At 72.3% G+C, this 228,724-nt stretch carries 200 protein-coding genes, 2 tRNA genes and 6 pseudogenes (2 of these 208 cut by a window edge); 116 read left to right on the top strand and 92 right to left on the bottom strand.

The features are described from left to right. On the bottom strand, positions 1 to 194 hold the 5' portion of the coding sequence (locus tag AMK26_RS33965; protein WP_073759860.1) for a 2Fe-2S iron-sulfur cluster-binding protein. It extends 130 nt beyond the left edge of the window; only the first 194 of its 324 coding nucleotides appear in the window; it begins with the start codon at positions 192 to 194; the stop codon falls past the left edge of the window. A 183-nt stretch (positions 195 to 377) separates the two neighbouring features. Here AMK26_RS33965 and AMK26_RS33960 point away from each other — a divergent pair, with 183 nt between their 5' ends. Next, positions 378 to 1,799, top strand: coding sequence for an alpha/beta fold hydrolase (locus AMK26_RS33960; RefSeq protein WP_073759858.1), 1,422 nt, complete (start codon positions 378 to 380; stop codon positions 1,797 to 1,799). 74 nt (positions 1,800 to 1,873) lie between these two features. Here the strand turns inward: AMK26_RS33960 and AMK26_RS33955 are convergent, their stop codons facing one another. Genes AMK26_RS33955 through AMK26_RS33945 form a run of 3 tightly spaced genes read right to left on the bottom strand, consistent with a single transcriptional unit; the run spans position 1,874 to position 5,324 of the window. Next, the gene (locus tag AMK26_RS33955; RefSeq protein WP_073759856.1) at positions 1,874 to 2,902 is read right to left on the bottom strand and encodes a ketoacyl-ACP synthase III family protein; all 1,029 of its coding nucleotides are present in this window, start codon (positions 2,900 to 2,902) and stop codon (positions 1,874 to 1,876) included. A 6-nt stretch (positions 2,903 to 2,908) separates the two neighbouring features. Beyond that, positions 2,909 to 4,066 (bottom strand): CaiB/BaiF CoA transferase family protein, encoded by a 1,158-nt coding sequence (locus AMK26_RS33950; protein WP_073759854.1) that lies wholly within the window; start codon positions 4,064 to 4,066, stop codon positions 2,909 to 2,911. Between the two features lie 34 nt (positions 4,067 to 4,100). Continuing rightward, positions 4,101 to 5,324, bottom strand: coding sequence for a cytochrome P450 (locus AMK26_RS33945; RefSeq protein ID WP_073759852.1), 1,224 nt, complete (start codon positions 5,322 to 5,324; stop codon positions 4,101 to 4,103). A gap of 150 nt (positions 5,325 to 5,474) precedes the next feature. On the opposite strand from AMK26_RS33945, the gene uvrA reads away from it, so the two are divergent. Next, positions 5,475 to 8,012 carry an excinuclease ABC subunit UvrA gene (gene uvrA / locus AMK26_RS33940; RefSeq protein WP_073759851.1) on the top strand — a complete coding sequence of 846 codons (2,538 nt, stop codon included), beginning with the start codon at positions 5,475 to 5,477 and terminating at the stop codon, positions 8,010 to 8,012. Positions 8,013 to 8,261: 249 nt separating this feature from the next. After that, positions 8,262 to 9,905 carry an MFS transporter gene (locus AMK26_RS33935; RefSeq protein ID WP_073759849.1) on the top strand — a complete coding sequence of 548 codons (1,644 nt, stop codon included), beginning with the start codon at positions 8,262 to 8,264 and terminating at the stop codon, positions 9,903 to 9,905. Between the two features lie 130 nt (positions 9,906 to 10,035). Here the strand turns inward: AMK26_RS33935 and AMK26_RS33930 are convergent, their stop codons facing one another. Then, the gene (locus AMK26_RS33930) at positions 10,036 to 10,266 is read right to left on the bottom strand and encodes a ferredoxin (RefSeq protein ID WP_073759847.1); all 231 of its coding nucleotides are present in this window, start codon (positions 10,264 to 10,266) and stop codon (positions 10,036 to 10,038) included. A 28-nt stretch (positions 10,267 to 10,294) separates the two neighbouring features. Beyond that, positions 10,295 to 11,503, bottom strand: a complete 1,209-nt coding sequence (locus AMK26_RS33925) for a cytochrome P450 (protein ID WP_073759845.1) — start codon at positions 11,501 to 11,503, stop codon at positions 10,295 to 10,297. Positions 11,504 to 11,736: 233 nt separating this feature from the next. On the opposite strand from AMK26_RS33925, the gene AMK26_RS33920 reads away from it, so the two are divergent. The 4 genes from AMK26_RS33920 to AMK26_RS33905 all read left to right on the top strand — a co-directional run bounded on the left by AMK26_RS33920 (position 11,737) and on the right by AMK26_RS33905 (position 15,914). Continuing rightward, positions 11,737 to 12,681, top strand: a complete 945-nt coding sequence (locus tag AMK26_RS33920; RefSeq protein WP_079277961.1) for an SMP-30/gluconolactonase/LRE family protein — start codon at positions 11,737 to 11,739, stop codon at positions 12,679 to 12,681. A 77-nt stretch (positions 12,682 to 12,758) separates the two neighbouring features. Further along, positions 12,759 to 14,075: a lipopolysaccharide biosynthesis protein RfbH gene (gene rfbH, locus AMK26_RS33915; RefSeq protein WP_073759843.1), complete on the top strand. Its 1,317-nt coding sequence runs from the start codon at positions 12,759 to 12,761 to the stop codon at positions 14,073 to 14,075. A gap of 19 nt (positions 14,076 to 14,094) precedes the next feature. After that, positions 14,095 to 14,754 carry a dTDP-4-dehydrorhamnose 3,5-epimerase family protein gene (locus tag AMK26_RS33910; RefSeq protein ID WP_073759841.1) on the top strand — a complete coding sequence of 220 codons (660 nt, stop codon included), beginning with the start codon at positions 14,095 to 14,097 and terminating at the stop codon, positions 14,752 to 14,754. Next, positions 14,751 to 15,914 carry a glycosyltransferase gene (locus tag AMK26_RS33905; RefSeq protein WP_143608700.1) on the top strand — a complete coding sequence of 388 codons (1,164 nt, stop codon included), beginning with the start codon at positions 14,751 to 14,753 and terminating at the stop codon, positions 15,912 to 15,914. The genes AMK26_RS33910 and AMK26_RS33905 overlap by 4 nt, the downstream gene beginning before the upstream one ends. Before the next feature lie 63 nt (positions 15,915 to 15,977). Here the strand turns inward: AMK26_RS33905 and AMK26_RS33900 are convergent, their stop codons facing one another. Beyond that, positions 15,978 to 16,373: a hypothetical protein gene (locus AMK26_RS33900; protein WP_073759837.1), complete on the bottom strand. Its 396-nt coding sequence runs from the start codon at positions 16,371 to 16,373 to the stop codon at positions 15,978 to 15,980. A gap of 130 nt (positions 16,374 to 16,503) precedes the next feature. Between AMK26_RS33900 and AMK26_RS33895 the strand changes: the two genes are divergently transcribed. Beyond that, entirely contained in the window at positions 16,504 to 17,625 is a 1,122-nt protein-coding gene (locus AMK26_RS33895) for a winged helix DNA-binding domain-containing protein (RefSeq protein ID WP_073759835.1), read from the top strand. A gap of 87 nt (positions 17,626 to 17,712) precedes the next feature. Here AMK26_RS33895 and rfbB read toward each other — a convergent pair whose 3' ends face one another. The 3 genes from rfbB to AMK26_RS33880 all read right to left on the bottom strand — a co-directional run bounded on the left by rfbB (position 17,713) and on the right by AMK26_RS33880 (position 20,721). After that, a complete protein-coding gene (gene rfbB / locus AMK26_RS33890) occupies positions 17,713 to 18,720 on the bottom strand; it encodes a dTDP-glucose 4,6-dehydratase (protein ID WP_073759833.1) in 1,008 nt (335 codons plus the stop codon). Continuing rightward, a complete protein-coding gene (locus tag AMK26_RS33885; protein ID WP_073759831.1) occupies positions 18,717 to 19,793 on the bottom strand; it encodes a glucose-1-phosphate thymidylyltransferase in 1,077 nt (358 codons plus the stop codon). Before AMK26_RS33885 ends, rfbB begins: the two co-directional genes overlap by 4 nt. A 268-nt stretch (positions 19,794 to 20,061) precedes the next feature. After that, positions 20,062 to 20,721, bottom strand: coding sequence for an FMN-dependent NADH-azoreductase (locus AMK26_RS33880; protein ID WP_073759829.1), 660 nt, complete (start codon positions 20,719 to 20,721; stop codon positions 20,062 to 20,064). Between the two features lie 182 nt (positions 20,722 to 20,903). On the opposite strand from AMK26_RS33880, the gene AMK26_RS33875 reads away from it, so the two are divergent. The 7 genes and pseudogenes from AMK26_RS33875 to AMK26_RS38640 all read left to right on the top strand — a co-directional run. Continuing rightward, positions 20,904 to 21,884 carry an aromatase/cyclase gene (locus AMK26_RS33875; protein WP_079277960.1) on the top strand — a complete coding sequence of 327 codons (981 nt, stop codon included), beginning with the start codon at positions 20,904 to 20,906 and terminating at the stop codon, positions 21,882 to 21,884. Next, positions 21,871 to 22,500 carry a hypothetical protein gene (locus AMK26_RS33870; protein ID WP_073759827.1) on the top strand — a complete coding sequence of 210 codons (630 nt, stop codon included), beginning with the start codon at positions 21,871 to 21,873 and terminating at the stop codon, positions 22,498 to 22,500. Before AMK26_RS33875 ends, AMK26_RS33870 begins: the two co-directional genes overlap by 14 nt. Before the next feature lie 102 nt (positions 22,501 to 22,602). Next, the gene (locus AMK26_RS35970) at positions 22,603 to 22,803 is read left to right on the top strand and encodes an acyl-CoA carboxylase epsilon subunit (RefSeq protein WP_107421108.1); all 201 of its coding nucleotides are present in this window, start codon (positions 22,603 to 22,605) and stop codon (positions 22,801 to 22,803) included. A gap of 106 nt (positions 22,804 to 22,909) precedes the next feature. Next, positions 22,910 to 24,646, top strand: coding sequence for a fatty acyl-AMP ligase (locus tag AMK26_RS33860; RefSeq protein ID WP_073759825.1), 1,737 nt, complete (start codon positions 22,910 to 22,912; stop codon positions 24,644 to 24,646). Then, entirely contained in the window at positions 24,646 to 26,367 is a 1,722-nt protein-coding gene (locus AMK26_RS33855; protein ID WP_073759823.1) for an acyl-CoA dehydrogenase, read from the top strand. The genes AMK26_RS33860 and AMK26_RS33855 overlap by 1 nt, the downstream gene beginning before the upstream one ends. A gap of 43 nt (positions 26,368 to 26,410) precedes the next feature. After that, on the top strand, positions 26,411 to 27,652 hold the full coding sequence (locus tag AMK26_RS33850) for an acyltransferase domain-containing protein (protein WP_073759821.1): 1,242 nt from the start codon (positions 26,411 to 26,413) through the stop codon (positions 27,650 to 27,652). Position 27,653: 1 nt separating this feature from the next. Continuing rightward, positions 27,654 to 28,373: pseudogene (locus AMK26_RS38640) on the top strand (4'-phosphopantetheinyl transferase family protein); the annotation flags it as partial. A 108-nt stretch (positions 28,374 to 28,481) separates the two neighbouring features. On the opposite strand, the gene AMK26_RS33840 reads toward AMK26_RS38640, so the two are convergent. The 4 genes from AMK26_RS33840 to AMK26_RS33825 all read right to left on the bottom strand — a co-directional run bounded on the left by AMK26_RS33840 (position 28,482) and on the right by AMK26_RS33825 (position 33,051). Continuing rightward, positions 28,482 to 29,096, bottom strand: coding sequence for a response regulator transcription factor (locus AMK26_RS33840; RefSeq protein ID WP_073759949.1), 615 nt, complete (start codon positions 29,094 to 29,096; stop codon positions 28,482 to 28,484). Between the two features lie 35 nt (positions 29,097 to 29,131). Next, positions 29,132 to 30,358 carry a sensor histidine kinase gene (locus AMK26_RS33835; protein WP_073759817.1) on the bottom strand — a complete coding sequence of 409 codons (1,227 nt, stop codon included), beginning with the start codon at positions 30,356 to 30,358 and terminating at the stop codon, positions 29,132 to 29,134. An 87-nt stretch (positions 30,359 to 30,445) separates the two neighbouring features. Beyond that, positions 30,446 to 32,725 (bottom strand): TOMM precursor leader peptide-binding protein, encoded by a 2,280-nt coding sequence (locus AMK26_RS33830; RefSeq protein ID WP_073759815.1) that lies wholly within the window; start codon positions 32,723 to 32,725, stop codon positions 30,446 to 30,448. Next, positions 32,725 to 33,051 carry a hypothetical protein gene (locus AMK26_RS33825; protein ID WP_073759813.1) on the bottom strand — a complete coding sequence of 109 codons (327 nt, stop codon included), beginning with the start codon at positions 33,049 to 33,051 and terminating at the stop codon, positions 32,725 to 32,727. The genes AMK26_RS33830 and AMK26_RS33825 overlap by 1 nt, the downstream gene beginning before the upstream one ends. Before the next feature lie 286 nt (positions 33,052 to 33,337). On the opposite strand from AMK26_RS33825, the gene AMK26_RS33820 reads away from it, so the two are divergent. The 7 genes from AMK26_RS33820 to AMK26_RS33790 all read left to right on the top strand — a co-directional run bounded on the left by AMK26_RS33820 (position 33,338) and on the right by AMK26_RS33790 (position 41,096). Beyond that, positions 33,338 to 34,135: an AfsR/SARP family transcriptional regulator gene (locus tag AMK26_RS33820; protein ID WP_073759811.1), complete on the top strand. Its 798-nt coding sequence runs from the start codon at positions 33,338 to 33,340 to the stop codon at positions 34,133 to 34,135. A gap of 116 nt (positions 34,136 to 34,251) precedes the next feature. Next, positions 34,252 to 35,841: an acyl-CoA carboxylase subunit beta gene (locus tag AMK26_RS33815; protein ID WP_073759809.1), complete on the top strand. Its 1,590-nt coding sequence runs from the start codon at positions 34,252 to 34,254 to the stop codon at positions 35,839 to 35,841. Positions 35,842 to 36,143: 302 nt separating this feature from the next. Beyond that, positions 36,144 to 37,412, top strand: coding sequence for a beta-ketoacyl-[acyl-carrier-protein] synthase family protein (locus AMK26_RS33810; protein WP_073759807.1), 1,269 nt, complete (start codon positions 36,144 to 36,146; stop codon positions 37,410 to 37,412). Beyond that, positions 37,409 to 38,626: a ketosynthase chain-length factor gene (locus AMK26_RS33805; protein WP_073759805.1), complete on the top strand. Its 1,218-nt coding sequence runs from the start codon at positions 37,409 to 37,411 to the stop codon at positions 38,624 to 38,626. The genes AMK26_RS33810 and AMK26_RS33805 overlap by 4 nt, the downstream gene beginning before the upstream one ends. Before the next feature lie 44 nt (positions 38,627 to 38,670). Next, positions 38,671 to 38,934, top strand: coding sequence for an acyl carrier protein (locus AMK26_RS33800; RefSeq protein WP_073759802.1), 264 nt, complete (start codon positions 38,671 to 38,673; stop codon positions 38,932 to 38,934). 117 nt (positions 38,935 to 39,051) lie between these two features. Continuing rightward, positions 39,052 to 40,842 carry an acyltransferase domain-containing protein gene (locus AMK26_RS33795; RefSeq protein ID WP_073759801.1) on the top strand — a complete coding sequence of 597 codons (1,791 nt, stop codon included), beginning with the start codon at positions 39,052 to 39,054 and terminating at the stop codon, positions 40,840 to 40,842. Then, a complete protein-coding gene (locus AMK26_RS33790) occupies positions 40,839 to 41,096 on the top strand; it encodes a DUF6059 family protein (RefSeq protein ID WP_073759799.1) in 258 nt (85 codons plus the stop codon). The genes AMK26_RS33795 and AMK26_RS33790 overlap by 4 nt, the downstream gene beginning before the upstream one ends. Before the next feature lie 102 nt (positions 41,097 to 41,198). Here the strand turns inward: AMK26_RS33790 and AMK26_RS33785 are convergent, their stop codons facing one another. After that, positions 41,199 to 42,038, bottom strand: a complete 840-nt coding sequence (locus AMK26_RS33785) for an NAD(P)H-binding protein (protein WP_073759795.1) — start codon at positions 42,036 to 42,038, stop codon at positions 41,199 to 41,201. Between the two features lie 121 nt (positions 42,039 to 42,159). Here AMK26_RS33785 and AMK26_RS33780 point away from each other — a divergent pair, with 121 nt between their 5' ends. The 6 genes and pseudogenes from AMK26_RS33780 (at position 42,160) to AMK26_RS33755 (ending at position 47,176) form a co-directional block, all read left to right on the top strand. Then, on the top strand, positions 42,160 to 43,116 hold the full coding sequence (locus AMK26_RS33780) for a helix-turn-helix transcriptional regulator (protein WP_073759789.1): 957 nt from the start codon (positions 42,160 to 42,162) through the stop codon (positions 43,114 to 43,116). 277 nt (positions 43,117 to 43,393) lie between these two features. Then, a pseudogene (locus tag AMK26_RS33775) lies at positions 43,394 to 45,183 on the top strand (sensor histidine kinase). Between the two features lie 7 nt (positions 45,184 to 45,190). After that, the gene (locus AMK26_RS33770) at positions 45,191 to 45,625 is read left to right on the top strand and encodes a roadblock/LC7 domain-containing protein (protein ID WP_073759770.1); all 435 of its coding nucleotides are present in this window, start codon (positions 45,191 to 45,193) and stop codon (positions 45,623 to 45,625) included. A gap of 3 nt (positions 45,626 to 45,628) precedes the next feature. Then, positions 45,629 to 46,000: a DUF742 domain-containing protein gene (locus AMK26_RS33765; RefSeq protein WP_073759768.1), complete on the top strand. Its 372-nt coding sequence runs from the start codon at positions 45,629 to 45,631 to the stop codon at positions 45,998 to 46,000. Then, positions 45,978 to 46,604, top strand: a complete 627-nt coding sequence (locus tag AMK26_RS33760; RefSeq protein ID WP_073759766.1) for a GTP-binding protein — start codon at positions 45,978 to 45,980, stop codon at positions 46,602 to 46,604. Before AMK26_RS33765 ends, AMK26_RS33760 begins: the two co-directional genes overlap by 23 nt. Next, a complete protein-coding gene (locus AMK26_RS33755) occupies positions 46,601 to 47,176 on the top strand; it encodes a GAF domain-containing protein (RefSeq protein ID WP_073759764.1) in 576 nt (191 codons plus the stop codon). Before AMK26_RS33760 ends, AMK26_RS33755 begins: the two co-directional genes overlap by 4 nt. 60 nt (positions 47,177 to 47,236) lie before the next feature. On the opposite strand, the gene AMK26_RS33750 is transcribed toward AMK26_RS33755, so the two are convergent. Both AMK26_RS33750 and AMK26_RS33745 read right to left on the bottom strand, forming a co-directional pair. Next, complete coding sequence (locus AMK26_RS33750; RefSeq protein WP_073759762.1) at positions 47,237 to 48,433, bottom strand: acyl-CoA dehydrogenase family protein; 1,197 nt, start codon at positions 48,431 to 48,433, stop codon at positions 47,237 to 47,239. A gap of 609 nt (positions 48,434 to 49,042) precedes the next feature. Continuing rightward, the gene (locus AMK26_RS33745) at positions 49,043 to 49,795 is read right to left on the bottom strand and encodes a class I SAM-dependent methyltransferase (protein ID WP_073759760.1); all 753 of its coding nucleotides are present in this window, start codon (positions 49,793 to 49,795) and stop codon (positions 49,043 to 49,045) included. A 114-nt stretch (positions 49,796 to 49,909) separates the two neighbouring features. Between AMK26_RS33745 and AMK26_RS33740 the strand changes: the two genes are divergently transcribed. Beyond that, positions 49,910 to 50,368 (top strand): carboxymuconolactone decarboxylase family protein, encoded by a 459-nt coding sequence (locus AMK26_RS33740; RefSeq protein WP_073759758.1) that lies wholly within the window; start codon positions 49,910 to 49,912, stop codon positions 50,366 to 50,368. A gap of 64 nt (positions 50,369 to 50,432) precedes the next feature. Here the strand turns inward: AMK26_RS33740 and AMK26_RS33735 are convergent, their stop codons facing one another. Next, positions 50,433 to 51,362 (bottom strand): transketolase family protein, encoded by a 930-nt coding sequence (locus AMK26_RS33735; protein WP_073759756.1) that lies wholly within the window; start codon positions 51,360 to 51,362, stop codon positions 50,433 to 50,435. 15 nt (positions 51,363 to 51,377) lie between these two features. After that, positions 51,378 to 52,085, bottom strand: a complete 708-nt coding sequence (locus AMK26_RS33730; protein WP_073759754.1) for a transketolase — start codon at positions 52,083 to 52,085, stop codon at positions 51,378 to 51,380. Positions 52,086 to 52,212: 127 nt separating this feature from the next. Here AMK26_RS33730 and AMK26_RS33725 point away from each other — a divergent pair. Next, positions 52,213 to 52,286 (top strand) — tRNA-Pro (locus tag AMK26_RS33725). A gap of 75 nt (positions 52,287 to 52,361) precedes the next feature. On the opposite strand, the gene AMK26_RS33720 is transcribed toward AMK26_RS33725, so the two are convergent. Beyond that, complete coding sequence (locus AMK26_RS33720) at positions 52,362 to 52,820, bottom strand: Lrp/AsnC family transcriptional regulator (protein ID WP_073759752.1); 459 nt, start codon at positions 52,818 to 52,820, stop codon at positions 52,362 to 52,364. Positions 52,821 to 52,883: 63 nt separating this feature from the next. Here AMK26_RS33720 and AMK26_RS33715 point away from each other — a divergent pair, with 63 nt between their 5' ends. The 5 genes from AMK26_RS33715 (at position 52,884) to AMK26_RS33700 (ending at position 58,367) form a co-directional block, all read left to right on the top strand. Continuing rightward, positions 52,884 to 53,633 (top strand): AzlC family ABC transporter permease, encoded by a 750-nt coding sequence (locus AMK26_RS33715; RefSeq protein WP_073759750.1) that lies wholly within the window; start codon positions 52,884 to 52,886, stop codon positions 53,631 to 53,633. Next, positions 53,626 to 53,955, top strand: coding sequence for a branched-chain amino acid transporter permease (locus AMK26_RS33710; protein WP_073759748.1), 330 nt, complete (start codon positions 53,626 to 53,628; stop codon positions 53,953 to 53,955). Before AMK26_RS33715 ends, AMK26_RS33710 begins: the two co-directional genes overlap by 8 nt. Positions 53,956 to 54,538: 583 nt before the next feature. Then, the gene (locus tag AMK26_RS37530; protein WP_143608698.1) at positions 54,539 to 54,907 is read left to right on the top strand and encodes a hypothetical protein; all 369 of its coding nucleotides are present in this window, start codon (positions 54,539 to 54,541) and stop codon (positions 54,905 to 54,907) included. A gap of 329 nt (positions 54,908 to 55,236) precedes the next feature. Then, positions 55,237 to 56,289: a BTAD domain-containing putative transcriptional regulator gene (locus tag AMK26_RS33705; protein ID WP_073759746.1), complete on the top strand. Its 1,053-nt coding sequence runs from the start codon at positions 55,237 to 55,239 to the stop codon at positions 56,287 to 56,289. A 521-nt stretch (positions 56,290 to 56,810) separates the two neighbouring features. Then, positions 56,811 to 58,367 carry a pectate lyase family protein gene (locus AMK26_RS33700; RefSeq protein ID WP_073759744.1) on the top strand — a complete coding sequence of 519 codons (1,557 nt, stop codon included), beginning with the start codon at positions 56,811 to 56,813 and terminating at the stop codon, positions 58,365 to 58,367. Here the strand turns inward: AMK26_RS33700 and ilvD are convergent. From ilvD to AMK26_RS33670, 6 genes and pseudogenes are all read right to left on the bottom strand, one after another. Further along, a pseudogene (gene ilvD, locus AMK26_RS33695) lies at positions 58,365 to 60,200 on the bottom strand (dihydroxy-acid dehydratase); the annotation flags it as partial. The gene AMK26_RS33700 and the pseudogene ilvD overlap by 3 nt on opposite strands. 69 nt (positions 60,201 to 60,269) lie before the next feature. Beyond that, complete coding sequence (locus AMK26_RS33690; protein ID WP_107421107.1) at positions 60,270 to 61,646, bottom strand: cystathionine beta-synthase; 1,377 nt, start codon at positions 61,644 to 61,646, stop codon at positions 60,270 to 60,272. 26 nt (positions 61,647 to 61,672) lie between these two features. After that, on the bottom strand, positions 61,673 to 63,391 hold the full coding sequence (locus AMK26_RS33685) for a thiamine pyrophosphate-dependent enzyme (RefSeq protein ID WP_073759742.1): 1,719 nt from the start codon (positions 63,389 to 63,391) through the stop codon (positions 61,673 to 61,675). A gap of 41 nt (positions 63,392 to 63,432) precedes the next feature. Continuing rightward, positions 63,433 to 64,542, bottom strand: a complete 1,110-nt coding sequence (locus AMK26_RS33680) for a Glu/Leu/Phe/Val dehydrogenase dimerization domain-containing protein (RefSeq protein ID WP_073759740.1) — start codon at positions 64,540 to 64,542, stop codon at positions 63,433 to 63,435. 82 nt (positions 64,543 to 64,624) lie between these two features. Beyond that, positions 64,625 to 65,581 (bottom strand): fatty acid desaturase family protein, encoded by a 957-nt coding sequence (locus AMK26_RS33675; protein ID WP_073759738.1) that lies wholly within the window; start codon positions 65,579 to 65,581, stop codon positions 64,625 to 64,627. Between the two features lie 39 nt (positions 65,582 to 65,620). Continuing rightward, positions 65,621 to 66,730 (bottom strand): amidinotransferase, encoded by a 1,110-nt coding sequence (locus AMK26_RS33670; RefSeq protein ID WP_073759736.1) that lies wholly within the window; start codon positions 66,728 to 66,730, stop codon positions 65,621 to 65,623. Between the two features lie 491 nt (positions 66,731 to 67,221). Between AMK26_RS33670 and AMK26_RS33665 the strand changes: the two genes are divergently transcribed. Then, a complete protein-coding gene (locus AMK26_RS33665; RefSeq protein ID WP_073759734.1) occupies positions 67,222 to 68,370 on the top strand; it encodes an NAD(P)/FAD-dependent oxidoreductase in 1,149 nt (382 codons plus the stop codon). Positions 68,371 to 68,462: 92 nt separating this feature from the next. Continuing rightward, positions 68,463 to 69,392, top strand: coding sequence for a DMT family transporter (locus AMK26_RS33660; RefSeq protein ID WP_073759945.1), 930 nt, complete (start codon positions 68,463 to 68,465; stop codon positions 69,390 to 69,392). A 115-nt stretch (positions 69,393 to 69,507) separates the two neighbouring features. Here the strand turns inward: AMK26_RS33660 and AMK26_RS33655 are convergent, their stop codons facing one another. Then, positions 69,508 to 70,497 (bottom strand): aldo/keto reductase, encoded by a 990-nt coding sequence (locus AMK26_RS33655; RefSeq protein ID WP_073759943.1) that lies wholly within the window; start codon positions 70,495 to 70,497, stop codon positions 69,508 to 69,510. Positions 70,498 to 70,528: 31 nt separating this feature from the next. Beyond that, on the bottom strand, positions 70,529 to 71,272 hold the full coding sequence (locus AMK26_RS33650) for a 2OG-Fe dioxygenase family protein (RefSeq protein ID WP_073759732.1): 744 nt from the start codon (positions 71,270 to 71,272) through the stop codon (positions 70,529 to 70,531). A gap of 430 nt (positions 71,273 to 71,702) precedes the next feature. Between AMK26_RS33650 and AMK26_RS33645 the strand changes: the two genes are divergently transcribed. The 5 genes from AMK26_RS33645 (at position 71,703) to AMK26_RS33625 (ending at position 76,843) form a co-directional block, all read left to right on the top strand. Then, positions 71,703 to 72,563 carry a hypothetical protein gene (locus tag AMK26_RS33645; RefSeq protein ID WP_198944234.1) on the top strand — a complete coding sequence of 287 codons (861 nt, stop codon included), beginning with the start codon at positions 71,703 to 71,705 and terminating at the stop codon, positions 72,561 to 72,563. 4 nt (positions 72,564 to 72,567) lie between these two features. After that, positions 72,568 to 73,143: a nitroreductase family protein gene (locus tag AMK26_RS33640; protein ID WP_073759730.1), complete on the top strand. Its 576-nt coding sequence runs from the start codon at positions 72,568 to 72,570 to the stop codon at positions 73,141 to 73,143. A gap of 100 nt (positions 73,144 to 73,243) precedes the next feature. Next, complete coding sequence (locus tag AMK26_RS33635; protein ID WP_073759728.1) at positions 73,244 to 74,515, top strand: aminotransferase class I/II-fold pyridoxal phosphate-dependent enzyme; 1,272 nt, start codon at positions 73,244 to 73,246, stop codon at positions 74,513 to 74,515. A gap of 303 nt (positions 74,516 to 74,818) precedes the next feature. Next, a complete protein-coding gene (locus tag AMK26_RS33630) occupies positions 74,819 to 75,280 on the top strand; it encodes a nuclear transport factor 2 family protein (protein ID WP_073759726.1) in 462 nt (153 codons plus the stop codon). A 201-nt stretch (positions 75,281 to 75,481) separates the two neighbouring features. Then, positions 75,482 to 76,843, top strand: coding sequence for a carbohydrate-binding protein (locus AMK26_RS33625; RefSeq protein WP_073759724.1), 1,362 nt, complete (start codon positions 75,482 to 75,484; stop codon positions 76,841 to 76,843). A gap of 114 nt (positions 76,844 to 76,957) precedes the next feature. Here AMK26_RS33625 and AMK26_RS33620 read toward each other — a convergent pair whose 3' ends face one another. The 9 genes and pseudogenes from AMK26_RS33620 to AMK26_RS33580 all read right to left on the bottom strand — a co-directional run bounded on the left by AMK26_RS33620 (position 76,958) and on the right by AMK26_RS33580 (position 88,987). Then, positions 76,958 to 78,502, bottom strand: a complete 1,545-nt coding sequence (locus tag AMK26_RS33620) for a GMC family oxidoreductase (RefSeq protein WP_073759722.1) — start codon at positions 78,500 to 78,502, stop codon at positions 76,958 to 76,960. Next, a complete protein-coding gene (locus AMK26_RS33615; RefSeq protein WP_073759720.1) occupies positions 78,499 to 80,061 on the bottom strand; it encodes an APC family permease in 1,563 nt (520 codons plus the stop codon). The genes AMK26_RS33620 and AMK26_RS33615 overlap by 4 nt, the downstream gene beginning before the upstream one ends. A 32-nt stretch (positions 80,062 to 80,093) precedes the next feature. Beyond that, on the bottom strand, positions 80,094 to 81,566 hold the full coding sequence (locus tag AMK26_RS33610; RefSeq protein WP_073759718.1) for an aldehyde dehydrogenase family protein: 1,473 nt from the start codon (positions 81,564 to 81,566) through the stop codon (positions 80,094 to 80,096). Next, complete coding sequence (locus AMK26_RS33605; protein WP_073759716.1) at positions 81,559 to 82,692, bottom strand: aromatic ring-hydroxylating oxygenase subunit alpha; 1,134 nt, start codon at positions 82,690 to 82,692, stop codon at positions 81,559 to 81,561. Before AMK26_RS33605 ends, AMK26_RS33610 begins: the two co-directional genes overlap by 8 nt. A gap of 9 nt (positions 82,693 to 82,701) precedes the next feature. Then, on the bottom strand, positions 82,702 to 83,856 hold the full coding sequence (solA, locus tag AMK26_RS33600; RefSeq protein WP_073759939.1) for an N-methyl-L-tryptophan oxidase: 1,155 nt from the start codon (positions 83,854 to 83,856) through the stop codon (positions 82,702 to 82,704). Positions 83,857 to 83,876: 20 nt separating this feature from the next. Further along, positions 83,877 to 86,323: pseudogene (locus AMK26_RS33595) on the bottom strand (GcvT family protein). 17 nt (positions 86,324 to 86,340) lie between these two features. Continuing rightward, positions 86,341 to 86,961 carry an MBL fold metallo-hydrolase gene (locus AMK26_RS33590; protein WP_073759714.1) on the bottom strand — a complete coding sequence of 207 codons (621 nt, stop codon included), beginning with the start codon at positions 86,959 to 86,961 and terminating at the stop codon, positions 86,341 to 86,343. After that, positions 86,958 to 88,043 carry an S-(hydroxymethyl)mycothiol dehydrogenase gene (locus AMK26_RS33585; RefSeq protein ID WP_073759712.1) on the bottom strand — a complete coding sequence of 362 codons (1,086 nt, stop codon included), beginning with the start codon at positions 88,041 to 88,043 and terminating at the stop codon, positions 86,958 to 86,960. The genes AMK26_RS33590 and AMK26_RS33585 overlap by 4 nt, the downstream gene beginning before the upstream one ends. Positions 88,044 to 88,243: 200 nt before the next feature. Continuing rightward, positions 88,244 to 88,987: an IclR family transcriptional regulator gene (locus tag AMK26_RS33580; RefSeq protein ID WP_073759937.1), complete on the bottom strand. Its 744-nt coding sequence runs from the start codon at positions 88,985 to 88,987 to the stop codon at positions 88,244 to 88,246. Positions 88,988 to 89,240: 253 nt separating this feature from the next. Between AMK26_RS33580 and AMK26_RS33575 the strand changes: the two genes are divergently transcribed. Both AMK26_RS33575 and AMK26_RS33570 read left to right on the top strand, forming a co-directional pair. Further along, positions 89,241 to 89,561, top strand: a complete 321-nt coding sequence (locus tag AMK26_RS33575) for a bifunctional 3-phenylpropionate/cinnamic acid dioxygenase ferredoxin subunit (protein ID WP_073759933.1) — start codon at positions 89,241 to 89,243, stop codon at positions 89,559 to 89,561. Next, positions 89,558 to 90,727, top strand: coding sequence for an NAD(P)/FAD-dependent oxidoreductase (locus AMK26_RS33570; protein ID WP_198944232.1), 1,170 nt, complete (start codon positions 89,558 to 89,560; stop codon positions 90,725 to 90,727). The genes AMK26_RS33575 and AMK26_RS33570 overlap by 4 nt, the downstream gene beginning before the upstream one ends. A gap of 72 nt (positions 90,728 to 90,799) precedes the next feature. Here the strand turns inward: AMK26_RS33570 and AMK26_RS33565 are convergent, their stop codons facing one another. Then, positions 90,800 to 91,306: a DUF4259 domain-containing protein gene (locus AMK26_RS33565; RefSeq protein WP_073759710.1), complete on the bottom strand. Its 507-nt coding sequence runs from the start codon at positions 91,304 to 91,306 to the stop codon at positions 90,800 to 90,802. A gap of 58 nt (positions 91,307 to 91,364) precedes the next feature. Here AMK26_RS33565 and AMK26_RS33560 point away from each other — a divergent pair, with 58 nt between their 5' ends. Further along, complete coding sequence (locus tag AMK26_RS33560; protein WP_073759708.1) at positions 91,365 to 91,727, top strand: DUF488 domain-containing protein; 363 nt, start codon at positions 91,365 to 91,367, stop codon at positions 91,725 to 91,727. Here AMK26_RS33560 and AMK26_RS33555 read toward each other — a convergent pair. Then, positions 91,717 to 92,586: a DMT family transporter gene (locus tag AMK26_RS33555; RefSeq protein WP_079277955.1), complete on the bottom strand. Its 870-nt coding sequence runs from the start codon at positions 92,584 to 92,586 to the stop codon at positions 91,717 to 91,719. The genes AMK26_RS33560 and AMK26_RS33555 overlap by 11 nt on opposite strands. Continuing rightward, complete coding sequence (locus tag AMK26_RS33550; RefSeq protein WP_079277954.1) at positions 92,583 to 93,341, bottom strand: phosphatase PAP2 family protein; 759 nt, start codon at positions 93,339 to 93,341, stop codon at positions 92,583 to 92,585. The genes AMK26_RS33555 and AMK26_RS33550 overlap by 4 nt, the downstream gene beginning before the upstream one ends. Positions 93,342 to 93,486: 145 nt before the next feature. On the opposite strand from AMK26_RS33550, the gene AMK26_RS33545 reads away from it, so the two are divergent. Next, complete coding sequence (locus AMK26_RS33545) at positions 93,487 to 94,098, top strand: TetR/AcrR family transcriptional regulator (protein WP_073759704.1); 612 nt, start codon at positions 93,487 to 93,489, stop codon at positions 94,096 to 94,098. 94 nt (positions 94,099 to 94,192) lie between these two features. Then, on the top strand, positions 94,193 to 95,446 hold the full coding sequence (locus AMK26_RS33540) for a cytochrome P450 (protein WP_073759702.1): 1,254 nt from the start codon (positions 94,193 to 94,195) through the stop codon (positions 95,444 to 95,446). On the opposite strand, the gene AMK26_RS33535 is transcribed toward AMK26_RS33540, so the two are convergent. Continuing rightward, positions 95,424 to 95,924, bottom strand: coding sequence for a DUF309 domain-containing protein (locus AMK26_RS33535; protein WP_073759700.1), 501 nt, complete (start codon positions 95,922 to 95,924; stop codon positions 95,424 to 95,426). The two genes, AMK26_RS33540 and AMK26_RS33535, sit on opposite strands and share 23 nt — an antisense overlap. Positions 95,925 to 96,048: 124 nt before the next feature. Between AMK26_RS33535 and AMK26_RS33530 the strand changes: the two genes are divergently transcribed. Together AMK26_RS33530 and AMK26_RS33525 are read left to right on the top strand one after the other, a co-directional pair. Further along, positions 96,049 to 98,718 (top strand): ATP-binding protein, encoded by a 2,670-nt coding sequence (locus tag AMK26_RS33530; RefSeq protein ID WP_073759698.1) that lies wholly within the window; start codon positions 96,049 to 96,051, stop codon positions 98,716 to 98,718. A gap of 51 nt (positions 98,719 to 98,769) precedes the next feature. After that, a tRNA-Pro gene (locus tag AMK26_RS33525) sits at positions 98,770 to 98,843 on the top strand. Positions 98,844 to 99,136: 293 nt separating this feature from the next. On the opposite strand, the gene AMK26_RS33520 is transcribed toward AMK26_RS33525, so the two are convergent. From AMK26_RS33520 to AMK26_RS35965, 8 genes are all read right to left on the bottom strand, one after another. After that, positions 99,137 to 99,775, bottom strand: a complete 639-nt coding sequence (locus AMK26_RS33520; protein WP_079277953.1) for a pyridoxamine 5'-phosphate oxidase family protein — start codon at positions 99,773 to 99,775, stop codon at positions 99,137 to 99,139. A gap of 35 nt (positions 99,776 to 99,810) precedes the next feature. Beyond that, complete coding sequence (locus AMK26_RS33515; protein ID WP_079277952.1) at positions 99,811 to 101,052, bottom strand: globin domain-containing protein; 1,242 nt, start codon at positions 101,050 to 101,052, stop codon at positions 99,811 to 99,813. Positions 101,053 to 101,283: 231 nt separating this feature from the next. Beyond that, positions 101,284 to 102,330, bottom strand: a complete 1,047-nt coding sequence (locus AMK26_RS33510; RefSeq protein WP_241838204.1) for a DUF6114 domain-containing protein — start codon at positions 102,328 to 102,330, stop codon at positions 101,284 to 101,286. Continuing rightward, a complete protein-coding gene (locus AMK26_RS33505; RefSeq protein ID WP_073759696.1) occupies positions 102,321 to 102,929 on the bottom strand; it encodes a DUF6230 family protein in 609 nt (202 codons plus the stop codon). The genes AMK26_RS33510 and AMK26_RS33505 overlap by 10 nt, the downstream gene beginning before the upstream one ends. A gap of 256 nt (positions 102,930 to 103,185) precedes the next feature. Then, positions 103,186 to 105,405, bottom strand: a complete 2,220-nt coding sequence (locus AMK26_RS33500; RefSeq protein ID WP_073759694.1) for an NADP-dependent isocitrate dehydrogenase — start codon at positions 105,403 to 105,405, stop codon at positions 103,186 to 103,188. A gap of 37 nt (positions 105,406 to 105,442) precedes the next feature. Further along, positions 105,443 to 109,945: a non-ribosomal peptide synthetase gene (locus AMK26_RS33495; RefSeq protein ID WP_073759692.1), complete on the bottom strand. Its 4,503-nt coding sequence runs from the start codon at positions 109,943 to 109,945 to the stop codon at positions 105,443 to 105,445. Continuing rightward, positions 109,942 to 111,585, bottom strand: a complete 1,644-nt coding sequence (locus tag AMK26_RS33490; RefSeq protein ID WP_073759690.1) for an amino acid adenylation domain-containing protein — start codon at positions 111,583 to 111,585, stop codon at positions 109,942 to 109,944. The genes AMK26_RS33495 and AMK26_RS33490 overlap by 4 nt, the downstream gene beginning before the upstream one ends. After that, positions 111,582 to 111,839 (bottom strand): acyl carrier protein, encoded by a 258-nt coding sequence (locus AMK26_RS35965; protein ID WP_158071171.1) that lies wholly within the window; start codon positions 111,837 to 111,839, stop codon positions 111,582 to 111,584. Before AMK26_RS35965 ends, AMK26_RS33490 begins: the two co-directional genes overlap by 4 nt. Positions 111,840 to 112,054: 215 nt before the next feature. Here AMK26_RS35965 and AMK26_RS33480 point away from each other — a divergent pair, with 215 nt between their 5' ends. Beyond that, complete coding sequence (locus AMK26_RS33480; RefSeq protein ID WP_241838203.1) at positions 112,055 to 112,726, top strand: CAP domain-containing protein; 672 nt, start codon at positions 112,055 to 112,057, stop codon at positions 112,724 to 112,726. Between the two features lie 48 nt (positions 112,727 to 112,774). Here AMK26_RS33480 and AMK26_RS33475 read toward each other — a convergent pair whose 3' ends face one another. Both AMK26_RS33475 and AMK26_RS33470 read right to left on the bottom strand, forming a co-directional pair. Continuing rightward, positions 112,775 to 113,539 (bottom strand): peptidoglycan recognition protein family protein, encoded by a 765-nt coding sequence (locus tag AMK26_RS33475; RefSeq protein ID WP_073759686.1) that lies wholly within the window; start codon positions 113,537 to 113,539, stop codon positions 112,775 to 112,777. Positions 113,540 to 113,666: 127 nt separating this feature from the next. Beyond that, entirely contained in the window at positions 113,667 to 114,326 is a 660-nt protein-coding gene (locus AMK26_RS33470) for a class I SAM-dependent DNA methyltransferase (protein WP_073759684.1), read from the bottom strand. Positions 114,327 to 114,453: 127 nt separating this feature from the next. On the opposite strand from AMK26_RS33470, the gene AMK26_RS33465 reads away from it, so the two are divergent. Both AMK26_RS33465 and AMK26_RS33460 read left to right on the top strand, forming a co-directional pair. Further along, on the top strand, positions 114,454 to 114,972 hold the full coding sequence (locus AMK26_RS33465) for a hypothetical protein (protein ID WP_073759682.1): 519 nt from the start codon (positions 114,454 to 114,456) through the stop codon (positions 114,970 to 114,972). Positions 114,973 to 115,070: 98 nt separating this feature from the next. Then, on the top strand, positions 115,071 to 115,640 hold the full coding sequence (locus AMK26_RS33460) for a DoxX family protein (protein WP_073759680.1): 570 nt from the start codon (positions 115,071 to 115,073) through the stop codon (positions 115,638 to 115,640). Between the two features lie 36 nt (positions 115,641 to 115,676). Here AMK26_RS33460 and AMK26_RS37495 read toward each other — a convergent pair whose 3' ends face one another. Further along, positions 115,677 to 115,832, bottom strand: coding sequence for a DUF6131 family protein (locus tag AMK26_RS37495; protein ID WP_198944231.1), 156 nt, complete (start codon positions 115,830 to 115,832; stop codon positions 115,677 to 115,679). Positions 115,833 to 115,976: 144 nt separating this feature from the next. Here AMK26_RS37495 and AMK26_RS33455 point away from each other — a divergent pair, with 144 nt between their 5' ends. Beyond that, a complete protein-coding gene (locus tag AMK26_RS33455; protein ID WP_107421103.1) occupies positions 115,977 to 117,215 on the top strand; it encodes an FAD-dependent monooxygenase in 1,239 nt (412 codons plus the stop codon). Between the two features lie 60 nt (positions 117,216 to 117,275). Continuing rightward, positions 117,276 to 117,602: a hypothetical protein gene (locus AMK26_RS33450; protein ID WP_073759678.1), complete on the top strand. Its 327-nt coding sequence runs from the start codon at positions 117,276 to 117,278 to the stop codon at positions 117,600 to 117,602. Positions 117,603 to 117,716: 114 nt separating this feature from the next. Here the strand turns inward: AMK26_RS33450 and AMK26_RS33445 are convergent, their stop codons facing one another. Together AMK26_RS33445 and AMK26_RS33440 are read right to left on the bottom strand one after the other, a co-directional pair. Further along, complete coding sequence (locus AMK26_RS33445; protein ID WP_073759676.1) at positions 117,717 to 119,120, bottom strand: carbohydrate-binding protein; 1,404 nt, start codon at positions 119,118 to 119,120, stop codon at positions 117,717 to 117,719. An 85-nt stretch (positions 119,121 to 119,205) separates the two neighbouring features. Next, on the bottom strand, positions 119,206 to 120,192 hold the full coding sequence (locus tag AMK26_RS33440) for a LysR family transcriptional regulator (protein WP_073759674.1): 987 nt from the start codon (positions 120,190 to 120,192) through the stop codon (positions 119,206 to 119,208). Positions 120,193 to 120,340: 148 nt separating this feature from the next. Between AMK26_RS33440 and AMK26_RS33435 the strand changes: the two genes are divergently transcribed. The 3 genes from AMK26_RS33435 to AMK26_RS33425 all read left to right on the top strand — a co-directional run bounded on the left by AMK26_RS33435 (position 120,341) and on the right by AMK26_RS33425 (position 121,927). Further along, positions 120,341 to 120,553, top strand: coding sequence for a hypothetical protein (locus tag AMK26_RS33435; RefSeq protein WP_073759672.1), 213 nt, complete (start codon positions 120,341 to 120,343; stop codon positions 120,551 to 120,553). Between the two features lie 63 nt (positions 120,554 to 120,616). Next, a complete protein-coding gene (locus AMK26_RS33430) occupies positions 120,617 to 121,498 on the top strand; it encodes an MEDS domain-containing protein (RefSeq protein ID WP_143608696.1) in 882 nt (293 codons plus the stop codon). 3 nt (positions 121,499 to 121,501) lie between these two features. Then, on the top strand, positions 121,502 to 121,927 hold the full coding sequence (locus AMK26_RS33425; RefSeq protein ID WP_073759669.1) for an ATP-binding protein: 426 nt from the start codon (positions 121,502 to 121,504) through the stop codon (positions 121,925 to 121,927). A 61-nt stretch (positions 121,928 to 121,988) separates the two neighbouring features. Here the strand turns inward: AMK26_RS33425 and AMK26_RS33420 are convergent, their stop codons facing one another. Both AMK26_RS33420 and AMK26_RS33415 read right to left on the bottom strand, forming a co-directional pair. Beyond that, a complete protein-coding gene (locus AMK26_RS33420) occupies positions 121,989 to 122,210 on the bottom strand; it encodes a helix-turn-helix domain-containing protein (protein WP_073759667.1) in 222 nt (73 codons plus the stop codon). Continuing rightward, on the bottom strand, positions 122,210 to 122,707 hold the full coding sequence (locus AMK26_RS33415; RefSeq protein WP_073759665.1) for a DUF2975 domain-containing protein: 498 nt from the start codon (positions 122,705 to 122,707) through the stop codon (positions 122,210 to 122,212). The genes AMK26_RS33420 and AMK26_RS33415 overlap by 1 nt, the downstream gene beginning before the upstream one ends. Positions 122,708 to 122,844: 137 nt before the next feature. On the opposite strand from AMK26_RS33415, the gene AMK26_RS33410 reads away from it, so the two are divergent. Beyond that, positions 122,845 to 123,852: an isopenicillin N synthase family dioxygenase gene (locus AMK26_RS33410; protein ID WP_073759921.1), complete on the top strand. Its 1,008-nt coding sequence runs from the start codon at positions 122,845 to 122,847 to the stop codon at positions 123,850 to 123,852. Positions 123,853 to 123,880: 28 nt separating this feature from the next. On the opposite strand, the gene AMK26_RS33405 is transcribed toward AMK26_RS33410, so the two are convergent. The 12 genes from AMK26_RS33405 to AMK26_RS33350 form a co-directional block, all read right to left on the bottom strand. After that, on the bottom strand, positions 123,881 to 124,672 hold the full coding sequence (locus AMK26_RS33405; RefSeq protein WP_073759664.1) for an endo alpha-1,4 polygalactosaminidase: 792 nt from the start codon (positions 124,670 to 124,672) through the stop codon (positions 123,881 to 123,883). Beyond that, positions 124,669 to 125,331 (bottom strand): spherulation-specific family 4 protein, encoded by a 663-nt coding sequence (locus tag AMK26_RS33400; protein ID WP_073759919.1) that lies wholly within the window; start codon positions 125,329 to 125,331, stop codon positions 124,669 to 124,671. The genes AMK26_RS33405 and AMK26_RS33400 overlap by 4 nt, the downstream gene beginning before the upstream one ends. Next, positions 125,328 to 126,239, bottom strand: coding sequence for an NAD-dependent epimerase/dehydratase family protein (locus AMK26_RS33395; protein ID WP_073759662.1), 912 nt, complete (start codon positions 126,237 to 126,239; stop codon positions 125,328 to 125,330). Before AMK26_RS33395 ends, AMK26_RS33400 begins: the two co-directional genes overlap by 4 nt. 7 nt (positions 126,240 to 126,246) lie before the next feature. Beyond that, the gene (locus AMK26_RS33390; RefSeq protein ID WP_073759660.1) at positions 126,247 to 126,960 is read right to left on the bottom strand and encodes a nucleotidyltransferase family protein; all 714 of its coding nucleotides are present in this window, start codon (positions 126,958 to 126,960) and stop codon (positions 126,247 to 126,249) included. Positions 126,961 to 127,013: 53 nt separating this feature from the next. After that, positions 127,014 to 128,015 (bottom strand): GDP-mannose 4,6-dehydratase, encoded by a 1,002-nt coding sequence (locus tag AMK26_RS33385; protein ID WP_073759659.1) that lies wholly within the window; start codon positions 128,013 to 128,015, stop codon positions 127,014 to 127,016. Between the two features lie 76 nt (positions 128,016 to 128,091). Further along, positions 128,092 to 129,447 (bottom strand): hypothetical protein, encoded by a 1,356-nt coding sequence (locus AMK26_RS33380; RefSeq protein WP_073759657.1) that lies wholly within the window; start codon positions 129,445 to 129,447, stop codon positions 128,092 to 128,094. Then, positions 129,444 to 131,009 (bottom strand): GT4 family glycosyltransferase PelF, encoded by a 1,566-nt coding sequence (gene pelF / locus AMK26_RS33375; protein WP_073759655.1) that lies wholly within the window; start codon positions 131,007 to 131,009, stop codon positions 129,444 to 129,446. Before pelF ends, AMK26_RS33380 begins: the two co-directional genes overlap by 4 nt. A gap of 87 nt (positions 131,010 to 131,096) precedes the next feature. Beyond that, the gene (locus AMK26_RS33370; protein WP_073759653.1) at positions 131,097 to 133,238 is read right to left on the bottom strand and encodes a hypothetical protein; all 2,142 of its coding nucleotides are present in this window, start codon (positions 133,236 to 133,238) and stop codon (positions 131,097 to 131,099) included. A 386-nt stretch (positions 133,239 to 133,624) separates the two neighbouring features. Continuing rightward, a complete protein-coding gene (locus AMK26_RS33365; protein WP_073759651.1) occupies positions 133,625 to 134,152 on the bottom strand; it encodes a hypothetical protein in 528 nt (175 codons plus the stop codon). Between the two features lie 339 nt (positions 134,153 to 134,491). Beyond that, on the bottom strand, positions 134,492 to 136,882 hold the full coding sequence (locus tag AMK26_RS33360; RefSeq protein ID WP_073759649.1) for an ATP-binding cassette domain-containing protein: 2,391 nt from the start codon (positions 136,880 to 136,882) through the stop codon (positions 134,492 to 134,494). Between the two features lie 14 nt (positions 136,883 to 136,896). Beyond that, positions 136,897 to 137,313 carry a VOC family protein gene (locus tag AMK26_RS33355; RefSeq protein WP_198944230.1) on the bottom strand — a complete coding sequence of 139 codons (417 nt, stop codon included), beginning with the start codon at positions 137,311 to 137,313 and terminating at the stop codon, positions 136,897 to 136,899. 10 nt (positions 137,314 to 137,323) lie between these two features. Next, positions 137,324 to 137,743: a helix-turn-helix transcriptional regulator gene (locus AMK26_RS33350; protein ID WP_073759645.1), complete on the bottom strand. Its 420-nt coding sequence runs from the start codon at positions 137,741 to 137,743 to the stop codon at positions 137,324 to 137,326. Positions 137,744 to 137,825: 82 nt separating this feature from the next. Here AMK26_RS33350 and AMK26_RS33345 point away from each other — a divergent pair, with 82 nt between their 5' ends. The 3 genes from AMK26_RS33345 (at position 137,826) to AMK26_RS33335 (ending at position 140,428) form a co-directional block, all read left to right on the top strand. Then, complete coding sequence (locus tag AMK26_RS33345) at positions 137,826 to 138,413, top strand: TetR/AcrR family transcriptional regulator (protein ID WP_073759642.1); 588 nt, start codon at positions 137,826 to 137,828, stop codon at positions 138,411 to 138,413. Continuing rightward, a complete protein-coding gene (locus AMK26_RS33340; RefSeq protein WP_073759640.1) occupies positions 138,410 to 138,793 on the top strand; it encodes a hypothetical protein in 384 nt (127 codons plus the stop codon). Before AMK26_RS33345 ends, AMK26_RS33340 begins: the two co-directional genes overlap by 4 nt. A 105-nt stretch (positions 138,794 to 138,898) precedes the next feature. Continuing rightward, positions 138,899 to 140,428 (top strand): APC family permease, encoded by a 1,530-nt coding sequence (locus AMK26_RS33335; RefSeq protein ID WP_073759638.1) that lies wholly within the window; start codon positions 138,899 to 138,901, stop codon positions 140,426 to 140,428. A gap of 76 nt (positions 140,429 to 140,504) precedes the next feature. Here the strand turns inward: AMK26_RS33335 and AMK26_RS33330 are convergent, their stop codons facing one another. The 7 genes from AMK26_RS33330 to AMK26_RS33300 all read right to left on the bottom strand — a co-directional run bounded on the left by AMK26_RS33330 (position 140,505) and on the right by AMK26_RS33300 (position 146,311). Next, positions 140,505 to 140,918, bottom strand: coding sequence for a Fur family transcriptional regulator (locus AMK26_RS33330; protein WP_073759636.1), 414 nt, complete (start codon positions 140,916 to 140,918; stop codon positions 140,505 to 140,507). Positions 140,919 to 141,079: 161 nt separating this feature from the next. Then, positions 141,080 to 142,381, bottom strand: a complete 1,302-nt coding sequence (locus tag AMK26_RS33325) for an MFS transporter (protein WP_073759634.1) — start codon at positions 142,379 to 142,381, stop codon at positions 141,080 to 141,082. Then, entirely contained in the window at positions 142,378 to 143,199 is an 822-nt protein-coding gene (locus AMK26_RS33320) for a Rossmann-like domain-containing protein (RefSeq protein WP_073759632.1), read from the bottom strand. Before AMK26_RS33320 ends, AMK26_RS33325 begins: the two co-directional genes overlap by 4 nt. 41 nt (positions 143,200 to 143,240) lie before the next feature. Beyond that, a complete protein-coding gene (locus AMK26_RS33315; protein ID WP_073759630.1) occupies positions 143,241 to 144,020 on the bottom strand; it encodes a phytanoyl-CoA dioxygenase family protein in 780 nt (259 codons plus the stop codon). Between the two features lie 64 nt (positions 144,021 to 144,084). After that, positions 144,085 to 145,119: a pyridoxal-phosphate dependent enzyme gene (locus tag AMK26_RS33310; RefSeq protein WP_073759628.1), complete on the bottom strand. Its 1,035-nt coding sequence runs from the start codon at positions 145,117 to 145,119 to the stop codon at positions 144,085 to 144,087. Between the two features lie 15 nt (positions 145,120 to 145,134). Continuing rightward, positions 145,135 to 145,902 (bottom strand): methyltransferase, encoded by a 768-nt coding sequence (locus AMK26_RS33305; protein WP_073759626.1) that lies wholly within the window; start codon positions 145,900 to 145,902, stop codon positions 145,135 to 145,137. Between the two features lie 190 nt (positions 145,903 to 146,092). After that, entirely contained in the window at positions 146,093 to 146,311 is a 219-nt protein-coding gene (locus tag AMK26_RS33300) for a hypothetical protein (protein ID WP_073759625.1), read from the bottom strand. A 399-nt stretch (positions 146,312 to 146,710) separates the two neighbouring features. Between AMK26_RS33300 and AMK26_RS33295 the strand changes: the two genes are divergently transcribed. The 11 genes from AMK26_RS33295 (at position 146,711) to AMK26_RS33245 (ending at position 156,775) form a co-directional block, all read left to right on the top strand. After that, the gene (locus AMK26_RS33295; RefSeq protein WP_079277949.1) at positions 146,711 to 147,604 is read left to right on the top strand and encodes a class I SAM-dependent methyltransferase; all 894 of its coding nucleotides are present in this window, start codon (positions 146,711 to 146,713) and stop codon (positions 147,602 to 147,604) included. 14 nt (positions 147,605 to 147,618) lie between these two features. Continuing rightward, the gene (gene metK, locus AMK26_RS33290; RefSeq protein ID WP_073759621.1) at positions 147,619 to 148,827 is read left to right on the top strand and encodes a methionine adenosyltransferase; all 1,209 of its coding nucleotides are present in this window, start codon (positions 147,619 to 147,621) and stop codon (positions 148,825 to 148,827) included. A 29-nt stretch (positions 148,828 to 148,856) separates the two neighbouring features. After that, a complete protein-coding gene (gene mtnA / locus AMK26_RS38240) occupies positions 148,857 to 149,903 on the top strand; it encodes an S-methyl-5-thioribose-1-phosphate isomerase (protein ID WP_241838201.1) in 1,047 nt (348 codons plus the stop codon). Then, a complete protein-coding gene (gene mtnB / locus AMK26_RS38235; protein WP_073759618.1) occupies positions 149,900 to 150,565 on the top strand; it encodes a methylthioribulose 1-phosphate dehydratase in 666 nt (221 codons plus the stop codon). Before mtnA ends, mtnB begins: the two co-directional genes overlap by 4 nt. Positions 150,566 to 150,569: 4 nt before the next feature. Next, a complete protein-coding gene (locus tag AMK26_RS33275) occupies positions 150,570 to 151,154 on the top strand; it encodes a 1,2-dihydroxy-3-keto-5-methylthiopentene dioxygenase (RefSeq protein ID WP_073759616.1) in 585 nt (194 codons plus the stop codon). Further along, a complete protein-coding gene (gene mtnC / locus AMK26_RS33270; protein ID WP_073759614.1) occupies positions 151,151 to 151,885 on the top strand; it encodes an acireductone synthase in 735 nt (244 codons plus the stop codon). Before AMK26_RS33275 ends, mtnC begins: the two co-directional genes overlap by 4 nt. Next, on the top strand, positions 151,882 to 152,700 hold the full coding sequence (locus AMK26_RS33265; protein ID WP_073759612.1) for an S-methyl-5'-thioadenosine phosphorylase: 819 nt from the start codon (positions 151,882 to 151,884) through the stop codon (positions 152,698 to 152,700). The genes mtnC and AMK26_RS33265 overlap by 4 nt, the downstream gene beginning before the upstream one ends. Positions 152,701 to 153,101: 401 nt before the next feature. Beyond that, positions 153,102 to 154,121: a FecCD family ABC transporter permease gene (locus AMK26_RS33260; protein ID WP_073759917.1), complete on the top strand. Its 1,020-nt coding sequence runs from the start codon at positions 153,102 to 153,104 to the stop codon at positions 154,119 to 154,121. A gap of 2 nt (positions 154,122 to 154,123) precedes the next feature. Further along, on the top strand, positions 154,124 to 154,897 hold the full coding sequence (locus tag AMK26_RS33255; protein WP_073759610.1) for an ABC transporter ATP-binding protein: 774 nt from the start codon (positions 154,124 to 154,126) through the stop codon (positions 154,895 to 154,897). 16 nt (positions 154,898 to 154,913) lie between these two features. Then, complete coding sequence (locus tag AMK26_RS33250) at positions 154,914 to 155,924, top strand: ABC transporter substrate-binding protein (protein WP_073759608.1); 1,011 nt, start codon at positions 154,914 to 154,916, stop codon at positions 155,922 to 155,924. Between the two features lie 470 nt (positions 155,925 to 156,394). Continuing rightward, entirely contained in the window at positions 156,395 to 156,775 is a 381-nt protein-coding gene (locus AMK26_RS33245; protein WP_241838199.1) for a protease inhibitor I42 family protein, read from the top strand. A gap of 59 nt (positions 156,776 to 156,834) precedes the next feature. Here AMK26_RS33245 and AMK26_RS33240 read toward each other — a convergent pair whose 3' ends face one another. Next, complete coding sequence (locus tag AMK26_RS33240) at positions 156,835 to 157,677, bottom strand: alpha/beta fold hydrolase (protein WP_073759606.1); 843 nt, start codon at positions 157,675 to 157,677, stop codon at positions 156,835 to 156,837. Positions 157,678 to 157,681: 4 nt separating this feature from the next. Next, positions 157,682 to 158,159: pseudogene (locus AMK26_RS33235) on the bottom strand (dihydrofolate reductase family protein). A gap of 348 nt (positions 158,160 to 158,507) precedes the next feature. On the opposite strand from AMK26_RS33235, the gene AMK26_RS33230 reads away from it, so the two are divergent. The 6 genes from AMK26_RS33230 to AMK26_RS35960 all read left to right on the top strand — a co-directional run bounded on the left by AMK26_RS33230 (position 158,508) and on the right by AMK26_RS35960 (position 168,411). Beyond that, complete coding sequence (locus tag AMK26_RS33230; protein WP_073759604.1) at positions 158,508 to 159,923, top strand: DEAD/DEAH box helicase; 1,416 nt, start codon at positions 158,508 to 158,510, stop codon at positions 159,921 to 159,923. 108 nt (positions 159,924 to 160,031) lie between these two features. Then, positions 160,032 to 160,274, top strand: coding sequence for a DUF5302 domain-containing protein (locus tag AMK26_RS33225; protein WP_073759602.1), 243 nt, complete (start codon positions 160,032 to 160,034; stop codon positions 160,272 to 160,274). Positions 160,275 to 160,531: 257 nt separating this feature from the next. Beyond that, positions 160,532 to 161,491, top strand: a complete 960-nt coding sequence (locus tag AMK26_RS33220) for a hypothetical protein (RefSeq protein ID WP_241838198.1) — start codon at positions 160,532 to 160,534, stop codon at positions 161,489 to 161,491. Beyond that, the gene (locus AMK26_RS33215) at positions 161,488 to 163,581 is read left to right on the top strand and encodes a hypothetical protein (protein ID WP_143608694.1); all 2,094 of its coding nucleotides are present in this window, start codon (positions 161,488 to 161,490) and stop codon (positions 163,579 to 163,581) included. Before AMK26_RS33220 ends, AMK26_RS33215 begins: the two co-directional genes overlap by 4 nt. Then, positions 163,578 to 164,618, top strand: a complete 1,041-nt coding sequence (locus AMK26_RS33210; protein WP_073759596.1) for an AAA family ATPase — start codon at positions 163,578 to 163,580, stop codon at positions 164,616 to 164,618. The genes AMK26_RS33215 and AMK26_RS33210 overlap by 4 nt, the downstream gene beginning before the upstream one ends. After that, positions 164,611 to 168,411, top strand: a complete 3,801-nt coding sequence (locus AMK26_RS35960; RefSeq protein ID WP_073759594.1) for a DUF3427 domain-containing protein — start codon at positions 164,611 to 164,613, stop codon at positions 168,409 to 168,411. The genes AMK26_RS33210 and AMK26_RS35960 overlap by 8 nt, the downstream gene beginning before the upstream one ends. 199 nt (positions 168,412 to 168,610) lie before the next feature. On the opposite strand, the gene AMK26_RS33200 is transcribed toward AMK26_RS35960, so the two are convergent. Then, positions 168,611 to 169,405: a crotonase/enoyl-CoA hydratase family protein gene (locus AMK26_RS33200; protein ID WP_073759592.1), complete on the bottom strand. Its 795-nt coding sequence runs from the start codon at positions 169,403 to 169,405 to the stop codon at positions 168,611 to 168,613. Positions 169,406 to 169,878: 473 nt separating this feature from the next. On the opposite strand from AMK26_RS33200, the gene AMK26_RS33195 reads away from it, so the two are divergent. The 8 genes from AMK26_RS33195 (at position 169,879) to AMK26_RS33160 (ending at position 184,069) form a co-directional block, all read left to right on the top strand. Next, the gene (locus AMK26_RS33195; protein WP_073759590.1) at positions 169,879 to 171,459 is read left to right on the top strand and encodes an AbfB domain-containing protein; all 1,581 of its coding nucleotides are present in this window, start codon (positions 169,879 to 169,881) and stop codon (positions 171,457 to 171,459) included. 88 nt (positions 171,460 to 171,547) lie between these two features. Then, positions 171,548 to 172,189: an RICIN domain-containing protein gene (locus tag AMK26_RS33190; protein ID WP_073759588.1), complete on the top strand. Its 642-nt coding sequence runs from the start codon at positions 171,548 to 171,550 to the stop codon at positions 172,187 to 172,189. A gap of 34 nt (positions 172,190 to 172,223) precedes the next feature. Next, positions 172,224 to 172,853, top strand: a complete 630-nt coding sequence (locus AMK26_RS33185; RefSeq protein ID WP_073759586.1) for an RICIN domain-containing protein — start codon at positions 172,224 to 172,226, stop codon at positions 172,851 to 172,853. A gap of 147 nt (positions 172,854 to 173,000) precedes the next feature. Continuing rightward, on the top strand, positions 173,001 to 174,107 hold the full coding sequence (locus AMK26_RS33180) for a hypothetical protein (protein WP_073759584.1): 1,107 nt from the start codon (positions 173,001 to 173,003) through the stop codon (positions 174,105 to 174,107). Between the two features lie 267 nt (positions 174,108 to 174,374). Continuing rightward, positions 174,375 to 178,670, top strand: a complete 4,296-nt coding sequence (locus AMK26_RS38480) for a polymorphic toxin-type HINT domain-containing protein (protein ID WP_073759582.1) — start codon at positions 174,375 to 174,377, stop codon at positions 178,668 to 178,670. A gap of 137 nt (positions 178,671 to 178,807) precedes the next feature. Further along, on the top strand, positions 178,808 to 179,134 hold the full coding sequence (locus AMK26_RS33170; protein ID WP_079277947.1) for a hypothetical protein: 327 nt from the start codon (positions 178,808 to 178,810) through the stop codon (positions 179,132 to 179,134). Between the two features lie 631 nt (positions 179,135 to 179,765). After that, positions 179,766 to 183,758 carry an ALF repeat-containing protein gene (locus AMK26_RS33165; RefSeq protein ID WP_241838196.1) on the top strand — a complete coding sequence of 1,331 codons (3,993 nt, stop codon included), beginning with the start codon at positions 179,766 to 179,768 and terminating at the stop codon, positions 183,756 to 183,758. A 20-nt stretch (positions 183,759 to 183,778) separates the two neighbouring features. Then, positions 183,779 to 184,069 carry a hypothetical protein gene (locus AMK26_RS33160; protein ID WP_073759578.1) on the top strand — a complete coding sequence of 97 codons (291 nt, stop codon included), beginning with the start codon at positions 183,779 to 183,781 and terminating at the stop codon, positions 184,067 to 184,069. Between the two features lie 305 nt (positions 184,070 to 184,374). Here AMK26_RS33160 and AMK26_RS37145 read toward each other — a convergent pair whose 3' ends face one another. Next, positions 184,375 to 184,542, bottom strand: coding sequence for a hypothetical protein (locus tag AMK26_RS37145; RefSeq protein ID WP_158071170.1), 168 nt, complete (start codon positions 184,540 to 184,542; stop codon positions 184,375 to 184,377). A 234-nt stretch (positions 184,543 to 184,776) separates the two neighbouring features. Here AMK26_RS37145 and AMK26_RS33155 point away from each other — a divergent pair, with 234 nt between their 5' ends. From AMK26_RS33155 to panD, 9 genes are all read left to right on the top strand, one after another. After that, the gene (locus AMK26_RS33155) at positions 184,777 to 185,397 is read left to right on the top strand and encodes an ALF repeat-containing protein (RefSeq protein WP_073759576.1); all 621 of its coding nucleotides are present in this window, start codon (positions 184,777 to 184,779) and stop codon (positions 185,395 to 185,397) included. An 81-nt stretch (positions 185,398 to 185,478) separates the two neighbouring features. Beyond that, positions 185,479 to 187,404, top strand: coding sequence for a DNA/RNA non-specific endonuclease (locus AMK26_RS33150; RefSeq protein ID WP_073759574.1), 1,926 nt, complete (start codon positions 185,479 to 185,481; stop codon positions 187,402 to 187,404). Between the two features lie 38 nt (positions 187,405 to 187,442). Then, positions 187,443 to 188,462 (top strand): hypothetical protein, encoded by a 1,020-nt coding sequence (locus AMK26_RS33145; RefSeq protein ID WP_073759572.1) that lies wholly within the window; start codon positions 187,443 to 187,445, stop codon positions 188,460 to 188,462. Next, the gene (locus tag AMK26_RS38475; RefSeq protein ID WP_073759570.1) at positions 188,459 to 188,776 is read left to right on the top strand and encodes a hypothetical protein; all 318 of its coding nucleotides are present in this window, start codon (positions 188,459 to 188,461) and stop codon (positions 188,774 to 188,776) included. Before AMK26_RS33145 ends, AMK26_RS38475 begins: the two co-directional genes overlap by 4 nt. A gap of 808 nt (positions 188,777 to 189,584) precedes the next feature. Next, the gene (locus tag AMK26_RS33135) at positions 189,585 to 189,947 is read left to right on the top strand and encodes a hypothetical protein (protein WP_073759568.1); all 363 of its coding nucleotides are present in this window, start codon (positions 189,585 to 189,587) and stop codon (positions 189,945 to 189,947) included. Then, the gene (locus tag AMK26_RS33130) at positions 189,944 to 190,603 is read left to right on the top strand and encodes a nucleotidyl transferase AbiEii/AbiGii toxin family protein (RefSeq protein WP_073759566.1); all 660 of its coding nucleotides are present in this window, start codon (positions 189,944 to 189,946) and stop codon (positions 190,601 to 190,603) included. The genes AMK26_RS33135 and AMK26_RS33130 overlap by 4 nt, the downstream gene beginning before the upstream one ends. A 562-nt stretch (positions 190,604 to 191,165) precedes the next feature. Continuing rightward, the gene (locus tag AMK26_RS33125) at positions 191,166 to 192,248 is read left to right on the top strand and encodes a hypothetical protein (RefSeq protein WP_073759564.1); all 1,083 of its coding nucleotides are present in this window, start codon (positions 191,166 to 191,168) and stop codon (positions 192,246 to 192,248) included. A 78-nt stretch (positions 192,249 to 192,326) separates the two neighbouring features. Continuing rightward, positions 192,327 to 193,067, top strand: a complete 741-nt coding sequence (locus tag AMK26_RS33120; RefSeq protein ID WP_143608692.1) for a hypothetical protein — start codon at positions 192,327 to 192,329, stop codon at positions 193,065 to 193,067. An 861-nt stretch (positions 193,068 to 193,928) separates the two neighbouring features. Further along, positions 193,929 to 194,357 carry an aspartate 1-decarboxylase gene (panD, locus tag AMK26_RS33115; RefSeq protein WP_073759560.1) on the top strand — a complete coding sequence of 143 codons (429 nt, stop codon included), beginning with the start codon at positions 193,929 to 193,931 and terminating at the stop codon, positions 194,355 to 194,357. 415 nt (positions 194,358 to 194,772) lie between these two features. On the opposite strand, the gene gndA is transcribed toward panD, so the two are convergent. Beyond that, positions 194,773 to 196,212, bottom strand: coding sequence for an NADP-dependent phosphogluconate dehydrogenase (gndA, locus tag AMK26_RS33110; protein ID WP_073759558.1), 1,440 nt, complete (start codon positions 196,210 to 196,212; stop codon positions 194,773 to 194,775). 197 nt (positions 196,213 to 196,409) lie between these two features. Here gndA and AMK26_RS33105 point away from each other — a divergent pair, with 197 nt between their 5' ends. The 3 genes from AMK26_RS33105 (at position 196,410) to AMK26_RS37480 (ending at position 199,871) form a co-directional block, all read left to right on the top strand. Beyond that, positions 196,410 to 197,570, top strand: a complete 1,161-nt coding sequence (locus AMK26_RS33105) for a transglycosylase family protein (protein ID WP_073759556.1) — start codon at positions 196,410 to 196,412, stop codon at positions 197,568 to 197,570. A gap of 401 nt (positions 197,571 to 197,971) precedes the next feature. Continuing rightward, positions 197,972 to 199,438, top strand: coding sequence for an SDR family NAD(P)-dependent oxidoreductase (locus AMK26_RS33100; RefSeq protein ID WP_073759554.1), 1,467 nt, complete (start codon positions 197,972 to 197,974; stop codon positions 199,436 to 199,438). Positions 199,439 to 199,700: 262 nt separating this feature from the next. Further along, positions 199,701 to 199,871: a hypothetical protein gene (locus AMK26_RS37480; protein WP_198944229.1), complete on the top strand. Its 171-nt coding sequence runs from the start codon at positions 199,701 to 199,703 to the stop codon at positions 199,869 to 199,871. 79 nt (positions 199,872 to 199,950) lie between these two features. On the opposite strand, the gene AMK26_RS33095 is transcribed toward AMK26_RS37480, so the two are convergent. From AMK26_RS33095 to AMK26_RS33085, 3 genes are read right to left on the bottom strand one after another with little or no spacing between them, the layout of a single operon-like run. Continuing rightward, entirely contained in the window at positions 199,951 to 201,363 is a 1,413-nt protein-coding gene (locus tag AMK26_RS33095) for a lipase maturation factor family protein (RefSeq protein ID WP_073759552.1), read from the bottom strand. Positions 201,364 to 201,385: 22 nt separating this feature from the next. Next, the gene (locus AMK26_RS33090; RefSeq protein ID WP_079277946.1) at positions 201,386 to 201,943 is read right to left on the bottom strand and encodes a DUF1990 family protein; all 558 of its coding nucleotides are present in this window, start codon (positions 201,941 to 201,943) and stop codon (positions 201,386 to 201,388) included. Continuing rightward, positions 201,940 to 202,815 carry a YndJ family protein gene (locus AMK26_RS33085; RefSeq protein WP_073759912.1) on the bottom strand — a complete coding sequence of 292 codons (876 nt, stop codon included), beginning with the start codon at positions 202,813 to 202,815 and terminating at the stop codon, positions 201,940 to 201,942. Before AMK26_RS33085 ends, AMK26_RS33090 begins: the two co-directional genes overlap by 4 nt. A 163-nt stretch (positions 202,816 to 202,978) precedes the next feature. On the opposite strand from AMK26_RS33085, the gene AMK26_RS37140 reads away from it, so the two are divergent. The 4 genes from AMK26_RS37140 (at position 202,979) to AMK26_RS33065 (ending at position 208,691) form a co-directional block, all read left to right on the top strand. Beyond that, positions 202,979 to 204,166, top strand: coding sequence for a DUF6777 domain-containing protein (locus tag AMK26_RS37140; RefSeq protein WP_073759550.1), 1,188 nt, complete (start codon positions 202,979 to 202,981; stop codon positions 204,164 to 204,166). 74 nt (positions 204,167 to 204,240) lie between these two features. Then, complete coding sequence (locus AMK26_RS33075) at positions 204,241 to 206,313, top strand: SpoIIE family protein phosphatase (protein WP_073759548.1); 2,073 nt, start codon at positions 204,241 to 204,243, stop codon at positions 206,311 to 206,313. 112 nt (positions 206,314 to 206,425) lie between these two features. After that, positions 206,426 to 207,775, top strand: a complete 1,350-nt coding sequence (locus AMK26_RS33070) for a wax ester/triacylglycerol synthase family O-acyltransferase (RefSeq protein ID WP_073759546.1) — start codon at positions 206,426 to 206,428, stop codon at positions 207,773 to 207,775. A 55-nt stretch (positions 207,776 to 207,830) separates the two neighbouring features. Further along, positions 207,831 to 208,691 (top strand): Fpg/Nei family DNA glycosylase, encoded by an 861-nt coding sequence (locus AMK26_RS33065; protein WP_073759544.1) that lies wholly within the window; start codon positions 207,831 to 207,833, stop codon positions 208,689 to 208,691. 17 nt (positions 208,692 to 208,708) lie between these two features. Here the strand turns inward: AMK26_RS33065 and AMK26_RS33060 are convergent, their stop codons facing one another. After that, positions 208,709 to 209,347, bottom strand: coding sequence for a hypothetical protein (locus tag AMK26_RS33060; RefSeq protein ID WP_073759542.1), 639 nt, complete (start codon positions 209,345 to 209,347; stop codon positions 208,709 to 208,711). A 131-nt stretch (positions 209,348 to 209,478) separates the two neighbouring features. Here AMK26_RS33060 and AMK26_RS33055 point away from each other — a divergent pair, with 131 nt between their 5' ends. The 6 genes from AMK26_RS33055 to AMK26_RS33030 all read left to right on the top strand — a co-directional run bounded on the left by AMK26_RS33055 (position 209,479) and on the right by AMK26_RS33030 (position 214,638). Beyond that, positions 209,479 to 210,222: a LytR/AlgR family response regulator transcription factor gene (locus AMK26_RS33055; RefSeq protein ID WP_073759540.1), complete on the top strand. Its 744-nt coding sequence runs from the start codon at positions 209,479 to 209,481 to the stop codon at positions 210,220 to 210,222. Between the two features lie 154 nt (positions 210,223 to 210,376). Beyond that, positions 210,377 to 210,649: a hypothetical protein gene (locus AMK26_RS33050; RefSeq protein WP_073759538.1), complete on the top strand. Its 273-nt coding sequence runs from the start codon at positions 210,377 to 210,379 to the stop codon at positions 210,647 to 210,649. Positions 210,650 to 210,753: 104 nt separating this feature from the next. Further along, entirely contained in the window at positions 210,754 to 211,140 is a 387-nt protein-coding gene (locus AMK26_RS33045; RefSeq protein WP_073759536.1) for a hypothetical protein, read from the top strand. Positions 211,141 to 211,162: 22 nt separating this feature from the next. Then, positions 211,163 to 213,142: a sodium/solute symporter gene (locus tag AMK26_RS33040; protein ID WP_241838195.1), complete on the top strand. Its 1,980-nt coding sequence runs from the start codon at positions 211,163 to 211,165 to the stop codon at positions 213,140 to 213,142. Beyond that, on the top strand, positions 213,139 to 214,359 hold the full coding sequence (locus AMK26_RS33035) for a sensor histidine kinase (RefSeq protein ID WP_073759910.1): 1,221 nt from the start codon (positions 213,139 to 213,141) through the stop codon (positions 214,357 to 214,359). Before AMK26_RS33040 ends, AMK26_RS33035 begins: the two co-directional genes overlap by 4 nt. 57 nt (positions 214,360 to 214,416) lie before the next feature. Beyond that, positions 214,417 to 214,638: a DUF6296 family protein gene (locus AMK26_RS33030; protein WP_073759534.1), complete on the top strand. Its 222-nt coding sequence runs from the start codon at positions 214,417 to 214,419 to the stop codon at positions 214,636 to 214,638. 16 nt (positions 214,639 to 214,654) lie between these two features. Here the strand turns inward: AMK26_RS33030 and AMK26_RS33025 are convergent, their stop codons facing one another. Beyond that, complete coding sequence (locus AMK26_RS33025) at positions 214,655 to 215,155, bottom strand: hypothetical protein (RefSeq protein ID WP_079277945.1); 501 nt, start codon at positions 215,153 to 215,155, stop codon at positions 214,655 to 214,657. Between the two features lie 183 nt (positions 215,156 to 215,338). Then, positions 215,339 to 215,878 carry a sigma-70 family RNA polymerase sigma factor gene (locus tag AMK26_RS33020; protein WP_073759906.1) on the bottom strand — a complete coding sequence of 180 codons (540 nt, stop codon included), beginning with the start codon at positions 215,876 to 215,878 and terminating at the stop codon, positions 215,339 to 215,341. Positions 215,879 to 216,163: 285 nt separating this feature from the next. Between AMK26_RS33020 and AMK26_RS33015 the strand changes: the two genes are divergently transcribed. Continuing rightward, positions 216,164 to 217,375 carry a CapA family protein gene (locus AMK26_RS33015; RefSeq protein ID WP_073759532.1) on the top strand — a complete coding sequence of 404 codons (1,212 nt, stop codon included), beginning with the start codon at positions 216,164 to 216,166 and terminating at the stop codon, positions 217,373 to 217,375. On the opposite strand, the pseudogene AMK26_RS33010 reads toward AMK26_RS33015, so the two are convergent. Then, positions 217,374 to 217,610 (bottom strand): annotated as a pseudogene (locus tag AMK26_RS33010) (amino acid permease); the annotation flags it as partial. The gene AMK26_RS33015 and the pseudogene AMK26_RS33010 sit on opposite strands and share 2 nt — an antisense overlap. A 191-nt stretch (positions 217,611 to 217,801) precedes the next feature. On the opposite strand from AMK26_RS33010, the gene AMK26_RS33005 reads away from it, so the two are divergent. Then, a complete protein-coding gene (locus AMK26_RS33005; protein ID WP_073759531.1) occupies positions 217,802 to 218,653 on the top strand; it encodes a polysaccharide deacetylase family protein in 852 nt (283 codons plus the stop codon). Positions 218,654 to 218,686: 33 nt separating this feature from the next. Here AMK26_RS33005 and AMK26_RS33000 read toward each other — a convergent pair whose 3' ends face one another. After that, a complete protein-coding gene (locus AMK26_RS33000) occupies positions 218,687 to 219,343 on the bottom strand; it encodes a class F sortase (protein ID WP_073759529.1) in 657 nt (218 codons plus the stop codon). A gap of 321 nt (positions 219,344 to 219,664) precedes the next feature. Here AMK26_RS33000 and AMK26_RS32995 point away from each other — a divergent pair, with 321 nt between their 5' ends. After that, on the top strand, positions 219,665 to 220,150 hold the full coding sequence (locus AMK26_RS32995; protein ID WP_073759527.1) for a hypothetical protein: 486 nt from the start codon (positions 219,665 to 219,667) through the stop codon (positions 220,148 to 220,150). Between the two features lie 103 nt (positions 220,151 to 220,253). On the opposite strand, the gene AMK26_RS32990 is transcribed toward AMK26_RS32995, so the two are convergent. The 3 genes from AMK26_RS32990 to AMK26_RS38470 form a co-directional block, all read right to left on the bottom strand. Further along, complete coding sequence (locus AMK26_RS32990) at positions 220,254 to 220,811, bottom strand: hypothetical protein (RefSeq protein ID WP_073759525.1); 558 nt, start codon at positions 220,809 to 220,811, stop codon at positions 220,254 to 220,256. A gap of 153 nt (positions 220,812 to 220,964) precedes the next feature. After that, positions 220,965 to 221,738, bottom strand: a complete 774-nt coding sequence (locus tag AMK26_RS32985; protein ID WP_073759523.1) for a bestrophin-like domain — start codon at positions 221,736 to 221,738, stop codon at positions 220,965 to 220,967. A 22-nt stretch (positions 221,739 to 221,760) separates the two neighbouring features. Continuing rightward, a complete protein-coding gene (locus tag AMK26_RS38470; protein ID WP_158071169.1) occupies positions 221,761 to 222,315 on the bottom strand; it encodes a hypothetical protein in 555 nt (184 codons plus the stop codon). A 205-nt stretch (positions 222,316 to 222,520) separates the two neighbouring features. Between AMK26_RS38470 and AMK26_RS32975 the strand changes: the two genes are divergently transcribed. The 3 genes from AMK26_RS32975 (at position 222,521) to AMK26_RS32965 (ending at position 226,811) form a co-directional block, all read left to right on the top strand. Further along, the gene (locus tag AMK26_RS32975; protein ID WP_073759519.1) at positions 222,521 to 223,555 is read left to right on the top strand and encodes an SCO0930 family lipoprotein; all 1,035 of its coding nucleotides are present in this window, start codon (positions 222,521 to 222,523) and stop codon (positions 223,553 to 223,555) included. 278 nt (positions 223,556 to 223,833) lie between these two features. Continuing rightward, complete coding sequence (locus tag AMK26_RS32970) at positions 223,834 to 224,646, top strand: SAM-dependent methyltransferase (protein WP_073759517.1); 813 nt, start codon at positions 223,834 to 223,836, stop codon at positions 224,644 to 224,646. Then, entirely contained in the window at positions 224,643 to 226,811 is a 2,169-nt protein-coding gene (locus tag AMK26_RS32965) for a putative bifunctional diguanylate cyclase/phosphodiesterase (RefSeq protein ID WP_073759515.1), read from the top strand. Before AMK26_RS32970 ends, AMK26_RS32965 begins: the two co-directional genes overlap by 4 nt. Positions 226,812 to 226,995: 184 nt before the next feature. Here AMK26_RS32965 and AMK26_RS32960 read toward each other — a convergent pair whose 3' ends face one another. Beyond that, positions 226,996 to 227,883: a LysR family transcriptional regulator gene (locus AMK26_RS32960; protein ID WP_073759513.1), complete on the bottom strand. Its 888-nt coding sequence runs from the start codon at positions 227,881 to 227,883 to the stop codon at positions 226,996 to 226,998. A 97-nt stretch (positions 227,884 to 227,980) separates the two neighbouring features. Here AMK26_RS32960 and AMK26_RS36500 point away from each other — a divergent pair, with 97 nt between their 5' ends. Then, positions 227,981 to 228,685, top strand: a complete 705-nt coding sequence (locus AMK26_RS36500) for a succinate dehydrogenase cytochrome b subunit (protein WP_107421101.1) — start codon at positions 227,981 to 227,983, stop codon at positions 228,683 to 228,685. Between the two features lie 3 nt (positions 228,686 to 228,688). Then, positions 228,689 to 228,724: the 5' end (the start) of a fumarate reductase/succinate dehydrogenase flavoprotein subunit gene (locus tag AMK26_RS32955; RefSeq protein ID WP_107421100.1), read on the top strand. Its footprint extends 1,911 nt past the window's final position; 36 of the gene's 1,947 nt are visible here — the first part of the coding sequence; it begins with the start codon at positions 228,689 to 228,691; its stop codon lies beyond the right edge, outside the window.

Here is a 228,724-nt window from a genome sequence, read left to right as displayed (position 1 = left end):
GGCATCGGCGGGAGCGGTGCCGTGGAGTCCTCGGCTATGTACACGTGGCAGGTCCCGCACATGGCTCCGCCACCGCACTCGCCCACGATGCCCCGGACGCCGTTGATGACCGCGCCGCGCATCACCGAGTTGCCGTTGGGGACTTCGAGCACCGTGACGGTCCCGTCCGGATGCCGGTAAGTGATCTTGGCCATGTGAGGTCCTCCGCGATGTCGGGCAGCCGTACCACCTCCCCACCGTGCGGCCGGACGCTGGGGAGGTGCTGGAGGGCTTCTCGAACCGGGCCGGGCCCAGGCAGCGCCGCTCCAGGCCGCTTCGAGAGCGCCATCCGACCCTGGGTCGTACACATGACGCTCTTGGACCCCGACGGAGGCCCCATGTTGCAGACCACCCAGCGGCTCGAATGGACGGCCGCAGGGCCCGACGAGCGCCTGGAGTACGCGACACTCGACGTCCCGCTCGACTACACCGACCCGGGCGGCGAGCGCGTCTCGATCGCCGTCAGCCGGCTGCGGGCCAAGGACCCCGTGCGCCGGCGCGGCATCCTGCTGGGCGTCAGCGGCGGTCCCGGAGGCGACGGCGGCCAGGGCCGCGACCTGCCCGGCCGGCTGTACGACACCCCGCTGGCCGACGTCTACGACCTCATCGGCTTCGACCCCCGAGGCACCGGCGCCTCCACCCAGCTGTGCATCGAGGTCACACCGACCACCGCGCCCTTCGACTCCCGGCCGTCCGACGACGTGTTCACGGCGATGGCCGCCGACATGTACGAGCGGGAGCAGGGCTGCCGGCGCGCGGGCGGCACCCTGCGCCCCCACATCAACACCCGCAACACCGCCAGGGACATGGACGCCATCCGGGCGGCTCTGGGGGAGGACCGGATCAGCTTCCTGGGCTACGCCTACGGCAGTTACGTGGGCGTGGTGTACGGGACGATGTTCCCCGCGCGCCTCGACCGCAGCGTCCTCGACTCGTGCGTGCACCCCGGCTGGACCTGGCGCCGGCAGTTCCTGGCCCAGGCCGCCGCGGTCCGCGCCAATGTGGACCGGTGGTCGGAGTGGACCGCCCGCCGCGACGGCCACTTCGGCCTGGGCACCACGGCGCACGAGGTCTTCGCGGCCGTGGAGCGGGTCGCCGCCCGGCTCGAAGCCCAGCCGCACGGCACGCACGCCCGCACCTCCTTCGACGGCACCGTGGGCAGCCTGGCCACCGACCGCTCGGCGTGGGAGAAGCTGGGCCTGCTGGTCGGCGGGCTGCTGGCCGCGACGGGTCAGGGCGACGCCGAGCGGGCGGGCACCCTGCTGGCCCGGCACAGCACCGGCGGCTGGGGCGCGCGGGCCAACGAGCAGGTGCGCCAGAGCGTGCTGGAGGCGGTCACGCTGGAGACCGAGTGGCCGGCCGACCTGGAGACGTACTACGCGGACATGCGTAAATGCCGGGAGAAATACCCGTTCGGCCACGGCGTGCTGCGCGCGGCGCCCTGGGTGGGTGCCTTCCGTACCTTCGAGTCCCCCGAGCCGCCGACCGTCCCGGCCCGGGACGGCTACCCGGTGGGCCTGATCGTGCAGGCCGACGGCGACCCGCTGGACGACCACGAGGGCGGGGTCGCCATGGCCGAGCTGCTCGGCCACCACCTGATCACGGTGGAGGACTCCGGTGACCACGAGGTCTACGTGCTCAGCGGCGCCAACCCCCAGCTGGAGGCGTACGTCGAGGGCTACCTGGTGGACGGGGTCCTCCCGCCGGCCCGGGTGAGCGTGCCGGGCGCCCATCCCGCCCCGGCGATCCCGGAGGACTGAGCCGTACGGGTACGCGGAAGGGGCCGGTCGCCCGTGACCGGCCCCTTCCGCGTACCGCCGCCGACGTGCCGCTGCTAGTCCCAGCGGGGGACGTCCAGGATCTCCAGCACCGCGGCGCCCCAGCTGTAGCCGCCGCCCACCCCCACCAGCACCACCCGGTCGCCCGGCCTGGCCCGGCCGGAGACCACCAGGTGGTCCAGGCTGCCGAACTGGTCGCCCGCGCCCAGGTGTCCGACCGTACGGCTGAACTCCCAGGTCGTCTTCGCCGGGTCGATGCCGAACTGCTCGAAGTAGATGGAGTTGAGCCTGCGGCGCCCGAAGTGCGGCAGCAGCACCCAGTCCGCGTCCGGCAGTTCCAGCCCGGCGTCGGCGAGGGCCTCCTTGACCACCACCTGCTGGCCGGCATTGGCCCGGCTGATGGCGAAGGAGAGGCCGAACTCCTTCATGAACGACCGCTTGGCGGCCTCGAAGTCCACCGGCATCCGGTTCGCGAACGGCGCGTCCCCGAACGGGTCGTCGCCCCGGTGCATCGGCTCCAGCGCCGAGTCGGAGTACATCGCCAGCGACAGCACCCGGGCGAAGCCGCCGCGCCGGGACAGCACCACAGCCGTGCCGGAATCGGCGTAGGGGGTTCCGGGGTCGGTCCGCCAGCGGTCGAAGCCGGGCAGGCAGTAGCGGTCGGCGGTGCTCAGCAGCGCGTCGCCGGCCCGTGGCAGGCCCTTCAGATACGCGGCGGCCAGGTCCAGCATGGCGATGCCACCGTTGGACATCTGCTTGATCTCGATGGCCGGGCAGGTGTTGCCGAGCGTCTCCCGCTGGATGTACGAGGCGACGGGCCAGGCGTCGTGCCCCTGGTGGTAGGTGTCGGCGTGCAGGATCAGGCCGACCTCGGCCCCGGTGGACCCGGCGCGTGCCAGCGCGCTGCGCGCCGCGGCCACGCCCATCTCGGCGGCGGACTCGCCCAGTGAGACCGAGACCGACTCCACGTCCGTACGGGCCACGAGCTGGGGCGTGCACGCACCGGAGGCGATGGCGTCGGCCACCGGCAGCAGAGCGGGGAAGCGCACGCCGGTGGCCCGTAGGTAGATGTCGTCCAGTTTCACCGGTGCTCACCTCGTGGTCGTCGCGGGGCTCATGGCCACCCCGTCCGCGATCAGCTGTCTGACGTCGGCGGGCGTCAGCCCGCACTCGAACAGGACCTCCTCCGTGTGCCCGCCGGGCCGTGGGGCGGGGTCCGGGAGCCGTGGCGGGGTCGCGGAGAACCGTGGGGCGGGGGCCGGCTGGAGTTCGCCGTCCCCGGTCACATAGGTGCCGCGCTCCCGGTGGTGCGGGTGCGCGGCGGCCTCGGTGACGTCCAGGACGGGCGTCGCACACGCCTGCGTCCCCTCGAACAGCGCGGTCCACTCGTCCCGCGTACGGCCGGCGAACCGCTCGGCGAACAGCGCCCGCAGCGCCGGCCAGTTGGCCGCGTCGGCACGGTCGGGCAGCGACTCGGGGGCCAGCCCGAGACCGGCGAGCAGCTCGCGGTAGAAGGGCTCCTCCATGGCACCGACGGCCATGTACCGCCCGTCGGCGCAGGTGTAGACGTCGTAGTACGGTGCCCCGCCGTCGAGCAGGTTGGCGGCGAGCCGGGGACGCCAGTTGCCCGACGCCGTCATCGACATCAGCATCCCGAACAGCGCGGCGGTGCCGTCCGTGATGGCCGCGTCCACCACCTGACCGCGCCCGGAACGGCCCCGCTCCAGCAGTGCGGCGAGCACACCGGCGACGAGCAGCAGACCACCGCCGGCGAAGTCCCCGATCACATTGAGCGGGACGGCGGGCGGCCCTTCACCGCGCCCGATGGCGGCGAGCCCGCCTGACAGGGCGAGGTAGTTGATGTCGTGGCCGGGAGCCTGGGCCAGCGGCCCGTCCTGCCCCCAGCCGGTCATCCGGGCGTAGACCAGGCCGGGATTGTCGGCCCGGCAGTCCTCCGGGCCGATGCCCAGGCGCTCGGCGACCCCCGGCCGGTAGCCCTCCACCAGGACGTCGGCGCGAGCCGTGAGCCGCAGCAGGGCATCCACCCCGCGCCGGTCCTTCAGGTCCAGCGCCACCGAGCGGCGCCCCCGGTCGAACACCCGGTGCTCGTCGGCGTACGGCCGTACGCCGTCCGTCCGGTCCACCCGCACCACGTCCGCGCCGAGGTCCGCCAGGAACATGCAGGCGAACGGCGCGGGGCCGATGCCGGTCAGCTCGACGACGCGCACTCCTCGCAGCGGGCCCCCCATGGGCCTCTCCTCTCCCTTGCCCCGCAGGCGGCGATCACCACGTGACGGGCAGCGCCCACACGCCGTAGACGACCGAGCCCTCCTTGGTCCTGATGTCCTCGAAGGGCACCGCCAGCTGGAGGTTGGGCAGCCGCTCGAAGATCTTGGTGATGGCGATCTCCAGCTCCACGCGGGCCAGGTCGGCGCCGATGCAGTAGTGCGCGCCGTGACCGAAGCCGAGGTGGCGGCGGGTGCCCCGGGAGAGGATCAGCTCGTCGGGGCGGTCGAAGACCTTCGGATCGCGGTTGGCGGTCAGGCTCAAGCAGAGGATGCCGTCACCCTTCTTGATGGTCACACCGTCGATCTCGATGTCCTCCAGCGCGACCCGGGGGATGGCCAGGTCACCGATGGTGATGTAGCGGACCAGCTCCTCGATGGCCGGGCCGATCAGCTCGGGATCGGCCTTGAGCTGCTCCAGCTGCTCCGGGTTGCGCAGCAGGGCCATGGTGCACAGCGAGATCATGTTGGCGGTGGTCTCGTGGCCGCCGTTCATCAGCAGCCGGCAGAGGTTGACCAGGTCCCGCCTGGTGTACTCCTCGCCGGACTCCTTGTAGGCGACGATCGCCCGGCTGATCAGGTCGTCGGCGGGCTCGCGCTCCTTGAGGTCGACGAGCTTCTCCAGGTACGCGCCGACCTCCACCATGGCCGCCTGGCGCTGCTCGGCCGAGCTGTGCCCGCCCAGCAGGTTGGTGCCGTGCTCGGCGAAGAAGGCGTGGTCCTCGTAGGGGACGCCGAGCAGTTCGCAGATGAGGGTCATCGGGACCGGCAGCGAGACGATCGCGTGCAGGTCGGCCGGGGAGCCGGCGGCGATCAGCGCGTCGAGCCGCTCGTCCACGTTCTTGGCGATGTTCTCGCGCAGCCGCTGCACCCGGCGGTTGGTGAAGGTGACCGCGGCCTTGCGGCGGGTGGTGGTGTGCTCGGGCGCGTCGTACCCGATGAAGGAGGTCTCGGTGCGGAACTCCGGCGGCGCCTGGAAGTAGAAGGGGAAGTTCTCGTGCTTGCGCGAGGAGCTGATCCTCGGGTCCATCAGCAGCTGACGGATGTTCTCGTACCCGGTCACCGCCCAGACCTCGATGCCGGTGATCAGCTTGACCTTGGATATCGCGGCCTTCTCCATCATCGGCCCGTACTCCTCGGGCTGGGAGAACGGGCACTTGCGCTTGTACGGGAACACCGGAGCACCGGCTTCCGGTCCGGACGTGACGGCCTGTGTGGTCATGGCGGAACCCTCCTCAGTACGTGGGACGAGGATCGCCCGGAGAAGTGGATCCGTACTGGAGTCCGGGTGGCCGGGCGGCTGGGCAGCGGGTCGAGTGAGTGTCGAGGCCCGGCTGCCACGGTGGTGGTTCACACCGGAAGGAAGAGGTCTATGACGGTAATCGACCCGCTGGGACAGCTCGCCACCGAGCGGCCCGCATCAGGGCAACTCCCGGAGAAGCTCGTCGTGGTCGGCGCCAGGGAGCACAACCTGAGGGGCGTCGACGTCGAACTCCCGCACCGGACCCTCACGGTGTTCACCGGGGTCTCCGGCTCGGGCAAGTCGTCGCTGGCCTTCAGCACCATCTTCGCCGAGGGGCAGCGCCGCCAGGTCCAGTCGATGTCCTCGTACGCCCGGCAGTTCCTCAACGAGATGGCGCAGCCGGAGGTGGAGCGGATCTCGGGGATGTGCTCCGCCGTCGCGGTGGACCAGCGCTCCTCCGGTTCGCGCAGCCCGCGTTCCACCGTGGGCACGGTCACCGAGATCTACGACCTGATGCGCGTGGTGTACGCCCGTATCGGCATCCCGCACTGCCTGCTCTGCGACGCCGTCCTGACCGGCGGCGGCGAGGGGCTCCGCTGCCCGGACGGCCATGGGACCGCGGTCCCGGAGATGACCAGCCGGGGCTTCTCGTACAACCTGCCCTTCGGCCAGTGCCAGGGCTGCCAGGGTCTGGGAACGCAGGCCGAGGTCGACCTCGACTCCCTCGTACCCGATCCCGAACGGACCATCGCGGGCGGCGCCGTGGAGCCCTGGATGCATCCGATCGCCGACCAGATCCGCGAGGTGGTGGCGGTGTTGGTGGCGGAGGCCGGCCACAGCGTCGACCAGCCCTGGCGGACGCTGCCCGAGGAGCTGCGCCACACGCTGCTGCACGGCACCGGGATCCAGGTGAAGCTCCGCCGGCCCGGGAAGGGCGTGGAGCGCGTCAAGGAGGTCGAGTTCACGGGTGTGGTGCCCTGGCTGCTCCACCGCTACCGCAATGTGGTGACCGAGCGCGGCGCGAGCCGGCTCGAAGGCTTCATGCACCCGGTGGGGTGCGCGGAGTGCGGCGGAGCACGGCTGTCGAAGGCGCAGCTCGCTGTGCGGGTGGCCGGCCGGAACTTCGCCGAGGTCGGCGCGATGTCCTTCGCGCAGTGCCTGGAGTTCTTCCGGGGCCTGGAGGTCGCCGACCGGGACCGGGCGGTCGTCGCCCAGGCCGTCGACGAGACCACCGCACGGCTGGGCTTCCTCAACGAGGTGGGGCTCGGCTACCTGACCCTGGAACGGCCCGCGGCCTCCCTCTCCGGCGGCGAGGCCCAGCGCATCCGGCTGGCCGGCCTGCTCGGTACCCAGCTGTTCGGCCTGCTGTACGTGCTCGACGAGCCCACGGCGGGCCTGCACCCCAAGGACGGCGAGCATCTGCTGTCCAGCCTGCGGACCCTCCGCGACCAGGGGAACACGGTCATCGTGGTGGAGCACGACCACCATCTGATCCGGGCGGCGGACTGGGTGGTGGAGCTCGGGCCCGGCGCCGGAGTGCACGGCGGTGAACTGCTCTTCTCCGGCACGGTACGAGAACTGCTCGACCACGACACCTCACCCACCGGCGGGTACGTCAGCGGCCGCCGCGGCATCCGGGTGCCCGACCGGCGCCGTACGCCGCGCCCCGGCCACGAGATCGTGGTCCGCGGCGCCCGGGAGCACAACCTGACCGGGTTCGACGTCTCCTTCCCGCTGGGCTCCTTCATCGCCGTCACCGGGGTCTCGGGAGCGGGCAAGTCCACGCTGGTGGACTCGATCCTCTACCGGAGCGCCGAGCGCGCCCTGGGCGGTGAGGCCCCGGCGCCGGGCGCGCATGACGCGGTGGCCGGGCTGGAGCTGATCGACCGGGTGATCAAGGTCGACCAGGACCCCATCGGCCGCTCGGGCCGGTCGACCCCCGCGACGTACACCGGCATCCTCGACAACGTCCGCAAGCTGTTCGCCCAGACGGACGAGGCCAAGGCGCTGGGCTACAAGCCCGGCCGGTTCTCGTTCAACTCCCCGGGCGGCCGCTGCGAGGTCTGCGCGGGCGACGGGCACGTACGGGTCGAAATGTATTTCCTGCCGGATGTGTTCCTGCTCTGCGACGAGTGCGAAGGGCGCCGGTACGACGAGGACACGCTCCGGGTGCATTACCGCGGGAAAAATATCGGAGATGTGCTCGAAATGCCCATCGAGGATGCGGCGGAATTCTTTGCCGACGTCCCCGCGATCGGTAAGCCGCTCGATGTGCTCTGTGATGTCGGTCTGGGTTATCTGCGGCTGGGGCAGCCGGCGAACACGCTGTCGGGCGGCGAGGCGCAGCGGATCAAACTGGCGAACGAACTCCAGCGCCGCGCCGGACGCAGCACGCTCTATCTGCTCGACGAGCCCACGACCGGACTGCACTCCAGTGACATCGACCGGCTGCTGACGATCCTTCACCAGCTGGTCGACAAGGGCCACACGGTGGTCACCGTGACGCACAGTCTCGATGTGATCAAGACGGCGGACTGGGTCATCGACATCGGCCCCGAGGGGGGCAGCGGGGGTGGCCGGCTGGCGGCCGCGGGCTCGCCGGAAACGGTCGCGGCCGGCTCCGGCCACACCGCCCGGTATCTGCGTGCGGTCTTGCAGGGGGAATGAAATAAGTCAACCCGTCGGACAGTGGCGGGAAAAGGCCCACAGTGAAATTCGACCGAACGTCGAGTTCATCTCCCTACGGTGAATGCGACAGGGCTGAGGAGCGGTGTGCGGCCGCACACCTTTGGTTGTTCACCGTTCAAGAAACAAGATGAGAGGTATGCCATGTCTGTTGACTCCAGGTCAGCGGATCGAACAGGCCCGGAAAACGGGGACACGCTCCCGGACCCCAAGCGATGGATCGCGCTTGCCGTGATCCTGGTCGCCGCCTTCATGGATCTGCTCGACAGCACCGTCGTGAACGTCGCCATCCCTTCCATCCAGGAAGACCTCGGCGCCGGTTACGCGGCGCTCCAGTGGGTCACCGCCGGGTACGGCCTCGCGTTCGCCGTGGGCCTGATCACCGGTGGCCGGCTCGGTGACATCTACGGACGCAAGCGCGTCTTCATGGCCGGCGTCGCCGGTTTCACGGCCTCGTCGCTGATGTGCGCGGTGGCCCAGAGCCCCGGCGTGCTGGTGTCCGGGCGCCTGATCCAGGGCGTCATGGCCGCCGTCATGGTGCCGCAGGTCCTGGCCATCATCCATGTCACGTTCGAGCCGCGGGAACGCGGCAAGGCGTTCGGCATGTTCGGCGGCGTCGCCGGTCTCGCCGCGGTCGCGGGCCTGAGCCTCGGCGGAGTCCTGGTCCAGTGGGACCTGTTCGGGCTCGGCTGGCGGCTGATCTTCCTGATCAACATTCCGCTGGGCATCATCGGACTCCTGGTGGGCGCGCGGGTCATCCGAGAGTCCAGGTCCCCCCAGGCGCTCCGGCTCGACCTGATCGGCGTGGTCATCGCCACCGTCGCGCTGCTGATGCTCGTCTACCCGCTCATGCAGGGCCGCGAACTGGACTGGCCGGTCTGGGGCTTCGTCCTGATGGTGGTCTCCCTCCCCGCGTTCGCCTTCTTCCTGTGGTACGAGCGCTTCAAGACCGACAAGGACGGCTCGCCGCTGGTGGCGCTGGGCCTGTTCAAGGCCCGCAGCTTCGTCTCCGGACTCGCCGTCCAGATCGTCTTCTACAGCGGCGTCGGCGTGTTCTTCCTGTCCTGGACGATCTACATGCAGTTCGGCCTCGGCTGGACCCCGCTCCACGCGGGTCTGACCACCCTGCCGTTCTGCATCGGTGCCTTCGTGGCGTCGGGTACGTCCTTCGGCTTCCTGGCGGAGAAGTACGGGCGCAAGCTGATGCAGGTCGGCAGCCTGCTCGCGCTGCTGGGGCTGGGCAGCTACGTCTGGGTGGTCGGCCACTACGGAAGCGGTGTCAGCACCTGGCAGATGGCCGTCCCGCTGCTGCTCTTCGGCATCGGCTTCGGCTGGGTCACCGCACCGATCCCGGCGGTCGTGCTCAGCCAGGCGCCCCGCAAGGACGCGGGTTCCGCCTCCGCGCTGATCAACACCATGCAGCAGGTCGGTGCGGGCATCGGTGCCGCCCTGGTCAGCGTCGTGTTCTTCGGCGTACTCGGTTCGTACGCCGGGGACAGCGCCGGCCGGGTGGGGGACGACCTCCGCAAGGAGCTGGCCGCACACGTGTCCGCCGACCGGATCGACGAGCTCGTGGCGTCCTTCCGGACCTGCTCGGTGGACCGGGCCAACGAGAAGGAGCCGGGCGCCGCCCCGGCCAGCTGCCAGGCCCTGCAGGAGGAGGATCCGCAGGTACTCGCGTTGATCGACAAGCACGGCCAGGAGCAGACCGCGCTCACGTTCGCCGACGCCTTCCAGGTCTCCCTGCTGACCTTCATGGGGACCACCGTGCTGGCCTTCCTGCTCATGTTCACCCTCCCGAAGGGCGGAGCGGCGCACTTCGACCCGGACGCCGCGGAGACCGACGAGCCGGCGCCCGCGCCGGCCGTCCACTGACGAACCGCGCACAGCAGCCGGGTCCGGCGTCCCGCGAGGGAGCCCGGACCCGGCTGAAGGGCGTCCTGTCGGCCGAACGGCCGGCCCGCCTCTCTGGTGGAGAGGCGGGCCGGCCGTTCGCCGTACCCGCTCACACCTCGGGCGCGAGTACCTTCCCGGTGGCGAGCTCCCGTACGGTGATGGCCTCCACGGGGCAGACCTCGGCGGCGTCGATCACCGCGTCGTCGGGATCGACCGTCTCCGCCAGGGCAAGGGCCTTGCCGTCCTCCAACCGGAAGTGCTCCGGAGCAGTGCCCACGCACATGCCCGAACCGGCGCAGGCGGCCCGGTCCGCGTCGACGGACCAGCGCTTCTCGCTCATCGCCCCTCTCCTCTCCTCTCCGCCCCGGTCACCAGGTCACCAGCAGTTCCTGCGGGGCCCGGTGCAGGGTGCCCTTGCGCCACGGCACCTCCTCCGCCGGCTTGACCAGCCGCAGGCCCGGGAACCGGTCCAGCAGCGACTCGAAGGCGACCTGCAGCTCCATCCTGGCCAACTGGGCGCCCAGGCAGCGGTGCACGCCGTGCCCGAGCGCCAGGTGCTGGTTGCTCTCCCGGTCGAAGTCCAGCTCACCGGCGTTCGGGAACGCCGTCTCGTCGCGGTTCGCCGACGCCATGGAGGGCAGCACGGCCTCCCCCTCGCGCACCAGTACGTCACCGAGGCGGACGTCCTCCGTGGCCACCCTGGGGAACATCGCGCCCGTCGCCAGCGGTACGTACCGCAGCATCTCGTCGATCGCCTGCGGGATCTTCTCCGGGGCCGCCCGCAGCATGGCCAGGTGCTCCGGGTGGGACAGCAGCAGCCAGGCCAGATTGAGGATCTGGTCGGCCGTGGTCTCGTTGCCCGTCACGAGCACGGCCACGGCGAGATCGACGGTCTCGTCCTCGGTCAGCCGGTCCTCGTCGTCGCGGGCCGTCACCAGGACGGTCAGCAGGTCCTCCCCGGGGTTCTCCGCCTTCGCGGCGATCACCCCCGGCATATAGGCCCGCATCTTCCCGAAGGCGGCCCTCTTCTCCTCCGGGGTGTAACCGGAGAACGGTGTCGACAGGGCGATCTCCGTCCACTCCTGGACCTGTTCGCGGTCCGAGTACGGCACACCCATCAGCTCGAAGACGACCTTGCCCGGCTGCGGGCGGGCGAAATCGTGCACCAGGTCGCTCGGCGGACCCTTCTCCTCCATGTCGTCGATGAGGCCGTCCACGATCTCCTGGACCCGCGGCCGGAGCTGCTCGATCCGGCGCTGGGTGAACGCCTTCGCGACCACCCGCCGCAGCCGGCTGTGGTGCGGCGGGTCCGTGGTCACGATGGTGTTCGGGCCCGGTCCCATGGGGATCAGGCTCGGCTCGTCCCCGTTCTCCAGCGCCCGGGCGCGGCTGAACCGCGGGTCTCCGAGCACGGTCTTGACGTCCTCGTACCGAGTGGCCAGCCAGGCGGCCCGCCCGAACGGCGGCTGTACCCGTATCAGGCCCTCGTTGGCGCGGATCTCGGCGTATGCGGGATCCATGTCCAGCCGGTGCGGGGCGCTGAAGGGATACCTCTTCGCTTCTTCCTCGCCTGCCATGTCCTCGCTCCCTCCCGGGGGCCGTGCCCGGCCCTCGAAGTACCCGCGGTGACCGGCCCAGTTGCCGGTGCACTGCCGCGGCCGAGGGTGCCGCACCCCGCTCGTCGCCCGGAGGAGCCGGGCTGGACCGCCCTGCCGCGCCCTTGCCGCAGCGAGCTCGCAGGCGCGAGTGCTCCTCAAGGAAGTTCGGCGATGCTCGGGGAGATCAGCACCCTGCCCCGGAGGAGAGTCACATGTCGCAGCAGACCTGGGCCGCCAGCGCCCCCGGCGCCGCTCCCGTCGGCCTGCCCGCGTCGATCACCGTCCGCACACCGGGACTTCACCCGCCAGGGATCGCCTGGGACCCCACCCGGGGCGCGTTCCTCGTCAGCTCGATGCGCCGCGGCACCGTCTCGCTGGTCCGCCCCGACGGCCGGACCACCGAGTTCATCGGCGAGACCCCCGACATCGTGGCCACCGTCGGGCTGCGCGTGGACGCCGCGCGCGGCCGGCTGCTGGCCGTCTACGCCGACGCGGGCTTCGCCGAGCGCTCCGGCCCCACGACCAGCTTCCGCACCACGGGCGTGGCCGTCTTCGACCTGGCCACCGCAGAGCGCCGGCACCTGGTCGAACTCGGGGAGACCACCCTCGGCGCGAACCTGGTCAACGACCTCACCTTCGACGACGAGGGCAACGTCTACGCCACGGACACACCCAACGACGGCATCCTCCGCATCGACCCCGACGGCCGCCCGAGCGTGCTGCGCACCGGGGCACGTGTCACCCCCCGCAACGTCGGCTTCATGGGCGTCATGTGGCACCCGGACGGGTTCCTGCTCACCGTGCGCCACGACGACGGAGGCCTCTACCGGGTCCCCCTCAACGACCCGGCCGCCATGGAGGAGGTCGCCCTCGACCGGGCGCTGGTCGGCGGCGCCGCGCTGGCCCTGCGGGCGGACGGGTCCGTCGCGGCCGTGACCAACACCCTGATCGGCCCGGGCAAGGACGGTGTCTCCGTACTCGAGTCCGGCGACGGCTGGCGCAGCGCCCGCACGGTGCGGCGCGTCGAGCCGTGGCCGGATCCGGCGCCCACCGGAGTGACCGTCACCCCCTTCGGGACCTATGTCGTCAGCGGCCGCCCGGACCGGCTGGTCGGGGGCGAGGGGGTCTGGGACCAGTTCAGCCTGCGCCGGCTGTGACCGGCGGGGCGAACCGACAGCACGGCCGACCGACCAGTGAGCGGGGCACGGGTCCCGCCGACCCAGGGGAGACCAACATGACTGCTGAAGCCAAGGCGCTGCTGCTGGAGCAGGTGCGCAAATACCACCAGGCGGTGGAAGCGGAAAGTGCCGGGAAGGAGTTCGAACCCGGGACCACGGAGATCTGGCCGTCCGGTGCGGTCCTGGACGAGGATGACCGCACCGCTCTGGTGGAGGCCGCCCTGGACATGCGGATCGCCGCCGGCTGGAGCTCACGCAAGTTCGAGTCCGCCTTCGCCAGGAAGCTGAAGCTGCGCAAGGCGCATCTCGTCAACTCCGGCTCCTCCGCCAACCTGCTGGCCGTCTCGGCGCTCACCTCCCCCCACCTCCAGGACCGGCGGCTCGTCCCCGGCGACGAGGTGATCACCGCCGCCGTCGGCTGGCCCACCACCGTCAGCCCGATCCTCCAGAACGGCCTGGTGCCGGTCTACGTGGACGTGGAACTGGGCACCTACAACGCCACCGCCGAGGCGATCGAGGCGGCCATCGGCCCGCGCACCCGGGCCATCTGCATCGCCCACACCCTCGGCAACCCCTTCCCCGTCGCCGAAGTCGCCGCACTCGCCGACAAGCACGACCTGTTCCTGATCGAGGACAACTGCGACGCGGTCGGATCGACGTACGGCGGGAAGCTCACCGGCACCTTCGGCGACCTGACGACGGTCAGCTTCTACCCCGCCCACCACCTGACGATGGGCGAGGGCGGCTGCGTACTGACCAACAACCTCGCACTCGCCCGGATCGTCGAGTCGATGCGCGACTGGGGCCGGGACTGCTGGTGCGAACCCGGCGAGAACAACAAGTGCCTCAAGCGGTTCGACTACGAGATGGGCACCCTTCCCAAGGGCTACGACCACAAGTACATCTTCTCGCACGTCGGTTACAACCTGAAGGCGACGGACATCCAAGCCGCCCTGGGCATGAGCCAGCTGAACAAGCTCGACGACTTCTGCGCCGCCCGCCGGGCCAACTGGCGCCGGCTGCGCGACGGCCTGGAAGGCGTACCCGGCCTGCTGCTGCCCGAGGCCACCCCGAACAGCGACCCCAGCTGGTTCGGGTTCCTGATCACCGTGGAGCCCGACGCCCCGTACAGCCGCAAGGACCTGGTGGACTTCCTGGAGGACCGCAAGATCGGTACCCGGAGGCTGTTCGCGGGCAACCTGATGCGCCAGCCCGCCTACCTCGACCAGCCCCACCGGGTCGTGGGCGAGCTGAGGAACGCCGACATCATCACCGAGCACACCTTCTGGATCGGCGTCTATCCCAAGCTGACCGCACGCATGCTGGACTACGCCGTGGACTCGATCCGCGAGTTCGTCTCGGCCCGCGTCTGACGGCCGGCGGGGCGACGACATGGACATCCAGGAGACGGCGGTCCGGGACCTCTTCCTGGTCCGCCCACACCTGCGGGACGACAGCCGGGGCCTGTTCTTCGAATCGTTCAAGGAAGGGCTGCTGGCCGGGGCGACGGGCCATGTGTTCGTGCCACGGCAGGTCAACTACTCGGTGTCCAGGCGCAACACGCTGCGGGGCATCCACGGCGTGGTCCATCCGCCGAGCCAGGCCAAGTACGTCACCTGCGTCAGAGGCGCCGTCCTGGACGTGGTGGTCGATCTGCGGCTCGGCTCACCCACCTTCGGCGCCTACGAGACCACCGTCCTCGACGAGCGGTCGGGCACCTCCCTCTACATCGCGGAGGGCCTCGCCCACGGATTCCTCACGCTCACCGACGACGCCTGGATGAACTACCTCTGCTCCACCGAGTACGAACCGGGCACCCAGTTCGACATCAATCCCTTCGATCCCGAACTGGCCATCCCCTGGCCCCTGACCGAGGCTCCGGTGATCTCCGACAAGGACGCCACGGCACCCTCGCTGGCCGAGGCGATCGCCGCGGGCACCCTGCCCGACTACGACCAGTGCCTCCGGCTGTACGCCGCGGCACGTCGCGCTGTGGGTGACGAGCGCAGCTCCACTCCCGCCCCAGCCGCCGTTCCTAGGGTGCCGTCATGAGGATTCTCGTGAGCACGGGCCCGGCCTACGGGCTCTACAACCCTGTGGTCCCGATCGCCTGGGCACTGCGTTCGGCAGGACACCAGGTACTGGTCGCCGGCCCCGAGCCGCTGGCCGCCATGGCCAGGACATCCGGCCTGCCGTTCGTCCCGACCTATGGCCCCATGCACATGAAGGAGGTCATGCGACACGACCGGTCGGGCAAGGAGTTCCCCAACGCCACCACCGACGACGGGCAGCTGGAGCAGATAGGCCGTGGCTTCGGCCGGCTCGCGGCGCGCACCCTGCCCGGCATGCTCCAGGCGGTCGACCGGTTCCGGCCCGACCTGATCATCTCCGAGCCGCGCGCCTACGCGGCGGGCGTCGCCGCCCGGCTGCGCGACATACCGTGGGCCCAGCACGGCGTGGGCATGCACTTCCGCCCCGACGTCGAGAAGTACGGCGCGGACGAGTTCCGCCCCGAGCTGGAGGAGAACGGGCTGGACGGTCTGCCGGAGCCCGACATGTTCCTCGACAACTGCCCCCCGTCGGTGGGTCACAAGGACCGCGACCCGGGCCGGCCGCTGCGCTACGTCCCCTACGACCCGGCCGGCACCGTCCCCTCCTGGTCCTTCGAGAAGGGCCGGCGGCCCCGGCTGCTGCTCACCCTCGGCACGGTCGAGCCCGAGTCCGTCGGCGTCAAGAGGAACTTCGGCAGCGGTGTCCCGCTGTTCAGGGAACTGGTCCGCGTCCTGCCCGAGGCGGGCGTGGACCTCGTGATCGCGGCGGCCGACCCGGTGGTCGAGCAGCTCGGCACGCTCTCCGAGAGCGTGGTGGCGGCCGGCTGGATCTCGCTGACCTCGGTGGTGCCCTCCTGCGACCTGATCGTCCACCACGTCGGCTCCGGCAGCACCATGTCCGGTGTGATCAACGGCCTGCCGCAGCTGCTGCTGTCACGCAACGCCGAACACACCGTCAACGCCCAGCTGCTGGAGGAGTACGGCTCCGCCCGGCAGATCACCGACCAGGACGTCGAGCCGAAGGAGGTGCTGGACGCCTGCCGGGCGCTGCTGGAGGTCCCCTCGTACAAGGAGCGGGCCACCGAGCTCGCCGCCGAGGTCGCGAGCCTGCCCTCGCCCGCCGAGACCGTGGCGGTGCTGGAAGCCCTCGCCGGCCGCTGAGGCCCGCGGAAAGGCCCCCATCGAGGTGATGGGGGCCTTTCTGTTTCCGGCGGGCGGGACAGCTCACCGGGCGCCGATGAGGGTGACCGGGGTCGGCGGCATGATGGAACCGTCCGTCCTGTGCAGGATCGCGCTGCCCGAGGACGAGTGGCCGTCCCCGTCGACGGTCACCTCCTGGATGCTGTGGATGTCGCCCATCGTCCCGCCCTGGCCGTCCGGGATCGGGTGCGTCAGGTAGTACGTGAAGGTGCCGTCCGGCCGGTCGATCCAGTGGCCGTCACCGATGAAGGAAGGCGTGCCGTCCGGCCCCTTCGGCCCGCTGACGTCCAGGGTGTGGTCGGCGTTGAAGGTCAGCGTGCTGCTGAACGGGGCGGGCTCGCCGTTGATGACGGAGCTGACCGTCCAGGTGCCGACCAGGGTGCCGGTGCCGGACGCGGTCTCTATCGTGTGGGTGCTCATGAAGAGGACACTCCTTGCTCTCTACCGGATGGATGGTGCGCAACAGGCCCTCGAACAGTGACCCGCACGGGTCGAGCCGCGTTGTAGGCCCGGTGGATACGTTGGCCCGGTCCACCTCAGGGGAGAGGCCATGCCCGTACCGTCGTCGAAAACCCTCACCACGCGCGCGCTCAACCGGGCGCTGCTCGACCGTCAGATGCTGCTGCGCCGCTCGCCGGCGTCCGCCCACGACACCATCGCCCACCTGGTGGGCATGCAGGCGCAGGCGCCGTACGCGCCCTACACCGGACTATGGACCCGGATGACCCGGTTCCGCCAGGACGAGCTGTCCGGGCTGCTGACCGACCGCCGGGTCGTCCGTATCGCGCTGATGCGCTCCACCGTCCACCTGGTGACCGCCGAGGACTGCCTGTGGCTGCGGCCGCTCGTCCAGCCGGCCCTGGACCGCGACCTGTATCCCAACAACCTCTACGGCCGGCACCGCCTCGACGGACTGGACCTCGACGCGGTGGTGGAGGCCGGCAGCGCGCTGATGGCCCAGCGCCCGCTGTCCACCGGCGAGCTGCGGGAGCAGCTCGGGGCCCGCTGGCCGGACCGCGAGCCCGCCGCACTCGCCTACGTACTGCGCAACCTCGCTGCGCTCGTCCAGGTGCCGCCGCGCGGCATCTGGGGCGTCGGCGGGCAGACCACCTGCACCACCGTGCAGACCTGGCTCGGCCGCGACCTGCACCCCGACCCGTCCCCGGCCGACCTGGTGCTGCGTTACCTCGCCGCCTTCGGCCCGGCGACCGTCAAGGACGTCCAGACCTGGGCGGGCATCACCCGGCTGCGCCCGGTGGTCAAGGAGATCGAGGACCGGCTGGTGGTGCTGCGCGCAGAGGGCGGGGAGGAGCTGTACGACCTGCCGGACGCGCCGCGCCCCGACGCCGGGGCACCCGCCCCGGTCCGGTTCCTGCCGGAGTACGACAACCTCCTCCTCTCGCACGCGGACCGCTCCCGGGTCATCGCCCAGGAACACCGCAAGCTCGTCTACACGGGCAACGGAATGAAGCCGACCTTCCTCGTGGACGGCTTCGTCGCCGGCACCTGGAAGATCGACCAGAAGCGCTCCGCCGCCACCCTCGCCCTCACCCCCTTCGCCCGGCTGACCGCACAGCAGAAGGCCGAACTCGCCGAGGAGGGCGAGCGGTTGCTCTCCTTCACCGCACCGGACTCGCAGAGCCGCGACATCCGCTTCGAGCAGGCCGGCTGAGCACGGACGGCACCACACAGCGCGGTGGGGGCCGGATCCCCCCGGCCCCCACCGCGCCCGCCTCCCGGCTCCCGCCCGCCGGGCGGGTCATGCCACCCCTGATCCCGCCAGCGCCAGGCCCGGCACGGTGAGGTCGCCGGCGGCCGTCCACCGGTCCGTACGCAGCCGGTACCACTCCACGGTCTCGGCCAGGCCGCGTTCGAACGGCACCCGGGGCGCGTAGCCCAGCTCCTCGCGGATCTTGGTGTCGTCGATGGCGTAGCGCAGATCGTGGGCCTTGCGGTCCGGTGCCCTGCGCACCAGATCGGGGGAGGCCCCGCACAACTCCAGCAGCAGGTCCGTGATCTGGCGGTTGGTGTGGTCGTTGCCGCCGCCGATGTTGTAGATCTCACCGGCCCGGCCCCCGGTGAGCACCAGGTGGACGGCCCGGCAGTGGTCGTCGACGTGCAGCCACTCGCGGACGTTGCCGCCGTCCCCGTACAGCGGCACGGTCTCGCCGCGCAGCAGCCGCGTGGTGAAGTGCGGGATCAGCTTCTCGACGTGCTGGTAGGGGCCGTAGTTGTTGGAGCAGCGGGTGATCGACAGGTCCAGCCCGTACGAACGCCAGTAGGAGCGCGCCACCAGATCGCCGGCCGCCTTGGACGCCGAGTACGGGGAGTTGGGCAGCAGCGGGCAGTCCTCGTCCCACGCCCCGGTCTCGATCGAGCCGTAGACCTCGTCGGTCGAGACGTGCACGACGCGGGAGACCCCGCTGAGCCGGCAGGCCTCCAGCAGGGTCTGGGTGCCGGTCACATTGGTCCGCATGAACTCGGCCGCGCTGTCCAGGGAGCGGTCCACGTGCGATTCGGCGGCGAAGTGGACCACCGCGTCATGACCCGGCAGCAGGTCCAGCAACAGCGGCAGGTCGCAGATGTCACCCTGCACGAAGGTGAGCCGCGGGTCGTGGGCCGGCAGGTTGTCCCGGTTCCCGGCGTACGTCAGCAGGTCCAGCACCGTCACCGACGTGTGCTCGTACCCCGGATAGCCGCCCTCGAGCATCGTGCGCACATAGTGCGAGCCGATGAACCCGGCCGCACCCGTCACCAGAATCTTCATGCCGCTGCGACCTCCACCGTGGTGTGGTCCCCCACCGCGAGCCGGTGCCCGCCACGGGGGGAGGAAATGACGAGGGCGGCCCGGCCGATCACGGACTGCCGGATACCGCGGACCTGCCGGATGCGCGCCCGGTCCAGCACGATGGAGTCCTCCACCCCGGCTCCGGACAGCCGGCACTCCTCGCCGATCACCGTGTAGGGGCCGAGGGCGCTGTCGACGACCTCGCTGCCGCCGCCGATGACCGCCGGTCCCACGATCCGGGACCGGACGATCCGCGCCCCCGGTCCCAGGATCACCGGGCCGACCAGCTCGCTGTGGGCGTCCACCGCACCCGCCGCCGCACCCGCCACCGGCGGCGGAAGGATGTCGAGCAGGGCCCGGTTGCACTCCAGCAGGTCCTCCAGCTTCCCGGTGTCCCACCACTGTCCGTGGTGCTCGTGCACCCGCACCTCGTGGCCGGCGGAGACCAGTTGCTGGATGGCGTCGGTGATCTCCAGTTCACCGCGGGCGCTCGGCCGGATCGCCGCGACCGCCTCGTGCACGGCCGGGGTGAAGAAGTACACACCCATGATCGCGAGGTCGCCGACCGGATGCGCGGGCTTCTCCCACAGCCGTACCGCACGTCCCTCCCCGTCGACCTGCACCACCCCGAACGAGCTCGGGTCGCCGACCTTCTTGACCGCGACATGGGCCGCCGGGCGCCGGGCGAGGAAGCCCTCGGCGAGTTCCGCGAGGCCACCGGGCAGCACGTTGTCGCCGAGGTACATCACGAAGTCGTCGTCGGCGAGGAAGTCACGCGCCAGGCGTACGCAGTCGGCGAGGCCGTGCGGCACGTCCTGCCGGATGTAGGAGACGCGTACGCCGAACCGGCTCCCGTCGCCCAGGGCCGCCGCGATCTCGGCGGCATGGCCCCCGACGACGATCCCGATCTCCGTGATGCCCAGGGCGCGCAGGTTCTCCACCGCGTGGACCAGTACGGGCTTGCCGGCGACCGGGATGAGCTGTTTGGGCATGGAGTAACTGAAGGGACGCAGGCGGGTACCCGCACCTCCCGACAACACCAGGGCTTTCATGAGGGCATCTCCTCTTGACGCGATGCGTTGATGGCACGCACGGCCTGCTGCCGGACAGCCCGACCGTGGGGCCGTCCGCTGGAGGCTCGCTCAAGCCGCCGGGCGGGGACGCCCGACGGGCCCCCGGGAACGACTCGGCCCCTTCCGCCACGCTGCCTGCGGAAGGGGCCGGTCGGGGCCGGTCGGGAGCCGGCCGGGAAACGCGTCTGGAAACGCGTCCGGGAACGCGTTTGGAAACGCGTCCGGGAACGCGCCCGGGAGCCTGGGCTCAGGCGGAGACCAGCGCGGTGGCGAGGGTGCGGGCGCGCTCGGCGACCGCCTGGTGCGCCGCGGCCCTGGACTGCTCGGCGAGGGGCACCAGATCGGCCATCGCCGGGACCCGCGGGGCCAGCGACAGCTGCGCGCTGATCACCTCCGTCTGCATGCCGAGGCCGGTGCCGAACACGGTCTCCAGGTACGGCCCGCAGTGGTTGGCCCGCTCCATGGGCGCGCCGGGGGAGTAGCCGCCCCCGTAGCTGGCCACCACGGTCGCGGGACGGCCGGCCAGCGGGCCGGGGCTGCCGTCGAAGGTGATGGTGCGGTCGTTGACCAGGACCTGGTCGATCCACGCCTTGAGGGTGGAGGGGATGGACCAGTTGTACATCGGGGTGCTCACCAGCACGGCGTCGGCGGCCAGCAGCTCCTCGATCAGTACGTCGCGCAGCAGCGTCGCCGCCTGCTGCTCCCGGTTCATCGCGACGTGCGGGGTGAACCCGGCGGTGACCCCGGCCTCCGTCAGGTGCGGCACAGGCACGGTGCCGAGGTCGCGGTGGGTGACGGTGCCCTGGGGGTTGTTCTCGGCCCACACCCGGCGGAAGGTCTCGGCCAGTTCCTTGGAGACCGAACCCTGGGACAGGGCGGAGGAGTCGATGTGCAGCAGATGGGACATGGGCGATCTCCCGGTACGTCGGCGGCCCCGTGCGGGCCTGTCCCGGACACGGTGCGCCGGCGCCCTCGGACCGCGACGGATCCTGCCTCGAGCGGTACGCGAGGCGGGTCCACCACACTCGGCAGTCGGAAACGTCGTCCAGAGCCGTGGCTGCGGCCGGGAGCGGAGGGAGGGGGTCCGCTGTGGTGCCGAGCGCTGCGTCCGCGACCCATGTCACCGAGCACGTCATCACCGTCGGAGCGGCACCGGAGACCGTCTACGGGCTGGTCGCCGATGTCTCCGCGTGGCCGCAGGTGTTCGGCCCGACGGTGCACGCAGAGGTCGTCGAACCGGCCGACCCCCGCACCGGCGGTGAGGAGCTGATCCGGATCTGGGCCACCGCCAACGGCCAGGTGCGCACCTGGACCTCCCGCCGCACCCTGGACCCCCAGGCCCGCACCATACGGTTCCGCCAGGTCGTCTCCGCCGACCCGGTGGCCTCGATGGGCGGCGAGTGGCGGGTCGACACCGTCGAGGGAGGCACCACCCGCGTGGTGCTCCTGCACGACTACCGGGCCGTGAACGACGACCCGGAAGCCGTCCGGCAGATCGAGCGGGCCGTGGACCACAACAGCCGGGCCGAACTCGCCGCCCTGCGGAACGCCGCCGAGCTCGGCGCGGACCGCGACGAGCTCCACTTCACCTTCCGCGACTCGCTCACCGTCAACGGCTCCGCCCAGGACGTCTACGAGTTCCTCGACCGCGCGGACCTGTGGCCCGAACGACTGCCGCACGTCGCCCGCCTCGCGCTGACCGAGGACGAACCCGGCATCCAGCACATGGACATGGACACCCGCAGCCCGGACGGCTCCGCGCACAACACCACCTCCATCCGCGTCACGTTCCCGGAGCGGAGAACCATCGTCTACAAGCAGCTGCGGGTGCCGGTCGCCATGAGCGGCCACACCGGTCGCTGGGAGATCGAACCGCAAGGAGACGGCACGGTGCTGGCCACCTCCTGGCACACTGTCACCCTGGACCCCGAGGGTGTGCGCAGCGCCCTCGGCCCGCAGGCCACACTCGCCGAGGCCCGCGCACTGGTGCGCAAGACCCTGGGCACCAACAGCTCGACGACCCTGCGCCACGCCAAGCAGTTCGCGGAGGAACGGCATGCCGCATCGTGACCTGGGCGGACCGGTCACCGTCATCAACCGGTTCACCGTCAAAGGCGACACCGGCACCTTCGAGCGGGAGTTCCGCGACCACTCCCAGTACATCCGGCGCCGGCAGGACTTCCACTTCCTGGTGACCGTCCGCCTCGTCGACCGGCCCCAGGAGTACGTCCACATGGGCCACTGGAGGAGTCTGCGCGGATTCCTCGGCACCGTGCACGACGACACCTTCCTGGACCACGTCCAGCGGCTCGGTGAGATGGTGGAGACGGAGGCCGACCAGGCGCTCAGCGTTCAGCGGGTGCTGCGCGAGAACGCCGTGGTCGGTGCCGAGAACGTCGTACTGACCTGGGCGCGGGTCACCGGTGACCGGCGGACGTTCGAGAAGCGCTTCGACGAGGTGGGGGAGCGCTGCACGCAACTGGGCGGCTTCGGCGGCAGCGACCTGATGCGCTCCACCCTGCGCCCGATGACGTACACCGGCATCCAGTGGTGGCGCGACACCGAGAACTGCGACCGGGCGCTGGCCGACGCCGAGTACCGGGCCGCGCTCGCCGCGCTCAGCGAGGTCGCCGAGGTCACCACCGAGCGCACCCGCCACGTGGCGTACGAGCGGGTGATCGGCTGACCCAGGAGGTCCAGCGGGAGGGAAGCCGGGGACGAGACGTCCCCGGCTTCCGTGCGTTCCCAGCCCGAGCCCCCCTCGAGCGACCCGGCGCACGCTGCCTGCATGGACGAACAGACAGCTTTCAGGGTGGTGCGCGGACAGCCCGACGCGGAGGAACTCGCAGCCCTCACCACGGTGCTGCTCGCCCTGCTGAGGCCGGCCGGCGCCACCGAGCAGCAGGAGGCCGGGGCCCCGGCCGCGTACGCCGACTGGAGTGTGCGCGGCCGCGCACGCCGGCCTGCCGTGGACTGGTCGGGGCGGTGACGGTCCGGGGGCGGTCGAGCCGCCTTCGAGCAGGCGTTCCTACCGTCCAGCCATCCGCGGCCGGCCCCCACCGGGTGACCCGCCGCACGACATCCAAGGGGGAGGCGTGACCGGTTACCGGACGTTCACCGAACGCGTCCAGGCCCGAGCGGCCGAAGCGCCGGGCCGGGAGGCGCTGGTGCTCCTGACCGAGCACAACGGACAGCTGCTGCCCGAGCAGATCGCTTACGCGGAACTGGACCGTGCCGCCCGCTCGCTCGCCGCCCGGCTGCAGACGGCGACCGCCCCGGGAGACCGCGTGGTCGTCCTGGACTCCTCCCGCAGGCTCTTCGCCACCAGCTTCCTGGCCTGCCTGTACGCGGGAGTCGTCGCCGTACCCGCGGCGCCCCCCGGCGGCCGGGGCCACCACGACGAGCGGGTCGCCGGCATCGTGAAGGACTCCACGGCCTCCTGCGTGCTCACCTCCGCGCGTGAGGCCGCCGAGGTGTCCCAGGTGCTGGCCCGCACCGGGTACGGCCATGTCACCTGCCTGCTCGCCGACGTGGCCACCGACCACGCGGAACTGACCGAGCCGGACCAGGGTCCGGACGACATCGCGTTCCTCCAGTACACCTCCGGATCCACCCGCGATCCGCGCGGCGCGGTGGTGACCCACCGCAACCTCCTGGCCAATCTCGACGCGATCGGCCGGACCTTCCGGACCCCGCCGGGAGCCCGCCTCGGCGGCTGGCTCCCCTTCCACCACGACATGGGCCTGATCGGCCAGTTGCTGTACCCACTCTGGCTGGGCGGCACCGCCGTCCTGCTCTCGCCGCTGTCGTTCCTGAAGAAGCCCGTGCGCTGGCTGGAGACCATCTCCCGGTACGGTCTGACCCTCAGCGGCGCCCCCGACTTCGCGTACGACCTCTGCGTACGGGGGGTCACCGACGAGCAGCTCGCGGACCTGGACCTGTCCTGCTGGCAGACCGCCGTCAACGGCGGGGAGCCGATCCGCCCGGAGACCGTCCAGGCGTTCGCCGAGCGCTTCGCACCGGCCGGCCTCCGCCCGGAGGCCCTGACCCCCTGCTACGGCCTGGCCGAGGCCACCCTGCTCGTGGCCGCCGCGAAGCCGGAGGTCCCCGCCGCGCGGCGGACGGTGGACGCCACCGCGCTGGAGACGCACCGGCTGCGGCCCCCGCGCCGCGGCGGCCCCGAGCGGACGGTGGCCGCCTGCGGCCGAGCCGCCTCCTGCGATCTGCGGATCGTCGACCCCATAACCCTGGAGGTCCTGCCCGACGGCCGCATAGGGGAGATCTGGGTCCGCGGCGACAGCGTCGTACGCGGCTACTGGGGCCGCCCCGCGGAGAGCTCCGTGACCTTCGGCGCGCAGACCGCCGACGGCCGGAAAGGCTTCCTGCGCACCGGGGACCTCGGAGTGGTCGAAGAGGGGCTGCTTTACGTCACCGGCCGCATGAAGGACGTGATCCTGGTGGCGGGGAGGAACCTTTACCCGCAAGATCTGGAGCGCACGGTCCAGCGGGTCAGCTCCCTGTTCGGCTCGGCCACCGCCTTCGGCGTACCCGGTGAGCGCGAACACATCGTGGTGGTGCAGGAGTTGCGGGCCCGCAGCCGGTACGACATCGATCTCGACGGACTCGCCGCCGAGGTGGAGAGCCGGCTGGCCGAGGAGTTCGAGGTGCAGACGGGCGGAGTGCTGCTGGTGCGCCCGGGGACGGTGCGCAAGACGACCAGCGGCAAGGTGGAGAGAGGCGCCATGCGGGAGTTGTTCCTGCGGGGGGAGATCCAGCCCCTGCACCAGCGGATCGGCCACGACGTGGCGCGGCTGCTGCCGGGGAACCGGTGATGGGCGGCGCCGAGGAGCGCATCGACGCCCTGGAACGCGCCTTCGGGCCGCTGGAGGACCCCGGTAACCCGCTGGGGCAGGACGCCCTGCTGCACGCCGACAGCCTGCGCACGGTGCTCCCCGAGGCGGAGAAGGTCCTGGACGACCACGGCTTCAACGCCGAGTTCGTCCCCGTGGAGCACGGCGGCCGGCTCGACCGGCTCGACGTACTGGGGCGGGTGCTGCGCCCGGTCTTCCGGCGCGACGCCTCCCTCGGCTTCGGCTACGGCCTCAACTGCTTCTTCGCCGCCACGCCGGTGTGGACCGCCGGCGACCACGCGCAGCGCGAACTGGCCGCCCGGCTGCTGCTGGAGGGCAGGCGCCTGGCCGTGGTCCGGCACGAGATGGGCCACGGCAACGACTTCCACCGCGACGAGTTCCGGGCCGTACCGACCGGCGACGGGGGATACGTCCTCAACGGCAGCAAGTCCGTCATCGCCAACGCCTCCCGGGCCGCCGGTCTGGTGGTCTTCGCCCTCACCGACCAGGACGACGCGGCCGGCCGCAGCCACTCGGTGCTCCTGCTCGACCGCGGCCGGCTGCCCGCCGACAGGATCACCGGCACCGGCCGGCACAGCACCAGCGGGATGCGCAGCGCGGAGTTCGGCGGTCTGCAGGTCACCGACTGCCCGGTGCCCGCCGAGGCGCTGATCGGCCGGCCGGGCGACGGCTACGAACTGAGCCTGCGCTCCTCGCTGGTGGTCCGCGGACTGATCCCGTCCATCGTGCTCGCCGGCGCGGACACCGCCCTGCGGACCGTGATCCGCTTCGCGGTGCGTCGCCGCCCCGACGGCCGGTCCTCGCTGGACGTCAGACACGTACGCTCCGTCCTGACCGGGGCCTTCCTCGATCTGCTCCTCAGCGACTGCCTGGCGCTGGTGGCCACCCGCGCACTGCACCTGCTGCCCCGCCAGATGAGCGCGTACGCGGCCGCCGCGGCCTATATCGCCCCAAAAATCATCACCGAGGCGATGGACGAGATGTCGGCGGTCCTCGGCGGTGAGAGCTTCGCCGAGGACGGCACGTACGGCATGTTCCAGAAGCAGCTGCGGGACCTGCCCGTGACCTCCCTCGGGCACGCCGGCAGCGCCGGGCGCCAGGTCAGCATCCTTCCGCAGCTGCCCTTCTTCGCCCGGCACGCCTGGTTCGCCGACCCCGAGCCGCCGCCCGCCCTGTTCCGGCCGGACGGCGGCCTGCCGCCGCTCGACCTCGCCGCGCCCGCGCTGCTCGGCGACGGTGATCCGCTCGCGGCGACCCTGGTGGCCTGCACCGACCGGCTGGAGACCATGGCCGTGTCCGCCCGGCACCAGGACTGCCTGGGCGCCCTGCGGTTCCTGGTCCGCCGGCTCACCACCGAACTCGACGAGCTGCGCACGCTGTTCAGCCGGATCACCCCCGGCGACCGGGCCGCCCTGGCGAGCCCGCGCAGCTTCAGCCTCGCCGACCGCTACACGCTGGTGCTGGCCGCCGCGGCCTGCCTCGGCGTCTGGCAGGAGCAGCGGGACGGCACCTTCCTGGCCGACCCGGCCTGGCCGACGGCCACCCTGTACCGCACCTGCGGGCGCCTGGGGCTGCCGCTGCCCGACCGGCCGGAGGAGAGCGAGCGGCGGGTCCTCGCCGAGGCGCTGGCCCGGCTGTCCGGGCGGCGCAGCTACGACCTGTACGGCTCGGCACTGGCCTGACGACCCAGGCGGTACCCGCCCGAACCGAGGAAAGGGACAGACCATGTCCGAACAGCATCCGGACCCGTCCGAGCAGGCCTACGCCGCGTGGCTGAGGGAGCGCCTGGAGCGCTACCGGGGCGGGCCCGTGGACGAGGACGTACCCCTGACCTCGCAAGGGCTGGACTCCGTCGCCGCGCTCAACCTGTACGGGGACATCGAGGAGGAGTTCGGGCCGCTGCTCGACCCCACCGACCTGTGGGAGTACCCGACCGTGTCGGCCCTGGCCCGCTGCCTGGCCTCGCGTGACACCCACCCCGGCAGCCTCAACCAGGTCCGGGCCGCGTTCGTCTTCGCCGGCCAGGGCGCCCAGCACCCGTTCATGGCCGCGGGGCTCTACCGGGAGCACACGGCGTACCGGACCCATCTGAACGAGGCGTGCGAGGCGCTGCTGCCCTACACCGGCCTGTCGGTGGTGGACATGATGCTCGGCGGGGACCTGCGCATCCACCGGACGGCCTTCACCCAGCCCGCCGTGTTCGCCGTGGAGTACGCCATGGGCCGCTGCCTGGAGGACGCCGGGGTCCTCCCGGTGGCCGTACTGGGCCACGGCATCGGCGAGTTCGCCGCGGCCACCGTCGCCGGCGCCCTCACCCTGGACGATGCCGCGAAGCTGGTGGCGCTGCGCGGCGCGTTCATGCAGTACCTGCCCTCGGGCGGCGGGATGATGGCCACCTGCGCCACCCCGGAGGAGGCCGCGCGGCTGATGCGGAACGAGCCGGGCGTCGGCATCGGCGCGGTCAACGCCGCCCGCGCGACCGTGCTGTCCGGTGACGACGCCGGACTGGAACGCATCCGGGCCGCCCTCGAGGCCCGGGGGATCGCCTGCCGCCGGCTGGCCGTGACCCACGCCTTCCACTCCCCGCAGATGGAGCCGATGGTGCCCCGGTTCGAGGCGGTGGCCAGGCGGCTGCCCGGCACGGCCGCCCGCGTCCCGTTCTACTCCACGGTGCGCGGCCGGTTCACCACCGAACCGCTCTACGGTCCGTACTGGGCCGAGCACATCACCGCGCCGGTGCGGTTCGCCGAGACCGCCCGGCTGCTGCTCGACCAGCAGACCCCGACCCATGTGGTGGAGATCGGCCCGCGCACCATCCTCACCCCGTTCGTCCGGCGGATGGGAGGCACCGCGGGACCGGTCTGCCTCAGCGCCTGCCGCGGTCCGCAGACCGGGGCGCTGCACTTCGCGGACATGCTGGTCGAGCTGGGCGCCAGCCCGTTCGCCTCGTCGTTCGCGGGGGCGTGAGATGACGGGCCACGCCGCGGCGGTCGGGACACCGCTGCGGGTCCGGGCCGTCGACGGCCCCTGGGAGGAGGCGTACGGGCAGCTGACCCGTACCGGGACGGTGGTCGTCCACGGCTGGCTGGACGACTGGCTGCCCGGCTCCATGCCGCCCGAGCGGCTGCGCGGACTGCTCGGCCGGGACTGGCACCGCTACCAGAGCTTCGCCCAGCCCCGGCTGCGGGAACGGTTCGCCGCCTCCCGCCTGCTCCTGCGCCGCGCGGCGGCCATGGCCATCGAGACGGAGGCGGAGCTGGTCGATCTGGCCTATCTCCAGGGCGGCAGGCCGTATGTGCGCGGCTGCGACCAGATCGACGTCAGCCTCAGCCACACCGAGGAGCTGATCGTCGTCGGGATCACCCGCAGCGGCCGGCTGGGCGTGGACGTCGAGCGCGCCGACCGCAGACTGTCGGGCACCGGTTCCGAGTCGCAGGCCCTCACGCCGTACGAGCGGGCACAGCTGGACGCCGGCGGAGACGCCGCACGCAACGACGGCATGGTCCGCCTGTGGACGCTGAAGGAGGCGTACAGCAAGGCGCTGGGCACCGGACTGCGGTTCCGCTTCACCGAGTTCGGCTTCCGCCTGGAGGACGGCGGCGGGGCGCGGCTGGTCAGGCCGGACGGCACCCCGGTGACCAGTACGGGTGTCTGGTCGTTCCGGACCTTCGGGGTCGGCGGACGCTATGTGGTGAGTGTGGCCGTGCACGACACCGGATTCGGCGCGGTGCGGGACCTGTCGGTCGGCACCACCCTGGATAAAGGTTTCCTCGACGTCCTGCTCGGCGGACCGGGGTCAGGGTATCCAGCCGGCCTCTTCGGCGATCCGTACGGCGTCGATGCGGTTGCGGGCCCCGAGCTTGCTGACGATGGCCGTCAGGTAGTTGCGGACGGTGCCCTTGGAGAGGAACAGGCACCCGGCGATCTCGGCGGCGTCCGCGCCCCCGGCGGCCAGGCGTAGCACCTCCACCTCCCGGGGCGAGAGCGGGTTCTCGGGGGAGTCCCAGGCCGTCAGGGCCAGCTGCGGGTCGACCACGCGCCGGCCCGCGGCCACCGACCGTACGGCCATGGCGAGCTGGTCCGACGGCGAGTCCTTCAGCAGGAAACCGGTGACCTGGAGGGCCAGGGCTCTGCGCAGTGTGCCCGGGCGGCCCAGACTGGTCAGGATCAGGGTCCGGCAGCTGGGCAGCTGCTCGCGCAGCCTGCCGGCGGCGGTGAGCCCGTCCATGCCGGGCAGGTCGATGTCGATGACGGCCACATCGGGGCGCGACGCCAGAGCCACCTCCACGATCTTGTCCCCCCGGTCGACCGAGGCCACCACCTTCAGATCGGCTTCCAGTTCCAGCAGCGCGATGAGTGCACCCCGGATCATGTGCACGTCTTCGGCGAGCAGGATCTTCACATCCAGCAACGTCAGTCCCCCCACCCATCGTTCCCGCGGTCAGATCATGCCGCGGCACCGCCCAGACTCACGGCCGGCCCTCCCCCGGCCGTCTCGTTGCCACACGGCCTCAAGGGTGCCGTGACCTCAAGGTGGAAGCAGCCGTCCTCACGTACTCCGGCGTCGAGACGCCCGCCGACGGCCTCCGTCCGCGTACGCAGATTGTTCAGTCCGCTTCCGCTGTGCAGCGGGGGGACCCCGTTCCGGTCCTGCTCGCCCACGCCGTCGTTGACCAGTGAGAGGCGTACCGTCTCCCCGTCCACGGCTGCCGCGATCCGGCACGTCTGCACCTTGCTGTGGCGCAGGACATTGGTGACGCCTTCGCGCAGCGCGGTGGCGAGCACCGTGTCCACCAGGGGGTGCAGCCGGCCGTGGTCCATCGCCAGCTCCACCCGGATGTCTGCGGCCTGAAGGATGCCGACCGCCGACTCCGCCTCGCCCCGCAGCGACATCTCCCGGTAGCCGCTGGCGACCAGCCGCACATCGGCGAGCGCCTGCCGGGCGACCTCCAGCAGCCCGGAGGTCTCCTGGCGGGCCTGCCCGGGTCTGGTGAGGATCAGCCGGTGGATCAGCTCACCCTTGAGGGTGAGCGCGGACAGGCTGTACCCGAGCAGGTCGTGCAGGTCCCGGGAGAACCGCAGCCGCTCCTGGGTGACGGCCATCCGCGCCAGCTCGGCCCGCGACGAGTGGACCTCGTCGACCAGGTCGGCGAGCTTGGTGAAGCCGTAGATGACCAGGGCGGAGAGGATGGTCGACTGGACGAGGTACACGATGTACAGCACGTCCGGCGCCGACCGGACGGCGAACGCCACCGAGGTGGCCACGCACAGCGCGAACAGGCTCAGCCCCGCCCGGCGGGGCAGCAACAGCAGCAGGGAACCGGCCAGGCACCCCCACATCGAGCCCCAGGTGAACTCGAAGGCGAGCGGGGGCACGAAGGTGGCGGCGGCCTGCACCCCCAGCGTCGCGGCCCTGACCTTCAGCGGCCACCTGCGTGCGCCGCGAGAGGAGTGCAGGAACTGCAGGACGCCGATGACGGCGATGCACACGAGAAACACGACCAGCTTCAACGTGCCGGGTTTCTCGGACACCATGTTCGTGACCAGGATGAGCACGAAGCACATCACCGCGAAGACGGTGATGCCCCGCGCCAGGCGAGGAGCGGGTATCTCGCCGGCGTAAGCGCGGCCGGTCGAGACATCCGCTCTGCCTCCGCCCGATGCAGCGTTCACGTACTGACTCCTCGACACAGACGTGGAATGGCGCAAAGCCTAAGCCCAACCTCCCGGTGGAGCCACCTGCCTGAGTGGTCGTCATGTTCAAGTGAACAGCGGAATCGGGTTCAGCTCTTCGTACGACCGTGGAGCGCTGAGGTGACCGAGAGTGACCGGAACGTCGTAGAGGCGCCCGGGGCCGAACCGTGTCCAGAAGTGGCGCATTCCGGGAACGATCACCTTCACCACGGGAATCGCGACGTCAGGCCGTGTCTGATCGAGTACGAGCAACTCCATGGCGTGAGCACGGACCAGGGCCTTGCACGCCTCCACGTCATCCCGCAGATCCGATCGCGGTACGTAGTCGAAATCGCGCGGCGCACGCGAGGCGGTGGCCGGATCTGCCGTGAGGTACGGCTGATTCCGTACGGTTGCCGTCCTCCACCAGGACACCAGCTCGGGCTCGGAGAGGGCGTACCCGCCGCCGTCCGCCGTGGCCAGGGCCACCGCCGGGAGGAACTGCCCCATTTCGGTGATCGCGCGGCGCAGCGCGATGCGCGGGTCGAAATGGGCGCCGAAGCCGAGGACGATGTCCTCGGTGGGCTTGTCGATCCGCCGCGACAGGGCTGCCATGACCGGAATCCCCAGGTCCGACGTGAGGTCGAGGGCCCATACGCGCCGGTTGACCCGGCCGTACGCGTCCCGGATGTCGGCCAGCCACGGCTGGTCGAACGCGTCCAGATCGACCCCCGGCTGCCGGGTGCGGTTGTACCACCACACGGCGACCGCGTCCCGCTCCACCAGTTCCAGGAACCCCTGCACGACGGCGTCCTCGACGCTGCTGCCGGCCGCGTTGCCGTTGGAGTCGGCCCACGGCGTCGACGCCGAGGCGTCCCGGTCATGGCCGAAATAGAGCATGGAGGTGGGCAGCATCCGGTGGACGCCCGCGGTGAATGACCACACCGGGGTCCAGTCGACCGGCCGGTCGACCGGAAAGGGCGCGCTCACCTGGTGGAAGGCCGAGTGGGTGGCGTTCCACCGCTCGCGGTCCCGGAACTGCCGCTCGTCGAACAGCTGGCAGTCGTTCGGGTGGACGGCGTCGCCGCCCAGACCGAGCAGCGTGTCGCGCACCGTCGGCTCATCGCCCTGCCAGGTCGCGCTGTACCGTTCGGCCGCCTCGCACAGGGCGCCGGTCCGGGCCTCGGTGGCGGTGACGCCCTTGCCGCCGCTCAGGCTGCGCAGTCCGCCTCGTACCTCGGCGAGAGTCGTGCAGCGCAGCGCGAGGTTCCGCCCCGAGATGTACGCGTTGAGGCCCTCGGGGAGCCTGTGGTCACGCACGATCTCGCCCACGATGCCGGTGATCGGGCTGATCAGGTGCTCGTACCGGGCGAGCATCTCGTGCGGGGTGAGGGCGCGGTGGCCGCCGCTCAGTGTGGCCTTGGGACGGGAACGAACGGTGAGCGGCCGGCGTACCTGCTGCCGGACCAGTCCGGTGTCCCCGCACTCCCTGCACTGCGGCCGCTGCCGGACCGGGTGGGTCCGGGACCGGAGGGTCAGCGTGTCCAGGCTGCACAGGCCCTTGGTGATGTCACCGCGGGCCCCGGCCAGCCACTTCGCCGTCTCCAGCACCGCCAGTTGCAGGCCGATGGTGCGCCCCGCGGCCAGTGAGGCCGCGGGGCGTCGTACCGGTTCCGTGCTGCCGATCGCCCGTTGTGCCGGGACCTCGGCGGTCCGGTGGGCCCGCAGACGATGCGCCAGACAGGACCAGCACGGCCCCGCGCCGGGGGTGAAGACAGGGCCGACCCAGGGGGTGGTCCCGTACGGTTTGGCCAGCAGCCACGGCCGCCCCGCGGCGCGGTGCAACGCGTCCACGGCGGCCAGGCCGGGTGCCAGGTAGTCGTCGCACAGGACGAGGGTCAGCGCGGCTTCGTCGTCCTCCTCGCTGACGATCACCCCGCTCTCACGGCAGGCGTGCCGGGCCGCCCCGACGTCCGCCTGGCCTACCGCGACGAGCCTCACCCGGCCCTGGGACAGGGCCCTGGACGCGCCGTCCCCGTCGAGGCCCATCAGATCCCAGTACGCCGAAGCGGCCTGGTCACAGGGCCCGGTGGGCTGCGAGTCGTAGTACCGGATCAGCGCCGTCTTCGCCAGCTTGGCCAGGATCCGCCCGGTGGACACCGGAGGCACCAGGGGCTCCGCCTCCCTGATCACGCCGGGCAGCGTCCGGGTGCCGTCCAGCAGCGGCGCCAGTACCTCGACGGCCTGCCCCCGCAGCACTTTCACGCCGTGTTCGGAGAGCAGGTACACCCCCTCACCCGGAACCACCTCGACACGCAGGTGGCGCTTGAAGCCGACCAGGGGCGCCGCGGACAACGGGAGGCCCATCAGAGGGCGCGCGGGGCGTCGGCCCAGCACTCCCGGGGCCAGCAACTGAGCACCATGGCCTCGGGTCCGGAGGAGCCCAGGTCCTCGATCACCACGGGCGCGTCCAGGTACACCGGTTCGGAGGCGGAGAGCCCGAACTCCGCCAGCAGGGCGACCGGGTCCGTCATCCCCGGTTCCGCGTACGCGGATTCGGACGCCGACATTCCGAAGGCGCAGAGCACGCTGATAGGGTCGTCGGCGTAGTTCTGGGCGAGTTCCGACTCCAGCCCGGTACGCGCGGCCAGCAGTGCGAAACGGTGCGTTTCCTCGGTGAACGTGCTGGTCACCGGCGCGGTTCTGAGGCCGTGGGAAGCTGCTCTGACATTCATGGAATCCCCTCCAGTGTCGGACGTGCTCGCGTTCGACCATTCGCTGGGGAGGATTGTGGGGCTCCTTCGACACAGCATCACAGTGCTTCAGTCACCATCCGGGTATGACATTTTCATGAACCGGTTCATGACGCTCTCACTGTGACTCCACCGCTCCTGATGCCAGGCTCATATGACGCTCGGGAACCAGCCGTCGGCACCCACCGCCGGCGGACCGACCGGCGCAGAGCGAAAGGGGAGCGAGATGGAGATCAAAGTACTGGGGCCGCTCACGGCACACGAGCACGGCCAGTCCGTCGTGCCGACGGCCGCCAAACCGAGGCAGATACTCGCCCTGCTCGCGCTGCGGGCCGACCACGTCGTCACGGTGCCGATGCTGATGGAGGAGATCTGGGGCGAGGACGTGCCGCGCAGCGCGGCCACCACGCTGCAGACCTACATCCTCCAACTGCGCCGCAAGCTCGCCATGGCACTCGACGGCGACCCGACCCGCAGAGCCAAGGACGTGCTGGTCACCCGGCACGGCGGGTACCTGCTGAACCTCCAGCCGGGCAATGTGGACGTCCGCGAGTTCGAGGCGCTGGCCGCGTCCGGGCGGGCCGCCTACGACGCGGGGGACCACCGCGCGGCCTCCGAGCTGATCGGCGCCGCCCTCGCCCTGTGGCAGGGACCGGCCCTGGTCGACGTACGGATCGGCACCGTGCTGGAGCTGGAGGTGCTGCGGCTGACCGAGGAGCAGATGGCCTGCCTGGAGCGGCGTATCGACGCCGACCTGCGGCTGGGCCGGCACACCGAGATCGTGCCCGAGCTGCAGGTCCTGGTGGCCCGCCACCCGATGCACGAGAACTTCTGCGCCCAGCTCATGACGGCGCTGCACCGCGCGGGCGGGTCCTGGCGCGCGCTGGAGGCGTACCAGAGGCTGCGCGGCACGCTCAGCGACGAACTGGGCCTGGACCCCTCACCCAAGCTGCAGCGCCTGCACCAGGCCGTGCTGTCCGCGGACCCGGCGCTCGACTTCGAGGTCGCCGTGGCCGCACGCTGACGGGCCGCGGCGGGTTCCCGGGGCCCCCGCCCGGGACCCCGCCCATCCCGTGCGGTCCGGCCGGTCCCGAAGACCGGCCCTAGCCGCGTTCGAGGTGCCGTTCCTAGGTTCGCCCGATGACGATCCTGGACGACCTCAAGGTCGCTGCACCCGAACCCGATCTGCGCCGGGCGAGCGCGGAACTGCTGCGGCTCAAGGAGGAGGTCGGGCGCGGACCCGACCCCGAAGCCACCCGCAGACAGCACGCCAAGGGCAAGCTCACCGCCCGCGAACGGCTTGAACTCCTCTTCGACGAGGGCACGTTCAGCGAGATAGAGCCGCTGCGCCGGCACCGTGCCAGCGGCTTCGGCCTGGAGGCGAAGAAGCCGCACGGCGACGGTGTCGTGATCGGCTGGGGCACGGTCCACGGACGGACCGTCTTCGCGTACGCCCATGACTTCCGCGTCTTCGGCGGTGCCCTGGGCGAGGCGCACGCCGCCAAGATCCATAAGATCATGGACCTCGCCGAGGCGGGTGGCGCCCCCCTGGTCAGCCTCAACGACGGCGCCGGCGCCCGCATTCAGGAGGGCGTCTCGGCCCTCGCCGGCTACGGCGGCATCTTCCGCCGCAACGTCGCCTCCTCAGGGGTGATCCCGCAGATCAGCGTGATGCTGGGCCCGTGCGCCGGCGGCGCGGCGTACTCGCCGGCCCTGACCGACTTCGTCTTCATGGTGCGCGAGACCGCGCAGATGTTCATCACGGGCCCGGACGTGGTCCGCGCGGTCACCGGCGAGCAGATCACCCAGAACGGCCTCGGCGGCGCCGATGTGCACGCCGAGACCTCCGGCGTCGCACACTTCGCGTACGACGACGAGGCCTCGTGCCTGGAGGACGTGCGCTACCTGCTGTCCCTCCTGCCGTCCAACAACCGGGAGATGCCCCCCGCCGAGCGCTCCGGCGACCCGGCCGACCGGCGCACCGACGCCCTGGCGGACCTGGTGCCGGCCGACCCCTCGCGGGCCTATGACGTCCGCGGGGTCATCGAGGAACTCGTCGACGACGGGGAGTACTTCGAGGTCCACGAGGGCTGGGCGAAGAACGTGGTGTGCGCCCTGGCCCGGCTCGACGGCCACCCCGTCGGCATCGTCGCCAACCAGCCGTCCGTGCTCGCCGGCGTACTGGACATCCACGCCTCGGAGAAGGCCGCGCGGTTCGTCTCCACCTGCGACTCCTTCAACATCCCGCTGGTGACCCTCGTCGACGTACCCGGCTTCATGCCCGGCGTGGACCAGGAGCACGACGGGATCATCCGGCACGGCGCCAAACTGCTGTACGCGTACTGCAACGCCACCGTGCCGCGCATCTCGCTGGTACTGCGCAAGGCGTACGGCGGCGCGTACATCGTGATGGACTCCCGCTCCATCGGGGCGGACCTCAGCTACGCCTGGCCCACCAACGAGATCGCGGTCATGGGCGCCGAGGGCGCGGCGAACGTCATCTTCCGGCGTGAAATCGCCGCCTCGGACCACCCCGACGCCACCAGGGCGGCCCTGGTGGCCCAGTACAAGGCCGAGCTGATGCACCCGTACTACGCGGCCGAGCGCGGCCTCGTGGACGACGTCGTGGAACCCGGTGACACCCGCCGGGTGCTGATCCGCTCCCTGGACATGCTGCGGGGCAAGCACGCCGAAGTGCCCTCCCGGAAGCACGGAAATGTCCCGACATGACCGGACGGAATCGGCGTTCGAGCCCCGTACGAGCGCCTGTCGAGGCCCCGGACGTTCCATGACGTCACCGGAAGCGGCGGTACGCCACAAGCGGACGGTCGCCCGGACGGCCGCCGGGGCGGGGAGGAAGACCCCGAACCGCCCCGGCCGCCGAGGCACCGGCGGCAAACCGAGGTGAGGCTCCGGCAGCAGCGAACAGAACCAGACACACCGGCCTACAGAGGGGGACGCACAGTGGCCCGCACAGTTCCGTCCGGCACCCGCCCACAGAGGCGGCCGGACCCGTCGAAGGCGAGGCAGCCGTGACGCGCAGAGTTGCCATTACCGGACTGGGCGCGGTGGCCCCCGGCGGAGTGGGCGTCAAGGAGTACTGGGGCCTCCTCACCGCGGGCCGCTCCGCGACCCGGATCATCACCGCGTTCGATCCCACTCCCTTCCGCTCCCGGGTGGCCGCGGAGGTCGACTGGGACCCGAAGGCCGCCGGCCTCGGCCCCCAGGAGATCCGCCGCCTGGACCGCGCCGCGCAGTTCGCGGTGGTCGCCGCCCGCGAGGCGCTCGCCGACAGCGGCCTGGAGCCCGGCGCCATGGACCCGGCGCGCATCGCGACCTCGCTGGGCAGCGCCGTCGGCTGCACCACCAGCCTGGAGAACGAGTACGTGGTCGTCAGCGACGGCGGCCGCAAGTGGACCGTCGACCACGAGTACGCGGTACCCGAGCTGTACCGGCACTTCGTGCCCAGCTCGATGGCGGCCGAAGTGGCCTGGACCGCCGGCGCCGAGGGACCCGCGGCCATCGTCTCCACCGGCTGCACCTCCGGTCTGGACGCGCTCGGCTACGCCGCCGAGCTGATCCGGGAGGGCACCGCCGACGTGGTGATCGCGGGTGCCACCGAGGCCCCCATCTCGCCGATCACCTCGGCCTGCTTCGACGCCATCAAGGGCACCACCCCGCACAACGACGAACCCGAGCGGGCCTGCCGCCCCTTCGACCGCACCCGTGGCGGCCTCGTACTCGGCGAGGGCGGCGCCATCCTCGTCCTGGAGGAGCTCCAGAGCGCCAGGCGCCGCGGCGCGCACATCTACGCCGAGGTCGCGGGCTACGCCACACGCTCCAACGCGTACCACATGACCGGCCTCAAGCCGGACGGCCGGGAGATGTCCGAGGCGATCGACGACGCCCTCGCGCAGGGCCGCGTCGACCCCTCCGACGTCGACTACATCAACGCGCACGGCTCCGGCACCAAGATGAACGACCGCCATGAGACAGGGGCGTTCAAGCGCAGCCTCGGCCCACACGCCTACGCCACACCGGTGAGCTCCATCAAGTCGATGATCGGGCACTCGCTCGGCGCCATCGGCTCCCTGGAGGTCGTGGCCTGCGCCCTGGCGATGGAACACGGAGTGCTGCCGCCCACCGCCAACCTCCACGAGCCCGACCCCGAACTCGACCTCGACTACATCCCGCTGACCGCCCGCGAGCAGAGGACCGACACCGTACTCAGCGTCGGCAGCGGCTTCGGCGGGTTCCAGACGGCCATGCTGCTGGCCCGCCCGGAGAGGAGCGACGCGTGAGCGCGCGAACGGTCGTGACCGGCCTGGGCGTCGTGGCACCCAACGGCCTGGGCACCGAGGAGTACTGGAAGGCCACCCTGGCCGGCGAGTCCGGCCTCGGCCGGATCACCCGCTTCGACCCCTCCCAGTACCCCTCCACGGTCGCCGGCGAGGTGCCCGGGTACGTCGCCGAGGACAACATCCCCAGCCGGCTGCTGCCGCAGACCGACCACATGACGAGGCTCGCCCTCACCGCCGCCGAATGGGCGATCGAGGACGCGGGCGTGGACCTCGGGGCGATCCCCGAGTACGACATGGGCGTCGTCACCGCGGCCTCCGGCGGCGCGGTCGAGTTCGGCCAGCGCGAGCTGCAGAACCTGTGGGACAGGGGCAAGGAGTACGTCAGCGCGTACCACTCCTTCGCCTGGTTCTACGCCGTCAACACCGGCCAGATATCCATCCGGCACAAGATGCGCGGACCGGGCGGCGTCCTCGTCACCGAGCAGGCCGGCGGCATCGACACCATCGGCCACGGCCGCCGGTACGTCCGCAAGGGCACCCCCCTGGTCCTCACCGGCGGAGTCGACGCGGCCCTGTGCCCCTGGGGCTGGGTGCCGCAGATCTCCACCGGGCTGCTGAGCACCGTCACCGACCCGGAGCGGGCGTTCCTGCCCTTCTCCGCCGACGCGAGCGGATACGTCCCCGGAGAGGGCGGCGCGATCCTCATCCTGGAGGACGCCGAAGCCGCCGCCCGGCGCGGGGCCCGGACCGTCTACGGCGAGGTCGCCGGTTACGCGGCCACGCTCGACCCGCCGCCCGGTTCCGACCGGCCCAAACTGCTGCGGCGGGCCGCCGAGCAGGCCATCGCCGACGCCGGGCTCGACCCCACCGACATCGACGTGGTGTTCGCCGACGGCTCCGGAGTACCCGAGCTGGACCGGGCCGAATCCGAGACGCTGGCCGAACTGTTCGGCCCGCACGCGGTCCCCGTCACGGCGCCGAAGTCGATGACCGGGCGGCTCCTGGGCGGCGGGGGCGCGCTGGACGCGGCCACCGCACTGCTCTCCCTGCGCGACGGAGTGATCCCGCCCACCGCGAAGGTGACCGCGGCCGCTCCCGAACACCCGATCGACCTGGTCACGGAGGCCCGGGAGGCGGATCTGCGCAACGCCCTCGTCCTGGCTCGCGGCTACGGCGGCTTCAACGCCGCCCTCGTCGTCACCCGTGCCGGCTGAACTCGCCCCGCACGCCTCACCATCCGATTCGGAAGGACACCACCATGAGCACCACGACCACCACCGTGACCCTCGCCGACCTCACCCGCATGCTGCGCGAGAGCGCCGGTGAGGAGGAGGGCATCGACCTGGACGGCGATGTCATCGACACCCCCTTCATCGACCTCGGGTACGACTCGCTGGCGCTGCTCCAGGTCATCGGCCAGATCCAGCGCGAGTACGGGATCGTGATCCCCGACGACGCGGTCGTCGACGCCGAGACCCCGGGTGCGCTGCTCGCGCTCATCAACGCCGGCCAGGCCGCCTGACGCCCGCGCCGCACCAGCCGCGGCCGCCCCGTCCTCCATCCCCCGTCGGCGGGGCGGCCGCACCCCGTCATCCGTGCGCACCCACGCGTACGAACCCCTGACATCAGGAGGGGAACCATGTCACTCACCGCGCACAGCACGGTCATCCGCAGGCTGGTCGTCAGCCCGGGCCCGGCGACGGTCGAGCGTGAGCCCGTCGTGGCGTCGGCAGCCGGGATCTCGGCGGTGCTGCGCGCCTTCGGCCGCCCGCCGTCGCAGCTGCCGGTCCGCACCGTCGTCTACATCGGCGGCACCGCACCCGAACCGGGACTGCCCACCGAACACGAGGGCTTCACCGTCCGCACCGCCGCCTCCCCGGGCCGCGCCCTGAGCCGGGCCCACCAGGAACTCCACGACGGCACCGCCGACTTCGCGCTGGTCGCCGGCTTCGGCGAGCCGCACCCGGACACGATCACCGTCTACGCGGTACGGCGGGCCGCCGAGGCCGTCGCCGACGACGACCACATCGTCGGCGTCCTGGACTTCGCCGGTACGACCGACCCCGACGCCACCCCGCCGGTGCGTCCGCTGCGCTACGGCGGCCGGCACACCGACCCGGACACGCACCGCCTGGTGATGTGGTCGGGGAAGGGGGACAAGGACGAAGCCCGGGTGCGCGGCGAACTCCTCCCGATGCTCGGCGGGTTGCACGTGGAGGCGTTCCCCTCGCTGCCCACCGCCCTGCCCTGCGGGGCCGCACCGGGACCGGTGCGGGGGGCCGTGGTCACCGTCGCCCGGCTGTCCGCCACGGCCGTGCACAAGGCCGGCACGGTCACCGTCCGCAGCCCCCGCCCCGTCGCCCTGCTCTTCCCCGGACAGGGCTCCCAGCACGCGGCGATGGCGCTCGGCCTGTACCGGCGCGAGCCGGTGTTCACCGCCGCCATGGACGCGGTCCTGTCCCACATGGGCGACGAGGGCCGGCTGATCCGGGAGGACTGGCTCACCACGGGCCGCCCGCTGGTCCCGGTCGACGAGGCGGCACGCGCCCAGCCGCTGCTGTTCGCCGTGGACTACGCGCTCGGCCGGACGGTGCTGAGCTGGGGCGTGCGGCCCGCCGCCCTGCTCGGCCACAGCGCCGGCGAGCTGGTCGCCGCGACCCTGGCGGGGGTGGTCTCGCTCTCCGACGCGGCGGCGATGATGCTGGCCCGGGTACGCGCGGCGGAGCGGATCCCGGCCGGCGGCATGCTGGCCGTCGCCGCCACCGAGGCGCAACTGCGCCCCTACCTCGGCGCGGACGTGGCGATCGCCGCGGTCAACGCCGAGCAGCAGGTGATGCTGGCCGGGTCCGCCGGACCGCTGGCCGAGACGGAGCGGCGGCTGCGCGGCGACGGCTACACGGCCGTGGCCGTGCCCGCCACCGTCCCCTTCCACTCCCCGGCGATGGCGCCGGCCGCCGGCGAGCTGGAGGAGCTGTACGGGAGCATCCGGTTCCGTGAGCCGGCGCTTCCGCTGTACTCCGGCTACACCGGGGAGCTGATGCGGCCGGAGGAGGCGCTGAGCCCCCGCTTCTGGGCCCGCCAGGTCACCGACCCGGTGTACTTCAAGCAGGCCCTGGAGTCCCTGCTCGCCGTCGAGGACACGCTCCTGGTCGAGGCGGGCCCCCGGCAGATCCTGACCGCGTTCGCCCGGCGCCACCGCGCCGTGCGGATGGGCGCGAGCGCCGCGGTCGCGCTGCTGCCGGCCCGTCCCGGCACCCGGGAGGCGGACCGCCAGTCGGTGCTCAAGGCCGCCGCCCGGCTGTGGACCGAGGGGCACGACCTGGACCCGGTCGCCCTCTCCCGGCTGTGGACCTGGAGCGACGAGGCGGACCAGGCGGGCGGCTCGTACGGCCCCAAGCCCCGGTTGCTGACCCCGGCGCTGAGCTCATGAGCGTCGTGCACGGCTTCCTGCGGCAGGTGTACGTGGAGCTGATCGCCCTGGGCTGGTACTGGACCGGCCTGCCCCCGGTGGGGAACGAGCCGCGGTACGCGGTCCCGTACGGCCAGGCGAACGGCTCCGTCGAGCCGGGGCGAGCGCCCCTGCCCGACGCCGAGGGGCCGCCGCCCGGCCACCCCGAGCGGCTCCGGCCGGACGTACCGCTGAGCGAGGCGGAGCGCTCCCTGCGCAGTCGGCTGTACGCCTGAGGCCGGCGTACGCGTGGTCCCCGGTCCGTGGCGGAACCGGGGGCCACGCGGGCCGTTCCGGGCGGATCGTGCGGATCGTGCGGATCGTGCGGATCAGGCGGATCAGGCGGCGAAATCGGCGGCGTGATCCCTGGCCCACTGCGCGAAGGTCCGGGCAGGGCGGCCGGTGACCTCCTCGACCACCGTGGTCACGGCGGCGGCCCTGCCGACCGAGTCGGCCCAGCCCTTCAGGAGGGTGTCGAGCAGGAACGCCGGGACGTACGCGGCCATCTGCTCCCGGGCGGCCTCGGGCGGCAGTTCCTCGTAGCGCAGCGGCCGCCCCAGCGCCTCGCCGATCAGCGCCACCTGCTCGGCGGCGGTGAGCGACTGGGGGCCGGTGATCCGGTACGTGCGCCCGGCGTGGCCGTCGCCGGTCAGGGCGCGCACCGCGACGGCGGCGAGGTCGGCCTCGTGGACCGGCGCGGCGGCCGCCCCGGCGTACGGGCCGCGTACCACGTCGCCCGTCCTGATCTGCCCGGCCCAGGACAGGGCGTTGGTCGCCATGTGGGACGAACGCAGCAGCGTCCACTGGAGGTTCGACCCCGTGAGGGCCTGCTCGATCTCGGCGTGGTAGGCGGCGATCGGGTTGGACTGCTCGGCCACCGAGTCCTCGACGGCGTCGGAGGACAGCATCACCACCCGCAGGACCCCCGCCTTCCTGGCCGCCTCGACGAACGCGGGGCCGCTGCCGGGGACGGCGAAGAGGAACACCGAGGTGACCCCGTCCAGGGCCGCCGGCAGGGTGCACGGCCGGGTGAGGTCGCCCTCGACCACGTCCACGGCCTCCAAGGCCCGTGCGCGCTCGGCGTCCCGGACCAGCAAGCGGGCCTTCTCCCCCCGCGCGGCCAGCTCCGCCACCACGTGACGGCCGACGTTCCCGGTCGCCCCGGTCACCAGAATCATGGACTGCTCCTTACAGGTCTTCCGGCGAAGGGATCTGTGGGGTTTCCCTTCGCTCCCACGAGCCGACGATCTCAGGTGATGCGGCAAACCAGTTGCCGCGATCGACGGCGAGGAACGATCCGTGCTGGAAACCTCCGCGAGACTGCTGCGGCTGCTGTCCCTGCTGCACAGCCGTACCGAGCTCAGCGGCGCCGAACTCGCCGAGCGGTTACGGGTCAGCGCCCGCACCGTCCGTTACGACATCGGCAAACTGCGCACGCTGGGCTACCCGGTGCACGCCACGCCCGGCCCCCTCGGCGGCTACCGGCTGGGCGCGGGGGCCAAGCTGCCGCCGCTGCTGCTGGACGAGGAGGAGGCCGTCGCGGTCGCGCTGAGCCTGCGTACCGCGGCGGGCGGCACCGTGGCGGGTATCGCGGAGGCCTCGGCCCGCGCGCTGACCAAGCTGGAGCAGGTGCTGCCCGACCGGCTGCGCCGCAGGGTCGCGGCCCTGCACGGCTACACCGTGGTCGTCCCCCCGGGCGGCCCGGCGGCTCCCGTCGTCCCGCCCGAGACGCTGTCCACCGTCGCCGGCGCCTGCCGGGACCACCAGAGGCTGCGCTTCGACTACCGGACCCACGGCGGCGCCGCCACCGTACGGGAGGTGGAGCCGTACCGGCTGGTCAGCACCGGCCGCCGCTGGTACCTGGTGGCCTTCGACCTGGCGCGCGACGACTGGCGCACGTTCCGGCTGGACCGGATCGAGCCGCGCGTCCCGCTCGGACCCCGGTTCGTTCCCCGGCAGGCGCCGCCCGACGACCTGGTGCCGCGCGGGGTGGACGCGGCGCTCCAGCAGTGGCGGGCCGAGGTCACCGTGCACGCCCCGGCCCCGGTGATCACCGCACGCGTGCCGGCGGCGATCCGGGTCGAGCCGCTGGACGAGGCACGCTGCGTGGTCCAGGCCGGCGCCGACAGTCCTCACCAGCTGGCCCTCCACATCCTCGCCCTGGACGCCGACTTCGAGGTGGACGGTCCGCCCGAACTCCTCAGCGAGCTGGCGACCCTCAGCGCGCGCGCCGCCGGACGCCGTCCGCAGAGGTGAGCCGATCCGGAGCGGTGCCGATCCGGGGCGGGCCGGCACGGCGTGTCGGCAGGCCCCGTTTTCGGGCGGCCGTGCGAGGCGTCATACCAGAGCGGGACGCTTGGCGGGCAAGTTTGTCAACTGCGCATCGCACATGACGGATTGACGACTACCGTGTGTTGCCGGTGATCAACGGCGGGCTCATGCGACGCATGGCGCGCCCGTCACCGTACCGACTCCGAACATCCGTTTAGTACGCCGAATCCTGTTCCTGGGGCCCCACGTACCAAGGACGCTGATGTCTCAACTTCGCGCACCCGCCGCGCGGCCGGACCGCCGTGAAGGCGGGCGGCACGGCCGGCCAGGCGCCCGTCACCTGTCGTACACGGGGAGGTCGCGCTCCTCGTCCCCCTCACCGGAAGTCCGCATACGCCCCCAACTCCTGCGTGCCGCCGTGCTGCCGGCCGTCGTGGTCGCGCTCGCCGGGGCGGCCGCCGTGCTCTTCACGATCTCCGCTCCACCGGTGCCCACCCGTCATCCGCCCTGTGGACCGCGCTCACCGCCTCCGCGGCGCTCACCGTGGCCGCCGTCGCCGTGGCCGTGCTGGGCGCGAACCGCGCGGCCACGGCCGTACTGGACCGCTGCGACGCCCTGCGGCGGCGCAGCGCACGCGGCCAGAACGAATTGCGCGCCCTGGTCGAGCAGCTCCGCCGCGGGGAACGCCCACCTGTCCGTCAGGTTCCGCCGCCTTCCGTGGGCGGGGACGAGTTCGACCAGCTGACGGACGAGCTGGGCCGGGCCCACGACGTGGCGGTGGCCACCGTCGTCCAGGCGTCCCGGCTGTCCAGCAGTGTCGGCAACGAACAGAAGGTCGAGGTCTTCGTCAACCTCGCCCGTCGCCTGCAGTCCCTGGTCCACCGCGAGATCCAGCTCCTGGACGAGCTGGAGAACGAGGTCGAGGACCCCGAACTGCTCAAGGGCCTGTTCCACATCGACCACCTGGCCACCCGCATCCGCAGGCACGCCGAGAACCTCGCCGTCCTCGGCGGGGCCATCTCGCGCCGCCAGTGGTCCAACCCCGTCACCATGACCGAAGTGCTGCGTTCCTCCATCGCCGAGGTCGAGCACTACCCGCGGGTCAAGCTGGTCCCGCCCATCGACGGCACCCTGCGCGGCCACGCGGTCGCCGACGTCATCCACCTCCTCGCCGAACTCGTCGAGAACGCCACGCTGTTCTCCGCGCCGCACACCCCGGTGCTGCTGCGGGCGCAGTACGTCACGGCCGGCCTCGCCGTCGAGGTCGAGGACCGGGGCCTGGGCATGTCCGTCACCGAGCAGAACAAGATGAACGCCCTGCTCACCGACCCCGATCAGGTGAATGTGGCGCACCTGCTCCAGGACGGCCGGATCGGGCTGTTCGTCGTCTCGGCGCTCGCCCGCAGGCACGGCATCGCCGTACGCCTCCAGTCCAACATCTACGGCGGCGTCCAAGCCGTGCTGGTCCTGCCCCAGGGCCTGCTCGGCGCCGACCCGGACGGGCTGACCCCGGCCGAACGGCAGGCCAGGCTCCAGGCCGGCCGGCCGACGACCGGACACGAGGCCGTACACGACGCGGGACACCAGGAGGCACACCCGGAAGAACTCCAGGACGGACACCGGACAGGCCGCGCGCCGCGCATCCCCGCAGAGGTCACGGTCCCCGAGCCCGTGCACCGCAAGCCGGTCCACGCGGCCACCGACCCGCCGGCGATCCCGCACCAGCACAGCGGCAACGCGCCCCTGCCCGTACGCGGCGAGCGGTCCGACCGGCCGAACCCCGCGGCGGCGGAACCCGGCACCCCGGGCCGCCCCCAACTTCCCAAACGGCGTGCGCAGGAGCACCTCGTCCCGCAGCTGCGGGACGTGCCCGCCCCGCGGAAGAACGATGACCACGCCCTGCACGACCCGGGCCTGATGGCGGCCTTCCGGCGCGGCATCGGCCTGGCCGAGTCCATGCCCCCGGCCACCCGGGACGCGCACCACCCCGAACACCCCGAACACCCGGAACCCCCGGAACCGCAACGACACGACGAAGCGCACAAGGAGTAGATGCACCATGGCGAGCGATGTGCCGACCGGCCATTCCTCGGATCTCGACTGGCTGCTCAGCGGCCTGGTCCAGCGGGTGCCGTACACCCGCAGCGCGGTTCTGCTCTCCTCGGACGGCCTGGTGAAGGCGGTGCACGGCCTCGACGCCGACAGCGCCGACCACATGGCGGCCCTGGCCTCCGGCCTGTACTCCCTCGGCCGCAGCGCCGGCAGCCGCTTCGGCGACGACGGCGAGGTCCGCCAGGTGGTCGTCGAACTGGACTCCACCCTGCTGTTCGTCTCCACCGCCGGGTCCGGCACCTGTCTGGCCGTACTCGCCGGGCGGGAGACGGACGCGGCGGTCCTCGGGTACGAGATGACGATGCTGGTGAAGAGCGTACGGCCCTACCTGGTCACGCCGGCCAGACAAGCGGCGGCGGCGCCGGGCGGCACGGGACGCTGACCCGTGCCGCGCCGACAGGACGGGCCCTGGCTCGACGACGCGGCCGGCCGGCTCATCCGCCCGTACACGGTGAGCGGCGGCCGCACCCGGCCGACGACTCCACTCGACCTGCTCTCCTTGGTGATGGCCACCGGGACGGCGCCCCAGGCGCAGCTCGGCCCCGAGCACACCATGGCCCTCGGGCTGTGCGACGGGCCGACCTCGGTGGCCGAGATCGCGGCGCACTTACGGCTGCCCGCCGTGGTCACCAAAGTGCTGCTCTCGGACCTCGTGGACTGCGGGGCGCTGACTGCGCGGGCGCCCCGCCTCCACGACACCCCCACCGACCGTTCCTTGCTGGAGGCAGTGCTCGATGGCCTACGACGACGGCTCTGAGGACCGACACGGACACGACGACCTCTTCCCCACCGCCCTGAAGATCCTCATCGCGGGTGGCTTCGGGGTCGGCAAGACGACCTTCGTCGGGGCGGTCAGCGAGATCGAACCGCTGAGTACGGAGGAACTGCTCACCACGGTGAGCGCCGCGACCGACAGCCTGGAGGGCGTGGAGCGCAAGACGACCACCACGGTCGCCATGGACTTCGGCCGCATCGGCCTCGACGACCGGCATGTGCTCTACCTCTTCGGCACGCCCGGTCAGGAACGCTTCTGGTTCATGTGGGACGAGCTGTCCGAGGGCGCCCTGGGCGCGGTCGTCCTCGCCGACACCCGGCGCCTCCAGGCGTCGTTCTCGGCGGTGGACTTCTTCGAACGGCGCGGCATCCGGTTCCTCGTCGCCGTGAACGAGTTCGACGGCTCGTACCACTACGAACCGGACGAGGTACGGGCCGCGATCGACCTCAAGCCGGAGGTGCCGGTCGTCCTGTGCGACGCCCGGATCGCCAGCTCCGGAATCCAGACCCTGGTCACCCTCGTCCAGCACCTGCTGGACACCAACCCGGCCCCGGCACCGGCGCCGAGCTACGGAGCACCGACATGACGTATGACCCGACCGGCCACCTGCTGCTCACCCCCGTCGACCGGGAGGCCCCGCTGCGCGTGCGGCGGCTGCGCCAGCTCGGTATCGGGGACCGGCCGGACCCCGACTTCGACGCGTTCGCGGAGCGGCTCGCGAAGGTGACCGGCGCACCGTACTCGATGGTCAACTTCATCGACGAGAACCAGCAGTTCTTCGCCGGCCTGCACACCCCGAACGGCACGCACACCACGGAGCAGCTGAGCGCCACGGCGGCCGCCGGCGGCGGCGGGGTCAGCCGCTACATGGCCCGGGACCACGGCTACTGCCCGCACGTGGTCGTACGGCGCAAGGCGCTGGTGCTGGAGGACGTCTGCGACTACCCGCGGTTCGCCGGGAACCCGGTCGTCGACGAGATCGGCATCCGCTCCTACCTCGGCGCGCCCCTCATCGACCGTACGGGCACGGCCCTCGGCACGATCTGCGTCGTCGACACCGAGCCGCGGCCGTGGGGACGGCCGGGGCTGGAGACCATCAAGTCGCTCGCCGCCGAGCTGGTGGAGCAGATCCACCGCCGTGAGGACGGCCGCCTGTGAGGCGCCGCGGGTGATGCCCCCGGGACACCGTAGGTGCCCCCGGGGACGTCACGCGCCGCCCTACAGGGCCGGTTCCATCCGGACGACGTCGGCGAGCCGCTCGGACCACTGCCCCTTGGACGTCCCCAGGGCGACCTCGGCGAGCCGCAGCAACTGGATGTCGGAGGTGCCGGCCGGGGCGAAGATGTGGTGGGCGTCGCGCAGGTAGCGCTCGATGGGCCGGTCGGTGAAGAGCCCGGCCGCGGCGTGGATCTCCATGGCGTCGCGCGCCGAGTCGAGCGCCGATTCGACGTTGACGAGCTTGGCGTTCATCAGCTCCGCGTCACAGGGCAGTCCCGCGTCGAGCAGGTGCACGGCGTGGTACGCGGCGAGCCGGGCCGTCATCAGCCGGGACTGGATCTGGCCCAGCTTGAGCTTCACCGACGGCAGCTCGTGCAGCGGTTTGCCGTACCGGTGCCGTTCCTCGCAGAACCTGGTGGTCTCCTCCAGGATCGCCCGGTGGATGCCGAGGGACACGGCGGTGAGGTTGGCCCGTCCGTAGAGCACGCTGGAGGAGTACGCGACCGCCAGCCCGTCGCCCTCGTCGCCGAGGCGGTTGGCGGCCGGGACGCGGCAGTCGTGGAGGTGGAGTTCGCCGAAGCCGAAGCCGTGCAGGCCCATGGTGGGTTTCTCGTCACCGACCCGGAGGCCCGGCCGGCCGGCCTCCACGAGGAAGGCGGTCAGCCCCTTGGAGCCGGGGCCCGTCCGTACGACGACCCCGTGCAGGTCACCGATGTGGCTGTTGCCGACGTACACCTTTCGGCCGTTCAGAAGGTAGTCGTCCCCGTCCCGTACCGCGGTGGCGCTCATGCCCAGCACATGGCCGCCCGACTCGGGCTCGGTGACCGCGATGGTCGGCAGGCACTCGCCCGCCGCGATGGCCGGCAGCCACGTCTTCTTCTGCTCGTCGCTGCCGAAGTGGACGATCTTGGCGGCTCCGAGCTGTGACGCCTGCACCATGGCCCCCATGGCGGCGCTGACCCGGGACAGCTCCTCGATGATGATCGTCTTTCCGAGATGGCCCACGTCCATCCCGCCGTGGTCCCTGCTGATGGTCGCGCCCAGCCAGCCCTGCCGGGCGATGAGCCGGGACAGGTCGCGGTGGACCGACCGGGCCGCCTCCATGGCCGGTATCAGCGGCCGGACCTCACTCTCCGCGAAGTGCCGAACGTGCCCCCGTAGCTGGTGATGCAGTCGACTGGCGAAGTACCCGTCCATGCGAGCCCTCCTCTGCGAAACGCCTGCTCGCGCGATTGTTCGAGCAGATGGTGCATCGGCAGTGGTCCCGTCCCGAACAGGCCGACCACCTCATGGTGTTGATCATTCCGGAACGGTTCAACACGGTCGTCAACTCTGTCCGAAATCCAGGGGATTGACGTTTGGTTAGGACTGTGTGTCACGTGGTAGGGGCCTGTCCGGTCCTATCCGAAGGGCATTCCCCCAGCGCTTCTTCCTGCCACATGCCAAGGGCAAAGGTTTCGTGGGCATATGGCACCGAGGGCCGGGCTCCGACCCCATGGATGTACAGGCGCCCCATCAGTACCGATCTGACGGATCGATTCGGCATGAATGTCGACCGAAACAGTTCCGTACGTGAGCGGGAACTGCGCCCTCCTGTGGGCCCTCGCGCGCCGGTGCCCGACGGCGGCACCGGGCACGTGCGGCGCGTCGGTGCGCCGACGGGTGCGAGCCGCGCACCGCCGTGCCCCACGGCGCACGCCGGGGAGCGCGCCGCCGCTACGGGCGCCGCGGGGGTCTGCCGCGGCGGCCTCCGGCGCCGGGCGGCCCGTCACGGGGCGCGCCGGGGGGTCCGAACTCCGCGCGCGCTCAGCGGATCGCGACGCTCAGGCTCACCACGTAACGCTCCTCCACCGTGCCGCCGGGGAAGAGCCGGGTCAGCCGCTCCCGCTCCTCGGAGAGGAACGCGCGGCTGCCCTCCTCCCCGAGGACGAGGAAGGCGGAGTGGCTGCCCAGGTTGGCCAGGTGCGTGTCGAGTGGCACCCGCCGGCTCCACGGCACCCGGCGCTCGGTGAGGCCGAGGCCGGTCGGCAGGCCACGGACGTCGGCCGGGTGGGCGGGGATGGCGTCGGCGCCGAAGAAGCGGCGTATCCGGTCGTCCTGGCCGGCGATCCACGGCACCGACGTGTCGACGTCGTTCCACCACAGGGCGAGGGCACCGCCGGGGCACAGCACGCGGAGTGCCTCGGGAACCGACCGGGCCGGATCGGTCCAGTGCCAGGCCTGGGCGTACAGGAGGAAGTCGAACGCCCCGGAGGCGAGCGGCAGATCGTTGCCGTCACCGCGCACCAGCGGGACGTCCGGCAGGGCGCGGCGGAACTCGGCGGCCATGCCGTCGCCGGGCTCGACGGCGACCACCCGGGCGCCACGGGCCTTCAGCTGCGCGGTCGCCAGGCCCGTACCCGCGCCGACGTCCGCGACCCGGGCGCCGGTCAACGGGCGGCCGGCGAGTTCCTCGACGGCGTCGAACAGGGCAGGCGGGTAGGACGGTCGGCTCGCCGCGTACCGAGCGGCGGCGGTGTCGAAGGAGAGGGCACGCGAGCTGGGGTTCGGAATCCTCATGTCCGACAGTGAAGCGCATCACACTGACAATCCCGCCCCGGCCTCATGTCACATCCGCGCACCCCCGTTCCGTCCATGTGGTGACCGACGAACACGGAACGAAGGAGAACACCCATGAAGGCCCGGATGACCAACCCCGCCACCGTCCTCCCCGAAACCATGCCCGCGATCCAGGAGCTGATCAAGGCGGTGAAGAAGGGCGGTGTGCCGGAGAGCATCCTCGAGCTGGTGCATCTGCGGGCGAGCCAGATCAACGGCTGCGGCTTCTGCGTGGACCTCGGCGCCCGCGAGGCGAAGAAGGGCGGCATGAGCGACGAGCGGCTGCACTCGGTGGCCGCCTGGCGCGAGGCGCCGTACTTCAGCGACGCCGAGCGCGCCGCGCTGGCCCTCGCCGAGGCGGCCACCCGGCTCGCCGACCGGTCCGACCCGGTCCCGGACGACGTCTGGGACGAGGCCGCCGACCACTTCGACGAGCAGCAGCTCGCCTCGATCATCCTCTGGATCGCGACGACGAACTTCTTCAACCGGATCAATGTCACGGTGAAGCAGCCGGCCGGTGTGACGGGCTGGTGACCGACCCGGGTCCGGCCCCGGAGCGAGCTCCCGGCTCCGGGGCCGGGGCCGGGACCCGGCGTTGTCAGTCAGTGCAGGGTCGTACGGCACCCCGCGCCCGGGCGTCCAGGAACGCGGTGATGCGGGCGCGCAGTCCGCGCACGTCCAGGCCATGGGCGGCGAGGTGGTCCTCCATGTGGCCGTAGCGGCGCAGTTCCCGCTTCCCGACGCCGAGACCCAGCACGCGGTGCGGGATGTCCGCGAGGGCGTCGTTGGCGGCGGACGTGGACGTACCGGCGAGGTAGGGCTCGACGAGCACGACGTCCGCCGTGCCGCCACCTGCCGCGCGCCGCACCGTCTCGTCGTCGAAGGGCCGCACCGTCGTGGCGTACAGCACCGTCACATCGAGCCCCTCCGTCGCGGCCAGGACGTCGTCCAGCATCGGCCCGACCGCCACGACCACGCCACCGCGCCCCTCCCGGACGGTGAGGAACCCCTCGCCCGTGACGGCCCGCGCCTGCCCGTTCGACTGCAGCGACAGCCGTACGTACACCTTGTCGTCCCCGGCGACCGCGTGCCGCAGCAGCGCCTCCGCCTCGTCCGGGTGCCCCGGCACATGGACCGTCCAGCCGTCGAGCGTGTCCATCAGGGCCACGTCCCCCGGCGACATGTGGGTGAAGCCCCCGGCCGGCCAGTCGTAGGACGCCCCCGCGCTCACCAGCACCCCGCCCACGCCCTGGTGCCCGAAGTCCAGCTTGACCTGCTCGAACGGCCGCTCGACGAGGAAGCTCGCGAAGGTGTGCAGCACCGGCCGCATCCCCGTGAGCGCGAGCCCGCCGCCCACCCCGATCATCAGCTGCTCCCTGATCCCGACGTTGATCACCCGGTCCGGGTGCCGGTCCTCCGCCTGCCGGAAGCCGTCGCGGCTGATCTCCGCGAGGACCAGCGCCAGGCGTGGGTCCTCGTCGAGCAGCCGGCTCGTGGTCGAGATGAAACGGTCACGCATCGTGTCCATGAGTGTTCTCCCCCTCTACGCGTTCTTGGGCTCGACCCGGGCCACCACGACCCGCGGCCGCCCGGGGTGGGGCCGGGTGAAGGCGGCGTACAGCGCCTCGTGGTCCCGCCCGTCCACCGTCTCCGCCGACCACCCGGCCACCTCGAACCGGGCGGCGATCCCGCCGGGCCGGCCGAAGGTCGCGGACGAGTTGTCGATCACCAGCGTGTGCAGCTGCTCCAGGCCGGCCGGCCCGGCGTAGGCGATGGCCTCGTGGTTGCTGCCCTCGTCCAGTTCCGCGTCCCCGATCAGCACCCACACCCGGGGATCGGTCAGCCCCTGCGCCCGCAGCCCGAGCACGCTCCCCACGGCCAGCGGCAGCCCGTGCCCCAGGGACCCGCTGCCGATCTCGGCGCCCGGCACCAGCAGCCGGTCCGGGTGGTGGCCGAGCGGCGAGTCGTACGACCCGAAGCCCGGCAGCAGCTCCTCGGCGAAGAACCCCTTGGCGGCGAGGACGGCGTAGTACGCCATCGGCCCGTGCCCCTTCGACAGCAGGAACCTGTCCCGCCCCGGCGCGGCGGCGCTCTCGGGCGACACGCGCAGCACCCGGTCGTACAGCACCCACAGCGCGTCCAGCGTCGAGGTGGCGGCGGGTCCGTGCTTCTCATCGCCGGTCATCAGGGCCATCAGCCGGTTCAGCTCACCGAGGTCTGCCCGGGCGGATGTCACAGTCGTGTTCGTCATGCCACTCACGGTGCGACCTCAACCGCGCTTGAGGTCAAGCGCGCAAAGCGGTTCGTGATCACCCGGGGGTGTGCGGTATTGTTCTCGTGCACGCCGGGCCGGGGGAAACCCCAGCTCAGACGGGCAACGGGACGTGGCGCAGCTTGGTAGCGCACTTGACTGGGGGTCAAGGGGTCGCAGGTTCAAATCCTGTCGTCCCGACTTGCTTTCCGCAGGTCGCAGGCGGTATCGGAGGAATCCGGTACCGCCTTTCCGTGTTCCATGGGCGCCGCCGCTTCAGCCATCCGCCTTGATCTTCTTCATGGTGAGGTGGGATTCGAGGCGCAGGACGCAGGGCAGCCCGCTGAGCTTGCCGACCAGGAAGGCCTCGTACGCCGCGTGGTCGGCGACCATCACGCGCACGAAGTAGTCGGGGCGGCCGAACATGCGGCGGAACTCCATGACCTCCTCGAAGGACGCCACGGTGGCCTCGAACTCCTCGAAGGTCTTGCGGTCGGTGGCACTGACCTCGACATCGATGAGGACTTCCAGTCCGCGGCCGAGAACCTCGGGATCGATCACGGCCCGGTAGCCGGTGATGACGCCGGCCTCTTCCAGGCGTTTGACGCGGCGCAGGCAGGGCGGCGGGGTCAGCCCGACCCGCTTGGCCAGCTCGACGTTGGACAAGCGCCCGTCCTGACCCAGGTGAAACAAAATTTCACGGTCCACCCGGTCGATGCTGATTCCGTTGCTCATATGGAGAGGGTAAGCCCAATAATTGGCAACCATATGAGGCGAGATTCTTCCTAAGATGTCGCCATGCGAATACGCCCCGCCGTTGTCGGCGACCGGACTCGGCCCGCCCCCACGCCTCCGCCCAGGACGGCGTCCGACATACGGGCCGCCTTCGCGGACTCCGCGTACGTGGGCCTGGGATTCCTCCCGCTCGGTCTCGCCTTCGGGGCACTCGTCACCCAGTCCGGCCTCCACTGGTGGTGGGCGAGCCTGTCCGCCGCGCTCATCTACGGCGGATCGTTCGAGTTCCTGCTCATCGGCCTGGTCACCGCCGCGGCCCCGCTGGCCGCGATTGCCGTGACGGCCTTCATGGTCAACGTCCGGCATGTCTTCTATGCGCTGTCCTTCCCCCTGCACCGTGTGGCGGGCCGCCTCGGCAAGGCGTACGGCACCTTCGCGCTCAGCGACGAGGCGTACGCCCTGACCGCCGGGGAGCGGGCCCGCTCCTGGTCCAGTCGGCGCATCCTCTGGCTGCAGTTCTTCATGCACCTGTACTGGGCCGTGAGCGCGACCGCCGGAGCCCTGCTCGGCACCCTCATCCCGGACGGCGTCACCGGCCTGGACTTCGCCCTGACCGCCCTGTTCACCGTTCTCGCCATCGACGCCGTACGGGACCGGCGCGGCGACCTGCCCACCCCCGTGCTCGCCGTCCTCAGTGCCCTGGTCGCCCGGCTCCTCTTCCCGAGCCAGCTGCTCCTGGCCGCTTTCGCCCTGTTCACCGCCGGGCTCCTGGTCCGCCACTTCGTCACCGGCAGGAAGCCCGGCCGTGTCTGATGCCCGTTACGCCATCGCCGCGGTCGTCGTCACCGCCGCCGTCACATGGGCCCTGCGCGCCCTGCCCTTCGCCGTCCTCGCACCGCTGCGCGCGAGCCGCACCGTCCACTACCTCAGCACGCGCATGCCCGCCGGCGTCATGGTGATCCTCGTCGTCTACTGCCTCCGGGAGCTCCCGCTCACCGAAGCGCGCGTCCTGGCTCCCGCGGCCGCCCTGGCCGTCACCATCGGCCTGCATCTGTGGCGCCGCAACGCGCTCCTGAGCATCCTCGGCGGCACGGCCGTCCACGTGGTGCTGGCCAGTACGGTCTTCGCCCACTGAGGCCCGCCCGGCCGGGTTGCGCAATTCGGATATCCGGAACCGATCGTTGAAATGTCTCGGATGGCGAGACTGCCCATTGCGGCGGTGATCGCGGTTAACTAACGTTTCTGTTGCGGGTCCCCCTGGGACGGGTGGGCTCAAAAATCTCATCCGGAATGGTGGGGGAGTGAGTCGATGAGACCTGGACGGTCGCCCGACCGCCTTCCCTTTGCTGCGGTCGATGAAATCGGTATCTCCACACTCAGCGTCCGAGTGGTGCGGGGTATGGGTAGGTGAAGGCTCATATGCGTACCGCCCTCGTCTCTGATTGACTCCGCCCGTCTTCTCCGACTTCCTGCCGACTTTCTTTGCCGACTTTCCACCGGACTCGATCACGCGCTCACTGCGTCCGCCCGAGGGTGATGGGAAACCCTTTGGGGGGACATTCACCATGCCCCAGGGGCTGGAGCTTCGTCTTCTGAGGAATTGATTCAAGGGTCCGGTCGGCTCTGCCCCGGACTTCCCGCCCCGGTCGACCCGGTCGGTCCTTGCGGATCCGTGCCGCGCGCCGGTGCCGCACGCCGTAGAAGAGGGGGAACCGGTTGTGACATTCGATACGTTCGACGTCCGCGGCGGTGGCACGCCGGTCGTCAGGATGGCCGAGTCCAAGGCCGGGGCGACCGTCTCGCTCGTCGCGGACAGAGTGTTACGGGCGGTTTCGGCGGCCGTGCGGCTCCAGTGGCCGGTGCTGCTGTTCGTCCTCCACGCGGGGCTGCGCGAACCCGTCGTGCAGCGGGTGACGCTTGGCCTGCTCGGCCGGCTCCTCGGCGATCGCCGGCTCCCACGTGCGCATCGCGCTGATCCGCGCCCCGCGCCCGGGGGCTGGAGCCGGATCGACGCGAGGCACGTGCCACCACGGCCCCCGCGCCGTCGGCCGGGTCCGGTCGCGACCCTCGCGCCGCAGCGCATGTGATCCACTGAGCGCCACACTTCCCTTTCCATGACGGCACGGCCACCTCGTGAGGGACTGATGTACCCCGGCCGTCGCCGGTGGGGCGGTGGTCGCCCCAGCGGTCCGGCGGGTTCACGCCGTCATGCCTTTCCGCGGGCCCCGTCGGTGCCTGCTTCTCTCCTCGGGGCGTGGCGCCCCGCGCCGCCGCCGTCACTCGACCACCTTTGACCGGAGCGCCGGCCTCCGCATGACCTGCGAGCGTCGGCCCCCGGACACGCCTGCCGCCCCCCACCTACGTGACAGTCGCAGTGTCCCCCTTCGCAATCACTGATCGTGTTCCTGGAGGCTTCATGAATGGTCACCAGACCCAACGAGAACTGGCCTATCTGGTGCAGGACTTCCGGCAGCGCGCCGGTCTGACGCAGGACGAGCTGGCAGCACGGGCGAGGATCAGCCTCGGTGGGCTGCGGGACATCGAGCAGCAGCGGGTCGTCCGTCCCCGTGGCGGCACCCTGCGGCGGCTCGCGGCCGCGCTGGACCTGTCGCCCGTGGAGCGGCAGGAGCTGCTCCGGGTCGGGCGGCAAGGGCCGGTGCTCGCCCAGGACTTAAGACTGCAGATACTGGGACCGCTCTCGGTCCTGGTGGACGGCGCTCCCGTGGAGCTGCGCTCGGAGAGACAGCGCACGCTGCTCGGACTGCTCGCGCTGTCCCCGGGGGTGCCGGTGCGGGGCGATGCCCTGGTCGACGCCATCTGGGGTGCCCAGCCGCCGCGCACCATCGTCGAGTTGGTCCGTACCCAGGTGTCCCGGCTGCGGCAGCGGATCCAGCCGAAGGGCACGGCGTCGAGCGTGCTGATCGCGACGGGTGGCGGGTACGAGCTGCGCGTCAATGACGACCAGCTCGACATCCTGGCCTTCGGCAGGCTGGTGGAGTACGCCCGGCGTGAGTGCGCCGCCGGGCGACTCGAGGCGGCGATCGGTTTCTACCAGCAGGCGCTGGGCCTGTGGCGAGGGGAGCCGCTCGCCGACCTCCCGGGGCTGCACATGCACGCGGCGCGGGCGGCCCTGGTGCGCCAGCTGGAGACCGTGCTGCTGGAGTACGCAGACGTCGCGGCCCGGGTCGGCCGGTACGAGCAACTCCTCACGCCGCTGCACCGGTTCGTGGCGGCGAACCCCCTGCACGAGTCGGCGCATGCCCGCCTCATGACGGTGCTGGCGGGCGTCGGGCAGCGTGCGGTCGCGCTGGAGTTGTTCGAGACCCTGCGCCGGCGCCTGGCGGACGAACTCGGTGTCGATCCCGGCGCCGAGGTGCAGATCACGCACCAGGGAATCCTGCGTGGCGACTCCTTGTGGAGTACGCCATGCGTGGGCCCCGTCGCGGCAGTGGGCGCCGGGATGCCCTGAGACCGTGGGGAACACGCTGGTCAAGCCATTCGTACGGAGCCCGAGCCGATGGTGGACCCGGTCGGCGAGGGCGAGGGCGGGAACGGGGGCGGGGACGGAGACGGGGACGGCCGGTCGCCTTGCTGCCGCGTCCGCGCAGGGGGGCCCGGTGGCGGCGGGAGTCGTATGCCGTGCCGGCCCGCACCCGGTCCGGGCGCCCGCGGGGCCGCCCTCATCCCCGGCCGGGGCACCCGGATCGGCTCCAGGGCCGGCCTGAGGCTCTTCGTGCTCGCACAGCCCGCCGCGTACAGGTAGCTGAACGAGGGTCAGAAGTATGTCCAATGCGGCGACTTCGACCGATCGTCATCCATGTTTCTGAACCAGCCGATGCGCGAAGCCTTGCCACTCCCGGGGCGGGCTCCTATCGTCGCGGCCAGAAAGCGCTTTCCCGAGTCATCCGCCGTCGCCCGGCCGAGCCGACGGTGGCGAACGGCGCCGCCATTGCCGGACCACCGGCAGGCGAAGACGAGAGGGCAGCCATCATGAGACGAACAGCCGGACTACGACTCTGTACGGCGCTGGCCACCGTGGCCCTGGCGGGTACCGCGGTCGCGGTCCTGCCGATACCGGAAGCGTCGGCAGCAGCCGCCGGCGCCACCGGCTACGCGACCCAGAACGGCGGGACCACCGGCGGAGCGGGCGGGCAGACGGTACGGGCGACCACGGGGACCGCGATCCACGCGGCACTGTGCGGCCGGGCCAGCAGCAGCACCCCCATCACCATCCAGGTGGAGGGGACGATCAACCACGGCAACACCACCAAGGTGTCGGGCGGCAGTTGCAGCACCGCCGACGGCGTGATCGAACTCAAGCAGATCAGCAACGTCACCATCGTCGGGGTCGGCGGCGGAGCCGTCTTCGACCAGTTGGGCATCCACATTCGCGACTCCCGCAACATCATCATCCAGAACGTGACGGTACGGAACGTCAAGAAGTCGGGTTCCCCCACGTCCAACGGCGGTGACGCCATCGGCATGGAGAGCAACGTACGCAACGTCTGGGTCGATCACGTCACCCTGGAGGCGTCGGGCGGCGAGTCGGAGGGCTACGACGGCCTCTTCGACATGAAGGACAACACCCAGTACGTCACCCTGTCCTACAGCACCCTGCGCAACTCCGGCCGTGGCGGCCTGATCGGCTCCAGCGAGACCGACACCTCCAACGGCTACGTCACCTTCCACCACAACCTGTACGAGAACATCGACTCCCGTGCACCGCTGCTGCGCGGAGGCATCGCCCACATCTACAACAACCACTACAAGAGCCTCAACGACTCGGGCATCAACTCCCGGGCCGGGGCGCGCGCCAAGGTGGACAACAACTACTTCGAGGACTCCAAGGACGTCCTTGGAACCTTCTATACCGACGCGGCCGGCTACTGGCAGGTCGGCGGCAACATCTTCGACAACGTGACCTGGTCCGCCCGCGACAGCGACCACAACCCCGCCGGGCCCAACCCGCAGTCCACCACCACCGTCGGCATCCCGTACGCCTACGCCCTGGACGCCGCCGGCTGCGTCCCGGACGTCGTGAGCCGTACGGCAGGCGCCAACAAGGGGCTACAGGTGTCGGACGGCAACTGCTCACCCCAGACGCCGGACCCGACCCCGACCCCGACGCCGACCCCCACCACGCCCACCCCGACCCCGACCCCGACGCCCACCCAGCCCAGCGGCACCAACCTCAGCATCGGGGCCGGCTCCGACGGTTCCAGCAAGGCCGACGGCACCAGCTACGGCAACGTGCGGGACGGCAACCTGAGCACCTACTGGTCGCCGACCGGCTCGACCGGTTACGTCTCGATCAAGTGGGGTTCCCCCACCGCGGTGTCCCGCGTCGGTATCCGGGAGGCGGCCGGCTCCGAGGGCAGCATCGGCTCCTGGAGGCTCGTCAACGGCGACACCGGTACCGTCCTGGCCTCCGGCAGCGGAGCGGGCGTCATCTCCTTCGCGAGGACCTCACTTCAGAAGATCACCTTCGAGATCACCAGCTCCACCCGCACACCGAAGGTCGCCGAGTACGAGACCTACGCCGGGTAGCAGCTGGGACACATCGCGAGCGGCCCCCGTCGAGGCGGACGTGGTGAGCGCGGCGTACGCGGCCAGTGCGGCGGTGACGGGACGGTTCTCACGGCCGTGGGGACGGAAAGCCCCCCGCTCGGCGATCAGACGGTCCTTCCGGGCCGCTAGCTCCGTCGCACCGACCGCGAGGCGGATGGAGCGTGCGGGGATGTCGATCTCGATGAGATCACCGTTCTCCACCAGCGCCAGAGGACCTCCCTCGGCCGCCTCGGGGGAGAGGTGGCCGACGGACAGGCCCGACGTCGCGCCGGAGAACCGGCCGTCGGTGATCAGGGCGCAGCTGCGCCCCAGTCCCTTGCCCTTGAGGAAGCTGGTGGGGTGCAGCATCTCCTGCATACCGGGGCCGCCCTTGGGACCCTCGTACCGGATGACCACCGCGTCACCCGGCCGTACGCCCCCGCCCAGGATCGCTTCGACGGCGTCCTCCTGGGACTCGAACACGACGGCCGGGCCGCGGAACGTCCACAGGGACGGCTCCACACCCGCGGTCTTGACCACGCAGCCGTCCGGGGCGAGGTTGCCGCGCAGCACGGCCAGGCCGCCGTCGGCGGTGTAGGCGTGCTCGACGTCGCGGACGCAGCCGGAGGCGCGGTCGAGGTCGAGGGAGGGCCAGCGGGCGTCCTGCCCGAACGCCGCCACGGTCCGGGTGCCGCCCGGAGCCGCCCGCCACAGCTCCAACGCCTGGGGCGTCGCCTCCGGTGACAGGGGATCCCAGGTGCGGACGACGGTGCCGAGGGACTCGCCGAGCACCGTGCCCGTGTCCGGACGAAGCAGCCCGGCGCGCTCCAGGACGCCCAGGATGCCCGGTACGCCGCCGGCCCGGTGCACGTCCTCGACGTAGTAGGCGTTCGTGGCCGGGGCGACCTTGCACACCCAGGGAACCTGCCGGGAGATGGCGTCGATGTCGTCGAGCCCGAAGCGCACGCCCGCCTCCCGTGCGGCGGCGAGCAGGTGCAGGATCGTGTTGGTGGAGCCGCCCATCGCGATGTCCAGGGTCATCGCGTTGGCGAACGCGTCATGGGTGGCGATGCCACGGGGCAGCACCGATTCGTCCCCGTGCTCGTAGTACCTCCGGGCGAGCGCGACGATCCGCGACCCGGCCTGGACGAACAGGTCGCGCCGGCCGCGGTGGGTGGCCAGCAGGGTGCCGTTGCCGGGCAGGGCGAGGCCGATGGCCTCGGTGAGGCAGTTCATCGAGTTGGCGGTGAACATGCCCGCGCAGGAGCCGCAGGTGGGGCAGGCGCTCTCCTCGATCTGCCGCAGCCGGTCGGCGGAGACGGCCGGGTCGGCGGCGGCGACCATCGGCGCGACGGTGTCCAGGCGGTCACCGCCCGAACGGCCGGCCTCCATCGGGCCGCCGGAGACGAACACGGTGGGGATGTTCAGCCGCAGCGCGGCCAGCAGCATCCCCGGGGTGATCTTGTCGCAGTTGGAGACGCAGACCAGGGCGTCCGCGCAGTGCGCGTTGACCATGTACTCCACCGAGTCCGCGATCATCTCCCGGGACGGCAGGGAGTACAGCATGCCGCTGTGGCCCATCGCGATACCGTCGTCGACCGCGATGGTGTGGAACTCCCGTGCCACACCGCCCGCTTCGTACACGGCGCCCGCGACGATGTCACCGACGTCCCGCAGGTGGGTGTGGCCGGGGACGAACTGGGTGTAGCTGTTGGCCACCGCCACGATCGGCTTGCCGAAGTCCTGCGAGGTCATGCCGGTGGCGCGCCACAGTGCTCGGGCGCCTGCCATGGCGCGGCCATGGGTGACGGTACGGGATCGAAGGTGTGGCACGGGCGCTCCAGACGAGGGGTGGCGGGGCGGGGCGGGGCGGAGGGCACGGCCCGCCCCGCCCCGCCGCCGTCAACCGCGGGAGGTGTGGGAGAAGTAGGTGAGCATGTCCGATCGGGTCACCACCGTGCTCGGCCGGCCGTCGGCCAGCACCAGCACGGCGGGGTGCTGCTCCAGGAGCCGTGTGGCGTGTACCGCCAGCTGTCCGATGCCGATGGTCGGCAGCCGCGGGCCCATCAGCTCCGTCACCGGCCTGTCCAGCACCGAGCGGTCCTGGTGGGCGCCGGCCATCAGCTCCAGTTCGTGCACGGCACCGACCACTTCGGCCGTCGCGAACGGAGGCTCGTTCTTGCAGACGGGCAGCTGGCTCACCGCCTCCCGCTGCATGACCGCGATGGCGTCCCGCACGGTGTGCGCCGGGTTGACGTACAGCAGCGGGGAGCGGTCCGGGCGGTGGGCCAGCACCTCGGCGAGGGTGGGACCGTCCGACTCGCCGAGGAAGCCGTGCGTGGCCATCCACGTGTCGTTGAACACCCGGGACAAGTAGCCCCGGCCGGAGTCGGGGTTCAGCACCACGATCACGTCGTCGGGGCCGCAGCGCCGGGCCACCTGGAGCGCGGCCGCCACCGCCATGCCGCCGGAGCCACCGGTCAGGATCCCCTCGGTACGCGATATCCGGCGGGCCATGAGGAAGCTGTCCCGGTCGGAGACCTCGATCACCTCGTCGATCAGCGACGGATCCCAGGCCGCGGGGAAGAAGTCCTCGCCCACCCCCTCGACCAGGTACGGACGGCCCGATCCGCCGCTGTAGACCGAGCCCCGCGGGTCGGCCGCGACGATGCGTACGTCCGGGTTCTGCGCCTTGAGGTAGCGGGCGGTTCCGGTGAGCGTGCCGCAGGTCCCCGCTCCGGCGACGAAGTGGGTCACCCGGCCGTCGGTCTGCCGCCAGATCTCCGGGCCGGTGGTCAGGGTGTGCGCCTGCGGGTTGGCCGGGTTGGCGTACTGGTTGGGACGGTACGCGCCGGGGATCTCCGTCACCAGGCGTTCGGCCGTGGAGTAGTAGCTGTCGGGGTGGTCGGGCGGTACGGCGACGGGGCACACCACGACCTCGGCACCGTAGGCACGCAGCAGGTCGACCTTCTCGGGGGAGACCTTGTCGGTGACGACGAAGACGCACCGGTAACCGCGCTGGGCCGCCACGATCGCCAGGCCCACGCCGGTGTTGCCCGAGGTCGGTTCGACGATCGTGCCGCCGGGCCGGAGCAGACCGTCCGCCTCCGCCCGCAGCACCATCTCCAGGGCCGGGCGGTCCTTCGCGGAACCCCCCGGGTTGGCGGCCTCCAGCTTCATGGCCAGGAGCGAGGTAAGCCCGTACTCCTCGCTCATCCGCTTCAGCCGCACCAGCGGGGTGTCGCCGATCAGGTCGAGCACCGAGTCCGCGATGGCCAGACCGCCGGCCGTGGACGGCGGGACACTCATGGTGTGGGACACGGCGTGTCCTTCCCGCGCGCCGGAGCCGGACCGGTCGCGCCCGGCATGTCGAAGTTGGCGTGGGCCGCCAGGGGGCTGATGGGTACGTGCAGCAGGTAGCCGCGGTCACTGGCCAGCGCCCGCCGGAGCGCGGGAAGCACCTCGGCCTCGGTGGTCACGCGCTCCGCCGGGACGCCGAACGCCTGTGCCCAGAGCGTGAAGTCCGGGCTCACGAGTTCGGCGGCGACATCCGTGCCGGGGAAGGCGCGGGCGCCCTGGGTGCGGATGGCCCCGTACCCGGAGTTGTCCGCGACGATCACGACGGGCCCGCGGCCGGCCGGGTGGGGGACGGCGAGCTCGTTGCCGGTCATCAGGACGCCGCCGTCGCCGACGAGGGCGACCACGGTCCGCTCCGGATGGCGCCGTACCGCGGCCACGGCGCCCGGAACGCCGAAGCCCATGGCCCCGTCCGCCACCGCGAGGAGGCGCTGTTGGGCGCGCACCTTCAGATAGCGGTGGACCCAGCTGCCGAAGTTGCCCGCGTCCAGGCAGACGAGGGCGTCGTCCGGGAGCAGGGTGTCCAGCGCGGCGACGACATGGGTGAAGTCCAGACCGTCCGCGTACCGCCGCGGAGCCGGTTCGCTCAGCCGGGTCTCCAGGGCGCGCCAGTCCTCTGCCCAGGCCCGCCGCTGCGGTGAGGCGGCCCAGTCCGCGCCGCCCAGCAGGGTGAGGACCCGGCGCGGGTCGGCGGCCAGCCGCTCTCCGGGACCCGCGGGTTCCGGATGAACCGTCATCAGGGGCTGGTCGCTGTACCACCGCATGAGATGGACCTCCCAGGGCAACTCGCCCAGGAAGAGCACCAGATCGGCCTCTTCGAGCCGGGCCCGGGTCTCGGGATGGGTGCCCTGGTGCACGTCGCCGGCATAGCCGGGCGCGGCATTGTCCATCAGGTCCTGCTGTTTGTTGCCGAGCAGCACGGGGACCAGAGCCTGCCGCGCGAAGCGGTCGAGGGCCTCACCGGGGCCGGTGCCGTCCTCGCTCCGCAGGAGCCGCCCCGCCACCACGACCGGGCGTTCGGCTGCCAGCAGGGCCTCGCGGACCCGCTCGGCCACGGCGCGGTCGGCCTCGTCGTCCGTCCGGGGCGCCGGGGACAGGCGACTCGAAGGGACGTCCGAGGGACCGTCCGCCGCGGGGACCTCCTCCTCCCAGACGTCCTGCGGAACGGAGAACACCACGGTGGCCGGGAGCGGGGCACGCAGCAGCTCGGCCGCCTCGGCCAGCAGCTTGGGCAGTTGCGGCCCGCCGGTGATGGTGATCACATGCGCGAGGCCGCCCAGTTGGGCCTCGGGGTCGAGGGACTGGTATCCCGTACGCCGGTCCTGGTCGCGGCGCGAGGTTCCCACCACGACCAGGATGGGGGTGCGGTCGCAGCGGGTGACGTCCAGCGCGATGCCCAGGTTCGCCGCACCGGGGGAGCGGTTGACGGCGACCACCGCCGGCCGCCCGGTCAGCCAGGAGTCGGCCAGGGCCGCGAAGCCCGCACCCGACTCGTGGCGCATGGGGACCAGGTCCACGCCCATTTCTCCGGCGAGGCTGACCAGGGGCAGCACCGCCTCGCCGGGGACGGTGAAGATCCGGTCGCAGTCCAAGGTGTCGTGTACGAAGTCGGCCAGGGCCTGCGCGACCGTGCGGCCGGGCGGTGTGCCGTCAGCGGACGATGTCATGTCATCTCCTTCGACAGGGGGTTGTCGGGGTCGGCGCGGGGTCAGACGGTGGCGGTCCGCCGGGCCGTCAGCAGGGTGGCGACCGGGTCCGGTGCGCCGCCCGCCATGACCTCCAGGACCTCGCGCGTGTTGCGCTCCACTCGCTCCTGGACCCAGTCGAAGACCCAGGCGGCCATCTGGTCGCGGGGCAGGTCGAAGGGGACCGTCCCGGTGAGGGCGCAGCCCCCGGCGGCCGCACCGCCCACGTTCGCCACGACGTCCGGGATGACGACGACGCCCTGGGCGGCCAGGGCGTCCTTCGCCTCCGGCGAGCAGCACAGGTTGCCGCCCTCGACGATGAGCGCGGCGCGCACCTGGGCCGCGTTGCCCGCGTGGACGGCGTTCATGTTCGCCGCGAGTACGAGGACGTCGGCGTCGACGTCCAGCCAGGCGTCGGCACCGTTCGCGATGGTGACGGAGTCGGGCAGGAGAGCGCGGTCGACGGTGCCGGCCGGGTCCGTCGCCTTGATCAACCCGTCGACGGGCAGGCCGTCGGGGCAGCTGACCGTTCCCTGGACGTCGGCCACGCCGACGATGCGGTGACCGTGCCGTTCGAGGTACTTGGCGACACCCCGTCCCACGGCGCCGAACCCCTGGATCACCACACGCCGGGAGGCGGGACCGGGCATTCCCGCCACCGCGGTCAGGGTGGCGACACCGACGCCGTGGCCCGTGATGTCCACGAGCGGTTCCCAGTACGTGCCCCAGTCCATCGGCAGCCGGGCGCAGCGGGTGAGCCTGCGCACGTCGTAGTCGGCGGCGTCGTAGAAGGCCGCCCGGTCGGCCTGGTTGATCCCGAGGTCGCAGCCGAGGTGGACGCCACCGTGGAGCAGTGGCGCCACCGTCCGGCCGAAGTGTTCGAGGGCGTGCTCCCGCGGCTTGCCGGTCGCGACGATACCGGCCTTGGCTCCCCCGATGGGCAGGCCCACCAGGCTCAGCTTGGCGGTCATTCCTTTGGCGAGCGCGCGGACCTCGTCCTCGGTGACGGTGGCCGTCATCCGGGTTCCGCCCATGGCCATGGACTCCACCAGCGAGTCCACGACCACCCAGCCCTGCACGGGGGCGTCCGCACCGTTCAGGGTCACACTGAGGGCAGGCTTCTTGTCGAGCATCACACCATGGCCTTTCGGTCGAAGGAGGGCGCGACCGGACGTACTGCGTCCAAGGCCCGGTCGCGTGGGATGGTGCGGTGGATCAGGAACGCCGGCCGTCGTCGGCGGTCCGGTGCAGCAGGGGACGGTCCCGGTGCAGGAAGCCGAGCATCGCCGGTACGGGGCTGATGATCCGCGGTCCCGTCTCGGCGGTCTCCAGCCGCCGTTGGTACACCGCGGGCAGCTGCGACCAGTGGGTGGCGGGGCTGAGGTGGTGTTCCTGGTGGTAGCCGTCGTTGAAGGTGAGCAGGTTGTACAGGCGGCCGTAGTGGCTCACCGCGTCCGCCGTCCGCCGGCTGGGGTCGGCGCCGTAATGCCGGTAGTAGTTCTGCACGTTGACCAGCACGAGGGCCGTGAAGAACGCCGGCAGGTAGCAGAACACCGTCCACTGCCACGACAGCACCGCGAATCCGGCCAGGGCCAGGCAGTGCGCGGCGCGGTCGGCCTGCACCTGGCGCAGCTCCACGGTGCGCCGCGGCTCCCTGCGGGCTGCCAGCTCCAGCAGCTTCCGCTCGGCCGAGCCGACGCGCCACAGCCGGGTCACGGCGAACATCTCCTTGCCACGGTCCAGGAACGTGTCGCGCGCCCCGCTGAGGATGTAGCGCGACAGCGGAGCGTGATCGCCGTCCTGTCCGTCGCGGTAGGTCGAGCTGGTGTCCCGGGTCGTGCCGTCCGGGCCGATGGGATCGTTGTTGAACCGGTGGTGGTTGCGCACATGGCTCAACTCGTAGGCCTGCGCCGACTGTCCGATGCAGATCGAGTTCACGACCGACGCGACGGCGTTGAGCCGGGCCGAGGTGAACCACGGCACGTGAGTGAACAGGTGCGACACCACGATGATGTTGTAGGCGGTCATCACGGTGACGAGAGCCGCCTGGCCCAGCCAGCCGGCGACGGAGAAGCCCGACCACCGGGTGGCGAGCCAGATCATCAGCGTCAGTTGCGTGACGCTGAACCCGAACAGCAGGGCATCCTTCGGGCTGTGCTTCCACAAGGGCATCGTGCGCCGTCCTCCTTTCCGCAGAGCCTTGGCGGCCGGTCAGATGTAGGACTGGAGGGTGCCCCGGCGGCGGACGTCGAGGGTGGCGCAGTGGAAGGAGCCACCGAAGCTGTTGAAGTTGCGGAAGTTGCACGGGATGGGCGTGAGCCCGAACTTCTTCAGGGCGCTGATCATGGGCTCGTCCTGGGCCTCGACGACGACCCGGGTCTCGTCCAGCATCAGCAGGTTCATGTTGATCCACTTGCTGGTCATGTACAGCGGGTGGGCGTCGGGGATGACCGGAGCCGGCGCCTCCAGCACGTCCCATCCCTTGAACAGGTCCGGGACCTCGGGTACGCGCTCGGGGTTGATGAGCAGCTTGCCCGGGGCGAGCGGCATCAGCGTGGCGTCGATGTGCATCGGGTGGGAGTCGTCGAACTCCAGCACATGGATGCGGTATTCGTCACCGAGGTGCCGGCGCAGCCACTCGATGCCGAACGCGTTGGTCACATTGCTCATCTGGGCGATGATGTCCCTGCCGCAGCGGATGAAGTCGGCGGCGTCGAACGTCGGCTCGAACTCGGTCACCACCAGGTTCGCGGAACCGCCCGTGTGCTCGTCGGTCCAGTCCTGGTCGAACTGCGCGTCGGTGAGTTCGGGCTTGGGCCCGGCGCTCCACCGCGCACCGCCGTGGAAGTACTCCTTGAGCAGCGGACGGTAGGCGAGCGCTTCGTAGTAGCGCGACCGCCAGGCCATCGGGCACTCGATGATGTCCTCGCCGACCACCAGCAGCGTGTCACGCGGCATGGCCGCGTACATGCCGGTGCTGCTCCAGTCGAGCGTGCTGTACGTGGTGCGCTGCGCAATCGGCTCCGGGCGCCGTACACGCACCCCCTCGGCCTCCAGGATGTGGACGAACTCCTCGAGTTCGCGCCGGGCAGCGTCGACCTGCTCGGCCGGGAACGGCCGGCCCGCCCGCGTACGGAAGGTCTCGACCTGGTCCTCGGGCAGCACCGGCGGCAGCGCCATGTGCCAGGAGGGGAAGCTGGCTCCGTCCACGATGCCGACGATGACCTCCTCCAGCGGATCCCACTCGGTGTAGGAGCACACCGGGCCGGTACGCTGCCCGCTCTCCTTGGAGGCCAGTTCGCTCGTGTGCGCAACAGTCATGAGTCGTCTCCAGACATCGTCGGGGGAGAGGCCCTCGGTACGGGACCGGCGCCCGCCACGCGTCCATCGTGGCAACCTCCCGCGTCACTGCGATGGCACTCGCCGACGCCCGTCACAGGAGTAACAGCGCAGTTCAGAGCCGGTGCACCGGGCCGTCGGCGGGATTGGCACGGGCGTTCGCACCCGGCCGCACCCCGCGGTGCGAGGCCCGTGCCGGTCGCCGGCGCGACTCCACGCGGGCCGGCTTCGCGGTGCGCTGGGCGCGTACGGGGCCGGCTTCGCGGTGCGCGGGCGCGTACGGGGGCGGCTACGCCGGTGCGTGGACGCGTACCCGTACCGGGCCCACAGGCGGACCGTTGCCCGGAGGCTGTCCAGCACCTTTCCCGGGGCCGCCGGTGATCCGGCCGACCACGACCTGTCAGGCCGGACGCCCATCATCGGACATGGCCCCGGACCCGGGCGCACGCCACCAGCGAGAGGGAGAGCACACGGTGACACTTCCAGCGTCCGCGGACGTCGTGATAGTCGGCGGCGGCGTGATCGGTACGAGCATCGCCTTCCACCTGGCCGAAGCCGGCGTCCGGGACGTCGTCCTCCTCGAACGCGCCGAGCTCGGCTCGGGCTCCACCTCCAAGGCGGCGGGCGGGGTGCGCGCGCAGTTCTCCGACGCGCTCAACATCCAGCTCGGCGCACGGAGTCTGGAGGCCTACCGTGCCTTCGGCCACCGCCCCCGCCAGGAGATCGACCTGCGCTCGTCGGGATACCTGTTCCTGCTGTCACGCCCCGAGGACGTCGCGTCGTTCGAGGCGGGCGTCGCCCTGCAGAACTCGCTCGGCGTGCCCAGCCGGATGATCGACACGGCGGAGGCCCGGCGGCTGTCGCCCCTGATCGAGGAGGAAGGGCTCCTGGCCGGGGCGTACTCACCCGACGACGGCCACTGCACGCCCGAGTCCGTGGTCCTCGGGTACGCGACGGGCGCCCGCAGGCACGGCGCACACCTGGAGACGCACTGCGAGGTGCTCGGGATCGAGACCCTCGGCGGGGAGATCCGCGCCGTCCGGACGAGCCGTGGCGACATCGCCACCTCCACGGTCGTCTGCGCCGCCGGGGCGTGGTCGGCGGCCGTGGGGAACATGGTCGGAACGACGCTGCCGGTGGTGCCCTACCAGAGACAGATCGTCTTCACCGAGCCGTTCGCCCCCGATCTGCGGGTGCCCCTGACGATCGACTTCTCCTCCGCCTTCTACTTCCGGCGCGAGGGCCAGGGCTTCCTCCTCGGCATGTCGGACCCCGAAGAGCCGCCCGGTTTCCGGCTGAAGCCCTCCGAGGCCTGGCTGCCGCGGTTGACGGAGGCGATGGCCCGGCGGGTTCCCCCGCTGCTGGATGTCGGCCTCGCCGGGGGCTGGACCGGTTTCTACGAGATCACCCCGGACCACAACGCCCTCATCGGAGAGGCCGGCGACGTGGGCAGGTTCCTGTACGCCTGCGGCTTCTCGGGGCATGGCTTCCTCCAGGCCCCCGCGGTCGGTGAGGTCGTCCGGGACCTGGTGCTCGACCGGCGGCCGTTCGTCGACGTCACACCCCTGGACGCGGGCCGGTTCACCGGCGAGCGGCCGCGCGTCGAGGCCAACTACGTGTGAACACATGTGCGTTGGCGCCGGGGTACGGTGATCGCGGACCGGGGGCGCTCACCGCCGGTCCGCAGGACGAGCCGTAAAGAGGGAGGATGCGCATGCGGGGCGCTGACGTGGCTCGCTACGGGACCGTCGCGGTGGTCTGGGGCGTGTCGTTCGCCGTGCTGGCACGAGTGGAGCGGACCTTCGGCTGGGTGGGTGCGGTGACCTTCCGGGCACTGATCGCCGGCGCTGTCGTGGCCCTGGTCGCCGTGATGGGCAGACGCCGCCTCCACTTCACCGCCCACTGGTGGCCGTTCGCCGTCGTGGGTGCGACCACCGTCGCCGGCCAGCTGATCGGTGTCTCGTACGCCACTCCCCGCATCGGCTCGGCCATGGCCGCCATCTTCGTGGCGACGATTCCCCTGTTCTCCATGGTCATCGGCCATCTGTGGGGCCTGGAGCGGATGACGGTACGGGGCTGGGTCGGCCTGTCGCTCGGCATCGTGGGCATCGTGCTGCTCGTGGGCTTTCCGGACGCCCCGCTCACCGGCTCCTTCCTCCTCGGCTGCGTCGGCTCGCTCGTCGGGGCGCTCTCGGCCGCCTTCGGAAGCAACTACGCCAGGGCCCGGCTGCACGACGTCGGATCGTGGGAACTGACCGTCGGTTCCTTCTTCTTCGGCGGGGTGCTGACCCTCCCGCTGCTCTTCCTGGTGCCGGTGGCCGCCGCGCCCGGCTTCGCCGACTACGTGTACCTCCTGCTGCTGGGCGGAGTCATGAGCGGCGTGATGTACGTCCTGTACTTCCGGCTCGTCGCCGGCGTCGGAGCCACCCGGGCGCTCAGCGTCGAATTCGCGGTGACGGCCGTCGCGGTGGTCGTCGGCTCGGCCGTCCTGGACGAACGTCTGTCGTGGGTACAGCTCCTGGGCACGGCCGTGGTCGTCGGCAGCTGCTCGCTCGTGCTCGGGCTGCTCCCGGGCCGGACGCCCCGCCGGCCGCCCGCACGGGAGCGGCACCCCGAGCCGCGGCAGCCCTCCGAGGTCCCCTGACCCGGCACCCCGGCAACCGGCACCGTCACCGGACCCGGGCACCGCGCGGAGGCCACGGCACAGGCGGCGAACGCCGCCGTACACCGTGCCGTGGCCTCCTGCGTGTGCCGAGGACCTACCCGGCGGCTCGCTGGGTGCGCGGTACGGCGAAGGAGTGCCGGTCGCCCGACCAGGCGGACCGCGGGATCGCCGCCTCGATCTCCTGGACGTCCGACGGGGACAGGGACAGCTCGGCGGCCCCGACGTTCTCCATCAGCCGCTGCCCGTTGCGGGTACCCGGAATCGCCACGACGTCATCGCCCTGGGCGAGCAGCCAGGCCAGTGCCAGCTGCCCCGGCGTCACCCCGCGTGCGTCGGCCAGCTCCCGCAGGCGCCGCACCTGCGCGGCGTTGCGGGCCAGGTGCTCACCGTGGAAGCGCTGGTCGGGAAGCCGGTCGTCGTCCTCGGTCAGCGTCTCCAGGTTCAGCGCTCCGGTGAGGAAGCCACGGCCGAGCGGACTGAACGCGACCAGCCCGACGCCCAGTTTGCGGGCCAGCGGCACGATGTCGTCCTCGATCTCCCGCCACCAGAGCGACCATTCGTACTGCACCGCGCTGATGGGATGCACACCGACCGCGCGCGTCAACTCCTCCTCGTTGGTCTCGGACAGCCCGAGGTAGCGCACCTTGCCCTCGCCCACCAGCTCGGCCATCGCCCCGACGCTGTCCTCGATCGGCACCTCGGGATCGACGCGGTGCAGGTAGTACAGGTCGATGTAGTCGGTGCCCAGCCGCTTGAGCGATGCCTCGCAGTACCGGCGGATGTCCGCGGGCCGGGCCCCCAGCCGTGCCGGATCACCGCGCCGCTCCCGTACGATGCCGAACTTCGTCGCCACGGTGACCTCGGCCCGGCGGCCCTCGATCGCACGGCCCACCAGCTGCTCGTTGTGGCCGGCGCCGTAGCTCATGGACGTGTCGAGCAGCGTGACGCCGAGGTCCAGGGCACGCCGCAGCACGGCAAGGGACTCGTCGTCGTCGGCGGGACCGTAGTCCTGGGACATCCCCATGCAGCCGAGGCCTATGGGGGGCACGGTGAGGCCCTGGTCACCCAGTCGGCGTGAGGTCATGAGCACTCCCCTTCCTTGGTCGTCGTGCGGGTCATGCCAGCCGGCCGGGCAGCGCGGAGTAGTTCAGCACCAGGACGTCGCGGTGGGCCGGCTGCTCCTTGTCGACGGCCTCGATCGGGGTCACCGCGTGGTAGGTGCGCTGGTCGTCGTTGAGCAGCAGGTCACCGGGCTCGGACAGGGTGACGGTACGCAGCCGCTTGCCCGCCTCGTCGTACGTCGAGCTCTCCCCGCCGGTGATGTTGAGCCGGTCGACCAGCAGCGATCCGACGAAGGTCTCGCCGTCACGGTGGCGGCCCTCCGGCGCCGGCTTGCCGATGTCCGCGCCGGCGGTGATGCGCACCGGGTGCAGCTTGATCAGCCACCGCTGGGTGTCGTCGATCGTGGTGAAGACCTGGCCGAGCCAGACGAGCAGGCCCCGCAGCAGCGGATCCTCGGCGAACGCCGGCGTCAGGGGCTCGTAGACCCGGTCGACACCGCCGTTGAGCCGGTTGTAGTAACGCTCCTGCCGGTACGGCTCGTGGGGCAGCGCGGTGAGTTCGCCGGCGTGCGGGTCCAGCTCGAACCGTCCGTAACGGCGGGAGCGGTACGTACCGCCGTCCGCCATGAACGTGTCGAGGCAGAGGTCGTCCCAGTTCCGTGCGAAGCGGGCCCAGTCCTCGGGCCCGACGCCCAGGATGCCGGAGAGGGTGCTTCCGGCCACCAGGTGTTCACCGACGTCGGTCAGGGTCTGTATCACGTCGCGGGCATCGGCGTTGAGAACGATGTTGCCAGGCATGGCGATCCTTTCGGACGCGGGATGGGCGACGCATCGATGCTGACGGGTCCGGCTGACGGGGCGCGGGCACCTGATGGGCACTCGGACACCGGTGGTCGCCCTGGTAGACGCCGTGGCTGCGGCCGAGCAGTGGGTCCGCTACGGGGAAGGGGAGCCTCGCGGCCGTCTCCCGGGCGCGGGGCGCGTCGGGCGCCGGGAGAGCGTCGGCGCGCACAGGCCGCGGCACCGCGCGCAGACCGCGCGCAGACCGCGCGCAGACCGCGCGCAGTTCCGTACCAAGACCGTACCGTCCCCCGTGCCGCCCCGTGGCCGTGCCCCCGACGTGCGGTGTCGGACAGGGCGGGCGAGCAGCCGGACGTCGGCTCCCGACCGGGACCGCCGGTCATGATCGGAGGGACCTGGACGCAGCGCAGACCCACAGGGAGGAACCTTGATCGCCGAAACGGTCACCCCGCGGATCACGGGCGAGGCCCTGCCCGCGGACCGGTTCACGGTGTGCGAGACGCCGGGGCGGCTCGACACCGGCAAGGTGCTCGACGTCCTGCACGGCCGGCTGGCGGCCTACCGGGTGCCGGGCTTCGTCCCCGCCCGCCACTGCGAGGCCATCACCCGCAACTTCCGGCGATCTCCCGGGCGTACACCGCGACACGGCGAGGGCGCCGACGGGGTGGAGGCGTATCTGGTCGGCGCCTCGCACATCGACAAGGACACCGACGCGTACCTGGCGGACGTCGAGAGCACCGCCGACGCCGTGCGGGCGCTCTACCAGGACGCGGACGATCCCATCGAGACGCTGCTCGCCGCGCTCGTCGCGGAGGGCGCCGTGGCACGAGCCCGCCTCGCCGCCCACGGCGGCCGTTCCGCGGCCGGCTCCAAGGCGGTGTGCTGGAACAACACCGGCGAGTACCTCCTGCTGCCGCACGAGGACCTCGCCCAACTGAGCGACCCGCTGCAGACCGGGTTCGAGGTCCAGGACGTCCGCCGTGTCATGGCCGTGAACGTCTACCCCCACGTGCCCGGCGACACCGGGCAGCTGCGGATGTGGAACGTCGCTCCCGACGACGCCACGCGCGCGGAGCTCGGCCTCACGCACAGCGGCTATCCCTATCCTCCGGAACTCCTCGCGGACCACCCCAGCCTGGAGATCCCGGTGGAGACCGGGGACCTCTGTGTGATCAACGGGAACCTGGTGCACGCCGTCCTCGGCGGCGGGGCCGACACGCCCCGCGGCAGGCTGCTGCTCACCTGCTTCACCGGCCTGATCGGCGCCGACCTCGTCCGGTGGACGTGACGCCATGGACGTGATGACGGCCATCCTCACTCGGCGCAGCGTCCACACACTGCGCGCCCCGGCCCCCTCCGACGCCGAGTTCACCTATCTGCTCAAAGGCGCCGCGGCCGCCCCCGACCACGGCGGACTGCGACCCTGGCGCTGGATCATGCTGCGCGACACGGCCCTGGAGGAACTCGGTGCCCGCCTGGCGGCGGAGGCGGACCCCGGCTCCCGGCGCCGGGGTGCCGACACCACCGTGCCCCTCAAAGCGGTGCTCGTCTTCTCCCCCACCGCGGAACACAGGGTTCCGGAATGGGAGCAGCTGGCCGCGGCCAGTTCCGTCGCCTACGGCCTGATGCTGCTGCTCCATGCGCGGGGCTTCGGCAGCATCTGGCGCACCGGACGGCTGTGCGAGAGCCCCGGGGCCCGGGAGCTGCTGGGCGTCGGCCCGGGGGAACGGCTCCTGGGCGCTCTGGACATCGGCACCCCCGAGGCGTCGGTGCGGCCCGCCCGGCGGTCCCGTCCCGATGTGTCCGGCCGGGTGCAGCGCCTGCGCCCGCGCCGCGCGGCCGGGGCGGTGGGCGCGGCGGACGGGTGAGGCGGCCGGGTGCGGCTCGCCGGTGAGGTGCTCACCGCACCGGTTTGTATCCTCGGCAGGCGCCACCCGATCGAACGCGGTACCTGCGAGAGGACACACCATGACCACCGAGCTGAGCCCCGACGCGCTGACCGGGCTGCTCGAGCGCGCCCGCCAGGACTACCAGGACCTCGTGGGACGCGGGCTCTCGCTCGACCTCACCCGGGGCAAGCCGGCACCGGAGCAGCTCGACCTTTCCGAGGAGCTGCTGGCCCTGCCCGGCGGGCGGTACACCGCCGCCGACGGCACGGACGTACGGAACTACGGCGGGCTCCAGGGGCTGCCCGAGCTCCGGGAGATCTTCGCGGGGGTCCTCCAGGTGCCGGCCGGGCAACTGCTCGCGGCGGGGAACTCCAGCCTGGAGCTGATGCACGACTGCCTGGTCCACGCCCTGCTGAGCGCGGTCCCCGGCGCGGAGTCGCGCTGGGTGGACCAGGAACGGATCGCGTTCCTGTGCCCGGTGCCCGGCTACGACCGGCACTTCGCGCTCTGCGAGCGGTTCGGCATCGACATGATCCCGGTGCCGATGACCGCCGACGGCCCCGACATGGACGCCGTGGAGCGGCTTGTCGCCGACGACCCGGCGGTCAAGGGCATCTGGTGCGTACCGAAGTACAGCAACCCCGACGGTGTCTGCTACAGCGACGCGACCGTGGCGCGGCTGGCCTCGATGAGCACCGCCGCGCCCGACTTCCGGATCTTCTGGGACAACGCGTACGCCGTCCACCACCTCACCGACGAGCCCGTCGAGATCGCCGATCTGCTCGCCGCCTGCGACGGGGCCGGCAATCCCGACCGGGCGTTCGTGTTCGGCTCCACCTCGAAGATCACCGCGGCGGGCGCGGGCGTCGCCTTCTTCGGCTCGTCCCCCGCGAACCTGAAGTGGCTGCTGGCCAACAACGCCAAGCGGTCGATCGGCCCCGACAAGGTCAACCAGCTGCGGCACGTGATGTTCCTGCGGGACGCCGACGGGGTGGCGGCCCACATGGAGCGCCAGCGCGCCCTTCTCCAGCCCAAGTTCGAGGCGGTGGCGCGGATCCTGGACGCCGAGCTCGGCGGCACCGGCCTCGCCGCCTGGACCTCGCCCAAGGGCGGGTACTTCGTGACCCTCCAGGTGCCGGACGGCTGCGCCAAGGAGGTCGTACGCCGTGCCGCCGAGGCGGGCATCGTGCTGACCCCGGCCGGCGCCACGCACCCGTACGGCGACGACCCGCGCGACGCGGTCATCCGGATCGCGCCCAGCTACCCCGGTCTCGCGGAGCTGGAGCAGGCGATCGAGGGACTCGCCGTCTGCGTCCGGCTGGTCGGGTACGAGCAGCGGGCCGCCCGCTGAGCCGTACGCCACGGCCCGTGCCCGCGGGGCGCCGTCGGACCCGGCGGCGGTCCTGACGCGGTACGACGCCTGGCCGCCCGGCGCCGAGTCCTCCGCGCGGCGCGACGCCGAGGCGGCACGCCCACGGGAACCGGACGCGACCGGCGGGGCCCTGCCGCGCGCCGGCGGACGGCACGCGGCCGCGGTCCGGTCACGGCACGCGCCGCCTGGTGGCCGAGCAGGTCTCCAGCGGCGCTGCAGGCGCGGTCGGCAGCCTGGGGGCAGTCGCGCGGCCACGAGGGCGGCGTCTCGAGAGGAGTTGCCATGCCTCAGCCGGTCGGGACACTCCGGCACCAGGTCACCGGAGATGTCTACGCCGAGGTTCAGACGTTCTACGCCCAGCAGATGCGGCGGGTCGACGCCCTCGACATCGAGGGGTTCGCCGACACCTTCACCGACGACGGGGAAGTCGTGCACGCGGGCGGCCGGCGGCAGCGTGGCCGGGCGGAGATGATCGCCGGGATGCGGGCCGCCCTGCCGCGCTACCGGGACATCGCCGTGCGCCACTGGTTCGACCACCTGCTGATCGACACCGACCCGGCGGACGCGGACACGCTGCGGGTCTCGTACTACACGCTCGTCACGCAGACCGACCGGGACGGGAACGTCACCTTCCAGCCGACGTTCACCGTCGACGACGTCCTGGTCCGGGTCGACGGCCGGCTCCTCACGCGGTCGCGGGTCATCCACCAGGACACGCCGGTTACGCCGCCCGCCGGTTCCTGAGTACCCACCACGGCACCCCGCGTACGGATCCCGTACGCGGGGTGCGGTGACGTCCGGGTGGCGTTACGCCGCTTGGCGGGCGCCCATGTCTCCCATAAAGCCGAAGAAACGTTAATCCGACATGGTCGGACGTCCTTTCGGAAACACCTACGGTTCGGCACGTCTTCCCCGGAAGAGACCCCCGAACAGAGGTGACACCCGATGCTCCACAGACACGCCACAGCCGCGTGCGCCACCCTGACCGCCGTCGGCGCGCTCGTGCTGGCCGGCTCGCCCGGCGTGGTCGCCGCCGAGGCGCCCGCGCCGCCGTCCACCCCCTCGGTGGCCGGGACCCTCGGAGCCGACAAGCCGTCCCCCGCGCTGCTCGACGCCATGCAGCGCGACCTGGGCCTGACCCGTGAGCAGGCCGAGACCCGGCTGAGGAACGAGGCCGAGGCGGGCGCACGGGCCGGCCGCCTCCAGAACGACCTCGGCGACCGGTTCGCCGGGGCATGGGTGACCGGACCGGTCTCCGGCACCCTCACCGTCGCCACCACCAGCGCCGCCGACACCGCCGCCATCAAGGCGGGCGGCGCGGAGGCCAAGGTCGTCCGCCACACCCTCAAGCAGCTGGAGGCCGCCAAGGCCAAGCTGGACCAGGGCTCCGTCCGTACGAAGACCACCGACGCCCCCGTCTGGTACGTCGACCTCCGCACCAACAGCGTGACGCTGGAGGCCGCCAAGGCGTCCGCCGCCGACGTCTTCCTCACCGCCACCGGGGTCGACCGCACCCTCGTCCAGGTCAAGGCGACCACCGAACGGCCGCGCCCGCTGGCCGCGCACGACATCCGTGGTGGCGACGCCTACTACATCGGCAACAGCCGTTGCTCCGTCGGCTTCGCCGTCACCTCCGGCACCCAGCAGGGCTTCGCCACGGCCGGGCACTGCGGCCAGGCCGGCGCCGCGACCATGGGCCACAACAAGGTCGCCCAGGGCGCCTTCAAGGCGTCCACCTTCCCAGGCAAGGACATGGCCTGGGTGGGCGCCAACGGAGACTGGACGGCGACGGCGTACATCAAGGGGCAGGGCGAGCAGAACGTCGAGGTCGCCGGCTCGGCCGAGGCCCTCGTCGGCGCGTCGATCTGCCGGTCCGGCTCCACCACCGGTTGGCACTGCGGCACGATCGAGCAGCACAACACCAGCGTGTCGTACCTCCAGGGCACCGTGAAGGGCCTGACCCGCACCACGGTCTGCGCCGAGCCGGGCGACTCGGGCGGCCCGTACATCTCCGGCACCCAGGCGCAGGGCGTCACCTCCGGCGGCTCCGGGAACTGCAAGGACGGCGGCACCACCTTCCACCAGCCGGTCAACCCGATGCTCCAGGAGTACGGGCTGACGCTGAAGACCAACGCCACCGACCCGGGCGACTCCGGGAAGGCGGGCGGCACCTGGGCCGTGGGCAAGGTCTACCGCGTCGGTGACCAGGTCACGTACGGCGGGATCTCCTACCGGTGCCTCCAGTCGCACCAGGCCCAGTCCGGCTGGCGGCCCTCGGGCGCGCCGGGTCTGTGGCAGCGCGTCTGACCGGGGCGTCCGACCGGCGGCGTCCGACCAGGGCGTCCGACCGGCGGCGTCCGACCGGCGCCGCGCGAAGGTCCCGGGCCGGCCGCCGGTCCGGGACCTCGCCGCACAGGACTCTCAGCGGTCCGCCACCAGCAGGTCCGCGCACTTCTCACCGATCACCATCGTCGTGATGCACGGATTGACGGTGACCAGGTCCGGCATCACCGAACCGTCCGCGACCCGCAGCCCCGCCACGCCCTTGACCCGCAGCCGCGCGTCCAGCGGCGCCAGCGGATTGTCGTCGGCGCCCATCCGCACCGTGCAGGCCGGGTGGTAGACGGTGTTGTGGGTGGTGCGGATGTAGTCCAGCAGCTCGTCGTCGCCGTGGACGCCGGGCCCCGGCGCCAGTTCGGCGCCCGCCCACCCCGCGAGGGCGGGCTGCGCGGCGATCCGGCGCGCCAGCTTCAGGCCGTACGTCATCACCCGCACGTCGTGCTCGTGCGTGAAGTACCGGGGGTCGACCACCGGCTTGTCCCGGTAGTCCCGGGTCCGCAGCCGCACGGTGCCGCGCGACCTGGCCCGGGTGACGTTGGGCGTGAGGCAGAAGGCGTTCTCGGACGTCGGGTAGCCGTGCCGGACGGTGTTCATGTCGAACGGCACCGATCCGTAGTGGAACATCAGGTCCGGCCGGTCCAGGCCCGGTTCGGTGTCGTAGAAGATGCCCGCCTCCCACCACTGGCTGGACGTGGTGGTCATCGGCTGCTTCGCCTCCCACATGATCACGCCCTCGGGGTGGTCCTGGAGGTTCTCACCGACGCCCCGGGAGTCGACGAGCACGTCCACGCCCACCTCGCGCAGATGCTCCGCCGGCCCGATGCCCGACAGCATCAGCAGCTTCGGCGTGTCGATGGAGCCGCACGACACGACGACCTCGCGCCGGGCGCGTACCGCCCTCGTACGGATCAGGTCGGGGTCCAGGTACGCGGCCCCGGTGCAGCGGCGGCCGTCGAAGAGGAGCCGCTTGGCCCGCACCCCGGTGCGTATCTCCAGGTTCGGCCGCCTGCCCATGACCGGGTGGAGGTACGCCACCGACGACGACTGGCGGACGTTGTTCTCGTCCGCGTTGATCTGGAACCAGCCCGCGCCCCGTATCACGGTCGTCCCCGTGTTGAACGGTGTGGTGGGGATGCCCGCCTGGGCGCAGGCCTCCAGCAGCGCCGCCCCGCACGGGTCACCGCCCTTGAGGGTGCGCAGTTTCACCGGGCCGGTGCGGCCGTGGTGGTCGCCCGGCGCGTCGTTGTTCTCCAGCCGCCGGTACAGCGGGAACAGGTCGGCCGCGCTCCACCCCGTACAGCCCGCCGCCCAGTCGTCCAGGTCCTCCGCCGGCGCCCAGAACGCGATGCACGAGTTGTGCGACGAACAGCCGCCGAGCACCTTGGCGCGGGCGTGCCGCAGGAAGCTGTTGCCGTTCGCCTGCGGCTCGACCGGGTAGTCCCAGTCGTAGCCCGACTCCAGCAGGCCCATCCAGCGCTCCAGCCGCAGGATGTCGTCGTCCCCGACGTCGCTGGGCCCCGCCTCCAGGACGCACACCGTGACGGACGGGTCCTCGCTCAGCCGCGCGGCGACGACATTGCCGGCCGTCCCGCCGCCCACGACGACGTAGTCGAACTCCTCGTTCATGAGGGGATGACCTCCTTCACCGCAGCGGGTGCGGCGGCGTGTTCGGCCAGCACACCCGTACGGTGCCGCTGCACGAACCAGTAGTAGGCGAAGCCGCCCACCGCGATCGCCCCGACGAACAGGACGGCGCCCCAGCGCAGGTACCAGTGGTAGGGCGCGGCGGCGTTGTAGACGGCGGCGCGCGGCCAGATGAGGTTCAGCGTCATCACCGCGCCCCACAGCACGGCCAGGACGTTCACCGGCAGACCCCACCGCCCCAGCGAGAACCTGCCCTCCGCCGGCTGCCACCTCCCGCGCAGCCGTGCCACCAGCATGGGCGCGGTGACCAGCAGATACGCCAGGTAGATCATGATGATGCCGATGCTGGTGACCACGGTGAAGATCTGCGGCTGGCGGATGTTGACCACCAGGATCGCCAGCGCCAGCACCCCGATGATCACGGTCGGCAGGACCGGCGTACTGAAGCGCGGGCTCACCTTCGCCAGCCGCGCCGACGCCGGGAGGTTGTTGTCCCGGGCCATCGCGAACGCCAGCCGGACCGCCGCCGTGTGGACGGCCAGCGCGCACACGGTGACCGCGATCAGCACGCACCACAGCATCGCCTTGCCCGCCGTCGGCCCGAGCACGTCCAGGACGACGAACTGGAGCCCCTCCGTCGACAGCCGCTCGCCCCGCAGACTCGACACGCTCATCAGCGCCAGCAGCAGGATCAGCCCGCCCAGCACGAAGGACGCGACGATCGCCCGGATGATGGCGCGCGGCGCGTTGCGCGACGGGTCCAGGGACTCCTCGCCCAGCGAGGCCGCCGTGTCGAAGCCGTACATGACGTACGCCGAGGCCAGCGAGGCGATCAGGAACGCGCCCAGGTAGCCGAACGTCTGCCCCGAGCCGGTGCCGGCCGTGTCGGTGACGACCTGCGGGCCGCGTACGACGTTGACCGCGAGCAGCACGATCAGGACGACCGTGGCGATCAGTTCGATGAAGACCCCGGCGGTGTTGATCCGGGCCATCAGTTTCACACCGAAGGCGTTGACGAGTGTGGTGAACAGGATCAGCCCGGCCGCCAGCACGACCGCGTTGGTCGCCACGTCGTACGTCCCCGTACCGTCCCCGACGAACTGGAAGGCGGACGATATCTGAGGCAGTGTCAGCTGATAGGCGAGGGCGACGGCCGCGATCGACACGATCGAGGCGATGAGCATCATCCAGCCCGCCAGCCACCCGACGTGCGGATTGCCCAGCCGCTTCGACCAGTTGTAGATGCTCCCCGCCACCGGATGGCGGGCGGCCAGCTCCGCGAAACACAGCGCCACCATGAACTGGCCGGCGAACACCATGGGCCAGGACCACCAGTAGGCGGGGCCGCCGCTGGCGTAACCGAAGTAGAAGAGCTGGAAGGTGCCGGTGAGGATGGAGATGTACGAGATCCCGGCGGCGAAGGTGTGGAAGTTGCCGAGCGTGCGCTTGAGCTCGGGGCGGTAGCCGAACTCGGCCAGCTCGGCGTTGTCGGCGTTGTCGTCGGTGTCGTCGGTGTGGTGTCGTGGTGGGGCAGACGTCATGAGCGACTCCTGATGGGGGAGAGGGCGTCGGGTCAGGCGAACCAGCCCTGCGGTGCGGGCGCGGTGTTGCGCCAGATGTGTTTCGCCTCGCGGTACTCGGCGAGGCCCGCCGGCCCGAGCTCGCGCCCCGTACCGGACTGCTTGAACCCGCCCCACTCGGCCTGCGGCAGATAGGGGTGGTAGTCGTTGATCCACACGGTGCCCAGGCGCAGCCGCGCCGCCACGCGCGCCGCCCCGCCCTCGTCGGAGGTCCACACCGCGCCCGCCAGCCCGTAGACGGTGTCGTTGGCGAGCCGTACGGCCCCGTCCTCGTCACCGTCGCGGAAACGTTCCACCGTCAGGACGGGCCCGAACGACTCCTCCCGTACCACCGACATCTCCGCCCGGCACTCGTCCAGCACCGTCGGCAGGTAGTAGAACCCGTCCTCGTACGCCGGGCCTTCGGGCCGTGCCCCGCCGCAGCGCAGCACCGCCCCCTCGGCCAGCCCGGCCGCCACATACGCCTCGACCTTCGCCCGGTGCGCGGCCGAGATCAGTGGCCCCGTCCGCGCCCGCTCGTCGAACGGCCCGCCCAGCCGGATCTCCCCGGCCCGGCGTACGACCTCGTCGACGAACCGGTCGTGGAGCGCGTCCTCCACCAGCAGCCGCGCCCCCGCCGAGCACACCTGCCCCGAATGCAGGAACACCGCCGTCAGCGCCATGTCCACCGCCGCCTCGAAGTCGGCGTCCGCGAACACGATGTTCGGGTTCTTGCCGCCCAGTTCCAGCGCGACCTTCTTCACCGTCCCGGCCGCCGCCGCCATCAGCCGACGGCCGGTGGCGAGACCCCCGGTGAAGGACAGCAGGTCCACGTCCGGATGGTCGGCGAGCGAAGCACCCGCCTCCGGACCGGCCCCGAGGACCAGGTTGGCGACGCCGTCCGGCAGCCCGGCCTCCACCAGTAGCCGCATCAGATGGATCGCGGTGTGCGGGGTCAGCTCACTCGGCTTGAGGACGAAGGTGTTGCCGGCCGCCAGCGCCGGGGCGGCCTTCCACGCCGTCTGGAGCAGTGGGTAGTTCCACGGCGTGATCAGCCCGCACACCCCGACCGGCTCGTACACCACCCGGCTCTCGGCCGCCGCCGACCCCGTGTCCACGACCCGCCCGGTCTCCGTCGCGGCCAGCCGCCCGAAGTACCGGAAGCACGCCACCACGTCGTCGAGGTCGTACCTGCTCTCCACCAGCCGCTTGCCGGTGTCCAGCGACTCCGCGCGCGCCAGCGCCTCCCTGTCCCGTACGAGGAGGTCGGCGACGCGCAGCAGCAGGTCCCCGCGCTCGGCGGCGGGCGTGCGCGGCCACGGGCCCTCGTCGAAGGCGCGCCGCGCGGCGGCGATGGCGTCCGCCGTGTCCTTGCCGCCCGCCTCGTCGACCTCACCGACGAGCGTGGAGTCGGCCGGGCAGCGGATCTGCCGGGTGCGCTCGTCGCGGGGTCTCCTCCACGTCCCGCCGATGAACAGGTCAGGCATGAGAGGCGCCTCCCAGGTGCTCGGTCAGCCAGGCGTGGAAGATCCCGATGTGGTGCTCGGTCGGCACGAGCACGCCACCGGACCGGTAGGCGCGGGACGCCATCGCCGGCTGGGTGCGCTCGCACGCGTCGAAGTCCTGGACGTTGACCCGGTGGAACAGCTCCACCGACTTGGACACGTCCGCGCCCGAGGCGACGACCTCGGGCGCGTACAGCCAGTCGCACTCCACGACCGTGCGGTCCTCGGCGAGCGGGAACATCCGGTGCAGGATCACATGGTCGGGGACCAGGTTGATGAAGACCGTCGGCTTGACGGTGATCGCGTAGTAGCGCCGGTCCTGGTCGGCCGTGACCTCGGGCAGCTTCGCGAACCCCGCGCTGCCGTCGACCGTGAAGCCCTCGATGCCGTCGCCGAACTCGGCGCCGTGACCGACGTAGTACTGCGCCGCGTAGCCCTCCGCGAACTCCGGCAGCACATCGGTCAGTTCCGGATGGATCGTCGCGCAGTGGTAGCACTCCATGAAGTTCTCGACGATCAGCTTCCAGTTCGCCTTCACGTCGTAGGTGACGCGGCGGCCGAGCGCCAGGTCCTCGACCCGGTAGCGCTCGATGGACGCCGCGTCGCCGAGCCGCTCCACCGCCGCGCCGATCACCGTCTCCTCGAACGACGGCGGCTCGTCGGCCAGGCACACCCACGCGTAGCCGAGCCACTCGCGCAGGCGCACCGCCACCAGGCCGTACGCGGTGCGGTCGATGTCCGGCATCTTCGTCAGGTTCGGCGCGGCGACCAGATGGCCGTCCAGGTCGTAGGTCCAGGCGTGGTACGGGCACTGGAGGTTGCGGCGCACCTCTCCCGCCTCCTCCAGGCACAGGCGGGCGCCCCGGTGCCGGCAGATGTTGAGGAACGCGCGTAGCTCACCGGCCCGGTCGCGGGTGACGATGACGCTCTCGCGGCCGACCTGGACGGTCCGGAACGCGCCGGGCCTGGCGAGGTCGGCGCCGCGGACCGCGCAGAACCACAGGGACTCGAAGAGCCGCTCCTGCTCCTGCCGGAAGACGTCCGGGTCGGTGTAGTAGTGGCCGGGGAGCGTCGCTATCAGGCTGGGGGACAGGGGTGTTGTCGTCACGGCGGGCTCCTAGGCGGGCGCGGCGGTGAGGCGCCGGGGGTGGAAGAGCTCGATGGGATGGTCCGTGGTGCCGGTCAGCGCCAGGTCGGCCACGATCTCGCCGACGACCGGCACGAACTTGAAGCCGTGCCCGGAGAAGCCGCACGCGACGGTCACGGATTCCGGGTGCCGGGGGTGGCGGGCGATCACGAAGTGCTCGTCGGGGGTGTTCGAGTACATGCAGGTCGCGGCCTTGAGGAACCGGCCGGGGAGGGCCGGGATCAGTCTGGCGGCCTGCTCGGCCATCGCCGCCACCTCGAAATCGTGTACGGTCCGCTCGATGGTCTCCGGGGTGCAGACGGTGCCCTTGCGGAAGAAGGCGACCTTCGCGCCCAGCTCGGGCCCGTCGATCGCCGGGAACCCGTAGATCTGGACGTCGTCCGCGTCCTCCCAGATGTAGATCGGGTGGTTCCCGGGCAGGAAGGGCTCGGTGCCGCCCTCCGGCTGGAACCAGTACATGACCTGCCGCTCGATCGTGAACGGCACCCCCAGGTCGGTCAGCAGCCGCGGCGCCCACGCGCCGGGGCAGATCACCAGCTGCCCGGCCGTGTAGGTGTTCTCGGCGGTGTGGACGCGTACCCCGTCGCGGTACGGCTCCCAGCGCAGCAGCGGCTCCTCGAAGTGCAGGTCGGCCCCCGCGCGCGTGGCCAGCTGGAGGTGGGCGGCCACCGTGTTCTCGGGCCGCAGCAGCCCGGCCCGCGCCTCGTACAGCGCCACCTCGTCGTCGCCCGGGGTGAGCGTGGGGAACCGGCGGCGGATCTCCTTGGCGTCCAGCATCTCGTGCGGCAGACCCCACCGCTCGGCCGACAGCAGCGAACCGGCGACGGTACGGGACTCCGGGTGGCCGAGCATCACCCCGCCGCACAGCGTGGCGATGTCCCGTCCCGTGTCCCGCTCCAGTTGTCCGTACAGCTCATAGGCGCGCAGCAGCAGCGGTACGTACGCCGGGTCCTCGAAGTACGACTGGCGGGTGATGCGTGAACCGCCGTGGCTGGAGCCCCGGTTGTGCACGGGGCCGAACTTCTCCAGGCCCAGCACCCGGGCGCCGCGCGCGGACAGGTGGTGGGCGGCGGCGCTGCCCATCCCGCCCAGGCCGACCACGATCACGTCATAGGTGGGTGACATCTTTTCGGCCTCCATGGCGCCTAGCGGCGGATACGGCTCATCTCCGGGTCGAACAGCGGCTCGTCGGCGACCGTCGCCGGCACCTTCCGCCCGGCGTACTCCACGTGCACGGCCGTGCCCGTGGCCAGCGGCGGCAGCCAGGCGTACGCGACGCAGCGGCCGAGCGTGTAGCCGTACGCGGCGCTCGTCACGTACCCGGCGGGCTCCCCGTCGACGAACACCGGCTCCTTGCCGAGCACGACGGACGCGGGGTCGTCCAGCAGCAGGGCGGTGAGCCTCCGGCGCGGCTCCCCGGCCTTCTCCAGCGCGGCGCGCCCGGCGAAGTCCCCCTTGTCCATGCGGACGGCGAAGCCGACACCCGCCTCGTACGGGGTGTGCTCGCCGGTCATGTCGTGACCCCACGACCGGTAGCCCTTCTCCAGGCGCAGGCTGTTGAAGGCGGACCGCCCGGCGGCGACGACACCGTGCTCCCGCCCGGCCTCCCACAGGGTGTCCCAGAGCCGCAGCCCCAGGTCGGCGCTGGTGTACAGCTCCCAGCCCAGCTCACCCACGTAACTCAGCCGCATCGCCGTCACCGGGACGTGCCCGATGTACGTCTCCTTGGCCCGGAAGTAGCCGAAGCCCCGGTGCGAGAAGTCGTCGCGGGTCAGCGGCTGTACGAGGTCCCGGGCGAGCGGCCCCCACACACCGATGCAGCAGGTCCCGGAGGTGATGTCACGGATCCGTACGTCGTCCGGCGCGTGCCGCAGCAGCCAGTCCTCGTCGGCGCGGCTGTTGGCGCCGATCTGGAACCGGTCCTCCGCGAGCCGCGCCACGGTGAGGTCCGAGCGGATGCCACCGGACTCGTCCAGGAGCAGGGTGTAGGTCACCGCGCCCGGCTTCTTGGCGAGGTTGTTGGTGGTCATGCGCTGGAGGAAGGCGAGGGCGCCGGGGCCGGTGACCTCCAGCCGGCGTAGCGGGGTCATGTCGTACAGCGCCACCTTCTCGCGGGTGGCCTTCGCCTCGGCGGCGGCGACCGGCGACCAGTGGCGGGCCGACCAGGCGTCCCGCTCCGGCAGGTCCAGGCCCTCGGCGAGCGGGGCGTTCGCCTCGTACCAATGGGGCCGCTCCCAGCCGCCGCCCTCCAGGAAGGACGCGCCCAGCTCGCACTGCCGGGCGTAGAAGGGGCTCACGCGCAGCGGGCGTGGCCGCTCCATGGGCTGGAGGGGATGGATGACGTCGTACACCTCGACGAATCGCTGTGAACCGCGTTCACGGACGTACGCCGGGGAGCGCTGGGCGTCCTCGAAGCGGGTGAGGTCGCACTCGTGGACGTCGGTGCGGGGCCGCCCCTCGACCATCCACTCCGCGACGGCCTTCGCGACACCCGCCGAGTGCGTCACCCAGACCGCTTCGGCGAGCCAGAAGCCGCGCAGGGAGCGCGACTCGCCGAGGACCGGCATCCCGTCGGGCGTGAAGGAGAAGACCCCGTTGAAGCCCTCCTGGATGTCGGCCTTCCCCAGCGCGGGCAGCAGCCAGGCGCAGTCCTTCCAGCTCGGCGCGAAGTCCTCCGGCGTGAAGGGGTACGAGGACGGCATCCTCCTGGGCGTGTCGGGCGCCTCGTCGTACGCCGGGACGGTGCACGGGTCGACGGGCAGCGGCCGGTGCGCGTAGCTGCCGATGCCGATGCGGTCGGTGTGCTCGCGGAAGTACAGGTCGCGGTCCTGGAAGCGGAGGATGGGCCGGGAGGCTTCTGCACGGGCGCCGGCCAGTTCCGGCAGCGGGCCCGTGGTGACGTACTGGTGGGCGAGGGGGAGCAGCGGCACGTCCACGCCGGCCATGCGGCCCACGACCGGGCCCCAGAAACCGGCGGCCGAGACGACGTGGTCGGCTGGGAAGGCGCCCCGGTCGGTGACGACGCCGGTCACCCGGCCGGCCTCCCGCTCGATGCCCGTGACGGTGTGCCGCTCCAGGAACCGGGCGCCGCGCGCCTCGGCCCGTACCATCTGGGCCCGGCAGGCGAGGACGGCGCGGGCGAGCCCGTCGCCGGGGGTGTGGAAGCCGCCGAGGACCTTGGTCTCGTCGAGCAGCGGCCACAGCTCCTTGCAGCGGGACGGCCGGACCACCTCGCCGCGCACGCCCCAGGAGGCCGCGTACCCGGCCCTGCGGTGCAGTTCGGCGAGGCGTTCTTCGGTGGTGGCGAGCTCCAGCCCGCCGACCCGGTGGAAGCAGGACTCCCCGTCGGCCTCCAGGGCGCTGAACTTCTCGACCGTGTAGGCGGCGAACTCGTGAGCGTCTTGGACGGGTTGGTCTGGAAGACGAGCCCGGGCGCGTGGGACGTGGAGCCGCCCGGGGCGGGGAGCGGGCCCTGGTCGAGGACGGTGACGTCGGTCCAGCCTCGGGCGGTCAGCTCGTCGGCGAGCGAGCAGCCGACGATGCCGGCGCCGATCACCACGACACGGGGGTTGGCTCGGGACGTGCTGGACATGCCCCTCCTTGGGTGGCTCATGGCGCGGCCGGTACGTGCGGCCGCTCGGCGGCGATCGTCGTGTCGGAGCCGTGCCCGGTGTGGACGACGGTGCCGCCCGGCAGGGTCAGCAGCCGACCGCGCAGCGACGCGAGGATCGCCGGACGGTCCGAGTAGGAGCGGCCGGTCGCGCCCGGGCCGCCGTGGAAGAGGGTGTCACCGGTGAACACGGCGTCCAGGAACGGCACATGGAGCGCACAGCTGCCCCAGGTGTGCCCGGGCGTGTGCAGCACCCGCGCCCGGATCCCGGCGACGAGCAGCCGCTGCCCGTCGCGCAGGTCTCCGTCCGGTGCGCGGTCCGGGTGGACGGTGTCCCACAGCTCACGGTCGGCTGGGTGCAGGAGGACGGGCGCCCCGGTGGCCTCGGCGAGGGCGGGCGCCGCACCGATGTGGTCGTCGTGGCCGTGGGTGCACACGACGGCGGTGACCCGGCGGCCCGCGACGGCCGCCACGATGGCGGGCGCGTCGTGGGCGGCGTCGACGATCAGCACCTCGTCGTCGTCGCCCACCAGCCACACGTTGTTGTCGACGTCGAAGGTCTCCCCGTCGAGGCTGAACGTGCCGGAGGTGACGACCCGCTCGGCACGCGCGATGCTCACAGGACGACCACCGAGCGCAGGACCTCGCCCCGGTGCATCTTCGCGAACGCGCCCTCGACGTCCTCCAGGGCGATCGTCTCCGTGACGAACGCGCCGATGTCCAGCCGGCCGCTCAGGTACTGGTCGATGAGGATCGGGAAGTCCCGGCTCGGCAGGCAGTCCCCGTACCAGGACGACTTCAGGGCGCCGCCCCGCGAGAACAGGTCGATCAGCGGCAGCTCCAGCCGCATCTCCGGCTCCGGCACCCCCACCTGCACCAGCAGCCCCGCGTGGTCGCGCATGTAGAAGGCCTGTGTGTACGTCTCGGGCCGCCCGACCGCGTCGATCGCCACGTCCACCCCGAAACCGCCGGTCAGCTCACGCACCGCCTCGACCGGGTCCGTACCACGGGAGTTGACGGTGTGCGTCGCCCCGAACCGGGTGGCCGCGTCCAGCTTCCGGTCGTCGATGTCGACGGCGATCACCCGCCGAGCCCCGGCGAGCGAGGCGCCCGCGATCGCCGCGTTGCCGACGCCGCCGCAGCCGATGACGGCGACGGTGTCGCCCCGGCCGACGTTGCCGGTGTTCACGGCGGCACCGTAACCGGCCATCACCCCGCAGCCGATGAGCCCCGCCGCCTCGGGCCGGGCGGCCGGGTCGATCTTCACCGCCTGCCCGGCGGCGACCAGCGTCTTCTCGGCGAACGCGCCGATGCCGAGGGCGGGGGAGAGCGGCGTACCGTCCAACAGGGTCATCGGCTGCACCGCGTTGCGGGAGTCGAAGCAGTACCAGGGGCGACCACGGCGGCAGGACCGGCACTCGCCGCACGGGGCGCGCCAGGCGATGACGACGTAGTCGCCGGGGGCCAGTCCCGTCACGCCGTCGCCGACGGCGTCGACGGTGCCGGCCGCCTCGTGGCCGAGGAGGAAGGGGAAGTCGTCGTCGATGGCACCCTCCCGGTAGTGCAGATCCGTATGGCAGACCCCGCAGGCCTGGACGGAGACGAGCACCTCCCCGGGGCCCGGATCGGGCACCACGATCGTCTGCACCTCGACGGGTGCGCCCTTCTTCACGGCGACGACGGCACGGACCTCATGTGGCACGACAGACTCCTCTGCTGTTGCGCACTGCGCTATGGGTTGCGCGACGGGGAACATACTGGGAACGCCGACAAGTGGCCGTCAAGAGGCGCGGGTTAACGACGCGCAAAACCACCCCGGGCAGGGAAACGCGCCGGACACACGGAGAAGCGGGGCCAGGTGGATCCCTGGCCCCGCTTCCCGTTTCCCTTGCCGGTGATACGTCAGATCCCGTACCCCATCCGCCGGGACAGCTCGCCGGCCGCCGTGACCGTGCGCCGCGCCAGCTCCGGCAGCCGGTCCCGCTCCAGCCGGTACGCCGGCCCCGACACGCTCAGCGCGCCGGTGACCTTGCCGTCGTGGGCCCGCACCGGCGCGGCCACCGCGTTCAGCCCCAGCTCCAGCTCCTCCGCCGCCAGGGCGAACCCCTGCGCCACCACCGACTCCAGCTCGCCGCGCAGCATCCCGGCGCTGGTCACCGTGTGCTCGGTGAACCGCGGCAGCGCCCGCGCCAGCAGCCCCTCCCGCAACGTGACCGGCAGGTGCGCGAGCAGCACCTTGCCGCTGGAGGTGGCGTGCAACGGGGTGCGTCTGCCCAGCCAGTTCTGCGCCGTGACGGACGCGGGGCCGCGCGCCTGCATGATGTTGACGGCCGCGTCGTCGTCCAGCACCGCGATGTTGACCGTCTCGCCCAGCTCGTCGGCGAGCTCCCGGCACACCGGTGCGCCCTCCTGCGAGATGTCCAGCCGTACTGCCGCCGCCCCCGCCAGGCGCAGTACGCCCGCCCCCAGGAAGTACTTGCCGCGGTCCTGCGCCTGGCTGACCAGGCCCCGGTTCTCCAGCACCCCGAGCAGCCGGAAGGCCGTCGACTTGTGGACGTCGAGCTCGTCGGCGATGTCGGTGACGCCCGCCTCGCCGTGCCGGGCGAGGATCTCCAGTACGCTCACCGCCCGGTCCACCGACTGGATCGCTCCCGCCGCGCCCTTGGGTGTCCGCTCCCGCGTCTCCTCGGTCTGATCAGCCACTGTCTGGTTGCGGGTCATAGCTCAACTCTCACCACCTTGCGGCCTCTTCGGGCCGCATCTTCGGGAAGCCCTTGACGCGGCAGGCGCCCCGACCGGATTCTGTTGCGCACAGCGCGACCTTGTGCGCCATATGAAACGTCATGTGGAACGTCATGTTACCCAAGAGTCCTGGAAATCTGGACCAAGAGGGGTGCCCGTGATTCCCGTCTGCCGCCTCGAAGACCTCCCCGCGGGCGAATCCGTCCGCATCGACACCACGCCGCCCATCGCGGTGTTCAACGCCGACGGAGAGCTGTACGCCATCGACGACACCTGCAGCCACCAGGACGCCTCCCTCTCCGAGGGATGGCTGGAAGGCTGTCTGGTCGAATGCCCGCTCCACGCCGCCTCATTCGATCTCCGTACCGGGCAGCCGACCTGCCTTCCCGCCCGCCGCCCCGTCCGCACCCACCAGGTTGTCGTCACCGACGGCGTCATCCACGTCCGCCCGGCCGCACAGGAGGACACCGCGGCATGAAGACCGTGACCGTGGTCGGCGCGTCGCTCGCGGGCCTGTACACCGCCCGCGAACTGCGCGCCCAGGGGTTCGACGGACGCCTCGTCATCGTCGGCGAGGAACCGCACCGCCCCTACGACCGCCCGCCCCTGTCCAAGGAATTCCTCACCGGCGACCGCGCCGACGAGGGCCGGCTCGCCCTCACCGACGCCGAGGAGGAGACCGGCCTGGCCGCACAGTGGCTGCTCGGCACCCGTGCCCGCGGCCTGGACCCGCGCGGCCGCACCCTGCTCCTGGACGGCGGGCGCATCGTCTCCACCGACGGAGTCGTCATCGCCACCGGGGCGTCCGCCCGCCCGCTCCCCGGCGGCACCGGCCCGGCCGGCGTCCACACCCTCCGTACGCTCGACGACGCCCGCGCCCTGCGGGCGGACCTGACCGGCGGCCCGCGCCGGGTCGTCGTCATCGGCGGCGGCTTCATCGGCGCCGAGACGGCCTCCTCGTGCGCCGCGCTCGGCCACGACGTCACCGTCGTCGAGGCCGCCCCGCTCCCGCTCGTCCCCCACCTCGGCCCCGAGATGGCCGGGGTGTGCGCCGCCCTGCATACGCGCGGCGGCACGCGGCTGATCACCGGCGCGTCCGTGGCGGCCCTGCGCGGCGAGGGCCACGTCCGCGCCGTCGAGCTGAGCGACGGCCGCGTGCTTCCCGCCGACGTGGTCGTCGTCGGCATCGGAGCCGTACCCAACACCGCCTGGCTGGCGGGCTCCACCCTCGCCCTCGGCGACGGCGTGCTCTGCGACGACGGCTGCGTCACCGCGCTGCCGCAGGTCGTGGCCGTCGGCGACGTCGCCCGCGTCGGCGGTGTGCGCGCCGAGCACTGGACCAGCGCCACCGAACAGCCCGCCGTCGCCGTACGCAACCTGCTCGCCGGGCGGACCGTCACCACCGCGCGGTCCCTTCCCTACTTCTGGTCCGACCAGTACGGCTCACGCATCCAGTTCGCGGGGCGGCGGCGGGACGGCGACACCGTCCGCATCGCCGAGGGCACCATCGACGGGGGAGGCTTCCTGGCCCGGTACGAACGCGACGGCGCCACCACGGCCGTCCTCGCCGTGGACCGCCCCCGCCCCTTCCTGAAGGCCCGCCGCGAACTCGCCCGAGCGGCTCGGCCCACCCCCGCCCTCTGACGGCAGCGGCCGCCGAGCCGCTCAAGCTGCACTTCGCGTACGGCGGCCCGGACTCGCCCGACGGGTACGTACTCAGTCGCGGAAGCGGCCGGAGGCGACGACCGTCTCGAAGAGGATGTCCTCCTGCGGTGGGACCGGAGGGTCGAGAACGTCACGGAGGCGGCCGATCACCGCACGCCATGCCGGACCGTCCGGGGTCTCGTCCCAGAGTTCGGCGAGCTCGGACGCCTCGGAGACCACCCGGTCGAGGGCCTCCACGGCAAGCGGCCGGAGACCGGCGGCGAAGACCGGAAGGGTTTCCTCCGGTCCGTAGACATCGCAGACCGGCTCGCCACCCGGGCACTGCGCCGCGACGAGAGCGGCGGCGGCGACGGCCTCGTCCCCTTCCGGGCCTTCGAGGTGGTCCAGGGCCCGCACGGCGCGGGCCAGAGTCGCCCGCACGAGAACCTCGCGCTCGTCCTCGGCGGTCTCGTCCAGGGTGTGGGCGAAGTCCGCCGCCGTGTCGTTGTCGAAAGGGCCGATGTCCCAGGTGCCCATGGTGATCTCCTCGCGGCGGTGCGGCGACGTTCGGGGGATCATCGCATCAGCCTCTGACAGCGGCGCGGCGGCGATGCCTCTCGCCCCATAACCTGGAGGTATGACGCGAGCCGCCCGCCGTCCCACGGTCCGCCGCATCTACGACCCCGCCGAACCGGGCGACGGGGTGCGGGTCCTCGTCGACCGGCTCTGGCCGCGAGGCCTGGCCAAGGCGGACGCCCACGTCGACGAATGGCCCAAGTCCCTCACCCCGTCGACCGAGCTGCGGCGCTGGTACCACGACACCGGGACGTACGAGGAGTTCCGGCGGCGTTACGAGGCAGAGCTCGCCGAGCCGGAGGCCGCCGAGGCGCTCGACCGGCTGCGCGCACTCGCCCGGAAGGGGCCGCTCACGCTGCTCACCGCCTCCAAGGAGCCGGACCGCAGCCACGCGGCCGTGCTCGCCGAGCTGCTCACGGTGTGACCGGCCTGGGATCGGCTTCCGGCGCCCGGGGCGCGGGCACCGGCGCCGGGTGACCGGCCGTCAGCAGCAGCACCCCCCGTGCGGCCACCGCACCCGAGACCGCCGCGACCAGCCAGCCGGCCGGGCCCGCCCGGAACGTCTCGCCGAGCAGCGTGACGCCGATGACGGCGGCCGCCGCCGGGTTCGCCAGGTTCACCACCGCGAGCGGCGCGGCGAGCCCGCCCCGGAACGCCGCCTGCGACAGCAGCAGCCCACCCATGGCGAACACCGACACCAGCGCGGCCATCAGCACAGTCTGCCACCAGGTCATCGGCCCGCCGGGCAGCTCCCGCGCCAGCGACGCGGTGACCGTCTGCGTCAGCGCCGACGCCACGCCCGACGCGAGCCCCGACGCCGTCGCGAGCCCCAGGCCCCGCCCCCGGCGGCGTACCAGCGCGGCGATCCCCGTCGCCGTCACCGCGGCCACCGCCAGCGCCTCCGGCAGTGACAGCGCGTCCCCCGGTGTCGCGGGGCCCACCACCGCGACCAGGCCGACCAGCCCGCCCAGCGTCCACAGCGCCCCGCGCCACTCCGCCCGCCGCACTCGCCGCCGCTCGTAGTACGCCCCCACCGGCAGCGCGGCGACCAGCGTGAGCGCGCCGAGCGGCTGGACGAGGGTGAGCGGCCCGTAGTGCAGCGCCGCGACATGGGTGAGCGCGCCCGCCGCGTTCAGCCCGACCGACCACCACCACAGCGGCCGGGCGAGCAGGGCCCGCGCGCCCTCGGAGGACCTGGCCAGCCGCGACTGGGCGACCGCCGCCAGGGCGTACCCGGCGGCCGAGGCCAGCGACAGCAGCACGGCGAACAGCGTGGCCCTCATCGCGGCGCCGCCCCCGCCCGTACCGGGGGCACCCGCACGAGGACCAGCGCGGTGACCAGCAGCACCGTGGCCACCAGCGCGTCCAGCCAGTAGTGGTTGGCCGTGCCGACCACCACCAGCAGGGTGACGAGCGGGTGGAGCAGCCACAGCACCCGCCACCGGCCGCGCGTGGCGGCGATCAGCCCGATCGCCACCATCAGCGCCCACCCGAAGTGCAGCGACGGCATCGCCGCGAACTGGTTGGCCATGGAGTCCGTCTCCGGAGTGGCGCCGTACACGGACGGCCCGTAGACCCGCGCGGTGTCGACGAGCCCCGCCGCGGCCAGCATGCGCGGCGGCGCGAGCGGCACCAGCAGGTGCAGGGCGAGCGCGGCGGCGGTCAGCAGCGCCAGGGCGCGCCGCGCCCACAGGTAGTGGGCCGGGCGGCGCCAGTACAGCCAGACCAGGAAGGCGACCGTGGCCGGGAAGTGGACCCACGCGTAGTAGGCGTTGGCGGCATGGACGACCGTCCCGCTGTTCAGCAGCAGGCCCTGCACCCCGCCCTCGCCCGGCAGGTGGACGGCCCGCTCCAGGTCCCACACCCGGCCGGCGTTGCCGAACGCACGGGCCTCGTGCCCGTTCGCGAACAGCCGGCCGCACTTGTAGACGACGAACAGTGCCGCCACCAGCACCAGTTCACGTACCAGGGGCGGCCGCGGCGCATCGGTCGTCTCCGGCTCGGCAGCAGCTATGCCGGCAGCCATTCTCGGCCTCATTCACAGATCACAACGGAAGCAAACGAATGAGAGCGTAGATCCGTTTTTATCGAGACGCAAACGTATCGATACGTTTGCGTCTCGATTGAGCGGCGCCTACTCTCGTACGGGCACAGACGCCCCGCGCCCCCTTGTGGAGGAACCGATGTCCACGCAGGCCGCCACTGCCGCCGCGCGCCGCGGCAAGATCAGCCCGGAGCGGGAGATGGAGCTGTACGGGGCGGTGCTCGACCTGCTGCGGGAAGGCGGCTACGACGCCGTGACCATGGAGGGCGTCGCCGCCCGCACCAAGTGCGGCAAGGCCACGCTCTACCGCCAGTGGAAGACCAAGTCCCAGCTGGTGACGGCCGCGCTCGACAAGAGCCGGTGCAGCCTGTTCACCGGCATCGACACCGGCTCCCTGGCGGGCGACCTCCGCGCGGCCGCCGTCGCCGCCGCCGACCGCCGGGGCCGCGACACCGAGCTGATGGAGGCCGTCGGCCAGGCCTACCTCCAGCACCCCGACCTGCGACGGGCGCTGCGCGAAACGGTCATCAACCCCGAGGTCGCCGCGTTCGACGCGATGCTGCGGCGCGGCGTCGAACGGGGCGAGATCGCCGCCGACAACCCGGCCATCGCGTTCGTCGCGCCCGGCTTCCTCGGCGTCCTGCGCATCGAGCGCCTCTTCGAGGACCGGTTCGGCGGGGCCGACGCCCTCCCCGCGTACGTGGAAGCGGTGATCCTCCCGGCCCTCGGAATCGCCCCCGTCGACGCCTGACGGCCACCCGGCCGTCTTCCCGGCGCCCCGCCCCTCGGGCACCATGACCGGACCCGCCCCACCGTGCCCGCACCCTTCCGCCAGGAGGCGCCGCATGGACCACTCCGGCCCCACCGCCCCGCCCGCCGGGCTCGACGCCCTCCAGCGCGACCCGTACCCGCTCTACTCACGTGCCCGGCGCGCCGAAGGCCTCACCCACGTACCGGAGCTGGACGCCTGGCTCGTGGCCCGTGACGCGGACGTCCGGGAGGTGCTGCTGCGCCCCGAGGACTTCTCCTCCGCCCAGTCGCTGCGCCCCGACGTCACGCCCGGACCCGCCGCGCTCGCCGTCCTCGCCCGGGGCCTGGGCAACCGTCCCACCGTCGTCACCACCGACGGCGCCGCCCACCGGCGCCACCGCGCCCCCCTCAACAGCGGCCTGTCCACCGCCCGCGTCGCCGCGCTCCTCCCGTACGCCGCCGAGGTCGCCGACGAGCTGGTCGACGGCTTCGCCGCCGACGGCCGGACCGAGCTGATGACGGCGTACGCGCGAAAGCTCCCCGGCGCGGTCGTCGGCCGCCTCCTCGGCCTCGACCCCGCCGACGTCCCGGCCGCCGTGCACGGCGGCCACCGCGCCGAACAGCTCCTGTTCCGGCCACTGACCGAGAGCGAGCAGGTCGCCGCCGCCGAGGACGTCGTCGCCCTCCAGCACCTCCTGGACAGCTACGTACGTGACCGGCGCGCCCGCCCCCGCGACGACCTGTGCTCCGCGCTCGTCACCGCGCTCGCCCCCGGCACCGGCGAGCTGACCCTCGACCAGCGCCACGAACTGGTCTCCACCCTCCAGAACTTCCTCATCGCCGGCCACCTCACCACCACCGCCCTCATCGGCACCGCTCTCCTCCACCTCCTCAGCCGCCCCGACCAGTGGGACCTCCTCCGCACCAAGCCGGAACTGATACCCGCCGCCGTCGAGGAAGCCGCCCGCCACGACACCCCCGTCCAGGGCTTCCGGCGCACCACCACCCGCCCCGTCACCCTCGCCGGCACCCACCTGCCCGCCGGTGCCACGCTCTTCGTCGCGTACGGCTCCGCAAACCGCGACGAGACCCGCTACGAGCGCGCCGACACCTTCGACATCACCCGGTCCCTCACCCGCCCGCACATCCGGCACGTCGCCTTCGGCCACGGCGCCCACGGCTGCCCCGGCTCCCACCTCGCCCGCGCCCAACTGCGCCTCACCGTCGAGCTGTTCGCCCGCCGCCTGCCCGGCCTGCGCCTCGCCGAGGGCCAGGACGTCGTGATGCGGCCCACCCTGATCCACCGTTCACCCGAGGCACTCCACCTCACCTGGGACCGCCGGCCGTGAGCCTCGGCGCCTCCGCCGCCGGATCCACCCCGTCCGCCGACCCGTCCAGCCGCCCCGCCAGCTCCCGCGCCCACGCCACCAGGCCGGCCACGTCGAGCCCGTGCGGACGGTCCGGATACGCCCCGATCCGGTCGGCGCCCCGCAGCAGCAGCCGCGCCCCGCCCGCCGTGTTGCCGCGCGCGGCGTGCGTCAGGCCCACCGCGAGCTGCGCCAGCCCCCGCCACAGCTCCCGCTCGCCCTCCCGCTCCTTGGGACACGACTTCCAGGCGTCCTCGAAGACCTCATGGGCGTGGAAGGGCATCCCCGAATCCAGCAGCCGCTGCGCCTCCCGCACCGTCTCGGCCGGTGGGCGCACCACCCCCTCGGGCTGCCGCTCCACCCCCGCCTCGCCGTACGGCAGGGGGCGCCCCAGCCCGTCCCTGGGGCGCGCGCTGCGCGCCCGCCCCTCCTCGTCCCGGTCCCTCCGCGTCCTGTTCACGCCCCAATTGTCACCCGTCCGGCGGGTACCGTCCCAACCATGTCCGCCACCCGGGGCACGGGGCTACGCTCACCTTGCCACGATGTGTGGGGACTCGTCGGGTACTCGTGGGGGAGGGAAGGCGATGCTGCCGTCCCGGCCGGAACACCGGCTTGCCGTACCGCTGTTGGAACGCGAGCCCGAGCTCGCCGCCGCCACGCGCGCCGTGGAGGCACTGTGCGGCACCACCGCCTCGGGCGGCCTGCTGATCTACCGGGGCGAGGCCGGCATCGGCAAGACGGCCCTGCTCGGCGCCGTCCGCCGGCTCGCGGAGGGCCAGTGCACCGTCCGCGGCGCACGCGGCGGCGAAACCGTCACCTCCGTGCCCTTCCACGTCGTACGGCAGTTACTGCGGCCGGCCCTCGCCGACCTCGGCGACGACCGGATCAGGCACCTGTTCGGCGACTGGTACGACGTCGCCGCCCCCGCCCTCGGCATCGCCGCGCCCAGCGGGCCGCCCGCCGACCCGCAGGGCGTCCGGGACGGCCTGGACCGGGTCCTCGCGCGGCTCGCCGAGCGGCACCGCGCCCGGCCCCTGGTCCTGCTGGTCGACGACGCGCACTGGGTGGACACCGAGTCGCTGACCTGGCTCGCCTCCCTGGCCGTGAGCCTGCCGAGCCTGCCTCTGCTCGTGGTCCTCGCCCATCGCCCCGACCCGCCGGACGGGCCCGCCGGCACCCTGCTCGACCGGCTCGGCGACGCCGCCCGGCTGCGCGTCACCCTGTACCCCTTCAGCCCCGGCGCGACCACCGAACTGGCCCGCGCGACCCTCGGGGACCGGGCGGACGACCCGTTCTGCCGCGAGGTCTGGGCGGTGACCGGCGGCAATCCGTACGAAACGGTCGAACTGCTCGCCAAGGTCCAGGACCGGATGCTCGACCCCGTCGAGCGGTCGGTAGCGCGGCTGCGCGACCTCGGTGCCTCCGCGCGCGGCAGCGGACTCGTCGCCCGGCTGGAACGGCTCGGCACCGGACCCACCCGCCTCGCCTGGGCCGCCGCCGTCCTCGGTACGGACATCTCCCGGAGCCTCGCCGCCTCGCTCGCCGGGATGACCCCCGCCGAGGCCGCCGGCTGCGCCGAACGGCTCCGGGAGGCCCGTATCGTCACCGGCTCCGACCCGCTGGAGTTCGCCCACCCGCTCATCGCCACCGCCATATACCGCTCCATCCCGCCCGCCACCCGCACCGCCATGCACGGCCGGGCCGCCTGGGCCGTCGCCCGCGCGGGCCTCGGCGCCGCGGCCGCCTCCCGCCACCTGCTGGAGATCCACCCGGACGACGACGAGGAAGTCGTCGCCCAACTGCGCGAAGCCGCCCGCGAACACCTCGCCGTCGGCGCCCCCGAGGCCGCCCGCCGCTGCCTGGAACGCGCTCTCCAGGAACCCCCGCCGCCCCACGCGTACGCCCAGGTCCTCTACGAACTCGGCTGCGCCGCCCTCCTCACCTCACCCCCCGCCACCGTGCGCCACCTCCGCTCCGCCCTCGCCCTGCCCGGCCTCGACGGAGACCTCCGCACCGACGCCACCTGCCGCCTCGCCCAGGCCCTCGCCCACAACGACCAGCTCCGCGAGGCCGCCCACTCCGTCGCCACCGAGGCCGCCCGCACCACGTCCGGCACCGCCCGCATGCGCCTCCAGGCGGCCCACTTCATGTACGAGGGGTTCCGGGCCACCGAGGACGACGGCCCCGGCCGCTCCCGCCGCCTCGCCGACCTCGCCGACCACCTCCCGGGCGCCGACAACGCCGAGCGTGCCCTGCTGTCCCTGCGGGCCTTCGACGCCATGCTGCGCGGCGAGGACGCCGAACACGTCCTCGACCTGTGCGACCGAGCCCTCCTCGACGGCCGTCCCGCACGCGGCCTGAGCTGGACCGACACCGACTGGGGCTTCGAGACGCCCGCCATGGTCGGCGTCACCTACGCCTTCACGGACCGGCCCGACCGCGCCCTGGTCCTGTTCGAGGAGGCGGTGCGCGCCTTCGAGATCTCCGGCTGGAGCGGCACCCACCTCGCCTTCGCACACACCCTCGTCGGCCTCGCCCACCGCCGCCGCGGCGACCTCGCCCTGGCCGAGAGCTACCTCCGCGAGGGCCTCCGCCTCGCCGACCGCGTCGGCACCGGACTACCCGTCCAGTGGGACGCCGCCTGCCTGCTCATCGACACCCTGCTCGCCCGCGGCCAGGTCACCGAGGCACGTGGCGTCGCCACCCGCTACCGCTTCGGACCGCCCTGGCCCAGTGCCATGATCATGCCGGACGGCCCCTGCGTCCACGGCCGACTGCTCCTCGCCGAAGGCCGTACGAAGGAAGCCGTCACCGAACTGGAAGCCGCCGGCCGCGCCTTCGAGGCCCGTGACCGCCACAACGCCCTGTGGGCGCCCTGGGCCTTCGACCTCGCCCGCGCCCTGGCCACCGAGGACCCCTCCCGCGCCGCCCGGCTCGCCACCCGCGCCCGCGTCCAGGCCGAACGCTTCGGCACCGACACCGCCATCGGCGAAGCCCTCCGCTGCGCCGCCCTGTTCGCCCGCCCCGACGAAGCCGTCCAGCTCCTGGCGCAGGCGGTCCACCACCTGGAGGCGTCCCCGTCGGCGTACGAACACGCACTGGCCCGCCACCAGTACGCCCTCGCCCTCGGCTCCCCGGCCGAACTCACCCGCGCCGCCACCCTCGCCACCGCCTCCGGCGCCGACACCCTCGCCGCCCGCGCCCGCACCGACCACGCCCTCCTGACCCGTGACACGAACCCCGCCCCGGAGTGAGGTAATCTTCTCTTGCGCGCCCACCACGGCGAAACCGCGGGACACGCGCATCGGGACGTGGCGCAGCTTGGTAGCGCACTTGACTGGGGGTCAAGGGGTCGCAGGTTCAAATCCTGTCGTCCCGACTTGTAGAAGTCGCAGGTCAAGGGGCCGTTTCAGAGCAATCTGAAACGGCCCCTTGATCGTTCTTGGGGGACCGGTCGGGGGCCAGGTATCGGGTCGGGGCCGGCGAACCGTTCGCCGGACGACACTCGAGCGACGACGGTGACGGACACGACCGGCAAGGATTCCGGGGGAGAGGCCGGCTACAGGCGGCCGCGTGGGCCGTGCCGCGTGGGCCGCGTACCCCTGAGCCGGCCGTACTGCCGCCCCTGGCACAGGGGCGGCAGCGGTTCCGCGGCCGGCGCCGGCCGCTACCTCATACCGCTCCCGGGTTCAGCGCGGAGCGGACCACGGACGATTCCCTGTCGTGGCCGGTGAAGTAGTTCGCGTCCTTGGGGCGTGCGGCGTCATGGCCGGCGGGGCGGGGAGCCGGTTCCAGGTGGGGTATGTACTTGGAGCAGTGGATGTAGGCCTCTTCGACGCTCAGCCGGACCCACATCTCAGGACCGCGCCCGGGCGCGACGTCGGTGGGCAGGGTGGGGTGGAGGGAGCGCAGGGCGGCGTCGCCGTAGAGCCGTGCCACACCGTTGACGTGAAGGCCCACGTGGTGGTGGGTGAAGTCCACGAACAGCATGCCGAGGTGGGGGTTCTCCGCCATGTTGCCGGCGCTGGCCAGTACACCGTTCCCGCGGAACTCGGGATAGGCGAGCGTGCGGTCGTCCAGCACCTGGACGAATCCGGGCGGCCCGGCGCGGAAGCTGGCGTCGCATTCGCCGTGGGAGTCGGCGGTCGCCAGGAAGACCATGGCCTGGCGGCCGATGAACTCCCGCATCTCGGGTGTGAGGCAGGGGCGCACCTGCTGGTCGTAGAACCGGGCGGCGCGCTCGGTGGTGCCCAGCTGCTGCTGCAGCCGGTGTTCACCTGCGGATCCGAAGGGCGGCGGGTGCAAGGTCACGGGCGTTCTCCTGGCAGGAAGGGCAAGCGCGTGGCTCAGGGGAGGGACAGGACGGGGGTCTCGAACGGGTCGTGATGGATGCGGTCGGGCGAGGTGCCGTTGCGGGTGAGCGTCTCACTGGCGGAGAGGACCATCGGGGCCGGGCCGCTGAGATAGACGTCGTGCTGGTACCACGGTCCGTACTCGGCCAGAACCTCCGGAAGGGATCCCCGGATTCCGGGAATGTGCTCGTGGGAGACCGCGCCCCTGATGGTCAGCCAGTGGTACCGCTGGGCCATCCGGAGCATGTCGTCGACCCCGTACAGCTCGGCGCCGGTGCGGGCACCGAGGAACAGGTCCACCTGGTGGCGCCCGCCGCGGCGGGCGACCTCCTCGACGAGCGCGCGGACCGGAGCGAGGCCGGTGCCGCCGGCCACGAAGAGCAGGTCCCTGAAGACGGCGGCGTCCAGCACCATGTCCCCCATCGGGGGCCCCAGTCGGACCACGTCGCCCACCGCGGCCCGGTGCACCAGCGCGTTGCTGACCGAGCCGCCGGCCACCGCGCGCACATGGAAGGTGAGGGTGCCGTCCTCACGAGGCGCGTTGGCGGGGGAGTAGGAGCGCCAGCGTTTGGCCCACCAGGGGGTCTCGATACTGACGTACTGTCCGGCGGCGTACTCGTAGGGCATGTGGGGACGCACGGTGATCTCGGCGATGCCGTGTGCACGCGGGACGCGGTGCACCACCGTGGCGGGCCACACGGCGGGCCGTACCGCCTCGTCCTCCTCGGCGGCCTTGATCATGACGGCGGCGACCGCGCCGTACGCCTTCGCCCAGGCGGCAGCGGTGTCCGCGCTCCACGCGGGGCCGGCGTAGCGGGCCAGCGAGTCCAGAAGGCACTCGCCCACGGCCGGGAAGTGCGCGGCGAGGGTGCCGAACTTGCGGTGGTCGCGGCCGAGATGTCCACAGAAGCGAACCAGGCTCTCGGGGTCGTCGACCAGGTCCACGATACGCAGCAGCGCCCGCAGCAGGCGGCCGCGCTGGGCGTCGAGACCCGGCGGGAACATCGGACGGACCTCGGGGTGGCGGGCGAAGAGGATCGCGTAGAAGTAGACCGTCATCTCTGTGGCGAGCGGCTCGACCACCGTGACAGAGGCGCGTATGAGGTCCGTCTCGTGGGCCGACAGAGGCGCCTCGACGACCTCCGGCTCAGCGGTGCGAACGGCCGCGGTGGACGCCCGGTCCGCCGGAGACGGGTGCGCGGGTGTGCTGCGCGAGCGGTTGATCCGGAATCTCAACGGACCAGCGCTCCCTCATCCGCTATTCGGGAGGGTCTGCCTCCGGTGGGCCGGCGCGTGTGCCCCGGGGCGCCGTCGCTCATGGGGCATGGCCCTCCGGGCGCGCTACGGAGAAGAACGGTGACCGGGGCATCGAAGGGGGCGATCATGAGTCCTCATGGTGGGCCGGAGCGTTGAATCGGAGCAAGCGGCTCCGGACGCTACATGACCATGCAGGTGACTCAGAAGTAACTAAGGGGTACGCAGGGACAGTCGCCGCGCCGTGATCACGTCCGAGGTGACCAGTACCTGCTCCGCCGTCACGTCCGTGAGGAACACGAAAGGCGGCACCAACGGCGGCACGGGCAGCCGGTCCGGAGTGAAGGTCAGGCACACCAGCCCCTGCACACAGCCGCGGAAGCGGGTCAGGTAGAGGGTGACGTCACCACTCAGGTCGAGGCGGTGCGCGCCGAGCGAGAGGCGAGGGCCGCCGTCACCGGTGGTCATCCGGTACTCCCGCAGGGACGCCTGCCGCATGCGCAGCACCATCACCCTGACCGTGCCGTCCAGCGTCGGGATGTCGCGTACGCCGGCCACGATGAAGCCCTCCGGCCGGAACTCCTCGGCGGTGATGGTCGGCGGCGTGCGGCCGCTCGGGGGCGGGCCGGCCGACGCGGCGGCGGCCCGTCCGCTGCCCGTGGTGACCGCCGTGGCGAGCAGGACCAGCGGAAGGGCGGCGGCCAGTACGCGTGGTGCGCCCCGCCCGCCGGGTGCGGCCGGCCGGGTGTCGCCCGGGCCGCCGGTGCCGGGGCCCGTGCCGGGGCCCGTGCCCGTGCCCGTGCTCGTACCGTCCTCGGAGGGCTGGGCGCCCTGGGTGGTGGCCGGGGTCCAGCCGAAGCCCAGGGCGCTGCCCAGGATTCCCAGGACGCTCCCCACCAGGAACCCGCCCAGATTGGTCGCCGCGAAGGACAGCACCGACAGGATCAGGGCGTTGACGCTCACGTAGTGCCGGGTGTGGGGGAGCGTCCACAGGAAGACGCCGGCCGACATCAGCGCGAGGCCGATGGCGATCGCGGCGATGCCGCCCAGCCCCAGACTCACCAGGACGGCCACCGGGGACAGGGGTACGAGGAGCAGTTCGGTGCCGGCCAGCACCAGCAGCAGCCCGGCACCGAACGGGCGGGTCCGGCGCCAGTCGCGGAAGCGGTGGCGGGCGCCGGGCAGGGGCAGCCCGTCGTCGAGCCGGGCGGCGAGCCGCCGCAGCCCCTCCCGGCGGCGGCGCAGCGCGCTCAGAAACACTGTGCGCCGTCCAGGCTGACGTCCAGCTTGAGCCCCTTGAGGTGGAAGTTGCCGCCCGTGGCGGACCAGGCGTGCGAGCGGACCCCGTTCACCTCGATGTCGCCCGCCTGGAGACCGAACGCCCCGGCCGGCCCCTTGACGCCGGACACCTCGTCGAGGGTGGATGCGTCGCGGCCGATCTGGGCCGTACCGAAGCGGGCGTCACCCACCAGGTCCTCGCCGTCGATCACCAGGTGCTCCGCGGTCACGGCCCCCGCGTCGCCGCCCGCCGTGAGCTTGAAAACGACGGTCCCGACGGGCGTCCGGACACGCGCGGACTGGCAGATGTCGGTCAGCGTCGCCTTGCCCAGGCCGAGCAGGGCCACCGGGTGCGCCGTCCCGTCGACGCTGCGATCGGTGTGTACGTACGAGGCGAGGCCCTCGCTGCTGAGCTTGCTGGACGACACCTGGAAGCTGGTGCCGGAGACCGCGAAGGAGGCGGCGAGCGCGCCCTCCGCCATCAGGAGGGCCATGCCCGCCAGGGCGGCGAAACCGGGTACGGCGAGAGCCGCCGACCTCTTCCAGTTCGTGCGGGCGCGGGGGTGCGTAGGTGTGCTCACTGATCCTCCCGAACGTCGTGTGGTGCGTACGGAAGTGCTGCTGACGGATTGTCAGGGAGGCTAGGGCGTTATAAGACGCAGCGTCAATAGGGTGGGCGGCGGCGGCTCGGGCCGCCGTCGGAGCGGCCGCGGGGCGGGCGCGGGTGGGCGCGGGGCGGGCGCGGAGCGCGTACGCGACCGCCCCGGCCGGTGGGTACCGGCCGGGGCGGGTGATGTGGTGCGGTTGTGCTGCCGTGCTGGGCGTACTGACGTGGCGTCAGGCCAGCGTGGCGAGGGCCTGGTTGAACGTGGCCGAGGGACGCATGACCGCCGAGGCCTTGGCCGGGTCGGGGTGGTAGTAGCCGCCGATGTCGGCCGGCTTGCCCTGGACCGCGATCAGCTCGTCGACGATCTTCTGCTCATTGTCGTTGAGCGTCTGGGCGAGCGGGGCGAAGGCCTTCGCCAGCTCGGCGTCGTCGGTCTGCTTCGCCAGCTCCTGCGCCCAGTACATGGCGAGGTAGAAGTGGCTGCCCCGGTTGTCGATGCCGCCGAGGCGACGGCTCGGCGACTTGTCCTCGTTGAGGAACGTCGCCGTCGCGCGGTCCAGGGTGTCCGCCAGGACCTGGGCGCGGGCGTTGCCCGTGGTCTGGGCGAGGTGCTCGAAGCTGACCGCGAGGGCGAGGAACTCGCCCAGGCTGTCCCAGCGCAGGTAGTTCTCCTTGACCAGCTGCTGGACGTGCTTGGGCGCGGAGCCACCGGCACCGGTCTCGAACAGGCCGCCGCCGTTCATCAGCGGGACGACCGAGAGCATCTTCGCGCTCGTGCCCAGCTCCAGGATCGGGAACAGGTCGGTCAGGTAGTCACGCAGCACGTTGCCGGTGACGGAGATCGTGTTCTCGCCGCGGCGGATCCGCTCGACGGACAGCTTCGTCGCCTCGACCGGGGACATGATGCGGATGTCCAGGCCCTCGGTGTCGTGCTCCGGGAGGTACTGCTTGACCTTCTCGATGAGCACGGCGTCGTGGGCGCGGGTCTCGTCCAGCCAGAACACCGCCGGGTCGCCGGTCGCGCGGGCGCGGGTGACGGCCAGCTTCACCCAGTCCTTGATCGGCGCGTCCTTGGTCTGGCAGGCGCGGAAGATGTCACCCGCCGAAACGGCCTGCTCCAGGACGACGTTGCCGGCCTCGTCGACGAGACGGACCGTGCCCGTGGTGGGAATCTCGAAGGTCTTGTCGTGGCTGCCGTACTCCTCGGCCTTCTGCGCCATCAGACCGACGTTGGGCACCGAGCCCATGGTCGCCGGGTCGTACGCGCCGTTGGCCCGGCAGTCGTCGATGACGACCTGGTAGACGCCGGAGTAGCTGCTGTCCGGCAGCACGGCCAGCGTGTCGGCCTCCTGGCCGTCCGGGCCCCACATGTGACCGGAGGTGCGGATCATGGCCGGCATGGAGGCGTCGACGATGACGTCGGAGGGGACGTGCAGGTTGGTGATGCCCTTGTCGGAGTCCACCATGGCGAGCTCCGGCCCCTCGGCGAGCTCGGCGTCGAAGGAGGCCTTGATCTCGGCACCCTCCGGCAGGCCCTCCAGGCCCTTGTAGATGCCGCCGAGACCGTCGTTCGGCGTCAGGCCGGCCGAGGCGAGGGTCTCGCCGTACTTCGCGAACGTCTTCGGGAAGAAGGCGCGCACGACGTGACCGAAGACGATCGGGTCGGAGACCTTCATCATCGTGGCCTTGAGGTGTACGGAGAACAGCACGCCCTCCGCCTTGGCCTTGGCGACCTGGGCGGTCAGGAACTCGCGCAGGGCGGCGACCCGCATGACGGAGGCGTCGACGACCTCGCCCGCCAGGACGGGGACGGACTCGCGCAGGACGGTGGTGGTGCCGTCGTCGCCCGCGAGCTCGATACGGAGCGAGCCGGGCTCGGCGACCGTCACGGACTTCTCGGTGGAGCGGAAGTCGTTCTGGCCCATGGTGGCGACGTTGGTCTTGGAGTCGGCCGACCAGGCGCCCATGCGGTGCGGGTGGGTCTTGGCGTAGTTCTTGACCGACGCGGGGGCGCGGCGGTCGGAGTTGCCCTCGCGCAGGACCGGGTTGACGGCGCTGCCCTTGACCTTGTCGTAACGGGCGCGGATGTCCCGCTCCTCGTCCGTCTTCGGGTCGTCCGGGTAGTCCGGCAGCGCGTAGCCCTGCTCCTGCAGCTCGGCGACCGCGGCCTTCAGCTGCGGGATCGAGGCCGAGATGTTCGGCAGCTTGATGATGTTGGCCTCGGGCGTCTTGGCCAGCTCGCCGAGCTCGGCGAGCGCGTCGTCGATGCGCTGCCCCTCCTGGAGGTACTCGGGGAAGCCGGCGATGATCCGGCCCGCCAGCGAGATGTCCCGGGTCTCCACGCGGACCCCGGCCGTCGACGCGTACGCCTGGACCACGGGCAGGAACGAGTGCGTGGCCAGGGCCGGGGCCTCGTCAGTGTGTGTATAGATGATGGTCGAGTCAGTCACCGGGTGCTCCGCTCCACGTCTGCAACATTGCTCGACATCAAGATATCTCGTGATCGACGTCTTCTCGACAGGGGTCGGGATCCTTTCCGGAGGGCGGCGCCGGCAGGAACCCGTCGCGCACAAAGAAGCGGACATAGCGGGCGAACAGTGCGTCGTCGACCTCGGGCGGCACCACTCCGGAGCCCTCCAGCGCGCGGCGGGTGGCGGAGGAGTCGAACAGGGGGGAGTCCGACGGTGACGCCTGGTTTCCCGTCGGCGGGAGCAGACCCAGGAGCGGGTACGCCGCGTTCCCCGGGTGCCGCTCCAGGTGGCGGTGCCAGTCCGCCAGCGGCACGTCGTCCAGCCGGTAGCCCAGGGACCGCAGGCGGTCCACGATGCCCGTGAAGAGGCGGAGCCGCTCGCTGGAGACGTGGAACGTCGCCCCGGCGGCCGACGGGTCGCCGGCCAGGGCGGTGATCGCCCCGCTGACGTGGTCCACCGGCACCAGGTCGAAGTCCGAGACGTAGTCGCCAGGGGCGAGGCCCGCCTGAACGCAGCCCTTCACGAGCAGCCAGAGGAAGTCGGCCGCCTGGCACACGCCGGTCTCGCTGGAACCGGCGATCCGCGTGGGGCGGTACACCGTCACGGGCAGGCCGCGCTCCCGGGCCTGGGCGACGAGCGTCTCGGCCACCCACTTCGACTCGGCGTACCCGTTGCGCAGCAGGGTCACGTCCCCCAGCGGATGGCCGGGCAGGACGCGGCCCCTCGGCGGACCGGCCGCCGGGAAGACGCCCACGGTGGAGACGTGGTGGACGGGCACCGTGCGGTGGGCGGCGGCCAGGCGCAGGACCTCGGCGGTCCCGTCCACGTTGGCCGCCTTCAGCCGTTCGTAGCCGTACGCGAGGTTCACCTCCGCGCCCGCGTGGAACACCACGTCGACGGTGCGGGCCAGCTCGTCGAACCGGTCCTGCCCGAGCCCCAGCCGGGGCAGCGCCAGGTCGCCGGGGACCGCCCGGATCCGGTGCGCGCGGGAGTCGTCCCACAGCCCGTAGCGCTCCAGCGTGGCGCGCAGCCGCTTCTCGGCGGCCGCCGCCTCCGGGGCCCGGACCAGACAGTGGACGACGGCCCCGGTCCGCTCCAGCAGGTCACGCGACAGGAACGCGCCGAGGAACCCGGTGGCGCCCGTCAGCAGGACGTGGCGCGGGTCGCCGGCGACGTGCACCACCTCCCGCGCCGGTGTGATGTCCGGCGCGAGAGTCTCGGGGCCGATGGCCGGGGCCGCCCGCCCGCCGCCGCGGGTGGTGGCGAGCGCGGTGAGCGCCCCGAGGGTCGGGGCCGCGACGATGTCGGCGGGGCGGATGTCCAGCCCCAGCTCGGTACGGATACGGACGGACAGCCGTACCGCCAGCAGGGAGTCGCCGCCGAGCGAGAAGAAGGACCGGTCCGGGTCGAGGTCCTGGGTGCGCAGTACGTCGGCCCAGATGGCCGCCAGGGCGTGTGACGGCCGGGTGGCGGCGGCAGGGACGACACCGGCGGTGGCGGTGGCAGGGGCGGGGGCGGGCGCTGCGGGAAGCGCTGCGGTTGGCGCTGTGGGCGCGAACAGCCGGTGCACCGCCGCCCGGTCCGTCTTGCCGCTCGCGGTGAGCGGGAGGCCCGGGACGCGGACCAGCGACGCCGGGACGAGGTGGCGGGGAAGCCGCTCCAGGAGCGCCCCCCGCACCCGTTCCGGCTCGGGACCCTCCGTACCGGTCGCGGTGTAGTACGCCACGAGCCGCTTGTCGTCCGCGCCCGCACCGTCCACCAGCACCACGGCGTCGCTCACGCCTGGCACCGCCTTCAGCGCGGCCTCGACCTCGCCCGGCTCCACCCGGTAGCCACGGATCTTGACCTGGTCGTCGTCGCGCCCGAGGAACTCGATCGTGCCGTCCGCCAGGAACCGTCCCCGATCCCCCGTGCGATAGAGCAGGCCGCCGGACCGGCCCGGCGCGAAGGGGTCGGGCACGAACCGGCGGGCCCGCGCGGCCTCCTCGGAGAGGTAGCCGAGGGCGACGGCGTCACCGGCGACACAGATCTCACCGACCGTGCCCACCGGGCACGGCCGGAGCCGGCCGTCCAGGACGTACACCCTGCTCCCGGGCACCGGCCGGCCTATCGAGGGGCGGTCCGGCCACGCCGAGGGCGCACCGGTGAGGGGGTGCGCCGTGACCACATGGGTCTCGGAGGGGCCGTACTGGTTCTCCAGGCGGGCCCCGGGGCAGGCGGCGGTGAAGAACCTCCGGATCGCCGGGGTCGCGTACAGCTGCTCCCCGGCCGTGATCACCTCGCGGAGGCTCGCGGCGGAGCGGCCGGCGGCGACGGCGTACTCGGCGAGCTGCTGCAGGGCCACGTAGGGGACGAAGAGGCGGTCGACCGCGTGCCGCTCGATGAGGTCGAGCAGGCGGTGCGGGTCGCCGCGCGTGCCGTCGTCCGCCAGGACGAGCGCCCCGCCGCTCGCCCAGGTGGCGAACGCCTCCTGGAACGCCACGTCGAAGCCGGGCGGCGCGAACTGGAGCGTGCGCGATCCGGCGCCGGCGGCCGAGGCACGGCACTGCCAGTCCAGGAGCGCCGCCAGGGAGCGGTGGGGCAGGGCCACGCCCTTGGGGCGCCCGGTAGAGCCGGAGGTGTACACGACGTACGCCGGGTCCTCGGGGGACGTCCTGGGCAGGGGCCCGAGGGGCTCGCACCGGGGAGCGTCGTCCAGGAAGAGGACGCGTACGCCGGTGCCGGCCGGGGGCGCCGCTGCCGCGCGGGTGGCCAGCACGGCCGCCATGCGGCTGTCACGGATCATGAAGAAGGCGCGTTCGGCCGGGAGGGAGGGGTCCAGGGGGACACACGCGGCGCCCGCCCTGAGCACGCCCAGGACGGCGACGAGGGCGTCGATCGACCGGCCGATGCGGATACCTATCCGCTTCCGGGCCAGCCCTTCGGAGACCAGCCACCCGGCCAGGGCGTCGGCGGCGGCCGACAGCTCTGCGTACGTCAGGGTCCGCTCGCCGTGCACGACCGCCGGGGCGTCCGGAGTCCGCCGCGCGGTCCGGGCCACCAGCTCATGGGCGTGCGGCAGGGGCAGCGGTCCCGCCGGCTCGGGGCCACGCGGCAGCGTGTCGGTCACCAGCCGCCGTTCCGCCTCGGGCATGAGGACCAGGTCGTCCAGGGCCGCGTCCGGGTTCCGGGCGGCGTCGGCCAGCAGGGCCAGGAAGCGCTCGGCCAGGCGGTGCGCGCTCGACGGGTCGAGGACCCCGGTCGCGTACTCCATCAGGGCCCGGTAACCGCCCTCATGGGGGACGAGCTCCAGGAACAGGTCGAACTTCGCGGTGCCGTTGTGGCCGTAGAGGCGCTCGGCGGACACGCCTGGCAGTTGCAGCCCGGGAGCGCCGGCGTCGTCGACCGTGAACACCACCTGGAACAGCGGGAACCGGCCCGGCACCCGCTCGCCCGCCAGCTCCGCGACCAGCCGGCTGTGCGGAACATGACGGTGCGCCATGGCCCCGCGTACGCATGCGGCGCTCTCCTTGACGAGCTCCCGGAACGTCTGTCCCGTCCGGACGCGCTGACGCAGCGGCATGACATCGCTGAGGCAGGCGATCAGCGGTTCCAGTTCCAGCCGGTCCCGCCGGGTGACCGGGGTGCCCAGCACGATGTCGTCCTGGCCGCCGAGCCGCGCCACAAGGGCGGTCAGGGCGGCGGTGAACAGTACGAAGGGCGTCGTACGGAGCCGGCGGCAGGCCGCGCGTACGGCATCGGCCAGGTCGGGGCCCACGGCGAACTCGACGAGCCCGCCCCGGTGGTCCGGTACGGCAGGGCGGGGCCGGTCCAGCGGGACCGTGGACTCGGCGGGAGCGCCGTCCAGCGTCCGGCGCCAGTACTCCATGGCCACGTCCTGCGCGTCCCGCACGTCCTGCGCGTCCTGCGCGTCCTGCACGTCCCGCACGTCGCGCACGTCCCGCGCGTCCCGCGCGGCTCCTCGTTGGGCGCGGGCGTAGGCGCCGTACGTCGTGGGCAGCTCCGGCAGTCCGGGTGCGCGGCGCTCGACGGCGGCCCGGTACAGCTCGCTCAACTCCTGGTCGAGGAGGCGGAACGACCACCCGTCGATGGCCGCGTGGTGCAGCGCGACCGCCAGGACGGCGTCCCGCTCACCGGTGCGCAGCAGCGTCGCCCGCAGCAGCGGCGGCCGGTCGGCGGGCAGCGGCCCGCAGACGGCTGCCCGGACCGCCTCGGCCAGCGCGTCCGGCGCGCCGGGGGCGACCCGGCGGACGGCGAGCGGAACCGGGGCCGGCGGGGACACCCGCTGCACGGTCCGGCCGCCCTCCAGGACCAGGGCCGTGCGCAGGGGCTCGTGCCGTGCGACGACGCCCGTCAGCGCCGCCCGGACGGCCGGGACGTCGATGTCGCCGCGCAGGCGGTGGATCCATGACTCGACGTAACGTCCGGCTCCCGCCTGGAACTGGTCGTTGAGCCAGATCGACTCTTGCTCGAACGACATCGGGTGAGTGACCGCGTCATGGGTGCCGAACGTGGTCACGCGCCGGCCTCCCCCGCGCCGTTGCCCGGCCGGAGCGCGCGCAGCAGCGCCGGCCGGTCCAGTTTCCCGTTGGCGGTCAGTGGCAGGGCCGCCCGCCTGCGCACCAGCTCGGGTACGAGATGGCGGGGCAGCCTGGCGGCCAGTTCCCGGCGCACCGCCTGGGGCCGCAGCGAGTCGTGGGCGGGCGCGTCCGTGTAGAACAGCGCGAGGCGCTCGTAGCCTCCGTTCGCGCCGGGGACGGGGACGACCGCGCAGTCGGCCACGCCGGGCACGGTCCGTACGACGGCTTCCACCTCCTCCGGCTCGACCCGGTGGCCGCGTACCTTCACCTGCCGGTCGGCGCGGCCGGTGAAGTGCACGACGCCGTCACCGTCCTGGAACCCCAGGTCCCCGGTCCGGTACACCCGGGTGGGTACGCCGTCGACGGTGACGGTCGGGAACACGCGGGCGGTCAGCTCCGCGTCGCCCAGATAGCCCAGCGCGATGCCGTCACCCGAGACGCAGATCTCACCCGTGGTGCCCGGCGCCGCCGGCCGCCCGTCCTCCGTCAGGATGTGCACCCCGCGGCCCGGTACCGGGTCGCCGACCGGGATCCCGGACGGGACGTCGCAGTCGGAGCGGCGTACGCGGCGGGCCGTGGTGAAGACACAGGTCTCGACGGGTCCGTAACCGTTGGTCAGTTCGATGGCCGGGTGGCGGTCGAGGAAGGCGCGCACCCGGGGGACGGAGAGCCGTTCACCGCCCGTCAGCACATGGCGCAGCCCCTCGAAGCAGCCGGGGTCCTCGTCGACGAAGAGGTGGAACAGCGACGCGGTGAGCCAGACCGTGTCCACCGCTTCGCGCTCGACGAGGGCGCGCAGCGTACCGGGGAGCAGGTAGCCGCCGTCGAGCAGCACACTGGTCCCGCCGTTGATCAGCGGCCCCCAGACCTCCAGGGTGAAACCGTCCCAGGACACGGGTGCCGCTTGCGGCATCACCGGAGCCCTCACGCCGCCGGGGCCGAACGGTTCGAAGGAGCCGTCGAACAGGCTGAGCGTGGCACGGTGCCCGGACACGACCGCCTTGGGACGGCCGGTGGTGCCGGAGGTGAAGAAGACCGTGGCGGGGCAGGAGCCGTCCACCGGCGGCCGCGCCCCGTGTCCGGGTCCTCGGTGGGCCGCTTCCCGGGGGAGGAGACCGCGCGCCGAGGGGGAGCACAGCGCGCCCTCCCAGCCGTCCCACGGGTCCGGCGCCACGGTCACGCGGGGCGTGAGCATGCCTGCCACCGCGCGCAGCCGCTCGACGGGCCAGCCGGGATCCAGGGCCGCGTACGCCGCCCCCGTCTTCAGTACGCCGAGGAGCGCCGCCACCAGCGTCGCCGAACGCTCCAGCACGACCGGCACGAACGTGCCCGGTCCGGCCCCCCGGTCCAGGAGTTCGGCGGCCCACGCGTCGGCCGCCGCGTCCAGTTCGGCGTAGCCGACGCGCCGCGCGCCGTCGACCAGGGCGATCGCGTCGGGGCTGTGCTCGGCGTGCCGCCGGACGGCCTCGTGGATCAGGGAGGGCCCGCCGGCGTCCGTCGCGGGGCCACCGGAGGCGCGGTGCTCCGGAGCGGTGCGGGGAGCCGGGGCGGCGTCGGGTGCCACGGCGGCGCGGGTCATCGGGCGCCCCCGGCGGGGGCCACGGCCGAGGCGAACGCGGCGAGGTCCTCGCTGTCGAGCAGGGTCTCGGGCGGGATGTCCACGCCCAGTTCGCGGCCGACGCGCAGGCATATGCGTATCGCGTCCAGGGAGGTGCCACCGAAGTCGTAGAAGCTGTCCGTCAGCCGGTGGGGCCCGGCGCCCGTCACCTCTGCCACGACGGACAGCACGACGTCCACGACATGTTCGGCGGGCGAGGCGCTCTCAGTGCTCACGTGCGGGGCTGACACCCTGGATGTCCCTTCTGGTCTCTTCTGCTCTCTCGGCTTGAATCCGCCACTGCCGGACGGGTGTTGTCGAACACGTCCGGCGGACCTTCGCACATCCTGCCCCATGGCCCGATGTGGCCGTTTCCGTGGAGGGGCGGTTTCCGGCCGCGGCTCATACGGAAGCCTTCTCTTCACTGGAACCGTGCCGGAGCGGAGTCCCTGTGCAGCAGCACCCCCATCACCACCATGAACGTGAGGCCCGGCAGCACCCCGCCCGTGCGGCCCGGCGCAGCCGGATCCACCAGGGCGTCGGAACCGTGATCGCCGGTACGGTGGCGGCCGCAGCGGTGGTCACCGGGACGCTCATGGCCCGGGACACGGGCGGCGGCTCCGATGCCGTCCGGGCGGACGCGCAGGGCACCCCCACACCCACCCCCACCCCCATCCCCATCCCCGGCCGGGGCGCCAGCACGCCCCGCGCGGGAGGCGCCGAGGCTCTCGGCGCGGCCTCCGGGTACGCCCAGCGGGTCGTCTCCCTGACCAACGCCGAGCGCGCGCGGGCGGGTTGCCCGCCCCTGCGCGTCAACAGCCGCCTCCGGAGAGCCGCACAGGGCCACGCCGACGACATGGCCGCCCGCGACTACTACGCGCACAAGAACCCCGAGGGGCGAGACGCGGGCGACCGGATGGAGGCGGCCGGCTACGACTGGCGCACCTGGGGCGAGAACATCCACCGCGGGCCGAAGGACCCCGCCCGCGCCGTGCGCGACTGGCTGGCCAGCTCGGGGCACCGCGAGAACATCGTCAACTGCGCGTTCAGGGACATCGGGGTGGGCGTGAACCTCCGCTCCAACGGGCCCTGGTGGGTCCAGAACTTCGGCGTCGCGGGATGACCGGAACGGGGCGGGAACCGGCGGACACCGGCGCCGTCAGCGGCGCCGTCACCGGTGCTGGATCCGCGCGGCCCTCGCGCCGATGTCGGGCAGCCTGGCGTACAGGGCGTCGCCCGGACAGCGGGTGGGGTAGCCGTCGGTGTGGCCGCCGACCACCGGCAGCACCGCCTTCGTCCCCTTCGGGTAGCGCGACTCGTCGTGCGTGGACACCAGGGCGACGCTGCCGCGCGGATCGGGAGCCCGGGGGCCGAGCTTCCAGGCGACCAGCCGCGCGATCGCGTCGAGCATCGGCTCCGGCACGGTCGCGCCGGGCGTGAACGTGCCGATCGCGGCGATGCCGACCGTCCCCTCGTTGAACCCCTTGGTGTGCGCCCCGATCACGGGCCGGTCGACCCCGCCCGCCCGGCCCTCGTAGATGGTGCCGCACGCGTCGACGAGGAAGTTGTAGCCGATGTCGTCCCACTGCCGGCCGTAGGCGTGCCCCGCGTACAGATCGCGGAGCATGCGCGGCACGGTCGCGCAGTCGTAGCCGTTCGGGGTGCTGGTGTGGTGGATGACGGCGGCCTTCACGGCAGGCGCGTAGCGGGCGCCGGGCGCGGTGTCCACGCTCTCGGCGTGCCACGCCCGGCGCGGCACGATGGCGGGCCTCGGCGCCTGGTGGCGGGCGCGCTGCGCCTGTTCCCGCCCCGGCGACGAGGAGGCGCTGCCCAGCGGCGCCCCGGGCCGGTTCACGCACAGCGACGTGGCCGCGAGGAGTACGAGCACCGCCAGCGCGGCGGCGGTACGGTACCGGCGCCTCCGCATGAGCTGCATGCTGCACCCTCCGCTCCTCGGCTCTTCGCGGCCGCGGTGGTGCCGCACCCCGCCGGTGACCGGCGTCGCCACGGCCATCGTCACCGGGCCGCCGCCACCCGCGCCCGCCGGATTGCTCCGAGTGGGGCTACGCCTGCCGCTCGGCCGGCTTGCGGGCCAGCACGTACGCCTGCGGGGTCCTCTCCGTCGCGTACGCCTCCCGCACCAGCCGCGCCTCCACGGCGAACCCGGCCCCGACCAGCAGGTCGGCGAGACGGTCCGGCGACCAGCGGTGGAAGTCCAGCGCGATGGTGCGGCCGAACGCCTCCGTCATGCGCAGCGGCTCGTCGCCGACCTGGAAGGCGAGCAGCAGGTGCCCGCCCGGGGCCAGCACCCGGTGGAACTCGGCCAGCACCCCCGGCACGTGCTCGGGCTCGATGTGGATGAGCGAGTACCAGGCGACGAGGCCGCCGAGTACGCCGTCCTTCAGGTCCAGATCGGTCATCGACCCCTCGTCGAACCGCAGGTGCGGATACGCCCGCCTGGCCGGTTCCAGCATCCCGGGCGACAGGTCGACGCCGAAGACGTCCAGTCCCTGGGAGTGCAGACGCGCCGCGATCCGGCCGGTGCCGCAGCCGATGTCGGCGACCCGCCCGCCCCCGGTGCTCCGCACGGTTTCGGCGAAGGCGGCGAGCATCGCGCGGTCGAGCGGCTTGGCGTCGAGGTCCCCGCGGACGTATTCCTCGTAATCGGCGGCGATGGCGTCGTAGGACTGTCGGGTGTCCCGTACCCAGGGTGCTTCGGTCATGGCTCACGACCGTAGCGGTCGGTGGCGAACGGGCCGCCGGTGCCGGGTGATTGTCAGTGGCGCCTTCTACCGTTCAGGAAGTGGGACGCGCGGAACAGGCCGCGAGGTCAGTCCTGGGGAGGCTGCTGTGACGGATGAGGGGTTCGAGGCCGCGACCGGGGACGGCCCCGCCCCGTCGGAGACGGCCGGGGCGACGGGCGGGGCGTCGGGCGGGGCGGCGGGGCGCAGGGCCGCCGAGGTGCGGGTGGCGTTCGAGGGGCTGCTGCAGATCCGGCGCCTGACCAATACGGCGGGCGGCGACCCGGCGGCGGTGCCCGCCGTATGGGAGCGCAACCGCCCGGTCCGGGCGGTCGCCCTGGCTCTGGAGGCCGCCGGGCTCGCGCCCTCGGCCGTCGACGCGGAAGGGCGGCGCGTGGCGACGGGGTACCGCGTGGGGCCGGGGGAGGCGCCGGGGACGGTACGGGTGGAATGGCTGGGCCCACCGGGTGGCGGTGCCGCCCAGGAGGAGGAGAGCGCCCTCGGCGAGTGCGCCCGCGTCCTGGTCCGGCTGGGCTGGGAGGCCCTGTTGTACCGGGGCCCGCGCAAACGCCGCTTCCTGGAGGTCGAGGCGCTGCCGCCCGCCGAGCAGCGCCGACCGGGCCGGTGACCCGTACGGCGCAGCAACACGGTTCGCGCGGGACGTCCCGGGCCCACAGTGGAACCGTACGTACCTGATGCCTGATGCCCTCACGCCCGGGAGACCCCATGAGCGCCATCAACCGACGCGACCTCGGCCTGTTCGTCCTCCGCGTCGGTACCGGAGCGGTGCTCGCGGCGCACGGGGCGCAGAAGCTGTTCGGCTGGTTCGGCGGCGGAGGCCTCGACGGCACGTCCAAGGCGATGGAGGCGATGGGCTTCCGGCCCGGACGGCAGAGCGCCGTCGCCGCCGGTCTCGGTGAGGCGGGCGGCGGGACGCTGCTGATGCTCGGGCTCGCCACCCCCGCCGCCGGGGCGGCAGCGGCGGGCGCGATGGCCGGTGCGGTCGCGGTGCACGCCCCGGCCGGGTTCTTCAACCAGTCCGGCGGATACGAGTACCCCGCCTACCTCGGCTTCACGGCAGCGGCCATCGGGGTCACCGGCGCCGGCCGGTACTCCCTCGACCACGCCACGGGTCACCGTTTCGACCAGCCGTGGACGCTGGCGGCGGCGTTCGTCGGCAGCGCCCTGGCCGCGGCGGCCGTGGTCGGCAAGCGGGCCAAGGACCAACTGGCCGGAGCCGGCGACGACGGCGGGGACGGCGGCGACGGCGGTGACGGGGACGGCGGGGACGCCTGAACCGGCCCCGTCCGGTTCAGCCGTGGTCCAACCGGGTCACCAGTAATGACGCCGTCCGCCGACCGCGTGCCCCAGGGCGCCCAGCACCCACAGGACCGCTCCGATCACGACCAGGATGAGTCCGATGGTCCACAGAATGCTGATGCCGGCGACGGCACCGATGATGAGCAGGACGAGGCCCAGGATGATCATGACGCCTCCGATCAGGGAGAGTCCTACTACACAAGAGGTCCCCGATCGGAGCGGGAGCAAACCGTACAAATAACCCAAGTCTGTATGGCCGGCTGCTACCTTTCGTGATCAATTGATCATCTTGTGCCATCAAGGGGAGCGCGCGTGAAGGTCGCCTGCGTCGGTGGCGGGCCCGCCGGCCTGTACTTCTCGATCCTGATGAAGCTGCGGGACCCCTCCCACGACATCACCGTCCACGAGCGCAACCCGGCCGGCTCGACGTACGGCTGGGGAGTCACCTACTGGGCGGGCCTGCTCGACACGCTCCACCGCCACGACCCCGTCTCGGCACGCGCCATCCACGAGAACTCGGTCCGCTGGAGCGACGGAGTGGCACACGTCCGCGACCGCACGACCGTGCACCACGGGGACCCGGGGTTCGGCATCGGCCGTCGCACCCTGCTGGACATCCTCGCCGGGCGGGCCCGGTCCCTCGGCGTGCGCATCGCGTTCCAGCAGCCGGTCGCCGACATGACCGAACCGGTGCGGGCCGACCTGATCGTCGCCGGCGACGGGGCCAACAGCGGGCTGCGCGGCCGCCACGCCGGCCACTTCGGCACCGACATCACGGTCGGGCGCAACAAGTACGTCTGGCTCGGCACCACCAAGGTCTTCGACGCCTTCACCTTCGCCTTCGTCGAGACGGCGCACGGCTGGATCTGGTGCTACGGCTACCGGTACGGCGAGCACCACAGCACCTGCGTCGTCGAGTGTTCCCCCGCCACCTGGACCGGCCTCGGCCTCCACGAGGCGAGCCACGCCGACGGCCTCGCCCTGCTGGAGCGCCTCTTCGCCGGGCCCCTGGACGGCCACCCGCTGATCGGCCGCGCCCACGCCGACGGCAGCGCGCGATGGCTGAACTTCCGTACCGTGACCAACCGGACCTGGTACCGGGACAACCTCGTCCTGATCGGCGATGCCGCGCACACCACCCACTACTCCATTGGCGCCGGCACCACCCTCGCCCTGGAGGACGCCATCACGCTCGCCGACGCCCTGCACGACAGCCCCCGCCTCCAGCCCGCCCTCGCCCGCTACGAGCGGGAACGCCGCTCGGCCCTCGTCCCCGCCCAGAGCGCGGCCCGTTACAGCGCCCAGTGGTACGAGAACCTGCCGCGCTACATCGACCTGGCACCGCCGGAGATGTTCGCCCTGCTCGGCCAGCGGCATTCGCCCCTGCTGCCGTACATCCCGCCGCAGTTGTACTACCGGATCGACCGGGCCGCCGGACAACTCCAAGCGCTGCGCAGGCTCAAGCGCTGGCTGGGACCGAGGCTCGTTCGAACCGTCGCGGGCGTCAACCGCGGACCGGCCCGGGGCGGAAGTCCGCGCCGGGACGCTTGAGGGAGTTCAGGGGTCGGTCCGGAGTTCCGGACGGGCGGCGGACCCCGCACACTGATCTCTGTGAACGAGGGAAGAAGCGACCATCCGGACCACGACCGCGCACATGACGACGCCGATGTGCCGCGCAAGGGCCGCGTGTGGCTCATGGCGTTGCTGGTCCCCGCCGTGGGGGCGGCCGGGGGCGCGGCGGGGCCGCTGTTCCGGGGCGCCCGGGACGCGACGTACGGAGGCGGTCCGCTGCTCGTGGTCACGGCGGTCGTGGCCTTCCTTCTCTGCTTCGCCCTCGTCTCGCTCAGCGCCATCTGGCTCCTCGAGAAGGCCTCGCTCGTGGTCGCCCACGTCAGGGCCAACCGTGACCACCGCCGCACCTCACGAAGAACACCCTGACCGGCGCCCGCCGACGAAAGCACGCGCGTGCCGTGACCCCTCACAGGTCACGGCACGCGCCCCCACGGCCCGGCGGCGCCGGTCTCCAGCGCGCCGGTCTCCAACGCGCCGGTCTCAGACGCGCTGCCAGAGCGCCGGGACGTTCGGCGGCTCCCAGCCGGCCTGCGCCTGGTGGCCCTGCAGACAGCGGTACGCGACGCCGCCGTACGTCACCTGGTCGCCCGCCCGGTAGACGGTGCCCGCCGCCCACGTGCCGCCCGGCTCCCCCGGGTCGCCCGGGTCACCGGGATCACCCGGGTCACCGGGGCCCGTGGTCGTCTTCAGCGTCAGCCCGTACGCCTGCAACAGCGGGTTGATCGGCTGGTGGTACGTCGTGCCGCCGGTGCGGCAGTTGCCCGAGCCGCCCGACGTGACGCCCTGGGCCTGGCTGCCGGAGATGTACGAGCCGCCCGAGTCGCCCGGCTCGGCGCACACGGAGGTACGGGTCACCCCGGTGATGGTGCCCTCCGGGTACGTCACGCTCGTGTTGTGCTGCTGGATGGTGCCGCAGTGCCAGCCGGTTGTGGAGCCCGAGCGGCAGATCGAGGCGCCGACCGGCTGCTGCACCGAGCCGGTCACCTGGACGTTCGCGCCGCCCGCGCCCTTCACGTACGGCGTCGCCGTCCAGTTGGTGTTCGTCGCCACCCAGGCCATGTCCCGGCCGGGGAACGTGGACGCCTGGAACGTGCCCTGTGCCACCTGGTTGTACCCGCTCGTCGTGGTGCCCGCCCGGCCGCAGTGCCCGGCCGTCGCGAAGCCCTGCTGCGTACCCCGCGTGATCGCGAAGCCCACCGAGCAGCGGCCCGAGCCGCCCATGTAGTACGCGTCGCCGCCCCTGATGTCGTACAGCGGACGCGGCTGTTCGTCCGTCGGGACGACCCGTATCCGCGACCGGTCGACGCCGCCCGCGCGGGCGATCAGCGACTCGGCCGCGGCCGGCTCCACGGCGCGGACCACCACGGAATTGGTACGGACGTCGACGTACCAGACGGGCACGCCGGTGTCGGCGGCGCGCCGCGCGGCACGGTCCAGGGCGGCCTTGGTGCCGTCGAGCGCGGCGAGGCTGTGCGGGACGACGACGGCCTCGGCGCCGCTCGCCGCTATCGCCGCCGCGTCGGCGGCCCGGGTGGTGGCCACGGTGAGGACCGACGATTCGTCACCCTCCACCCAGGCGCCCGCGTACGAGGTGGCCAGCCGCTGCTGGAGGCGGGCGGCGGTGGCGCCCGCCTCCGCCTCGTTGGTGAGCCGCCGCTGCGCCTGGGCGCGCGTGAGGCCCAGGTCCCGCTGCATGGAGGCGAGGACGTCCGGCGGTACGGCGGACACGGCGAGGGTCTCCGCCGCCGAACGGGCCGCCGAACGGGCCGCCGAACCGGGCGGCTCGGCCGTGGGCGCGGCCACGGCGCCTTGCAGCGCGGTCAGCACCAGCGCGCCCACGGTGGCGGCACCCACGCACGCGGCCCTGGCGTGTCTGTGGAACATGGGGGAGTCTCCTCGGTCTCGGGGGGAGGGGAGGTGTGGCGGTGTGCCGAAACCGTAGGGAGAGCGGACCCGGTCGGAGGAGATGTCAGCCGGCCCCCTGCACGGCGTTATGGACCGGGAGGGAACGGGATGCCAGCCAGCGCGGGTAGCTGGTGCTGCGGGCCACCGCGGCCCGGTGCGCCTCGCGGACGTGGTCCACGACGAACGGCGCGCCCGCCGCGGCGGGCGCCTCCGGGTGCCAGCCGAGCAGGTGCCGCCACACCAGGGGCGTGCCCGCCAGCGGCCGGGTCACCATACCGGGTGTGTCGGGAAACGTGGCGCGGCACAGGCCGACGGCCCGGCCCACCTGGACGAGGTGGACGCACGACGCGGTGTCCGTCTCGTACACGGTCGCCGGGGTGAAGCCGGCGCGGACGCACGCGGCGGCGAAGCAGTCCGCGAAGCACCCGTCACCGGGCACGTCCGTCCACGCCTCCGCCGCCAGCTCGCCGAGCTCGACCTCCGGCCGGGCGGCGAGGGGATGGCCGGCGGCCAGCATCACGAACACCGGGTCGCGCGCCACCTCCGTCCACGCCAGCCGTCCGGACTCCGGCGGGGTGCTCTCCCCGCACGTACCGATCAGCGCGTAGTCGAGCCGGCCTTCCGCCGCGGACGCCGCGATCTCCCGTTCCGACCAGGACGTGTGCGTGACCACGCCGATGCCCGGCTCGGCCGACGCGATCCGGTCGACGAGCCCTCCCAGCAGCGGCCCGTGCGTGCCACCGATACGGAAGGCACGCCGCCGCCCGTCTCCGGGCGACCCCGACCGGGCGAAACGTACGGCCTCCTGCTGCAGTTCGTTCACGGCGGGCAGGACGACCCGGGCCCGGTCGAGCACCAGGGCGCCGAGTGCCGTCGTGCGCACTCCGGTGCGCCCGCGCTCGAACAGCACGCCGCCGAGCGAACGTTCGATCCTCCTCAGCTGGGCGCTGAGAGCCGGCTGCGCCAGGCCGAGCGCGGTGGCCGCCTTGGTGAGACTTCCCGCGTCGGCGATGGCCCTGATCGTCCTGAGGTGCCGCAACTCCAGTTCCATGGGGGCAGCTTGACGCCGAGGCGAACAGCACGGCAATACAAAGGTCCGGACCAATCGGGTCCCCCGAGGAGAACGCGGGGAATGCGGGCCGGGCGGGTCTGTGTGACGCTGGCGGCGAGACGAGTCTTCCCGCGGGACGGAGAGGGTCATGAACCAGCTCGGAGACAAGCCCGAAGAGGTGCGCAAGCGGCTGGAGGAGGAGAAGCGGCAGGCCCGGCGGCAGCGCGACGAGGGCGGCCGCGGCGCCGGAGGCCGAGCGGAGGACCGGGCGGAGGAGCCGCCGGAGCCCGCCCCGCCGAAAGGGCCGGTGCCCGGCGACGCGCTGCGCGACAGGCACCCCGACGCCGAGGAGCGCCAGTAGGGCTCGGGGAGAATTGGTAACGTAGGGCCACACGGCGGTTACGCGGGGGTGGGTGAATTGGGCGTGCTCGCGAGCGAGGAGCACCATCCCGGGACGCTTCCCGTGCAGCACATGGGCTCCGGACACCACGCGTTCCTGTGCTACGACGACGATGCGCCCGGCTGGGACGTGCTGGCCGCGTTCGTCTGGTCCGGACTGGCCCGTGGCGAGAAGGTCATCGTCTTCGGACCGCCGCGTCTGACCGAGGCACAGGTCCGGTCGCGGCTGCAGGAGGCCCCAGGGCTGCTGGTCGCGTCCGGGTACGAGAGGGCCCAACTGGAGCTGAGCAGCATGCGGGAACTGATCCTGCCCGCGCGGCGGTTCACCGCCGACCGGCAGTGGCAGCGCATCGTCGAGGAGTCCGAGACCGCCCGCGACGAGGGGTACACCGGACTGCGCACGTACATCGACATGGGCTGGGTCGCGGACCTCGGCGCCGATCTCGACATGATGATGGACCGTGAGCGCCGGGCCGGCCACCTCTTCACCGACGGCTTCTACAGCGAGATCTGCGCGTACGACCGGCGGCGCTTCCCCGAGCCGGTCCTGGACGCCATGTGCCGGGCACACCCGCAGAACCTGCTGCCCCGGATCGGCCATCTGCGGTGCCGGCACGACAACGGCACGCTGCAGGTGATCGGCGAGGCGGACGTGGCGACGTACGGGCAGTTCGCCCAGGCTCTCGCCGACCTGCTCCGCACCCCCGCGCCGCCGCCCGGCCTCTCCACCCGAACGGTCGACCTGCTGCGCACCGGGTTCCTCGGCGCCGAGTGCGCGACCGAGCTCGTCCGCCTCCTCGACCGGGCGCCCGCCGACAGGCCCGTACGGATCCGCTGCTCCGAGCGGCACGCGACGCTGCTGTGCCGCATCGGCGCGGACCCGGCCGCCCTCGATGTGACGGGGTAGGCCATGACCCTGGACTCCGCCGGGGGGCGGCCCGGCATCGGTGAAGAGCTCCTGCTGCACCGCCGTTTCGGCGGCGCGGACATCCCGCGGCTCCGCGTGCTGGTGGAGGGCTACGCGGCCCTGACCGGCCTCCCGGACTGCCGGCGCGGCGACTTCGTGGTGGCCATGGACGCCGTGGCGGGCAACGTCGTCCAGCACGCGGGCGGGCATGGCGTCCTCGTACTGGCCAGGACGCCGGAGGAACTGGAGTGCCGCGTCTCCGACCGGGGCCCCGGCTTCACCGAGGACGTCATCCCGGACCTGGCCCCCGGCCTCAACGGCGCCTGCCACGGGCGGGGCCTGTGGCTCACCCGTCTGATCACCGACCGCCTCACCATCGCCCCGGGCCCGGTCGGCAGCATCGTGACGTTCGCGATGAAGCTGCACTGACGAGCACCGGGGCGCGGGGTGGGGTCAACGCCGTCCGGTCACGGGCACACAGACCGCGCGGTCACCCCTCCGCCGCGTCCTCGGGCTCCCAGCGCAGCAGGTCTCCCGGCTGGCAGTCGAGCGCCTCGCAGAGCGCGGCGAGCGTGGCGAAGCGCACCGCCTTGGCGCGGCCGTTCTTGAGCACCGCCAGGTTGGCGGGTGTGATCCCGACGCGTTCGGCGAGCTCGCCCACGGACATCTTCCGCTTCGCCAGCATCACGTCGATGTCGACGGCGATCGGCATCAGATCACCTCGTCGAGTTCGGCCCGCATCCGCGCCGCCTCGACGTCGCGCGCGACCGCCTGGGCGAGCAGCATACGCAGCACGAGCACGATGAGCGCGACGCCCAGCACCGCCACCACGGCCCCGCAGATCAGCAGGACGATGCCCGGGGCGACGGCCTCGCCGGGCGCCAGCATGACCGCGAACGCGAACAGCAGGAGCGCGGCCGCCACGAACGCACCGATCACGATGTGCACGTACCGGAAGGCGGCATGGGAGAACACGGTTCCCTGCCGCACCATCGTCACCAGCCGCCACACGCAGACCAGGACGACCTGGGCCGTCACGAGGCCCAGCAGCGTGATCACCACGAACGGGACGCGCAGGTGCGCGAGGTCCCCGCCCGCCTCCTCCAGGTCGACGGCCAGCAGCGGCACCATCACCGCCTGGACGAACACCGAGCCGGCCAGCAGCGCCACGAGAACGGCGCGCAGCGCGAGGACTGTCAGCTGTCCCATCGTCTCCCCTTCGATCGAGTTGCGATGGGAATCTATCGAGAAACGATAGACACAGTAAGGGAATGTACCCACGCGATCCCGCCACCCCCGGCAACAGGGCCTCGCTCCGGCAGGAGCGGGGCGCCATCATGTCGCCCATGTCGTCCCTCGCTCCCGGCTGGCTGCCGATCATCGATCTGTCCATGGCCGACGACCCCGCGACCCGGAAGGCGTTCCACGAGGAGCTGCACGATGCCGCACACGACGTCGGCTTCTTCCATCTCACCGGCCATGGGGTCGGCGCCGACGAGACCGCCGGGATCCTGCGCCTCACACGGGAGTTCTTCGCGCTGCCGGAGGCTGACCGGCTGGCCGTCAGCAACCTGCGCTCACCGCACTTCCGCGGCTACACCCGCGTCGGGGACGAACTCACCGGAGGCCGGTCGGACTGGCGCGACCAGCTCGACGTGGGCGCCGAACGGCCCGCGCCTGTCATCGGCCCCGACGACCCGCCGTACCTCTGGCTGGAGGGGCCCAACCAGTGGCCGGCCGCGCTGCCCGAGCTGCGCACGGCGGTACTGGCCTGGCAGGAGCGGCTCGCGGCGGTCGCCCACCGGCTGCTGGGCGAGCTGCTGCTGTGCATCGGAGCGCCCGCGGACTTCTTCGACGCCGCCTTCGCCGACCGCCCGCACCTGCACACCAAACTGATCCGCTACCCCGGATCGGCACCCTCCGGCAGCGGCCAGGGGGTGGGGGCGCACAAGGACTACGGCTTCCTGACGCTGCTGCTCCAGGACGGCGTGGGCGGGCTCCAGGTCCGCTCCGGCGACGGCTTCATCGACGTGCCGCCGCTGCCGGGCGCGTTCGTCGTCAACCTCGGCGAACTGCTGGAGATAGCGACGAACGGCTACCTGTCGGCCACCGACCACCGCGTCGTCAGCCCACCGGGAGCGGTGGAGCGCTACTCCGTGCCGTTCTTCTACAACCCGCGCCTCGACGCGGTCATCGACACCGTCCCGGGCACCTGCCCGAGCCGGGCTCCGGGCATCGCCCACGACCGCGCCAACCCCCTGCACGCCGAGTACGGCCGCAACGAACTCAAGGGCTGGGTACGGGCCCACCCCGAGGTCGCCCGCCGCCACCACCCCGAACTGCTCGCCGGCTGAAGGAACGCTCCCGGGCGGCCAGCGGCGGTCAGCAGGCCCTGCGCCACACACCGAGGTCCGGCCTCTTCAGCATCGAGGACAGCCGCAGCGCGCGTGACACCGGGCAGAAGTCACTCGCCGGCTCCGTGTACTCCACGTGGAACACCGCCTTGCCGGCCGCGATGAACGGCGTGAGCCTGCCGCACTCGTCGTACTGCGCGCACTGCTCGTTGACCGCGAAGTCGAAGTCGTCGACCAGCTCGGGGATCTGGGGAAGGTCGTTCTTCAGGCCCACCGACAGGCCGCGTGCGTGCGCGATGCCGGCGATCATGCGGTTGTACGCGAGCTGGTCGCGCGCGGAGAGCGGGAAGCCGGTGTCGTCGGCGTAGCCCTCCACCAGGTCGGGCTCCACCGCGTCGAAGCCCTTGTCCCGGCACATGTCGAAGCGCCGTTCCATGAGGGGCCGCAGTACGTCGGTCCTGCGGATGTCGAGCCAGCGCTCGCCCCGCCAGCCGTTGGGCCTGCCGAGCACCGAGCGGGGGAAGGCGTCCTTGTCGGGCCGGAAGTCCTCCCAGGCGCCGACGTTGATGTAGCAGATCACCTTCCGGCCGTCGCGGTGCAGGCGGGCCACGTCCGCCGCCGTGTTCTCGAAGCCGTCGATGTCGTAGACGGGTACGTCGGCGGACGGGTCGACCCTCCCGTCGAGCTGCCACTGCCACGCCAGGCCGGGGCGGGGCTTCCACCGCGCGTCGTCCGCGTCAGGGGCGCCGGAGCACGCGGTCGGCACCGAGGCCGCGAGGACGGCCGGCAGCACGGCGCGTGCCAGGGCCGCGCGTCTCATCGCTCCGTCCCCGCAAGCGCGGGGGTCAGCCGGTTCCACGGGTTGGGCGGTTCGCCCGTCACGGGTCCGCAGACGGCGGCCCCGCGTGCGCGCGCGGTGCGTACGGCGAGGGGCACGAGCACCTCGGGCACACCGTAGACGAGGTGGCACAGCCCTGCCGGCGGATGCCGGGCCGTCCACGCGGGGCGGCTGAACGCCCCCACGTACGTCGACCAGTGGCCCTCGAACGTCACCGTCAGGTCGGCGAGCCGGACGTAGCCGGGCGCCGGGTGGACCCCGGGGTTCAGGACGACCGTCGTGGCACCGAGCCGGCGGACCGACCGGACCAGCCTCCGGCAGGCGGGCAGCCCGTCCGGCGTCGCGGTCACCCGGTCCAGGAAGCAGCCGTCGGCCGCGTACCACTCCCGGTGCCGCCGCATGTCGCCGGCGACCTCGCGCGGGTCGCGCACACCGTAGTCCGTGTCCACATAGCCCAGCAGCCGGGCGCCCGCCGCCCGCAGCGCGCCGGCCGCCGCGACGAACGCCGGGTCGGGGCCGGTACCCGGCCCGCTCGCCGGGTTCAGGACCACCCCGTACGTGCGGCGGGCGGCGGTGATCAGGCGGTGCCAGGCTCCCGGATCCTCGGCGGGGTGGACGTACAGCGGAATCAGCAGGCTCACGGTGCGCAGCCCCCGCCCGGACCCGTGGCCTCCCACAGCGCGGCCAGCGACTCGTCCAGCGGGTGGGACGGGCGCCAGCCGAGGGTCTCGCGCGCGGCGTCGATGGAGGAGCACTGCCACGACACCTCCGCCGAGCGGGCCGAGCCGCCCGCGTCCTCCTTGATGCTGCCCCGGAAACCCGCCCCACGGGCCAGCGTACGCACCAGCTCACGCACGGGGACGGCCTCGCCGCCGCCGACGTTCAGGACGGACGGGACGGGCCCGCGCACCGTCGCCGCGAGCAGCACCGCCCGCGCGACGTCGCGTACGTCGACGAAGTCCCGGTACGCCGACAGGTCACCCACCCGCAGGACCGCGTCCCGCCCGGGGCCGGCCTCCCGCAGCAGCGCGGCGATCCGGCCGGGGAGCCCGGTGGGCGGCGCCCCGGGCCCCACCGGGTTGCCCACCCGCAGGACCACGGCCTCCAGCCCGGACGCGGTCACCGCGACCGTCCCCGCGAGCTTCGTCCCACCGTAGGGGCCCAGCGGGCGCGTGGGGGCCGACTCCGTCACCCGCGTCCCGGGAGCCCCGGGACCGTACTCGGCGGCCGACCCCAGGTGGACCAGGCGCGCGGCCGGAGCCGACGCGCGCAGCGCGGCGCACAGGACGGCCGGGCCACGGGCGTTGGCCTCGGCGAGCGTGACGGCGTCGCCACCGGTGGCGCCCGCGCAGTTGACCACCACGTGGGGCGCCACCGGATCGAGGGCCTCGGCCACCTGCCGCGGGTCGTCGCGGGCGAGGTCGACGCGGACGTCGGCGGCGGGGGAGCGGCCCGCGTGGAACACCGCCGCGTCGGGCAGGGCCGTACGCAGCTGCTCGACGACATGACGGCCCAGGTAGCCGGTGGAGCCCAGGACGAGAACGCGCATACGGTGCTCAGGCTCCCTTGAGCAGAAGCGGCTTGCGGACGGTGAACTCGGCGTTGGCCCGGTCGTAGTCGTCGGGGCGCCCGATGTCCAGCCAGTAGCCGTCGAAGTCGTAGGCGTACGGGGGCCGTTCGGCGGCCAGCAGGTCCAGGACCAGCTCGTCGAAGCCCAGCGGCAGGCCGGGGGTGTAGCCGTCGAGTGTCGAGCGGGACAGGCCGTAGACGCCCATGGAGACGCGGTAGTCCACGCTGGGCTTCTCCGTGAAGGCGACGACCCTGCCGGCGTCGGTGGTCAGCACCCCGAAGTCGATGCTCACCTTGCGGGCGTAGGTGGCGATGGTCAGGGGCGCGCCGGACGCCTGGTGGCGGCGCAGTACGTCGGCGTAGTCGATGTCGGTGAGGACGTCGCCGTTCATCACCAGGAACGTCTCCGGCAGCCGGTCGCGCAGGATGAGCAGCGCGCCCATGGTGCCCAAGGGGCTCTCCTCGGTGGCGTAGTCGATGGTCATGCCCCACTGGGAGCCGTCGCCGACGAAGGCGCGGATGATCTCGCCCAGGTGGCCGATGGCGATGGTGCAGTGGGTGAAACCGGCCGTGGCGAGCTGGCGCAGCACGATCTCCAGGATGGCGTGCTGGTCGCCGATGGGAACGAGCGGCTTGGGCAGGGCCGTCGTGTAGGGCCGGAGCCGGACGCCCTTGCCACCGGCCAGGATGAATGCGTGCATGGGGCTTCTCCTTCGGGTGCGTACGTGTCCCTCGTGGACGTGCCGGGCGTCGGTCAGATGTTGTAGATGCCGGTCTTGTAGCGGGCCAGGTTGGCCGGATCGCGGAAGAACTCCACGGTGCGGGCGAGCCCCTCCTCCAGGCTGTGCGCCGGCCGCCAGCCGGTCGCCTCGGTGAGCCGGGTCGCGTCGGCGACCAGCCGCATCACCTCGGAGCCGGCGGGCCGGACGCGTGCGGCGTCCTCCCGCACGTCGAGGCCGGTGTCCATCACCTTGCCGATCAGCGCCACCAGGTCGCCGACCGAGATCTCCCCGCCCGTCCCGGCGTTGAAGGTGCGGCCCACGACCCGCTCGGCGGGCGCGGTGCCCACCGCGAGGAACGCCCGCGCGGTGTCCCCGACGTAGGTGAAGTCGCGGGTGGGACGCAGGTCGCCGAGGGTGATGGTGCGCTGCCCGGCCGACACCTGGCCGATGACGGTGGGGATGACCGCGCGCATCGACTGACGCGGTCCGAAGGTGTTGAACGGCCGCAGCGTCACCACCGGGGTGCCGAAGCTCGCGTGGTAGCTGTCGGCCAGTCGGTCCCCGCCCGCCTTCGAAGCGGCGTACGGGGACTGGGTGTTGATCGGGTGGTCCTCGGTGATCGGCACGGTCCGCGCGGTGCCGTAGGTCTCGCTGGTGGAGGTGTGCACCAGCCGCGGCGTGCCGAGCGAACGGACCGCCTCCAGCACGTTGAGCGTGCCGGTGACGTTGGTCTCGACGTAGCTGTGCGGCGCCTGGTACGAGTACGGGATCGCGATCAGCGCGGCCAGGTGGTAGACGCAGTCGGCCCCTTCGAGCAGGCCGCGCACCGAGCCCGGGTCGCGGACGTCACCGAGGACGATCTCCACGTGGTCGAGGACGTCCGGCGGGAGGGTCTCCAGCCAGCCGTAGGAGGAGAAGGAGTTGTACTGGGCCATGGCCCGCACCCGGTGCCCGGAGGCGACCAGCGCCTCGGTGAGGTGCGAGCCGATGAAGCCCTCGGCTCCGGTGACGGCGGCGAGCGGTGCTGAGGTCAACTCGGTGGTCCTTCCGGTAGGTCGGTCGGTATCGGTGCGTGTGCGTGTGCGGGGACGAGGGTGCGGTGGACGGCGGTCAGACGTGCGGGGCGGGCCGGCCCAGCAGCCACAGCGCGCACGCCGCCAGGCACGGGGCGGCCACCCCGCAGCACAGGGCCAGGACGCCCGGGCCCGCCGGCGGACGCAGCAGCGTCGCTGCCCCGGCGACCGCCGCGGCCACCAGGCAGATCGCGGCGGACGGCCAGGCGGCCCCGAACGCCTGGAGCAGCAGCGCGGTCCACAACGTGGCCGCGAGCAGCACCAGCGCCGCCGGCTCCGCGCCGGTCAGCAGGGCCGCGGGCAGCAGCGGCAGGAGGTAGGCGGCCAGGCAGCGGGCGAGGATCCCGGCCGAGCGCAGCAGGAAGGCGGCGGGCGTCGCGGCCAGGCGCAGCGCGGCGACCGACCAGCCCCGGTAGCGGTACAGCAGCCACTCGGCGGGCCCCATGCTCACGGTCAGCACGACCACCGCGTACGGATGCCGTCGCCCCTCCAGGAGCACCAGCACGGCGGCGGCCAGGCCGAACAGCCCGTAGGGCAGCGACGCGCGCAGCCGCGGCCGGGGGCCACCGGCGACGGCCGGTACGGCCAGGGTGGTCCACAGGACCCGCGCGGTGACGCCCAGCGTGGCCAGCAGCGCCAGCAGCGGCAGGCCGGCGCGCGCCAGCGGGCCCGGCTCCCACCAGGGCAGGACCGCGGCACCGGCGACGAGAGGGCTCAGCGCGGCCAGCAGCAGCCGCTCCCTGGCGAGCACCAGCAGCACGCCCGCCGCGGCCAGGTACGCCGACTGGGCTGCCGCCAGGAGCGTCACCGGGCCGGCCCCGCCGGGCAGCGTGGAGGCGGCCGTCGCCACCACGGCTCCCAGCGGAGCCCCCGTCAGGAGCGTACGGCCCGCCTCCCGGGCTCCCGTCGCCAGCCGCAGATGGGCCCGGTGGCCGAGCGCCTGCCCCCAGGCCCAGGAGACGATGCCCGCCGTGATCAGGGCCGGGGCGTGGTGCTCGGCGTGCCCCAGCGGCGCGGCGAGCAGGTAGGCGAGCCCCGGCAGCGCGAACAGCGCCCCCCGCAGCAGGCACCGCACGTGGTCCGGGCGCCACGGGTCGGGTGGCAGGGCCGGCTCCGGGAACGTCCGAGGCACCCGCTCGTACAGCGCGGAGGCGAGCGAGAACAGGTCCGGGTGCCCGTACCGGTCCCTGATGACGTCGGCGGACAGGCCTTCCGCCTCCAGCAGCGCGGCCACCTCGTAGGGGTGGACGGCGGGGCCGACGCGGTCGGCCAGGTCGGCGGCGAGCCGGTCGACGCAGCCCTCGTCGGGACGGATCCGGCGCGTCCCGGCGAGCCGGAGCGCCAGGGTGTCCTGTTCCGCCCCACCCGGCTCCAGTGCTATCGGTCCGCTCATAGGGCCACGCTCCTGGTGCGCGTGTCCGCCGGGGCGTGCGGACGGGTGGCGGCCCGTGCCGAAAGCGCCGGGGCGTCCCCCGTCCCCGTCGGACGCGGGCCTCCCGTGCCCGCCCGCCGGGGCAGCGCCGACAGGTCCAGATACAGGGAGTGGAAGGTGTCGATCGTCCGGCGCAGCGTGAACTGCTCGATCACCCGCAGCCGGGCCGCCTCCCCCGTCGCCCGGCGGCGCACGGGGTCGCCCAGCAACTCCAGCGCGGCGGCGGCCATGGCGGCCGGATCACGCGGCGGTACGACCAGCCCGGCGTCACCGACGGCCTCGCGCACCCCGCCCACGTCGGTGGAGACCGTCGCCCGCCCGCACGACATGGCCTCGATCAGCGTGAACGGAAAGCCCTCGCTGATGCTGGAGAGCATCACCACGTTCCCGGCGGCGTAGGCCTCCCTGATGTCCTCGACCCGCCCCTCGAACGTGACGGCGTCCGCGTGGCCGAGCTCCGCGGCCAGGGCCTGGCAGCGCTCGCGGTACCCCTCCCCGCCGCGCGGTGTCCCGCCGAACAACCGCAGCCGCGCCTCGGGGAGCCGCTCCCTGACGAGGGCGAAGGCGCGGATCAGGGTCTCCAGGTCCTTGATCGGGTCGACGCGGCCCGCCCAGCTGAGGGTGGGTACGCCGGGCTCCGGCCCGGCCGGCGGGAAGGCGGCCGGGTCCACGCCGTTGTAGACCGTGCGGATCGACTCCGGGTCGGCGCCGCCCTGTTCCTCCCACAGCCGGTTGTAGCGGTTGCCCGGTGTGATGAGGGCGGCGCGGCGGTAGCTCTCCTCCGCCAGCAGCCGGAAGAAGCCCAGGACCACGGCCTTCACGGGCCAGCGGTAGGGGGCGGTGCGGTAACCCAGGTAGCGCTCGCGCAGGTAGACGCCGTGCTCGGTCAACAGCAGCGGGATGCCGTGCCGTTCCAGGGCGGCCAGCCCCGGCAGGACGGCGACGCCGCCGCTGACCGCGTGGGCGACCCCGCCCCGCGGCAGTGGCGCGGCCAGCGGACGCAGGGCGTGCTCCAGCAGTCCGGTGGCGGTCAGCGCGTCGTGCAGCGTCGGCCGGGCCTCGCGTACGGCCAGACCCGGACGGTTCCAGATGGCGGTCAGCACCGCGATGGCCCGGTCACCGCGCAGGAAAGGGCTCAGTACGCCGTCGGCCGCGGCCCGCGCCATCGTGTACAGGGCGGGCGCGAACCCGTCCTCGGCGCACGGGTCGAGGAGCGCGGTCAGGAACCGCTCGTACGCGGCGGCGAGCCGGTTGCGGACACGTCCCCGGGGCGGGCGGCCCTCCGGCGGGGCGCCCCACATCGGCACGGCGTGGACGCGCGACACCTGCGGCGGCAGCTCCCAAACGACCGGCTCGCGGCCGGTACCGGTGACGGCGACGACCTCGAAGTCCAGGTCGGGCATGCCCTGGACGAGTTGGTCGCACCAGACGCTCACGCCGCCGTGACTGTGCGGGTAGGTGCCTTCGGTGAGCAGGGTGACGCGCGTCGCGGCGGGGCGTCGCGCGCCGTGGTGAGCGTGCATCGGTGTGCTCCACGGCCGAGGTGTGGGGTGGTCGTGCCGGTCGCGGCCACCCGCGGGCGGCCGGGACCGTGCGGCGGATGGGGCCGTTCAGCGCCCGGCGCGGGGCGGCACCGGCTCGGTCACGCTCGTGGGCAGCCGGGTGTCGGGAGCGGGTCGCGTCAGCGTCCGGGGCCGGGGCTGCGGCTGCGGTTCGGCGCCGGCGCCGGCGGTCGTGGACGGCGGCAGCGTGAAGCCCAGCGGCCGGCCGGACGAGGGCGCCCAGCCGGACACCTCACCCGCGTACGCCTCGCCGAAGGCGGCGCCGCCCAGCGTGGTGCCGGTGGACATGGTGGCGGTGACGGCCACGCCGTCCGGCGCCTCCACCGTCACCGTGCCGCCGACGCGGTGGGCGGTGACCCGGCCGCCGTCGACCGCGGCCTTCCAGTCGGCGCGCCGCCGCAGTTCGATGCCGATGTCCTGCATCCGCTGGTTCACCACCGGCGTGTTGTCCGCGAAGAGCGCGTCGTAGCCGTCGAGCACGCCGTTCAGGACCGGGTAGGCGATGCGGTCCTCGGCCAGGTTGGACTGGTGGATGAAGTGCGGCCTGGGGTCGTTGGCGAGGACGTGGCCGAGGGCGATCCGCGTCTCCAGGGGCACGATGTGCCCGGTGTAGCCGGTGGCCGTGTCCAGCGGCGCCGGCAGGCAGGTGGTGGTGTGCGGGTTGTCCTCGCAGATCCCGCTGCCGCCCTGGGCCCGGCTGGTGTAGATCCAGTTGTACTCGTCGACCTGTTCGGCCGCCCGCCCCGCGTTGTAGAAGACGTTCATCGGGTAGCGGGAGACGGTCGTGGCGGGGCCGACCCGCCGCTGGTCGGGCTCCCGCGAGTTGTCCGAGGCGAGCCAGGTGATGCCGTTGTCGGCGAGCGCGAGCGCCAGGTTGGGGTTGTCGGCCGGCTGCTGCGGCAGCACCTTCAGCCCGGAGTGCTCACCGGTGACCAGCTCACCGTTCTCCAGCGGCAGCCCGGCACGCTGCCCCCACACGCGGTTGGTGGCGATCTCGTCGGAGACGGCCGCACGGCCGACCCACTTCACGCCGCCGTCCGCCTCGGTGGCGCACCGCCACGGCACCACGGTCGTGTCCTGCTCGCAGCCCAGGAAGGCGTGCGTGTACGTGTGGTTGATCCAGCGGAACCGGTCGCGCTCGGCGAGGAGCTTGTCGGCGAGCGCGTCGGCGCCTTCGTTGTCCTGGCGCTGCTCCACGCTGCCCGCGCCGTTGTAGGCCAGGTCGAGGGTGAAGCCGTGTTCACGCTGCCAGGCGGTGGCGTGGTCGACGTCCGCGGGCGTCATGCGGATCGGGTCGGGCGTACCCACGCCGTCCGGGCAGTCGACGTCACCGGGGGTGCAGTTGAGCTCGGTGTTCCAGCGGTCGTCGGCGGCGAACACGTCGTCGACGTGCACGGCGAAGTAGTTGCGGGAGGCGCCCAGGTGCACACCGCCGGTCATCCACTGGACGATGCCGCGGGCCAGCAGCCGGAACTGCCGCTGGTGCTGGTTGTAGACGAAGGTGACGACCAGCTCGCGTCGCCCGTCGTGCCGGTACTCGCCCACGAGGGAACCGCGCTTCGTCCGGCCGGGGATGGGAGCGTCGACGTACGGGGTGAATTCCGCGCCCGCGACGGGCGTCGACAAGTACGCCCAACTCTCGCCGATTGCAGGGAAGTTGTCCTCGAAGGGCACCTCACCCTCCAGGTATCCGAAGGGACCCGCCCTGCCGGCGGCGGTCACCTGGGCCCGTATCCCGTCGACGCCGCCGGAGTAGCCCCCGTACACCGGGTACTGCAGCCCGGCCTCGGGGCGCGCGTAGGTGTACGCGTCGACCTGGGGGATGTCGTAGGTCCGCTCGTAGTCGTCCAGTGCCGCCATCTCGGGCGAGCCGGCCGCGAACGGGTTGTCGTTGGGCAGGACGACGGCCTGGTACTTGGCGCGGGGGCGCCCGTCGACCGTGTCGGCGAGGAAACCGGCCTCGATGACCGGCCTGCCGGGCCGGCCGAGCCGGACCTCGGTGTACGGCGTTCCCGCGGCGTCCAGTTCGGCCGCGATGGCGTCGACGGACGGGCCGCCGTCACTCACGAGCAGGACCCGGAGGTCGATGCGCGGCGCGATGCCCTCCGCCTGGGCGGCCCCGGCCGGCAGGCCGAGCGCGGCGATGAGCGCGCCCGCCGTGAGCAAGGCGGTACGTATGGTCCGCTTCATGCGGTGAAGTCCCTCCCCAGGGCAGGGGCGAGGACAGCTCCGATGGAGCGGACACACCCCTTGCGCGACGCCGGCGTCCCCTCAGAGGCCGGTCGTCGACGCATCCGTCGCGTCACATAGTGATGTCTGTGTGTGGTTCTTGTGCTCATCTCGCGAAACCTGACGGAAAAACGCAGATGCTCGGCGCGCGCATCCGGCCCCGCGAGGGGCTCCGGCCCGGTCCCGGTGGTCCGGTGGTGTCGCAAGCGGCGGTGCGCCCCGCGCAGATGGGGACCCTGCGCGGGCGCGGGCTGGTCGGTCCGCCGGTGTGGGACGTCCGTGTCGTGGACCGCGATGTCCGTCCGGCGCCTGATCGGTTTCAGGTCACCGCGGACCGCGGCCGGCCGTCAGGCGCAGAGCACCCGCGTCTCCGGTGTGAAGACCGGGCCGCCGCTGGTGCTCGTCGTGTCGCTGAACTCGGCGTAGTAGTACGAGTAGAAGCCGATGTTGCCGTTGCAGCCGGAGTCGGGGGCGACCTGCAGGGTCAGGGTGACGGTCCGGCTCTGGCCGGGCGGGACGGTGGTCCCGTAGTTGGCGCCGAGGTTGGCGGGTCCGGTCCCGGAGCAGGGGGCGCTGCCGGTGGCCGTGGCCAGGCTGCAGCCGGTGAAGCCGTACGTCAGGTCGGGGCGCTGGGTGGTGAGCCACGTGGGCTCGATCGTCTGGTGGGCGAACCAGACGTCGTGGGTCTTGTTGTTGGTCAGCGTCATCGAGAGCCGTACCGTGCCGCCGGGCGTCGTGGTGGCGGAGTCGGTGGCGAACGTCAGGGTGGCCGGTGCGGTGTCCGCCGCGCTCGCGCTGGGGGCCAGGCCGGACATGGCGAGGACGAGGCCGAGAACGGTGGTGAGACCCAGGCGTCTGATGTGTGGTGATCGCATGGCCCGGGAGGCTAGGCAGCCGCCCCGTACCCGTCTGCACCGCGCGCGGTCCCCTGACCGGCGAGCGGCCGGAAGGGTTCGTACGGTGAGGGAGATGTGATGACTGCGTGCACCCACCTGGTGGGGTGTATCCGCGCACGACGGGAGCCTGCCCCGGGGGAACCCCGGCGGTCCCGCTCAGCGCATCGGCCGTGAGGCGAGGCCCACCGATATTGGCGCGATACCGGATGCACCGGAAACCCCGGCTCCGCCCCGCGCCGCCGGGCGGCGCGGGGCATCTCGGCCATCCGCCGATTTCCGGCCCCGGCCCCGGTCAGGGGACCCTGCCGGGGGTTTTGGTCAGGCGCCGACGTAGGACGCGAGGTGTTCCCCGGTGAGGGTGGAGCGGGCGGCGACGAGGTCGGCGGGTGTGCCCTCGAAGACGATCCGCCCGCCGTCGTGGCCGGCCCCCGGGCCGAGGTCGATGATCCAGTCGGCGTGCGCCATCACGGCCGGGTGGTGCTCCACGACGATGACCGACTTCCCGGAGTCGACCAGCCGGTCGAGCAGCCCGAGCAGCTGCTCGACGTCGGCGAGGTGGAGCCCGGCGGTCGGCTCGTCGAGGACGTACACACCGCCCTTCTCGGCCATGTGGGTCGCCAGCTTCAGCCGCTGCCGCTCGCCGCCCGACAGCGTGGTGAGCGGCTGGCCGAGACTGAGGTAGCCGAGCCCGACGTCGGCGAGCCGGCCGAGGACCCGGTGCGCGGCCGGAGTGTGCGCCTCCCCGGAGCCGAAGAACTCCTCGGCCTCGGTCACCGACATCGCGAGCACCTCGCTGATGTCACGGCCCCCGAGGTGGTGCTCCAGTACCGACGCCTGGTACCGCTTCCCCTCGCAGTCCTCGCAGGTGGTGGCGACCCCGGCCATCATCGCCAGGTCGGTGTAGACGACCCCGGCGCCGTTGCAGGTGGGGCAGGCGCCCTCGGAATTGGCGCTGAACAGCGCCGGCTTGACGCCGTTGGCCTTGGCGAACGCCTTGCGGATCGGGTCGAGCAGGCCGGTGTACGTCGCCGGGTTGCTCCGCCGCGAGCCACGGATGGCGCCCTGGTCGACCGACACCACACCCTCGCCGGCCGGGATCGATCCGTGTACGAGGGAGCTCTTGCCCGAGCCGGCGACGCCGGTGACGACGACGAGCACCCCCAGCGGGATGTCGACGTCGACGTTGCGCAGGTTGTGCGCCGTGGCGCCGCGGACCTCCAGCGCGCCGGCCGGCTCGCGTACCGTCCCCTTCAGGGCGGCCCGGTCGTCGAGGTGGCGGCCGGTGATGGTGCCGCCGGCCCGCAGCCCCTCGACGGTGCCCTCGAAGCAGACGGTGCCGCCCGCCGTACCGGCGCCGGGGCCGAGGTCGACGACGTGGTCGGCGATCGCGATCGTCTGCGGCTTGTGCTCCACGACGAGCACCGTGTTGCCCTTGTCCCGCAGCCGGAGCAGCAGGTCGTTCATCCGGCTGATGTCGTGGGGGTGCAGTCCGGTCGTGGGCTCGTCGAAGACGTAGGTGACGTCGGTGAGCGAGGAGCCGAGGTGGCGGATCATCTTGACGCGCTGCGCCTCGCCGCCCGACAGCGTGCCCGACGGCCGGTCGAGCGAGAGGTAGCCGAGGCCGATCTCCACGAAGGAGTCGAGGGTGTGCCGCAGGGCGTCGACCAGCGGCGCCACCGAGGGCTCCTTGAGGCCAGAGGCCCATGCGGCCACGTCGCTGATCTGCATCGCGCAGACGTCGGCGATGCTGACCCCCTTGATCTTCGACGTCCGGGCAGCCTCGCTGAGCCGGGTGCCGTCGCACTCCGGACACGTCGTGAAGGTGACCGCCCGCTCCACGAACGCCCGGATGTGGGGCTGCATCGCCTCCTTGTCCTTGGACAGGAACGACTTCTGGATCTTGGGGATGAGTCCCTCGTAGGTGAGGTTCACTCCCTCGACCTTGACCTTGGTCGGCTCCCGGTGGAGGAAGTCGTGCATCTCCTTCTTCGTGAACTCGCGGATCGGCTTGTTCGGGTCGAGGAAACCCGACTCGGCGTAGAGCCGTACGGTCCAGAAGCTGTCCGACTTCCAGCCGGGGATGGTGAACGCGCCCTCGGCGATCGACTTGGAGTCGTCGTAGAGCTGGGTGAGATCGATGTCGGAGACCGCGCCCCGGCCCTCGCAGCGCGGACACATGCCACCGGTGCGGGAGTAGGTCGCCTTCACCGCCTTCTTGGCACCGCGCTCGACCGTGATCGCACCGCTCGCCCGGACCGAGGGGACGTTGAAGGCGTACGCGCTGGGCGGGCCGATGTGCGGCTGCCCGAGCCGGCTGAAGAGGATGCGCAGCATGGCGTTGGCGTCCGTGGCGGTGCCGACCGTGGAGCGGGGGTCGGCACCCATCCGCTGCTGGTCGACGATGATCGCCGTCGTCAGTCCTTCCAGGACGTCCACCTCGGGCCGCGCCAGGGTGGGCATGAAGCCCTGGAGGAAGGCGCTGTACGTCTCGTTGATCAGCCGCTGCGACTCCGCGGCGATCGTGTCGAACACCAGCGAACTCTTGCCCGATCCTGAGACGCCGGTGAACACCGTCAGCCGGCGCTTGGGTACCTCGATGCTGACGTCCTTGAGGTTGTTGACGCGCGCGCCGTGCACACGGATCAGCTCGTGGCTGTCGGCGGCGTGCGGCGCGGGCGGGCGCGTGTCCGTCCTCGGGGCCCTGCTCATCGTGTCTCCTCGGCTCAGTGCGTGCGGGGCCGGCTGAAGCGCAGCATGTTGCCGGAGGGATCGCGGAAGGCGCAGTCGCGGACGCCGTACGGCTGGTCGGTCGGCTCCTGGAACACCTCGCCGCCCGCGGCGCGGATGCGCTCGAAGGTGGCGTCGCAGTCGTCGGTCCTGAAGATGACACCGCGCAGCAGGCCCTTGGCCAGCAGTTCCGCCATGGCCGCCTTGTCGGCGGGGGAGGCGTTCGGATCGGCGAGAGGGGGCTCCAGGACGATGTCCACATCGGGCTGCGACGGCGAGCCGACGGTCACCCAGCGCATCCCCTCGAACCCGACGTCGTTGCGCACCTCCAGGCCGAGAACGTCCCGGTAGAAGGCGAGCGCCTTGTCGTGGTCGTCGACGGCGATGAAGCACTGCGAAAGGCTGATGTCCATGCGCTTCACGCTACGGGCGGGGTGCGCGTTTCGCTTCTCCATTCCTGACCGGTCGCGTGTGGACCTTCGCGACGCAGGCGGGCACGGCGGCGCCCTCGTCATGGGAGCGGGCCCGGTAGGCGCTCGGACTCTCGCCGACCAGCTCGGTGAACCGTGAGCTGAACGACCCCAGCGAGGTGCAGCCGACCGCGAAGCAGACCTCCGTCACCGTCAGGTCACCGCGCCGCAGCAGCGCCTTGGCCCGCTCGATCCGGCGCGTCATCAGATAGCTGTACGGCGTCTCCCCGAAGGCGGCGCGGAAACTGCGGGAGAAGTGGCCCGGCGACATCAGGGCGACCCGCGCCAGCGCCGGAACGTCGAGCGGCTTCGCGTACTCGCGGTCCATCAGGTCACGGGCCCGGCGCAACCGGACGAGGTCTTCCAGTGTCACGCCACCACCCTCCCACAGCCCCGGGACGCCGTGCGCGGGACGCCCTCGTATTACCCAACGGGTCGTCCAGTATGGTTATTGCATGACGCTGCCCAGCGCCCCGCGTGGGCGTCCCCGAGACAGTCGTGCCCATCAGGCGATCCTGACCGCCACGACCGAGCTGGTGACCGAAGCCGGCTACGCCGACACCTCGATCGGGGCGGTGGCGGCTCGGGCGGGCGTCGGCAAGGACACGGTCTACCGGCGCTGGTCGGGCAAGGCGGAGCTGGTGTACGAGGCGGTGTTCACCCAGGCCGAGGCGGCGCCCGCACCGGACACCGGCACGCTGGCCGGTGACCTCACGGCGCTCCTGGAGGCCCTGATCCAGGAGTTCTCCGCCCCGGCCGCCGCTGCCGCCCTACCGGGCCTGCTGGCCGACTTCGCCGCCACCCCGGATCTGCGGGCCCGCATCCGCTCCCAGTTCCTGGCCCCGGCCAAGGACTGCTTGGTGGCGGTGTTCGAGCGAGCCGCCCAGCGCGGGGAGACCGACCCCGACGTGCCGGTCGATCTCGTACTCGACACGCTGGCCGGGGCCGTCTTCTTCCACATCGGCCTGGTGGGCGAGCAGCCCGGCCCGAGGCTGGCCACACAACTGGCGGCCATCGTGGGCCGCGGAATCGAGACCCGATGAACACCTGGTTCCTCGCCGCCGGGACAACCGCCGCAGCGGTCGCCGCCATCCACGCCGTCGCCGGCGGCCGGGACGTCGTCCGCCCCCTGCTGGCCGGCAACCTCCCCGAAGAGCCGCGCAGTGTCCTGCACGCGGTCTGGCACCTGGTCACGGCCGACCTGGTGCTGGCGGCCGCCGCCCTGGTCTGGCTCGCCCTCGGTGACCGTCCTGGCGGTGACACCGTCGCCTGGCTCCTGGCCGCCCACTTCGTGGCCTACTCCGGCGTGTTCCTGGTGGTGTCACTGGCGGCGCGCCGGCCGAAGCCATGGCTGCGCCTGCCGCAATGGATGCTGCTGCTGCCGGTGGCGGTTCTGGCGGCGGCCGGCGCGACGGCCGGGTGAGACGCCTCGCCGGAAGCCGGGTGCGACACGGCGGCTCGAACGCCACTTCACGCGCCACCTCGTCACGTTCCGGATTCTCCCCGCCGGAGCGACCAGACTGCAGGGATGACGAAAGGCGCTCCACAGGGAAACGATCGCGAGGATCTCAAGGCCAAGGGGCTGAGCCGGGACACCGTCGGCCTGCTCGGTGGCACGGTGATCGGCATTTCCACCGTCGCCCCCGCCTACAGCCTCACCGCCACCCTCGGACCGACCGTCGGGGAGGCCGGGCTGCGGATGCCGGGCATCTTCCTGGCCGGATTCGTGCCGATGCTGCTGGTGGCCTTCGCCTACCGCGAGCTGAACAAGGTGATGCCCGACTGCGGCACCTCCTTCGCCTGGTCGGCCAAGGCCTTCGGGCCCAGGACCGGCTGGATGTGCGGCTGGGGCATGCTGATGGCGTCCATCGTGGTGCTCTCCAACCTGGCCGGGGTGGCCACCGAGTTCTTCTACCTCTTCCTGGGGGAGGTGACCGGCAGCCCGGACGTCACCGAACTCAACGACAACAAGGCCGTGCACATCCCGACCACCCTGGCCTTCATCGCCGTCGCCACCTGGATCAGCTACCGCGGGATCACCCTCACCGAGTGGCTGCAGTCCGTACTGGTCGGCCTGCAACTGGTCGTACTCGCCCTGTTCATCGTCATGGCGATCTCCACGTCCGGCGAGGCAGAGGGGGCGCTCGGCTTCTCCTGGTCCTGGCTGGACCCGTTCGGTGTCGACTCCTTCACGGCCTTCACCGCCGGCGTCACCCTGTCGATCTTCATCTACTGGGGCTGGGACACCTGCCTGACGGTCAATGAGGAGAGCACCGGCAGCGAACGGACGCCCGGCCGCGCCGCGCTGCTGTCCATCGTCGTCATCGTCTGTACGTACCTGCTCGTCGCCGTCGCCGCACAGATGTACGCCGGCGTCGGCACCGAGGGCACCGGCCTGGGCAACCCGGAGACCGCCGACAACGTCTTCGCCGCGCTCGCCGATCCGGTCATGGGCCCGGGCCTCGGGGTGCTGCTCTTCGTCGCGGTCCTGACCAGCGCTGCCGCCAGCCTCCAGACCACCTTCATCCCGGTGGCCCGCACCGCCCTGGCGATGAGCACCTACAAGGCCCTGCCGACGACGTTCGCCGCCGTCCATCCACGCTTCCAGACCCCCGCCCGCGCCACCGTCGCGGCGGCCGTCGTCACCGGCACCTTCTACACGCTGATGACCCTGGTCAGCGAGAACGTCCTCCTGGACACCGTCTTCGCCCTCGGCCTCATGATCAGCTTCTACTACGGGATCACGGCCTTCTCCTGCGTCTGGTTCTTCCGCCGCCGGCTGCGGCACTCACCGGGCAGCCTGTTGCTCAAGGGCCTCATGCCGGGCCTCGGCGGCCTCATGCTCACCGGCGTGTTCCTCAGAACCCTGAGGGACACCTGGGAGCCGTCCTACGGCAGCGGCAGCTCGGTCGCCGGCGTCGGCAGCGTCTTCGTCATCGGCGTGGGCCTGCTGCTCCTCGGCGCCGCGATCATGCTGCTGATGCGGCGCCACAGCCCCGAGTTCTTCCGCGGCGAGGTACTGCACCACGCGACGCCGCCCCTCGTCGTGGACGACTGACGTGGACGCTGGGGCGAGGCCGATGATGCCGGTGACCGCCGTGGGCCACCGGCGATCACGCGAAGCCCGCCCCGGATCACAAGGGCGGCGGTGCGCCGGATCCACCGGCGTCCACGTCGCTTCGGCAACCGCCGCAGATTCCGGTGAGCTCCAGGGTGTGCTCGACGTCCGCGAAGCCCGTCGACCGGACGACGTCGGCGACCCAGCGCTCGACGACGTCGGCGTCCAGGAGCTGGTTGCGGCGGCAGTGCCGGCAGATGAGGTAGTGGCGGTGTCCGGCGCCCGGGCGGTGCCGGTAGAGCCGTTCTCCGACGTCGTCCCGTACGACGTCGGCGGCGCCGGCCCGCTCCAGGTCCTGCAGCGCCCGGTACACGGTGGTGAGCCCGACGCGGACGCCCGCCCCGCCCATCAGCGCGTGGAGTTCCTGGGCGGAGACGAAACCGGGGCAGTCGGCGAGGGCCTGCCGGACGGCGGCGCGTTGGCGTGTCATGCGCCGGCTGGTCTCCGCCCCTGTGACCGTCACAACTGACTCCCTGATGAACGCTGTTCCGGCGGTACGACGCCAGGGGCCCGCGGAGCACGCCGTACGGCTCGCAGGCCCCGGCCCGATGACGATCGCATGCCGTGTGCGCGGCACGCGGCGGGGCGGCGTCAGTCCGTCGTGGGCGGAGGCGCGGACCGGGCCACCACCCGGGCGAGGACGAGTGCCACGAGGGTCAGCCCGCCCAGTACCGCCGCCGTACCGGGGTATCCGCCGAGCGCGAGCCCCACGCCGCCGAGCCCGGCGCCGAGGAAGACGCCGAAGCTCATTCCGGCGGCGTTGATGCTCAGCGCCGTGCCGCGCAGGGAGCCGCAGCGGCGTACGAGCAGCGTGGTGACGCAGGCCGCCACCGTGGCGTGTCCGACGCCGACCAGCGCCGTCAGCGGAAGGGCGAGGAACAGCGACTCCGTGAAGAAGACGCCGACCAGGGCGGACAGCGCCACCAGCAGCGCCAGCGCCATCAGACGCTCGCTGGGGATCCTCGGCTTCTCGGCGCTCAGCAGTCGCCCGGCGAACAGGTTCCCGAGGAAGAACGACGTACCGCTGAGCGTCCACACGATCGCGAACGTCTCGGGTCCGAGACCGAAGCGTTCGTCGTAGAAGGCGGCGAGGTAGGCGAGGTAGCCCATGAAGGCCGCCGTCCGCAGCATGGCGACCAGCAGCAGCGGGACCACTCCGGGCAGGGCTCCCAGCAACCGGAACGACTCCAGGTAGCCCGGCTTCTCGGCCTTCACCGCCGCGCCACCCGCACCGTGGCGACGGCGGCCCCGCAGGAGGAAGTACAGGGCCAGGACGGACGAGATCGCGGCGATGGCCCACAGGTCGCCCTGCCAGCCCCACAGCAGGGCCGGCAGTGCCACGAGCGGCGCCGCGAGGAGGGCGGTCAGCGACTGCGTGGCGGTGATCAGCGTCGCCGCGCGGCCCGCGGCGGCGTCGTCGTCGAAGCGGTCGGCGGCGGCCGCCGTGAGCGCCGGGTTCAGTACCGCCGTACCGGCGCCGACGAGCAGGCAGAAGGCCGCCAGCATCAGGAAGTCACCGCTCGCGCCGAGCGCGGCGGAGACGGCCAGGACGGCGAGTCCGCCCGCGGCCGCCCATTCCTTGCGCACGCGGTCGATCAGCGGTGCCAGCGCGGTGCCCACGGCCAGGGCCGCGAGGCCGCCGAGGCCGCGCAGTTGGCCGAGTGCGGCGACGCCGCCGTCCGCCGCCTGGGCGATGGGCACGAGGAACGTGCTGTAGATGGTGAAGGGCACCAGCCCGACGGCCGAGGCCAGCATGAACGGCCACAGGAGGCGGGTCATCTTCCAGTCGCCGGGTACGGCTCCGTCGCCCGTCACCGCCTGCCCCACGGCCGTGTCGGCGGCCTCGGCGGGAGCCTCGGGGGAGGCCGTGGCGCCCTGCGTCTCGCTGCTCATGCCTGCTCCGCCCGGTACCGGTACAGCGCGGTGGCGTCGGCGCTGAACTGGGAGAAGGGGAACGGCTCGGCGGACAGCGCGGTCACGCCGGCACCCAGGAAGGCCCGCGCGACGGCGCTGCCGGTCTGCGCGTACACCACCAGGGGGAGTTCCTGCTTGCGGCAGTGTTCGAGGATCTGGTCGAAGCTGCCGTTGCTCAGCGTCATGCCGGTGGCGACCACGGCGTCCGCCTCGGCGAGGACCTGCGTCATGTCGTCGGTGACCGGGTCGCCCCAGTTGGTGGTACGCAGGTTGAAGTCGCAGGGCAGCGGGACGCCGCCCTGCTCGCGTATCGCGGCGACGAGCGGGTTGACGACGCCGATGAGGGCGACCTTCGCGCCGGGCGCGATGTCGAGGAGCCCGGCCACGGCCGCGTCCCTCGCCTGCGCGCGCTCCTCCGGCGTTCCGGTGGGCAGGGTGACGGTCTCGGCGTTCGCGGCGCTGCGGTGCGGCTGTACGCGCCCGAGGTAGGCGTCGAGCGCGGCGATGCGCACCGGCGCCGAGTCGTGCCGGATGAGGGTGTCGAGGGTGTGCCCGGAGGCGTCGGCGCAGAAGTCGGGGGCGACCTCGCCGGCTTCGAAGGAGCAGGCGCCGAAGGCGTCGCCGGACCTCATCAGCAGGTAGCTGTTGCGGTACGTGACCTGGCTGCCGGCGAGCCGGGTGGTGTGGTGGAGCCAGAAGGCGCTGGTGACGGCCAGTTCCTGCGGACGGGGGCCGAAAGCGCCGTCGAGGACGGCCTGCTGCAGCTCGGGTACGGAGTACGGCTGTGAGAGAGGCATATCGGTTCTTTCTCAGGGGGGTTGATGGAAGGGAGGGGAGGTCAGGGAAGGTCGGCGAGCCGCTCCGCGCGGTAGGGGAGCGCCGGGAGCCCGGGGCGCCCGGCGGGCTGGAAGCACAGCAGGAGAGAACGCCGGTCGCGGGCCGTCCGGTTGGGGCCGGAGCGGTGCACGATGAGCCCGGGGAACATCAGGACGGAGCCGGCCGGCGCCTCGACGGTCACCGCGCCGCTCACATCGGTGCGCGCGGTGTCCACCAGCAGGCCGGTGGGCTCGGACCTGTCCCGTGGCGCGGGTCCGGCCAGGTGGCTGCCCGGCACGATCTCCAGGGCGCCGTTGTCGGCCGTGACGTCGTCGAGGAAGATCATCGCGGTGGCGACGTCCCGGGCATCGGGCCCGGCGCAGCAGTACCAGTACGGGTGGTCCTGGTGCCAGCGGAACTCCGAACCTACCCCTGCGCGCTTGAAGTTGAGCTTGGAGGTGAACGGGCCGAGCCGCTCGCTGTGCACGATCCGCCGCATCGGGCCGGTGATCCGCCCGTCCGCCCACAGGACGTCCAGCGCCGGGTCCAGGTGCGTGACCGGTGCGAGGCTGCGGACCGCGGGCGGACGGGCGTCCGGCTCCCAGTGGACGGTGGTGCCGTCCACCTTCTCCAGCCGGTGCCCGTCCGGCCACACGGTGACGTCGGCCGTCCCTGCCAGTGCCTTCTTCGTCACGCGCGCGAGCACGGCTTCCGCCGCCTCGCCCAGAGCCGCCGTCTCGGCGGCGTCGAGGAGGCGGGGCAGGAGAACGAAACCGCGTGAGAGCTGCTCGTCGAGGGACATGACGGGACACCTTCCGGTGAAAGACGGTACGAGGGGGGGCGATCGGCCGGCCCCGGCGGCGACGCTAGGCCCTCTCGGGCACCAGCACGGGAGCGTCACGCAGCAGCGCGCTGTCGGTCGGCGGCCAGTCCATCGCCGACCACGGGTGCCGCAGCTCGTCCCGCGCCGTGACCTCATGGGGCCGCATCGATCCGAGGCCCATGGCGTCGGCGTGGTTGGCGTAGGCGCTGTCCACGTACCGGTGCCCGGTGTCGGCGGCGAGGAAGACGTACGTACGGTCGGCGTCGCGCTCCCGCTCCCACAGGGTGGCGAGGTACGCGGCTCCCGCCGACAGGCCGGCGAAGATGCCGCTGGCCCGCAGGAGTTCGACGGCGCCCGACATGGCGTAGTCGAAGTTGACCCAGTGGATGCGGTCGTACAGATCGTGCCGGACGTTCTGGAAGGGGATGGAGCTGCCGATACCGGCGATGATCATGTCCGGGTCGGAGACGTGCTCGGCGCCGAAGGTGACACTGCCGAACGGCTGCACCCCGACCAGCGCCACGTCCCGGCCCGCCTCGCGCAGGTAGGTGGCGATGGCACCGGTGGACGCCCCGGTGCCCACGCCCCCGACCAGCGACAGCGGACCCTCCGGGACCTCCTTGCGGATGAGGTCGGCGACGTCCCGGTAACCCAGGTAATGGATGGCGTCGTGGTACTGCCGCATCCAGTGGTAGTGCGGGTTCTCGCGCAGCAGTTCCCCGATCCGCTCCACACGGAGGTTCTGGTCCAGGCGCAGGTTCTTGGACGGCCGGACCTGTTCCAGGGTGGCGCCGAGGATCTCCAGCTGGACCCGCAGGGTGCGGTCCACGGTCGTCGAGCCGACGATGTGGCAGTTGAGGCCATAGCGGTGGCAGGCGAGGGCGAGCGCGTGGGCGTAGATGCCGCTGGAGCTGTCGACGAGGGTGTCACCGGGCTTGACCTGTCCGGTCTCCAGCAGGTGGCGTACGGCGCCGAGGGCCGAGTACAGCTTCATCGTCTCGAAGCGCAGACAGATCGCGCCCGGCGGGACGGTCACGACGTCCGGTTCCTTGACGGCCTCGGCTATGTGATCGTGCATGTCTTGTCCTCCCGGTCAGGCGGCGTGGTGGCGGATGAGCTTGAACAGGTACGCCTGGCAGTCGTCGCCCTCCCATGTCTGGCGGTGCAGGATCTCGGGCCGGAACCCGGCGTCCATCCCGTAACCGACGATCCGCTTGAGCTCCGCGGTGTTGGACACGATCAGATGGATCTCGCCCTCGGGCGCGAGCAGGTCGCGCGTGGCGATCTGGTCGAAGAAGCGCGTCACGATCTCGGCGCCCACACAGACGTTGCGGACCACGGTCGGATCGTCGCTGGTCCGTGTGGAGACCGCGGGCGGGTTGAAGGTGATGACGTCCAGCCGGGAGGAGTCCGGGAACTCCTCGAAGAGGTTGGACACCAGGGGCCGGAAAACGGTGTCCGGCCGGTCCCCGACGATGCGCCGGTAATGCTCGGTGGCCGTCGCCACGCTGTCCGGGTGGACATCGGCCGCGTAGATCTCCCGAGCCCCGAGCGTGCCGGCGATGACGGCCTCGACCCCGAGGCCGACGCCCATGGCCGCGTACGACCTGCCCTTGACGGGGATCGTGCCGTCCAGCAGCCGGTCGTGCACGATGCGGCTGGTGTCGCCCGGCTTGAAGACACCCGGCGGCAGCGTGAACGCCCAGCCGTTGTACTCGTACGTCCGGGTGGTGTGGATGTCGGACTTGGAGCTGTTGATCGCGAGGATCTCGTCCCGGGGCAGCGTGTCGGGCAGCGAGTCCAGCAGGGCACGGGCATCGTCCTGGGGCGCTGCGGCGCCGGCTGCGGTCCGGTCGGTCATGGGTCCTCCGTGGTCGGGGTGTGTGGTGGAAGCTCGTGAAGTCAGGAACCGGGTGCGGCCGGCGCGGCCAGGTCAGTGGCCGCCGGCGCCGTACCGAGATCCATGGCGCGTACGAGGCGCCGGGTGAGGGTGGCCCGGTTGTGGTGCGGTGGTGCGCGACGACGGCGAGGAGTTCGAGGTCGTGGCTCACTCAAAAGAGCGCGGTGCCGTGCTCCTCGCGGAGCCGGTCGAAGACACCATCGGCGAGCGGTCCGCGGAGCCGGCCGCCGCGGAGGCTCTTGCCGCCCGCCGCCGGGTCGCCCGCCGCCGGGCCGCCACCGCCAGAGCCGATAGCGCACCCGGTGAGCGCCAGGGCGCGGGCGGTGTCAGTGAGGGCGAGGAATTCTCGGCGGCTGCGAAAGACCGACATGCTGCTCCCGGGAGATCACATGGAGTGGTCCCCGCACCGCGGCCGCTGGACGGGGCGGAGGGTGCGGGGCCCGAGCAGCATCCATCAGATGAAAATGATTGTCAACATCGTCTGATGCCCCCTCAGGGGGCGAGTGGGCCCAGATGGTCCTCGGCATGGGTGTGCGCCCGAACTCGACAGAACCCGCCTCCTTCGTGGGCAGTTCCGCTCCGCCCTCGGCGCGGCGTCGAGCTGACCGAAGAGGGACAGGGGTGGACCGAGCGGCCGAGTCGCCGGTGCTCCACTCCGAGGTGATGCCCGCACCGTGAGCCAAGGGGCGGCGCCCGTCGTCGGAGGGATAGTATTGATAATCATTTTCATGTACGTTGTTCTCGCTGTCACCTTCGGACGGGAGTTTGCATGGAACCGCGCGACGTGGCCGCCGGATTAGGAGAAGGGACGGAGAGCACCGACCGACTGTTCAGCGCGTTGTGGGCGCCGATCGGCTCGGCGGCCGTCAAGGCCGCGCGCCTGCGCCCCGGTGTGCATGTGCTCGACGCATGCTGCGGCTCGGGGGCGTCCGCGATCCCGGCCGCCGAGCAGGTCAGCCCGCACGGGGTGATCGACGCGGTCGACCTCGCCGAGTCCTCGCTGGAGCGGGGCCGCGCCAAGGCCGCGATCCGCGGTCTCTCCAACGTGCGCTTCGTCCACGGCGACGTGCTCGACTGGCCCGCACCTCCCGGTGGTTACGACGCCGTGGTGTGTTCGCTCGGGATCTCCTCGTTCCCCGACGTGGCGGCAGGAACAGAGCGACTGCTGAGGTTGGTCCGGCCCGGCGGCCGGCTGACCCTGGCCATCTGGTCCCAGAATGCCCTCGAGCCGCTGCCCGAGTTGATCCATCGGGCCGTCGTGCCGGAACGGCCGAGCCTCGCCGACGTCCCACGACCGGCCAATCCGCTCCAACCCATCGGCACGCCCCGGTTGTTCCGGGACTGGCTCGCTGCCCGCTCGCTGTCATTCGTCGATGTGCGGTACGTCCCGCTCGCTGTGCCCGGTGACCCCGATGTGTTGTGGTCCTGGGTGTCAGGCACCAGCTTCGGGGGCCTGCTCGACGGCTTGCCCGTCGCCGCGGTGGAACGCGTCCGTCGGCGGTTCACGCAGCACCTGCTCGCCGAGGGCCGCGACACGATCGACTTCTCCGCGCTTGTGGGCACGGGGACTGTCCGCCGCGTCGCCCCGCCACGCTCACCCCGAAGCGCCCGCAGCTTGCCGGCCGTCGGCCGGCCCATCGAGCCCGTGCCGCAGGTCGGTTGACCTACAGGAGATTCATGTCCCGTCGTCTGTTCACCTCGGAGTCCGTGACCGAGGGTCACCCCGACAAGATCGCTGACCAGATCAGCGACACGATTCTCGATGCGCTGCTGCGGGAGGACCCCACCTCCCGTGTGGCCGTGGAGACGTTGATCACCACCGGCCTGGTGCATGTGGCCGGCGAGGTGACGACCAAGGCGTACGCCGACATCCCCACGCTGGTGCGCAACAAGATCCTGGAGATCGGTTACGACTCGTCGAAGAAGGGCTTCGACGGCGCGTCCTGCGGCGTCTCCGTCTCGATCGGCGCGCAGTCGCCGGACATCGCGCAGGGCGTCGACACGGCGTACGAGAAGCGTGTCGAGGGCGACGAGGACGAGCTGGACAAGCAGGGCGCGGGCGACCAGGGTCTGATGTTCGGGTACGCCTCGGACGAGACGCCCGAGCTGATGCCGCTGCCGATCCACCTGGCGCACCGGCTGTCCAAGCGTCTGACCGAGGTCCGCAAGAACGGCACCATCCCCTACCTGCGCCCGGACGGCAAGACCCAGGTCACCATCGAGTACGACGGTGACAAGGCCGTCCGCCTGGACACGGTGGTGGTCTCCTCGCAGCACGCCTCGGACATCGATCTGGAGTCGCTGCTGGCACCCGACATCCGCGAGTTCGTCGTCGAGTACGTGCTGGGGCAGCTCCTGGACGACGGCATCAAGCTGGACACCGAGGGCTACCGGCTGCTGGTCAACCCGACGGGGCGGTTCGAGATCGGCGGCCCGATGGGTGACGCCGGCCTGACCGGCCGCAAGATCATCATCGACACGTACGGCGGTATGGCCCGTCACGGCGGCGGCGCGTTCTCCGGCAAGGACCCCTCCAAGGTGGACCGCTCGGCCGCCTACGCGATGCGCTGGGTGGCGAAGAACGTCGTCGCGGCCGGGCTCGCCTCGCGCTGCGAGGTCCAGGTCGCGTACGCCATCGGCAAGGCCGAGCCGGTCGGCCTGTTCGTGGAGACCTTCGGCACCGCCAAGGTCGAGGTGGAGAAGATCGAGACGGCGATCAGCGAGGTCTTCGACCTCCGCCCGGCCGCCATCATCCGCGACCTCGACCTGCTGCGCCCCATCTACGGCCAGACGGCCGCCTACGGCCACTTCGGCCGCGAACTCCCCGACTTCACCTGGGAGCGCACCGACCGCCTCGACGCGCTGCGCAAGGCCGCGGGCATATGAGCAGGAATAGGAAAGGGGACAGCGAGACGGTGATATCGCCACGCCCCCACTCGTCCCTCTCGTGGGACGACGGGCGCATCCTCGCGGTCGATCAGCGGGCATTGCCGCGTGAATACCGCCTGCTGCGGCTCGAGACGGTGGACCAGCTGATCGACGCCATCACGTCGCTCGCCGTTCGCGGAGCGCCCGCCATCGGTCTGGCCGGTGCCCTCGGGGTGGCGCTCTCCGCCTACCGGCACAGCTCGGACGGCAGGACCGATCAGGCGGCCGTGAAGGCCGATGCCGCGCGGTTGTCCGCCGCCCGGCCCACCGCCGTCAATCTGGCCTGGGCCGTCCGCCGGGCGGTGAGGCGGCTCGCCGACGGGCCCGACGCCGTTCTCGCCGAGGCCATGGCCATGCTGGAGGAGGACGCCACGGTCAACCGGGCCGCCGTCGTACGGGCCGCCGACCTGGTGCAGTCGCTGGTCCCGGACCGGCCGCTCCGGATCCTCACCCACTGCAACACCGGCCGTCTGGCAACCGCCGCTGTAGGCACCGCACTTGGCGCGGTCATGGAGTTGCACGAGCGCGGCCGGGTCGCCGAGGTGCTCGTGGACGAGACCCGGCCGCTGCTCCAGGGAGCTCGGCTCACCGCATGGGAGCTGGGTGAGGCGGGTGTGCCGTACCGGCTGTGCGTGGATTCCGCCGCCGCCGCTGCCATGGCCCGGGGGATGGTGGACTGCGTGCTGGCGGGAGCCGATCGCATCGCCGCGAACGGGGACGTGGCGAACAAGATCGGCACGTACGGTCTCGCGGTCGCCGCCGCGCGGCACGGCATCCCCTTCGTGATCGTCGCTCCGGAGTCCTCCTGGGACCGCGAGCTGGCCGACGGCTCGGGGATCGTGGTGGAGGAGCGCGACCCGGGTGAAGTGACGGGATTCGCGGGAGTCGAGGCCGCCCCGGCCGGTGCCGCCGTGTTCAACCCCGCCTTCGATGTCACCCCGGCCGAACTGGTCACCGCCATCGTCTCCGAGGCCCAGGTGTTCCGGCCACACGGTTCCCACAGCACGAGTCGCCCGCGTGAGGTGTCGGCATGACTGATACGGCCATCGACGACGACGAACGCGTACGCGCCGGAAGTGAACTCGCGGCGTTCTCACGCGCCCTGTACGGGCGCGGCTGGATGCCGGGCACCGCCGGCAACCTCTCAGTGCGCCTGCCCGGCGGGACGGCTCTGATCACCGCCAGCGGCCGGGACAAGGGGGACATGACCGCGGATGACATGGTCGTCGTGCGGGCGGACACGGGAGAGGAGGCAGCCCCGGGGCCGCTGCGGGCGTCGGCCGAGACGACGATCCACTCCGCGATCTACCGGACCACGGACGCGGGCGCGGTCATCCACGTCCACTCCCCGTACGCCACGGCCGTCGCGTGCCGCACCGGCCACCGTACGCGCCTGACTCCGCTGCGCATCGAGCGGCTCGAGTTGCTCAAGGGCCTGGGCCTGGCCGACCCGGCACGCACCGAGGTGCCCGTCTTTCCCAACTGGCCCGAAGTGCCGCGGATCGCCGCGGACGTGGCCGACCACCTGGCTGCCACGCCACACGCACCTCCTGCTCTTCTCATCACCGACCACGGCATCACCACCTGGGGACGCGACCTGGCCCAGGCCCGCAACCGGCTGGAATGCCTGGAATCGATCTGCCAGCTGCTGCTGCTCGCCGGATCCGGGCTGCCCGCGGAAGGAAAGGAAGGCTGAAATCATGACCCTGCTTCAGGTCATGCCGGAGGACGACCCCGGGAGGGTGCTGCTGCGCACCCGGGACCACGACCGCATCGCAAAGACCCTGCAGGCCTGCTCGGTGGCGTTCCGCCGCTGGCCGCTGCGCGGCACCATCACACCGGACACCAGCCCGGAGGACGTACTGTCCCGCTACCGCGCCGAGATCGACGAACTGTGCGCGCGGGAAGGGCTGAACCTGGTGGATGTCGCGCAGCTCCACCCGGAAGACAGCCCCGAGTGGGAGGAACGGGCCGCCAAGGCGCGTTCCACCTTCCTCGAAGAACACCGGCACGGCGAGGACGAGGTGCGCTTCTTCGCCCACGGCACGGGGTGCTTCTACCTCCACCTCGACGGCCGGGTCCACGCGGTGGTGTGCGAGGCGGGCGACCTGCTCTCCGTACCGGCGGGCACCCGCCACTGGTTCGACATGGGCCCGCGCCCGGAGTTCGCCGCTGTCCGTTTCTTCGAGAAGGAGGACGGCTGGGTGGGCGACTTCACCGGCGACCCCATCGCCCAGCGGTTCCCCCGCCTCGACGCGCTCCTGGCACCGGAAGGGGCGACATGACCGTGTCGACGGTGCGGGCCGTGGTCCTCGACATCGAGGGCACCACAGGCTCCGCCTCCCACGTGCACGACGTGCTCTTCCCGTACGCCCGGGAGCGCTTCGCCGGCTGGTTCACGGCCCACCGGGGCGAGCCTCCGTGGACAGAGCTGATGGAAGAGATACGGACCCACACCGGTGATCCCCGCCTCGACGAGGGCGGGGCCGTCGCGGCGCTGACCGATTGGTCCGACCGGGACGTCAAGGCGCCGCCGCTGAAGAGGATCCAGGGGCTCATCTGGGCCGAGGGTTACGCCCGCTCCACGCTGACCGGCCACGTCTACGACGACGTGCCCGCGGCCCTGACCCAATGGCGGCAGGCGGGTATCGACCGTTACATCTACTCCTCGGGGTCGGCGGCAGCTCAGCGCGACTGGTTCGCGCACAGTAACCACGGCAACCTCAGCGCGCTCCTGAACGGCTACTTCGACCTGTCGAGCGCGGGCGGCAAACGGGACCCGGAGTCCTACCGGGCCATCACCCGTGCCATCGGTGTCCCCGCACACGAGACGGTCTTCTTCAGCGACGTGGGAGAGGAACTGGACGCGGCCACCGCCGCCGGGTGGAGGGCTGTGGCCGTACGGCGCCCCGGGGACCCGCGCGGTCCGGAGGTGGCCGGACACCCGACGGTCCCCGCGCTGGACGGCATTCGGCTGCACCGACGAACAAGACGGGAAGAGGAAACACGGACATGAGCGTCAGCGGCAACACCCCAGTGGCCGACATCGGCGTGATCGGAGGCAGTGGCTTCTACGAACTGCTGGCCGACGCGGAAGAGGTCCGGATCGACACGCCCTACGGTCCGCCGTCCGACGCCCTGATGCTGGGCACGGTCGAGGGGCGACGCGTGGCGTTTCTGCCCCGGCACGGCCGTGGGCACCGTATCCCGCCACACAGGATCAACTACCGGGCGAACCTCTGGGCGATGCGGTCCGTCGGCGTGCGCCGGATCCTGGCCCCCTGCGCGGTCGGCTCCCTCCGGCGCGAGCTGGGCCCGGGCACCATCGTGGTCCCCGACCAGCTGGTGGACCGGACCAGCGGCCGGATCCAGACCTTCTACGACGAAGGCGCCGTCCACGTCTCGTTCGCCGACCCCTACTGCGAGCACGGCCGCGAAGCTCTCCTCAAAGCAGCTGCCGCGGCCGGGATCGAGGCGGTCGACGGCGGCACGATGGTCGTGGTCGAGGGCCCCCGGTTCTCCACCCGCGCCGAGTCGCAGTGGTTCGCGGCGGCCGGCTGGTCCCTGGTGAACATGACCGGGCACCCCGAGGCGGTGCTGGCCCGGGAACTCGCCCTCGGCTACGCGGCCGTGGCCCTCGTGACCGATCTGGACGCGGGCATCGACGCGACGGAAAGCGTCGCCCAGGAAGAGGTCTTCAGGGTCTTCGCCGAGAACACCCAGCGCCTCCGCCACGTCGTGCTCGACGCCATCGGAAAGCTCCCCGAGGGCAACGACTCCCCCTCCGCCCGCGCGCTCGACGGCATGACCTTGCCCTTCGACCTGCCCTGAGCCTGTCCGCACCGCGACGGGGTAAGGACGAGCCGCCTCGACCCCGCTGGGCAAGGTCTCGTAGTGCCCGTGGGGCGCCCTCGCCGTCCACACGGCCGTCGCCACCGTCTTCGGCGCCCTGGTCGGTGTGGCGCTGAACGCCGCCGTTCAACCGCATCGCGCGAGTCAGGCGGACGCGGAAGAGGCAAGCGGCGATGCGGCCATGGCGTCCGCATGAGGCGACGGGCCAACGCCCACACGCCTGATCAGTACGTTCCGTTCAACCTGGAAGGCCGAGTTCTATGTCACCGCCAGCGATCACTGCGCCATTGGCGAGCAGCGGCGCCGATACGTCAGCCGGCGCGGCCCCCCCCGAACCCGCGACCGGGGTGAAGGCCCGGCTCGCCTCCCGTAAGGGTCTGGTGCTTGCCTGCGCCGTTCTGCTCGTCGTCCTCCTCGTCTCGATGGTGGTGGCCATCGGTCTGGGGGCCGCCGTGATCACGCCGGGGGAGACCGCCCGGTATCTGTGGGCGGCTGTCAGCGGCGGCCGCATCGCTGCGGACGAGGTGACCACGTACCAGATCATCTGGCAGATCCGTACCCCGCGGGTGCTGCTCGCGGCGCTCGTGGGGGCTGGGCTCAGCGCGATCGGCGTGGCCATCCAGGCCATGGTGCGCAACGCGCTCGCCGACCCCTTCGTGCTGGGCGTCTCCTCCGGCGCGTCCGTCGGAGCCGTCGCTGTCACGGTCACCGGAGGACTGGCGGCGCTGGGCATCTACGCGGTGTCGGCGGGTGCCTTCATCGGCGCCCTGGTCGCGTCGCTCCTGGTGTACGTCACCTCCTCCAGCCGGGGCGCGCTCTCCCCGCTGCGTCTCGTCCTGACAGGCGTGGCCATGTCGCTGGGCTTCCAGGCGGTGATGAGCCTGATGATCTACTTCGCGCCGGACAGCGAGGCGACCAGCATGGTCCTGTACTGGACCATGGGCAGCTTCGGCGCCGCGAGCTGGGGTGCGCTCCCCGTCGTGTCCGTGGTCGTCATCCTCGGCCTGGTCGTGTTGTACCGGTACGGCCGGGCGCTGGACGTGCTGGCCCTCGGGGACGAGACCGCCGCGAGCCTGGGCATCAGCCCCGACCGGCACCGCAAGGCCCTGCTCGTCCTGGCCTCGCTCGTGACGGGAGTGATGGTCGCCGTCAGTGGCGCCATCGCCTTCGTCGGACTGGTCATGCCCCACGTGGTGCGCATGGTCGTCGGCGCCACCCATGCCCGCGTACTGGCCGTGGCGCCACTGGCCGGAGCGATCTTCATGGTCTGGGTCGACCTGGTGTCCCGGACGTTGGTGGCACCGCGCGAGCTGCCCCTGGGCGTCATCACCGCGCTCGTCGGGGTGCCGGTGTTCGTCACTCTGATGCGCCGCAAGGGCTACATGTTCGGAGGCCGCTGAAGATGGAACTCAGGCTTGACGGGCTCTCTGTGGTGACCGACGGCAGGAGCCTGGTACGTGACCTGTCCCTGGACGTGGAAAGCGGCCAGGTCGTGGGCCTGGTCGGCCCGAACGGAAGCGGCAAGTCCACCGCCCTCAGGTGTGTGTACCGTGCGCTCCGCCCCAGCTCCGGCACCGTCTGGGCGGGCGAGGAGGACCTCTCCCGCCTGACCGTGCGCCGCTCCGCGCAGGTCATCGCGGCCATGACCCAGGACGGCGTCGTCGATCTCGACTTCACGGTCGAAGAGGTCATCGCACTCGGACGCGCGCCGCACCTTCAGGGCAACCAGGCGCTCAGCCGCCGGGAGCGGGAGCTGTGCGAACGCGCGATGGACCGGCTCGACATCCGCCACCTCGCCCGGCGCGGAGTCCTGACGCTCTCGGGCGGGGAGCGCCAGCGTGTCCTGCTGGCCCGGGCGCTCGTCCAGGAGCCGAAGATCCTGGTGCTGGACGAGCCGACCAACCACCTCGACGTACGCCACCAGGTCGAACTGCTCTCGCTCCTGCGCGGCTCGGGACTCACCGTCCTGGTCGTGCTGCACGACCTCAACCTCGCCGCGGCCGCCTGCGACCGCCTCGGGGTCCTCAGCGATGGCCGCCTTGTCACCACCGGCACGCCCGACGACGTCCTCACCACGGATCTCGTCCACGAGGTGTTCGGCGTCAAGGCCAGCATCGTGTCCCACCCGCTGACGGGTGACCCGCAGTTGTTGTATTCGCTCACTCCCTCCCTGTGAAAGGCACCACCAGGTCATGACCATGACTCGATCTCCCCGCTCGGTGCGGCAGCACACCGTCCTCGGCTCCGCGCTCGCGGCCGCACTGCTGCTCAGCGGCTGCGGCGCCGAAGTGGAAACGGACGCCAAGGCATCCAAGAAGGTCACCGTCAAGAGGTGCGGTGAGCCGGTCGAATACACGGTCCCCAAGCGCGCCGTGGCGTACGAAGGCGGAAGCGCCGACAAGCTGTTCAGCCTCGGGCTGGTCGACCACGTGCACGGCTACGTGATGCCGCCGGCGAACCCGCCGGTGGAGGAGTCGCCGTGGGCGAGCGACTACGCCAAGGTGAAGCTGCTCAGCACGGATCTCCTCAACAAGGAAATCGTGGTCGAGGCCAAGTCCGATTTCGTCGTCGCGGGCTGGAAGTCGGGCTTCAAGGACGAGCGGGGCATCACCCCGGAGATCCTGGACAAGCTCGGGATCCAGAGCTTCATGCACAGCGAAAGCTGCTTCAACTACCCCAAGTACCCGGAGAAGCTCACCCCGTTCGAAGCCCTTTACGCCGACCTCGACCGGCTGGGCCAGATCTTCCAGGTCCAGGACAAGGCGGACGAGGTCGTCGGTGGGCTGAAGAAGCGGGTGGAGGCCGTCAAGGCGAAGGCGCCCAAGGGCGATCCGGTCCCGGTCTTCCTCTACGACTCGGGCACCGACCAGCCCTTCACCGCGGGCAACCAGGTCCCGCCCAACGACATCATCAAGACCGCCGGCGGCAGGAACGTCTTCGACGGCCTCGACCAGCGGTGGACGCAGGTGAACTGGGAGGCCGTCGCCAAAGCGGAGCCGGAAGTCATCATGATCCTCGACTACGGGGACCTGCCCGCCCAGAAGAAGATCGACTTCCTGAAGAAGTCCCCCCACACGAAGGGGCTGCCCGCCGTCAAGAAGAACAACTTCTTCATCCTCGACTACAACGAGGGCATCAGCGGACCGCGCAACATCGACGGCCTGGAGAAGTTCGCGAAGTACCTCGGTGAGCTCAAGAGCTGACCGAGCCAACAGCGCGCCAGGGCCGTGTCCGCTCCGCACGGCCCTGGCAGCCGGCTCCTGCGCGCTGCACGCCTGGCGTGCCGTGAGGTGTGATGTGGAGGAGGTGTGTGCGGCGGACGACGTGTGATCGTTCGTATGTACGGTGGGTGTTAGCCTGCCCGCGGTCATGATCGAATGCGTACGGGGGAGGCGCGGTGGGCGGCACGAGCAACCTCACCGACAGCTCTTCGACCCTGTCGGCAACGCCCTCTCGGTGCCCGAACCGGGCGGTGACCGGGGCCTGGCGGAGAGTCTGGCAAGGCTCTACCGCGGCCAGGCCGACCGGGCGAGGAGGGCTGCCCCGCCACAGCAGGGGCGGTGCCGCGATCGCGGCGGCCGCGCTCCTCGCTCTTGCCACGGGCTGCGGCCCGGGCACCGACGAACCGGCCGGCGGCTCGCCGAGCACCGCAAGCCGCACGACGAGCCACCCGGTGAAGGACACCAGCATCGACGCCGAGCCGGGTGAGCGCTTCACGCTCACCGTCGGCCGGAACGCCTCCACCCGCGAGTACTGGTACCTGGTCGACCCCGAGCCCGACAGCTCGGTGCTGGTCAGCCGCGGCCAGGAGTACGCGTCGGACTCCGGCGACGAGCCGGTGCCCGGTGCCGGCGGCCGGCTCACCTTCACCTTCGAGGCCAAGGGCAAGGGGACCACCCGGTTCACACTGCTGCACTGCACTTTTGCCACCTGCCAGGGCAACACCTCCACCCTGCCCCCCGAGACGACCGGACCCTCCGCCTCCCCGACCACGGGGGCGGCCACCCCCACCCAGGCACCCGAGCGCATCACCTACACCGTCACCGTCGGCTGAGCCGCGGGGGAGGCGCGTCGCCGGATCGAGCCTCCAAGGCGGTGGCACCCGCCGTCCTCCTATCCGAGCGTGAGCATCGCCTCGGTGACCTCGCCGACCGCTGCATCGGGGATCGCAGTGGCGGCCTCCTCGAGAACGAGCAGCCGTGCCCCGGGGATCTCGCGCGCGATCACCTCGCCGTTGCCGACGGGGAAGAACCGGTCGCGGCGGCCGTGGACGACGAGCGTGGGGACCTCGATCCCGGGCAGGCGCTCGCGCCAGCGGGGTTCGCAGTCGAGCCTGGAAAACACCATGCCCATCTGGTTGGCCATCTGGACCGGGGGTGCGGTACCGGGCGTACGGTCCCAGATACGCGCGGCGATGGCGCGCGCGGCGACGGGGTCGTCACCGAGGATCTCCGCGCCGGCGGCGGCGAACTCCGCAACCGCCTCGCGGTCGGTCCAATCGGGCATCGGACGCGCGAACAGCCGGCTCATCGTCGCCCGGTCATGCCCGGGGAGGTCATCGTCGGGCGGGCCAGGGGCAACCGCTCGGGTGCCGACCAGGGTGAGCGCCGAGAACGCGCCCGGATGGTCGAGCACGGCCACCTGGGCGACCATCCCGCCGACGCCGATCCCCGCGAGGTGCGCAGGCCCCCCGCCGAGCGCGTCAGCAAGGGCCGCCGCGTCGGCGGCGAGGCCGCGCAGGGTGTAGGCGGGCGCCTCCGGATCCGTCGTCGTCGACTCCCCGCTGTCGCGCAGGTCGTAGCGCACCACACGGCGCCCGCCGGCGGCGAGGCGCTCGCACAGCGCGTCGGGCCAGGAGAGCATCGTCGTCCCGCCCGCGAGCAGGACGAGTGGCGCGTCGTCGTCACCGAACGACTCGATGCCCAAGGTGATCTCGTTGGCGTTGACCGTGGTCATCGGATCACCGCAAGACGTCGTAGGTCAGGTGCGTCGCGGTCGATGCCGGGACCACGCTCCGCTGCACCAGCGTGCGCGGTGCTTCGCCGGTGAACAGTGGTGTCCCGGCGCCCAGCACGATGGGTGCGAGGTGCAGCGTCAGCGCGTCGACCAGCGGCGTCGAGCGCCGAGCCGACCGTGGCGCCGCCGCCCATGAGGATGACGTCGAGGTCCTTGCCGCTGTCCGACGACGCCGCCTCGGCCCGGTCGCGTGCGGCGGCGACGGCGTCGGGCAGACCGGTGGTGATGAATGTCCAGTCGAGGCCGGTGGTCCGCACCGACTCCGGCGGCGAGCTCGTCACGACGACGAACGCGGGCGTGCCGACCTCGCCGGCGCCGTAGCCGGACGTGTCGTCCCAGCCTTTCGGCCCGTCCGGGCCGGGGTCGGGCCCGGTGACGAAGCCGTCGAGGGAGGCCGAGATGTCAGCAGTGGGTCGAGTCATGCCAGGGCAGACCCGACCCACCGCCCAAACTCATCGCTCAGGCGCGAAGCGTGTGGCGGATGCGAACTCGATAGCACGGCGCGGACGGGCGCGCTTGCCTTCTGGGGAACCGAGGACCACGACTCCGGCCGTTCGCGGCATCGGCGGATCTCGGTGAGCCGGCGGCCCGGACAACGGATGCCGGAAGGCTGCCGGGCGGTATCACGGCGCGACGTGATGCCTTGTGCTAGTGTCATGCGTTTGCGTGGTCGTCGCGGTGGGCGATTCTGCCTGTTCGGTCCCGCCTGTGCGTGGGCTGTTCCATCCTGCCGGGCCTTCCTCGGTACGCTCCTCTGCGGAAGGCTGTTCATGAAGCATCCCGACGACTCCGGCATCGCTCACGGCGGTCCCGCCCAGCCCGGGGCCACGACCCCGGCGCTGCCCCCTGCCGTCTCCTTCGCCGGCCTGGAACTGCCGGTGGAGGTGGTGCGGACACTGAGCGGACTCGGGGTGCGCGACCCCTTTCCGATCCAGGCCGCCACACTGCCCGATGCCCTGGCGGGGCGGGACGTCCTGGGGCGCGGGCGCACCGGATCGGGCAAGACGCTCGCCTTCGGCCTGCCGCTGCTGACACGTACGGCCGGGCGGCGCGCCGAACCGAAACAGCCCCTCGCCCTGATCCTTGTGCCCACCCGGGAGCTGGCCCAACAGATCACCCAGGCGCTGGCGCCGTACGCCGAGGCATTGCGGCTGCGGACGGCCACGGTCGTCGGCGGCACGTCGATCGGCCGGCAGGTCGCCGCGCTGCGCCAGGGAGCCGAGGTGGTCGTCGCCACCCCCGGGCGCCTGCACGACCTGATCGAGCGCAACGCCTGCCGCCTGGGACGGGTAAGGATCACCGTGCTGGACGAGGCCGACCAGATGTGCGACCTGGGATTCCTGCCGCAGGTTGCCGACCTCCTCGACCAGGTGCACCCCGACGGGCAGCGGATGCTCTTCTCGGCCACTCTGGATCGCGACGTCGATCAGCTGGTCCGGCGCTACCTCCACGACCCCGTCGTCCACTCGGTCGACCCCTCCGCGGGCACGGTCTCGACGATGGAGCACCACGTTCTGGTCGTCCACGGCCCTGACCGCTACGCCGTCACCACGGAGATCGCCGCCCGCGACGGCCGCGTACTGCTGTTCCTCGACACCAAGCACGCCGTCGACCAGCTCACCCGGCACCTGCGGGCCAGCGGGGTGCATGCCGGGGCCCTGCACAGCGGCAAGTCCCAGCCACAGCGCACACGGACCCTGGCGCAGTTCAAGAACGGCCAGATCACCGTTCTGGTGGCGACCAATGTCGCGGCCCGTGGCCTGCACATCGACGACCTCGATCTCGTGGTCAACGTCGACCCGCCCACCGACCCCAAGGACTACGTGCACCGGGCCGGCCGTACCGCCCGCGCCGGTGAGTCCGGCAGCGTGGTCACGCTCGTGCTGGCGGGCCAGCGCCGCGAGACGAGCCTCATGATGGCCGGGGCCGGCATCGAGCCGACCGTCACCAAGGTGCGCTCGGGCGAGGCGGAACTGAGCCGGATCACCGGCGCCAGGGCTCCCTCCGGCACCCCGCTCGACGGCGCGCCCGCCATCCCCCGACCCAAGAACAGCAACGCTCCCTTCCGTGGCCTCGGCACCAGCAAGGACCCCTCCCGCGGCGCCGGCGGCACGTCCCGAAAGGCCGGCGAGGCACGCAAGCTCGCCGAGGCGCGCAAGGCCGCCCTCGTGCGTCGCAACGGCTGAGAGCCGTTGCCTGTCAGCGAATCTCCCGCCGAAACCGGAGCAGGATGATGTCGCCGGCGCCCGGCATGACAAGCTGTGCCGGCCCACCCCCGAACCCAGGAGGTCACCATGACCGCAGAGCCCGCAACCCCGGAAGGTTCGGAGCCGGCCGGCCCCGAGACGCCCCCGCTGGCGCCGGACAGCGACGGCAACTACGACCTCAAGCGCAAGTTCCGTGAAGCCCTGGCGCGCAAGCGGGGTGCGCAGGCGGACGCTGCCGATGTTGCCGCCAACCCGGATGCGTCGAAGGTGCGTGCGGCGCACGGCCCGGCTGCGAGCCAGCGGTCGTTCAGGCGTAAGAGCGGCGGCTGAGTCGGTCAGTCCCGCGGTCCGGCCGCTTTACCGGCACGCCGCTTCACCGGCACTCTGCGCGCTGTCCACTGGCGCGCAGAGTGCCGTGGCCCGCATCGAGCGCCTGACGCAGATGTGCCGCACACGGTGCTCCAGCCCGGGTGGTTGCCCGGGGTGACCTCCTCGCCATGTGTGCTCCGAGTTCCGCCTCCGGCCCCTCACAAGGCAAGATGGCCTGCACGGAACTGAGGTGGGGGAAGGGCCTGTTGGTGGCGACGGTGAAGCCGCAGCTCGTGTTCGTGCACGGCATCGGCGGACTCCGCGACGCGGAGACGGAACGGCGGCAGTGGCTGCGGGCGCTGGCCACCGGTGCGCGTGCGGCCGGGCACGCGGAGTCGGTTTCGGCGCTCACTCAGGGCTGGCTCGCGGACGCGAGGTTCGCGGACTACAGCGCTCTGTTCACTCCCAGGGGTGCCCAAGGGGGGCCGTCGGCCGGGGAGTTGGATCCGTCGGAGGAGGAGTTCGTCGCGCGTCTGCTGGACGCGATGGTGGAGGAGCTCGCCGAGCGGTTCCCGCCGGAGACGGGCTCGCGCGAGGCCCGGGTCGCCGGACAGGCCCGGCACCATCTGGACGCCCTCGCCTCCGGCAGCCGGGCCCAGGGGCCCGGGGAGTTCGGGCGCCGGCTGGTGTGGGTGACCACGACGCTCCTCCAGCTTCCGGGCCTACGGCAGACGGCACAGTGGCTGAACGGCCAGGCGTTCGCGCTGCACCTCGCCCAGGTGGCACGGTACTTGAACCGGCAGGGCGACAAGGCGGCCCTCGGCGCAGCCGTCCGGTCCCGGGTGCTGGACGGCTGGGATCCGTCCCGTCCGCTCGTCGTCGTCGCGCACTCCCTCGGCACCGTCGTGGCCTACGAGGCACTGCACGAGTACGAAGGCCCCGTCGACCTGTGGGTGACGCTCGGCTCCCCCCTCGCGCTCGGCGGTGTGGTCCTCCAGCGGCTCGTGCCACGGCCGCCGTCCTGCCCGGAGAACGTGGGCGCGTGGCTGAACTTCTGGGACCGCGACGACGTCATCGCCGGACGCCCCCGGCTGGCCGACTGGATCGCGCCGAGCGGCCGGGGCGTGAAGGCGGAGACCGCCCCCGTGAGGTCCGCCGGGCTCTGGACCCACACGGCCACCACATACCTGGAGCACGCCGAGGTGGCCGGTCCCATCGTGCAGGCGCTGCTGCCGTGACGGCCCTCGCCCCACCGACACCACCCCGCCATGTGCTGGTGGTCGCCGCCCAGTGCACCGGCGCGGAGGAACTCCCGGGCCTGGAGGAGGCCGCACGCCGGCTGCACCGGGCGCTGGTCGACCCGGACATCGGAGCCTGCGTCGACCGCGGCGAGGGCGACACCGGCTCCCTGCTCGTCGGCACCGCGCTGGGCAAGGCACGCGTCGAGGAGGCCCTCGCGACCGCGCTCGGCCGGGCGAAGGCCGACGGCGGACCTCTGGTGCTGGCGCTGCTGGGACACGGGACGGGCGGCTGCGGCGGCCCGCTGTACTTCGTCACCTCGGGCAGCGCGCAGGACCCGGCGATCGGACAGCTGGACGTGCCGTCCGCGCTCGGCACCGTCGCCAACGACCCCGGCCTCAACGGCCTGATGGCCGTCGTCGACACCTGCCACGCCGCCGCCGCGCTGCCGGGCGCACATTCCGCGACGGCCGGACTCAAACAGGGCGCCCTGCGCCTGTCCCTGCTCTTCGCCGCCTCCGCCCACATGCCGGCGTGGGACATGAGCCTGAGCGTCCGGCTCGCCGAGCTGCTGGAGAAGGGGGTGCCGGACGCGGGAGAGTTCCTGACGGTCGACGACCGGCTGATCGAGGAGCTGCGCGATCGCATCACCGTCCAGGAACCCGGCGGCTGCACCTTCAACGGCTCCCCCGTGCCCGGAGGATCTCTCTGGCTGGCCCGCAACGTCCAGGCCCCCGCGGGTCGTTCCAGCGGCTGCCTGGGCCCGAGGGCGTACGCGAGAATGCGGAAGGTGCTGCGCCCGCTGGACGGCACCAACGCGATCAACAGCGCGGAACAACTGGCGGACTGGCTGGCCCGGCTGGGGGAGGAGAGCCGGAGCCGGCCCGCCGTCCGGCGTGTGCTGGAGTTCCATCGGGACCTGCGCACCTGCGGGGCCACTCTCACCGTCCTCGAGGAGACCTTCAGCCGTGCCCTGACCGACGACCTGCTCCGCAAGGCGGCGGCGCGCAGCGGCTTCCCGCTGGACGTGGTGGTACAGGTGCCCTGCCCGTCCCTGCGGGACCTGGTCGAGTACGCCGTTCTCGACGCGTCCCCCGTCGACCCCGACCGCCGGCTCCGGACGCTGGTGCACTTCGTCGCGGCCCTCACCCATCTGACCGGTCCGGGCGAGGTCCCACCAGAGCGACTGACGACCTGGGCCACCAAGCTGGGCGCCATGACCGCGCTGAACAGCCGACTGCGGGAACTGGCCCGGGCGACGCCCCGTCTGGTCCTGGTGGTCGCCGACGACGGCGGTGCGGACGTCGTCCGGGTGGACGCGTCGCTGCTGTTCGGCTCGGCCGTGGTCCACGCCTCGGAGTTCCCGTGCCGGCCCGGCCGGGACGCCTTGGCGTCCGCGCTGGACGAAGCGGTCGGCTGGGCCGTGTCCTGGCTGAGCGCGGCGGGCGCCCAGCTGGTGGCGATCGACGTGTCGGTCCCGACCTTCCTGCTGCTGGATTCCCCGCCGGAGGAGTGGCGGGTGGTCCGGGGCCGACGCATGCTCGGCGTGGACTACGACGTCATCACACGCTGGTCGGGCCTGCTGACGCCGCCGCCTGGCATCCGTCTCGACGACCTGCTGCACACCGGCAGCCAGCTCCTGACCTCGTTGCAGACCGGGGCCCACCCAGGTCCGTCGTGGCTCACCCCCGACGATCTCAGCAGCGTCGAGGCCCTGCAGGACCTGCTGGGCCGCCGCCGTACGGGCAGCTGCGTATGGGGAGTGAGCACCCTCCCGGAGACCGACTTCGGCCTGATGCTGGAGGAACTCCTCACCCACACACCGGCCCTGATCTGGCCCCGGCACGGCAACGTCACCGACCCGCGAGCCCTGCAGGACGCGGTCGCGGAGCACTGGGACGCGCTGCCGGAGCAACTCGTCCGCGCCTTCCAGGGGAGGCTGGACAACAGCCTCGGCGGGGACGGCCCCGGCCATCTGGCCGACATCCGCACCACATGGCACGACGCCCACTGGCAGGCCTTCTGCCAACGGCGCGCCGGCCGGGCGGTCGTCGCCCCGCACGACCTGACGCCGAAGGAGCGAGCATGAACTGGACTCCGTACTACGCGGGTACGGGAGTCGTCCCCGAGGAGCCGCCCACGCTCCCGCCTCCGCCCCCGTGGCGTGCGCAGGCGGCCAGGAACGGAGCAGGGGCGGACGGCGAGCCGACGCCGTCCGCGGCGAGCACCTACCGGCCGGCCCCCGGCCTGGTCGACGCGGTCAACGCGGCGCTCCATCTGCGCCGCCCCCTGCTGCTCACCGGCCCGGCGGGCTCCGGCAAGTCGACCGTCGTCGAGCAGATCGCCGCCGAACTCGGACTCGGGAACGTGCTGCGCTGGCACATCACCTCCCGCAGCACACTCGCCGACGCGCTCTACCGCTACGACGCCCTGGGCCGCATCCACGCCTACAACGTCCGTGCCGTCGACCGCCCGGCCGCCTCGGTGAGTGGACGGGCCGCGCGCCGCGCCGCCCGTGCCACGCTCGCCGCCCGTGCCGCACGCGCGGTACGCGACGACATCGGGGACTTCGTTCAGCTCGGCCCCCTCGGCACCGCTCTGCTGCCCGGGGACCGCCCGCGCGCCCTGCTGATCGACGAGATCGACAAGAGCGACCTCGATCTGCCCGGCGACCTCCTCGACGTCCTGGAGCGCGGCCGCTTCGAGATCCCCGAACTCGCCCGCCACAACAGGAGCAGGGTCACCGTCCGCACCGCCGAGCCGGGCGAAAGGCAAGAGATCCACAACGGTCTGGTGGAGTGCGAGGAGTTTCCGGTCATCGTGCTCACCAGCAACGGCGAGCGCGACTTCCCCGCACCCTTCCTGCGTCGCTGCGTTCGCTTCGACATGCCCGCGCTCACGGTTCCGGCGCTCACCGGCATCGTCGAGGCCCACCTGGAGAAGGTCGAGGAGGGCACCACCCGGACGCTGGTGAACGCCTTCGTCGAGCGGCTGAACCGCGGCGAGAGCCTCGCCATCGACCAGTTGCTGAGCGCCGTCCATCTGCTGCGCGGTGACGGCGTCTCGGACGAGGACCAGCGGACGAGGCTGCAGGAGCTGCTGCTCCAGGGGCTCGGGCGTGCCTGAGAACCGTGCCGCACGGCTGCTCGCGGCCCTGGGTCTGCCTGGGCCGCTCGGCATCGGGGAGGGCGACGGAGAGGAGTGGGACGTCCCGGCGACCCTGGACGCCCTTCTTCTCGCCGCCGCCCGGTCGAACACCGAGGGGACCGGCGACCGCCCCGCCGATCCGCCCCCGGCCGCCGAGGAGCCGCCGGCGGACAAACCGGCCGGTCCGGAACCGCCGTCCGACGGCCCCGCCGATCTGCCTGCCCCCGTGTCCGGCCGCGGCAACGCGGACACCACCGCGACGGCCTCGGTGTGGCTGAGGGACGACAGCGCCGCCGCCACGATCCCCGCCAGGCCCGTGAGCATCGGCCGCGCCTCCGCCCTGTCGAACGCCCTCGAGATCGGCCGCGCCCTGCGCCCGCTGCGCCGCCCCCGGCCGTCCCGGGTCCGGCAAGGTCTCGACCTGGACGCCACCGTCGATCACTACACCCGTACCGGCGTCCTCGTCCCCCGGCTCGTCCCGGTGCCGGAGCCATGGCTGGAGCTGGTCGTGGTCGTGGACCGGGGGACGTCCATGGCGGTCTGGGACGAGACCGTGCGCGTCCTGACGAAGGTGCTGCGCACGCTGTCCGCGTTCCGCGGCATCCGCGTGTGGCATCTCGAGCATCCACTGGGGGCCGCTCCGGTGCTCCGCGACCATCGCGGCCAGGCCCTGCCCATGGACCCGTCCCACGCCGTCCATCGCGGACCGGCCCACCGCCTGTTCCTCGTCGTCTCCGACTGCGCGGCTCCCGCCTGGCGCGAGGAGACCCTCTGGCGGACGCTGCACACCTGGGGACTCACGGCCCCCGTGGCCCTCGTCAACCCGCTGCCGAGACGTCTGTGGCAACGCTCCGGCCTCGACCTGCCCCGGACGACGGCGACCGCCCCCGTCCCGGCGTCTCCGGGGCGGCTCCTCGCCTACCGACGCCCGCGTCTCCTCCGGGAGGACGCTCCGGGGACGCGGCCCTGGCAGGCGTTGCCCGTATTGCAGTTCGATCCCGGCCAGATGCTCGCCTGGGCACGCGCCGTGATGCGCACCGACCCCCACGGCTGCGAGGCCGTCCTGGTGCCTGCCTCGGGCCGGATGCCCTCCCGTGGCCGGGTTCCGCAACCGTCCGCCGTCCGACCCGTCACCCCGGCGGCATACGACAGGCGCGCCGCGGCGGCAGCGGTGGCCTTCACGGACGGCCGGCGCTCGCCCGCCGTCCGTTTGGCGATCGCCGCTTCCTCGCTCGACGCGTTCACCCTCCCGGTCCTCGACGTGCTGCGCGAGCGCCTCGTCCCCGAGGCGGCCGTCGCCGACGTCGCCGAGTTCCTCACCGCCGGGCTGCTCACGGCAACCCGGCAGGAGGACGCGGAGCTGGTATACCGCTTCCACCCTGGCGCGACCGGGCACCTGCGCGGGCTCCTCAGCCACGACCAGGCGTGGGACGCCCACTTCGCCCTCACCGACCACCTCGCCGCCCACCCCCAGGCTCCACGAGGAATCGTCGCCGCCCTCCACTCTCCCGGGAGCCGCGAGCAACTCCCCGCCGGCCTCCGGCCCATCGCCCAGGCGGCCGCCGCGACGGCCCGCCTCCTCGGCATCGAGCCGGCCGAGCAGGTTCCTGTCCGATACGTACTCAGCAGCGCGCAGCGCGAGATGCTCGGCCGCCTGGACGCCGAGCGCGAGATCCACGACCGGCACCGCAATCTCCTCGTCGCCGCCCCCGGAACCGGCAAGACGGTCCTGTCGGCCTTCGACTACCGGCGTCTGTGCGAGAAGAACCAGCGAGACCTGCGGCTTCTCTTCGTCGCGGACCGCAGCGTGCTGCTGCACCAGGCGCGCGAGGTCTACGAAGACGTCCTCATGCACCCGGGCTTCGGAGAGTCGCTGTACAGCGGGGCTGTTCCCAAGAACTGGAACCACGTGTTCGCCAGTGTGCAGTCACTCGGGAGCGCCCTGGACGGACTGCCGCCCGATCACTTCGACGTGATAGTCATGGACGAGTTCCACAGGGCGGCCTCGGCGACGTACCGGAGGATCCTCGACCACTTCAGGCCGATGGAGCTGCTCGGCTTGACGGCGAGCCCCGAAAGGATGGACGGCCTGAATGTCCAGGACGCGTTCTTCGAAGGTCGTATCGCCGCGGAGATGCGGTTGCGGGACGCGCTGGAAAGTGACCAGCTCGCTCCTCTCCACTACTTCGGTTTCGGCGACGGCACCGACTTTCGGTCGCTGGACTGGAGACGGGGAGCGTACGACGGTGCCGCGCTGTCCAGCCTGCTCTCCGGCAACGAGGCACGGGCGCGACTGGTCCTCAGGGCCGTCCGGGACATGGTTGCCGAGCCTCGGGCCATGCGGGCCGTCGGCTTCTGCGTTTCCGTGGCACATGCCGAATTCATGGCCCAGTGCTTCCGCGGTGCCGGCCTCGACGCCGTGGCCCTGTCCTCGCAGGATTCACGTGAAAGGCGCCAGGCGGCGGTCTCTTCCCTCCGGGCCGGCGAATTGCGGGCTGTCTTCTGCGTCGACGTGTTCGACGAGAACCACGCGATCCCCGAGGTCGACACACTGCTCCTGCTCCGCCCGACGTCGAGCACCGTCGGATTCCTCCAGCAACTCTCGGTCGGTCTCCTCCGCTCCCCGGGCAAGGCGGTGCTCACCGTGCTCGACTTCATCGGGTACCACCGCAAGGAGTTCCGCCTCGACAACCAGTTCCGCGCCATGACGGACCTGACGCGCCGACAGCTGGTGGACCGGATCGAGCACTTCCCGCAACTCCCCTCCGGCTGCACCGTCGTCCTCGACGAGGGGGCCAAGAGGTGTCTCGTCGACAACATCCGGGAGCAGTTGGGGCGCAGTGTCATCGAGCGGGCCCGCGAGGTCGCCGAGTACGCGGAGCCGGTACTCGGGCGGTACCTGCACCGGAGCGGGCGGGAACTCACCGAGCTCTACCAGGGCGAAGGCATTTCCTGGACCGGGCTGCTGCGCCGTACCCGTCTGCTGCCGGGGGAGCCTCCGGACGGAGAGGCGGCACTCCTGGCGCGTGTCCGTGCCTTTCTCCACGTGGACGACCCGCAGCGCGTACAGGCCTACACCCGCATGCTGGAGGACGACGCGCCTCACTACGGCGATCTGGACGAGCGGGACCGGGCGTACGCGCGCATGCTCTTCTTCCAGCTCTGGCCGCGCGGCGGCATGACGCGCGACGGTTTCGCCGGCTACGAGGAGGGATTCGCCGCCCTGCGTCCACAGCACGCGTTCCGGAGCGAACTGCGCCAGGTCCTGGCGTACAACCTGGAACGCACCACACGCGTCCCGATTCCTCTGCCCGCGCTGGGCGGCAGGCACGACGTCCCCCTGACCGTCCACGCCTCCTACACCCGTGAAGAGATCCTGTCGGCATTGGGAGAGGCAGAGATCCGCGGCCCGTTGCCGGCCGACTTCCGTGAGGGCGTGAAGTGGTGCCGGTCCATGAGGACCGACGCGCTGTTCATCACTCGGGCGCAGGACTATGCGTTGAGCAGCACCCTGTTCCACTGGGAATCCCAGAGCCAGACCTCCGAGACCTCCCCCGCGGGGCTGCGGTACCGGAACCATGCCGAGATGGGCACCCACGTCCTGCTGTTCCTCCGGTCGGGCAGGACCAGCGACATCGGCAGCCCCCAGCCCTGGACGTTCCTCGGCCCGGCCGACTACGTAGGCCACACCGGCAGCATGCCCATGGCCATCACCTGGAAGCTGCGGCGCGAACTCCCGGCGGACATCTGGTCGTACGCGCGGATCTCCTGAACCGTAGCCGTGCGGGACGCGGCCAGTGGAGCCCGCCCGGCCCGCGCCGGCGCGGCCCGCGGCGGGAAGTCGACCAGGCACCCCTGCCAGTCCTCCCGGTCGACGACCGGGCTCTGGGCCGGCGCGTCCACGAGCACCCGCGGAAACCGGACGGACCTGGTGCCCACACCGCACCGGCGTCGCGGGCTGATCAGCCGGATCAGTCGAAGGAGCCGTGCCGTCCCGATCCGGAGGCGAAGCGCGCGGCGCCGGACAGGGTCTCCCCGGAGGACAGGGACACCATGCCGTGCCGCAGCTCGGCCGTCAGTGCCTCGGGCTCCGGCAGGCCGTGCTGCTCGCGCACCGCGAGCCGGTCGTGACGCAGGCAGGTCTGAGGAAAGGCGGCGATGTGACGGGCCAGTTCCTCCGCCGCGTGCCGGGCCTGTCCCGGCGGTACGAGGCGGTTGGCGAGCCCGATCGCGTACGCCTCCGAGGCCAGGACCGGGCGGCCGGTCAGGATCAGGTCCATGGCGCGGCTCTCGCCGATCAGCCGGGGCAGCCGGACAGTGCCGCCGTCGATGAGCGGCACGCCCCACCGGCGGCAGAACACCCCGAGGACCGCGTCCTCCTCCACCACCCTGAGGTCGCACCAGAGGGCCAGTTCGAGGCCGCCGGCCACGGCGTGCCCGGCGACGGCCGCGACGACCGGCTTGGTCAGCCGCAGCCGGGTCGGCCCCATCGGCCCGTCGCCGTCGGGCGCCACCCGGTTGCCGCGTCCGGTGCCGACGGCCTTGAGGTCGGCGCCCGCGCAGAACGTGCCGCCCTCGCCCCACAGCACGGCGACCGAGGCGTCGTCGTCCGCCTCGAACGCCCGGAAGGCGTCGGCCAGGAGGCGGGCCGTCGGCCCGTCCACGGCATTGCGGGCGGCGGGCCGGGAGAGCACCACGGTCGTCACGGGACCGTCGCGCTCCACGCGGACGGCCGGGGAAGCCTGGGAAGTCGGGGGATCGGTCATGGCGGCATTGTCGCCCGGTCGGCGGGCGGCGGCCAGAGGGGGCTTCGGTGGCGGATGGTAAGGCATCAGCAAGGGTGACTTTGTTGATGTGTACCAGCCCACATTTTTTCCTCACATGTCCCGCACGACTGCGGACCGACGCAATCCGGCCGGGCGGCGGAGCGGGTCGAGCCGTGCGGTGCTTGGGAAGGGGCCGCTCCGTGCGTGCCGCGTGGGTCGTACTCCCTGGTGGCAGATCAAATGGAACGCTGCATTCCGTACTACTCGCGAGTTCTGAACTCTTCTGCACAAGTCGTCTTTCAGTCAAAGATTGGCGTCAAGTGGCACGTTAAACAGTCATACCGGCGGTTGAGCGGACAGGAGCTGTCAATTCCACTTTGACTCCCCCCGGGTGATCTCCAAGACTGCGCCCCGACCACCTGGCACGCGATCGGGAACCGCGTGCGGGACCTAGCAGGGGGACCAGAACCAGAATGAAGAACAGCAACACGCACTCCGCCCGTGTGCGCAGAGCCGTCACGCGCGGACTCGTGACCGCCACCGCGCTCGCCTCCGTCACCGCCGTCGCCGCGCCGCAGGGCGCCGTCGCGGCCCCGCCGGCCGCCCCGGCCGCGGCGGCCGGCATCGGCACCACCGACACGCAGCGGGTCGACGCCGCCGCCGTGGTGCGCCTCGAGCCGAGCCCGGACGTACTGCTGCTCAGCGACCACGACTTCATCCACGCCCTCTGGCAGAAGGCCCGGGACGGCGGGGAGACGTTCGACGCGGTGCGGCAGGCCGCCGAGGCCGCCATGATGAGCGAGACGGCCGACGACCACGTCCAGTTCATCGTCACCGGCATCCACGAGGCGTACGCCGTCGACAAGCAGCGCGAGAAGGACAAGGCCGACGCCGCCCGCGCCGCCCGGCTCGCCAAGTCCCAGGCCCTGATAGCGATCGGCATCCCCAACAGCCCCGACCTGCTGGACCTGAGCGACGACAACTTCATCCGCGCCGTGATGCGCCACGAGGCCGCCGGACCCGAGGTCCGCGCCGCCGCCGCGACGGCCCTGGCCGCGGACCCGGCCGCCTGGCAGGAGTTCATCACCAACGGCGCCCGCGAGGCCCACCAGCGCGACGTGGCCAACGAACTGAAGGAACTGGAGGAGAAGGACCGCGCGGAGGCCGAGCGCCGCAGGGAGATCGCTGCCCGCACCAACGCGGCGGCACTGTTCCGCCTCACGCCGTCCGAGGCCATGCTGGTCCTCAGCGACGACAACTTCATCCGCGAACTGCTGCGCGTCGCACCGGCCGACGCCAAGACCAGCGAGCTGTACGCGGCGGCGCAGCGCGCGGTGCTCAGCCCCGACCCGGCCGTGTGGAAGCAGTTCATCCACACCGGCGCCGAAGAGGCGTACAAGAAGGACGACGAGGCGCGCCGCAAGCAGATCGCCGACGCCAACCGCCGGCTCGCCATCCAGATCCAGGCCGCCGCCGAGAAGACCGGCGTCAACCCCCACCTGGTCGCCACCGCGAAGAAGGCCCTGGCCGGCACCGACGAGGACATCGCGAAGTTCCTCACCGCGGAGAGCCAGTACCGGGCGAAGCGCCAGTCGTTCCAGCCGGCGAGCGGCAAGCCGGCGGGCTTCTACGTCCGGCAGTCCACGCCCGACGCCGGGGAGGCGTTCATCGCCCCGCTGTCCACCGGCTCCAAGCAGACCGACCGGGAGGACGGCACCTGGGTCGTCGTCCCCGCGCTCAACGGCCAGCCGGGCTGCTACTCCTTCGAGTCCTCCCGCAAGCTCGGCCACTACCTCACGCACAAGGACCTCCGCGTCAGGATGGCCGCGAGCGACAACAGCACCCAGTTCCGCAAGGACGCCACCTGGTGCGCCAAGAAGGGGCTGAGCGGCTCCGGCACCTCCTTCGAGTCGGCCGGCCAGCCCGGCCGCTTCCTGCGCGAGTACTACGGCGACCTCTTCGTGGCCAACAAGTCCGCCAAGAACCGCTTCGACGTCGAGAAGGACTTCGCCCAGGACGCCTCCTGGAAGATCGTCACCCCGCTCGCGCGCTGACCGCGCGGGCGGTGGTCACCCCGCTCGCGCGCCGGCCACCCGCCCGCCGGCCCTCCCCCTTCAGACCTGAGAAGAACGGAAGCACCCCATGTCCCGGATCGTCCGATCCGCCCTGGCCGTCGCGGCCGGTGTCGCCGCGCTCGCCGGCGGCGTCACCGTGGCCGTCGCCGACGAGGCGCGCCCCCAGCCGGCCCCCGCCACCACCACCGTGTCCACGTCCACCGCGGACGCCGTGGACGCCGGTGACGCCAGGGCCGCCGCCACCGCGGCCTCGAGGCCCTCGGCCGTACAGCTCAGGGCCGTCCACAGCGACAAGTGCCTCACGACCCCCAACGCCAGCCTCCGCAACGGCGTCAACAGCGTCCAGTCGACCTGCGTCGCGGACGCCGAGAACCAGCGCGTCGACATGGTCCCCACCGGCGCCGGCACCTTCGAACTGCGCTTCGCGCACAGCGGCAAGTGCCTGGACGTGGAGGCCGCCGGCACCACGACCGGCACGGTCGTCCAGCAGTGGTGGTGCGTGGGCAAGCCGAACCAGCGCTGGCGCCTGGTGATGGTCGACATCACCAACGAGCGGTACGAGCTGCGGCCCGCCCACACGCCGGCCGGCACGAACCGCTGCCTGGACATCGAGTCCTCCAGCAAGGCGGACGGCGCGATCGCGCGGCTGTGGGCCTGCAACGGCACGGCCGCCCAGCAGTGGCGCATCCACCCCGTCACGGCCGCCTGAGCCCCCCGTACACGCGAGAGAAACGGATCCCCACATGTCTCGGATCGTCCGAGCCGTCCTGACCGCGGGCGCGGCCGTCGCCGTCCTCGCCGGTACGGCCACCGCCGTCCAGGCCGACGGTGACCCCAACGTGCCCACCGCCGCCGCCACCGCCGCAGAGGCCGCGCGCGAGGCGTCGGCCGTCGCCGGTGCGGCGCGGGCGGAGGCCATCACCCGCACCAAGATGGCCAAGCAGGTCGTCACCCTCACCGCCGCCCACAGCGGCAAGTGCCTCGAGGTCGAGGGCGGCAAGACCACGGACGGCATCAACGTCCAGCAGTACGCCTGCAACAGCACCGACTCCCAGAAGTGGAGCGCCGTCGCCGCGCGTGGCGGAACCTTCGAGATGCGCAACGTCAAGAGCGGCAAGTGCCTCGAGGTCCAGGGCAAGAGCGTCAAGCCCGGCGCGGCCGTCCAGCAGTTCGCCTGCGGCCAGGGGGACCACCAGCGCTGGGAGATCCTGCTGGTCGACCCCGTGCGCAAGCTGTACGAGCTCCAGCCCGCGCACGCCGAGGGGATGTGTGTCGACGTGCCCAGCCAGAAGCAGGACGACGGCATCGACGTCCAGCTCTACACCTGCAACCGCACCGCCGCCCAGCTGTGGCAGGTCCGGCCGGTCGCGTGACCCGGCCGGATGGCGCGCACACGTGCGCCCGTTGAACGCCGCGAAGGGGCGGAGCCGCACCTGCGGCCCCGCCCCGGCGGCCGTGAACCGTACTTCACTTCCCGAGGGGGCCTTGAGTTGAGTCGTCAGTGGAGATGCGCGCGGGCGGTGACCGCCGGCGCACTGGCCGGCGCGATCGCGCTCGCGGGCGGCGTACCGGCATGGGCCAGTGCCGGCACCCCGGCCGCCGGACCGCAGCGGGTGGCGTCCACGGCCGGCGCCGCACCGGCCGGCCTGCCGACGCAGGACCTGTCGCCGGAGCTGGCCGCCGCTGTCGAGGAGGCCCGCAAGCGGGTGACGTCGATGGCGAAGACCCACCCGGCCGCCGAGGTGCGGACCTCGGCGTGGAACGCCCTGCGCAGTACGCGGGGGGACCAGGCGCTCCTGGAGTGGCTCGCTCCCAGCGGCGGCTTCGACGCCGCGAAGCAGCGCGCCCGGGACACCCGCGCCCGCAACAAGGCGTTCTGCGAGCGGGTGATCGCCACCCACACGGCGGAGTTCTCCCCGCATGTGCGGGCGGCCGCGACGCGGGCGCTGAAGGGCGGCGTCGCCGAGCAGGCCGCGTTCGTCACCTCCGGGTACGCCGAGGCCCAGCGCCGCGACCGCGCCGCGCGCGAGGCCGGCGAGCAGCAGCGGCTGGACGTCGCCGCCGCCGACCGCGAGTTCGTCCGCGCTCTCGGCGCTCAGGACCCGGGTGAACAGGTGCGGGTCGCGGCCCAGTGGGCGCTGCGGCCGGGGGCCACGGACGACGACGTGGCGGAGTTCTTCGGCTACGGCTGGGCCACCGGCGCCACGCTGGACCTGACGGCCTACCGCACCCGGGTGGCCGACGCGGAGGCGGTCCGCCACCACACGCTGACCCGCCTGATCGCGGAGGCGACGGCGGCCGAGGCGGCCGTGGCCGGCGCGGCGGACGCCGCCCGCGCCCGCGCCGAGGCCGAGCGCGCCTGGCAGGCGGTGTCCGAGCACGCCGGTGCGGCGCAGCGCGCCTGGCAGGCCGAACAGGCCGCCGCTGCCGCCCAGGCGGAGAACTGGCGGACCGTCGCCCAGCTGTCCCGCGAGTCCGCCGAACGCCTCTGGCAGGCGATCTCCGGCACCGCCGACGGCCACGAGGCCGCCTGGTCCGGGGAGCGGGCCGCGGCGGACGAGGCGGCGGTGTTCTGGAAGTCCATGTTCGACCGCGCCCAGGACGGTGAGAGCCGCGCCCGGGGCTGAACCCGGAAGCCCGGCGGGCCCGTGACCCGGGCCGGAGCCGGGGAGCCGGGGAGCCGGCGGGCCCGTGACCGGGGCCGTGACCGGGCCCGTGACCGGGCCCGAGGCCGGGAGGCCGGCCGGCCAGGGGGAGCCCCGTGGCCGGCCGGGCGGCACGCCGGCCAAACGACCACCCGCCCGTGACCGGGGCGGGATTTTCTCGATCATTCGTCTAGGGGGATTCCCGTGAGGGGAAGAGTCCGGCCCAGAGCCGGAGGGCTGCGCGTTGGCGTGGCCACGCACGTACGGAAGGCGGTGTCCGCGGCGATCGCCGTGGCGGTGCTCGGCACCGTCACCGGTGAGGCCGCCGCCGCGACCTCCGTACGCACCGAGCAGGTGTCGCTGACGCGGACGCTCCAGTCGCTGGACCGGCTCGCGGCGGCGGTGAAGCCGCAGAGCGACACCGCGCCGGCACCCGCCGCCACATCCGAGCTCGACCGCATCAGCGACGAACGGGACCGGCAACTGGTCCAGGACTTTGCCGAGTTCGACGAGGAGGAGGAAGTCCGCGAGGCCGCCAAGGCGGCGCTGGCGAGCACCGACCCGAACGCCATCCGCACCTTCCTGGAGCACGGAAAGGCCGAGGCACGGCAGCGCGCCAAGGACAAGCGCGCCGACGCCGACGGGACGAACCGTCGTCAGATCGAGGCGCTGCGCGGCACCGGCGGACCGTTCTTCAACGCCGAGGTCGAGCGCGTCCTGAAGGGCACGGCGCAGGACCGCGCCGACTTCCTCGCCTTCGGTGCCGGCATCGCCAAGCAGCGCGACGAGGCGGACAAGCAGAACGCCGCCAAGCGCGCCGAGGAGAACCGCAAGCGCGTCGAGATGCTGGCGTCCGTGGGCGGTCCCGCGGTCAAGCGGGCCGCGCTGGCGGCGCTGGAGTCCAAGGACGCCGCCGTGATCGCGGAGTTCCTGGAGAAGGGCTACCAAGTCGCGGCCAGGCAGGACGCCGACGACCGGGCCGCGCACGAGAAGGCGCAGAAGGAGGCCCAGGAGGCCGCCGAACGGCTACGCGAGCTGGCCCGCAAGGCCGCCGTCGCCGCCGAGGCCCGCACCAAGCTCATCGCCGCGCACGGCGACGCCGTCAAGGCGCTCAAGAACGCCTCCAACGCCATGTCGTCGGCCGCCTCGGCCGCACGCGAGGCGGACCGGATGCTGGCGGCCGACCGGGCCGGCAAGCGCCTGTCGGACTACACCGCGGTCAAGACGGAGGTCGCGCGCCAGGTCGGGTACGCCGAGGACGCGGCCAAGGCGGCCCAGGTCGCCGCGGCCCAGGCCAAGGTCCAGGCCGACGTCCTGGTGGGCACCGGCCTGGAGCACGGCGTCCAGTGGTCCGAGGTCGCCTCCGGCATCGCCGGTGCGGCGGACGCCGCCGCGAAGGCCGCCGCCACCGCGCGGCACGCGGTGGACGCCACCGCCGCCGACGCCGCCGGCCTCAACGCCAAGAACCAGGCCGAGCTGCACGCCCAGCAGGCCGCCAAGTGGCGTGCCAACGCCGAGGAGCACGCCAAGGCCGCGGCCCGGCTCGCCGACGCCGCCGCCAAGCAGGCCCAGGTCGCCGCGACCGCCGCCGAGCGGGCCAAGACGGCCCGGGTGGCCGCCGAGCAGGCCGAGCGCGAGGCGTGGGAGCACGCCCGCAAGACCCGCGAGGCCCGCGTCGAGGCGCAGCGCCAGGCCGCGATCGCGGCCGAGCAGCGCAAGGTCGCCGAGCGTGAGCGGGACCTCGCCGCCGCCGCCCGGGCCCGGGCCGAGCGGGAGCGGGACATCGCCGCGGCGGCACGCGCGCGTGCCGAGGCCGAGGCCCGTACCGCCTCCGCCGCCCGGGCGCAGGCCCAGGCCGCCGCCGCCACGGCCGCCGCCGCGCGCGCCGACGCCGCCCACCAGGACGGCATCGCCGCCGAGGCCGACCGCCGGGCGCGGGCCGAGGAGACCACCGCCCGCAACGCCCGCAACGCCGCATTCAAGGCGGAACAGAACCACCAGGCCAAGGAGGCCCGCGCCAAGGCCACCGAGGCGATCGCCGCCTCCGGCCGCGGCACCATCGACGCGGGTGTGGCCCGCGCAGCCGCCGACGCCGCACGTGCCGACGCCGACACGGCGGGCGCCGCGGCCGGTCAGGCCCGGAGCGCCGCCGACACCGCGAGCGGCGCGGCCGTACGGGCCCGTTCCGCCGCGACGGAGGCCGCGGGCGCCGCCGCCCGGGCCCGGGCAGCAGCCGCCGAGGCCACCGCGCACGCCGCGCGGGCCAACGCCGCGGCGAACAAGGCAGAGGCCGCTGCCGCCGCCGCGAACGCCGCCGCCAACAAGGCGGAGGCCGAGGCGGCCCTGACACGCGCGGCCGCCCGGCGCGCCGACGAGAAGGCCGCCGAGGCCACGGCGCAGGAGGCCCGCGCCGGCATCGCCGCGCACGAGTCCGCCCGGCTCGCGGGGCTCGCCGCCATGGAGGCGAACAATTCCCTCCAGGCCGCGAACCGCACCAAGGACGAGGCCCAGGGCGCCGTCCGTGAGGCGGCCATGGCACGCGTCCAGGCGACCGTCGCCGTGACCGCGTCCGCCGCCGCCCGCAGCACCGCCGCCGGCATCGCCGAACCGGCCAACACGGCCATCGCGCTCACCGCGCCGTTCAGCGGCAAGGACGCGGACGCCGACTTCGCCGCGGCGGTCGCCGCCGCGGCCGAGCAGATGGGCGCGGAGCAGGTCGCCTCGGCGGACGCCAAGGCCGCGGAGGCCGTCAAGGCCGCCGAGGCCGCGGAGGCCGCCGCCAAGCGGGCCAACGCCCAGGTCGCCCCGGCGTTCAAGGCCGCCGCCGACGCGGCGCGTTCGTCCGCGAACGCCGCGCGCTCCGCCGCGGCGGCCATGAAGTCGGCCGCGCGGGCCGCCGAGGAGGGCGCCAAGGCACGGGCCGCCGCGGCCCGCGCCAACCAGGCCGACGCCCAGGCCCAGGCCGACGCCAAGCTCGCCCGCTCGGCCGCCAACCAGGCGTACGCGGACGCCACTGCCGCCCGTAACGCCGCCAGCCAGGCCGAGGCCGAGGCGGCCCGCGCCCGGGGCGCCGCCGCCGAGGCCGACAGCCACGCGGTGGCCGCCAACAGCGCGGCCGGCCTCGCCGAGAAGGAGGCGAGCGTCGCCCAGGGCGCCGCCGCCCAGGCGGAGCAGGACGCCGCCGACGCGAACAAGTTCGCCGAGTCGGCCGAGGGCCACGCCAAGTCGGCGGAGGCGGCGGCGAAGAACGCCAACACCTACGCCCGCGAGGCGGACGAGGCCGCGAAGAAGGCCGAGGAGTATCAGCGCGAGCAGGAGCGCAAGGCCCGCGAGGCGGCGGCGAAGGCGGCGGAGCAGAAGGGTGGTGACGGGCTCAAGGATCTCACCCCCGCGGAGATCGAGGCCCTCAAGCTCGCCGGCATCTCGCCGGAGGAGCTCGCATGGGCGCGCGACCTCGACTCCAAGGACCTCGCCGATTTCCTCATCGAGAACGGTGGGCAGATCATCGTCGACCTCCTCTTCGAGGACATCAAGAAGTGCTTCACGGAGGGCAACTTCGAAAGCTGCTTCTGGGCGGTGGTCGGTGCTCTGCCCTGGGGCAAGGCCCTTCAGGTCATCAAGGCGACGCCGGCGATCACCAAGGCGCTCGTCAAGATCGTCGGTGGGCTCGACGACTTCCTCGACAACTCCGCCAAGGCGAAGAAGCTGCTCGACAAGAGCAAGGAGATCCTCGAGAAGTTCCGCAAGAACCCGCCGCCCTGCGTGACCGGCGGCCAGCCCAAGAACAGCTTCGCGCCGGGCACGCCGGTGCTCATGGCCGACGGTGCCCGCAAGCCCATCGAGACCGTACGAGTGGGTGAACGGGTCCTGGCGACCGACCCGCTGACCGGCCGGACCGAGGGCCGTGCCGTCACCCACCTGATCACCGGCGAGGGCAGCAAGAGCCTGCGGGAGCTGACCGTCGACACCGACGGTCCGGCGGGCGACGCCACGGGAACCATCACGGCCACCGACGGACACCCGTTCTGGGTCGAGAGCCGCAAGCACTGGGTGGATGCCGGAGACCTCACGGCGGGCGACCTGCTGCGCACCTCCGAGGGCGAGCTCAGGGAACTCGTCGGGCTCCGGGCCTGGACCGAGCCGATGCGGGTGCACAACCTGACGGTCGAAGGTCTCCACACGTACTATGTACTCGCCGGGAACGCACCGGTCCTTGTGCACAATACGAATCCAGGGTGCGGTGTCTCGCCGGAGATCCTGGAAGAGGCGTGGTCCACGTGGAACACGCCGGCCAACCTTGAGCATGTCATTGATCCGGCCAAACACGGCTTCAGTGATCTGGTGGCCAAGACCGGCGGGCGTGAAAAAGCCCTTCGCGCCATCCTGGACAGCCTTCATGGCGCGACAGACCTGCCGGCCGCCGGAAGGTACGAGGTGAGTCGAGAGATCGCAGGCGAGACGGTGACCATTCGTGGAGCGGTGGTGAACGGGATCCCCAGGCTCGGCACCGCATTCATTCCTGGAAAGTTCCCCGGCACCTCGTAGTCCCGCTCCGAGGTCTATGAGCGTCTGGGAAGTGTAGAAAGATCGGCTATGGTCACCCCGGTGGGGGAGACTGTCTGGAGGCTCTTGCCGTGGCTGTTGCAGTCACCCCTCGTCCCATGAATGCAAGTGAGAGAGGTGTGGTCGAGCTCATCCTCGCCCAGGACTTTCCCGGAGCGGCTGAACTGCGAGCCCAGATCGACTTCGCCGAGGTGGTCGCGCAGTGGGCGGAAGGCTCGGTCAGTGTCGACCTGCGGGTCCGGGAAGGTGCTCCCCGCTCGGCAGGAGTCTCTGGAGTCATTCCGGTGGATGCGACAGTTCTCGACACGTCTGGTTCCCTGATCGGAGAAATCCTTCTTTGGGCCACCGATGGGTACCTGTCGGCCATCGAATACGCTTGGTACGGAGATGAGCCGCCCAGCGTCCTCCCGGAACCCGACCTGATTTCCATCGAAGTCCGCTCCTAGCCGCAAGTGTGAGGGCCCCGCCGGAACACCCCGTTCCGGCGGGGCCCTTCTGCGTCTACTCATGGCAAGGAATGGCTCGAGCCGAATGCGCCATGGCGTGAAATGGACGCGCAGCCGTTCGTGTTGGCGACGTCGCCGAGGCCTTTGCACCGTACGAAGTGGCAAGGGCCTCCCCTGCGCACGGCGAGGCATTGCGACAGTGACCGAATCGAGAAAAGCGGAATCACCCGCACCGAAAGCGTGATGCGTCACTGCGCGCCGAACGACATTGATCGTATCCAGTCCGCGCGTTAAGGTCCTGACGACCAGTCGGAATTCGTGGCACACCGGAGGGAACCGCACGGGCATTCATGCGCCGGCGGACCGGTCACCGGATTCCCTCCCGTACGTGAACGTACGGACGACGTACACCAGGGGGAGTCCTTTCACCGGCCTGATGACGTCTACGCCCGCCCGGACTTCACGCTCCCCCTCCCATGCCCAAGCGCCCTGACGAGGAGCCCTGAGCAGGCGCCCGGACCGGCCGGGCAGCGGATGCGCGCGACAGGCAGGACGGCCGGCGCGCCGAGGTGATCCCCGCCTCATCAATCCACCGACTTGTCGGCGTATCGACTCATCGAAGGAGTTTCCCGTGAGGGAAGGATTCCGGCGCAGAGCCGGAAGAACCCGCGGCCGGGCACCCGGCCTGCTGGGCCGGGCGGTGTCCACCGCCCTCGCCCTGGCCGTCCTCGGCGGTCTGGCCGGGGAGGCCGGTGCCGTCACACCGTCCGGCCCCGGCGGCATCGACCGTACGGTCGTCATGGCCGGCCTCCTGGCGGCGGAAACCGCCCCGCCCCCGCCCGCCACCTCCGAGCTGGACAGGATCAGCGACGAGCGGGACCGGCAACTGGTCGAGGACTTCGCGGAGTTCGACGAGGAGGAGGAAGTCCGCGAAGCCGCCAGGGCGGCGCTGGCCAGCACCGACCCCAACGCGATCCGCGACTTCCTGGAGCGCGGCGAGGCCCAGGCGCGGCAGCGGGCCAAGGACAAGAGGGACGCGGCCGATGTCGCCAACCGCGGCCGGATCGAGGCGTTGCGCGGCACCGGCGGACCGTTCTTCAACGCCGAGGTCGAGCGGGTCCTGAAGGGCACGGCACAGGACCGCGCGGACTTCCTGGCCTTCGGCGCGGACATCGCCCGGCAGCGGGACAAGGCGACTGAGCAGAACGAGAAGGAACGCGCGGCGGAGAACCGCAAGCGGGTCGAGATGCTCGCCGCGGTCGGCGGGCCCGAGGTGAAGCGGACCGCGCAGGCCGCTCTCGCCACGGGCGACGACAAGGTCATCGCCGAGTTCCTGGAGAAGGGCTACCTGGTCGCCGCGCAGAAGGACGCGGACGACCGGGCCGCCCACGAGAAGGCCCAGAAGGAAGCGCTGGAGGCGGCCGAGCGGCTGCGCGAACTGGCGGAGAAGGCGGGCACCGCCGCCGCGGCCCGCACCAAGCTGATCGCGGCGCACGGTGACGCGGTCAAGGCCCTGAAGACCGCGTCCAACGCGATGAGCTCCGCGGCCGCCCAGTCCCGTGAGGCCGACCGGATGCTCGCCGCCGACAAGGCCGGCAAGCGCCTGTCGGACTACGCCCCGGTGAAGGCCGAGGTCGCCCGGCAGGTCGGGATCGCCGAAGGCGCCGCCAAGGCGGCCCAGGTGGCGGCCGGCCAGGCCAAGGTACAGGCCGATGTGCTGGTCGACACCGGGCTCACCCACGGGGTGCAGTGGTCGGAGGTGGCCTCGGGCATCGCCGGTGCGGCGGACGCGGCGGCGAGGGCCGCGGCGACCGCGCGGCACGCGGTGGACGCCACGGCGGCCGACGCGGCCGGGCTGAACTCCCAGAACCAGGCCGAGCTGCACGCCCAGCAGGCCGCCAAGTGGCGTGCCAACGCCGAAGAGCACGCCAAGGCGGCGGCCCGGCTCGCCGAGGCGGCGGCCAAGCAGGCCCGCATCGCGGCGGACGCGGCAGCCAAGTCCCGCCAGGCGCGCATCGCGGCCGAGCAGGCCGAGAAGGAGGCGTGGGAGCACGCCAGGAAGACGCGGGACGCGCGGATCGAGGCCGAGCGGCAGGCCCGGATCGCCGCCGAGCAGCGGGCGGTCGCCGAACGCGAGCGCGACCTCGCGGCTGCCGCGCGGGCGCGGGCCGAGCGGGAGCGGGACATCGCCGCGGCGGCACGCGCGCGTGCCGAGGCCGAGGCCCGTACCGCCTCCGCCCGCCGGGCGGATGCCCAGGCCGCGGCAGCCGTGGCCGCCGAGAAGCGGGCCACCGCACAGGCCCAGGAGGGCATCGCCGCCAAGGCCGACGAGCTGGCGCGGGGCGAGGAGTCCAAGGCCCGTACCGCCCGCAACAAGGCGGTGGAGGCCGAACGCGTCCACAACGCCGAAGCGGCGAGGGCCAGGGCGACCGAGGCGATGGCCGCCAAGGCCAAGGGCACCGAGCACGCCGAGACCGCCCGCGCGGCGGCCACCGAGGCGCGCTCCGCGGCCGACGCCGCCGGCACGGCGGCCGGTACGGCACGGGGCGCGGCCGACCAGGCGTCGGCGGCGGCGGTACGTTCCCGCTCGGCGGCCATCGAGGCGGCGGGCGCCGCCGCACGGGCCCGTGCGGCGGCTGCCGAGGCCACCGCGCACGCGGCACGTGCCAACGCCGCCGCCAACAAGGCCGAGGCGGCCGCCTTCGCGGCGAACGCCGCGGCGACCAAGGCCGAGGCCGAGGCCGCCGCCACCCGCGCAGCCGCGCAGCGGGCAGGCGCCCGGGCGGCGGAGGCCACCGCGCAGGAGGCCCGGGCCGGAATCGCCGCCCACGAGGCGTCCCGCCTGGCGGGGCTGGCCGCGATCCACGCCAATCAGTCGCTCCAGGCGGCCAACCGCACCCGCGACGAGGCCGACGGCGCCACCCGTGAGGCGGCGATGGCCCGCCTCCAGTCCACGATGGCGGTCCAGGCCGCCACATCGGCCCGTACCACCGCGGCCGGCATCGCCGACCCGGCCAACACCGCCATCCTGCTCACCGCGCCGTTCACCGGCGCGGACGTCGACGCCGACTTCGCCGCCGAGGTCGCCAAGGCCGCCCAGGCGATGGGCCAGGCCGAGGTCACCAAGGCCGAGGCGAGGGCCGCGGAGGCGGTCAAGGCGGCCGAGGCCGCCGAGGCCGCGGCCAAGCGGGCCAACGCCCAGGTGGCTCCGGCCTTCAAGGCGGCGGCAGCCGCCGCCCGTTCCTCCGCCGACGCGGCACGCTCCTCGGCAGCGGCGATGAAGTCCGCCGCCCAGGCTGCCGAGGACGGCGCGAAGGCACGGGCCGCCGCGGCCCGTGCCAACCAGGCGGACGCCCAGGCCCAGGCCGATGCCAAGCTCGCCCGCTCGGCCGCCAACCAGGCGTACGCGGATGCGGCCGCCGCCCGTAACGCCGCCACCCAGGCCGAGGCCGAGGCGGCCCGCGCCCGGGGCGCCGCCGCCGACGCCGAGAACCAGGCGGCCGCCGCCAACAGCGCGGCCGGCCTCGCCGAGAAGGAGGCGAGCGTCGCCCAGGGCGCCGCCGCCCAGGCGGAGCAGGACGCCGCCGACGCGAACACGTTCGCCGAGTCCGCCGAGAAGCACGCCACCTCCGCCGAAACGGCCGCCAAGAACGCCGGCACCTACGCCAAGGAAGCCGACGAGGCCGCCAAGAAGGCCGAGGAGTACCAGCGCGAGCTGGAGCGCCAGGAGCGCGAGGAGGCCGCCAGGGGCGGGAAGGACGTCTCCGGCGGCGACCTGACGGAGGCGCAGCGCAAGGCGCTCGAAGCCGCCGGCATCAGTGTCGCGGAATTCGAGGCGGCCAGGGCACTGGCGCAGAAGGACCTGCTCGACTACCTGAAGGAGAACGGCGGCGAGCTTCTCGTCGAACTGTTCGCCGAGGACATCAAAGAGTGCTGGGACGACCCCGACGTCGGCATCTGCATCTGGGCCATCATCCAGAACCTAGGCCCGGTCAAGGCTCTCAAGATCGCCAGCAAGCTGCCGAAGATCGCAAAAGCCATTGCCGGAATCAACGACTTCCTCGACAAGACGGCCAAGGCGAAGAAGCTCGTCGACAAGGGCGAGAAGATCATCGCGCGGGCGCAGGCCGTCCTCTGCCCGACCAAGCCCAAGCCCAGGTCCGCCCAGAGAGCGGCCTTCATGGCGGCCCCTGCCTCCGGCGGGGGAGGATTCGACGGTTGGAACGGATGGGACGGCTGGGACGACTGCGAGTTCATTCCCACCGGCCAGAACCTCCCCGAAGGCGGCATCGAGGTCGCCCTCGACACGCTCGCGCTGAGGAACCTCCGGGACTACCACTTCGAGGGCGGACGGATGGTCACCGAGAAGAAGGGGCTGTTCAACTCCGACCTCACTCTGGGGGACCTGAAGGACATCTTCAACGGGGCGATCACCGACCAGGGAGGGTGGAAGCACGCGAGCGGCGGGTCCGCCTACCGTGAGAAGAACGTCTGCCTCGACCCCAAGAAGAAGTTCGGCAAGTCTTCCAGGCAGAGCGGAGAGCAGGAGACCCACTGCCTCACGATCGTGGTGAGTGTGCACGGAGACCTGGTCACGATGTACCCCATCCTTCCGACGAGCTGAAGCGAGAGAGGAGACCCGGCATGGGTCTGGGAATGCGGCGACTGAACCGCGCGCAGGACGTCGTCGAGCAGTTCGACGACGACGCGGAGGACACCTTCCTCGCGCTGTGCGGCCGGGCGCCGGAGAATAGTCTGCGGCGGGGCATCTCGCCGTACGACCTGACCATGTTCAACACCCCCCAGCTGGAGCGCCTCGTCGTCGAGCTCGAAGAGCTGCCGGAGAACGAGAAGACCCCTGTGGTGAGACGGGTCATCGAGGAGGCCCACGAGGCGATCCGCCGCTCGGGTTACCTGCTCTTCATCGGGGACTGATTCGCTGCGCGCGGAGGGTCCGGCAGCTCTCGCTGCCGGGCCCTCCTTTTTTGAGGACGCAGGCAGCGGCCGCTTCGTCGCCGGAGATCGGCGAGTACGAGGCAGTCGGCCAGGTTGAAGTCCTCCAGGCGTGGCCCGGGGGCGTCCTCCGTGACCAGCGCGGCGGTGTCGGCGGCCTCCGCGTGCCTGTGCCTCCGCCCTGCGCGCCGCCGACCACAGCGATCCAGGCCGGCGCGCCGGCGGCGGCGACTACCGTACCGTGGGCCGCATTCTTCGCGGCTTTCCGGCATTGGGGCTGATTTTCTTCATTGCATCCCCAATGCCGCAGCCACCACCCGGAATGGAAAACCACCGATCGCGAAGCCGGTCGCGTTGTCGAACCTGGCATCACAGCACGGCGACGCGCCCACGGCCAGCGCCGTGAACTGCTCATACCTGGACATTGGAAGCAAGTTTTGCGTGACCTGCGTCACGCTTGTAGAAGGCTGCATGGGCTGGCGTCAAGATTCCGCCAAAAATATGCCGATGCGTCAAATCAGTATGTGCCGGTGCACCGTTGCAGTCTTAATAGGTCCAACGTCCGCAGAATGGCGACGATGTCGCTACTGCTCACGTTTGGTGACGGGCGTCGATCCATGGATCCGACCGTCCGTCACGGCGCGAGATCCGGCACGTCACCGCAGCACTCGTAGAAGGACAAGTCCCGTATGCAGACGGCTTGCTGGAGCAGACGCCGCGTCCTCGGCGCGCTCGCGCTCGCGACCGCTGTCGCCGCCACCCCCTCGGTCCTGCGGTCGGCCACCGCCGCGGCCGCCGGGACAGCAGGCACCGATCCGGTGCCGCTGCCGGACACCGAGCGCGCCAAGGTCGTCCGCGCGTGGCTGACCGGCGGCAAGGGCGTCAGGGCCGCCACCACGGCCCTCTACGGGAGCGACACCGAGGTCCGGACCTTCCTCGCCGAGACGATGCCGCAGCAGACCGTCCAGGCCAACCGGATCGCGATCGTCCGCAGCCTGGACCGCGCGGGCAAGGGCCTGCGCTTCCCGCCGGCCCTCGCCGCAGCCGACGTCTCCGCGCGTGCGGGTGCCCTCGGCACCGTCTTCACGGGCATCGGGCACGGCTTCACCAGCGGCGCCTTCTGGGAGTCCGCCGCCGGCAGCGGCCCGAGCCTGGTCTCCTTCGGCGCCTACAAGTGGGTCGGCGCCGCCGAGAAAGCGCTCGGCGGCGGCCTCGTCAGGCCCTTCGTCAGCCAGATCACAGACACCCGCGAGGACCTGGCCTCCGGCGTCACGAAGGGCCTCAGCGACATCTGGGGCCTGGCGGCCTGATCCCGCCCGTGCTCTCTCCCGGGGCGCCGCAATAAGGCGGCGCCCCCTGCCCCCTTCTCCTCACGGAAAGGTCCTGCCGCAGTGCATGGAATACGTGGCGGGCGCGCCACAAGGAGACGCGCCCGCTCGACGGTCCTGACCGTCTTCACCGCCCTGACCCTTGTCCTCACGACAGCCGCGACGAGCCAGGCGGCCGAGCCGCCCGCGCCGGCGAAGGCCTCGTCCACCACGAAGTCCGCAGCGCCCAGCGCGGGGAGCACCGAGACCGGCGGGTTAGCGGCCGGCTCCGGTGAGGAATGCACCGCCACCGCGCCGGGCTCCAAGGAGCGCCGCGCGGGTGCCGTCGAGTCCTGTGTGACGGTCGCCCCCGCCCCTGCGAAGGCGAAGGCCCGGGCAGCCGGCGCCCCGGCTGCTGCCGCTGCCGCCGCCGGCAGCTGCGCCATCACCACCCCCGGCAACTACAGCTACGAGCGCTTCTCGTACTGCGTGACCGGCATCAACGTCACCTACGTCCTCCGCGACAGCAGGGGTGTGGAGATCGGACGCGGTGTCCTGGCGGTCTCGACCGGCGCCGACCTGTCCCCGACCGCCACGACCTGGAGCGAGCAGGTCACCGTCAAGATGACGGCCGCCTCCGGCGATGTCACTTCCCTGAACGCCAAGTTCCGAGCGTCCTGTGACGCCGGCTGCACGGCCACCAAGACCGCGCCCTGGTACGGCGGCGCCATCACGCTCGGCCAGACCCTCACCGGCAGCGTCACCTACTCCTCGCCCCGGACGACGGGCTCCTCCGCCTCCTTCCACACGTCCTACGCGATGTACGTGACGTCCCCGGGCGCGACGGCGACGGACCCGAACGCGTCCTGGAAGAACGCGCGTCAGATCAGGTGCGACCACGCGGTCGGCGGCTCTTCGGTGGCGGGCTGTGCCGTTCCGTCGGTCATGCCCGAGCTGTCGATGAGCACGCAGGGCTCGGATCAGGGCGGCGCGGTGGCGGCGTATCTGTGGGCCCAGAAGAACCTCACCGACCGCTGGGGGCTCAACACGGCGCTGACCCGGTCGACGAGCGGCGTGGACGTCCGTACGAGGAGCACCTGTGGAAGCGGGGCGTCGGAGCCGTTCGCGGACGCGAGCGACCTCATACCGACCGACACCTGTGCCCAGTTCCCCTTCGCGGAGACCAAGGAAGGCGGAAGGGACGGTGCCGAGTGCGCCGAGCTCATTCCTTACTACGGCAACGGCGGATGGGTCATCCACGAGCTCAACGGCGGTTCGAGCCTCGACACCTCCAAGCGATGTGTGCGCGCCCATGTCGCCGCCGTCGACAAGCAGTTCGCGGACAGCCAGCTCGCCGACGGCTTCGCGGGCCAGCGGGTCATCGACGCCGACCAGTTCAAGCTGACGTTCACGGCGTCGCTCGACGGCTCGCACGCGGAGTGCCTGGGGATCTCGCCGGAGGGCGCGCGCCCGGCCGGCAACGGCTGGATCCTGAACACCACCGAACCGGTCCCGCACGTCAGGAAGAACGACCGGACGAGCGCGGCCGGCCACCGGGCGACCAAGGCTACCGCCTGCCTGGGCAAGCAGCTCGGCCCCGGTAGTGAAGCCGGCGGAGAGATCACCGGTTGGCTGGACGCGGCAGACTACGCTTCCGCGCACAGCCTCACCGACCAGCTCGCCCGGTGTCACCTGATCGCCAACATACTCGGCGGGCGGATCTCGCAGAACCTCGTGCCCTGCTGGCAGGTCGGGATGAACACCGGTGCAGGCAGCATGTGGGAGTACGAGGAGCAGGTCCGGGACGAGGTGCGGCTGGCCTCGTTCAGCGAGGACGACGCGATCCTCTACGAGGTGACTCCCACCTATCTGAGCGCCGACAGCACGATTCCGGTAGGCGTTACCATGAGCGCCAAGATCGAGCGTGAGGACGGTTCGGTCGAACCGATGTTCCAAAACGTCTACATCCCCAACTCCCAGACCGCCGGAGCGCACAACCTCGGCAACTGATCTCTCGCCACACCTTGTTCGTGCCTTCGGGAGCCAGCATGAGTTTCACCACCCCGCCGCGGCCGCTCGACGTGACCGCGCTCTTCCCTCAACTGGCCCCGTTGGCACGGACGGCGACCCGGCTGCATCCGCGGCCGGGGTTGCCGACGGTGCACGACAGTTCCGTCGGCGGGGCGCTGCTGTGGCCCGCCGACGAGCCGTGGCCGCATTGCGGAGGACCGCATGAGAGGAGTGCGACGCGCAGGGTTCTGTCGCCGGACGACATCCGGCTCCTCCGCCGTATCCAGGTGGCGATAGCAAGCCGGCGGCACCTCGGCAGCCCGGCCTCCCGGCCCACGCCCGAGGAATTGGCCACCGAGAAGCGGATCCTCCAGGGCCGCCCCTGGCCCGAGGACCCGGTCCCCCTGCTTCCTGTCGCCCAGTTGTACGCCCGTGACGTCCCTCTCCCGTTCAGCCCGCCCCGGGCCGACCTCCTCCAGGTCCTGTGGTGCCCGTTCGACCACCCGAGCCACCCCCGCACCGCGGTCTTCTGGCGCTCCGCCAGCACCGTCACCGACGTCCTCGACGCGCCGCCCGAACCACCCGCGATCAAGTCCCAGGGCTATCTCCCGGAGCCGTCCCTGCTGGCACCGGAGCAGGTCACGGAGTACCCCGCCTTCATGGAGCTGGACGAGGAACTGCGGCAGGAACTGGGCGACCCGAGCCGGTGGGGCGGCTCCTGCCCCGCCACTCCGCGCGAGTTCTACGAGAGCGAGCTGTCCACTTCCCCCGGCTGGAAGACCGGCGGCTGGTCCCGCTGGGGCCTGTCCGACCCCATGCCCCGCCGCTGCCCGGAGTGCGGTACCGAGGCGCTCCCGCTTCTCACCATCGCCACCCTCGAATGGGACGCCGACAGCGACAGCTGGGCCCCTGAGGAGGAGCGGACCAACCCGACTCCACTCCTCCTCGGCACTCCGCCCGCGAACTTCACCCTGATCGGGATCGCCCGCGGCTCCAGCCTCCAGCTCCACGCCTGCCCGTCCTCCCCGGACCACCCCCACATCGAGCTGGTCCAGTGACCGGCACGCGGGGAGCCGCCATCTCCACAGCCCCCGGCTGGAAGACCGGCGGCTGGACCCGCTGGAGCCTCACCGACCCCAAGCCCCGCCCCTGCCCCGAGTGCGGCACCGAGGAGGTCCCGCTCCTCACCATCGCCTCCTGGGAATGGGACGGCGGCAGCGGGACCTGGATCGCCGAGGAGGAACCGGCGAACCCGGCCCCGCCTCCCCGGGGCGGCAACTTCACCTTGATCGACATCGTCGGCGGCTACGACCTCCAGCTCCACGCCTGCCCGGCCGACCCGTCCCGCCCCCACATCGAGCTGGTCCAGTGATGGGCCCGCCCGGAGCCGGCATGAGTTGCCACCACCCCAACGCGGCCGGTCGAACGCCGATCCCGCCCGCAGGCCGGCCAAACCGAGGACACCGTGCCCGCCGACCACACGCCTCAACCCGCCCCAGACCCTCACACCACGCCCGGCTCGGCGCCCGCCTGCGACATGGACCAGGTCCCACACGTCCCTTCCGCGGGTTCCATCACCCCCTCCACGGCCTTGCCAGTTGTAGAGGGAAGACCGCCCTTGACCTGCAGAAAACAGGCAGGGAGCCGTCTTTCAGGAGTCCCGAAATGCTGCGCACCATGTTCAAGTCCAAGATCTAGCGTTTGGGTGTTTTTGCAGGTCAGAGGCTTGATGGCCCCACTCAGGGCTGTCCAGGTGGCCGCGATGACGGGTGACCTCGACAGGTCTCTGGCTCCCGCTTGGGACGTTCGCTGCGTACTCGACGGGTCGACCGCGGCATGGGTCCTGACCTCGCCCGCCCCGGTGTCCTTCTCGTCCACTGTGCCGGCACCATGGGCCTCGGCTTCGGCATCGTCGTCACTTCCGACAGAGAGACCGAAGCCGCGGCCGGTCCCACCTCGTGACCTGCTGCGTCATGATCACTCGCGCCCGCGGGCGGGCTGGCCCGGGCCTGTAGGGCAGCCGGTTGCCGCGCCACCTGGGGCCTGCGCGGGTAGGCGATGATGCGCTAAGCGCGCCCTGGCTGAGATATCCCAGGGAGGGGCGGTCGCCCGCTCCGTACGTATGACAGGGGACCCCCGTATCCTCCATGCCGCCGCCTCTAAACGGCGATACTGGATGCATGGACACGACGATCACCGCCGCCCGCGCCGAGGTGCTGAGGGACCGCTACCGCAGCCGGCTGCCCGAGCGCTTGCAGGAGCTGGCCGGCCCCGTCGAGGGCAACGTGGATCTGCCGCTCCACATCGTCTGGTCCGGGCGGACCAGCTACAGCCTGGACCGTCCGAAGTCCCGCATGACGCTCTACCGGACCGTCCTCGCCGAAGGACTGAATGAGGACCTGGTGGCCCTCCTGCACCACCGACTGCTCACCGAGCAGTGGCCCGTGCTGCGGCGCTTGATCAGTCCCTACATCCGCGAGGTCTGGGAGGACGCCTTCCCCGAGCTGCTCCGCACCGCTCCGGCCGACACGAGCGCCGCGTGAAGCTCACTCCGCTCCACGAGCGTCTCCTCGCCGACATCCTCGACCTCGGCTCCCCCTACCCTCTGGTCCTCACCGGCGGATACGCCGTGCAGGCCCACGGCCTGGTCGAACGCTTCAGCCGTGACCTCGACGTCGCCACCGAGAACCCCGCTCCGATGCAGGAGATCGTCGCCTCACTCACAGCAGGCCTCAGCGCGCGCGGATGGCGGACCACGCACGTCCAGACCGATCCGCTCAGCGGCCGGTTCCTCGTCACCGATCCGGACACAGGCGAGGAGTGCGAGGTCGACGTCCTCAAGGAGGCGTTCTGGGCCCCGCCCGCCCAGACCCCCTACGGCCCCGTTCTTTCCCTCGACGACGTGATCGGCACCAAGGTCCGAGCCCTCGCCGACCGCGGCACCGTCCGCGACCTCATCGACGTCCAGGCTGCCTCCCGCCACCGCTCCACCGCCGACCTCGAATCCCTGGGCCGCCGGCGCGCCCACGACGAGTTCAGCCTCGAAGACCTCCGGGACCGGTTGATCGGCGCGGACTGGTACGAGGACGAGGACTACACCGCGTACGGGCTCACCTCCCGGCAGATCGAAGAACTCAAGGCGTGGGCACTGGAGTGGGCGGAGGATCTGGGTGCGCGGATCCATGACGAGAACGCTTGAGAGGCGGTCAGCGCGTCCATCCCCTCTACCGCGGTTGCAGCGAGAGCATGCGGTGTAGCCAGTAGGTTCCAACCCGGAGCCGTCCACGGTGGGTGGCTGCCCTGCACGGCGGATGTGCAGGGCAGCCGAGCGATACCCGCAGTGGACTTACGGCGAACCGGGCTGCGGTAACGGTCAAACACTGCATCCCGCTCCCACTCCCATGTCCAGTCTGGCTCCCGGCGGTGGAATTCGGTAACGGCCAGCTCGAAGAATTGGTGGCTTCGCAACTCGAGGTATGCCCCCAGGCAGGCGACCGGAACGCAGGTGCCCGCCAGGTGGTAGCGGCCGCGATCGATCGAACAGTCGGGAGCCCGGCTTGGTTTGAACCAGCTGCGCGGTTAGCAGGGGCCGTAGGCGGCGCAGAACTGTCTCAGTGACCTGAGGTGGGGTGGCAGGCGTCGGCACGACGGGTGCCGGGGCAATTTCAGGAGGCGTCGCGGGTACCGAGGAGCAGAGAATGGGCCTTGGTTCGGACAGCGCTGGTGGAGGCTGTTGGCCCGTACACGGCCAAGCGTCCTGGTTGGCCCTTGTCGACCCCATCGGTGACGCAGCGGTCCGCCAACTGATCCAGAGCGCACGCCAGTTCCTGCTGCCTGAAGCGATCGCGGGCCTGCTGGCCTTGGCCATAGGTGACGGGCGGCGCCGCAACTCCACTCCGGATCATCCGCTGCGGGTGCTCAGCGACTTGGCCGCTGTCATCGATCCCGACTTCGGCACGTCCCTCGACATCCGTACGCGTCTGCTGCGTGCTGTGCTCGACTGGATCCGCAACGACTGCAGAGCCGAAGAACAGTGGTGCGTGGCCACCGAAGCGCTGGCCGGCATCTTCAGCGTCGAGGTATCAGGGAACTGGCAGGACCCCGGCGCGCTGAACACGTTCACCATCGCCAACGGCATCGACGCCGCGGACAACCTGTCCGGCCTGCTCCGCTTGTGGGAGCAAGTAGTACTGCTCTTGACCAGCGATGCGTCCGACGGTGACAGAGTGTCCTGCCCGCCCCGCGCGCTGATCGTACTACTGGACATGGCGCTGGGATGGGTCCGTCTCGGCCTCGGCGTCGCGCTCAAGGGCCAGACGCCCTCGGCCAAGCAGATGCAGTACGGTGCCGAGGGAGGCCACCGAATCCTGGACACTCTCCACCCGCTCCTGCAGCGCAGTGCAGGCACAGCGCTGCGTGCTCACCGCGAACTCGCCCACCTCCACAGCCGCGCCCGCGCGGCCGGGCATGAGCTGCCCGTCTTCGACATCGATCCCGATCTGCAGTCCTTCTGCGAGTGGGGAGGCATCGACTGCACAGACGACTACGGAACCGCCGCTGAGCAGGTTTCCTCCCACGCCGCAGCCTTGGCAACAAAGCTGGCGGGACTGGGTCCTGCCGCAGGAGCGGTCGGCTTCGATGAACTGGCTGAACAGGCACGCCTGGTCGACGACTACACCGGTTATCTGACGGCCGTCCGCATGGGTGAACTGATGGCCCACCCCGCTGCCTGGTACCGAGAGGCGGCCGCGTCAGGATGTAGCACGCTGCTGGGTGTCGCCTTGACGCAATGGCTCACTACAGACCCGACGCAGTGCCGATGGCCGTGCTGCGTGCAGCCCTAAACGACACTCGCACCCGGCCGGCCGGCTGCTATCAGTGCGGTTCTCGCGCGCGGCGTGGTGGACCGGACGGGGGAGCTGGTGATCGACTCGATGCGGGCCGAGGACACGGCCCATCTGGATATGCTTTTCCACCGCGAGGCGGATGACGTCATGCATCGGCTGCTCGTCCATGCCGAACCTGCCATCGCCGCGAGCGCAGCGGTCAGCTTCGACATGGGCGCACGGCACGGACCTACCGTGCCCCCTGAGTGGCAGGCTGCGTGGCGCAGCGCCGAGCATGACGCCGACACCTTCGAAGAGTGGTTCTGCCAGCGGCTGCAGGACATGACCGCCCGGGGCTGGTATGCCTCCCCTCTTCCACATGATGGTGATGGCATCCTGGCCCGTCTGCCCCGCCCGCATCGGCTGCGTCTGGCCTCGCGGTGTATAGGTCTGCCCCGCATCGGCCCCAGCGCCCTGATCCATCTCGTCAACTCGGACATCGAGATGGCCCGGCATCTGCTCGACGAGTACGCCGTCACCCCTGACGAGCTGGTCGAGGCCCTGGCCGGACAGCGCAATAAAGCCTTGGAACAGATCGGTCCGCTTCTACTGGAGCGGGGAGTGCGCGCGGAGAAGATCGCTGCGGCCGCTGCCTGGTACGACACCTGGTGGGGAGACCGCTCACGCATGCACTCCGAGCTTCTTGCATATTTCACCGCCCTCGCCGACCATGTCCCAGCGCTGCGGGCGGTGGCAGCGGCGGGCCGCTCACAGCAGCAGGAGCTGCTCCGCGATGCTGAAGAGCAGGAACGCGCAGCGCGTGTCCGCGGCCGGTGACCACACAGCGTGGGCCACCGGCCGGCGGCCCTGACGCAACCGGGAGCGCGGCCGTGCAAAGAGCCGATCCGACACGGCCTGGGGCCGTGGAACCTGCACGGAAGGCAAACAATAGGAGCTGAGCGACGCCGATGAATGCAGAAGACCGCGCGGTGCTGATCACCGCAGTCTCCGAGGTTGCTGTGCTGCGTGCTCTGCAGATGGCCGGAAACCGGATTCTAGGCAAGCACGACCGCTCGGTGCGCGGACCGATGAGGTCCGTCGAACCGTGGTTGGTTCACACGCACCTGCGCGTGGACGAGCAGGACATCGCTGCCCTCCTCAAGGACGCCTGGCGCATTCCCGTCGCCGTCGGCTTGCCGGACAGTCTCATCGAAGCACTCGACCAGCACACCCGCGTCCTGTTCGGGTGGCCCGCCGTGGCAACGGCACGAGACAGATCACTGGCCACGAGGGTGTCGGGGCTTCCCGGTGGCAGGCCTGAATATCGGAAATCTACTGGACGACGCGAAGGCCGTGCCCGACGCCGTCTGCGTGAGTTCATCGCGAAATCTCTCCGGGCTGCAGTCGGCGCTCGGGCAGTGAGTCGTCACGGTACCCTTACTGAACCTGACGTGTCGTCAGGTAAGTCAGCATCTGATCAGCATCAGTCCCGAGCATCCCGAGACGGTCGTTCCTGCAGAGGGCTGGATGGGGGCGTCACAACGGCCTGGCTCGTGCGGAAACGCGGGCAGGGCACCTTCTCCTCAGAGTGAAGCGATGTTCCTCACAATCTTCGAGTCAGGCGCGCCCCAGTTGTAGAGTAAAGACCGCCCTTGACCTGCACAAAGCAGGCAGGGAGCCGTCTTACAGGAGTCCAAAGTGCTGCGCACTCTGTTCAAGTCCAAGATCCACCGAGCAACCGTGACCCAGGCGGACCTCCACTACGTCGGGTCCGTCACCGTCGACGCCGACCTGATGGAGGCGGCGGATCTGCTTCCGGGCGAGCTCGTGCACATCGTCGACATCGACAACGGCGCCCGCCTGGAGACGTACGTCATCGAGGGCGAGCGCGGTTCCGGGGTGATCGGTATCAATGGCGCGGCCGCCCACCTGGTGCACCCCGGGGATCTGGTGATCCTGATCAGCTACGCCCAGGTCGACGACGCCGAGGCCCGCTCGCTGGTGCCGCGCGTCGTCCATGTCGACGCGGACAACAGGATCGTCGAGCTCGGCTCCGACGCCTCGGCGCCGGTACCCGGCAGCGACACCACGCGCAGCCCGCACGCCGTTCCGGCCGCCCGGGGCTGACGCGTCGGCCGTACGCCCAGGAGTGATCCCGCCGCGCGGGGGAACGCGCAGCGGGAGAACCTGGTACGTGCACGGCCGAACCGCCCAGGGAGCGCGCCATGACCAGCCCGAACCCGTTTCCCCCCGACCCCGTACCGCCCGCGCCGACGCCGCCGCCCGGCCCGCCGGACCCGGTGCCGCCGACGCCCGTGCCGCAGCCGGGTCCGCCGGGCCCCGAACCGGGTCCCGCCCCCGGTCCCGTACCGACTCCGACGCCGCCACCGCACCCCGGGCCGCCGCCACCCGGGCCGCCGCCCGGCCCGGCACCGGACCCGGTGCCCAAGCCGCCCGGCCCCGACCCGGTCCCCGGACCCGAACCGGAGCCCGGCCCGGCCAGCTGAGCGCGGGCGGAGCGCGAGCCGGGCGCCGGCTGACGTCAGGCGTCCACCTCCGAGCGGTCACCGCCCCAGAGGGTGTGGAACGAGCCCTCCCGGTCGGTGCGCCGGTAGCTGTGCGCCCCGAAGAAGTCCCGCTGCCCCTGCGTGAGGGCAGCGGGCAGCCGGGGCGCCCGCAGCGCGTCGTAGTACGCGAGCGCCGCCGAGAGCCCCGGCGCCGGCACGCCCCGCCGCGCCGCGGCCGCCACCACCGCGCGCCAGTCGTCCTGGGCCGCCCCGATCTCCTCCGCGAAGCCCCGGTCGGCCAGCAGGCTCACCAGCCCCGGCCGCGCGGCGTACGCGCCCCGGACCCGGTCCAGGAACGCCGCCCGGATGATGCAGCCCGCCCGCCACAACCCCGCCACCGCGCCCAGGTCCACCTCCCACCCGTACGTCTCGCCGCCCGCCCGGATCTGGTCGAAGCCCTGCGTGTACGAGACGATCTTCGACGCGTACAGCGCCTGCTCCACCTGCCCGGCGAAGCGCGCCGCCCCGGCCTCGTCCAGCGGCTCCACCGAGGGCCCCGGCAGGCCCCGTGACACCGCGCGCAGCTCCGCGTGCCCCGACAGCGACCGCGCGAACACCGCCTCCGCGATCCCCGGCACCGGAACGCCCAGGTCCAGCGCCATCTGCACCGTCCACCGCCCGGTTCCCTTCTGCTCCGCCCGGTCGGCCACGACGTCGACGAACGGTTTCCCGGTCGCCGCGTCCGGGTGCGCCAGCACCTCCGCCGTGATCCCGATCAGGTACGAGTCCAGGCGCCCGGCGTTCCAGGCACGGAACGTCCCGGCGATCCTCGCCGGGGAGTAGCCCGCCACCTCGCGCAGCAGGTGGTAGGCCTCGCCGATCAGCTGCATGTCGGCGTACTCGATGCCGTTGTGCACCATCTTCACGAAGTGGCCCGCCCCGTCCGGCCCGATGTGGGACACGCACGGCGTGCCGTCCGGCGCCTTGGCGGCGATCCGCTCCAGCAGCGGGCCGAGGGACTCGTACGACTCGGCCGGCCCGCCCGGCATGATGCTCGGCCCGTGCAGCGCGCCCTCCTCACCGCCCGAGATGCCCGCGCCGACGAAGTGGATGCCGCGCTCCCGCAGCTCGCTCTCGCGCCGCCGCGTGTCGGTGAAGTGCGCGTTGCCGCCGTCGATGATGACGTCACCCGGCTCCAGCAGCGGTGCGAACTCCTCGATCACCGAGTCCGTCGGCTCGCCCGCCTTCACCATGACGACGAGCCGGCGCGGCCGCTCCAGCGCCGCGACGAACTCCTCGGCGCTCCTCGCCGCCACGAAGGTGCCCTCACCGCCGAACTCCTCGACCAGCGCCCGCGTCCTCGGATACGTCCGGTTGTGCACGGCGACCGTCAGACCATTGCGGGCGAAGTTGCGCGCGAGGTTGCGGCCCATGACCGCGAGCCCGGTGACGCCGATCTGGGCAGTGCCGCTCATCTGTGTACTCCTGGATTCCGGTGGGCTTTCGTGCCCGCGTACGCCTGCATACGCGCCGCGCGAGCAGGACGTTCACCGCCGAGCGTCCAACCGCCCGCCCCTCACGGGGATTTGACGCCCCACGCGCCCCCTTGTCACGGCCTGTCAGGTACCTCTAGCTTGGGCGGCTGCTGACGTGTGCAAGGGGGGACCGACCCATGGCCGTACGCGGACGACACCGCCGGTATCAGCCGAGCCGTATCAACCGGGCATCGCTCACCGTCACGGCGAGCGGCGCCGGGATGGCGCTGCCGCTGATAGGGGCGGGTTCGGCGCACGCGGCGTCGGTGGACGTCTGGGAGAAGGTCGCGGCCTGCGAGTCCACCAACAACTGGAAGATCAACACCGGCAACGGCTACTACGGCGGACTCCAGTTCACCCAGTCGACCTGGGAGGCGTACGGCGGCACGCGCTACGCGCCGCGCGCCGACCTCGCCACCAAGGACCAGCAGATCGCGATCGCCGAGAAGGTGCTCAAGGGGCAGGGCCCGCGCGCCTGGCCCACCTGCTCGGTCAAGGCGGGCCTCACCCGCGGCGGCGACGCGCCCGATATCGCACCGCGGCCGAAACCCGCGGCGAAGGCGCCCGCGACCCCCACCACCGTTCCCGGGCAGCGCGAGAGCTACACCGTGGCGCGGGGCGACTCCCTGTCGGGCATCGCCGAGGCGGAGAAGGTCAGGGGCGGCTGGCAGCGGCTGTACGCCGACAACCGCACGGTCATCGGCAGTGACCCCGACCTCATCATGCCGGGCCAGAGACTGGCGCTGCGTACGACAGCCCCGAAGCCCGCGACACCGAAGCCCGCCACCGCGAAGCCGGCCGCGCCGAAGCCCGCGACGCCCAAGCCCGCCACCGCGAAGCCCGCCACCGCCAAGCCCGCGACGGCCGAGCCCGCCACCGCCAAGCCCCGGACCGCCGGCTTCAGCGCGCCCGTCGACGCCGGGCCCAGCACCGCCTACCGCAAGGCCGGTGCCGCCTGGTCCAGCGGCTACCACACCGGCGTCGACTTCCCCGTCCCCACCGGTACCGCCGTGAAGGCCGTGGCACCCGGCCGGGTCGTGTCCGCCGGCTGGGGCGGCGCGTACGGGTACCAGGTCGTCATCCGGCACGAGGACGGCAAGTACAGCCAGTACGCCCACCTCTCCGCGCTCACCGTCCGCGAAGGGCAGCGGGTCAGCAGCGGCCAGCGGATCGCCCGGTCGGGGTCGACCGGCAACAGCACCGGTCCGCACCTCCACTTCGAGGTGCGTACGGGGCCGGGCTACGGCTCCGACATCGACCCCCTCGCCTACCTCAGGTCGGGCGGCGTACGGCTCTGAGGCCACCGCGTCGTACAGGGAGTACGGCACCGTGGCCGTGGCGCCGCTCGCCCCGGCCGGGCAGGGTGCGCCGCCCTCGCCGGGCGTACGTCGTGGTGCCCGTCAGCGCGGTGACCGGCGTGGCGCTGCCCGAGCTCGTCGGCGTGGCCTTCCCGGGTGACCGCCGCTCGCCTGGACCCCGATCGCGCTGACCGTGTCCGCGCTCAGCTCGTCTCGCGTACGGGAGGCAACGGACGGAGCACCGGAGAGGCGGCGGACGGCCGCGCCGCCGCCCTCGCCGCCGCGTTGCTCACACTCGGCCGACCGTTTGGCGGCGGGGCCCTCCACTGACGTAAAGTTCGGCTTTTGAAAGCTTTGAAAAGTAAACGCGGCATACGAGTGATCGAGGAACGGCAAGGGCCATGACGGTGACTGAAGAGAACCAGGCGTACGGGCCGGGAATCGACCCCGAGCGCCTGGCCGTCTGCCTGAGCGTCCTGGAAGAGCTCGACACGCTGGACGTGGACCACCCGGACGCCATCGCCGTCCGCCGCGCCACGGCCGGCATCTACCGCTCCGTGAAGCAGCGTCGCCGCCAGGAGCGCCGGGCCGCCAAGACCGCCCACGACAAGGCGGTCACCGAGGCCACCGCGACCGGCTCGGCCGAGCGGATCGACGACGAGACGCAGGGCCTGCTGCCGTCCTCCTCCGTCAGCGGCGAGATCGCGGGCATACTCCAGCGCCCCCGCTCCTGCTACATCTGCAAGACCCGGTACGTCGAGGTCGACGCCTTCTACCACCAGCTGTGCCAGAAGTGCGCCGCCGAGAACCGGGCCCGACGCGACGCCCGTACCGACCTGACCGGCCGGCGCGCCCTGCTCACCGGCGGCCGCGCCAAGATCGGCATGTACATCGCGCTGCGGCTGCTGCGTGACGGTGCCCACACCACCATCACCACCCGTTTCCCCAACGACGCGATCCGCCGCTTCAAGGCGATGCCGGACAGCGACGAGTGGATCCACCGTCTGAAGATCGTCGGCATCGACCTGCGCGACCCGGCGCAGGTCGTCGCCCTCGCCGACTCGGTCGCCGCCGAGGGCCCGCTGGACATCCTGATCAACAACGCGGCGCAGACCGTACGCCGCTCCCCGCAGGCGTACAGCGAGCTGCTCGCCGCCGAGTCCGCCCCGCTGCCGGCGGGCGAGCTGCCGCCCGCCGAGGTCATCGGCACCTTCGGGAGCGGTGCCGTGGAGACCATGGCCGCGCTGCCCGGCCCGCGCAACGGCGAGGGTCTGACCGCGCAGGACGTCACCGACCTCGCCCTGGTGAGCGGTTCCGCGTCGCTGGAGCGCATCGCCGCGGGCACCGCGATCGACGCGGGCGGCCTGGTGCCGGACCTGCACGACACCAACAGCTGGATCCAGACCGTTTCCGAGGTCGATCCGGTGGAACTCCTCGAAGTCCAGCTGTGCAACTCCACCGCGCCGTTCATCCTCATCAGCCGGCTCCGCCGGTCCATGGCCGCCTCCTCGGCGAGGCGTACGTACGTGGTGAACGTCTCCGCCATGGAGGGCGTCTTCAGCCGGGGCTACAAGGGCGCCGGGCATCCGCACACCAACATGGCGAAGGCCGCGCTCAACATGCTCACGCGCACCAGCGCCCAGGAGATGTTCGAGTCCGACCGCATCCTGATGACCGCGGTCGACACCGGCTGGATCACCGACGAGCGCCCGCACCCCGACAAGATGCGGCTCGCCGAGGCGGGTTTCCACGCCCCGCTGGACCTCATCGACGGCGCGGCCCGGGTCTACGACCCGATCGTGCGCGGTGAGACGGGCGAGGACCTGTACGGCTGCTTCCTGAAGGACTACGCGCCCTCGAAGTGGTGACCGTCACCCGGCGCCGTCCCTCGTGACCGGAAGCGGGCAACGTGTCCGGAACGCGCCTATGTGACGCGTTCCATCGAGCAGAAGCGCGCTCATTTGGTTAACCTGAAGCGAACGGCCCGCCGCCAGGGATCCACGAAACCCCCTCAGGCGGGCCTCGGGGACAAGCCTGCCACCAAGGCTGCGTTTCCGCCCGAGTACCGGCGCCACCGCGACCGAACGGCAGTACATGTCCTCATAGGTTCGCGACACGAAGGAGTGCGCGGTGACACCAGAACTCATCAAGCAGGAGCAGCGGCCGGCGGAACACGGCGAACGATCCGCCGGGCCCGACACCCTCGGCAGCCTCGAAGTGTGGGCCCGTTCGGCCCCGATCCGGCTGGCCGGTTACGAGGAAGACCTCGCCGAGCCGCACATCCTGCCCGGCATCGACTGATCGCGGTCCGATCCGCACCGTGCGCCCCCGTGCCCCCCGCCCCTGAAGGGCGGGGGGCACGCGCATATCGGCGGGGCGCTCAGGACAGCCGGGTGGGCGGCAGGAATTCCCGTACGTAGGTCCGGTGCCACCAGGCGCCGGTCTCCCGCAGTTCGCGCCAGGTCGTGAAGCGGTAGCGGTAGAGCCTGGCGCGGATCCGTACGGGAGGGGCGTCGGGGAAGGGGTTGTGGCGCAGCAGCCGCAGCGTGTCGCGGTCCCCTTCGAGCAGCCGCTCCACGAACGGCGCGAACCAGGAGTGCGCGTACGCGGGGGAGAGCGCCGCGAACCACATCATCCAGTCGAGGCGCAGATGGTACGGGGCGTACTGGCGCGGCAGCCGCCGTACGTCGCCGGGCTTGCCCTTGAACTCGTACTCCCGCCACACCGTGCCCGGGTGGACGGTCGGCTCGTCGGTGCCCTCGATGACGATCTCGTGCCGGACGCGGCCGACCGTGCCGAAGGCCCCGTAGGTGTTGACCAGGTGCAGGGGGTCGAAGGAGCGGTTCATGGCCTGGTGGCGGGAGAGCAGGTTGCGGGCCGGACGCCGGCTCAGGACGACGATCAGAGCGGTGACGGCGAGGACGAGGATCCCGTACCAGAGCGGGGGGTGGGGCAGGGCGGGCGCGTCGACGACGAGGGAGCCGTCCACGGCGGACAGGGCGAGGACGATCGTGATCCAGTTCAGCCAGGAGAAGTTGCCCGACAGCACCAGCCAGAGCTGGGTGAGGACGACGAGACCCGCCGCCGCGCTCGCCACCGGCTGCGGGGTGAAGAGCAGGACCGGGACGACCAGCTGCGTCACATGGTTGGCCGCGACCTCCACGCGGTGCAGGGGCTTGGGGAGGTGGTGGAAGAACCAGCTCAGCGGCCCCGGCATCGGCTGGGTCTCGTGGTGGTAGTACAGGCAGGTCAGATCGCGCCAGCAGGCGTCGCCCCGCAGCTTGATCAGCCCCGCCCCGAACTCCACCCGGAACAGCAGCCAGCGCAGCAGGAACAGGATCAGGATCGGCGGAGCCGTGTCCTCGTTGCCGAGGAAGACGGCGAGGAAACCCGTCTCCAGGAGGAGCGATTCCCAGCCGAACCCGTACCAGGTCTGCCCGACGTTCACGATGGACAGGTACAGCGCCCACAGCACCGCCCACATCAGCATGCAGACGGCGAGCGGCACCGCGTCGCCCGCCCCCGCGATCAGCGCGAGCGACAGCGCCGCCCCGGCCCAGGCGCAGAGCGCGAAGAACCGGTCCGAGTAGTGCAGATGGAAGACGCTGGGCGCCACCCGGGGCGGAACCCGGCGCAGGTACGCCGGCACCGGCAGCATGCCGCGCTCGCCGATCAGCGCCCGGAACTGCAGGGCGGCGCAGAGGAACGCGACCAGATAGACCCCGGCGAGCGCCCGCTGGAAGACCAGCCTGCTCAGCCAGTAGTCGGACGAGGCGAACCAGAACCACTCCATCGGTCCCAGTATCGGCCGACGGTCAGCCCGCGGCGATCTTTCGCAGCGTACGGCCGAGGTGCCGTGCGTAGGCGCGCTGGAGTACGGGTACGACGGGCCCGGCGGCCCACGTGTACCAGCGGGCGGGCCGGCTGAACGCGGTCACGGTGAACCACACCGAACCGTCCGTCCGCCGCTCGGCCACGAACGCCTCCTCACCGCTCTCGGGGTGCCCGGTCAGCGTGCCGTACGCGAAGCCGACGCGGTCCTCGTCGTACACGGTCCACACCACCTCGCACGGCGCGGCGACCTCGAACGGCCCGGCGCCGAGCGCTATCTCGACCACCGTGCCCGGCTCGGCCCGTACGCCGTCGGCACGCACGCGTGCGCCCGACCGGCGGTGCATCGCCCAGGTGGTGACGGCCGCGCCCGCCGCCTGGAAGACGTCCTGGCCGTGGCCGATCAGGGTCTCGTGGCGCAGGTGGTGGTAGCCGGCGGGGAGGGGGCGGGTGCGGGTGGCGCCGACGTCCGGGTAACTGAACCCGCGAGGGGCGGGCGCGGTGGCGAGGGGGGTGCCGAGGCTGCGTATCAGGCGCGTCATGCCGGGGTCTCCTTGAGTCGTGGCGCCGGTCGTCGTGGCGCCGGCCGTCGTGGTTCCGCTCGTCGTGGTGCCAGTCGTCGCCAGGCCAGTACCGAGCAGAGTGCGAAACCGAGCGCGTTGCCGAGGCCGTGGGTGGCGGCCATCCAGGCCAGGTTCGGGTGGGGCAGGCCGGTCGCCTCGCCGAGCGCCCAGCTCAGCGCCAGCAGCATGGTCGCGACCAGGACGGCGGCCGAGACGGCGAGCAGTGCGCGGGTGGACCGGTCGTGTCCCTCGGTGGCGATGTCGCGCCAGGTGAGCAGGGCGACGGCCCACATCCCGGCGGTCAGGACGAGCGCCCCGGCCAGTTCGGCCCAGTCGTCCAGGAAGTAGCCGAGGAGGACGAGGAGGGTCCCCAGCGGCACGCTGAGCGCGGCGAACCGGGCCGCAGGGCGGTCCACCGTGCGGCAGACCAGCCCGGCCACCAGGGCGGCGGCGAAGCCGGCGAAGTGGAAGTGCGGGACGGTGAGCGCCAGGATGTCCAGGTCGAACCCGAACAGCCGGTGCCCGAGCCGCTCGGCGACCAGGGCGAGCGCGGCGACCGAGGGGCTCGCGAGGGCGGTGAGGACGGCGATCTCGGCGGGCGCCACCGACCGCGTACGGAGCAGGCGGCGCGGGGCGTGCAGGGCGAGGACGACGGTGCCGAGCGCGTAGCAGACGGCGAGCGTGGCGGCGGGGGCGCCGCGCGGCAGCCACAGGCAGAGGGCTCCCGGCACGGCGAACAGCGGCCAGGCGCGGCGTACGCGGTCGAGTTCGGGGGCGTCCATCAGGCGCAGGCCCGCTGGGACGATCACCAGCATGCCGAGCGCCACGATCAGGCCGACCAGTACGGACACCCCGCCCACCCCCTTCGCTTGAACGTGTTCAATTGCCGAGCGTAGGGCTTTCTTTGAACGTGTTCAAGTCGCGAGTGGGTGGGGTCCTTCCGGTTGCGGGCGGGTCCAGGATCCGGCAGACATGAACCGCCGGGCATGAACGACAGAAGGGCGGGAGGTCCGCGTGCGCTCACCGATACGTCGCCGCCGGTACGCCGTGCTCGCCAGGCCGGCCGCACTGCTGCTCGCCGCCGGTCTCCTGGTCGCCGGCTGCGGCGGCGACGGCAAGGGCGGCACGCGTGCGGCGGTGAACGCCGACGAGGTCCACCTCCAGCCGGCCGGCGCCCCCGGACCCCATCCCTTCACCGCGTCGACGGTCCGCCCCTCACCCGGTACGCCCACCTCGCCGCCGCCCCGGCAGGCCGTGGACGGCCCCGGCCCGCGTACCCTCCCCGGGTCCACGCCCGGCCTCTACGGCGCCGAGCGCTCCGTCCCCAGCTGTGACGTCGAGCGGCAGCTGCGCCTCCTGACCGCCGACGACACCAAGGCGCGCGCCTTCGCACAGGCCGCCGGGATCGGCCCCGCCGGCATCGCGCCCTGGCTCCGTGGCCTCACCCCCGTGGTGCTGCGCGCGGACACCCGCGTCACCGGTCACGGCTACCGCGACGGCTCCGCCGCGCCGTTCCAGTCCGTCCTCCAGGCCGGCACGGCGGTGCTGGTGGACCAGTACGGCGCGCCGCGCGTGCGGTGTGCGTGCGGGAACCCGCTGCGGTCGCCGGTCGTCGCCCAGGGGGCCACGGTCGACAAGGGCACGCCCTGGCCCGGCTACCACCCCGGGCGGGTGGTGGCCATCACGCCCACCCAGCAGGTGGTCCACAGCCTGATCGTCGTGAACGTCCTGGACAACACCTGGCTCGAACGCCTCACGGGCAGCGGCGGTGAACAGGACAAGCAGCCCGAGGTGCCGCCCCCGTACGCCCCTGGCGAGCGTGACCTCGTGGCTCCGCCGGTGCCGGCCGACTGCCCGACCGAGCCGGGCGGCACCCGGCCGGTCCCGCCCGGCTGCCCCACCCCGCCGCCGCCCCCGCCGCCCCCGGTCCCGCCCACACCGGACGGCCCGGGCGGCCCGGCGGCCCAGGCGGAACCCCCGGCCGTCCGGGAGGAACCCCCGGCCGGCCCGGACGAACCCCCGGCCGGCCCGGACGAACCCCCGGCCGTCCCGGAGGAACCCCCGGCCGCCCCGGACGACCCCGGCGACGCGTCGGACCCCGTCGTACCGCCCGACGCCCCCGTACCGGACAGTCCCGGCGGGCCGGACCAGGCCGGGCAGCCGCAGGACATGCCCTTCGAGCCGGATCTGTACGAGGGCTGATGGTCACCTCCCTCGCCCGCCTCCCGCCCCCGTAACCGGTCGAAAAACCCGACAAATGATGGCAGAGTGGCCCCATGGTTGATCCGGCAGCGGATGCCCTGTCGCTCCCCGAGGACTGGCCCGCCCACCCGGATCTGAGCCTGTCCCTCAACCGCATGGGCAGCTTCGACTGGGACCTCGACACAGGGCTCATGCACATGGACCAGACCGCCCTCGACGTGTTCCAGGTGGACGTCACCGAGTACGACGGGCGGCCCGAGAGCCTGGCCTCCCGCGTCCCGCCCAGCGAGTCCATCCGCCTCGACGGGATGGTGGCGCAGGCCCTCAAGAGCGGCGGCACGCACTACGGCGCCTACTTCCGTATCCGAACCCGTGACGGCTCCCTGCGCTGGACGCACACCCAGGGGTTCATCCGGCGGGACGAGACGGGCCGCCCGCGCCGCATCATCGGCATCGTCCGCGACGCCACGCAGGAGCTCGCCGAGTCGACCGCCCGGCGCGAGGTCGACGAGGAGCGGCGCCGCCAGACCAGCGTGGTGGAGTCCACCACCGCCGCCCTGGCCCACGCCCGGACCGTCCAGGACGTCATCGACGTCCTGAAGGACTCGCACGGCCTGGAGCACCTCGGCGCCACCAGTGTGGTGATGGGGCTGCTGGAGGCGGGCCGCATCCACCTGGTCGCCGACGGGCCGGAGGGCTCCTTCGTCCCGGGCACCCGCTACACCCGGGTGGACGAGCAGTACCCGATGAGTGAGGTCGTCCGTACCCTCGCGCCCCGTTTCATCGAGTCACCCGAGGACTTCGCCACCAGCTACCCCATACTCTGGCCGCACATCAGCGGCCTCGGGATCACCTCCGCCGCCTATCTCCCGCTGATCGCCCAGGCCCGGCCCATCGGTGCGCTCGGCCTGCTCTACAACGACAAGAACGGCTTCACCCCGGAGGACCGCAACGTCCTCGTCGCGCTCGGCAGCAGCATCGCGCAGAGCCTCCAGCGCGCCATGCTCTTCGAGCAGGAGCACGACCTCGCCGAAGGGCTGCAGCAGGCCATGCTGCCGCGCCGCATCCCCGAGGTCCCCGGCGCGCAGATCGCCGTCCGCTACCGCTCCGCCCGGCTGGGCCGGGACATCGGCGGCGACTGGTACGACATCATCCCGCTGCCCGGCGGCCGGGTAGGCGCCGTGATCGGGGACGTCCAGGGGCACGACACCCACGCCGCCGCCGTGATGGGACAGCTGCGCATCGTGCTGCGGGCGTACGCGGCGGAGGGACACACTCCGGCCACCGTGATGGCGCGTGCCTCCTCCTTCCTGCACGAGCTGGACACCGACCGGTTCGCCACCTGTACGTACCTGGAGGCCGACCTGGCGACCGGCGTGGTGCAGGTGGTGCGGGCGGGGCACGTCGACCCGCTGCTGCGGGACACCGACGGCAGCTGCCGCCGCGTGCCGGTGCAGGGCGGGATGCCGCTCGGCCTGTCGGCGGAGTTCGGGCGGCTCGACTACCCCGTCAGCATCCTGGAACTGGACCCGGGCCAGGCGCTGCTGCTGTACACCGACGGGCTCGTCGAGCAGCCGGGTGCCGACCTCGACGAGGGCATGCAGTGGCTCGCCGCGCTGGTACGCAACGGGCCGGACGACCTCCAGCGGCTCGCCGACCACCTGTGCGAGGTGGTCGACGAGCACGGTGGGGAGGACGACGTCGCCATCCTGCTGCTGCGCCGGCAGGGCGGTTACACCCCGCAGGCCGGCGGGCGGCTGCAGCAGCACGTGGCGCAGAGCGACCCGGAGGCGCTGAGCTCGGCCCGGCACATGATCAGGGCGGCGGTCCGGGCGTGGGGCGCGGGGCAGCGGGCCGACGAGATCGAGCTGGTCGCCGACGAGCTGATCACCAACGCGCTGCTCCACACCGACGGCGGGGCGATCGTCACCCTGCGGATGCTGGCCGGGCACGAACGGCGGCTGCGGGTCGAGGTCGAGGACCGCTCCAGCGCTCTGCCGCGCCGCCGTGAGGCGGGGCTGTCGGGCGTCTCGGGCCGGGGACTGCTGCTGGTCGACCGGCTGACCGATGTGTGGGGCGTGGACTCGCGCGGCAGCGGAAAGTGCGTCTGGTGCGAGTTCAGGATGCAGGGCAGACCGGAAATTTAATGGACATCGACTGTTAACTGTAAGTGAAGAGATCGTACTTGACCGTAACCGATCGATGGCGTTTGACTGCTGTTCCGTAGCCTTCCATGGCCCTCCACGACATGGGGATCCCTTGAGCAGTGAGCTGCTGGCACCTCTCGACCTGGCCTTCTGGCACCTGGAGACGGCCGACCACCCCATGCACCTGGGCGCCCTCGCCCGCTTCGACCCCGGCCCCGGCGACCCCGGCGACATCCTGGAGCTGCTCGCCGAGCGGGCCGCCGCCATCCCCCGGCTGCGGATGCGGGTCCGCGACGTCCTGCTCCCGGTCGGCGGCGCCGCCTGGCACGTCGACAAGACCTTCGACGTACGCCGCCATGTCCGGCGCGTCCAGCTCCCCGACAGTGGGTGCGACGTCATCACCCAAGCCACCCGGCTCGCCGGTGAGCTGATGGAACGGCCCCTCGAACGCGGGCTGCCGCCCTGGGAGATGTACCTGCTGACCGGGGCGCCTGGCGGCCCCTTCGCCGTGCTCGTCAAGCTCCACCACGCGCTCGCCGACGGGATGCGCGCGGTCGCCATCGGCGCCGGCATCTTCGACGAGATCGCCGGCGCCCGCACCCCCGGCCGCCGCCGCCCGCGCCCCGTACCGCCCCGCTCCTGGCTGCCCGGCCCGCTGAACGTCGCGGGCGCCGCGCGCGGCCGCATCGAGGAGCTCGGCCGCGCCCTGGGCGTCGGCGCCTCCGTCGTACGCGCCAGCCGCCTCGACCCGCGCGGCACGCCCGCGCTCACCGCCGGCTCCAGCGGGACGCGGCGCCTGGCCACCGCCGACCTGGACCTGGAGGAGGTGCGGCGGGTCCGCCGGGTCGCGGGCGGCACCGCCAACGACGTCCTGCTCGCGGTCACCGCCGGAGCGCTGCGCCGGTGGATGCTGGAGCGGGGAGAGCCGCTGCCCACGGTGGACCCGCGCGCCCTCGTGCCGGTCTCCCGGCGGAGGCCCGGCGGCGCACCCGGCCCGGGCAACACCTTCTCCGCGTACCTCCTCGACCTGCCCCTCTCCGACCCCGACCCACTGAGCCGGCTGGGCTCCGTACGCCGCGGCATGGACCGCAACAAGGCCGCCGGACCCACGCGCGGCGCCGGGGCGGTCGCCGTGCTCGCCGACCAACTGCCGCCGCTCGCCCACCGGTTCGGCGCGCCGCTGGCCCAGGGAGCGGCGCGGATGCTGTTCGACGTCCTGGTCACCAATGTGCCGCTGCCGCGCTCCAGGCTCTCCCTCGGCGGCTGCCCGCTGCGCGCCCTCCACCCCATGGCCCCGCTCGCACGCGGCCAGGCGCTCGCCGTGGCGATGTCCCCGTACGGCGGACAGGTGCACATCGGGCTCGTCGCCGACGGCAAGGCCGTCCCGGACGTGGACCGGCTCGCCGCCGCGATCCACGACGAACTGGCGGAGCTGGTGAAGGCGACCGACGGGCCGGCCTGACCCTTCGCAACCGGCCGGGGCGGCGAGCCGGGACGCCCTGCGGCACGCTGGAACCATGCCAGAACTGCCCGAGGTCGAAGCCCTCCGCGAGTTCCTCGACGAGAACCTGGTGGGCAAGGAGATCGCCCGCGCCCTGCCCGTCGCCGTCAGCGTCCTCAAGACGTACGACCCGCCGCTGTCCGCGCTCGACGGCACCACCGTCACCGCCGTCGAGCGGTACGGCAAGTTCCTCGACATCACCGCCGACGGGCTCCATCTGCTGATCCACCTCGCCCGGGCCGGCTGGCTCCAGTGGCGGGACGTCCTGCCCTCCGGGCCGCCACGCCCCGGCAAGGGCCCGCTCGCGCTGCGCGTCGCGCTCACCGGCGGCGACGGCTTCGACCTCACCGAGGCCGGCACCACCAAGCGCCTCGCCGTCCACCTCGTCCACGACCCCGCCGACGTCCCGGGCGTCGCCCGCCTCGGCCCCGACCCGCTCGCCGCCGGCTTCGACCGGGACGCCTTCGCCGCCCTGCTCACCGGCGAACGGCGACAGCTCAAGGGCGCCCTGCGCGACCAGAGCCTGATCGCGGGCATCGGCAACGCGTACAGCGACGAGGTCCTGCACGCCGCCCGGATGTCCCCCTTCAAGCCCGTACAGAACCTCACCGACGAGGAGACCACCACGCTGTACGAGGCGATGCGCACCACCCTGAGCGAGGCCGTGGAGCGCTCGCACGGAGTGGCCGCCGGCCGCCTCAAGGCCGAGAAGAAGAGCGGGCTGCGCGTCCACGGCCGTACCGGCGAGGCGTGTCCCGTCTGCGGCGACACCATCCGGGAGGTGTCGTACAGCGACTCGTCGCTCCAGTACTGCCCCACCTGCCAGACCGGCGGCAAGCCCCTCGCCGACCGCCGCCTGTCCCGCCTGCTGAGGTAGGTGCTGCTGAAGTAGGTTCAGGGCCGTACCGACACCAGCCGCTCGCCCTCCACGGTCCGTACCTCCAGCCGCTCGATCTCGCCGAGCCGCAGCGCGATCCCGCCCTCCATCACCGGCTCGTCGCCCTCCTCCGTCGCCCACGTCATGACCGGCCACGCCCGGCCGTCCGTCCCGACGACCACGAGTTCGCACACGTGAGACCCCGGCACCCCGGCCACCTTCAGCGCCACCTCCGTGCCCCACTCCCGCTCCCGCAGCGCCACCGACGCCGACGTCCCGGTCGCCGTGTCCGTCGCCGCGGCCCGCCGTACCCCCGGATCGCCGGCGCCCGGGCCGGGGGAGGCCAGCAGGACGGCGCCCGGCACCGCGACCGCGAGCGCCGCGGCCACCCCGACGACGCGCGAGCGCCACCGCCGCGCCCGCGGCCGGCGTACCCGCCGACGAGAACGCGCCGCCACCGGGCGCGGCCCGAGCGGCCGCAGCGGCTCCCGGCCGGCAAGCTGCGCGAGCGCCGACGCGGCGAAGGAGAAGTCCACGAGCCCGGCCGTGCAGGTCACGCACCGCGCCAGGTGCTTCTCGCACGCGAGGGCGTCCGCCGGTTCCAGCACGCCCAGCGCATAGGCGGCGACATCGTGATGCCGCTCCCGCAGACTCATGGGGGTGCCTCATTCCCGCGTACGCGTCCGTGTGCCGTGTGCTTCCGCGAAGCAGCGCGGGAAGCCTTACGCCAGGGAGTACGCATCCGAGCCGTTCCTCGCTCAATCGGCCCACCTCTACACTCCGCACCATGGTTCGCGTACTGGCCGTCGACGACGAGAAGCCCGCTCTCGAAGAGCTGCTCTACCTCCTCCGCTCCGACCCGAGGGTGCGCAGCGCGGAGGGCGCCACCGACGCGACCGAGGCGCTGCGCCGCATCGGCCGCGCCCTCGAAGCGGGACCCGACGGCGAGGAGGCCATCGACGTCGTCTTCCTCGACATCCACATGGCCGGGCTCACCGGCCTCGACATCGCCCGGCTGATAGCCGGGTTCGCCAGGCCCCCGCTGATCGTCTTCGTCACCGCCCACGAAGGGTTCGCCCTCCAGGCCTTCGACCTCAAGGCCGTCGACTACGTCCTCAAGCCGGTCCGCAGGGAACGCCTGGCCGAGGCCGTACGCCGGGTCCGCGACCTCGCCGAACCCGCGACCGCCGGTACGGCGACCGAACAGATCCCGGTCGAACTGGGCGGCGTCACCCGGTTCGTGTCCGTCGACGACATCGCGTACGTCGAGGCGCAGGGCGACTACGCGCGGCTGCACACCGACGAGGGCAGCCACCTCGTCCGCATCCCGCTGTCCACGCTGGAGGAGCGGTGGGCGGCGCGTGGCTTCGTACGGATCCACCGCAGCCACCTCGTCGCGCTGCGCCGAATCGACGAACTGCGCCTCGACGCCGGGACGACCACCGTCCGGGTCGGCCGCGCCGAACTCGCCGTCAGCCGCCGCCACGCCCGCCAGCTGCGCGACCTCCTGATGCGCCAGGCACGCGGCTGACACCGCCCCGCCGGCCGGGGTCGCGAGCCACCGGGGGCCGCGGGGCCGACCGCTCGACGCGTGGTCCGTGCCGTTCGGCGACCGGCGGCCGGCCGAACTCCGCCAGGCGCGGCGTGCGGCGCCTACCCTTGATCACCGGAGAGGGGGCCGGACCGTGACCGTCGAGATCGAGGCGCTGCTCGCCGAACTGCGCGCCCTGCCGGACCTCCGGCCGGGCGGCCCGCGCGAGGCGGAGGCGCTGCTCGCCGGGGTCAAGAGCGCCGCCGGACGCTGGGCCGACGTGCTGTACGAAATCCAGGAGTCGACGCACGGGCTGGTCGGGCCCCGCACGGCCGCCGCGCTGGAGGTGGCGTTCCGCCGGGCCGAGGAGTCCTACGTCGAGCTGGAGATCGCGCTCGGCGACGCCGGCCGGCGGACCGGCAGCTGACCCGAAACCGGGGTCTACCTTCGGTAATGGCTTCTGCGTAGACTCCACCATCCGAGCCAGCCGCCCCCGCCGACCACCCCGGCCGAGCCCACCCACGGACGCCGATGCCCGCAGCCCAGCAGCCCCCGCGCCGCCCCCGCCGCGAGACGGTCACCGGTGTGCCGCGCTCCGCCCGCCGCCCCCCGGGCCACGCGCCCGCCCGCTCGGAGATCAGCGAGCAGACCACCCTCGGCCACACCTACGTACGGTCCCTGATGCGCAGCCAGTTGCGCGCCGCGCTCTACGCGCTCGGCACCCTCGCCCTGCTCATCGGCTCGCTGCCCCTGCTGTTCACCCTCCCGGCGGCCCTCGGGCGCGGCACCGCCCAGCCGTTCGTCTGGGCCGTCCTCGGCGTCGGCACGTACCCCGTCGTCTGGCTCATCGCCCGCTGGTACGTCCGCCGCGCCGAGCGCAACGAACGCGACTTCACCGGCCTCGTGGAAGGCCGCTGAACCGGATGGGCACGGACCGGACGTGAACCAGACCTACGCGGTGACCGCCGTCACCGCCGTCGTCCTCGCCACCGTGCTCATCGGCGCGCTCGGGCTGCGCATCTCCCGCACCACCTCCGACTTCTACGTCGCCTCCCGCACCGTCGGCCCCCGCCTCAACGCCGCCGCCATCAGCGGCGAGTACCTCTCCGCCGCCTCCTTCCTGGGCATCGCCGGACTCGTCCTCCTCCAGGGCCCCGACATGCTCTGGTACCCGGTCGGCTACACCGCCGGCTACCTCGTCCTGCTGGTCCTGGTCGCCGCCCCGCTGCGCCGCTCCGGCGCGTACACGCTCTCCGACTTCGCCGAGGCCCGCCTCGAATCGCCCGAGGCACGCCGGCTGGCCAGCCTCTTCGTCGTCGGTATCGGCTGGCTGTACCTCCTGCCGCAGCTCCAGGGCGCGGGCCTGACGCTGGAGATCCTCACCGGCGCCCCCGACTGGGTCGGGGGGCTCGTCGTCGCCGTCGTCGTCACGGGCGCGGTGGCGGCGGGCGGGATGCGGAGCATCACCTTCGTGCAGGCCTTCCAGTACTGGCTCAAGCTCACCGCCCTGCTGGTCCCCGCGCTGTTCCTGGTCTCCGCCTGGTGGGGCGACGAGGCGCCGCGCGCCCGGTTCGACGCGCCCGCCGTCTTCCGGGAGCACACCGCCGTGACGGTCGGCGACACCGTACGCATCGACGTCGACGCGCCGCTCACCCTCACCGTCTCCGGGCGCGTCGACTCCACCGCGTACGAGGAGGACCGCGTCACGCTCGCCGAGGGGAGCCACCGTGTCGAGGCCGGGACCACGCTGCGCTTCCCGGAGGGCGCGCGCGTGCCCGAGCGGGCCGCCACCGGCACCGATCCGGTCGGCTGGTCACAGCCGCTGGCGGGCGGCCACGACGGCCACCAGCTGTACGCCACGTACGGGCTGATCCTCGCCACGTTCCTCGGCACCATGGGGCTGCCGCACGTGGCCGTCCGCTTCTACACCAGCCCCGACGGGCGCACCGCCCGCCGCACCACGCTCGTCGTCCTCGGCCTGGTGGGCGCCTTCTACCTGCTGCCCCCGGTGTACGGCGCGCTCGGCAGGATCTACGCGCCCGAGCTCGCCCTCACCGGCGCGGCGGACGCCGCCGTGCTGGTCCTGCCCGACCGTGTGCTCGGCGGGACGGCCGGCGAGCTGCTGGGCGCGCTGCTGGCGGGCGGGGCGTTCGCGGCGTTCCTGTCGACGGCGTCGGGGCTGACCATGTCGGTGGCGGGGGTGCTCAGCCAGGACGTGCTTCCCTCGCGCGGCGTACGGCACTTCCGGCTGGCGACCCTGCTCGCCGTGGCGGTGCCGCTGGCGGTCAGCCTGGTGGCCACGAACGTGCCGGTGGCGGACGCGGTGGGGCTGGCGTTCGCCGTGTCGGCGTCCTCGTTCTGCCCGCTGCTGGTGCTGGGCATCTGGTGGCGGCGCCTCACGCCGCCCGGCGCGATGGCCGGTCTCGTGGCGGGCGGCGGGGCCGCGCTCACGGCCGTGATGGCGACCCGGGCGGGGCTCGCCCCGGAGGGGTGGCCGCACACGCTGATGGCGTGGCCCGCCGTCTGGTCCGTGCCGCTCGGCTTCCTGACGATGGTCGCCGTCTCGCTCGCCACGCCCCGCCGCGTCCCGGCCGGCACGCCCGCGATCCTGGCCCGGCTCCACCTGCCCGAGGACCTGGTCGGCCGGCCGTCGCGGCGCGACCAGGGCCGCGCGACGGAACGCCCGGCCGACCCGGCCGAACCGGACCCGGGAGCCCACGAGCACCCGGGCGGCGGCCCCTGGAAGCGCCCGGCGGGCAGCGGGGCGGGAGGGTCACGGGGCAGCGCAGCGGAGAGCCCGCACGGCGGTGACGAGCGGCGGGCGCAGGGCAGCCCCGAGGAGCCTCGGCGCGGCCGCCGGGCGGAGCGCCCGTACCGTAGCGCCGGGGACGGCGCCCGCCCGTGGGGGGCCGACCGGTGAGCGGCACGCTCCTCGCGGCCCTCGGCACCGCCGGGGCCCTCCTCCTCGTCGCCGGGTTCGCGCTCGGGCGGCTCACCGCGCGGCGGACCGGGAAGGACGTGCTGGACCTCGGCACCCCCGTCGAACGCGCCACCTTCCACACCCTCCACACCGCGTCCCTCGCCGCCCCGCCCCTGCGCGCCGGGCTCACCGAGGACACCGCGCGCAAGGCCGCCCGGCGGCTGCGGTCGCTGCTCGGGACGGAGGCGCTGTGCCTCACCGACCGTACGGCCGTCCTCGCCTGGGACGGCCCCGGCGGCGACCACCACCGCGCCCAGGTGATGGAACGGGTCGCCGAGCTGCTCGGCTCGGGGCGGGGCCAGAGCGTGCGCGCCGCGTGCGACGAGCCGGACTGCCCGCTGCGCTGGGCGGTGATCGCGCCGCTGACCGGCGAGGAGGGCGTGCTCGGCGCCCTCGTCGCGTACGGGTCGCGCGAGTCGGCGGTGCTGGTACGGGCCGCGACGGAGGTGGCCCGCTGGGTCTCCGTACAGCTGGAACTGGCCGAGCTGGACCGGTCCCGTACCCGGTTGATCGAGGCGGAGATCCGGGCCCTGCGCGCCCAGATCTCCCCGCACTTCATCTTCAACTCGCTCGCCGCCATCGCGTCCTTCGTCCGCACCGACCCCGAACGCGCCCGCGAACTCCTCCTGGAGTTCGCCGACTTCACCCGCTACTCGTTCCGGCGGCACGGCGAGTTCACCCAGCTCGCCGACGAGTTGCGCTCCATCGAGCAGTACCTGGCGCTCGCCGGGGCACGCTTCGGCGACCGGCTCCAGGTGACCCTCCAGGTGGCGCCCGAGGTGCTGCCGGTGACGCTGCCGTTCCTGTGCCTCCAGCCGCTGGTCGAGAACGCCGTCAAGCACGGCCTGGAGGACTCCCGCACCACCTGCCGGGTGACCATCGCGGCCGAGGACGCGGGCGCCGAGGCCGTCGTCACCATCGAGGACGACGGCGTCGGCATGGAACCGGACGTGCTGCGGGCCATCCTCGCGGGCGAGCGCCCCCAGGCCTCCGGCATCGGGCTGTGCAACGTCGACGAACGGCTGCGCCAGGTGTACGGGGACGACTACGGGCTCGTGGTCGAGACGGGCGTCGGCGCGGGCATGAAAGTCACGGTCCGTGTCCCGAAGTACCGCCCGGGTGTCCACCGCGATCCACCCACGTCCGTTCAGGCATGAAAAGTCCCGGTATGGGGACGCGGGTGCAAGGCGGTGATCGCTCACCGGGAGGCAACCATGCGCATCCATGATCACTACGAGCTGGACTTCGGGCAGGAAGACGTCGTGCGGGTGCACCGTACGGACCGCACCGGGGCCGGCGGGCACCCCGTCTACGCCGACGACACGGGCATCGTGCTGGCGGAGATAAGCGACCGGGGCGAGGTGCGGATGCTCGCCAGCGGCGGCCATCAGGACCTGCCCAACAGGGTCCGGGCACGTCCCGTCCAGCCGCACTGAGCCGACCGGACAGAGGTCAGTACAGCCGCAGCGCCAGGTGCCCGAGCGGGAGGCCCAGACGCCATGACGGCAGCCACACCGCCTCGGACTCGTCGACCACGAGCCCGGGGGCCGGGCCGCCCGACAGCGCGCCCAGGTCGGTGGCGAGCAGGTGCGTGCCCTCCAGCAGGCGCCAGGTCTCCCGGGCGAGTGCCAGGCCCTCGTCCTCGTCGCCGTCGCGCTCCCGCCGCGCGGCCAGCCGTTCGCGTACCCAGTCCTCCCAGGGGTGGCCGTGCGCGGTACGTGTCAGCCACTCCTCCAGCCGGTGCTCGGCGCCCGGGCCGGAGGCGTCGTCGGTGCCGTCGCCCAGGTAGACGGTGAGCGCCAGCGTGCGGCGGCCCGCCTGGTACTCCAGGGAGCCGGGTTCGACCAGGCCACCGGCTCTCAGTAGTTCGTCGGCGATGTACTCGGCACACAGCCAGGCCATCGGGACGGCCAGCCCGCCCCCGCCGGTGCCGTTCGTGCTCTCGGGCCGCAACGTTCCCACCTTCTCCCGGACGTTCTGCGTGTGCGTGTGGTCCTCGACGACGAGCCTCTACCGTCAGGCACGGCCCGGGGCCGCTCTTTGCTCAACTCGGCGGTGTGGTTTCGCATACATTCCGGCCGGGGCCGTGACGCACGGGCGGCAGTGCGCCCGGAGGGGAGCGTGGGGCGGGAGCGTTCAGGACGGGAGCGAGCCGGAGAGCGTCCGGCTGTAGCCGGGCAGGCACCGGCCGAGCGCCCGCAGCGCGTAGTGCGACCGCGACTTGACCGTCCCGGCCGGTATACCCAGATCGGCCGCGGCCTCGTTCACGGTCAGGCCGTCGAAGTAGATCCGTACGAGCACGGCGCGGTGCTCGGGGCTCAGCTCCCGTACCGCTGCGCGCACGTCGAGCGCGGCGACGGCGGACTCGGTGACGTCCGAGGGGTCGGGGGTGCTCGCGAGCACGCCGTCCCCGATCTCGGTGGGGCGGGCCATCCGGGACCGGCGGGCGTCGATCGCCAGGCGCCGGCCGACCGTGAAGAGCCACGGACGCATCGACTCGTACGGGGCCTCGAACGCCTCGGGGTGCTGCCAGGCGCGGACCAGCGTCTCCTGGAGCAGGTCCTCGGCGCGCTGCTTGTCCCCGTAGGTCAGGCCGAGCAGGAAGCTCAGCAGCGCGGGCCCGTGTTCACGCTGGAGCTCCTCCAGGGCCCGCTCGTCGGTGGTCGCCGTCGTCATCGTCACACCCTTTCCCGCCGTACTCGAACGCCGTACTCAGACCCTCGACGCGTATACGAACGCATCCGGGCCCGCAGGGACAGGCGCCGCACCGGGGTGTGCGACGAGCGGTCACACCGAGCGGCGAATGGTGCGGTGAGCGGTCACGTGGACCGTGAGGTCCCTTTTCGCTGCATTTGTATGATTTTCCGCATTTAAGGATTGACTGATCCTCATTTCCCATAGGGATTCAGGGGAGCACACCTCACGTCTCCCAAGCCCCTGAAGCCCCACGGAGCCCGGCTGATGACCACCACACGCATCCGACGGTCCACGGTGGCGGTGGCCGCCGTCCTTCTCTCCGCGGCGGCAGGCTGTGCCGGTGCCGAGCCGGAGCCGCACACCGCCGCAGTCCCGGCGGGCCGCACCCAGCAGGCCGCCCCGCCCGTGCCCTCATCGGCGGGTGGCCCCGCCGCCGCGCCCGCGCGCGGGTTCACCCTCGTGGCCAGCGGCGACATCCTGCCGCACGCCTCGATCATCCGGCAGGCCCAGGCGGACGCCGGCGGCAACGGCTACGACTTCCGCCCCATGCTCTCCGGCGTCAAGCCCGTCGTCTCCAAGGCCGACCTGGCCATCTGCCACATGGAGACGGTGTACGGGAAGGAGGGCGGCCCCTACACCGGCTACCCGTCCTTCAAGTCCCCGCCCCAGGTCGCCACCGCGCTCGCCGTCACCGGATACGACTCCTGCTCCACCGCCTCCAACCACACCCTGGACGACGGCGCCGCGGGCCTCGGCCGCACCCTGGACGCCCTCGACAAGGTGGGCGTCCGCCACGCCGGTTCCGCCCGCACCGCCGCCGAGGCCGCCCGGCCCACCCTGCTCAAGGCGGGCGGCGCCACGGTGGCCCACCTGGCGTACACCTACGGCACCAACGGCATCCCGCTGCCCCAGGGCAGGCCCTGGGCGGTCAACCTCATCAACGAGAACAAGATCCTCGCCGACGCGCGGACGGCCCGCGCCGCCGGTGCCGATGTCGTCGTGGTCAGCCTGCACTGGGGCACGGAGTGGCAGACCGCTCCGGACGCCCAGCAGCTGAGCCTCGGCCGGAGCCTCACCGCGTCCGCGACCGGCGGCCGCCCCGACATCGACCTGATCATCGGCACCCACGCCCACGTCCCGCAGGCGTACGAGAAGGTCAACGGCACCTGGATCATCTACGGCATGGGCGACCAGATCGCCGGCGACATGATCAACTACCAGGGTGCCTTCGACCCGCGCGGCAACCAGGGCACCATCGGCCGCTTCACCTTCACCCCGCCCGCCACGCCCGGCGGCCGCTGGGACGTGGCGAAGGCGGAGTTCCTCCCGCAGTGGTTCAACACCGGGACGGGCCGGGTGGTCAACCTCAACGCCGCGATCAGGGCGGGCGACAACCTCACCGGCGTACGCGACCGCATCCAGCAGGTCACCCTCAGCCGCGGCGCGGCCGACGACGGCCTGCTGATGGGGGAGTAGCCCGCCGGCTCACCCCCGCGATCAGTAACGAGACGAGGACGGCGGGCCCCGCCGTGCCGTTGGCGACCGTGCCGACGAGGGTGAAGATGCCCGCGCCGATGATGCCGCCGACACCGATGGCGGTGAGCTGCCACAGCCCCAGCGTCCGGGTGAGTCGTTCCTCCTCGACGCCCTCGTCGATCAGTGCGATGGGTTTGCGGCGCAGGATGCCCCGCCCCGAACGGATTCCGGCCAGGAGCGTCACCTCTTTGCCGACGGCATCGACTGACGGCGGATCATGATGGCCCAGCGCGGGCCCGGGCGGAAGACGACACACATCGCCACCGCCGGTTCCCGCCGGTCGCCTGCTGGTCCCATCGGGTGCAATCGGCTGCCCGGCCGGTGTGGGTCAGGGGCACATGGCATCCGCCATGCGAGTTATTAGTCATGAAAAAGGATCAACTGCCTACGGGGCGGCGGATGGTGCTGCGCATCGCCGCCGCACTCGGGGCCACCACGACCTTCGGGCTCTTCGCCCTGGAGCGGACCGGCGCACCACCCCGGCCCGCCGCCCCTCTGCCGCCCGGCGCCGCCGGCCCACCGGTGGGCGTCCAGGGGGGCCCGCGCCTGGCGCCGTCCTCGTACCGGCTCCAGCCGATGACCGCGTACGCGCCGCCCCGCTACCGCCGCGCCCTGCCGCCCGTGCGGCAGCGGCCCTTCCTGCGGGTCTCCGGCGCCGGCCGATCGATGGTCCTCTCCTTCGACGACGGCCCCGACCCCCGCTACACCCCCGCCATCCTCCGTACGCTGCGCAAACACGGCGTACGCGCCATGTTCTTCGTCTGCGGCGAGATGGCGGCCGTCAACCCGGACCTGCTGCGGGAGATGGCGGACGACGGCCACGTGGTGGGCAACCACTCCTGGTCCCACCCGCTCATCCCCAGGCTCCGGCCCTCCCGCATCCGCGACGAACTGGGCAGCACCAGCGACATCATCGAGCGCACCCTCGGCTCCCCGCCGCTGTGGTACCGGGCCCCCTACGGCGCCTGGAACCGGCACTCCTTCGAGATCGGCGCCGAACTGGGCATGGAGCCGCTCGCCTGGACGGTGGACACACTGGACTGGAAGGAGCCCGGCGCGCACGTGATCGTACGCCGGGTGCTCGACGGGGCCGGGCCCGGCGTCATCGTGCTCTCCCACGACGCGGGCGGCGACCGCTCCCAGAGCGTGGCCGCGCTGCGCGCCTACCTGCCGGAGCTGCTGGCCGCCGGCTACCACCTCACCGTGCCGCGCCGGTGAGGCGCGTACGGCGCCCGCTGAGCGGCCGGCCGCTCAGCGGGTCGCCACCATGCGCGCGAAGACGACCACGTTGCCGTCGTAGCCGTTGGCCTTCGAGTATCCGCCGCCACAAGTGATCACGCGCAGCTCCGGGTGCCCGGTGTCGCCGTACACGCGCACACCGGGGAAGTCCTCCTTGGAGAAGACCTCGATGCCGTACACCTCGAACACGGCCACCCGGCCGTCATAGCGCGTGACCTCCACGAGGCCGCCCTTCTTGAGCGACCCCAGACCGTAGAAGACGGCAGGGCCCGCCTCGTTGTCGACATGGCCGACGATGACCGACGTACCGCGCTGCCCGGGGGAGATGCCGTTCTGGTACCAGCCGGCCATGTTGCGGTCCTGGGCCGGCGGCGCGTCGATCCAGCCGTCCTGGTCCAGCCCGACGTCCATGATCGGGGCGTCGACGTCGATCGACTCGATCCGGATCCGGGAGGCGGGCGCGTACGCGAGCGGTCGCAGGCCGGCGGGCGGGACCGGGGCCGTGCCAGCGCGGCGGGTGTCCGAGACGGCGGCGGGAGCCGGCTGGGGCGGGCCGGGCTGCGGGTCGACGCCGTTGCGCATCATCGCGAGACCAGTGAGCATGACGAGAGCCAGTGCGCCCCACGGTGAGCGTCTCCTCGACTCGAAGCCACTGTGGTCCAGGCCCATGGTTCTCCCTTCGCGGCGTAGTACGACGCTAAGTGCGCCCCGCCGCACAGGCGATCAGGGGAGGGGCGAACGGGTGGCACGCGCCAGGGGTGATGACCCATCCGAGTAGTCGTCGTACGGAATCCCCGACGGCCCCCTGACGGTCCGTGACCTGGGGCTCCGTCAGTTGAGCGCGCGGGGATGTCGGCGTGTCGGCTCACCGGGGTGGACGAGTTCCGAAATGCGGTAATAGGACGGACTTGTGAAGGTTCGTGGTGGAAGGCGTACTCGTCGAATCTCCCGGAGCGCCGCTTCGGGGCGTCTTCCACTGGAGGTTCAACGATGCGTGCTTCACGCGCTCTCGCGGTGGCCGCCACCGCCGGCGCGGCCATCGGGCTCTGCGCCCCCCTGGCCGCCGCCAACAACGGTCCGACCAACGTCACGGTCTCCCCGACCCGGGTGCACCAGGGCGGCCAGCTCGCGGTCAGTGCCATGGGGTGCGGCCACGGCGGCACGGTCACGTCCAACGCCTTCCCCAAGACGGCCCTCACCGTCAACGCCTCGGGTCACTCGGCCGCCACGCCGCGGATCTACGACCACGCCACGCCGGGGCAGTACAACCTGGCTGTCAAGTGCAGCGACCACCCCATGGTGGTCACCCGGACCTTCACGGTCGTGCGCGGGCACGGGGCCCGGGGCGGCATCGGCGGCTCCATGGCCCCGAGCTCCACCGAGATGGCCATCGGCGGCGCCCTGGTCGCCACGGCGGCCGTCGGCGGCGGGCTGTTCATCAGCCGCCGCCGCCGTGTGAACGGCGGAAAGGTCTGACCGGCCGAACCTCCCGGTCGGCCGAATACGCCCGTCGCCCCGAGTCCTGACCGACCAGGACTCGGGGCGACGGGCTTGTTGTTCCCGCTGCCGGGCCGCCCGGTCAGTGGCGACGGCTTTCGGCGCGGCGGCGCAGCATGTAGATGATCCCGGTGGCGGCCGCGACCACCAGGGCCGTCCCAGCCGCGAGCTCGCCGGCGTTCAGGCCGCCGATGCTGCCGCCCACACCGCCGCGTACGCCCTGAGTGGGCGCCGCGGGGGTCACCGTCCGGGTGGCGGTCACCGTCGGCACGGCGGTCGAGCTGGTGGTCGGAGTGCTGGTGGCGCGGGCGATGGTGAGGTCGACGGTGCCCGGCGTGCCACCGGCGCACGTGAAGGACACCGTGTAGACCGCGGCTCGCTTGGCGTCCCAGTCGACGGTGGCCGTCGCGGAACGGCCGGCCGGAATGGTGACCGTGTCGAAGACGCCCGAGGACGCCATCGCGGTGCCGGGGCAGCCGGGGGCAGTGAGCACGACCCTGCCGCCCGGCTGGACGGTCGAGGGGCTGATGGCGAAGTCACCGGGGGCGAACTTTCCGGAAGCCACCGCCGGGGCGGGGGCGGTCAGGGCGAGAGCGGCCGCTCCGAGGAGAGCGGCGGAGGCGGCACCTATCGCGCGCATCGTCAATCCTCCGGGTCCCGAGGAGCAGCTGCGGAACGGATTTCCACAAAGCGTCTGATATGCACCTCGATGCCGGAAACGCTAGGAGCGCCTTACCACAGCCGCGATCTCAGGCGAGCGAATGGGGCACCGAGGTCCCCCGGACGGCGGACGTCAGCCTCCGAGGTGTTCGAGGTGGGGGAAGAGGTTCAGGAAGGGATCGGGTGTCGCGGAGACCCCACGGCCGAACGGCGCGTCGAAGGCCCAGATCAGGAACAGCAGGAAGGCGATCAGCGCGCTGAAGAGGCCCGCGAGCAGCAGTTCGCGGAACGTACGCCGGATCTGGAGCGTGAAGATGAGCCCCACCGCGATCAGCGCTCCCGTGATCAGCCCGAACCACACCACACCCGGCATGGTCGCCCCCGCGTTCTCGGCCCGGGCGCTCCGCGCGTCGTCGGCGACCGCCACCTGGTCCACCAGCGGCTGGTACGCCTCGCCCTCGTGGTCGTCGGCCGGCCGGTAGTCCGAGACGTCGCGGCGCACCCGCTCCAGCAGCTCGGTGCCCTTCTCGGTCAGCTCGCCCCGGTCGGCCATGTGCTGCCACTCGGTGCCGACGACATGCGTGACGTACGCGTCCACGTCGGCGCGGATGCGCATCCGTACCCCGGCGGGCCAGACCTCCGCCCTGGCCGACACCTCGTGCAGCGCCTGGGCCTCCTGACGGACGCTCTCCTGCGCGGCGCTGCGGCCCTCCCAGACGCCGGCGATGGCCAGGCCCAGCACGATCGCGTACACCACGCCGATCATCATCGTCATGTACTCGAGGACGTCCGGGGTCTCGGACGGGTCGTCGTCGTCACCGATGCGGCGGTTGTTGATGACGACGATGGTCAGGACGACCGCGCACGCGGCGGCCATCGCGATGGACAGGACGAGCCATTCCGACAAGGTGTTCTCCGGGCGGTGGGTGCTAGCGGGAGGAGCGGGAGCGCAGTGCGGCGGCGGCGAGCACCGCGGGGGCCATGATCACGAGCATCACGGTGACCGTGGAGGGGCCGCCGGCCGGTTCGGCCCGCTGCGCGCGCCGGTAGGCGGGCAGCGGGACGGTCGTCGGGGAAGGAGGTGCGGGACGCGGCGTCGCGGTGGGGGCCGGTTCCGGTTCCGGGGGCGGGGGCGGCTCCGGCTGCTGTGGTGGCGGCGGGGCCGGCGCGGGAGGCGGTGGGGGTGGGGGCGGTGGTGGTGCGGGCGGCGGCGGTGGCTCCGGGACGACCCGCACGGGAGGCGGTGGTGGCGGTGGCGGTGGCGGCGGCTCCGGTGCGGGCGGCTCGGGCGGGGGAGGGGGCTCCGGTGCGGGCGAGGGCCCCGCCGTGCAGGTGGCGCCGCCCGCGACCGCGACGGCCGGTTCGGGCGTACCGGGGCCGATGTGGGCGATGGCGCAACTGTCGGCCGCCGCGGGCAGCGGGGCGGTCAGCAGCCAGCCCAGGGCGGCGGCCGCCAAGAGTCGCGCGACGAGGGTTCCGTACACGCCGTTGAGCATGATCGCTCAGTGCCCCGGCGTCGCCTGGAACCGGTGTGATTCGCCTGATGGAAGGGTTTTTCGTAACCCCCGTCCCGCCGCCGGAGAAATTTTCCCGGCGCGTTGAACACGCGCCGCCCTCCCGCCCGTACTTAGGGCCATGAACGGCACGCCTGGGCGTCGCCGAACTACCTCGATACAAACGGGAGTTGACATGAAGACCTGGCGGAACGCCTCGCTCGCGCTGTCCGCGGCGGCCGTGCTCGCGCTGACGACGGCGTGCGGTCAGGACAAGGGGGACCAAGCCCCCGCCGGTTCGGTCGGCGCCGCCGCACCGGCGGGCGCGCCCGCCGAGAACGGCGCCGGCTATGGTTCGGGCGCCGGGTACGGTTCCGGCGCCGGCTCCGGAGGGGAGGCGGCCGCCGCCAAGCCGGCCGGTCAGCTCGCCATTTGGGACAGCAAGGAGCTCGGCAAGGTCGTCACCGACAGCGAGGGCCTCACGCTCTACCGCTTCGACAAGGACACCCCGAACCCGCCCAAGTCCGCCTGCGAGGGCGACTGCGCGAAGGCCTGGCCCGTGGTGGCCGCCGAGGGCGCCAAGCCCCCGGCCGGTGTCGACGCCTCCCTGATGGGTGAGGTGACCCGCGCCGACGGCACCAAGCAACTCACCATCGACGGCTGGCCGATGTACCGGTACGCCAAGGACACCAAGCCCGGCGACACCAAGGGCCAGGGCGTGGGCGGCACGTGGTTCGCGGCCGCCCCCGACGGCAAGAAGGCGGCCCTGGCCGACGGCGGCGACGAGGGGGCCGCCGACGGCGAGGGCACCGACGAGGGGGCGGCCGAGGAGCAGGGCGGCGGCGCGGACGGGGGTGCGCCGGCCGACCTGGCGGGCCTGTCCGTCCGCAAGGACCCCAAGCTCGGCGAGATCGTCGTCGACAAGAACGGGATGACGGTCTACCGGTTCGAGAAGGACTCGGCGTGGCCCATGAAGACCGCCTGCACCGGCGAGTGCCTGGAGAAGTGGCCGGTCGTCGCGCCCGTCGACAAGAACGACACCGAGGGCATCTCCACGAAGGGCTACGTCACCTTCAACCGGCCCGACGGCATCAAGCAGCAGACCATCGACTGCTGGCCCCTCTACACCTTCGCGGGCGACAAGAAGCCCGGTGACACCAACGGTCAGGGCGTGGGCGGCACCTGGTTCGCCGTCTCGCCCACCGGAAAGATGGTCGCGACGTCCAAGTAGAGTCCCCACGTACGTCGCGACCCGGGTGTCCGGCCACCGGCCCCACCGGCCCGGACACCCCGCCGGCCCGCCCGACCCACGCTCCCCGCGTGAGCGGCGGGCCGGTCGCACGTGCCACGGACGCCGCACGTGCCACTGTCCAGTGACCGAGACGTGTGACCAAGAACGGATCGATAATTTCCGTTTCCCCTCGCCCTCCCGGCGGGCGATCAGTAGCCTCGGCTCGAACACTGGCCATGAACACGGCCGCATTCCGTGGCGACTTGTTGGAGACATCGATGGAGCGTCCCGCCTGGGCCCCGCCGGGCATCGACATTTCGGTGCCGAGCGTGTCCCGCATTTACGACTACTACCTGGGCGGCTCGCACAATTTCGAGGTGGACCGCGAAGCGGCCCGCAAGGTCATGGAGTTCGTGCCGGGTCTTCCCAAGATCCAGCAGGCCAACCGGGCGTTCATGCGCCGGGCGGTACGGTACGCCGTGAGCGAGGGCATCACCCAGTTCCTCGACATAGGCTCCGGCATCCCCACCTTCGGCAACGTCCACGAGGTCGCCCAGGGCGCCGCCCCCGAAGCCCGCGTCCTGTACGTCGACCACGACCCCGTGGCCGTCGCGCACAGCCAGGCCGTACTGGAAGGCAACGCGAACGCCGGGGTCCTCGCCGCCGACCTGCGAAAGCCGCGGGACATCCTCGCCGCCCCCGAGACCGGTTCCCTCCTCGACCTGGACCGGCCCGTGGCCCTGCTGCTGGTCTCCGTCCTGCACTTCGTGCAGGACACGGACGAACCACAGCGTGCCGTCGCCGAGTTGCGTGACGCGCTCGCGCCCGGCAGCCTCCTGATCGTCAGCCATGCCTCGTACGAGGGCATCCCGCTGCCGCAGGAACGCGTGGGCGGCGCGGTGGACGTCTACCGCGACATCCGCAACCCGCTGGTGATGCGGACGCGCGAGGAGATCGCGCGCTTCTTCGACGGGTTCCGGATGGTCGAACCGGGTCTCGTGTCGATGCCCGAGTGGCGGCCGGACAACCCCCTCGACCAGGAGGATCCATACGCCTTCTCGGGCTTCGCAGGGGTGGGGCGCAAGGCGTGAGCATGCCGGCGCAGGCGTCCGGTTCCGCCGCGGAACCGGACGGCCCGGAGGACAGACTCCAGCGGTTCGCGACCATCTGGAGCCGGGCCATCTTCCCCGTCACGGCCACGTCGATGACCCGTTCCGAGACGGAGCGGCACCTGCTGCCGCTGGCACGGGACCTGAGCGACGCGCTGCACGGGAGGCCGTTCGACCCGACGCCCGCGCACCGCGTCGGAGCCGCCCTGGTGGCCGCGCACTGCACCGACCCGGACGCGCTCAGCCGTACCCTCGGCGTGGTCGACTCCTATCTGGTGCTGTACTGCGGGGGTAACGGGCCAAGCGCCGGGGCCGAGGAGCTCCGGGCCCGCTGCGCCCGGCTCCAGCACGCGCTCGCGGCCGGATTCGCCCAGGCGCTGCGCGAACGCACCCTCGCCGAGCAGGAGGCCATCGCCCGCTCGGCGCTCGCGGCGCGCAGCTTCGCCGAACAGGCCCTGCACGCCACCCAGGCCCGCTTCCGCGCCGTCTTCGAGGACGCGGCCATCGGCATCGGCATCGCCGACCTCGACGGCAACGTGCTGGAGGTCAACGGCGCCCTCACCCGCATGTTCGGTGGCCTGGAGCACCACGTCCGCGGCCGCAGGGTCAGCGAGTGGGTCCACCCCGAGGACGCGCCGCACGTCTGGAAGCTGTACGGGGAGCTGGTGCGCGGCGAGCGCGACCACTTCCGGGTCGAGAAGCCCTTCTACCGGGGCGACGGCACCGTCCTGTGGACCAACCTGACCGTCTCCCTGCTGCGGGACGCCGAGGGCCGCCCGCAGTACCAGCTGGCGCTGATGGAGGACACCACCGAGCGCCGGCTGCTCAACCTGCGGCTGCGGTACGAGGCGACGCACGACGCGCTGACCGGGCTGCCCAACCGGACGCTGTTCTTCGAACGGCTGGACAAGGTGCTGTCCGCGCGCGACGGCACCCGCTTCGGCCTGTGCTACCTCGACCTCGACGGCTTCAAGGCCATCAACGACAGCCTCGGCCACGCGGCCGGCGACCGGCTGCTCGTGGAGGTCGCCGACCGGCTGCAGTCCGTCGCGACCCGGCCGGGGGAGATGGTGGCCCGGCTCGGCGGCGACGAGTTCGTGGCGCTCACCACCGGCACGGACACCGAGCAGCAGGCCGACGAGCTCGCCCACCGCATCCTCGCCGCCCTGGCCACTCCCGTCCGGCTGGACGGCCGCGAGCTGACCGTGCGTGGCAGCGTCGGCATCGTCGAGGGACCGGCCGGCGAACGCGGACCGGCGGAGGTGCTGCGCAGCGCCGACATCACCATGTACCGGGCCAAATCGGCAGGCGGCAACCGTTTCGAGCGGGCGGACCCCGAGGCGGACGCCCGCGCCATCACCCGGCACGGCCTGACCACCGCGCTGCCCGCGGCCCTGGACCGGGGCGAGTTCTTCATCGAGTACCAGCCGCTGGTGCACCTCGGTGACGGCAGCGTGCACGGCGCGGAGGCCCTGGTGCGCTGGTGCCACCCGCAGCACGGCGTCCTCGGCCCCGACCGGTTCATCCCGCTCGCCGAGCACACCGGGCTGATCGTGCCGCTGGGCCGCTGGGTGCTCCAGGAAGCGGTGCGCCAGGCCCGGTTCTGGAACCGACGCCACTCCGACGGCGGCCCCCTGCGCATCAACGTCAACCTCTCACCGACGCAGCTGCACCACCCGAACCTGGTCGCCGACACCGTCGACGTACTGGAGCGCTCCGGGCTCGACCCGGGCGCCCTGTGCCTGGAGGTCACCGAGTCAGCGCTGATCGGCGCCGACGAGGATCTGCTCAAGCCGCTGCGGCAACTGGCCGAGATGGGCGTGGACATAGCCCTGGACGACTTCGGCACCGGCTACTCCAACCTGGCCAATCTGCGCCGGCTCCCGGTCAGCGTGCTGAAACTGGACCGCTCCTTCACCCAGAGCATGCAGCAGCACCCGATCGACCCGGTCGACCTGAAGATCGTCGAAGGCATCGTCTCCCTGGCGCACAGCCTGGAACTCGCCGTGACGGTCGAAGGCGTCGAAACGGGCGCGCAGGCGGAGCAACTCCGCGAACTCGGCTGCGACACGGCCCAAGGCTGGTACTACGCCCGCCCCGGCGCCCCCGACCGCATCCACGCGCTGGTCCTGGCGGACGCGGTGTAGCCGGTTGTGGGCACGCGTCCCGCCGGGGGAGGGACGGGTGGGCACAACCGGGCCACCGGCCCGCACCCTCACGGCCCCGCCCGGTACGCCCGCACCCTCACGGCCCCGCCCGGTACGCCCGCACCCTCACGGCCCCGCCCGGTACGCCCGCACCCTCACGGCCCCGTCCGGTACGCCCGCATTCTCACGGCCCCGCCCGGTGAGCCAGCAGCAGCCGCTGCAGCTCCCGAGCCGCCCGCGGCGGCGCCACATCGCTGCGGTGCGCGAGCGCGATGGTGCGCCGCAGCCCCGGCCGCGCCAACGCCGTCACCCGCAGGTCCCGCCCCGCCCGCGCCGCCACCATCGCGGGCACGACCGCCACGCCCAGCCCCGCCCGGACGAACCCCAGCACCGCGTCCATCTCGCCGCCCTCCACCGTGAACGACGGCTCGAACCCCTCCGCGCGGCACGCCGCGACCGTCAGGTCCCGCAGGTCGTAGCCGTGCCGGAACATCACCAGCGGCTGGCCTTCCAGATCCGCGATCCGCACCGGCCGGCGAGGGGCGGGCGCCGCCGCCGAGGACACCACCACCAGGTCCTCGTGGAGCAGCTCGACGGTCGTCAGGGCCGGTGACGGGGTCGGCAGCGGCAGCACCACCAGGGCCAGGTCGAGCGACCCGCGCGCCAGCTCCCGTACGAGATCATGGGAGCCGCTCTCCTCGATCAGCAGCTGGATGCCCGGGTGCAGGTCATGGAAGGCGCGCAGCACATCGGGCAGCAGCCCGGTGCACAGGCTCGGCGTCGCGCCCAGCCGCACCCGCCCGCGCCGCAGCTGGGCCAGCTCCTGCACCTCGTGGCGCGCGGTGTCGGCGTCCGCCAGGATGCGGCGGGCCAGCGGCAGCAGCGCCTCGCCCGCGTCCGTGAGCGCGATGTTGCCGCGCGCCCGGCTGAAGAGCTCGGCGCCCAGCTCCTTCTCCAGCGCCCTGATCTGCTGCGACAGCGACGGCTGGGAGACATGGACCCGCTCGGCGGCCCGGGTGAAGTGGCGGGTCTCGGCCACGGCCACGAAGTACTGGAGCTGCTGGAACTGCATACCACCCACCATAAGCCGCTTCATAGAGACTGCCTATGGATATGAGCCGGACCATGTCTTGGACCTCTGGCCCTACCCGCCCCTACCGTCTGGTGCCATGGCTCTGGCAACGCGGACGGATCGACAACCGTCCCTCACGCGCACCTTCTGGCGGTCCACCGTCGGCAAGAAGACGGTCATGGCCGTCAGCGGCCTGATCATGATCGGCTATCTCGTCGCGCATGTGATGGGCAACCTGAAGGTCTTCTTCGGCCCCGGTGAGTTCAACGCGTACGGCCACTGGCTGCGCACCATGGGCGAGCCGGTCCTGCACTACGAGTGGGGCCTGTGGATCGCCCGGGTGGTGCTGCTCACGGCCGTGATCGCCCACGGCGTCTCCGCGTACCAGCTCAGCCGGCGCGACATCAGGGCCCGCCCCACCGCGTACGTCCACAAGCGGCGCCGCGCGAGCTACGCGACCCGCACCATGCGCTGGGGCGGCGTGATCGTGGCGCTGTTCATCGTCTGGCACATCCTGGACCTGACGACGCTGACGGTGAACCCGAACGCGCAGCCGGGGCATCCGTACGAGAACGTCGTCGCGACCTTCTCCACCTGGTACGGCAACGTCATCTACATCGTCGCGATGCTCGCCGTCGGCCTGCACATCCGGCACGGCTTCTGGTCCGCCGCGCAGACCCTCGGCGTGGGCAACGCGAGGCGCGACCGGGCGCTCAAGACCCTGGCCAACGTCCTCGCGCTCGTGCTGACCGCGGGCTTCGTCTCCGTACCCGTCGCCGTCATGACCGGAGTGGTGAGCTGATCCATGAGCTACCTCGATTACGAAGTCGGCGCCCCGATC

The sequence above is a fragment of the Streptomyces sp. CB03234 genome (assembly GCF_001905885.1).
Lineage (GTDB): Bacteria > Actinomycetota > Actinomycetes > Streptomycetales > Streptomycetaceae > Streptomyces.
This window is presented reverse-complemented; position numbering and strand designations above follow the sequence as displayed.

Excerpts from the sequence above, each read along its gene's own strand:
- AMK26_RS33960 (WP_073759858.1), top strand. The coding sequence starts at position 378 with ATGTTGCAGACCACCCAGCGGCTCGAATGGACGGCCGCAGGGCCCGAC.
- AMK26_RS33950 (WP_073759854.1), bottom strand. The coding sequence starts at position 4,066 with ATGGGGGGCCCGCTGCGAGGAGTGCGCGTCGTCGAGCTGACCGGCATC.
- AMK26_RS33945 (WP_073759852.1), bottom strand. The coding sequence starts at position 5,324 with ATGACCACACAGGCCGTCACGTCCGGACCGGAAGCCGGTGCTCCGGTG.
- uvrA (WP_073759851.1), top strand. The coding sequence starts at position 5,475 with ATGACGGTAATCGACCCGCTGGGACAGCTCGCCACCGAGCGGCCCGCA.
- AMK26_RS33930 (WP_073759847.1), bottom strand. The coding sequence starts at position 10,266 with ATGAGCGAGAAGCGCTGGTCCGTCGACGCGGACCGGGCCGCCTGCGCC.
- AMK26_RS33925 (WP_073759845.1), bottom strand. The coding sequence starts at position 11,503 with ATGGCAGGCGAGGAAGAAGCGAAGAGGTATCCCTTCAGCGCCCCGCAC.
- AMK26_RS33920 (WP_079277961.1), top strand. The coding sequence starts at position 11,737 with ATGTCGCAGCAGACCTGGGCCGCCAGCGCCCCCGGCGCCGCTCCCGTC.
- rfbH (WP_073759843.1), top strand. The coding sequence starts at position 12,759 with ATGACTGCTGAAGCCAAGGCGCTGCTGCTGGAGCAGGTGCGCAAATAC.
- AMK26_RS33910 (WP_073759841.1), top strand. The coding sequence starts at position 14,095 with ATGGACATCCAGGAGACGGCGGTCCGGGACCTCTTCCTGGTCCGCCCA.
- AMK26_RS33905 (WP_143608700.1), top strand. The coding sequence starts at position 14,751 with ATGAGGATTCTCGTGAGCACGGGCCCGGCCTACGGGCTCTACAACCCT.
- AMK26_RS33900 (WP_073759837.1), bottom strand. The coding sequence starts at position 16,373 with ATGAGCACCCACACGATAGAGACCGCGTCCGGCACCGGCACCCTGGTC.
- AMK26_RS33895 (WP_073759835.1), top strand. The coding sequence starts at position 16,504 with ATGCCCGTACCGTCGTCGAAAACCCTCACCACGCGCGCGCTCAACCGG.
- rfbB (WP_073759833.1), bottom strand. The coding sequence starts at position 18,720 with ATGAAGATTCTGGTGACGGGTGCGGCCGGGTTCATCGGCTCGCACTAT.
- AMK26_RS33885 (WP_073759831.1), bottom strand. The coding sequence starts at position 19,793 with ATGAAAGCCCTGGTGTTGTCGGGAGGTGCGGGTACCCGCCTGCGTCCC.
- AMK26_RS33880 (WP_073759829.1), bottom strand. The coding sequence starts at position 20,721 with ATGTCCCATCTGCTGCACATCGACTCCTCCGCCCTGTCCCAGGGTTCG.
- AMK26_RS33870 (WP_073759827.1), top strand. The coding sequence starts at position 21,871 with ATGCCGCATCGTGACCTGGGCGGACCGGTCACCGTCATCAACCGGTTC.
- AMK26_RS35970 (WP_107421108.1), top strand. The coding sequence starts at position 22,603 with ATGGACGAACAGACAGCTTTCAGGGTGGTGCGCGGACAGCCCGACGCG.
- AMK26_RS33855 (WP_073759823.1), top strand. The coding sequence starts at position 24,646 with ATGGGCGGCGCCGAGGAGCGCATCGACGCCCTGGAACGCGCCTTCGGG.
- AMK26_RS33850 (WP_073759821.1), top strand. The coding sequence starts at position 26,411 with ATGTCCGAACAGCATCCGGACCCGTCCGAGCAGGCCTACGCCGCGTGG.
- AMK26_RS33830 (WP_073759815.1), bottom strand. The coding sequence starts at position 32,725 with ATGGGCCTCCCGTTGTCCGCGGCGCCCCTGGTCGGCTTCAAGCGCCAC.
- AMK26_RS33820 (WP_073759811.1), top strand. The coding sequence starts at position 33,338 with ATGGAGATCAAAGTACTGGGGCCGCTCACGGCACACGAGCACGGCCAG.
- AMK26_RS33815 (WP_073759809.1), top strand. The coding sequence starts at position 34,252 with ATGACGATCCTGGACGACCTCAAGGTCGCTGCACCCGAACCCGATCTG.
- AMK26_RS33800 (WP_073759802.1), top strand. The coding sequence starts at position 38,671 with ATGAGCACCACGACCACCACCGTGACCCTCGCCGACCTCACCCGCATG.
- AMK26_RS33795 (WP_073759801.1), top strand. The coding sequence starts at position 39,052 with ATGTCACTCACCGCGCACAGCACGGTCATCCGCAGGCTGGTCGTCAGC.
- AMK26_RS33790 (WP_073759799.1), top strand. The coding sequence starts at position 40,839 with ATGAGCGTCGTGCACGGCTTCCTGCGGCAGGTGTACGTGGAGCTGATC.
- AMK26_RS33785 (WP_073759795.1), bottom strand. The coding sequence starts at position 42,038 with ATGATTCTGGTGACCGGGGCGACCGGGAACGTCGGCCGTCACGTGGTG.
- AMK26_RS33770 (WP_073759770.1), top strand. The coding sequence starts at position 45,191 with ATGGCGAGCGATGTGCCGACCGGCCATTCCTCGGATCTCGACTGGCTG.
- AMK26_RS33760 (WP_073759766.1), top strand. The coding sequence starts at position 45,978 with ATGGCCTACGACGACGGCTCTGAGGACCGACACGGACACGACGACCTC.
- AMK26_RS33755 (WP_073759764.1), top strand. The coding sequence starts at position 46,601 with ATGACGTATGACCCGACCGGCCACCTGCTGCTCACCCCCGTCGACCGG.
- AMK26_RS33750 (WP_073759762.1), bottom strand. The coding sequence starts at position 48,433 with ATGGACGGGTACTTCGCCAGTCGACTGCATCACCAGCTACGGGGGCAC.
- AMK26_RS33745 (WP_073759760.1), bottom strand. The coding sequence starts at position 49,795 with ATGAGGATTCCGAACCCCAGCTCGCGTGCCCTCTCCTTCGACACCGCC.
- AMK26_RS33740 (WP_073759758.1), top strand. The coding sequence starts at position 49,910 with ATGAAGGCCCGGATGACCAACCCCGCCACCGTCCTCCCCGAAACCATG.
- AMK26_RS33735 (WP_073759756.1), bottom strand. The coding sequence starts at position 51,362 with ATGGACACGATGCGTGACCGTTTCATCTCGACCACGAGCCGGCTGCTC.
- AMK26_RS33730 (WP_073759754.1), bottom strand. The coding sequence starts at position 52,085 with ATGACGAACACGACTGTGACATCCGCCCGGGCAGACCTCGGTGAGCTG.
- AMK26_RS33720 (WP_073759752.1), bottom strand. The coding sequence starts at position 52,820 with ATGAGCAACGGAATCAGCATCGACCGGGTGGACCGTGAAATTTTGTTT.
- AMK26_RS33715 (WP_073759750.1), top strand. The coding sequence starts at position 52,884 with ATGCGAATACGCCCCGCCGTTGTCGGCGACCGGACTCGGCCCGCCCCC.
- AMK26_RS33705 (WP_073759746.1), top strand. The coding sequence starts at position 55,237 with ATGAATGGTCACCAGACCCAACGAGAACTGGCCTATCTGGTGCAGGAC.
- AMK26_RS33700 (WP_073759744.1), top strand. The coding sequence starts at position 56,811 with ATGAGACGAACAGCCGGACTACGACTCTGTACGGCGCTGGCCACCGTG.
- AMK26_RS33685 (WP_073759742.1), bottom strand. The coding sequence starts at position 63,391 with ATGACATCGTCCGCTGACGGCACACCGCCCGGCCGCACGGTCGCGCAG.
- AMK26_RS33680 (WP_073759740.1), bottom strand. The coding sequence starts at position 64,542 with ATGCTCGACAAGAAGCCTGCCCTCAGTGTGACCCTGAACGGTGCGGAC.
- AMK26_RS33675 (WP_073759738.1), bottom strand. The coding sequence starts at position 65,581 with ATGCCCTTGTGGAAGCACAGCCCGAAGGATGCCCTGCTGTTCGGGTTC.
- AMK26_RS33670 (WP_073759736.1), bottom strand. The coding sequence starts at position 66,730 with ATGACTGTTGCGCACACGAGCGAACTGGCCTCCAAGGAGAGCGGGCAG.
- AMK26_RS33660 (WP_073759945.1), top strand. The coding sequence starts at position 68,463 with ATGCGGGGCGCTGACGTGGCTCGCTACGGGACCGTCGCGGTGGTCTGG.
- AMK26_RS33655 (WP_073759943.1), bottom strand. The coding sequence starts at position 70,497 with ATGACCTCACGCCGACTGGGTGACCAGGGCCTCACCGTGCCCCCCATA.
- AMK26_RS33650 (WP_073759732.1), bottom strand. The coding sequence starts at position 71,272 with ATGCCTGGCAACATCGTTCTCAACGCCGATGCCCGCGACGTGATACAG.
- AMK26_RS33640 (WP_073759730.1), top strand. The coding sequence starts at position 72,568 with ATGGACGTGATGACGGCCATCCTCACTCGGCGCAGCGTCCACACACTG.
- AMK26_RS33635 (WP_073759728.1), top strand. The coding sequence starts at position 73,244 with ATGACCACCGAGCTGAGCCCCGACGCGCTGACCGGGCTGCTCGAGCGC.
- AMK26_RS33630 (WP_073759726.1), top strand. The coding sequence starts at position 74,819 with ATGCCTCAGCCGGTCGGGACACTCCGGCACCAGGTCACCGGAGATGTC.
- AMK26_RS33625 (WP_073759724.1), top strand. The coding sequence starts at position 75,482 with ATGCTCCACAGACACGCCACAGCCGCGTGCGCCACCCTGACCGCCGTC.
- AMK26_RS33620 (WP_073759722.1), bottom strand. The coding sequence starts at position 78,502 with ATGAACGAGGAGTTCGACTACGTCGTCGTGGGCGGCGGGACGGCCGGC.
- AMK26_RS33615 (WP_073759720.1), bottom strand. The coding sequence starts at position 80,061 with ATGACGTCTGCCCCACCACGACACCACACCGACGACACCGACGACAAC.
- AMK26_RS33610 (WP_073759718.1), bottom strand. The coding sequence starts at position 81,566 with ATGCCTGACCTGTTCATCGGCGGGACGTGGAGGAGACCCCGCGACGAG.
- solA (WP_073759939.1), bottom strand. The coding sequence starts at position 83,856 with ATGTCACCCACCTATGACGTGATCGTGGTCGGCCTGGGCGGGATGGGC.
- AMK26_RS33570 (WP_198944232.1), top strand. The coding sequence starts at position 89,558 with ATGAAGACCGTGACCGTGGTCGGCGCGTCGCTCGCGGGCCTGTACACC.
- AMK26_RS33565 (WP_073759710.1), bottom strand. The coding sequence starts at position 91,306 with ATGATCCCCCGAACGTCGCCGCACCGCCGCGAGGAGATCACCATGGGC.
- AMK26_RS33560 (WP_073759708.1), top strand. The coding sequence starts at position 91,365 with ATGACGCGAGCCGCCCGCCGTCCCACGGTCCGCCGCATCTACGACCCC.
- AMK26_RS33555 (WP_079277955.1), bottom strand. The coding sequence starts at position 92,586 with ATGAGGGCCACGCTGTTCGCCGTGCTGCTGTCGCTGGCCTCGGCCGCC.
- AMK26_RS33550 (WP_079277954.1), bottom strand. The coding sequence starts at position 93,341 with ATGAGGCCGAGAATGGCTGCCGGCATAGCTGCTGCCGAGCCGGAGACG.
- AMK26_RS33545 (WP_073759704.1), top strand. The coding sequence starts at position 93,487 with ATGTCCACGCAGGCCGCCACTGCCGCCGCGCGCCGCGGCAAGATCAGC.
- AMK26_RS33540 (WP_073759702.1), top strand. The coding sequence starts at position 94,193 with ATGGACCACTCCGGCCCCACCGCCCCGCCCGCCGGGCTCGACGCCCTC.
- AMK26_RS33530 (WP_073759698.1), top strand. The coding sequence starts at position 96,049 with ATGCTGCCGTCCCGGCCGGAACACCGGCTTGCCGTACCGCTGTTGGAA.
- AMK26_RS33490 (WP_073759690.1), bottom strand. The coding sequence starts at position 111,585 with ATGACCCGCGCCGCCGTGGCACCCGACGCCGCCCCGGCTCCCCGCACC.
- AMK26_RS33475 (WP_073759686.1), bottom strand. The coding sequence starts at position 113,539 with ATGCAGCTCATGCGGAGGCGCCGGTACCGTACCGCCGCCGCGCTGGCG.
- AMK26_RS33470 (WP_073759684.1), bottom strand. The coding sequence starts at position 114,326 with ATGACCGAAGCACCCTGGGTACGGGACACCCGACAGTCCTACGACGCC.
- AMK26_RS33460 (WP_073759680.1), top strand. The coding sequence starts at position 115,071 with ATGAGCGCCATCAACCGACGCGACCTCGGCCTGTTCGTCCTCCGCGTC.
- AMK26_RS37495 (WP_198944231.1), bottom strand. The coding sequence starts at position 115,832 with ATGATCATCCTGGGCCTCGTCCTGCTCATCATCGGTGCCGTCGCCGGC.
- AMK26_RS33445 (WP_073759676.1), bottom strand. The coding sequence starts at position 119,120 with ATGTTCCACAGACACGCCAGGGCCGCGTGCGTGGGTGCCGCCACCGTG.
- AMK26_RS33440 (WP_073759674.1), bottom strand. The coding sequence starts at position 120,192 with ATGGAACTGGAGTTGCGGCACCTCAGGACGATCAGGGCCATCGCCGAC.
- AMK26_RS33435 (WP_073759672.1), top strand. The coding sequence starts at position 120,341 with ATGAACCAGCTCGGAGACAAGCCCGAAGAGGTGCGCAAGCGGCTGGAG.
- AMK26_RS33425 (WP_073759669.1), top strand. The coding sequence starts at position 121,502 with ATGACCCTGGACTCCGCCGGGGGGCGGCCCGGCATCGGTGAAGAGCTC.
- AMK26_RS33420 (WP_073759667.1), bottom strand. The coding sequence starts at position 122,210 with ATGCCGATCGCCGTCGACATCGACGTGATGCTGGCGAAGCGGAAGATG.
- AMK26_RS33415 (WP_073759665.1), bottom strand. The coding sequence starts at position 122,707 with ATGGGACAGCTGACAGTCCTCGCGCTGCGCGCCGTTCTCGTGGCGCTG.
- AMK26_RS33410 (WP_073759921.1), top strand. The coding sequence starts at position 122,845 with ATGTCGTCCCTCGCTCCCGGCTGGCTGCCGATCATCGATCTGTCCATG.
- AMK26_RS33405 (WP_073759664.1), bottom strand. The coding sequence starts at position 124,672 with ATGAGACGCGCGGCCCTGGCACGCGCCGTGCTGCCGGCCGTCCTCGCG.
- AMK26_RS33395 (WP_073759662.1), bottom strand. The coding sequence starts at position 126,239 with ATGCGCGTTCTCGTCCTGGGCTCCACCGGCTACCTGGGCCGTCATGTC.
- AMK26_RS33390 (WP_073759660.1), bottom strand. The coding sequence starts at position 126,960 with ATGCACGCATTCATCCTGGCCGGTGGCAAGGGCGTCCGGCTCCGGCCC.
- AMK26_RS33380 (WP_073759657.1), bottom strand. The coding sequence starts at position 129,447 with ATGAGCGGACCGATAGCACTGGAGCCGGGTGGGGCGGAACAGGACACC.
- pelF (WP_073759655.1), bottom strand. The coding sequence starts at position 131,009 with ATGCACGCTCACCACGGCGCGCGACGCCCCGCCGCGACGCGCGTCACC.
- AMK26_RS33370 (WP_073759653.1), bottom strand. The coding sequence starts at position 133,238 with ATGAAGCGGACCATACGTACCGCCTTGCTCACGGCGGGCGCGCTCATC.
- AMK26_RS33365 (WP_073759651.1), bottom strand. The coding sequence starts at position 134,152 with ATGCGATCACCACACATCAGACGCCTGGGTCTCACCACCGTTCTCGGC.
- AMK26_RS33360 (WP_073759649.1), bottom strand. The coding sequence starts at position 136,882 with ATGAGCAGGGCCCCGAGGACGGACACGCGCCCGCCCGCGCCGCACGCC.
- AMK26_RS33355 (WP_198944230.1), bottom strand. The coding sequence starts at position 137,313 with ATGGACATCAGCCTTTCGCAGTGCTTCATCGCCGTCGACGACCACGAC.
- AMK26_RS33345 (WP_073759642.1), top strand. The coding sequence starts at position 137,826 with ATGACGCTGCCCAGCGCCCCGCGTGGGCGTCCCCGAGACAGTCGTGCC.
- AMK26_RS33340 (WP_073759640.1), top strand. The coding sequence starts at position 138,410 with ATGAACACCTGGTTCCTCGCCGCCGGGACAACCGCCGCAGCGGTCGCC.
- AMK26_RS33335 (WP_073759638.1), top strand. The coding sequence starts at position 138,899 with ATGACGAAAGGCGCTCCACAGGGAAACGATCGCGAGGATCTCAAGGCC.
- AMK26_RS33330 (WP_073759636.1), bottom strand. The coding sequence starts at position 140,918 with ATGACACGCCAACGCGCCGCCGTCCGGCAGGCCCTCGCCGACTGCCCC.
- AMK26_RS33325 (WP_073759634.1), bottom strand. The coding sequence starts at position 142,381 with ATGAGCAGCGAGACGCAGGGCGCCACGGCCTCCCCCGAGGCTCCCGCC.
- AMK26_RS33320 (WP_073759632.1), bottom strand. The coding sequence starts at position 143,199 with ATGCCTCTCTCACAGCCGTACTCCGTACCCGAGCTGCAGCAGGCCGTC.
- AMK26_RS33315 (WP_073759630.1), bottom strand. The coding sequence starts at position 144,020 with ATGTCCCTCGACGAGCAGCTCTCACGCGGTTTCGTTCTCCTGCCCCGC.
- AMK26_RS33310 (WP_073759628.1), bottom strand. The coding sequence starts at position 145,119 with ATGCACGATCACATAGCCGAGGCCGTCAAGGAACCGGACGTCGTGACC.
- AMK26_RS33305 (WP_073759626.1), bottom strand. The coding sequence starts at position 145,902 with ATGACCGACCGGACCGCAGCCGGCGCCGCAGCGCCCCAGGACGATGCC.
- AMK26_RS33300 (WP_073759625.1), bottom strand. The coding sequence starts at position 146,311 with ATGTCGGTCTTTCGCAGCCGCCGAGAATTCCTCGCCCTCACTGACACC.
- AMK26_RS33295 (WP_079277949.1), top strand. The coding sequence starts at position 146,711 with ATGGAACCGCGCGACGTGGCCGCCGGATTAGGAGAAGGGACGGAGAGC.
- metK (WP_073759621.1), top strand. The coding sequence starts at position 147,619 with ATGTCCCGTCGTCTGTTCACCTCGGAGTCCGTGACCGAGGGTCACCCC.
- mtnB (WP_073759618.1), top strand. The coding sequence starts at position 149,900 with ATGACTGATACGGCCATCGACGACGACGAACGCGTACGCGCCGGAAGT.
- AMK26_RS33275 (WP_073759616.1), top strand. The coding sequence starts at position 150,570 with ATGACCCTGCTTCAGGTCATGCCGGAGGACGACCCCGGGAGGGTGCTG.
- mtnC (WP_073759614.1), top strand. The coding sequence starts at position 151,151 with ATGACCGTGTCGACGGTGCGGGCCGTGGTCCTCGACATCGAGGGCACC.
- AMK26_RS33265 (WP_073759612.1), top strand. The coding sequence starts at position 151,882 with ATGAGCGTCAGCGGCAACACCCCAGTGGCCGACATCGGCGTGATCGGA.
- AMK26_RS33255 (WP_073759610.1), top strand. The coding sequence starts at position 154,124 with ATGGAACTCAGGCTTGACGGGCTCTCTGTGGTGACCGACGGCAGGAGC.
- AMK26_RS33250 (WP_073759608.1), top strand. The coding sequence starts at position 154,914 with ATGACCATGACTCGATCTCCCCGCTCGGTGCGGCAGCACACCGTCCTC.
- AMK26_RS33240 (WP_073759606.1), bottom strand. The coding sequence starts at position 157,677 with ATGACCACGGTCAACGCCAACGAGATCACCTTGGGCATCGAGTCGTTC.
- AMK26_RS33230 (WP_073759604.1), top strand. The coding sequence starts at position 158,508 with ATGAAGCATCCCGACGACTCCGGCATCGCTCACGGCGGTCCCGCCCAG.
- AMK26_RS33225 (WP_073759602.1), top strand. The coding sequence starts at position 160,032 with ATGACCGCAGAGCCCGCAACCCCGGAAGGTTCGGAGCCGGCCGGCCCC.
- AMK26_RS33210 (WP_073759596.1), top strand. The coding sequence starts at position 163,578 with ATGAACTGGACTCCGTACTACGCGGGTACGGGAGTCGTCCCCGAGGAG.
- AMK26_RS33200 (WP_073759592.1), bottom strand. The coding sequence starts at position 169,405 with ATGACCGATCCCCCGACTTCCCAGGCTTCCCCGGCCGTCCGCGTGGAG.
- AMK26_RS33195 (WP_073759590.1), top strand. The coding sequence starts at position 169,879 with ATGAAGAACAGCAACACGCACTCCGCCCGTGTGCGCAGAGCCGTCACG.
- AMK26_RS33190 (WP_073759588.1), top strand. The coding sequence starts at position 171,548 with ATGTCCCGGATCGTCCGATCCGCCCTGGCCGTCGCGGCCGGTGTCGCC.
- AMK26_RS33185 (WP_073759586.1), top strand. The coding sequence starts at position 172,224 with ATGTCTCGGATCGTCCGAGCCGTCCTGACCGCGGGCGCGGCCGTCGCC.
- AMK26_RS33160 (WP_073759578.1), top strand. The coding sequence starts at position 183,779 with ATGGGTCTGGGAATGCGGCGACTGAACCGCGCGCAGGACGTCGTCGAG.
- AMK26_RS33155 (WP_073759576.1), top strand. The coding sequence starts at position 184,777 with ATGCAGACGGCTTGCTGGAGCAGACGCCGCGTCCTCGGCGCGCTCGCG.
- AMK26_RS33145 (WP_073759572.1), top strand. The coding sequence starts at position 187,443 with ATGAGTTTCACCACCCCGCCGCGGCCGCTCGACGTGACCGCGCTCTTC.
- AMK26_RS33135 (WP_073759568.1), top strand. The coding sequence starts at position 189,585 with ATGGACACGACGATCACCGCCGCCCGCGCCGAGGTGCTGAGGGACCGC.
- gndA (WP_073759558.1), bottom strand. The coding sequence starts at position 196,212 with ATGAGCGGCACTGCCCAGATCGGCGTCACCGGGCTCGCGGTCATGGGC.
- AMK26_RS33105 (WP_073759556.1), top strand. The coding sequence starts at position 196,410 with ATGGCCGTACGCGGACGACACCGCCGGTATCAGCCGAGCCGTATCAAC.
- AMK26_RS33100 (WP_073759554.1), top strand. The coding sequence starts at position 197,972 with ATGACGGTGACTGAAGAGAACCAGGCGTACGGGCCGGGAATCGACCCC.
- AMK26_RS33095 (WP_073759552.1), bottom strand. The coding sequence starts at position 201,363 with ATGGAGTGGTTCTGGTTCGCCTCGTCCGACTACTGGCTGAGCAGGCTG.
- AMK26_RS33090 (WP_079277946.1), bottom strand. The coding sequence starts at position 201,943 with ATGACGCGCCTGATACGCAGCCTCGGCACCCCCCTCGCCACCGCGCCC.
- AMK26_RS33075 (WP_073759548.1), top strand. The coding sequence starts at position 204,241 with ATGGTTGATCCGGCAGCGGATGCCCTGTCGCTCCCCGAGGACTGGCCC.
- AMK26_RS33065 (WP_073759544.1), top strand. The coding sequence starts at position 207,831 with ATGCCAGAACTGCCCGAGGTCGAAGCCCTCCGCGAGTTCCTCGACGAG.
- AMK26_RS33060 (WP_073759542.1), bottom strand. The coding sequence starts at position 209,347 with ATGAGTCTGCGGGAGCGGCATCACGATGTCGCCGCCTATGCGCTGGGC.
- AMK26_RS33055 (WP_073759540.1), top strand. The coding sequence starts at position 209,479 with ATGGTTCGCGTACTGGCCGTCGACGACGAGAAGCCCGCTCTCGAAGAG.
- AMK26_RS33045 (WP_073759536.1), top strand. The coding sequence starts at position 210,754 with ATGCCCGCAGCCCAGCAGCCCCCGCGCCGCCCCCGCCGCGAGACGGTC.
- AMK26_RS33030 (WP_073759534.1), top strand. The coding sequence starts at position 214,417 with ATGCGCATCCATGATCACTACGAGCTGGACTTCGGGCAGGAAGACGTC.
- AMK26_RS33020 (WP_073759906.1), bottom strand. The coding sequence starts at position 215,878 with ATGACGACGGCGACCACCGACGAGCGGGCCCTGGAGGAGCTCCAGCGT.
- AMK26_RS33015 (WP_073759532.1), top strand. The coding sequence starts at position 216,164 with ATGACCACCACACGCATCCGACGGTCCACGGTGGCGGTGGCCGCCGTC.
- AMK26_RS33005 (WP_073759531.1), top strand. The coding sequence starts at position 217,802 with ATGAAAAAGGATCAACTGCCTACGGGGCGGCGGATGGTGCTGCGCATC.
- AMK26_RS33000 (WP_073759529.1), bottom strand. The coding sequence starts at position 219,343 with ATGGGCCTGGACCACAGTGGCTTCGAGTCGAGGAGACGCTCACCGTGG.
- AMK26_RS32995 (WP_073759527.1), top strand. The coding sequence starts at position 219,665 with ATGCGTGCTTCACGCGCTCTCGCGGTGGCCGCCACCGCCGGCGCGGCC.
- AMK26_RS32990 (WP_073759525.1), bottom strand. The coding sequence starts at position 220,811 with ATGCGCGCGATAGGTGCCGCCTCCGCCGCTCTCCTCGGAGCGGCCGCT.
- AMK26_RS32975 (WP_073759519.1), top strand. The coding sequence starts at position 222,521 with ATGAAGACCTGGCGGAACGCCTCGCTCGCGCTGTCCGCGGCGGCCGTG.
- AMK26_RS32970 (WP_073759517.1), top strand. The coding sequence starts at position 223,834 with ATGGAGCGTCCCGCCTGGGCCCCGCCGGGCATCGACATTTCGGTGCCG.
- AMK26_RS32960 (WP_073759513.1), bottom strand. The coding sequence starts at position 227,883 with ATGCAGTTCCAGCAGCTCCAGTACTTCGTGGCCGTGGCCGAGACCCGC.
- AMK26_RS36500 (WP_107421101.1), top strand. The coding sequence starts at position 227,981 with ATGGCTCTGGCAACGCGGACGGATCGACAACCGTCCCTCACGCGCACC.